This is a genomic window from Tritonibacter mobilis F1926 (assembly GCF_000376545.2).
GTDB classification, from domain to species: domain Bacteria; phylum Pseudomonadota; class Alphaproteobacteria; order Rhodobacterales; family Rhodobacteraceae; genus Epibacterium; species Epibacterium mobile.
Genome location: NZ_CP015231.1, coordinates 648,131 through 878,816 on the forward strand (window position 1 = coordinate 648,131; position 230,686 = coordinate 878,816).

Consider the following 230,686-nt stretch of genomic DNA (forward strand, 5'->3'; position numbering starts at 1 on the left):
TGACCCGGTGATGCTGGTGCGGGGCTGGAAACACCATTTGTTTGACGAATGGGGTCGTCCGTATCTGGACGCCTACAACAATGTCCCACATGTGGGCCACGCGCATCCGCGTATTCAGGCGGTGACCGCCGACCAGTTGCGGCGCATGAATTCCAATACGCGGTATTTGCACCCAGCACAGACGGCCTTTGCGGACAAGATCCTGTCAAAATTGCCCGATCATTTTGAGGTCTGTTTCTTTGTGAATTCGGGCACCGAGGCCAATGAGCTGGCGCTACGTCTTGCACGCGCGCACAGCGGCGCAAAAGGCATGGTGACGCCCGATCACGGCTATCACGGCAATACCACCGGAGCGCTTGATATCTCTGCTTACAAGTTCAACAAACCCGGCGGTGTCGGCCAAGCGGATTGGGTGGAATTGGTAGAGGTCGCGGATGACTATCGCGGTCGCTTCCGTCGCGATGATCCGGACCGCGCGCAGAAGTTTGCGGATCTTGTGGACCCTGCGATCGCCTCGCTTCAGGCCAAAGGGCATGGGGTTGCGGGATTTATCGCCGAGACATTTCCCTCTGTTGGGGGTCAGATCATTCCGCCAACGGGTTATCTATCTGCTGTATATGAAAAAATCCGCGCTGCGGGCGGAGTTTGCATCGCGGATGAAGTCCAGACCGGGCTGGGTCGGTTGGGCGATTATTACTTTGGTTTTGAACACCAAGGCGCGTTGCCGGATATCGTCGTGATGGGCAAACCTATCGGCAATGGTCATCCGCTTGGGATCTTGGTCACCACCAAAGCGATTGCAGAGAGTTTTGACAACGGGATTGAATTTTTCTCGACCTTTGGCGGGTCCACGCTGTCGTGCCGCATCGGCAAAGAAGTGTTGGATATTGTCGATGACGAAGGCTTGCAGACCAATGCCCGCAACCGGGGTGCAGAGCTTATGTCAGGGCTAAAGGCGCTCGAAACCAAATACCCTTGCGTCGGTGACGTGCGGGGTATGGGGTTGTTTTTAGGGCTGGAGCTGATCCGCGCCGATGGATCTGAGGCGACCGAAATCTGTGCATACGTCAAAAACCGCATGCGGGATCATCGTATCTTGATCGGCAGCGAAGGCCCCAAAGACAACATCCTGAAGATCAGACCACCGCTCACGATCGAGACCGAAGATGTTGAGATGATCATCAGCGTGCTCGATCAGGTGCTGGCCGAGCTGAATAACATCTGAAGCAACATCGGCCTGCAAGATGCGGCTCCGAATGCTCAAGAGGATTGCACAGAAAATCGTCAGCGCGCTATCTACGCGCTGACGACATACTCGAAGGGTTCAGATCATTCCGCGCAAGCGCGGATTTTCTCAATGTCGGGACCGTTCGGGTTCCGACCGAGGTTGAACGGCGCAGAAGCCGAACGCCAGTTGGAGTAATCTGCAAGATACTCAAGCTGGCTCAGGTACACTTTCGCCGAAGTTGGGTTCTCGCAGGCAACCTCTTCGATCACTGCGTTCGCAGTTTGCTGGATTTTCTCCAGTGCCGCGTCATCCATACGGGTGATCTCATTGACTTCGTCGAACTTTTTATACGCGTCGTTGGCGTTACGTTCGGTGTAGGCAAGCGACCACAGCATCGTTGCATCTGCAGCGATTTGCAGCTTCTCTTGGGTTTCCGGGCTGAGCGCGTCCCAAGCAGATTTGTTGATCATCACGCCAAAGACCGATGCGGACTGGTGCCAGCCGGGAGTCGCCCAGTAGCCTGTCACCTGCTGGAAACCACCGGACCAGTCGACATTCGGGGTCGAGAATTCGGCACCGTCAATCACACCGCGTTCCAGCGACTGGTAGATCTCTCCACCGGCCATGGAAACTTGGCTGCCGCCCAGGTTGTTCAACAGACGCCCCTGCTCCAGACCGGAAACCCGCAGGCGTTTGCCTTGCAGGTCATCAATGGTGCGGATGGCTTCTTTGGTGTGGAAGCCAGACTCGTTGTTGGTAACCGCATAAGGCAGATAGACCATGCCAAATTTGCCATAGGTCTCGTTGTAGAGTTCCTGACCGCCCCACTGTTGAATCCAGTTCACGTAATCCACAGCGTTAAACAGGCTCGATGTGGTGGCCAGCGGCGAGAATGCCGGATCACGGCCCGCCCAATAGCCCGGCCAATCCGCACCAGCCTGAACGATACCACTCTCTACGGCGCCAAAAACTTCGCCCGAGGGCACAAGGCTGCCACCCTCAAAGAACTCGATGGTAACTTCGTCGCCAGCGAGTTTGTTGGCCAGATCGACAAAATGTTTGTCGAATTGGATCAGGTCAAGCGACGAGGGCCATGTGGTGGTCATTTGCCATGTTTCTTGCGCGGATGCAGCACCCGCGGCAAGGGTGACGGCGACGGTGGCCGAAGCCAGTGTCTTTGTAAGCGTCATAGATATCTCCTCCAGTCTCATTTCGTTTGGTAAAGGGTTTCCGGCAGCCATGTGACCAGTTCCGGAAAGACGGCGATGGCGATGGCCATCATCAGGATCAGCCCGATGAAGGGCAGCACGCCGATAATGATGTCGGATGTGCGCACCTCCGGCGGAGCCAGCGCCCGCAGATAGAACAGCGCATATCCAAATGGCGGCGACAGGAACGAGGTTTGCAGCACCACAGCGGTCAGCACCACGAACCACAATTCGCTGACGCCCATTTCCTGCACGATTGGCAAAAAGATCGGGAAGGACAGCAAGACAATCCCGGTCCAATCAAGGAACATGCCAAGCGCAAAGACGATGAACATCATCACCGCAATGAGCATCCATGGCTCCATGTCCAGACCGCGCATCAATTCCTGCGCAGCCCGCAACCCGCCGGTGATGTTAAACACCCCGGTAAAGGCCGTCGCACCGACAACAATGAACAAGATCATCGCCGAGGTGCGCGCCGTTTCATGAAGCGCAGAACGGAATGTTCCCCACTCAAACCGGCCACGGAAAATCACGATACCCAGCGCCAATGCCGCACCGATTGCAGAGGCTTCTGTTGCAGTGGCGATCCCCGCAAGCATCGTGCCAAGAATGCCGAAAATCAGCACCAGCGGCGGCAGGGCCTCCATCACCAACATCTTCAGAAGTGTGCCGCGCGAGACTTTGTCCTCAACCGGAACCGAAGGGGCCAGATCAGGACGAAACAGCGCAACAAGTGCCACATATCCTGCATAAAGCATGCCGAGAATAACGCCCGGCACCATGGAGCCCGCAAACAGTTCTCCGACGGAAAGAGAGGAGTTCGACGCCATCAAAATGAGCATGATAGAGGGGGGGATCAGAATGCCAAGACAGCCAGAAGCCGCAATCACGCCCGTCGTCAGCCGCTTGGAATAGCCATATTGCAGCATTGGCCTCAGCGCCATCACACCCATCACAGTGATCGATGCGCCAATGATACCTGTGGTCGCCGCAAGCAGGATCGAAATGAACACCACCGCAAGACCAAGCCCGCCCGTGACCCGCGACATCAACAGCCGCAGGGTTTCAAACATTCGGTCCGTCACGCCCGAGTCGGACAGGAAACGCGCCATCAACACAAAGAGCGGGATGGCGATCAGGATATAGTTGTCCAGCACCTCGCCGTAGATGCGGTTGATCACGATCCCCAGCACCATTGGTTTGCCCGCGATGATCGCGCCCAATACGGCTGTTCCCCCCAGAACCATTGCCAACGGATGGCCCATAAAGAGGCCTGCGAGCAGCAGGCCGGCCATGATCAAACCAATGACTTCACCCGACATGGCGCTGCTCCGACTGCTTAAAGATGAGTTTCAAAACTTCGGAGACGCCTTGGATTGCCAAGAGGCACGCCGCGACCGCCATAGCGATTTTCACCGGGTACACCGGAATCTGAACCGCGCCATAGGTGGTCTCACCCTGCGCATAAGAGCGCAGCGCGAATTCCCAGCTCTTGGTCACAAAAACCCAGCAGAACGGGAAGAAGAAGATCAAATATCCGAGCACTTCTACGATCTGGCGCGGACGTGAAGGCAAATTCTCTGTTACCAGATCAACTTTGACATGGGCTTGATGCCGCAGGGCATAGCCGCCGAGCAACACAAAGTAGAAGCCAAAGAACATCTTAGTGAGATCAAACGCCCAGAGCGTAGGCGCGTTGAAGCCATATCGCATGACCACGTCGTAGATGATCATCCCTGCAAAAATAACGGCGACATAAGAGACTGCCTTGCCGACAATCTCGTTCAGCCCGTCGATGAGACGGATCAGAACCATTGCAATTCCTCCCTTGGGAAAGTTCTTGCGGAGCGGCCCGCGAACCTTTGGCGCCAAAATATGCAATGTGTTGGCGTTTGACATGGATACAAATGCATACCAAAACTGCAAAAATGCAGAATCATTTTGACTGGAACGACTTAAAGGTGTTTATCGCGCTGCATCGGATGCGCCGGATGACCGATGCGGGCAAGCTGCTCGGCATCGACCAGACCACGATTTCTCGCCGAGTCAGGGCCTTGGAAAAGGCGATTGGCACCAGTTTGTTCCTGCGGCGCGCAGATGGGTTTGAGCTGACCGCAGCCGGAGAGAAAATCCTCCCCTTCGCGCTGGAGATCGAACAAGCCAGCGAACAACTGCACGAGGCGGTTTCAGGACAGAACAAACGGCTTTCGGGCAGCGTTCGGGTGGGGGCACCTGATGGTCTGGGCACCTATTTTCTGCCATCCATTCTCACCCAGTTTCAAAAGGATCACCCCGGCGTCGATATCGAGGTTGTCTCCAGTTCGCGCGCCTTTCGAGTCGCCTCCAAAGAAGTTCACCTCGCGCTGAGCCTGTCGTTACCGGAAAGCGGTCGCCTTCTTGCGCGCAAGCTCGGTGACTACCACCTGCATTTTTTCGGCTCCGCCGACTATGTTTCCGAACATGGCGTACCGCAGACGTTGGATGAACTGAAAGATCACCGATTGGTGGGCTACATCGCTGACATGTTGTTTTCGCCAGAAGTACGATATCTGGAAGAGTTAGGCTTAAGGCGAACGGTTCGTTTTGCGTCCAGTTCCATGGCCGCCCAGAAAGAAGCCATTCGTGCAGGCTCCGGAATTGGTATCCTGCCGCGATTCATGGCGTTGAATGACCCAAGCCTTGTTCCTGTCCTGACCAACGAATACCTGCTCAAACGCACAGTCTGGATCGTGGGTCATCAGGCCACCGAAGACCTTGCCCGCGTCCGCGCGGTGTCCGAGTTTTTGCAAAAAGCAGCGCGCGCTAGGCGTACAGAACTACTGGTTCCAGAGACCTGAGGGCCTGACCTACCAGACAGCGCTAAGCTGGTTGAAGAGCGCCGCAACCACCGGATCATTCTGTCGCTCTTGTAGCGTCAGGATGCCAAGGGAAGCCGGTACACTCAACTCTTCGCAAACCACCAAACCAAAGGATTGCCTTTGATGAAGGGCGATCGACTCCCGACACAGGCTGAGGCCAACGCCTGACCGCACCATCTCGAGCATCGAAGCCTCGTGATCGACCAGAGCCACGATGTTTTGCTGACATTCGTGCGCGGCAAAGATCCGGCGCAGCAGCCGGTTATGTACGGAAACCTCCGGCGTCCCAATCCAAGGCAGACCCGCCAGGTCTGTCCATCCGGCCCCCGTCACACGCCCTTCCCATCCGGGCGGGGCGATGATCCGGTAGGCAAAATCCGCAAGCTTTAGCGTGTAAAGCGCCTGCTCTGATGGCAACTCGTCAAACTGATCTGGCGCAGCGAGATAAAAACCTGCATCCACTTGCCGCCGCTGAATTTTTTCAAGGATCTCACCGCTGACGCCATGCACCAGCTCGGTCGTGATGTTGGGATGCGCTGCGCCCAATTGGCTCAGGAGACGTCCCAATCGAATAAACTCCGGATCAATGATTGTGCCGAGGCGCAGCGTACCGTTCACCTGACCGCATTGCAGACTGGCACAGCGGCGAAAATCCGTCATTGCATCCAGAACCTGTTCGGCTTTTGGCAGCAGCGACTTTGCATCTGCTGTGAGATCCAATCCACGAGACGTGCGCGTGAACAGCGTGATCCCGATGTCTTCGCTTAACCGCCGGATCTGATGGCTCACTGCGGGCTGGGTTAGGTTCAATATCTCCGCCGCACGCGACACCGATCCCTCGCGTGCCACTGTGACAAAGGCCAGAATGCTATTGGGGTTTGAAAATCGCTCCATATTACCAGTTTTAATATCACTGCGAAAAATTTGTCATTGGAAATGAGACAACCAGTTTTCTAACCTTCACAGCGTTGCAGCGCCCGAAAGAGCCCGTGCGTATCATAAACAACACCGTTTGTTTCTGCGCTGCCATCAAACACAGAAGGAGGTCGCGCAGTGTCGGACATGGGGACAGAGTTTGATTTCATCGTAATTGGAGGTGGATCAGCAGGGTGTCTCCTTGCAAATCGACTAAGCGCCGAGCCAAGCAATCGGGTGCTCTTGCTCGAAGCGGGCAAAGCCGACACCTATCCTTGGATCCACGTCCCGGTTGGGTATCTTTATTGCATCGGCAATCCACGTACCGATTGGCTCTATAGCACCGAGGCCGACAAAGGATTGAACGGTCGCGTATTGCGGTATCCGCGTGGTAAAACTCTGGGTGGCTGTTCCTCGATCAACGGCATGATCTACATGCGTGGACAGGCCCGTGATTACGACAATTGGGCGCAGCTCACCGGGGAGTCTGACTGGAACTGGGATAACTCTCTCCGGGATTTCAAAGCGCACGAAGATCACTACAAGCTGGATCAGGGTGCCAACCCGGTAACCGGAGACAACAGCCGGTTTTCCGATATGCATGGGCACGGCGGCGAGTGGCGCGTCGAAAAACAGCGTTTGCGCTGGGATGTTCTGGACAGCTTTGCCGAAGCTGCAACGCAGGCTGGGATCGAAAGAACCGAGGATTTCAACAGTGGTGATAACGCAGGTGTTGCGTATTTTGACGTCAATCAACGCTCGGGCTGGCGATGGAACACATCCAAAGCCTTTCTGAGGCCCGCCAAAACACGCCAGAACCTGACGATCTGGACCCAAGCTCAGGTCGAAAAGCTCACCTTTGAGACCGTGGACGGCGCGGTGCGGTGCACCGGCGCGCGGGTCAATCACAAGGGTCAATCGCGCATAGTGACCGCCCGGCGTGAGACGATCTTGTCGGCGGGGGCTGTGAACTCGCCTCAGATCCTGCAACTGTCGGGCATCGGGCCTGCGACCTTGTTAAAACAGCATGGCATTGACGTCCTGCGTGACGCGCCAGTCGGTGAGAGTCTTCAGGACCACCTGCAAATTCGCGCCGTCTTTAAGGTCAATGGAACGCGCACTTTGAACACGCTGGCCAGTAATCTGTTCGGCAAAGCGCTGATTGGCGCGGAGTATCTGTTCAAGCGATCCGGTCCGATGAGCATGGCACCAAGCCAATTGGGGGCGTTTACCCGGTCCGATCCAAACCGCAGCCACGCCAATCTAGAATATCACGTGCAACCGCTGAGCCTGGATGCCTTTGGTGAGCCACTGCACAGTTTCCCTGCGATGACCGTGAGCGTTTGCAACCTGAACCCCACCAGCCGGGGAACAATCCAAATCCGCTCGGCCAGATACCGCGACGCCCCCATGATCTCGCCCAACTATCTGGCCACCGGCGAGGACCGCAAAGTCGCGGCTGACAGCCTGCGTCAGGTGCGTGACATCATGGGGCAAGCCGCGATGAAACCTTACGAGCCCGAAGAATTTAAACCCGGTGTGCAATATCAAAGTGACGATGACCTCGCCAAACTTGCAGGCGATATCGCCTCCACGATTTTCCACCCTGTTGGCACGGTAAAAATGGGGCACGATGACGACCCGACTGCCGTGTTGGATTCACATCTTCGTCTAAAAGGTGTGGCGAACCTGCGGGTTGTGGATGCCAGTGTTATGCCGAATATCACCAGCGGCAACACCAATGCGCCAACCCTCATGATCGCCGAAAAAGCGGCACGTTGGATACTGGCCGGAACCTAGCGCGGCGCGATCACTGCACGTTCGACAATCCTGCGTCTTCCAGCCTCTCGCGATCCGGGAGATCCTGCAGTGTTTCCAGATCAAACGCGACGAGGAACTGATCGGTCGTAACGAAGGTATGAGGCGCACCGCGCCGCGGAGCACGCGGCCCCGTACCGATCAGCCCGCGATCATGTAGGCGCCCGATTAAATCACGGCTGATTTCTTTGCCAAAAATATCCTTCAACCCATCCCGTGTCACCGGCTGGTGATAAGCGACCGCTGCCAGCACAGCCACGTCGAACTCATTGAGATCAAGCAGTTGATGGCTCACATTTGCGGCTTCCCGTATGGCGGGCGCATAGATCGCGCGGGTGCGCAAAATCCAACCGTCGGGGATGCGGGCGATCTCGAACGAGCGCCCCTCAAGATCCGCAGAGAGGTCGTCAATGAGCAGTTCCACTGACACCCCCTGCCCCACCACCCGCGAAAGATCCTCTCTTGAGACCGGAGTTGCACTGGCAAACAACACTGCCTCAATCCGGCGCAGCCATTCCCGCCAGCGTTCCTCCTGCGGCGCATCAGACAGCTCTCGATCCAGCGGGCGGTCTGTGTGGGGCTTACGCATGATCAGATCCCATAGAGGCGAAAACTATCGCGCCCGGTCAGCTCACGCACAACGCCAAGATTGACCAATCGGTCGCACAATCGTCGCGCAGCACGATCTGGCATCGGCAGCGCTGACGGCGCAACTGCTTCCTGTGTCAGAAAGATCTGCACCGCTTCTTTCGCCCCTTTTGCCCGAAGCTTTGGTACAATCGCAGATACGCGGATTGTGTTGCGCGTGCCGTCAGAAACATGGCGTAATATTTCAATTATTGCACGTCGAAGTGCGTGATGGCAGGCCAACACGAGGCGCTCGCCGCGTGCACGAAGATCGCTGTGTTTGAGGCCAAGCGTAAACACGGGGGTGATACGCTCCCAGCCCAGGGTTTTTGCAAGCACCGCCTCAGCAAGTATCAATGCAGAGGCTTCATTTGCCGGGGCGATATCCAAACACTGCTCCAACACATTCGCAGCACGTTCAATGGGCGAAACATCCGACTGGGTGAACCAGACTGCGATTTGCTCGTCAGAAAAGATGCTATGTTGCGCACCGAATGAACTCGGGTGAATGGGGCGCTGCACGGATCGTCGCCATAGCTGGTAAATCTCTCCTGCTGGTCCGGGCAAGTCACCCGGACTCAGAAAATGGAGCGCGTCCCGCAAGTCGCTCATCGTTTCGCTGCGCCCCGAGAAGCCAACCGTAACCTCCGCTGCGCGCAGGGCCAGCCGGTCCCGTATCAAGGTTTTGGGGACAGTATTATCTGCCAACACCAGATGCAGATGTGACAAGGCCGCACCGGACAAAAACGCCACATATTCAGTGGCTTCGGCGCGTGTCGAAGTGACCCAAGACGGCAACAAAGGTAAACTCTTAAAGTGTGGATCAGATTCTCTGCCGAGGGTGTTCATCGCTAGAGCATAGCCCGCAACGGCGCTTTCACGCAATAATTGATAAGAAAACCGCCGCGCATTGTCATATTCAATTACGTCCAATAATATTTGATTATCGGACATAAAATGGCAAACTCATCACGTAAAAGCCGCATTAGCGATCGAGGTCAGTGAAATGCCCCCCAAAAGCCACTCTCAGCTCAACAACGAAGAGCCCTCGACCTCTGAATTTTCACAAGATCTCTCTGAGAATACGCGCAAAGCCTATGCAACCGATTGGGCTCTTTATATGCAGTGGTGCCGGATGCAGGGCATCCCCCCCCTCTCCGCAACTCCTGATCACATCGCGCGCTACCTAACGGAGATTTCGGCATCGTCTGGTTTGTCCAGTGCCAGCGTTCGACGTCGCCTTGCGGGTCTCGTTTGGAACTACCACCAGCGAGGTTTTCGCCTAGATCGTAACTCGCCTTTGATCGCGGACGCCCTGTCCGAAATCACCACCAACGAACAGTGCGCTACGGTGATAAAGGATGCCATCACTCCCCAAGAGATACGCGCGATGGTCGCCACTCTTCCTTTTGATCTGCGTGGGCTGCGAGACCGTGCCATATTGCTGACGGGCTATATTGGTGGCTTAGGCCGCAGCGATCTCATCGGGCTCGACTTGCATCAGTACGACACGGAGGGCGGAACCGGCTGGATCGAACTACACTCGGAGGGCATTCTCCTGACGATCAGATCAAAGACCGGCTGGCGTAAAGTCCAGATCGCCTGCGGAAATACAGATTTAACATGCCCGGTCTATACACTCACCAAATGGCTACATTTTGCCAAGATCCGCTCCGGGCCTGCGTTTGTGCGGACGTCGAGAGATGACAAGCGTGCATTGAGCACGCGCTTGAACGATCGACATATCCCCCGTCTTGTAAAAAGTACGATCCTCAAAGCCGGCATTCGCGCAGAACTGCCGGAGAAAGAACGCCTCGCACTCTTCTCCGGCCATTCATTGAAAAAAGGTCTATCCGTCTCTGTTGACCAATCTTCTGGCAACCAGATCGAGGTGAACCTGACCAAAGCTGCAGGATTTTAGGAATTCGACACTTTCGACATCAGATGTTCTTCAATCACCTCCAGAAGTCTTTCGACATCCTGTTCAGCCAAATTTGCACCCTTCAGATCGATCCGCACGCCCTTGGGCGAGACCTCTGCCGACAGATCTCCTCCGGATGCCAGAGGTCTTGCCTTAATGCGGGTGACCTGGCGCGGTCGCCCTCCACGTGAGGTATCTTTGGGCGTCGCCTCAAATTCAGCAAGCGCCGTTTCAACCACGCGCCATTCGTCCCGCTCGCTATCTGGCTGCGCTGAACCAAGCGCTTTGCGCAAAGTTGCCTGACCACCGGATCGAAGTGCCGCGGCGATTTTCAAACCCGCTTTCTCGGACATCGCATTGGGGTAGCGGAGGAGGTCACCAAGTCCTTCATGAACCGCCGCGAAACTGCGAACTTTTGATCGTTTCGCTTTGGACGCCGCTGCAAAAAGCGTATCAACCGCATCTTCGACAGAAGCAAAAACGCCCTGCCCCGCGACCAGAACTGCAATCCGACCACGCTCATACGGTGTGAGATTGGCGCGCAGCTCGTTCTCTTCGATCATCGAGACATAGGCCGCAGCGCTATCTGTGCCCTGCCGCAAGAATGCTGGAATTTCAGCAAAACCATCGCGATTGAGGTTCAGCCTTGCAAAAGCCTCAAGTCGGCGAAAACCAGAAACAAGCCCGTAACCGCCTTCATCCAGAGCGACCACTTCAACCGGGCTGCGCAGGCCGTTAGTCTTGATGGAGGTGATGAGCTCTTGCAACTCCCCCTCATCGACCTGCATTCGATCGCGGCGCAGATAGTCGCGGTCGATCTCGGATAGCGGGATATAGCGCACGGCCTGCCCCGCTTCTTCGGCATCGCGCCATCTGCCTGCATCTGCTTTGTCGCGAGCAAGTTCCACGCGGTCCGTGACCGCCGCCATACCACGAAGTTTTGCAGTTTCAGCTGAGACTTTCGCGATCGGAGGCGCGCTTTTTTGGCCGGTTTCGAACGGGTTCACACTCGGTTTCGCCGCGAAACCCTCATCCAAGGCTTCGATTTCAGCAACGTCCGGTGCAGTTAGTCGTCTACGTTTCGCCATTTTACTCTGCCCCTTCCATCTGGGTGTCTCGCCACCAGCTACCGATGAGCAGCTCCTTGAACTCGGCATACGTTCGGTCAAATGTTTCGCGACCACGCACATAGGTGTCGCGGTTAAAGTCACGGTAGTCCGCCTCATAGATGCCGTTCACCTGCTCACCTGCCTGCCCCACAAGAGCCGTGACATCCTGGCGATATGCGTTCATGAAATCCCCGAAATAGGCTTGGATCACGTTGGCCATATCGGTCTGCTGGCTAGCGTCGAACCGTGTGATCAGCGCGCGTACCACGTCCCATTCAAATTTTATCTCCGGCAACCCTGCCGCCCTTTGTGCGACATTCTCGCCTTCTTCAATGGAGGCAAAGGTAGAATAGAGCATGTCAAAGAAACGCCCGGTGGAGTCAAACTCAAGAAACGATGCGCCAAGCGGGACCAACAGAATATCGGCGGCAGCGAGTGCATTAATCGTGAGGTACCCAAGTGCGGGAGGCGTATCGAGGAAGACGATGTCATAGTCGTCCAGAATGCCTTCGTCCTGTAGGAAATTGTTCAGCGCATCCCACAAGGGCCAACTTCTGAGACCCATTCGCCAAACCGGGATCTGAAACTCAGCCCAGTAGAGGTTCAACTGGGCGCCAATCAGGTCGATATTAGGCCAATGGGTTTTCTGGATGACGTTTCGCGGCGAAACCGTAAGTGCTTCATTCAAGGTCTCATCAAGCGGCAATTCAGGCTCCCCCGCAGCCGCACGAACCGCGTTCTCCTCGACCATTGCTTTGGCGTAGTCTTTTGCGATTAGAGGGAAAACGGTAGACCACTCGTCCTCAATCTGACCACCGAGGATCGAGGTCATCGAGCCTTGGCTGTCTAGATCGATAACCAATACTTTGTAGCCATCAAGGGCCGCAGACATTGCAAGATGAGCCGCTGTAGACGTCTTTCCAACCCCGCCTTTGAAATTGGCAACAGCCGTGACCTTTGCTGGCAGGCCTTTGGGGCGGTAGGGCAGGTATTCCTTGGTTGAGATACCTTCGCTTGCGAAATGCTGGCGAAGCGCAAGCACCTCCTCGAGTGTGAACCACTTGGAACCGCCATCGCCTTCGCCTTGCGGAAGATCCGGGTTTGCTTTGAGGACCCGGCGAAGATGCTGAGGCGCGACGGGGATCAGATAGCGGGTAATTTCCCATATGGAGAATTTACGCAGCCGCTTCTCTCCATCAGGAGCGTAGCCACGCCGTGCCAGATCTTCACGCCCCTTGCCACACAACGCGGCAGCTTTTGCAAAGCGTGTTGTTTGGATTGGATTGGGCAGCTTTCCTGCGGCCTTCTCTGGGTCCAGATTGAAATATGGAGGCAGTGGAGGGGTGCTCATGAGTTTGCTCGATCTCGATGAATGTATGTGGATTGTTGTTATATCTGGGAGAATAGAGAACATCTTTGGAGATGCATAGCCCGTCAGGGCTCTTTGGGTTCATTTTTCTGGGTACCTTTACCGGTTTCGTGACGAAACCGCTGTAATTAGCTCGAAAATCCAGAAAATCAGGAACGACAAAGCGTTTAGATGTTTAAGGAATTTAGAATCTTTACGCCCATATTGTGTAATTAAAACAATAGATTAAATGCTATTGGGGACCCGAATGCGGGACTAAAGGTATCCAACTACAGGTTCAAAGGTACCCAGCTACGGGAGGAAAGGGTCCAGAACGCAGGTTTAAAGGTTCCGATTCTCAGGATAGCAGATCTCTCTGCAGGAACGATGTGTAGACCGTTTGTACCGCTTTGTGAGGCTCTATCAGGGCGAAATTAGACCCTAAGGCGCGGATTAGAGCCTGCTATGAGCGGCGCACTCTGTGAGTCTGACGGCTATTGGGGGAGAGCGGGTGATTCGATTCTCAGCGCACTTGAGCGAATCTGGTCCCGTTGATGGGTACCTTTCAGATGTGGTCGACGCCGACAAGACCGATTCTGCATGTCACCTCTAAGGAACCCATGAGAGATTGCCGTGCGGGTTCCTTTTGTGGCAGTCTACTACAAAAAAAGAGGCAGATGATTCCATGGTAGAGCATGGCTTTGATGAGGACCGGCTGACTGGTGCTCTGACGCGGGAAACAGTGAAGAAGAATGTTGCCGCGATTCATATCAGCGGCAAACTCACTCTGTTGCAACGCAAGCTTTCAAACGTGTTGCTGCTGAATGCCTATGACACGCTGACCTCAGCCCGCAGTCACACGATTGATGCGCGCACTCTTGCGATGATGGTGGGATACAACTCCAATGATGTGGATAGCCTTCGCGCCAGTCTCCGCGCGCTCGCGGAAACGGTTGCAGAGTGGGACATGTTAGATGAGCAGGGTCATCAGGAGTGGGGCGTGTCTGCACTGCTGAGTTTCGCCAAGTTAAAAAACGGAGTGTGCGAATACGCCTATTCTCCTGCTTTGGCGCAGAAACTTCATGATCCTAAGATCTACGCGCTGATCAATGTAAAGATCCAACGCAACTTTACGTCTGGCCACGGGCTAGCGCTCTATGAAAACTGCTATCGTTTTGTGCGGACGGGTTCCACTGGATGGTGGAGCCTCGATATTTTCCGCAAGCTGATGGGCGTTGACGGTTCCGCCTATTATGAGAGTTTCAAACATCTGAACGCAAAGATCATCAAACCGGCAGTGGCCGAGGTGAACAAAAGCTCTGACATTATAATCGAGCCGCAAACGCGCAAAAAGGGTCGCGCGGTGAGCGATATCCGCTTTCTCATTAAAGAGAACCCGCAGATGGCGATGTTCCAGATCGATGACAGTGACGGGTTGCGCAATCTTTCGGTTTATAAAGCGCTGCGCGGGCAGGGCGTGTCTGATCGTCTGGCACGGCAGTGGATTACGGAACACGGACAAGACTATGTTCAAGAAAAGCTGGACTATGTCGCAGGGCAGGGGGAGGTGAAATCCAGTGTCGGTTACCTCCGTGCGGCCATCATGGGGGATTATAGCGCTGCAGAAGGAAGCAAAGCTTCGCCACGCAAGCCGGTCGACCCGGAGACACAGGCCAAACTTGATGCGCAGCGCAGCATACAAGAGGCTGAAAAAGCGGCCGAGGACGCAGCATTTAAAGCTCGTGCGGCTGAGCGGCGCGAACGCGCGAGATATCTCGATATCGTTGAAACGCTGGTTTCGCGGCGAAACCCCACGCAACGCGATGCGGACAAGCGATTGTTCCTATCACGTCTCGAAAGCGATTTGGATCGCGAGCATTTTCGCCAGCACAGTTGGCGTTCTGCCTTGAATGCAGCCGCAATCATTTCGTTCTGGCAGGAACTGGAGCCCGATGCCTTTGTCGAAGAGGTTGGGTAGGGACGAAAAAAGCAGGTGACCCGAGTTGGTGCCACCTGCGCAGTAGGGGAGAGTGAAGGCGCAGCCTTAGCCGGTGAACATGTCTTTGTAGGCGTCACGCAAAATGTTCTTTTGAACTTTGCCCATCGTGTTGCGTGGCAGCTCATCAATCAAAATCAACTTGCGCGGATGTTTGAAACGCGCAAGCTGATTTTGTACGGCCAGCATTATGGCTTCGATGTCAGGCGTTTCATCGGGGGCGGGGACAATCACGCCAAGGACGGTTTCGCCAAAGTCTGGGTGTGCCACACCGATAACGGCGCTTTCCAAAACCCCGGGTTGATCATCCAGCAGCAGTTCGATTTCCTTGGGGTAGATGTTGTAGCCACCCGAGATAATCAGGTCTTTGTTACGGCCTACAATGTGGACGTAGCCATCCTCGTCGATCTTGCCCAGGTCGCCGGTGATGAAAAAGCCGTCCTGACGCAACTCTGCCGCTGTCTTTTCCGGCATCTGCCAGTAGCCTTTAAAGACGTTTGCACCGCGTACCTCAATTTGGCCGACATCGCCGTGGGGCAGGGTGTTGCCACTAGCAGGATCGGTGATTTTCAGTTCCACACCGGGCAGTGGAAAGCCGACGGTGCCTGCGCGGCGTTCGCCGTCATAAGGATTAGAGGTGTTCATATTGGTTTCGGTCATGCCGTAGCGTTCAAGGATGCGGTGCCCGGTGCGGCTTTCAAATTGCACATGTGTTTCTGCCAGCAGCGGCGCGGAGCCGGAAATAAACAGACGCATATGCCGGGTGAGGTCACCAGTAAAACGATCATCTCCTAGCAGGCGGGTGTAGAAAGTCGGCACACCCATCATGGTGGTTGCGTTTGGCAAGGTTTCAATAACCGCGTCCAGATCGAACTTTGGCAGGAAGATCATCGCGCCGCCTGCCAGTAGCGTCACATTACTGGCGACAAATAGCCCGTGGGTGTGAAAAATCGGCAGCGCATGTAGCAGCACGTCGCGCGCAGTAAATCGCCATTCCTGAACCAGAGTTTCAGAGTTCGACAACAGATTGTTCTGTGTGAGCATCGCCCCCTTCGAACGTCCGGTTGTGCCGGAGGTATAGAGAAACGCCGCCAGATCATCGCCGGAGCGAACAACCGTTTCAAAATGCGCAGGCTGTGCATCCGCTTGCTCTGTCAGCGTCCCGGTGCCGTCCGCGTTCAATGTTTCCAGGCTTGCGTTGAGTTGCGTGGCGATAGGCGCGAGCATGGTTTTGCTCTTGCTGTCGCACACGACAAGGGACGCCCCGCTGTTTTCGATGAAATACGACAACTCATCGGCGGTATAGGCGGTGTTGAGAGGCAAAAAGATAAGGCCTGCCTGAACACATGCGCCATAAAGTGCGAGCGCTTCAGGGGACTTTTCGACTTGTGCTGCCACACGATCACCGGGTGTCAGGCCTCTTTGGGTCAGCACATGCGCGATTTGCGCGATCCGCCCGAGAAAATCCTGATGCGTCAGAACCCGGCCGTCAGGCAGATGCAGGAAGGGTGTCGTCTTGCCGGAGTGAGCGCCAAAAAGACGATCATACAACGGGTTAGCCATGGGCGGAGCCTTTCTTATGCTGGAACGCTGCGGGCGGTCGCCGCGAGGGATTTGACCTCGGCGGAAGCGACGACCTCTTGCGTGGTCGCGAAACGTTCATGGTTTTGAGCAATTTTTCCAAGATCGTAAAGGTAATTGACCATGGTGCCTGCCGACTGCGCGCGGCCCTTGTCGGAGGTGTCCGCATCAGCATGTACCCGGTGCACGATGGCACCATTGCCGAGATGGAATCTTGCAACAGGATCAAGAGGTTGCCCGCCACCCCTTTTGGCATTGAGCAGGTAATCAGCAGCATATCTGCGCAATCTCTCGGCATCGGCCTCTTTCCACGCGATCCCTTCGGATTGGAGCCAACCGGTCAGACCGGGAATAGGTGAGAGGGTCACAAACGTGGCAAGTGACGGGACTTCGGTCGCCAGATCAGAGGCTACCTGCTTGATCAGCGAATTCCCAAACGAAATGCTTGCGAGGCCAGCCTGACAGTTTGAGATTGAATAGAATGTCGCGGTGTCAGCGTCGCTGGTAGGAATGGCAGAACGCCCCTCGCTGAGCAACATCTGCACAGACCCCGGCACGCCATTGGTTAGAGCGACCTCGACAAAAATCAGCGGTTCGTCCGGCATTGAAGGGTGAAAGAACGCAAAACATCGCCGGTCAGAAGGCTCCAGTCTGCGGCGCAAGTCATCCCAGCTGTCGATGGCGTGAACGGCCTCATAGGCGATAATTTTTTCAAGGATATGCGCAGGGCTTTCCCAATTGATCGGGCGTAGCACCAGAAATCCACGATTGAACCAGCTGAGGAACAAGTGGCGAAAATCCATATCGAGCGCTTCGAGTTCGGGTTCTCCACGTCCCAGCCGCAACAGGTCTGCACGCATCCGAACTAACATTCCGGTTGCATTGGGCAGGCGATTAAGGCGGCGGATCAACTCTTGTCGTTTGGGTTCTGCCGCCGCCATGAAGGCGCGATAAGAGGTTTTGGAGGGGTCTTTTTCATAAGTAGACAGCGTTGCCCGGACGTCTTCCGGTGCGATGTTCATCGCGGTTGCAAGATGGCGGAAAAACGCAACCTTTCCATCATCGTCTTCGGTTTCAAACCGCGTCAGAATTTCCTCGGCCAGCGCCAGGCCAGAGGTTTCACCAGCAGATCCAACCAATGCATCCGCCAATTCCTGCAGCGGGCGCCCATCGGATGGGGCAGATTGCCCCGTCCGTTGTCGGCGTTCAAAAACCGTCGAGAGCAGTTCCGCAAGGATGCTCATATCGCACCTCCCATCACCAGATTGGGTAGCCATGTGGCCAGTCCCGGAAACAGACACAGCAGAACGATGGCCAAAATCATGCAAGCCACGAAGGGCAGGGACCCCAGCAGGATTGTTCTGAGCGAAATATCCGGCGCTATGCCGTTGATTACATAGAGGTTCAGACCGACCGGTGGAGAGATCAGGCCGATTTCCATATTGATCGTCAGTACCACCGCGAACCAAATCGGATCAAACCCGGCGGTGGTGATGATTGGCAGCAGGATCGGTGCCGCCATCAGGATCACGGCGACGGGCGGCAGGAAAAACCCAGCGATCAGCAGGAACACGTTGACCGCCCCCATCAGAACCCAACGATTGACCTCCAGCGTGCCAATCCATTCGGCGATCGACTGCGTGATAAAGAGCGATGACAGCATGTAGGAAAACACACCCGCCGCCGCGATGATGAAAAGGATCATCACGCTTTCTTTGGTGCTGTCGCGCAAAACCACCCAGAGATCACGGGGATTCCACAGTTTGTAGATCACAATTGCGATCACCAGACACAGGAGCGCGCCAACAGCGGCCGTTTCTGAGGGGGTCGCGATTCCGCCATACATCGCATAGAGCACACCGATAATGATCGCGAGGAACGGCAGCACGCGGGGCAGGATTTCAAACCGCTCAGCCCAAGTATAGCTGCCTGAACCCAGACGCGCTGCATCACCAGAGCGCCATGTGGAATAAAGCGACCACCCCATAAAGAGACCGACAAGCAGCAGGCCGGGAATAACACCAGCGAGGAACAGACGCCCAATCGAAGTCTCAGTGGCGATCCCGTAGACGATCATTGTCACGGATGGCGGAATGAGAATGCCAAGGGTGCCCCCCGCAGCGATAGAGCCTGCAGCGACACCATCGGGGTAGCCGCGTTTGCGCATCTCGGGGATGCCCATTTTACCAATCGCCGCACAGGTGGCTGGCGAAGATCCCGACATCGCCGCAAACAGCGCGCAAGCGCCGAGGTTTGAAACCACCAAGCCGCCGGGAATACGGGTGAGCCAGCGCTCAAGCGCCTCATATAGGTCGGCGCCTGCGCGGGTTGAGGCAATCGACGCGCCCATGATGATGAACATCGGGATCGACAGGAGCGCAAAATTGTCGAGCTTGCCAAACAGGATCTCTGGCATCAGCTCCAGCGAGCGCGGACCATCAAAAACGATCAAGAACCCGGCGGAGACGATCAGCAGACCAATCGCCACCGAAACGCCGGAAAACAGCACAAGAATGGTAAGAACGGCGACAATACCGCCCAGCAGTAGGGGATCCATCAAGCGTCCTCCAATCCAAAGGGGCGGTCCGCGCCAATCATCAGCGCGATGAAATCCGCAACCAGTTGCAGCAGCAGCAGGCCAAATCCAACGGGGATAGAGAGGTAAGGAATCCAGAGTCTTACGCCCCAAACGGTGTCAGACCGCCAGCCTCGCTCCATCGCGAAATGCCAGTATTCAAAGCCATACCAGAGCATGATCGCGATGATGGTGATCGACAGAAGCGAGGTGATAACCGCGAGAATAAAACGCGCGCGGCGGGGCAGGGACAGTGGCACAAGATCAACGTTCACATGGCCCCTAAGGCGTTGAACGTAAGGCAGCCCCACAAGGGTGGCCGCAATCATCAAATAGATCACGGCCTCGGTTTGCCAGATGGTAGAGCCATTGAGCACAAAGCGGATGACAATCATCTGGCACGTGATCGCAACGGATGCGACGATCATCGCCGCCGAACACCAGCCCGCCAGTGTCGACAGGGCCGCTACAAAGCGGAGAAAGGGATTATTGCCCGTTCGGGCTGCAGCTGCCGAAGTATGGCCCGCCATTATCGCCTCCAGTATCAAGTGAGAGGGTCACAAAATAGGAGCGGCGCGCGGCCGCTCCGGGATGTGTGGTGTCATGCGGTGCCGATCACTCGACTGACAGCGCGAGATCGAGCAACTTTTGCCCGTCCGGCACCTCTGCAACGAACTGCTTGTAGGATGTTTCTTTTGCCAACTCGCGCCATGCATCGAAATCCTCGGCTGACATCTGCGCAATTTCGACACCGGCATCGGCAAACACCTTGGCCGAGGCGGCATCTTCTTTTTTGGCTTCCTCGAGGTAATAGGCCTGCGCTTTCTCGGAGGCGGTGCGCAGGGCGGCTTGTTGCTCTGCGCTCAGACCTTCAAAGGTGCTCTTGTTGATCAAAAGCGGTTGATACATGAACCAAAGCGCCACATCGCCTGCAGGGGTGTAGCAACTGACCTGCTCGTAGATCCGGTAGGATACGAAGGACGAAGACGACGTATTTGCAGCCTGCAAAACGCCGGTTTGCATCGCGTTATAGATCTCGGACGAGGCCATGGAGGCGATAGAGGCCCCCGCGCCAGCCAGCATCTGTTCAAAAGATTTGCCCGCTGCCCGCGTCTGCAAGCCCTGAACGTCCTCGGGGGCGGTGATGCATTTGTCTTTGCCGGCAAAACCGCCCGCCAGATATCCGTGAACAAGCACCATCACGTCGTCTTCGGCCATCTTCTCTTCGAGCGCTTCCATAAAGGGCGACGCCGACAAGCGAGCTGCGTGATCATGGTTTTTCACGAGACCAGGCATCAAGGTCAGGTTATAGGCCGGTTGCTGGCCACCCGCGTAAGACAGCGGCAGGACAGTCATGTCGAGCTGGCCTCGGCTCAGCGGTTTATACTGCTCGCGCGGTTTGAACAGCGATTTGGAGCCGAAGATCTTAATGTTCAGGTCGACATCAGCGGCGGCCACCTCATCCGCAACCATTTGCGCGACCTTATGGCGAATGTCGTTGTTGGACCATTGGTGCGACAGGCGTAGCTCTGTTGCACTGGCCATACTGCCGGTTGCAACAAGCGCGAGGCCCGCGACAGCGGCCTTCAGAAATGTGTTCATGTTTTCCTCCCTTGGTTCCCCCGATCATGCCGAAGGTGTCGTAAGGGTAATCGCGCGATGTTTTTTAAGTCAACAGTATTGTATACAAGAATAGCTCGCTTGAATTTTACAGTGCGCGTGATAATGATCTGAAGTATGGAAAAACGCCGTGCCGATACGATTGCCGAACAACTCGAAGAGCTGATCTTCGATGGCACCTATGCCGATGGGGATCGTTTGGATGAGGTGCGGCTTGCGGAACAATTTGGTGTCTCGCGCACGCCGCTTCGTGAGGCATTTCAACGTCTTGCACTATCGGGACTGCTGGAACTCATCCCGCGACGTGGTGCATTTGTCCGCCAGCCTGGCCCTGTTGAGCTGTTGGAAATGTTTGAGGTCATGGCAGAGCTGGAGGCCGTCTGCGGGCGGCTTGCGGCGCTGCGGATTTCCGATGCCGCGCTGGCAGAGCTGCGTGATGCAAACGAGCATTGCCAGCAGGCGGTCGCTGCGCGCGATGTGGATGCCTATTATTCTGAAAACGAGCGCTTTCACAGAATCATCTATCAGCAATCCGGCAACAGCTTTCTCGCGCAGGAGGCTGCGAAACTGCACAAGCGTCTGCAACCGTTTCGCCGTCAGCAATTGCGGTTCAGGGGGCGGATGGGGCAGTCCATGTCCGAACATGAACAGATTGTACGTGCGCTGGAGGCAGGAGATGCGGAGGCCGCAACAGATGCGTTGCGCAATCACGTCGCGGTGCAGGGTGAGAAGTTCCATCAGTTGATGGCAACCCTCAAAAACGCTGCGGAGTAGTGGTGAATTTCGCGACCTAACAGGGTAGGCGGGTATGAAAAAGGGGGCCGTTTGGCCCCCTTCTGAACGCTCTGGCTTAGCCGCCGAAATCGTCGAGCATGATGTCTTCGCGATCCACGCCCAGTTCCAGCAGCATGTTGATCACCGACTGGTTCATGATCGGCGGGCCACACATGTAGAACTCGCAGTCCTCGGGCGCCGGGTGGTTCTTGAGGTATTCCTCAAAGAGCACGTTATGGATGAAGCCTGTGTAGCCTTTCCAATCGTCCTCCGGCAGCGCATCCGAGAGGGCCACATGCCACTCGAAGTTGTCGAATTCTTCGGCCAGCTGGTCGAAATCTTCGACAAAGAACATCTCTCGCTTGGAACGCGCCCCGTACCAGAAGGTGATCTTCCGGTCGCGGTTTTCCAGACGCTTGAGCTGGTCAAAGATGTGCGACCGCATCGGCGCCATACCGGCACCACCACCGATAAAGACCATCTCTTTTTGCGTATCGCGGGCGAAGAATTCGCCAAACGGGCCGGAGATGGTGACCTTGTCACCGGGCTTGAGGTTGAAGATATACGAAGACATCTGGCCCGGCGGAATACCGGTGGAACCCGGCGGCGGCGAGGCAACACGGACGTTGAGCATGATGAGGCCCTTCTCGTCCGGGTAGTTCGCCATCGAATATGCACGTTCAATGGGTTCGGTCACAGTCGATTCATACTGCCACAGATTGAACTTGTCCCAATCGGGGCGGTATTCTTCCTCGATGTTGAAGTCCTTGTAAGACAGCTTATGCGCCGGGGCCTCAATCTGGATATAGCCACCGGCGCGGAAGTTCACATCCTCACCCTCGGGCAGTTCCAGCACCAGGTTCTTGATGAAGGTTGCGACGTTTTCATTGGAGCGCACGGTGCACTCCCATTTTTTTACGCCGAACACCTCTTCGGGCACTTCGATGTTCATGTCCTGCTTGACCGCGACCTGACAGGACAGACGGTCGCCACAAGAAGCTTCGCGCTTGGTGATATGGCTTTCTTCGGTGGGCAGGATCGAGCCGCCACCGGAATGCACACGCACGCGGCATTGCGCACAGGTGCCACCCCCGCCACAGGCGGAGGGGACGAACATTTTCTCGGCTGCCAGCGTTTGCAGCAGCTTGCCGCCCGCCGGAACAGAGATGGTTTTCTCACCGTTGATGGTGATGTTGACGTTGCCCGAGCTGACGAGCTTGGAACGCGCCGCCAGAATGATCGTCACCAAGGCGACAACGATCAGGGTGAACAGGAGAACGCCTAGTCCGAATGTAGTCACGTCTGGCCTCCGATCAAAGTTTCACGCCGCTGAAGGACATGAAGGCCATCGCCATCAGACCCGCGGTGATGAAGGTGATACCGAGACCCTGAAGCCCGTCGGGAATGTCGGAGTATTTCAGCTTTTCGCGCACACCCGCCATTGCGGTGATTGCCAGCGCCCAGCCGAACCCAGACGACAGACCATAAGTGGTGGCCTCGGCAAAGTCATAGCTGCGCTCCACCATGAAAAGCGAGCCACCCAGAATGGCGCAGTTCACGGTGATGAGCGGCAGAAAGACCCCAAGCGCGTTGTAGAGCGGCGGGAAGTACTTATCGAGCAGCATCTCGAGGATCTGCACCATGGCCGCGATCACGCCGATATAGGAAATGAGACCAAGGAAGGTCAGATCCACATCCGGGAAACCGGCCCATGCCAGCGCACCCGGCGCCAGCAGATAGGTCAGGATCAGGTTGTTGGCAGGCACGGTGATGCCCTGCACCACCATGACTGAGATACCAAGACCAATCGCGGTCGAGATCTTTTTCGACACTGCCAAGAAGGTACACATGCCAAGGAAGAACGACAGGGCGAGGTTCTCAACGAATACGGCCTTGACCGCGAGGGAAAGCAATCCTTCCATCAGTGTGCCTCCACCGTCTGAATTTTATATTCACGCTCTTCGACCTGTGCCGGCTTCCAAGTGCGGATGCCCCAGATCAGAAGGCCGATCACAAAGAAGGCCGAGGGCGGCAGCAGCAGCATGCCGTTTGGCACATACCAGCCGCCATTGTTCACGGTCTCCAGAATGGTGACCCCAAACAGGGAGCCGGCGCCAAAGAGTTCGCGGAAGAAACCAACGACCAGCAGCAAAAGCCCATATCCCAGACCGTTGCCAACCCCGTCGATAAAGCTCGCCACAGGCGGGTTCTTCATCGCAAAGGCTTCGGCGCGACCCATCACGATGCAGTTGGTGATGATCAGACCCACGAAGACCGAAAGCGTCTTGGAAATTTCATAGGCATAGGCCTTCAGGAGCTGATCCACGAGGATCACCAAGGACGCGATAATCACCATCTGCACGATGATCCGGATCGAGGAGGGGATCTGGTTGCGCAGCATTGAGATGAACAAGGACGAGAACCCCGTCACCATGGTCACCGCCAGCGCCATCACAAAGGCCACCTGCATCGAGGAGGTGACCGCCAGTGCGGAACAGATGCCCAGAACCTGCAGTGTGATCGGGTTGTTGTCGACCAGTGGATCGACCAGTTGCGAACGATAGGTTTGTGCCATCAGTCGATCTCTCCTGCTTTGAGCCGCTCAAGGAAGGCGCCATAGCCTGCCTCGCCCATCCAGAACTTTACGAGGCTGTCGACGCCAACAGATGTCAGCGTTGCACCGGCCAGCGCATCCACGTGGTACTCCTGACCGGCGGGCGGTGCAGCTTTGGCCACGGTGATCGCCAACTGACCATCCTCAGTGAAGAGTTTCTTGCCGTTCCACAGCGCTTTCCAACGCGGGTTGTCCACTTCGGCACCAAGACCGGGTGTTTCGCCGTGCTGGTAGAACTGCAAGCCGAAGATGTCGTTGCCGTTTTCTTCGAGCGCGATGAACCCATAGAGCGTGGACCACAGGCCATAGCCTTCAATCGGCAGGACCACCTTGTCGACCTCGCCTGCATCATCGCGCAGCAGATAGATCATGCGGTAAGCCTGCATGGTGCCGCCTAGACCCGCGGGATCTTCGTCCAGCGCGCGCACGATTGCCGGGTCATCCGAGGCCGCCAGCGCATCGAAAGTCTCGATTTCAAACTGGTCGGTGTATTCGCCGGTCGACAGATCCAGAACATGCGGTTCAAACGCGGAAAATGCTTCGGCCACCGGCACGCTGTCATCGTAGACACCCGCGACCTGCAACACGTTGATGCGTTTGTCGCGCAGCTTGTTCTCTTCTTGCACCGGGCGCAGGGCTACAGCGGCAGCCGAAACCACCATTGACGCCACAAGGCAGAGCGAAACAGCCACAAAGATGGTCTTGCCGACGGAGTCGGGCGGAGCGTCGATAAACCGACGGATCAGGCCCTTTTTCTCGTTTGCATCAGACATTGCGCTTTGCCCTCCGTTTGATGTTCGCCTGCACGACAAAGTAGTCGATCAGCGGGGCGAAGACGTTGCCGAAGAGGATCGCGAGCATCATGCCTTCGGGGAAGGCCGGGTTGATGACGCGGATCATCACCACCATGAAACCGATGAGTGCGCCGTAAATATAGCGGCCCATATTGGTATGCGAAGCGGACACCGGTTCCGTCACCATGAACGCCAGACCAAAGGCGTAGCCACCCAGCACAAAGTGCCAGTACCACGGCATTGCAAACATCGGGTTGCTGTCAGATCCGATCCAGTTCAGCAGCGATGAGAAGGCAATCATGCCGGCCATACAGCCAACAATCAGTCGCCAGTTGGCGATTTTCACGATCAACAGGAACGCCAGACCGATCATCGCCGCCAGCGTCGAAGTCTCGCCGAACGAGCCTTGAATGGTTCCGATAAAGGCGTCCATCCACTCGATACCGCGCTCAGGCAGGGTGGCGTGGCCGTCGGATGCGCTGATCGCCAGCGCCGTTGCACCAGAGAAGCCATCGACCGGGGTCCAGACCGATTCACCCGACATATAGGCGGGGTATGCAAAGTAGAGGAAGGCACGGCCCACAAGTGCAGGGTTGAGGAAGTTCTTGCCTGTGCCGCCAAAGACCTCCTTGCCGATCACCACACCAAAGATAATGCCAAGCGCGACCTGCCAAAGTGGCGTCGTTGCGGGCACAATCAGCGTATAAAGCATGGAGGTGACGAGGAAGCCCTCGTTGACCTCGTGACCGCGAACAACGGCAAAGATCACCTCGAAGATACCACCGGCAACCAGCGTCACGATGTAGATCGGCAGGAAATACAACAGCCCGTGCATGATATTGGCAAACGGGTTGTTGGGATCAAAGCCGATGCTCAGCATCTCGATGATGGCCGCGCGCCAGCCCGATGCACCGTATTCGGCAATCGCCATATTGGTCTGCAGACCCGTGTTATACATCCCGAACAGAATACAAGGGATGGTCGCGATCACCACATAGGTCATGATCCGCTTCATATCGATGTAAGAGCGGGCATGCGGTGCGGCAGTCGTGACCGTCTTGGGCGTGTAGATGAAACTCTCCACCATCTCATAGACGGGGAAGAATTTTTCGTACCGGCCACCTTTTAGGAATTGCGGCTCGATGCGATCAAAGAAATTGCGAAGACCCAAAGTCTTATCCCTCTCTTTCGATCTTGCTGAGGCTGTCGCGCAGGGCGAGGCCATATTCATATTTGGCCGGGCAGGCAAAACCGCAGAGCCCGAGGTCTTCTTCGTCCAGTTCAAGCGCACCCAGCGCCTGAGCCTGATCGGTGTCCATCACCAGCAGCGCCCGCAAGAGCTGCGTTGGCAGGAAATCCTGCGGCATCAGCTGCTCGAACGTACCAATCGGCACCATAGCGCGGCGCCCTCCATTGAGGTTCGACGTCAGCGCATAGAGTTTTTTGGAAAAGGCCGACCCCAGAACAGGCTGCACTGCGTATTTCGAGGCCATCGGGCGAATCCAGCCCAGCGGGATCTGATCGTGGTCTTCCTTGATCAGCGTGATCTGACGGGCGTAGCGGCCCAGATAGGCGGTGACGCCTTCGCCTGCGCGACCGGACAGGATCGAGCCAGAAATGATGCGAATCGGATCATCCGCGCCGAGGTCCTCGGCGCAAAGATCGGTCATCGACGCGCCAGAAAGGGTGCGGACCAGACGCGGGCGGCTGCATTTGGGACCAGAGAGCGCCACGACGCGCGCGCTATTGATGCGCCCTGTTAGCAGCAGGTGACCAATGGCGATGACATCGTGATAGCCAATGCTCCAGACTGTCTTCTCAGCGGAAGGCGGCTCTAGAAAATGCATATGTGTGCCAGCAAGGCCAGCAGGGTGGGGGCCAGAGAACCCAACCGCAGTAACGCTGGCCAGATCGGCGCCGGGGATTGTGGCTCCGCTGTCTTGGCACAGGTAGGTTTTGCCTTCGGTCAGGACGGTGATCGCCGCAAGGCCACGGGCAAAGGCTTCGCCTTGATCGTTGATGATGGTGGCTGCATCGCCAGACAGCGGCTCGCTGTCCATCGCCGTCACATATATAGCGGCTGGCGCGGCATCTGGTGCAGGGATCTTGGAGTAGGGACGGGTGCGGAAAGATGTCCACAAACCTGCGGCACACAAGCGTTTTCGCAAACCGTCAGCCGTGCTGTCATCCCCAACAGAGGAGAAATCCACCGGCTCTGCGGCGCTCTCATCCACTTCGATCTCGACGCTGACCAAAACGCGGCGCGCGCCACGGTTGATCGCTTTGATACGTCCCGAAACCGGTGCGGTTACCTGAACCTCTGGCGTGTCCTTATGCGCAAGCACCGGAGCGCCTGCTGCAATGACATCACCTTCCTGAACCGAGAGTCGGGGCTTTAGTCCGATGTAGTCTTGGCCGAGGATGGCGACTGTCCGGACTTTTGCTGCGTCTTCGATCTTGGTGTCAGGTGCCCCCAGCACCGGAACATCGAGACCCTTTTTCAACGTATGTTGCTGCACGTCTTCATGTCCTGTCCATTTTCCGGCTGCCTTATGCTTCACTGCGACGCGGTTTGAAAGTTCTTTAGGAGGAAATTTTATAATTTCCTGTTGAACCCGTCCTGTTTCTGTCCCAGAAGCGCACGGAACCAAGCGTTGAACACCCAGCATCATTAGCGGAGTAGGCCTGTGTCGAACCCTCTTCTCCTTTCTCGCCGTAGTTTTATGGTCATGCCACTTGCACTCATGGCTTGCAAGAAAGGATGGTCATTGCTGGAGCTCAGCGGGCTGACGATGGGCACAAGCTACTCCATTGTTGCGATCGATCACAGCAAATCTGTCGAGAAAGCAGAACTGCAAACCGCCGTCGATACCGCATTGGCACAGGTCAATGTGCAGATGTCGAACTGGGATGCCTCTTCTGAAGTGTCGCGGTTTAACGCAGTCGCAGCGGGTGAGAGCCTCTCGGTCTCCGGCGAGTTGCACCACGTCATGCAGGCAGCGCAGGATGTACATGTTGCAAGCGACGGTGCCTTTGACGTCACCGTCGGCGCGCTGATTGACCTTTGGGGCTTTGGTGCGGGTCAGACTCGCAGCGACATGCCGTCTGAGGCAGAGATCGCCGCCGCCATGGGGTGCTGCGGTCAGGCACAGTCGGTCGAACTGGAGGCCGGTGGCCTCAAGAAGCTCAACGATGGGGCCGAGGTGTATCTCTCTTCCATCGGCAAAGGCTTCGGTGTTGATCAGGTGGCGCGCGTTCTCAAGGGCTACGGTATCACCGACTACATGGTTGAGATCGGCGGCGACCTTTACACTGCGGGCCGCAACCCCGACGGTCAGCCTTGGCAGATCGGCATTGAGACACCGCAGGCCTATGATCGCGGCGTGACACAGGTTGTCGGTCTTTCAGACATGGGCATGGCGACCTCTGGTGATTACCGCAACTTCTTTGATTACGAAGGCAAGCGCTATTCGCATATCATCGACGCAACCACCGGTCGCCCGGTCGAGCATGACACAGCCTCTGTCACTGTGCTGACCGACAACGCGATGCTGGCGGATGCATGGGCGACAGCGATGCTGGTTCTGGGCCGTGAGCGTGGTCTCGAGATCGCAAATCAGCGTGATATGGCGGTTCTGTTCCTGGATCGTGCGGTTGCAAATGGTGAGAACGGGTTTAAATCCATTGCATCCAAACGTTTTGAGGCGCTGACGGCCTAACCGCCGCGCTCTGGCGCCACTTGATTTCAGGGAGCCTGTGATGTCGACCTTTCTGCTGACCTTCGGATTGTTCCTGATCGTGATGGTCGGAATGGCCTTTGGGGTCATGTTCAGCGGTCGCACCATCAAAGGCAGCTGTGGCGGCCTCAACGCGATTGCGGACGCGGACAAATGTCTTGTTTGCAAGAAGGATATCGACCCCGATAGCCCTCTTCGTGAACGTCTCGCCTGTCCGCGCGCGCGCAAGATGATCGAGGATATGGAGCGCGAGCAAAGCTAGCCGCGCGTCACGCCTCAGTCGGTGTCACCGAATACCTGTTTCTCCACCGGGAGAGGGCACGTCACCCTCTTTCGGTGTTTTCCTTTGTGCCCATTGCACGGGGCCTTGCGCAGGCGAATCACGCTTCTCTCGCAGCAATCACCTGCTGTGCGATGGTCGTGCGTACGGCGAGATCTGCGCGGTTCCATGCGCGCCTGTGATACGAATTTTCCACGACACCTGAAATTACGGCGCGGGCAGCGGGTTTTGGTTTACAACAGGCAGCGCATCAGGAGAGCACAAGGGGAGGGGAGGGCAAACCTCCCTGCCAGGACCGAAGTGCGGAGGAGCGTAAGATGAAAGCATTGGTACTAGAAGAAAAGGGTAAGCTGGCACTGCGCGAGTTTGAGATTCCCACAACGCTTGGTCCGCGCGATGTCCGTATCAAAACGCATACTGTCGGGATTTGCGGCTCTGACGTTCACTACTATACCCACGGCAAGATCGGCCATTTTGTGGTAAACGAACCGATGGTTTTGGGGCATGAGGCGTCAGGAACAGTGGTGGCCTGCGGCGATGCGGTGACGGATCTTAAACCCGGTGATCGCGTATGTATGGAGCCTGGCATTCCAGACCCGGATTCACGCGCCAGCAAGCTGGGGATATACAACGTCGACCCGGCCGTGCGATTTTGGGCCACCCCGCCGGTGCATGGTTGCCTGACGCCCGAGGTCATCCATCCTGCTGCTTTTACCTATAAGCTGCCCGATAATGTGAGCTTTGCCGAAGGTGCGATGGTTGAACCCTTTGCGATTGGCATGCAGGCGGCCTTGCGGGCAAAAATCCAGCCCGGTGACATTGCGGTTGTAACCGGGGCAGGCCCCATCGGGATGATGGTCGCCCTCGCAGCTCTTGCAGGGGGGTGCGCGCGCGTGATCGTAGCAGATCTTGCGCAACCCAAACTGGATATCATCGGAGCCTACGATGGCATCGAAACGGTAAATATTCGCCACGAATCCCTGACTGATGCGGTGGCCGCTGCAACGGATGGCTGGGGCGCGGATCTGGTGTTTGAATGCTCTGGCGCAGCGCCTGCCATATTGGGAATGCATGAATTTGCCCGTCCCGGTGGCGCGATTGTTCTGGTTGGCATGCCGGTCGATCCGGTCCCTGTTGATATCGTCGGTCTACAGGCGCGCGAATTGCGGCTTGAGACGGTATTTCGTTACGCCAACGTCTACGACCGCGCGATTGCATTGATCGCCTCGGGTAAAGTGGACTTAAATCCGCTCATTTCAGCGAGCCTGCCCTTTGAAGACAGCATCGCCGGCTTTGATCGTGCGGTGGAGGCGCGTGACAGCGATGTGAAACTTCAGATCGTGATGCCGCAATGATGCCAATTCGCGGATGAGAACTTTTTGAGTGCGAAAAAAGTACAAGGGATGCATGTGCGCATTTCGGGCTGAGAATCAGGCCGCAAAGCTCCAAAGTCTTTAAAAACAGGGCGCCTAGCCAACTATACCTGACAAATCGCGCCGCACTGCGGCGCGATTTTCTTTGAGGGGGTGGCCCAATATACGCTGATTTGATCTCTTTTGTGCGTCAGTCGGTCAAAAAAGTATCTGTCAAAACTTCGATCTGAGGTAGAGCCACCGTTTTCCAGCAGCTACCGTCAAACAACGCGGTTCTTCCCGAGTGGAGACGGGAAGGACGGACGCGACGGAGGAGAGACGATGTTACCTGATCTGGAACTCGTGCATATTCGCAAGGGCGAGAGCTTTGCGGCATGGATGCATGGCTACCCGTTCCGGACGGTGCGGTGGCACTATCATCCTGAGTATGAAATTCATCTGGTCGTGAACACGCACGGCACCTTCTACATCGGCGATCACATCGGCGAATTTGGACCTGGCCAGTTGATCATGACAGGCCCTAACCTGCCACAGAACTGGATCTCCGAAATCGAGCCGGGCCAAATCGTGCCGGAACGCTCCTTTGTGATCCAGTTTCCTGCTGCATTTATCGAGGATGCCTGCGCCTCCATGCCGGAGATGGAAGCGATCCGCCCGCTTTTGGATCGCAGTCACCGCGGTCTGCTGTTTGACGAGGCAACCGCAGAGCGGATCAAACCGCTGATGATGGAGCTGTTTGAGGCACGCGGCCTACGCCGCCTTGCATTGTTTTGGTCCATTCTCGATCTATTGGCCTGCGCGCCGGACCCCGAGGTGCTGGCCAGTCTCAGCTACGAGTTGGACTTGGAATCCTTGCAGGAAAACGGCGTCAACAAGGCGATTGCCTATCTACGCGAGAACCTGACCGAGAACATCGACGAAAAAGACTTGGCGCAGATGGTCAATCAAAGCCCCAGCGCCTTCTCGCGGTCTTTTAAGCGCCACACAGGCTCGACGCTGGTGCGATATAAAAACCAACTCAGGGTGGATCTGGCTTGCCAGATGCTCCTGACCCGACCAGAGGCCAAAGTGGCCGAGATCTGCTATGATGTCGGCTTCTCCAACCTCTCCAACTTCAACCGTCACTTTGCGCGATTGAAGGGCATGTCGCCCTCGCAGTTCCGCGCAACCTTTGCTGCGAACGGGGTGTTCTCAGAAACGGGCTGAACCAGACGGAAAATCGGACTTTGTGAATTCGAATGGCGAGGGGCCGTTCGGAAAGGGACAGGCTGTGCCTGTTGGAACCTTGGGAGGAACTATCAATGAAACATATGTTTGGAGCCGTGTCCGCGGCTGCACTCGCGGTCTCTATGGCTTTGCCAGCGGTGGCCGAAGACGGTCTGAAGATCGGCATGACCTTTCAGGAGATGAACAATCCTTATTTTGTCTCCATGCAGGAGGCGCTGACCGATGCCGCCAAGGATCTGGGCGCCGAGGTGGTCGTGACCGACGCCGGTCATGACGTGGCCAAGCAGATCTCGGATGTGGAGGACATGCTGACCCAGGGCATCGACATTCTGCTGCTCAATCCAACCGACAGCGCCGGGATCGAGAGCGCGGTGCATATGGCCAAAGCGCAGGGCGTGATCGTCGTCGCCGTTGATGCAAATGCCAATGGTCCGGTGGATACCTTTGTCGGCTCCAAGAACCGCGATGCGGGATATCAATCCTGCAAGTATCTGGCGGATGCGCTTGGCGGGTCTGGCGAGGTGGCAATCCTCGACGGTATCCCGGTGGTGCCGATCCTCCAGCGGGTCGAGGGCTGCAAGGCCGCGCTTGCGGAATATGACGGGATCACACTGGTCGATACCCAGAACGGCCGTCAGGACCGGTCCGTCGCCCTCGGCGTGGTCGAGAACATGATCCAGTCGCATCAGAACCTTGCCGGGATCTTCTCGGTGAATGATGGCGGCGCGATGGGTGCATTGGCTGCAATTCAGGGGTCGGGTCGTGACATCAAACTGACCTCGGTTGATGGCGCTCCCGAAGCGGTGGCCGCCATTGCCGCAGGCGGACCCTTCATCGAGACCACAGCCCAGTTCCCGCGCGATCAGGTGCGCGTGGGCCTCGCCATGGCGCTGGCGCAAAAGTGGGGCGCGCGTGTTGTGCCCAGCGAAGTGCCGATCGATGTGCGCGTCGTCGACGCAAAGAACGCCGCTGACTTCAGCTGGTAAAACCATTTGCCACCCCCGGCACAGTGCCGGGGGTGGTTTGTCCCGCAATGACCAACAACAGGTGCGTCATGCTGCAACTGAGCGGAATCAAAAAGAGATTTGGCACCATTCAGGTGCTGCACGGTGTCGATCTTGAGGTCAACGCTGGTGAAGTTCATGCGCTGCTTGGTGAAAACGGGGCCGGGAAATCCACGCTGATGAAGATCCTCACGGGCATTTTGCAGCCCAGTGCAGGGTCCATCCTCATTGAGGGTCAGGAGCGCCAGTTCGCCAATTACGACGAGGCCATCGCCGCAGGGATCGGCATCGTTTTTCAGGAATTCAGCCTCATCCCCTATCTGGATGCGGTTGAAAATATGTTCCTCGCCCGCGAATTGCGCACGCGCTTTGGCCTGCTGGACCGCAAAGCCATGCGCAAACGCGCCGAAGACATTATGGCCCGGCTTGAGGTCGATGTGCCGCTCGATGTACCGATCCGGAAGCTGTCGGTGGCCGAGCAGCAATTTGTCGAAATCGCCAAGGCGCTCTCGCTCAACGCCCGTATTTTGGTGTTGGATGAACCCACCGCAACCCTGACCCCCTCAGAGGTGGCACATCTGTTCAAGGTGATGCGCGAGCTGCGCCGACAGGGTGTTGCGATCATTTTCATCTCGCATCACCTCGAAGAGATCTTTGAAATCTGCGACCGCATCACCGTGTTGCGCGATGGGGAATATGTGGGCGATTGCCTCGTCTCTGAAACCGACAATGACCGTCTGGTCGAGATGATGGTGGGCCGCCGGATCGAAAACAGTTTTCCGGAAAAACCCAGCATCCCGCAGGATGCGCCGGTCCTGTTGAACTGCCAGGAGGTGCAGTTGCGACGCGGTGGTCCGGTGTCGGATTTTGTGTTGCGCGAAGGTGAAATCCTCGGCTTTGCCGGGCTGGTCGGGTCGGGGCGCACGGAAACCGCGCTGGCATTGCTGGGAGCCTATCCGGCCGCGAGATGCGCGCTTCAGGTCGAAGGCGAAGACATAAGGTTTCGCGAACCGGCAGACGCGCTGGCACGGGGGATCGGGCTCTTGCCCGAAAGCCGCAAGGAACAGGGGCTGATTACCAGCTTCTCGATCCTGCAAAACATCTCCATCAACAATTACGGAAAATACCGCCGCGGGCACTGGTTCCTCGATCTGCAAAAAGAGCGCGCCGACACTGAAACGGCGATGCAGCAGGTGCGTGTCAAAGCACAAGGCCCCATGGACCGTGTCGACACCCTGTCGGGCGGCAACCAGCAAAAGGTGGTCATTGCGCGCTGGCTCAATCACCAGATGAAAGTGCTGATCTTTGATGAACCCACACGGGGCATCGACGTCGGTGCCAAGGCCGAAATCTACCAGCTCATGCGGGCATTCACGGCGCAGGGCTATGCCATCATCATGATCTCTTCGGAACTACCCGAGGTGATCGGCATGTCCGACCGGGTCTGTGTGTTCCGGCAGGGCGGCATCGTCGCCACCGTCGAGGGCGCGGCCATAACCTCAGAAGACATCATGACACATGCCACCACGGGGAGGGTTCGACATGTCGCATAACACCACTACGGCCGAGGCAGGTCGCGCGAGCCGCGCCTTCAATCTGCGCCGGATTTTGCACTCACCGCTGGCACTACCGCTGATCGGGCTGATCGTGGTGTCGATACTGATGGGATTTGCCTCCGAGAACTTCTTTTCGGTTTCAAACATCATGAATGTGCTCAGGCAGGTGTCGATTGTCGGCATTCTCGCGGTTGGTATGACTTTTGTCATTCTGACTGGCGGGATCGACCTCTCCGTCGGCGCGGTCATGGCGCTGTCGGGCACATTGGCAGCCGGGCTGATGGTCAATATGGCGATGCCCGGTTGGGTCGGGCTCTTGGCGGGGCTGGGCGTTGGTGTCGGCCTTGGTCTGTTCAACGGTGCCATGGTTGCATGGGGGCGCATGCCTGCGATTATCGTGACACTTGCAACCATGGGCATCGCGCGCGGGTTGGGCCTGCTGTATTCGGGCGGCTATCCCATTTCGGGTATCCCGTCGTGGATTTCCTGGTTTGGCATTGGTCGCATCGGGATCGTACCCGTTCCGGTGATCGCCATGGTGGTGATCTATGCCTTGGCTTGGGTGTTGTTGCAGCGCACGGCCTTTGGGCGTCACGTCTATGCCATCGGTGGCAATGAACTCGCGGCCAAGCTCTCGGGCGTGAAAACCCAGTTCATCAAGCTCACGGTCTACGGAATTTCCGGACTGACCTCGGCGTTTGCGGCGCTCATCCTTACCGGGCGGTTGATGTCCGGTCAGCCAAACGCAGGCTTTGGCTTTGAACTGGATGCGATTGCGGCTGTGGTTCTGGGCGGAACCGCGATTGCCGGTGGACGCGGGCTGATCCTCGGCACGCTGATCGGTGCGGTGCTTCTGGGCATTCTCAACAACGGCCTCAACCTGATGGGGATCAACCCCTACCTTCAGGACGTCATCAAGGGCCTTATCATCCTGCTCGCCATCTACATCGGGCGCGAATGGTAGGTCCTTCGGGCGGCCCTGCGTGGTCGCCCGCTCCCTCTGCACAAGATCTCCCCCAAAACAAAAATCAGGAGAATTCGCGAATGTCTCAATCGCTCAAGGGCAAGGTCGCCGTAGTGACCGGTGCGGCCTCCGGCATCGGTCTGGCCGCCGTCGAGATGCTTCTCAGGAATGACTGCAAGGTCGTGATGGTTGACCGGAATGCTGCCGCACTGGCGGATCTGGTTGCAAAATATGGCGATCACGCCGTGGCGCAGGTGACCGACCTGCTGGACGTGGACAGCTGCAATGCGATGGTGCCCGAGATCCTCGCCAAGGTGGCTCAGATCGACATCCTATATTGCAACGCCGGTGCGTATATCGGTGGCGACCTGTGGCAGAGCGACCCGGCGGCCATCGACCGGATGCTGAACCTCAACATCAATGCGGTGATGAAGAACATTCAGGCGGTGTTGCCCCATATGATGCAGCGCAAGAGCGGCGACATCGTGGTGACAAACTCGATTGCCGGACATTACCCGGCCTATTGGGAGCCGGTCTATTCAGGCTCTAAATGGGCGATCACCAGCTTTATGCAGGGCATTCGCCGCCAGATGATCCCTTATGGCGTGAAGGTCGCGCAGGTGTCGCCCGGCCCTGTGGTCTCGGCGTTGCTGGCCGATTGGCCCGAGGAAAATCTGCGCAAGGCCAAAGAGGCCGGGGCGCTGATGGACCCCGAAGAGGTGGCCGACGCATTGGAATTCATGCTGACCCGCAAGCGGCAGGTCACGGTGCGCGATGTGATCGTGATGCCGACCGCGTTTGAGCGCATGTAAAGCCCAAGCCACGGACAATGCAGACAGGTGACCTCAATCAAGCGGAGGAAGAGTCATGAGTTTTGACGGCAAAAGCGTCATCATTACCGGCGCGGGTAAGGGCATCGGCCGGGCCTGTGCCATCTATCTGGCGGGGCAGGGCGCGCACGTTATCGCGATCAGCCGCACGCAGGCCGACCTTCAGAGCCTCGCCGCCGAAATCGACTGCCGAACGGTGCAGGCAGACCTGTCTGACCCGCAGTCCGCACGTGATGCAATGGCAGAGGCAGGGCCCGCAGATTTCCTGATCAACAGCGCGGGCATCAACGTGCTGGAGAGCAGTTTCGACATGACCGATGCGGGCTATGAGGCGGTGCTTGGCATCAATCTGCGGGCAGCCCTGATCACCTGTCAGGCGTTTGCGCGCGCGCGTGTGGCCGCAGGTGGGGGCGGCGCGATCGTCAATATCACCTCTATCGCGGGGCATCGGGGGTTTGCCGAACACCTGTGTTATGCGGCGTCAAAGGCCGGGCTGGAAGGTGCCAGCCGGGTCATGGCCAAGGAATTTGGCCCTCACGGCATTCGCGTCAATTGCATTGCGCCGACCATCACCCTCACGGAACTTGCGGTGGAGGCATGGTCCGCGCCGGAAAAATCCCAGCCCATGATGGTCCGCCATCCTGCCGGTCGCTTTGCCGAAGTGGAGGAGGTCGCAGCCAGCGTCGCTTTGCTGCTGTCAGAGGGATCTGCAATGATCACCGGCGCGGTCCTGCCGGTGGATGGCGGGTTTCTCTCCGTCTGACCTTGCGCGCTGCGCGCAGATCGCGACGCGATTGCATCCCCTCATGCCCCTCTAATATACAACCCTCGGTAGCCATGGCCCTCGGGTCTTCAGCCACACCTATGCGGATAAATGAGAGGGATGCGATATGCATGGCGAATATAAGGTGCCGGGCGGCAAACTCGTTGTTGCGGATGTCAACGTTGCCGAGGGTACGATCACAGATGTTCAGATCTCGGGTGATTTTTTTTTGGAACCCGAAGAGGCACTTGGGCCCCTTTGCGATGCGCTGAGCGGTCAAAGCACCAGCGCATCGGTGCAGGAGTTGTCGCAGGCCATCAAGGTCGCGTTGCCCGAAGATGTGCTGCTCTTTGGGTTTTCGCCCGAGGCCGTCGCGATTGCGGTACGCCGCGCCCTCGGGGTGGCCAAGACGTGGCAAGATTTTGAGTGGCAGATTGTGCACTCCAAACCTGTCACGCCCCTGATGCATGTGGCGCTGGATGAGGTTCTGGCGCATGAGGTTGCAAAAGGCCGGCGCGCGCCAACCCTGCGCTTTTGGGAATGGGACCGCGCGGCTGTCATCCTTGGCTCATTCCAGTCGGTGAAGAATGAGGTGGACATGGACGCCGCCGGGAAACTCGGGGTTGAGGTCGTGCGTCGCTCGACCGGTGGCGGTGCGATGTTCGTCGAAAAAGGCACCGCCATTACCTACTCGCTCTATGCCCCGGTTGAGCTGGTCGCGGATATGGATTTTGCGGATTCTTATGCGTTTTTGGACAATTGGGTCCTCAAGGCTCTGAACACGCTCGGCATTGAGGCCTATTATAAACCGCTCAACGACATCATCAGCCCCAAGGGCAAAATCGGCGGTGCCGCACAACGCCGGTTTGCAAATAAGACCGTCCTCCATCATGTAACCATGGCCTACGACATGGACGCCGAGAAAATGATGCAGGTGCTGCGGATTGGACGCGAAAAACTCTCCGATAAAGGCACGGCCAGCGCTGCCAAGCGGGTCGATCCGGTGCGCAGCCAGACCGGTATGGAGCGCAGCGATGTGATCGAGTCGATGAAGGCCACGTTCACCGATCTGAATGGCGCAACGGTGGGGGACATCACCGATGACGAATATCGTGCCGCCGAAGACCTGGTCGCCACGAAATATGGCACTGAGGAATGGCTGAATAAGCTGCCCTGATAGGGCAGTGGGGCGACAACACCCATTTGCTGCGGGTGTTGCCGCCGCGATGTTAGTTTGCTGGCGTGGACGCCCACGCGTAGTTTTCCGTCAGATATTGGGCAACCGCATCAGATTGCAGGGCCTCAATAACCGCTTGGGTTTTGGGGTCTTCCAGATCCTGCGCGTTGACTGCGTAGCTTACGGCATATGCGTCCGTCAGTTCATTGCGCTCCTCTAGATAGAGCCGTTCTGCATCACCGGTCAGATCAAGCGAGCGCGCAAAAGTCGGATACATTACCGCCAGCTTGCGTCCTGCCTCATTATACGCACCCGCCGTGGTGGTGAGCGGGGTCTGTACAAATTGCAGGTCTTTGTCGTTGGCGGTGATATCCGACACCGACGCGTCAAAGCTCACCTCGTCAGACAGCGCAATCAAGCCAGCGCTTTGCAGCAGCAGAAGCGCGCGCGCCGTATTGACCCCATCATTGGGGATGAACACCGTCTCGCCCGCCGGGATCTGGTCCAGTGTCGAATATTCTGCGGAATACAGCGCGAAAGTGGCGTGATAAACGGGCTGTGCAATCAGCAGATCCGCACCCGCACGCGTATTGAAAATATCCATATAAAGTTCGTGCTGAATGAGGTTGCCGTCAATTTCACCATTGGCGAGCGCGGGGTTGGCCTCGGCATAGTTCAAAAATGCGACCTTTTCGATCTCGTAGCCGCGCTCCGCCAGCGCGGGTGAAATGGCATCCAGCAGGTCGGGCTTGGTGCTATCTGCGGAATAGAACGGATAGAATGACACCCCGAGTTTGATGGTCTCATTGGCAAAAGCAGTCCCAAACGTGAGCGCGTAAGCGGTCGCAGCAACGGCTGCGAGAGTTCTGAGCTTCGTCATGATTTTCTCGATTTTCCCTTTTTATCCACCATCCTGGCGAGGGCAGAACCCAATAGCTGAATGATCTGTACGGCGAGCACCATCAAGAGGATGATGACCCACATAAGCGGTTGGTTCCACATGTAGAAACCTTCCTGCAAGGCGAGGTACCCAATGCCGCCACCGGCAATAACCCCCACCACTGTTGAATAGGCAATCAGGCTGATGATTGCCGAGGTGAAGCCAAGGATCAAAGGAGACCGCGCCTCGACCAAAATAAACTCCGTTACCAATTGAAACCGGCTCACCCCCATGGAGCGCGCGGTGTGAAACACCTGCGGATTGATATCGCTGATCGCCTGTTCAACAAGGCGCGCGACAATCGCCACGCCAACCACCGATAGCGAAATCATCGACGCATAGATCCCGTAAGCGGTGCCGATCAGGGCACGGGCAACCGGCGCCATGATGATGAGGAGCAAAATAAAGGGCACCGAGCGGATGATATTGACCACCACGGCCAAAGGGTTTGCAAGCAGCGGGCTTGCCATAGGCCCACCCCGGCTGCAAAGCGAGAGCGCCATTCCGATCCCCGTCCCCAGCACGAGCGAGATCGAAAACGCCACCGCCACCATGTAGAATGTCTCGACAAATCCGACGATGATCTGGTCGCCAAAACGTGCCCATGTGTCAAAGGCCCAATCAAACATCCGGCATCCCCCAAATCTGTTCCATCGTCTCCACATGGAACTGCGGCGCTTTTTGGATGGGGCCGAGGCGTTTGATGCGCCCCTGTTCCAGATGCAGAACCCGGTCGCACATGTAGCGAACGACCTCGATCTGGTGCGATACCAGCACGATGGTCACCCCATAGGTTTGATGGGTCCGTTTCACCAGATCGAGAATGTCTTTGGAGGTCTGGCTGTCCAGCGCCGAGGTGGGCTCATCCAGAAACAGGATCTTGGGATCCGTGACCAAGGCACGGGCAATCGCAACCCTTTGCGCCTCGCCGCCAGACAGGGTGATCGGATAGGCCCGCGCGCGGTGGGCGAGGCCGACAAAATTCAAAAGATCGCGCGCTTTTTCCTCGCGCAGGCTGCGGGACATTCCTCGCAGTTTCAGCGGCAGTGCGACGTTTTCCACGACGTTGCGATTGTAGAGCAGGCTAAATCCCTGAAACACGGTTGCGCTTTGCTGTACAATCCTGCGCAACGCGCGTGCGCTGGTGGTGTGGTCGACCGGTTCCCCATCAATCAGAATGCGCCCGCTGTTGGGGCGCATCTGGAAACTCAACAGACGCAGCAGCGTGGTTTTCCCGGCACCACTCTTACCCACAATACCGAGGATTTCGCCCGCAGAGATCGCAAACGACACATCGCTCAGCGCTTTTGCGCTGCCCGCCTTGCCGGTAAAATCCATGCTGAGGTTTTCGACGGTAATCATGTTCAAATCTAATGTTCCGGTGACCGGCCCAAAAGCCAAGCACACAAAGGCTGAAATGGAATGTGGGGGTGTCGGCTTTACCGCACCACCCGCAGGCGACCACCGAGGACGCCATCGTGTTTTCGGGTTTGCGGCGCACCGCAGGAATGCCGCTCGGCAAACCTCAGCGCTTCTTCCATCAGTTCTGCATCCATATCTCCGTCAACCAGATCCAGCAGGAAATCACAACCGGCATGGAGATGTTTGCGGCGCATGTGGTGGATCATCAGCAGCAACAATTGCTCGTCTCGGGTGACAAGGGCGCGCATGCTTTGATCTGCCGGGTCGAGGACATCCAGCGCGTTCCCCTTGATACGCACGAGCGTAACGACGATCTGAGACAACCTGTGCACCAAGGGCAGCCCCGTTCGCGCCCCCCAGCGTTTCTCCGCATCGCCGTAAATGGGTATCCAAGATTTCCCTTCGGGACAGCGGCACGTCAGTGTCAGATCGCGGATAATAGGCAGCAGCGCGCATTCAAAGGCGTCGCACCCAATCTGTGACAGCGGGATCAGCGCTTGCTCCCCAAGGACATCCCACGAGGATGCGTCCCTGTTTACACCTGTCATCCCTGCCTCCCATCATCCGAGTTCAATATAGCCTAGCTTGGATCAATTCGGAGGGTATCGCGATCCGGCGGGGGGCGTCTTAATCCATTTTTTATGATGCCACCGGCCCGGTGCCAAGGGGGGAATGATGACCATTAAGACGGGGCGCGGGTCTGCGCGCCCCGTCTTAGGTTGGCCTTACTGGGATTTTGGGTCTGTTTTGCTGCGGCGCGTCCAGCTGCGCATGTGCTCAAAGACAATGAACAACAGCGGGATCAAAATCACACCGATCACTGCCGAGCCAATCATGCCAGCAAACACCGGAACCCCAACGGCAAACATGCTGTCCGCTCCCGGTCCCGACGCCGTCACGAGCGGCACAAGCCCAGCGATGAAGGCAAAGGATGTCATCATCACCGGGCGGAAACGCTCTTGCGCCCCCAGCACGGCCGCTTCCTCGATGGATTTACCCTCGCCCAGACGCAGCAGCGCGAACTCCACAATCAGGATGGCGTTCTTGGCGGCCAGCGCAATAAGCACCACGATCCCGATCTGCACGTAGACGTCCACCGACGATCCCGCGACCCAGACGCCGAATATGGCGACCATAACGGCAGCAACAACAGAGAGCATGACGCCCACGGGCACATTCCAGCTCTCATAAAGTGCGACGAGAAACAGATAGGCAAACAGCAGCGCAAAGCCCAACACGATGCCTGCCTGTACGGCAGAGCTTTTGACCTCAGAGGCCATACCGGTCCACTCATAGGCAAAGCCATTTGGCATCGAGGCCGCGCCGATTTCTTCCATCGCGGCGATGGCCTCGCCATCACCGATCCCGGCAGCGGGGCCGCCATTGATCGCGACGGCACGGTAGTTGTTGTATCTCACCAGCGATCTGGGGCCGGATTCCAGCCGCGCGGTCGCAAAGGACGACACCGGCACCATTTCGCCCGCCGCGTTGCGGATGCGGATATTGTTAATCGCGCCGATATTGTCTCTGTATTCGGCATCCCCATTGACCCAGACTGTGAACCCTTTGCCAAACAGCGTGATGTCGTTGACGTAGACACCGCCTAAGGTCCCCTGCAGCGAAGAGAACACCTGCGGCAAGGTCAGCCCAAGCGTGTAGAGCCGATCCCGGTCGATATCGAGGCGCACTTGCGGCGTTGCGGCATCAAAGGTGGAGTAGACAGCAGCGAGGCGTTCGTCCTGATTGGCCGAGACCACGATCCCATTCATGATCGCGGCCATCTCTGTGGCGTCCTGCCCTTGCAACGCTTCCAGCATCATCTCAAAGCCGCCGGTTGTCCCAACGCCCGGCAGGGCAGGTGGGTTCAGCGCAAGGAAGTTCGCCCCGCCAATCTGCTGCAATCGTCCAGTGATCCGGCGCACGATTTCGGTTGAGTGCATAGAGGGGTCTTCGCGTTCGGAAAAATCCGCAAGACGGATAAAGACAACACCCGCGTTCGAAGCAAGACCGCCATCAATCAGGCTGAAGCCCGCGACAGTGACTATACTGTCTACGCCCTCTTCTTCACGGATGAGGGCGTCCCCTTGTTCCAGAACCTCAAAGGTACGATCAAGCGATGCCCCCGGCGGCAGGGTTGCAACCGCAAGAATGAACCCTTTGTCCTCGGCCGGCAAAAAGCCCGAGGGCGTGATACTGCCGATCCTATAGGTGGCAAACCCAAAGAGGGCGGTCAAAACCAAGCTCAGAACCGCCAGCCGCGCCAGCCTGCGAATGACGTTGCCGTAGCCTCGGCTGAAGGCGTCGATCCCATCGGAGACTTTGCGCATAAAGCTCACCGGCTGTCCCGGTTTCATCAGCACCGCGCATAGGGCAGGCGACAAAGTCAGCGCGTTGATTGCAGAGATCACCATCGCAGCCGAAATGGTCACAGCAAACTGGCGAAACAGCACGCCACTTGATCCGGGCAGGAATGCAACCGGCACAAAGACCGACAGCAGCACCAAGGTGATCGCAATGATCGGGCCGGTGATTTCCTTCATCGCCTTGCGCGTCGCATCCGCAGGCGACAGGTCAGGCTCTTCGTGCATGACCTTCTCAACATTCTCAACCACGACGATCGCGTCATCCACCACGATACCAATCGCAAGGATCATCGCGAGGAGTGAGATCGTATTCGCCGAATATCCCAGCGCCAGAAGCACCGCAAACGTCCCGACAATAGACACAGGCACAGCAATGAGCGGAATAATGGTCGGCCTCAGACGGCCAAGGAAGACAAACACCACGATCCCAACAAGAATGAAGGCTTCGATCAGCGTGTGCTCTACCTTCTCGATCATCGCCTCCACGAATTCGGCAGTATCGTAGATAAAGCTGTAAGAGACCCCCTCGGGAAAGCGCTGCTGCAACTCTTCCAGCTTGTCGCGCACATTTTCTGCCACCGCGACTGCGTTGGCGCCGGGCGACAGGAAGACGGCAATCGGTGCGTTCGGGTTGCCCTCGAACCGGGTTTCAACATCGTAGGTTGCGGCACCAAGCTCCACGCGCGCCACATCCTTTACCCGAACAAAGGAGCCGTCCGCGTCGCTTCTGAGGATAATCTCCTTGAATTCATCGGCATTGCGCAGCTTGCCTTTGGTGACAATCGTCATCTGCAGGCCAGCCCCGTCTTCGACCAGGGGCGCGGCACCAATCCGCCCGGCAGAGGCTTGCAGGTGTTGGCTGCGAATGGCCCCCACAACGTCATCGACGGTCATCTGAAGATCCGACATTTTCTGCGGGTCGAGCCAAATGCGCATCGCGTAGTCACGGACGCCGTAGTTGAACACATCGCCCACACCGTCGATGCGTTTGAGCTCGTCAATGATGTTGATGGCGACGAAATTGGCCAAAAACATCTGATCATGGTCTGGGTTTTCGGAATGAAAGGTAAAGACCTGCAGAATGTCGGTCGAGGCTTTCTTGATCTTGAGACCCTGATCCCTGACCGCCTGCGGCAGACGCGGCTCTGCCAGTTTCACACGGTTTTGCACGTTCACCGTGGCAATGTCAGGGTCTTCGCCCAACTCAAAACTGACGGTTAGACTATATTCACCCGCGTTGTTGGAATTGGACCGCATGTAGCGCATGCCAGACACGCCGTTGACTTGGCTCTCAATCGGCACAGCGACGGCTTCTTCGACCGTTTCAGTGTCCGCGCCACTGTAGCTTGCGCTGACCTGAACGGTGGGTGGGGCAATTTCGGGATACTGCGCCACCGGGATGGCAGACATGGCAATCAGACCGGCAATCGTGATCACGATAGAGATGACCATCGCCAATCGCGGTCTGCGAATAAAGACCTCTGAAATCACAGCACCGCCCCCTAGTTGGCTTCGTTCAGGATGGACGGCGCGACCTTGCTGCCGGGGCGGGCTTTCTGGATGCCCTCAACAATGACTTTGGCCCCCGCGTCCAGCCCGGATTGCACAACCAGATATCCGCCGCGTTGTTCTCCGACTTCGATCCGCGCGGCCTTTACGATGTTGTCCTCATCCACGACCAGAACATAAGCACCCTGTTGATCCAGCAACAGCGCCTGAAGCGGCAGCGCGAGCTTGCTCGTGTCCTCATTCGCGACGATGTTCACATCGACAAGGCCATTATTTATCAACATGTTGTCGGGGTTGGGCACGGTGGCACGTACGATGATGGCGTCGCTTGATGCCGCTGCACTGACATCAGTAAAAGAGATCTTGCCGTGATGCTCATAGGTCGACCCATCGGCCAAGGTGAGCGAGACAAACACGTCCTCATTGCGCGCACCGCGTTTTCGAAAATCGATCATGCTGCGCTGCGGCACTGGAAAGCTGGCATAGATTGGATCGGATTGCACGATGGTGGCCATCGGACCCGACTGCGGGCTGATCAGATCCCCGGTAGAGACAACAGATCGCCCGATCAACCCGGTGATCGGCGCCGTGATCTTTGTGTAGGCGAGGTTGATTTCAGCCGCTTCGACCTTTGACTGGGCGGCGGCGACATTTGCTTGGCTCACCGCAAGATTGGCCTGCGATTCTTCTAAAAGGGCGCGGGACTGCACATCGCGTTTTGTCAGCTCTTCCTGACGATTGAATTTTTGCTGAGCCAGAGTCTCATTGGCTTGTGCAACTTGCAGGGCTGCCTGCGCTTGGGTCAGCGTGTTGCGGTAGATGTCTTGGTCAAGCTCGTAGAGCAGATCGCCTTTTTCGACAAAGGACCCTTCCTCGAAATGCCGCGCCTCAAGGTACCCCTGCACACGCGCAATCAAATTTACAGATTCGATGGCTTCGATCCGGCCAGAGAAGGTTTCGGACTCTTGAAAACTCCGCTCTTTGATGAGGGCGACTGTAACGGCGGGGGCGGGTGGTGCGGCGCTCTCACTTTGTGCATGTGCAGGAAGGGTGAGCGATGTAAATGCTACTAATAACAGGGACTTGATGGCGCATCCAATATGGCCGCGGGATTTCATTGTGGTACCAGCTGAAGCCATGCCGACCTCCCTAAATCATTATGCCTAACTACGCTTCTACAGTATAACTTATGATCATTAGACTACACTTGGTGCCACCTGCCAAGAAGATCGTTGCGATTGGCTCCGGGCGACTTGCCAGCCTGCGGGGCGGTTAAACACCCGCAATGAGCGGCTCTGTGCTGGCGTTGTCTGTCTCTTGCCCAAGGTCCGGCAGCATCGCGCATAGCCCGCCGGGAGAGACATGAATGGCCCGGATGCCGAGGGCGCGAGCGCCCGCGATATCTGTCTCCAAGTTGTCACCGATCATCACGGCACTTGCGGGGGGCACGGATCCCAGCGCCGCATGGAACAGATAGGCTGATGGTTTCCCGACCAATGTGATGTTTGGGCGTGGCACACAGGCTTTCAAAAGCGCCAGCAGTGCGCCGGTTTCGATCACCGGGCCATGTTCCCCCGGATGGGTCAGATCGGGGTTGGCCACGATCATCGGCACACCGCGTTCCAACAAAGGAAGCGCAGCTTCCAGCTGCGGGCGCGTGGCATCCCGGCACAGGACGATCGCTTCTGGCCTGTCAGAGGCAGGGCGCAAGCCGATCTTTCTGGCCCGCTCTTGCATGGTCGCACCCGCAAGCAGGCGAATTTCGCCAGAGGTCACGGTGTCACGCGCGCGCGCGAGGGCAGTTTCTCCGGCCAAGATGACCCGGGGTTCGGGCACAGACAGCCCCATATGTGCCAGCCGTCGCGACAGGGTTTCGGCAGTGTCGGTGGAGTTATTGCTGACCACAAAAAGTTTCGATGCATATCTGCGCACAAAGGCCTGAGCGCCCGGCAAAACGCGGCTGCCTGAAATCAGGCAGCCGTCGAGGTCACAGAGAATGCGCTCGGCGCGGTCCACAAGCGCGCGCGATTGCGTGGCGTCTGGCTGTTGGTCAGGGTGAGTGGCGGTGTGGCGCGAAGGATCGCTCATAGATCGCGAAAGCCCGGATGCACCATGGAAAGCGCGTAGTCCTCATCCGCCTGATCCGCAGGCGCATGCAACGAGAACCGGGGCGTGCGACTGGCAAACTCATGCAGATGCACCGTGACGCAATCCTCATCGGCCAGCACCACACCATAGGCGGGCTCGGCAAAATCGCCGTCGATGGCGTCTGCATCCGTGCCAAGGTCAAGCGTCACCTGATGATTGAGCCCACGCATGCATGAATAAGAGATGCCGCGCCAGTTGCCAAAGATCGCACGATGAACGTGACCAAAGAACAGGTGACGGATGCGCGGGCGATGCGGCTCAATGACGCGCCAAAAGGCGTCATGATCGAGCATCATGATCGCATCCATTGAGTTAATCCCATGGCGAAACGGCGGGTGGTGCATGAACAGGAACACCGGGCCAGAACTCTCGTCGAGTTGTTGTTTGAGCCACGCAAGGCGCTGGGCACAATAGCCACCTGCGTGGGTGCCGGGCGCTTTGGTATCGAGAAACAAACAGCTGCCCTGCGATGTCTCGCGACGCGATTGCACAAATCCGTGCTCATCCCGCGCAACCTCTGGGAAACAACGGGCAAAGGCCGCCGTATCATCATGGTTGCCGACCATCAGTACCAATGGCATCGACAGGCGGCGGATTTGGGCTTCAAAGGCGGCATAGGCATCCGCGTCGCCCCAATGGGTCAGATCGCCGGTGACGACGGTGAAATCCGCATCCCCATGTTCGGCGTTGATACTGTCCACAGCCAGCGCAAGGCGGCGGGCTGGGTTTGCGCCATAAAGCGTGCGGTCGCCGCCGATGACATGGGTGTCGGTAAGATGGATAAACTTCATGAGGGATCACACGTCTTAGATCATTTGAAAAGTGAGGCGGCCCTTACAAAGGCCGCCCCGGTGTGAGGCTGTGCCTCTCAGGTTAGCTGTGCGGCATCAGGTCTTCGATTTCCTCGGACAATTCTTGCTGCAGCTCTTCCATGTCCTGCGCGTCGCCGGTCACGATCCGCTCCAGGCCATCGTAGATCACCTGAGTGATCGCCAGCCCGTTGTCGCCGGGGTAGGCTTGCCAGTCGCGCAACAGCGGCAGTTGTTTCACGGCGGTCGCCTTCTGGGGGTTCTGCTCATAGAAATCGGCAAGGATGAGGTCGTTGGCTGCGCGGTTTGGTGGCATGTAGCCGGTGGTGCGGGCCACTTCGGCGGCGCCTTCGCCAGAGGTGATGAACTTGAGCCACTGCCAGGCGGCATCCCGCACGGCGGGATCATCCGAGGTAGAGGTCATCACAGCGGCATTGCCACCTGCGGGCAAGCCGGCGGGCTGGCCGTCGATACCGGGGTAGGCACCGGTGACAAAATCGAAATCATCCTTGATGGTCAGCATGCGGCCAACATTCGAGGTCGAGGTAAACATCATCGGCAAATCGCCCGCCGCAAAGGCAGAGTTTGCTTCATCACTGCTGAGGTTTTTCATCTCGCAGCCGTCGACGATCTTCTTGATGGTTTCCAGGGTCTTCAGCGCTTCTGGCGTGTCCATGTTGATGTGGTTGCCCTCTACCGGTGCAACGTCCTGCGTCCACATCAGCGCCTGAAAGAACCAGTTCCCGGTGATCGCCCAGTCCCAGTAAATCGGATTGTCGCTGCCTGATGCTTTCAGCGTCTGACAGGTTTGAACCACCTCGTCCCACGTGGTCGGCAATGTCTCGACCCCGGCGGATTTCAGCAGGTCCATGTTGTAATACCCGACGGGCAATGAAACAGAAAATGGCAGCCCGTAAACTTCACCCCCAAAGGTGGAGAGGGACAGCATCGCCTCGTGGTAGCCATCCTTTTGAAAATCAGCCTCTTTGGCGATGAATGGTTCTAGAGATTGCGCGATACCACGATCAACAAGGATCTGCTGGCGGTTCAGACCTTGCATGGTCACGTCGGGCAAATTGCCGGAAACCGCTTCGCGCAGGATGGTGTTGGAGGCGTCTTCATACTCTTCGTAAGAGGCGCGGATATTGATGTTGATGTTGGGATGCGCCGCCTTGAATGCGGGCATGATCGCCTCGTAGGTCACATCAAAAAGCGAGGAATACGGGTAGACGAAGTCGATGGTGATGGTGTCGTCCTGTGCCAGCGCGGGCAGGGTCGAGGTGGTGAGCAATAGCGCGCCAATAAGGGTATGTTTCATGTCAGAACTCTCTGGGTTTTCAGGTTGATTTTGCGAGGAGGAAGAGACCACGGGCCGGTCGGCTGGCCCGTGGGGCGGGTATTGAACGGGGCATGCAGCGGTCGATGTCGCTGCCGAAGGTTCTGGGCGGGTCACTTCATGCCCGACAGGGTGATCCCTTCGATGAAGCGCCGCTGCGCGAGCATGAATGCAACAATCAGGGGAATGACGATCACCGTGGCTGTTGCCATCATCGGCCCATAAAGGTTGCCATCCGCACCGGCCTGAAATTCGCGCAGGCCGAGCGGCGGGGTGAAGAGGCTCCGGTCTCCGGTGACGACGATGCGCGGCCAGAAATAGTCGTTCCAATGCGCCACCACCGAAAAGATCGCAAAGGCGAGCAGAGCCGGGACAGCCGTCGGCAGCATCACGCGCCAGACGATGGCAAACTCGGTCATTCCATCCATCCGTGCCGCATCCACCAGATCGTCCGGCACCGTCATAAAGAACTGGCGCATCAGAAAGATCCCAAAGGCCGATACGATCCATGGCACCACGAGAGCCGCGTAGGTGTTGGTCAGGCCGATCTTCGCGAGCCCCAGATAAAGCGGCAGTGCGATGGCATGTACCGGGATCAACAGGCAGAACAGGACCAATCCAAACACCGCTTCGCGCCCCCAGAACTTCAGTTTGGACAGGGCGTAGGCCGCAGGCAGCGCGATGAGGATCTGCAATAGGAAGATCGACGCGGTGACGATGACGCCGTTCAATAGGTAGCGCAGCAGCGGGGCGTCCTGAAACGCTGAGCGGTAGTTGAACACCACCGGCCGCACTTCGCAGGCCGCATTCACCTCTTCGGTGAGGAGGGTCTGGATGGCGCTGTCGTCGCGGTCGGGAAAGCGCGTGCGCGCAGTCTCGATATCTCCGCGGCGCGGCGCGTTTCTAAGCGCGCATTTCGGGTCCACCATCATCTCTTGCGCGCCAAACAGGCCACCGGTGCCACGTTCGATTTCAGCCGGAGATTTCAGCGAATAACTCAGCATCACCACAAAGGGGGCAAGGACAACAACTGCGCCGATCATCAGGATGAAATGACGGATCATCAGGGAAGGGGAGAAGCGGGTCATGTGTAATGGACCTTGCGTTCGGTGATCCAGCGTTGGATCAGGGTCAGGATCATGACGAAGATCAGGAACAACACGGTGATGGCCGCGCCGATCCCCATCAGGTTCTGCGTGACGCCCTTCTCGTAGATGGCAAACATCATGACATAGACGGATTTTCCGGGACCGCCGCCGGGCGAAAACAGCGCCTCTACCGTGTCAAAGGCCTGAAAGGCGCGGATGCAGGTGATGGTGACAACAAACACTGTTGTCGGCCCCAGGGCAGGCCATGTCACCAGCCGGAAGCGTTCCCAATAGGAGCGCGCACCATCCATTTCTGCGGCAGCATAAAGCTCTCGGGATACCCCCGTCAGTCCGGCAAGGTAGAGCACCATGTTAAAGCCGAAGCCCTGCCAGATGCCGATGAAACACACGACCCAGATCGCATAGTCGCGGTCCCCCAGCCACAGCGGTGCGCCCTCGGTGCAGACGCGGCCAAACCATGTTGCCTCCGGGCTAAGGTCAAGGAACGACAGGCTGAAAAGGCCACGGGTAAAGGGCATCGCACAAAGCCCCTCGAGCCCTCGGTTAATTACCCCGATAGAAGGGTGCAGCATCAGTTGCCAGACGATCGTCATGGCCAGAAGAGTTGCCATCACGGGCAGAAAATAGACGGCCTTGTAGATCGCGGCGCCACGGGTCAAGGATTGGATCAAGAGCGCCGCCCCAAGGCCAAGACCAACGGACAGCGGCACCACGGTAATCACATAGGTGAATGTGGCAGAGAGCATCTTGGTATAGGTCGACCGGGTGAAGATGCGTTCATAATTGTCCCAGCCCACCCAGTTGAAACTGGGATTACCCAATGAGTAATCGGTAAAACTGAGCATCAGCGCCAGCAGCACCGGGGCAATCAGAATGGTCAGCATCAGCGCCAGCGCTGGCGCACTCATCAGCCAGCCCGCACTCGCCTGTCGGCGGTCGGGATCGGCTGTGCTGCGCGCGCTGGACGGAAGATCTGCAACGCTCATGCCGGTATCTCCTGCAAGGCGCGCAGGAGATTGCGCTGGCGTTGACCTTTCGCATCAAAGATCAGCGCCCGGTTGGGATCAAAGGTCAGCCCCACTTTGGTCCCCAAATGAAGCTGCGCCTGCATGGCCGGATCCGTCCGCAACACCACCCGCTGCTCTGCACCGTCGAGGCTGATCTGAACAAACACCTCATGGCCGAGATTTTCCGCGTGAACGACACGGCCCTGCAGCAGCGGGGTATGATGGGTCAGGCTCAGCGCTTCTGGGCGCAGGGCAAGTTGCAGCGTTTGCCGTCCCTCGTGCAAGGCCAGAGGCAGGCCCTTGCCCAGCACCGAAATCCGCCCGCTGCTGTCGCTCTCGGCGGGCAGCACGTTGATCCGGGGCGAGCCGATAAATTCGGCGACCCGCAGGTCGTTGGGATCCTCATAGATGCGCGTGGGCGCATCGCATTGCAGGATTTCGCCGCCCATCATCACTGCGATGCGGCTCGACATGGTCATTGCCTCGACCTGATCGTGAGTGACGTAGATAAAGGTTGCAGCCAGACGCCGGTGCAACTCGGCAATCTCGGTGCGGGTGTGAACCCGCAACTTGGCGTCAAGGTTCGACAGCGGCTCATCCAGCAAGAAGGCGGCAGGCGCGCGCACCAGCGCCCGCCCAAGCGCCACCCGCTGTCGCTGCCCACCCGACAATTGTCCGGGCTTGCGATCAAGAAGCTGGTCGATTTCCAGCGTCTTGGCGGCCTCCAGAACGCGCGCGTCGATTTCACGCCCTCGTTCGCGGGCCCCCGGTACCGCGCGCCCGATCAGCGGTAAGCGCTGTGCGGTATTGAGTTGGCGCATCCGCAACGGCACCGCGATATTCTCTGCCACGGTCAGATGCGGGTAGAGCGCATAGGATTGAAACACCATGGACAGGTTGCGATCTGCGGCGCGCAGCCTGTCTACCGGCGCTCCGCCGATTTCGATGGAGCCACCGCTGGCGCTTTCCAATCCGGCGATGATCCGCAACAACGTCGACTTGCCGCAACCGGAGGGGCCGACCAGCGACACGAACTCGCCATCCGCGATTGCCAGATCGATGCCACGCAACACCTCTGTTTCTTTGAAATTCTTCCGGATGCCCCGAAGGGTCACTGTCGCCAATGTCCTGTCCTCTTATCCAATGCCCGGTCTGTCGGGCTGCGGTCGAGGCAAGAGCTAGAGGGGATTCTTGTGATTTGAGTGACACATTATTAGTCTAGGTTATAGCTTCGAAAACCTTATGAGGCCCTTATGAAACGCCCCACCTCGTCGCAGATCAGAGCCTTCAACGAAGTGGCCGCGACTGGCAGTTTCTCTGCTGCGGCGCGGGCTTTGGGCCTGTCGCAACCGGCGATCACCTCACAGATCAAGGCGCTGGAAGAGGGGTTTTCCGTCCGGTTGTTTGAACGCACCGCCAGCGGTTCTGAGCTGACCACACTGGGCCATCGCCTGTTTCAACGCACCGCCGCACAGCGCGAGGTGGAACGCGACGCTGCTGAAATATTGTTGACGGCGCGCGCGCTAGAGGTGGGAGAGTTGTCGATTGCCGCAGGCGCGCCGGGTCCGGCGATGGAGCAGGTCGCCCGGTTCCGCCAGCGCTATCCGGGGATCAAGATCGACATCTCCTTTGGCAATTGGCAGGAGGTTGTGACCGCCATTCGCGAGCGCCGCGCCGACCTTGGCATTCTGACCGCTGCACCCTCCGGGTCGGAAATGTTTCGCACGCCATTGCTCTATCAGTCATTGGTGGCGCTGGTGCCGCAAGCGCATCCTTTTGCCAAACGCGCAAGCCTGCGACTGGCGGATCTCTCCGGGCAGGCATTGTTGTTTCGCAGCGGGCGCTCGCAGACGCAACGCGAACTCAACGCGGCACTCAAAGCGCGAGGTCTCAGTCTGACGCCGCTGTTCTGGCTGGAATCGCGCGAGGCAGTGTTCGAGGCCGCAGCGCAGGGCGTCGGCATCGGTTTTATGTTCAACGCGGCCTCTCTGCGCGAGGGCGGCATCGTCAGAGTTCCGATCCTTGATATCCCGGAGACGTTTCCCGAGCATCTCTTTTGCCTGCGCACAAAGATGGACACACCCACGGTCAGCGCGTTTTTGGAAACCGCAGGCCGCGCGGGGACGTCAACGGAGGCTTAAACGCGCTGGCGGGCAGAGGGATCAGGTTTCCGGCGGCGGCGTGGCGGCAGGCGCGCCCATATGCATGGCGTGCTCCGGGCCGCCATACTCTGCAATCATCGCGTCTTGATCGGCAAAGGCCAGATCGTTCATCGCTGCCGGGTCGCAGATCATATTGAGCGCCTCATAAAGTTCCGCAAGCACGTCGGCACATTCGGGATCTGCGGCGCGATTGGTTGTCTCCTCCGGGTCGCTGTCCAGATCAAAGAGCTCCGGCGCAAAATCATGGTAGTGGATCAGTTTCCAGCGCCCTTTGCGCACCATATAAGCGCCGGAAACGGCACCGACCGCATGGTATTCGGAGAAAATCACCCGCTCAGGGTCTACGGCACGGGTGGCAAGGTCATAAAGGCTCTCCCCCGGTCGCTCCCCCTCAAGACATGCGCCGAAGTGATCAATGATGGTTTGCGACACATCCAGCAGGCTTACGGGCGTGGTGCAGGTGGTTGCGGGGATGTCCGGGCCGGCAAGGATCATCGGCACCGCCACGGATTCCTCATACATGTTTGATTTGCCCCACAAACCGCGCGCGCCCACATTGTCGCCGTGGTCCGAGGTATAGAGAATTGTGGTCTCCTCCAACTGTCCGTTGGCCTCCAGCGCGGCCATCAGCCGACCGATGTTGTCGTCAAGAAAGCTACAGAGCGCAAAGTAACAGGCGGCTGCCAGCTTGCGTTCAGCATGATCGGTGAAACCATCATCTCCCAGCAGCGCATAGTTTTGCTTTGCGACCCATGGGTGATTTTCGAACCCATCCATCGTGTGCAGTTTGAACGGTGGCAGGCTGTCCAGCGGATAGAAGTCCAGATATTCCTGCGGGACGATCAGTGGGAAATGCGGGGCCACCAACCCCACATAAAGACACCATGGATTTTCGTCTGTGGCGGCCTCCTTGAGCCACGCTTCGGTGCGCGCGATCACCGCCTGATCGTAGCGGGTGTAAGTGCTGTCGCCGGGGCCGATATAGGGGCCAAGCATCCGGCCTTCCTTGCGCACCCTTTCGTCTTCGCGCCGGATCGAACCCCAGACCATCCCCACGCCGTTGGCGACTTGCATCGGGATGTGCTCGACATCAAACCCGGCTGGATCTTCTTCGCTGCGATAATGCAGCTTGCCAATGCTCTCGACGCGGATGCCCTTGTCCTGCAACGCATGTCCCCACCCGCGCGGCTTGCCCGTGTAGGGCATCGCATTGTCCCAAAGACGAATGTCATGCACATACCGCCCCGACGCAAAGGCAGCACGGGCCGGGACGCAGATCGGTGACGGGGTGTAGGCGTTGCTAAAGCGGATGCCGCGCGCGGCCAAACGGTCCAGATTGGGCGTCTTGACCAGCGGATGACCGGCGCATGACAGCGCACGGGCCTGATGCTCATCCGACATGATAACAAGGAGGTTTTTTGTTCGCGTCATGGTGTGTGTCCGGTCGGAAAGTCAGTGATCTCGGCGGCCGCGCCGAGCTTGGTCAGTGCAGTGCGGATCATCGCCCGCTCCTCAGAAGAGAGCGCTTGCATCAAAAAGGCCTGACGGGCGTCCAGATCCGGCCGCAGGGTATCCAGCGCCACCTGCCCGTCGGGGGTCAGAGACAGGCGGAACTGGCGTTTGTCTGTGGGGTGGTCAGAAATCTCGACCAAACCGCGTGCTTGCAACTGGTTGACGGTTTTGGAGAACTGGCTTTTGTCAAAGCCCAGCACCTTGCGGATCGCGGTAGAGCCATCCGCAGCCTCCATGCCAATCACCCGGATGATGCGCCAATGGGGCAGGGTCAGATCACCATGCCGCGCAATCACCGCGCGCGCCTGCGCGGCGAGCTTCAGGCTCAACTGATGGATCATGAAGCTCAAAGGGAGCGCCGTCTCAATCCGGCTGGCCGCATCTTCGTCTTCGGTGAAATCACCCTGCATCTCATGGTCTCCTTTGGTTCAAAATTTGCCCATGATGGTGGAGTTGTCAACCTAGTCGTTGACAGGTCCACCACTTTGAGTCAGCCTGAATGCAAGAGGGAGGATATCATGAACATTTTTCTTAAGCCGCTTTTCGCGGCCTCAGTGCTGATCTCATCAACAAGTGTCGGACAGGCCGAAGACTGGGCACCCCCCGGTCCGATCACCATGTATGTCGGCTTTGCCGCCGGTGGGGGCGCTGACACGCAGGCACGGCTGATCGCGCAGGGGATCGAAGAAAAATATGGTTGGACCATCATTCCTCAGCAATTGCCGGGCAATTCCGGGCTGACGTTGGCAACGGAGCTGGTCAAGGCGCCCGCAGATGGCACGGCCTTTGGCATGGTCGTATCCGAGACGCTGACCTACTCGGCGCAGGCCGTTGGGGATCCAGCCTTGCAACTGGATAAATTTACAGCACTGGCAACCACCGCAGAGTTTCAGTCCGGCCTCGTCGCCATGGCGGGTGGTGCGTTCGACAGTTGGGACAAGGTCAAAGCCGCCGCAGAGGCCGGCACGCCGATCCGCTTTGCCACCGCCTCCGACCGGCAGGCCGATATGGCGTGGCATCTAGGCCAAAAGACCGGCATTGATTTTAATATCGTCGAGGTGCGCGGCGGTGCGGGTGTCATGGACGGGCTGCGCGGCGGTGATGTGGACATCGGCTGGGTCGCCGGGGCGCAGTCAAAATCGGTGCGGCAAGGCGAGATGACCAATATCGCGCGCGGCATCAAGGCCCCGTTGGCGGATACCCCCGATGCACCCGCTATCACAGATCTCGGCAGCGACTTCTATCTCGACGGCTACTTTATGTTCATCGCGCCGGGCGGTCTTGATCCCGTAGCACGTGAGGCGCTGGGCAATGCGATCCGCGCCGTGGCCGAAGACAGCGCAACCGAGGCAAATGCGCTGCTGACAAAGGGCTTTGGCGGTCCCTCGGTCCGGACGGGTGAAGATCTGGATGCCTATATGGCAGATGCCAATGCCGCCGCCGCGGCGCTGATCAAAGCGGTGTCCGAGTAACTCCGCAACCGGGGGCGCGCCTGTGCGACGTTTGACTTTCACACATGGTTTGGGACTGGCGGTGATCACGCTGGCGGTCCTCGCGCTGGTGTTTTGGGTGCCGCAGGACACGGTCTCGGGCTATCTGGTGTCAAAACGGGGCCGGGTCTCGATCGGGGATGCCATGGCACCGGGCGTGTCCCTTGGCCTGATGGCGCTCTCTGGTGGGCTGATCTTGTTAGAAGCCCGCAAGCGCGAGGCTGATATTCACCCCAATGGGCGCAGTCTCGGGTTTCTGCTCGTAATTTTGGTGATCTGCCTGATGGCGTTTGGGGCGATGATCTGGACCGGGCCGCTTGCAGTGGCCTTGTCCGGGGTGGACGACAGCTATCGCAACCTGCGCGATACCGCCCCGTGGAAATATCTCGGTTTCATTCTGGGCGGTGTGGGCCTCGTGACGGCGCTGATTTCTTTGGTTGAACATCGTGTGACGCTGCGGGCCGCACTGTTGGGCATGGCAGGGGTTGGCGCGCTGATCGGTGTCTTTGATCTCGCCTTTGATGATCTCCTCTTGCCGCCAAATGGTGACCAATGACTGAGATGCTGCATTACGTCTGGCTGGGAATCCTGTCGGTTTTTCAGGGGCCTGCGATACTGGAAATTGCTGGTATCGGCCTGCCAGTTGCGCTCGTCATGCTTGTGGCAGGGCTGATCACCGGCATTGCCGTGGGGGCAACGCCGGGATTGGCGGGGCCGATGGCCATGGCAATTTCGCTGCCGCTCTTGATCTCGGCCTTTGGGTTTACGCCCGATGCTTTGCTGCCGGTTTTTGGATTTTTGATCGGCATTATGAAAGGCGCAACATTGGGCGGTGCGGTGCCTGCAATCTTGTTCAATCTGCCCGGAACTCCAGATGCGATGATGACCACGCTTGATGGGTTTCCGATGGCGCAACAGGGCCAACCGCGCCGCGCCCTGCGCATCGCACAGCTGTCCTCGGTGGCGGGAGATACGTTTTCCGATCTCATGCTCTTTATCTGTGCGCCGTTTCTGGCGGTGGTGGTCGAAGCCTATCTTGACCTGCCGGAAAAGACCGCGCTGCTGATCCTGTCGATCTCCTTCGTGGCAGCTGTTATGGGGCGGTCAGTGGGCAAAGGACTGCTCTCGGTCAGCCTTGGCCTGCTGGTGGCCTACATCGCCACGGGGAATGATTTGTCGCCGCGCCTGACGCTGGGCTTTGATGTTTTACAAAGCGGCATCCCGTTGATCGCGGCCGTGCTTGGCGTACTGATCGTCGGAGAGATATTTGCAACGCTAGAGCGGCTTTGGCTTGATAATCATGCGCTTGACGTAATTCCGGTGGAGAAGGGCTCGACACAGGATGGGCTGCAGCCGGGGGATATTCGCCGAATTTCACCCTATGTGGGGCGGGGGGCTGTCATCGGTGCGCTGATTGGCGCTTTGCCGGGGGTCGGCTCCACTTTGGCGGCGACACTCTCTTACACGATGGCGGCGCGGCGCATCAAACGTCACCCGCAGGCGCAACCTTTGGGAACTGGCGCGCCCGAGGGTATCGCTGCGACCGAAGCTGCGAATTCCGCTGTTTCCGGTGCCAATCTCATTCCGGTTCTGTCGCTTGGTATTCCGGGCAATGCGGCCGCAGTTTTCTTGATCCTCGCCGCTGACAGCATTGGCGGCTTTAATCCCGGGCCGGGTGTCTTCAGTATGCCAGACGGGGCACTGAACCCGCAACTCGTCACGGTGTTTGGCATCTTTACCCTGATGTCATTGGGCAACGTCCTGAACTGGACCGTGGGGGGTGGAGTGATGCGGGCAATGGGCGGGCTGGCAAAGATCCCCGCAACGCGGCTATTGCCCGTTGTTCTGCTGGTCTCACTGACCGCGATCTATGTGCAAGAGACCTCGATGTTTGCCATCTGGTCCACATTGGCCTTTGGCGTGCTGGGCTGGGCCATGCGTAAGCTCGCAGTGCCGGTTTTACCGTTTGTCATCGCCTTTATCCTCGCCGGTCCCATTGAGCGCAGCGCCCGAGAGGCCTTTGCCGCATCCGGGGCGGACCCTTGGTTTTTGTTTTCCAGCCCGACCTCGGTGATACTGCTGCTGCTGGCACTGGCCGCGCTGATGTTCCTCGGGCGTGAGAGGTAGGCCCTCTATCACTGCGCTCCTTGGGAGGTCGGCGCGATATTTATGAAAATTCTAAACATGTTTTTAAAGAATGCAGACTAGAAATTCCGTGATGTCACCGCACCGGCTTAGCAGGCGGTTGAATGAGAAAGGGCAATACGGAAATGAAGTTCATCCACCTGATACCGGACAGCAACCATCTGGTCAGCTTGGCAAAAAACCTAGCCGATATAAAAAGCGATGACGCTCATGAAATCGTAGTGCTGCCATCCAACTCTCATCAGAAATCCTTTGTGGTGAAGGCGCAGGACATTTGGCCTTCGACGGCGACCTTCACGGGCAATCTGGCCTTTGCGCCAGAAGACATCGTGATCGTTCACAGCCTGTTCCTGCAGCATTCCTTCGAGATTTCAAAGCAGCTGATCCAGCGTCGCGCCCATGTTGTCTGGTGCATGTGGGGCGGCGATCTTCATATGGTCGCTCAGGCACCAGCGGGCTTTGACTTCCTGAATGGTTTTTCCTGTGCGATTTCGTTTTGCGGTGAATTGGTGCGCTATCCGCAGATTACCCTGCCAGAGATCCCCGGCTCCTGTCACAAGGTGGATGCGTCAACCCAATCCAGCGATCTCGACAAGGAAAAGCTGATCATTCTCGGAAATTCCGGCGATCCGTCCAACGACCACCTTTATATGCTTGAGCTTGCAAGCCACTTCAAAGACCACCGCTACCACATCCCATTCGCTTACAATGGGACACCGGACTATCGGGCACGCCTGATTGACAAAGCCCGTGACCTAGGTGTGTGGGAAAAGACGACGCTACAAGAAGGTATGCTGCCGTTGGAAGAGTACAACAGCATCATCGCTCGTGCGGAGCTATATTTTGCAGCGCACAACCGCCAACAGGCGCTGGGGTCTCTGGCCAGTGCCTATCTGAACAACACCCGTGTCTTCATGCGGCGGGTGATTACGACCCCAAGCGGTCAGACGATGGCCAATCCCGGCTATTTGCAGATGATGAACTTTGGCTACCCGGACGTGGAGGACATCTGCAGTCTGGAGAACGAAGACTTCCGTCAAGCGGTCGAGCTGAGTCCCTTTGTGCAAAACCAAGTGACGGATGTGCACATGCAGTCGACAGAGAACCGCGCGGCGGTGTTTCAGCGCGTGAAACACATCTGCTACGGTCGCGCGGCGCAATCCTGAGCTGCCCTTCAGCCATTTTTAACTAAGCTTCTTCACAGTTGGAACAGCACCATCGCGCCAAAACCTGCGCACGTGCCAAGTTCCTCTAGAATGTGAGAACCCCGAGATGACCCAGAAACCGATCCGCACCGATGCTGACCTTGCCATAAACGGTGCGCCCCCAGCACTGGATTTCCCCGTGCACGTCGGGCGCCCGAATGTAGCGGATCGCGACAAATTCATGTGGCTTGTTGACGATATTCTCGACCGCAACTGGCTGACCAATAACGGGCCGATGGTCTGCGAGTTGGAGCGCCGGATCGCGGATTATCTTGGCGTAAAACACTGCGTTGCTATGTGTAATGGCACCATCGCGCTGGAAATCGCCATTCGCGCCGTTGGTATGTCGGGCGAGGTGATCGTGCCATCTTATACGTTCATCGCGACCGCGCATGCGGTGTCATGGCAAGGATTGCGTCCCGTTTTTGCCGATGTCAGCGCCCAAGATCACTGTATTGATCCCGAAGCCGTGCGCCGGGCCATCACCCCCCGCACGACAGGGATTGTTGGCACGCATCTGTGGGGCGGGACATGCGACGTAGAGGCGTTGGAGTACATTGCAAGGGAGCATAACCTCAAACTGGTGTTTGATGCGGCCCATGCATTTGGATGTTCACACAATGGGCAACGCGTCGGGGGCTTTGGCGATGCCGAAGTCTTCAGCTTCCACGCCACCAAGTTCTTCAATAGTATTGAAGGTGGTGCTGTCACGACAAATGATGATGCCTTGGCAGAGCAGATGCGACTGATGCGCAACTTTGGGTTCTCGGGGCCAGATACCGTGAGCCACCCCGGCACCAACGGCAAAATGACTGAAATCAATGCCGCGATGGGGCTCGCCAATCTGGACGCGATCAGCAGCGTTATGGACGTGAATAAAGCCCGTCACGCTGCCTACGCAGCAGCATTAGACGGTATTCCTGGACTTCATTTGATGCCGGTAAAGGCCGAGGAGGAACGCAACCACCAATATGTCGTGCTCGAAGTGGATGCGGCCTTTCCGTACTCTCGTGATGAGCTTCTGGAGACACTGACGGCTGAGAATATCCTGGCGCGAAAATATTTCTGGCCCGGATGTCACCGGATGGAGCCTTACCGTTCCTTGCAGCCCAACGCAGGCCGGAAACTCCCGGTCACAGAGGAACTGGCGGAGCGGATCATCGTACTGCCGACAGGCCCCAACCTGCCAGAAGAAGCGCTCACCGTGGTCGGTGATGTCTGTCAACTGCTGTCCCGCCGCGCTGCAGGGACGGTTTTGAGCGACAATAAGCTGCGATTGCGGAAAGTTTCGTAACCGCAACCGGTGGTACCAAAGCAATGGTTGGGCGGCCCAAGTGCAGCGCACTCGATAATAAGACCGGGGCGGTACATACCAAAAAATGCCGCGCTGGTTTAGATTGGCAGGATGAAGAGCTGTGACAAAGACCAACCCATTTAACCCCGGATACTACTCTTCCAGTGAACTCCAAGGGATGGGGTTCAAATATGTTGGTCAGGATGTGCAGATCGCCAAGAACTGCACGATCCTTGGTTTGGAAAACATCTCTATCGGCGACAACGTGCGCATAGATGGGGGGGTCACCCTAGCTTGCGCAACCGGCGATCTCACCATCGGCAGTTACATCCACATCGGAGGGTACTGCCACCTTACGTGCTCCGGCGGGATCAGGTTGGGCGATTTCAGCGGGTTGTCTCAGGGCGTGCGCATCTATTCTGTGAGTGACGACTACTCCGGAGACTGCCTCACCAACCCAACGGTCCCGCGTGCATTTTTGAATGTCACAACAGCAGCTGTCGACATCGGCAAACATGTTATCATCGGCTCAGGAAGCGTCGTGCTGCCCGGTGCATCAATCGGCGACGGCGCCTCCGTCGGCGCTCTGTCTTTGGTCAACAAGCCTTTGGAATCTTGGGGGGTTTATTGCGGTGCACCTGCACGCAGGTTGAAAACACGTAGTAAGGCCTTGCTGCAACAGGAAGAAGAGCTACTGCAAGCAAGAGGGCGCGCACTGCCGGTTCTTTAGCGACAGCCGGGCTTTTCGCCATTCAAAAACTGGAAGACCAAAATAGCCACCCAAGGTCGAGGGTGGGACGCAACTTCTGACGCCTTCCGCCCGGTGCCCTGAACACATCACCTTCGCAAAATGTTATGCGCCGCATTTCCTGCGGGCACTTCTTTGGGTTGTGCGCGAAACTGCTCTGACTGGTCAGATCCGCCTTGGCAGGTGCAAGAGATCTGATTGAGGAGCGCGAGGAGAAAACTAATTTACTCCGCGTTTCCGCAAACATGATGGGTAATTTACAGAAGTTTTGCTGATACGCGCCTAAATCGCGCAATGACCAACCACCGCGTTTACAGTGTGACCAAAATTCCTTCTGGCGTGCAACGCGGAGGGAATCACGCAACGCTGGGAGGAGTTGAGGTGGCAAACGCAGGGCTAACATACGTGTCTGCGCCGTGGGTGGTTCAGCCCACAGGCCGCAATGCCACTGCTGTTTCTCTTTCTGGCCAACGAGATGGGGTTGGAACCGGATCAACACAGGGAGGCGAGCGTCTGCGGGCGCATGCAGGTGTTGGGTCGGTTTCGCGGCGGATCACAGTGCGCGAAAGCTCTCGCGCAGACATTCATCCCGCCGCCAACCACCTGCTGAACAAGATAAAAGTGGAGGAAGCACCATGAGTGCAAACGAAGATAGTAACGCATATTGGTCCGCCAATGTGCGGCTCATTCTGATCAGTCTGGTTATCTGGGCACTGGTCTCTTTTGGGTTCGGGATCATCCTGCGCCCCTTGCTCTCCGGCATTTCTGTCGGCGGCACCGATCTTGGGTTCTGGTTCGCCCAACAAGGCTCGATCCTCGTCTTTCTGGCGCTGATCTTCTTTTACGCCTGGCGCATGAACCAACTCGATAAAGAACACGGCGTGGACGAGGAGTAATCAGCATGGATCAGTTTACCCTCAACCTTCTCTTTGTGGGTGCGTCCTTTGCGCTCTACATCGGGATCGCGATCTGGGCACGGGCCGGATCAACCTCGGAATTCTATGCCGCAGGGCGCGGCGTCCACCCGGTCACCAACGGTATGGCGACCGCGGCGGACTGGATGTCGGCGGCCTCCTTTATCTCCATGGCGGGTCTGATTGCCTTCACCGGCTATGACAACTCCTCCTTCCTGATGGGCTGGACCGGTGGTTACGTGTTGCTGGCGCTTCTGCTTGCGCCTTACCTGCGCAAGTTCGGCAAATTCACCGTTTCCGAATTTATTGGCGACCGTTTCTACAGCCCGACCGCGCGTCTGGTGGCTGTGATCTGTCTGCTGGTGGCCTCAATCACCTATGTGATCGGACAGATGCAGGGTGTGGGCATCGCCTTTGGGCGTTTCCTTGAAATCGACGCCTTCTGGGGTCTGTTGATCGGTGCCTGTGTGGTCTTTGCCTATGCGGTGTTTGGCGGCATGAAGGGCGTGACCTACACGCAGGTTGCACAATACTGCGTGCTGATTACCGCCTACACGATCCCGGCGGTGTTTATTTCGCTGCAACTCACAGGAAACCCAATCCCGGCTCTGGGTCTGTTTGGCTCCACCGAGAGCGGCGAGCCACTGCTGGCAAAGCTCAACCAGATCGTCACCGACCTTGGCTTTGCGGAATATACAGCCGCGCATGGCTCCACCATCAACATGGTGCTCTTTACCCTGTCGCTGATGATCGGCACCGCAGGTCTGCCGCACGTCATCATGCGCTTCTTTACGGTGCCGCGTGTGTCTGATGCGCGCTGGTCGGCGGGTTGGACCCTTGTTTTCATTGCGCTTTTGTATCTGACAGCTCCGGCTGTGGGGGCGATGGCGCGTCTCAATATCTCTGACCTGATGTGGCCCAACGGCACAAATGCCGAGGCGGTCAGCGTCGAGCAGATCGAAACCGATCCGGAATACGCGTGGATGGCCACTTGGCAGAAAACCGGCCTGTTGGGTTGGGAAGACAAGAACGGCGACGGGCGCATTCAATATTACAATGACGCCAATGCCGATCTGCAAGCCAAAGCCGAAGCCAACGGTTGGAAAGGCAACGAGCTGACCAACTTCAACCGCGACATCCTTGTGCTCGCAAACCCCGAGATTGCTTCGCTTCCGGGTTGGGTCATCGGTCTGGTTGCGGCCGGTGGTCTCGCAGCCGCGCTCTCGACCGCAGCGGGTCTCTTGCTGGCGATTTCGTCAGCCGTGAGCCACGACCTCCTCAAAGGTCAGCTGACCCCGAACATGTCGGAAAAATCCGAGCTTCTGGCGGCGCGGATCTCCATGGCAGCAGCGATTGTGGTGGCGGTGCTTCTGGGCCTCAACCCGCCGGGTTTTGCGGCGCAGACGGTGGCGCTGGCCTTTGGTCTGGCGGCGGCCTCGATCTTCCCGGCGCTGATGATGGGCATCTTCTCGACGCGCATCAACAACAGCGGTGCGGTTGCGGGCATGCTGGCAGGTCTGGTTGTGACCTTGCTCTATATCTTCCTGCATAAGGGCTGGTTCTTCATCCCGGACACCAATTCGTTCACGGATGCCGACCCGCTGCTCGGCCCGGTCAAATCCACCTCCTTTGGTGCGATTGGCGCTCTGGTCAACTTTGCCGTGGCTTATGTGGTCACCAATATGACCAAAGAGACCCCGCAGCACATCAAGGACCTCGTCGAGAGCGTGCGTGTGCCGCGCGGCGCAGGTCAGGCGGTCGACGGTCACTAAGACCCATAGGCAACGCCCCCGCGGCGTTGTCTTATGTTTACACAGTGTCCTGTCCACGCCATCGTGGGCAGGGCATCTTTTCAAAGGCTTGAGACATGCCCCTCCCGGTGGCCCTGACCCAATTCCTTGCCTCTGTGCACCCCTATGACAGCCTGCCGGATAGGGTGCTGACGGCGCTCGCGCAGCGGTGCGCGGTGCGGACTGTCGACGCAGGCGCTACGATCTTTTCGCTCGGGGAGGAGGTCGCATATCTCTACATCATCGTCACAGGCGAGGTTGAAATCACCGATGAGACCGGGGTTCAGCTCTCGATCCTTGGGCCACGCAATTCCTTCGGGGAACGCGCGCTGTTGCGCGGCGAGACCGCCAGCCGCACGGCAACTGTAAACGCCCCAAGCCAGATTATCGCGCTACCCTCCGCCGCCTTTTTTGAGCTGATCAATCAACAGGCATCGGTCGCCCGTTTCTTTGACCGCCGCCGCCCGCCACCGCCCAACGGGTCCGGCCTTGCCACAATAACGGTCGCGCAGCTCATGAGCCGCGATCCGGTCACTTGCGCGCCGGATGCTTCTATTCGCACTGCCGCTGAGCAGATGTATCGCCATCATATCTCGTCGATTTGCGTCTGTGACCAAAACGGGTTTCACGGCATCGTCACCTTGCGCGATATGAACAGCAAGGTGGTCGTTGGCGGCGCCGATCCCCTCGCGCCCATTGCCACCATCATGACGCAGAATGTGCTGACCTTGGCACCAGAGGCGCTGGTCACGGATGTGTTGCACCTGATGGTGGAGCGCAACATCCACCATGTCCCGATTGTGGATGGGGCAGGGCTGTTGGGGATCGTCACCCAGACCGATCTGACCCGCGCGCAGGCGATGTCCTCTGCCGATCTGGTTGGTCGCGTCGCACGGGCTGCCGACGCCGAAGAGATGGCCCGCGCCACCTCCCAGATCCCGCAGGTGTTGTTGCAACTTGTCGAGGCCGGAAACCGGCACGAGGTCATCACCCGCCTGATCACTGATATTGCCGACACGGCGACCCGGCGTTTGCTGGCGCTGGCAGAGGCCCGGTTCGGCCCGCCGCCTGTGCCCTATCTGTGGCTCGCCTGCGGCTCTCAGGGCCGACAGGAACAGACGGGCGTCTCAGATCAGGACAACTGCCTGATCCTGTCGGACGCGGTCACAGAGGCGCAGATGCCTTATTTTGCAAAGCTTGCGCAGTTTGTTTGCGACGGGCTGAATACCTGTGGGTATTTTTATTGTCCGGGCGACATGATGGCGACCAATCCGCGCTGGTGTCAGCCGCTGCGGGTCTGGCGCGAATATTTCCAGACATGGATCGCCAAACCCGACCCAGAGGCCCAGATGCTGGCTTCGGTGATGTTTGATTTGCGCCCCATCGGCGGTGACAGCAGCCTGTTTGAAACCCTGCAGAGCGATACATTGCAGGCCGCCTCCCAGAACTCGATCTTTACGGCGCATATGATTTCAAATTCGCTGAAACACCAGCCGCCACTCGGACTTTTGCGCGGGCTTGCGACGATCCGCTCCGGCGATCACCGCAATCAACTGGACCTCAAACATAATGGCGTTGTGCCCGTTGTCGATCTGGGGCGCATCTATACGCTGCAAGGGCGCCTGCGCCCGGTGAACACCCGCGCCCGTCTTGAGGCGGCTATAAAAACCGGCCTTTTGTCGGCCTCTGGCGGCGCTGATCTGTTGGACGCCTATGACCTCATCGCTTCGACGCGATTGGAGTTGCAGACCAATCAGATCAAGGCCGGACACGCGCCGGAAAACTATCTCGACCCGTCCAACCTGTCCGATTTCGAACGCAGCCATCTGCGCAATGCCTTCGTGGTGGTGAAAACCATGCAATCGGCGGTGGGATCGGGCACAGGAACTTTAGGATGACACTATGTTCGTAGAATTGATCGCAACCATCGTGGCGGGCATTGCCTGCGCCGGCCTCGTGATGCTGTTGAACATCTCGACCGGCCGCCGCCTGCCAAAATGGATGATGCCCGTGGCCGCTGGTCTGGGCATGATCGGCATGACGATTTCCAACGAGTACACATGGTATGCGCGCACCGCCGAGCGCCTGCCAGAGGGGCTTGAGGTCGCGATGACCGTCGACGAACAGGGCTGGCTGCGCCCGTGGACACAGCTTTGGCCCTATACCAAGCGGTTTGTGGCGCTGGATGTTGCCACCGCGCGCGCGCATCAGGATTTGCCCGATCAAAAGCTGGCGGATCTTTATTTCTTTGGGCGCTGGTCCCCGGTCAATCAGGCACCGATGCTCTTTGACTGTGCAGGCGGGCGCGCGGCGCTTTTGATCGACGGCGCGGATTTTGCCGCTGATGGCACTGTGTCAAACGCGGATTGGCAGGCGATGGGGGCCGACGACCCGATCCTAGCACTGGCTTGCAAGGGGTAAGAACGATGGCAAAGCGTCTGTCCCTACGCCTGCGCATCTTCTTGTTCTTCTGTCTCTTGGCAGTGGGCGCGGTGGTGTTGGCGGTGGCGGCAATGGCCTTTGTCTGGGCGCGTGCGGATCAGGGGGTCAGCCTGTCCCAACTGATCACCGCCTGCGTCATTTTTTCCTTTCTGAACACAGGGTTGATCCTCGGGGTCTGGCTCTTGTTCGACGAACATGTCGCCCGCCCGATCGAGACGCTTTCCACCAATCTGCGCCTGCGCGCGCATTCCGGTGTTGATGCGGGTCTCAGCATGCAGGCGGCGCAATATCTCGGTGATCTGGCACCCGCAGCCCAAGCCCTGTCCAAAGCCAGCCAGCCACCTTCCGAGAGCACAGAGCACACCCGCCGCCTGATCAAGGAACGAGAGCGCCTGACCGCCCTGCTGAGCGAAATCCCGATTGGGACCATCCTCGTAAATGCCGCCAAAGAGATCGTGCTTTATGACGCGCAGGCCGCCGCCATTCTGGCCACCATCGCGCCACCGCGTCTTGGGGCACCGCTTGCGGATTATTTCGACCTGACCGCGCTGCCGCAATTGCGCGCCAGTGGCACATCTTTGAACGGGGCTTTTCAGCTGTCTGACGTCGGCCACCGCCGCACCTTCAATACCCGCATAAAAGCGCTGGGCGAGGAAGGTGATATCATCTTTATCGACTATGACACCGCGCTTCTGAATGAGGCCGAGACCCGCCCATTGGTCTTTGATTTCGACCTTCTGGAGCGCGAGATGACCGCTGACGCCAAAGAGACAAAACTGTCTGATCTGTGTTTCGTCGTGTTTGACACGGAAACCACGGGGCTTTCGGTGGAAACCGACGCCATTGTTCAAATCGCGGCCCAGCGGGTGATGAACGGGCGTCTGGTCGAGGGCGAGGTGTTCGACGCCTACGTCAATCCGGGCCGGGCAATTCCGCCAGCTTCCACCAAGATTCACGGGGTGCGCGATGCGGATGTTGCAGATGCGCCCAGCATAGAACAGGTGATCCCGGCCTTTCATCACTTTGCCAAAGACGCGGTTCTTGTGGCGCATAATGCGCCCTTTGATATTGGACTATTGCGCCAGCAAGAACGTGCAACGGGGATCAAATGGGACCATCCGGTTCTGGACACGGTGCTGTTGTCGGCGGTGGTGTTTGGCATTTCACAAGAGCACTCTCTGGATGCCCTGTGCCAACGTCTCGCAATCGAGATCCCCGCCCAGCACCGCCACACGGCCCTCGGCGATGCCAAAGCGACAGCCGAGGCATTGGTGAAGCTGCTGCCGCTGTTGCAGGGCAAGGGCATTGAGACCTTTGGCGCTTTGGTACAGGAAACCCGCAAACATGGCCGGTTGCTGAAGGATATGAACCCAAAACAGCCAAAACGCGTGGTGCAGCTGACCTGACGGGATGCATTTCAGCGCCGCCGTCAGGCTGACGGGACACGCTCCAACCCGTGCAATTGCACAAACCGGGTAAAAACACCGGTCAGCTCGCTGCTCAGATCCTTATTCCAGATCATATGGACTTCGTGTTCGGCGTGGGCTTCTTCGATCTCGATATAGGTCACATCCGCCATAGAGGAGCGCGACAGCGAGTAGGGCACCAGCGAGATGCCCATACCCTGCGCGATCAACGCCACCACCGTAAACCAGTGCTGCACGCGATAGGGCGTGTAGGGCTCCACATCGGCGGCGCGCAACAGGGCCACGATGCGGTCGTGGTAATGGGCGGCAAATTCTCGGGCGAACACCAGCACCTTTTCCCCCGCCATTTCCGAAATCGAAATCCGGCTGCGTCCGGCCAGCCGGTGACGACGCGGCACGCAGCACACCAGACGTTCGGTCTCAATCCGGTGCGACACAAGTTCCGGGGGCAGGGGGACGGCGTGGATAAATCCGACATCGGCCTCGCCCTGCTGCAAGGCCTCGATCTGGCGCGTGGTGTTCATCTCATGCAGGTCCAGCCCGGTCGACGGATAAGATTCCTCAAACTTACGCAGCGCATGGGGCAGGTTTCGAAACAGCATCGACGGCACAAAACTGACCGTAAGCGTCCCCGCCGCCCCCTTGGCCTGCTGCTCGGCCAAGGCGCGCGCCGCGTCCAACTGCCCGAGGATGCGCGCCGCATGTTCGGAAAACACCGCTCCCGCTGCGGTCAGGCGCACGCTGCGGTTGCTGCGGTCCATCAATTGAAAACCAAGCGTCTCTTCCAGTTGCTTGAGACTGGCGCTGAGCGGGGGTTGCGAGATGTTCAACCGCTGCGCCGCCCGGCCAAAGTGAAGCTCCTGACTGAGCACAAGAAAATGCTGAAGCTGCCGGAACGTGACCGCCATGTGTTTACCTATTGATAGCCATATTGGTATTGCAAAATACACAAACGGTATTGGAAAATAAATTACAAATGCCGCAACCCTTTCTCTCAAGCTGACGCAGAGACGCCTTCTGGAGGAGAACGGACCATGAGCGCACAAATCCACAAGAACATCCCCGACAGTGCCGGATTGAATGCCTTTGACGCCGATCGCGCGCTGCAGGACCTCGCATGGCTCTATCTTGAGAAGGCGGATTACACCCGCGCCCTGCCAGAGCTTCAGCGCATGGGCAGCTTGACCCAGCAGCTCGAAGAACTGGCGCTCACCGCCGATAAAAACCCGCCCACGCTTCAGATCCGCGCCCGCAATGGTGCGGATCTGGAACGCATCCACAAACACCCCGCCTATGTGGAGCTGGAGCGCTACGCCTTTGGCGAATTTGGCCTTGCCGCCATGTCGCATCGCGGCGGCGTGTTTGGTGCGCCGGACAAGTTGCCGCCAATGGTGAAATACGCGCTTGTTTACCTCTTTGTGCAGGCGGAGTTCGGCCTCTGCTGCCCGCTGTCGATGACCGACTCGCTGACCCGGACGTTGGTCAAATTCGGCTCTGAGGAGCTGGTGAACACCTATTTCGAGCAGTTGACCAGTCAGGACATGGACACGGTTTTTCAGGGCTCGATGTTCATGACCGAACAGGCTGCAGGCTCGGATGTGGGGGCAATTGACACCACCGCCCGACTGGAAGACGGCGAATGGAAACTCTACGGCGACAAGTGGTTCTGCTCCAACCCCGATGCCGCGCTTGGCATGGTGTTGGCCCGCCCCGAAGGCGGCGATGCTGGCACCCGTGGGCTGTCGCTGTTCCTGCTGCCTCGCACATTGCCGGACGGCAGCAAGAACGCCTACCGTATCCTGCGGCTCAAGGAAAAGATGGGCACAAAATCCATGGCCAGCGGTGAAATCACGCTGGAAGGGGCGACCGCCTATCTTGTTGGCGACCCCGGTCAGGGCTTTAAGCAGATGACGGACATGATCAACATGTCGCGGCTCGCCAATGGGGTGCGCTCTGCCGGGTTGATGCGCCGCGCCGTTTCCGAGGCATTGTTCATTTCCAAAAACCGCACCGCCTTTGGCAAGCGCCTGATCGACCTGCCGCTGATGCGCCGCCAGTTGATGAAAATGCTGGTCACGGCGGAACAGGGCCGCTCAATGGTGTTTCATACCGCCAAAGTGCTGCAAGCCTCTGATGCGGGCGATGCAAAAATGGCCAAAGTTCTGCGCATCCTCACCCCGCTGATTAAATTCCGCACCTGTCGCGATGCGCGCAAGGTTGCAGGCGATGCGATGGAGGTTCGTGGCGGCTGTGGCTATATCGAGGAATGGTCCGACGCCCGCGTGCTGCGCGATGCTCACCTTGGCTCGATCTGGGAAGGCACCAGCAATATCGTCGCCCTTGATGTGGCCCGCGCCACCCGCCGCGAGGGGGCGCTTGATGCCTTGTTTGACTATTGCTCGACCCTGCTGACCGAGGCCGCATCCAAGGGTCTGATGGTGGGCGATATTCTGGAACGGCTGACCCGTTCGGTTGATTTCCTGAATGCCGTCGCCAACGATGCAGCACGCGAAGGCGAGGTGCGCGCTGCCGCGTCTGCGGTTTACAACGCGGTCTCTGCAACTGTGCTGGCATGGGAAGACGCGCAGCTTTCGGACCGCGCGGGTTATGCGGGCGACCGGCTGGCGCTGGCGCGGGCTGTTGTGGCCCATAAACTGACCGCCACAGACCCCCTGAGTGGGACCGAAACCCATGAGGCAGCGGATGCCGCGCTCTTGGATCGTGCTCTCGCCGAAGCGGAGCTTGCAACACCGGTCGCAGCCCAATGAGCGCGGGGATGAACATCGCCCCCGGCGCGCTGTCTGGCTTGCGCGTGATTGATCTGTCGCGCGTCCTTGGCGGACCTTTTGCGGGCCAGATCCTGGGCGATCATGGCGCAGAGGTCATCAAGGTCGAACCCCCCACAGGGGATGAGACCCGCCACTGGGGGCCTCCGTTTCTGGATGGCACGGCCTCGTATTTTCTGGGCCTCAATCGCAACAAACGCGCCATCGCGCTGGATCTGCGCCAGGACGAAGGCCGGGCGGTTCTGATGCGCCTCCTTGAGGACGCCGATGTGCTGCTGGAGAATTTCAAAACCGGTACCTTGGAGAAATGGGGCATCGGGTTTGAGACCCTCTCGGAGCGCTTTCCCCGGTTGATCCATTGCCGTGTCAGCGGTTTTGGCGCGGATGGTCCAATGGGCGGGATGCCCGGTTATGATGCGATCTTGCAGGCCATGGGCGGCATCATGAGCGTCAACGGCACCGATGACAGTGGCCCCACCCGCGTCGGCCTGCCAGTGGTGGATATGGTAACCGGGATCAATGCGGTTGTGGGCGTCCTTTTGGCGCTGCAAAACCGCCAGCGCACGGGCCGTGGTGATTTTGTCGAGGCCGCCCTTTATGACAGCGCCCTGTCGCTCCTGCATCCACATGCGGCGAACTATGCGCTTTCGGGCAAGCTGCCACAGCGCACCGGCAACGATCACCCCAATATCTCACCCTATTCGACCTATGTGACAAGAACCAGACCGGTTTACCTCGCCGTGGGCAATGACCGCCAGTTTGCGCGTCTATGCGATCTGATCGGCGCGCCGGGCATCGCGCAGGATGACCGTTTCGCCAGCAACGGTGGCCGGGTGACCAATCGCGCCGCCCTGCGACAAGAGCTGGAGGCCGCGATGGCGGAACTCGACGGGGCAGAGCTTGCGGAAAAACTCATCGCTGCAGGTGTGCCCGCCGGTCCAGTGCTCAATGTGGAGGAAGCTCTGGCCCACCCCCATGCCGCCCATCGTGGCATGACCGTGGATATTGACACCTACCGGGGCCTCGGCGCGCCGGTCAAACCTCAAAGCGCACCACCCAGTTATCGCAGCAAGCCCCCGCAATTTGCCGAACACACCCGTGAAATTCTGGCCGAGGCCGGGTTTTCGGATACCGAGATCGAACAGCTGATCTCAACCGGAATAAGCCCCGAAACGCGTCAAATCTGACGACCGGGGAAGTAACAGCAGGACGCAATATGGGAGGAGACCAAAATGCACCTGAAATTGACCACCGCACTGACTGCGGCCGTACTGTCACTTGTAACCGCACTGCCTGCACGGGCGGGCGATGCGGAACTGCCCCGCTCGTTGCTTTGGGCAACATATGACGTCGGATCAAGCGGTTACGTCGAAGCCTCCGCCATCGCCGACGCCTTTGCCAAAGAATACGGCACCCGCGTACGGATCATGCCATCTGGCACCTCGATTGGCCGTCTGCTGCCGCTGAAAACCGGACGCGTGCAATATGGCTGGCTCGCCAATGAGCTCTATTTCGCCACCGAGGCGCTCTATGATTTTGCCGCGCCAGAGTGGGGCCCGCAGGATCTGCGTATCGTTGCCGGGCGTCCGTCGACATTCGGCATGGCCGTGGCCGCCGACAGCGGCATAACGTCGATTGCCGACATCCGTGGCAAACGCGTCCCCCGCATCAAGGCGAACCCGTCGATCAACATCAAGGTTGAGGCGATGCTGGCCTTTGCTGGCCTCACCTGGGACGATGTCGAAGTGGTCGAGGTGCCCTCTTATGGGGCCGCGCTCAAGGCCGTTGTGGATGGGCAGGCAGATGTTGCGGGCAGCACTCCGACCGCCGCCACACTTTACGAGCTGGAAAGCTCGTCGCGCGGCATCCTCTGGGCCCCATTGCCCAAGGAAAACGCCGAAGGCTGGGATGCGCTCACAAGTGTTGCGGATTTCTTTGCCCCCGCCACCGCGACCAAGGGCGCAGGCATCAGCGAGGATAACCCGGCCAATATCTTTGCCGTGCGTTACCCGATGATCACAGTCTATGCCGACTCTGACGAGGATGAGGTCTATAACTTCATCAAGGCGCTGGATGAGACCTACGACATCTACAAAGGGGCCACCGCAGCGACGCCTGCGTGGTCTCTTGCAGAGGCCGGTCGCAGCCCCGCCGATGCGCCTTTCCATCCCAGCGCAATCCGCTACCTGAAGGAAATCGGCATCTGGACAGACGAGGATCAGGCGTGGAACGACAAGCGTCTGGCGCGCCTGCAAAAGGTCATGTCCACATGGGAAGCCGCCTCTGAGGCCGCATTGGATCAGAACGTCGCGGCCAAGGACTGGCCCGCGTTCTGGGAGGACTATCGGTCTACAGCTCTCAACTGATAGCCCTTCCTTGCGCCGCCCGCACATTCCTCCTCTTTATGTGATGGGCGGCGCCTCTGTTTTGTCGTGAGGTGACGCCATGTCAGCCCAGCCTAAACCCATCCAACCCCGCCTGAGCGGCGCGGCCCGTATCGCCGCTGGCGTCTTGGGCTTCGCGGGCCTGGCCGCCATTGTGATCCAGACCTTCAACCTGTCGATTGCAGGTGTGTTTCCGCTGCTCTCCAGCCGGTACTACTACGTGCTGATCGCACTGTTTTTGTCCGCAGCCTTTATCATCCTGCCCGCACGTCCCTCACATCACGACACCCGCGTTCCACTGCTTGATTGGGTGCTCTCAGCGCTGGCTCTGGCGGCGGGTGCGTTTCTGGCGTTTTATGCCGAAGTTATCCTGACCAGCGGTTGGGATGTGGTGGCGCCCCCTCTCGCGGCCACCGTGTCTGGCCTGTTGGTGCTGTTGTCGCTCGAGGCCGTCCGGCGCACGGGCGGTACAATCTTGTTGGTGATCTGCGCGTTCTTTGCGACCTATCCGCTTTTTGCCGAATGGCTGCCCGGTTTTCTTTGGGGGCCGTCCCTTTCGGTTGCGGAAACTGTTGCGGCGCACGCCATGGGCATGGAGAGCATCATCGGCATTCCGCTGCGTGTGGTCGCGGATACGCTGGTGGGCTTTATCATCTTCGGTGCGGTGCTCAATGTGATGGGCGGAGGGCAGTTCTTTATGGATCTGTCGATGGCCTTGATGGGCAAAAGCCGCGGTGGCCCCGCCAAGGTCGCGGTCGTCTCCAGCGGGTTGTTCGGCTCATTGTCGGGGTCGGTGATCTCCAATGTTCTGACCACCGGGCGGCTGACGATCCCTGCGATGCAGCGGGCCGGCTACCCTGCCAAATATGCCGCCGCAGTAGAGGCCTGCGCCTCTACGGGAGGCACATTGATGCCCCCGGTGATGGGGGCTGTGGCCTTTATTATGGCGTCCTTTCTCGACACGCCCTACACCACGATCATGGTCGCGGCAGTCGTGCCTTCGGTGCTTTATTATATGGCGCTGGTGTTGCAGGTTGATCTTTATGCCGCGCGCAACGGGCTGATCGACGCGCAGGACGCCGACCACGTGCAGCCCAGATTGCTACAGGTGATCGCAAGCGGCTGGCATCACATCCTGTCGCTGGCGGCGCTGGTGTCGATGCTCTTTGTGTTCAGCCCGTCGCGCTCCGCCTACTATGCAACCGCCTTGATGTTGGTTGCGGGGCTGTTGCGTCACCGTCGCCTGCCCAATTTCGGCAACGCGCTGGAACTCCTTGAGGATGTCACCCGCAACATCAGCTATCTGATCGCAACCCTTTGTGGCATCGGTCTGGTGGTCGGGTCTTTGGCGATTACCGGCGTGGGCAGCGCGTTTTCCCGTGAGCTCGTGCAATATGGCGGCCAGAGCGTGTTTTTGCTGCTGATCCTCGGCGCGCTTACCAGTTTTGTGCTGGGCATGGGGATGACGGTCTCCGCCTGCTATATCTTTTTGGCGACTGTTCTTGCTCCGGCCTTGGTGGAACTTGGGCTCAATCCCATCGGCGCGCATCTCTTTGTGCTCTATTGGGGGATGCTGTCCTATATCACGCCACCGGTGGCGCTGGCCTCGATTGCGGCGGCGCAAATCTCCGGTGCAAAGGGGCTGGCGGCAGGGTTTACCTCCATGCGGCTGGGGGCGGCGCTGTTTATCCTGCCTTTCGTATTTGTGTACGAGCCTGCCTTGCTGCTGCAGGGCGATCTGCTGACGATTGTCCTGTCGGTGGGCAGTGCGGCACTGGCGCTGACGGTTTTGTCCTGCGCGATGGAGGGCTATCTCTATGGGGTTGGACGCATCGACCTGTGGGAGCGGCTCTTTTGCGCGGCGGCGGCGCTGGCGCTTATGGTGCCGGATCGCATGGCGGAACTGGCCGGTCTTGCGCTGCTGCTTGCGACATTCTGCGTCTCTACCCTGCGGATGCGCGCGCGCCATCGCGCGGGGCTTGCCAACAACTGATACCGGCCTGCCTCCCGTGCAGGCCCCAATAGGAGATCACAAATGCCGGATGCATATATCTGCGGCTACAGTCGCACCCCCATCGGTCGTTTTGGCGGCGCATTGTCCTCTGTGCGCGCCGACGATCTGGGCGCGCTGCCGATCAAGGCCCTGATGGCGGCGCATGACATCGACTGGTCAGCGGTTGAGGAGGTCTACTACGGCTGCGCCAACCAAGCGGGCGAGGATAACCGAAATGTGGCGCGCATGTCCGCACTTCTGGCGGGTCTGCCAGAGGGGGTGCCGGGCACCACGCTGAACCGTCTGTGTGGTTCGGGCATGGATGCGGTGATCAATGCCGCCCGCGCGATCAAGGCGGGTGAAATTGATCTCGCCATCGCAGGCGGGGTCGAAAGCATGTCGCGCGCGCCTTTTGTGATGCCCAAAGCCGAGAGCGCCTTTTCCCGCGCCAATGCGGTCTATGACACCACCATCGGCTGGCGCTTCGTCAACCCGCTGATGAAGGCTGAATTCGGCATCGAGTCGATGCCCGAGACCGGCGAAAACGTGGCGGCAGAGTTTGGCATCAGCCGCGCGGATCAGGACGCATTAGCCCTGCGCTCGCAACAAAAGGCGGCAGCGGCGCAAGGCAGCGGCCGCCTCGCACAAGAGATCACCCCCGTCACCATTCCTCAGCGAAAAGGTGACCCTGTGGTGGTGGAGCACGACGAGCACCCGCGCCAGACCACGCTTGAAAAGCTCGCCAAATTGCCAACACCGTTTCGCGAGGGCGGCACCGTGACCGCAGGCAATGCTCCGGGCGTGAATGACGGGGCGGCGGCGCTGATCGTGGCCTCAGAGGCGGCGGTCAAGGCCCATGGGCTGACCCCCATCGCACGTGTTCTGGGCGGTGCCACCGCAGGCGTGGCCCCGCGCATCATGGGGATTGGCCCGGTGCCTGCCTCTCAGAAACTGATGTCGCAGCTTGGGCTCTCGCAGTCGGATTTTGATGTGATCGAACTGAACGAAGCCTTTGCCAGCCAAGGGCTTGCCACGTTGCGCGGTCTTGGCATTGCGGATGACGATCCGCGCGTAAACCCCAATGGCGGCGCAATCGCGCTGGGGCATCCGCTGGGCATGTCCGGTGCGCGGATCACCGGCACGGCCGCGCTGCAATTGAGCCTCACCGGCGGCAAACGCGCCTTGGCCACCATGTGCGTTGGCGTCGGGCAGGGCATCGCAATCGCGCTCGAAGGGATCTGAGCCTGCGCCCCTGCGCCCGGCAGTCACGGGCGCAGGGGGTGATCATATGGCGCGCGCCGTCAGGCCGCCGCCTCGCCGGGTTTCTTGCCGAGGATAATCATCGACAGAAGATCGTCATCGGTCACATCGTCGATGTCGACGGTGCCGACAAGCTGGCCGTTCTTCATGACAGAGGCCCGGTCGCAGAGCTCCATCACCGCATGCACATCATGATCGATCAGGAAGATCCCGATGCCCTGCGCCTTCAGCTGTTGGATCAGTTCCGCCACCATCTGCGTTTCATGCGGACCCAGCGCTGCGGTGGGTTCGTCCATGATCAGGATCTTGGCGTTGAAATAGACCGCCCGCGCGATCGCCACCGATTGCCGCTGCCCGCCCGAGAGGGCCGAGACCGGCTCGTTGAACTTGCGGAAGTTCGGGTTCAAACGCCCCATGATCTTGCGGCACTCGGCCTCCATTGCGGCGTCGTTTACCAGCCCCGTTGCGGTGACGATCTCGCGCCCCAGAAACAGGTTGGAGGCTGCATCGAGATTATCCGCCAGCGCCAGCGTCTGATAGATCGTCTCGATATTGTGGCTGCGCGCATCGCGGGGGTTGGTGATCTCCACCTTGTTGCCGTTGATGCGGATCTCGCCCGAGTCCATCTTATAGGCGCCTGATAACACCTTGATGAGCGTCGATTTTCCGGCGCCATTATGGCCCAGCAGGCCCACGACCTCGCCGGGGTGCAGATCGACCGAGACGTCGTCCACCGCCTTGATGCCGCCAAAAGAGATGGAGATATTGTTCATCTCCACCATCGGAGTTGCGCCAGAGGCGCGCAGTTCCTTGGGAGTGGTCATTATTTGGCCCCCACACGCTTGCGATAGACGATGTCGATAAAGACAGCCGCGACCAGCACGGAGCCGACAACGATGTTCTGAAATGGTGCATCCACGCCCACCATGGCCATGCCGGACTGAAGGCTCTGCATGATCAGCGCGCCGAGGATCGCACCGTAGATGGTGCCAAATCCGCCAGAGAGCGCGGTGCCACCGATCACGGCTGCCGCGATCACCCGCAGCTCGTCCAATGTGCCGATGTCGTTGGAGTGGTTCGCCAGACGGGCCGAGGCCACCACCGCCGAAAGCGCACAGAGAAAGCCCATGATGGCAAAGATCTTTACCGTCAGCAGGCGGGTGTTGATGCCCGAGAGCTCTGCCGCATCCGGGTTGCCGCCGGTGGCGAAGATGTAGCGCCCCAGACGGGTGCGGCGGGCCACAATTGTCATCACCACGGCCACCGCGATCAGGATCAGCACCGAAATGGGCAATCCATAGCCTTGGGTGAACCCTTCGGGCATCACTTCGCCGCGCGCCTCGAACATGCGCGCCAGACGACGCGAGGGGATCTCATAGGCGTTGAGGATTGCGACAAACCCGAGGATCGAGCCGGAGATAATCACCGCCAGCGCCCCTTCGGCCCAGAGTGGTTTTACCGGGAATTCATGCGCGAGCTTGGCGCGACGGTTGTTCCACAGGGTCAGCAAGGCCAGCGCCGTGGCCACCAGCCCCAAAATCCAACTGAGCGAGGTGCCGAGCGTGCCGTTGGTGCCGCCAAACATCATAAAGGTGGAATCCAGTGGCCCAATGGTCTGCCCATCGGTCAGATACCACGCCACATTGCGCCACACGAGAAAGCCGCCAAGCGTCACGATAAAGGCGGGGATCGTCAGATAGCCGACCATCCAGCCATGAAACGCGCCGATCAGCGTCCCCGTGACCAGCCCGACCACAATCGCGACGATCCATGTGATCGGATGGTTCAGGCCAAGGCCCAGAATATTGGGCACAAATTCGGTCTGGGTCATCGCCATCACCGCCGAGCAGGTCGCGAGCAATGCGCCCACACTCAGGTCGATGTGGCGGGTGACGATCACAAACACCATGCCAGAGGCCATGATCGCCACGGAAACCGTCTGGATCGTCAGGTTAAAGATGTTGCGTGGGGTCAAAAAGCGCCCATCGGTCACCAGATTGAACCCGATACAGAGGATGATAAAGGCACCAATCATGCCCAATAGCCGCACGTCCAGCTCAAGCTGCTGGAAGAGGTTGCGCCTGTTTTGGGGGGTGATTGGCTGAGACGTGGTGTCGGTCATATCCGGCTCCAGTATTCAGCGAAGTCTATCAGAGATAAGGGATGGATGGTCCGAAAATCTCCGGACCATCCAGATCTGTCAGATCAGTTGCACGGGGCCGGGCCGTTTTCCACGCCTTGGCACAGCGCCTCTTGGGTGATCCAGCCTGCATCGACAACCGCTTCGAGGTTGTCCTGTGTCACCGGCATCGGTGCGAGGAACTTGGCCGTCATGGTGGTGCCTGCCGGAGAGGTCCAGGAGGTCGCGCCATCAATCTCTTCCATGGCGCTGCCACCGGCCAGTGCAACGGCGATTTCACCGGCTGCCGCGCCGAGGTCACGGGCGTCTTTCCACACAGAAACGGTCTGCGTGCCCTTGGCCACACGGTTCAGCGCGGCGTGGTCGCCGTCCTGACCGGACACCGGGATGCCGTCCATGCCCTGCGCCGTGAGAGCCGCCACAACGCCACCTGCGGTGCCATCGTTGGAGGCCACAACCGCGTCGACCTTGTTGTCGTTGGCGGTCAGGATCTGCTCCATGTTGCGCTGTGCGTTGGCGGGCAGCCAGCCATCGGTATAGGCCTCGCCGACGATTTTGATGTCACCGGAATCGACCGCCGCCTGAATGATCTCCTGCTGACCGCCACGCAGGAAGTCTGCGTTTGGATCGGTGGGCGAGCCTTTGATCATCACATAGTTGCCCTTGGGCATCGCCTCAAAGACGGCGCGCGCCTGCATGCGACCCACTTCGACGTTGTCGAAGGTCAAATAAAAGGCGCGGCTGTCCTCGATCAGACGGTCATAGGCGACCACCGGAATACCTTCATCGGCTGCGGCTTGTACAGCGGGGCCAATGGCTTGGGCGTCTTGTGCAAGGATGATCAGCGCGTCGACACCCTGTGCGATCAGGCTCTCGATGTCGGAAAGCTGCTTGGCAGAGGATGACTGCGCATCCGCAGAGATATACTCCGCACCCGCTTCTTCCAATGCGCCCACGATGGCCGCTTCGTCGGTTTTCCAGCGCTCTTCCTGGAAGTTCGACCAGCTCACGCCCACAGTCAGATCCGCGGCAAAGGCCGAGGATGCAGCAAAGGCACTCAGTGCGATAACGGAAAGTCCGTTCAAGAATTTCATGTTTTCCTCCCTTGGTGTGCGGACCGGTTCGGATGCTGGCCTGCACTGTGAATCATCTGTAGCAATATTTTTTTTGAGTTTCAAATTAAATCATGTATCCTGCGTCACAGGGAGAGATTGCCGGGACCCGCCCATGGTGTCATAACGGAGCGCCTTTGGCCGGGGCTGGTAGTGGAGGAGCATTGATTTGGCACGATCAGGAAGGCTGTCGCCGGGCGGCGATCAGCGCGAGAGCGGACGTCAGCAGATATTGGATGTGATCCGTGCGGCCGAAAGCATCGCCCGCATCGATATCGCCAAGGCCACGGGCGTCAGCCCCGCCACGGTGACGGCGATCACTGCCGAATTGCTGGCCGCTGGTCTGATCGAGGAAATCGCCCCCGAGGTGGCCCCCGGTGCGCGCCGGGGCCGCCCGCGCGTGGCACTGCGCATCCGGGGCGGCGCACATCGGATTGCCGGTCTCAAGGTCTCGCACCACGTCATCTCGACCGTGATCACCGATTTTGTCGGTCAGGAACTGGCCAGCCACGAGATGCCTCTGGTGCAGGGCACAATGCCGGTGCCCGAACTATGTGCCCAGATCCGCCGCGCGCTGGAACTCACCTGTGCACAGGGCGGCTTCAGCATTGAGGATCTCTCCGGGGTTGGCATCGGTATGGCCGGGATGATCGACGCTGAGCGCGGCTTTATCTATTGGTCGTCCTCGCTCGAAGAGCGCAACGTGGCGTTCTCTGCCGCCATCACCGCCGAGTTGCCCTGTCCGGTGTTCCTCGACAATGACGCCAATCTCGTGGCCAAGGCCGAGCATCTGTTTGGCGAGGGGCGCACCTGTGACAATTTCATTGTCATCACCATCGAACACGGCGTCGGCATGGGCATCGTGATCGACCGTCAGATCTATCGCGGCACCCGTGGGTGCGGCGCGGAATTTGGCCACACCAAGGTCCACCTCGAAGGGGCGCTGTGCCAATGTGGGCAGCGCGGCTGTCTGGAGGCCTATGTGGGTGACTATGCGCTGCTGCGCGAGGCCAATATCTCCAGCGGTAGCGAACGCCACAGGACCATCGCCTCATTGTTTCAATCGGCAGAGAATGGCGATGCGATGGCGAAATCCATCCTCGACCGGGCCCGGCGTATGTTTGCCATGGGGCTGGCCAATGTGGTGAACATCTTTGACCCCAGCAAGATCATCCTCGCAGGTGCGCGGCTGTCGTTTGACTATCTCTATTCCGACAAGCTGATTGAGGAAATGCGCCAATGGGTGGTGCAGGTGGATGCGCCACTCCCCGAGGTGATCGTGCATGATTGGGGCGATCTGATGTGGGCCAAGGGCGCGGCGGCCTACGCGCTCGAAGAGGTCACGGCCCGCACCGTTCGGGAGCTTGCCAATGCGGCGGCCTGATGCGCTTGCGCTGATCTTGGTCGCAACCGCCGCGCAGGCCGACCCCGTGGTGCCGCAGTTTACCCCGGTGCCGATGGCAGAACATATCTATGGCGGCGGCTGGGAGCATTACGTGGGCGGCGGGCTTGCGGTCTTTGATTGCAACGGTGACGCGCTGCCGGAACTCCTTGCTGCAGGTGGCGAAAACCCGGCGCAATTGTTCCTGAACACCACCGGCGCAGATGGCACCTTGTCCTTTGTGCCGGACACGCCCGAGGTTTTGGCACTCACCGCCGTCACAGGGGCCTATCCGCTTGATATCGACGGCGATGGCACCCTCGATCTGGCGGTGATGCGTGCAGGACCAGATTTGCTGCTGCGAGGGCAGGGGGCGTGTCAATTTGCACCCTTCACAGATCTCGGCTTTCAAAGCGGCGACCACTGGAGCACCGGCTTTTCCGCCACTTGGGAAGCGGGCAATACCTTACCGACGCTGGCCTTTGGCACATATGTGGACCGTGCTGACCCTCAGGGGCCGTTTGGCACCTGTGACGACACGCTGCTGTATCGGCCCACGGACGCGCGCTACGATCCGCCCGCGGCGCTCTCCCCCGGCTATTGCGCGCTCTCGGTGCTGTTCAGCGACTGGAACCGCAGGGGCCGCGCCGATCTGCGGCTGTCAAACGACCGTCACTATTATGTGCGCGGCGGGCAGGAACAGATGTGGGCGATGGAGGACACCCCGCGCCTTTATACCGAGGCCGAAGGCTGGACGCCCTATGCGCTCTGGGGCATGGGCATCGCCTCGCGCGACATGAATGGCGACGGGCTGGCGGATGTCTACCTGACCTCGATGGGGGATCAGAAATTTCAGCTCCGCAATCCGGCGGTCCCCGGCCCGGTCTGGGAGGACGTCACTTATAGTTATGGCACCACCGCGCATCGGCCCTATGAGGGCGGTGATGGGCGGCCCTCAACCGGATGGCATGCCGCCTTTGGCGATGTGAACAACGACGGGCGCGACGATATCTTTGTGACCAAGGGCAATGTGGAGCAGATGCCCGACGCCGCGCAAAAAGATCCCAACAACCTGATGCTGCAACAAGGCGATGGCCGCTTTGTGGAGGTCGGCGCAGAGGCCGGGATCGCCAGCCTCGCGCGCGGGCGCGGTGGCGCCTTGGTCGATCTCAATCGCGACGGCTTCCTCGATATGGCGGTGGTCAATCGCCGCGCGCCGCTAGAGGTCTGGCAGAACGCAGGCATGACCGGTGGCAACTGGCTGTTGCTGCGATTGCGGGGAGCGGGGGCGAACAGGGATGCAACCGGTGCTTTTGTCGAAGTGACCGCAGGGGATCGCACGCAGGTTCGCGAAGTCACGATTGGCGGCGGTCACGCAGGCGGCGATCTTGGCGATCTGCACTTTGGTCTTGGCACCGCTGAGACGGTCGATCTGCGGGTGATCTGGCCCGGCGGGCAGGTAGACGACTGGCCCGGGATCACGCCCGATCAGCGCCTCACGCTCACTCCCGGACAGCGTCCAACGCCCTGAGTCGAAAAATATTTCGCTGCGCGATAATTGATTAATTGCTTGATATTAAATAACAATATCAATCATCGTCGCCATCCGCGCAGAGAAATGCGCTAAAAAATCGCGTCCTCGGGAATAAATCCAAGCGCCATGCGTCTTCGATACAGCAACAGCATCGAGGACCTGGACAATGAAACATCTCTCCACGACCGTACTAAAGGATTGCACCCGCATCAGCGCCGCCATCGACCGGGTGGTCGCGCCCACACCAGCCGGACGCCTGCGCGCCTTTGTGCTGCACCCCACCCATGATGCGGGCCGCGCGCCGCTGGTGGTGCTGCATGGTATTTCCCGCAACGCCAAGGAACTGGCCCGGCTCTTTGCCCCCGAAGCCGCGCGTACAGGCCGCAGGATTGTGGTGCCGCATTTCACGCCAAACCGCTGGCCGCATTTCCAGCGCCCCTGCCGCGCCGCCCGCCCGGATGTGGCCTTGGCGGGGCTGATGGATTTTCTCGCCACTCAGGATGCAGCCTATGCGCGTCCGGCGCAGATCTGTGGCCACTCCGGCGGTGCTCAACTCGCGCATCGTTTTGCCATGCTCTACCCCAACCGCGTCGCGCGGCTCAGCCTTGTTGCGGCGGGGTGGTACTGTCTGCCCGATGACCGCATGGCCTATCCCTATGGTCTGGGCGAGAGCGGCGATCGCCATTCCGCACTCTGGGTGCGCCGTCACCGGGCGGGGCTTGCGCGGTTCCTGTCGATCCCGACCGAAATCCTCGTGGGCGACAGCGACACGGACCGCGATGAAAGCCTGCGCCAGACCCCCGACCTGGATGTGGTGCAGGGCACAACCCGTGTGGCCCGCGCCGCCACCTATGCCGAGGCACTGCGCACCGCCGCATCCCAAGCTGGCGTCAGCGCCGATGTCACCCTGACCGCGCTTCCCGGCGTGCAGCATGATGTGGCGCAGGCGATCCGCGTCGCAGGGCTTGCCCGGCATGTGGCGGGGCCGGATCTGTTCCCCTTTGCCCAAGCCGTCCGACCTTTTCCCACAATCTGATTTCTTCGGAGACCTCACATGACCCGTTTTGACCTTTCGCAACTGACCGATGCCAAATGGACCTTTTCGACCCGCCGCGTCGACCGCGCGGTGGTGGCCGCGGGCGATCCCGCCTTTGATCAGGCCCGCCCCGGCGATCTGATCCTCGCCCATGTGGCCGAGCTTGGCCAACACAAGCGCGTGCAACTGACCTCCGGGCGGCCCTCGTTCATCTATCCCGGGGATGCGGTGGTACTGGCCTGTGGCGCGCGCTACGCGCCCGATCAGTTCGAAGGCATCGCCGAGATCGACGCCAACGGTGCGGATCTGCTTGCCGGTGGCGGCTGTATCGGGCGTATGGTGGCGCGCAACAGCCGGGTGCGGGCCGCAACACGGCTGATCCCGGCGGCGCGGCTGTTGGATGACGCCGGCCAACCTGTGAACCTTGAACAGTTTGCTCTGCAAAACACCGCACGGGCGCAGGACATCCCGGTGATCGCCGTCCTCGGCACCGCCATGAACTCCGGCAAAACACTGGCCACCGCGCAATTGGCGCTGGGTCTGCGGCGGGCGGGCTACCGTGTCGCGGCGCTCAAAGGGACGGGCACCGGTGCCTTTGGCGACTATAATGAATATGCCGATACCGGCGCGCATCTGGTGGCCGATTTCACCGATGCGGGGATGGTCACCACCTTTCACGAGCCGCTTGCCCGTGTGAAACAGGGGATGGATCGCCTGTTGCACCATGCCGCCGAAAACCGCTGCGACATCGCGGTGATGGAGATTGCGGACGGGCTTTTCCAGCGCGAGACCGCACAGATCATTGCGGACCCGGCGTTTCAGGCGCGTATCTCCGGGCTGCTTTTTGCCTGCGGCGATGCGGTGGCGGCTGCGGGTGGCGTGGCAGAGCTTGCACGTCACGGGCTGCGCCCCGACGCGCTCACCGGGATCGTCAGCTGCTCGCCCATGGCGGTGGCCGAAGCTGAGGCCGCAACCGGTGTCACCGTCCTGCGCAAAGAGGATCTGGCCGATCCCGCAGAGGCCAACACCTTTGCCCTGCGCGCCTTGCCCGATCTGCGCCACAGCGCATGACCCCGGTGCCGCCCCTCCTGACCCCGGCCCGCAAACGCGGGCTGGCGCTGGTCAGCTTTTTGGTGCTGCTGCAAGGCGGGGCCATGGGGCTGGCTGCCTTTGCCACCCGCGCGCTGTTTGATGCGATGCATCAGGAAACGGCGCTGCCTGTGCCGATGCTTGCGGCGCTGGTGCTCTCTGGTGTTGCCACCGCGACGGTGCGGGTGCTGGCGCGGCGCGCGGGCGAGCGGCTCGGTCAGGACTATGCCCGCAGCCTGCGCCGGGCCTTGTTTGATCATGCTGCCCGCATGCCAGCCCGCGCGGTGGCCACCCGGCGCACCGGCTATATGTCACTGCGCTTTGTGGGGGATATGACCGCCTTTCGCAATTGGCTGGCGCTGGGTCTGCCGCGCCTGATCGCAGCCCTTGTGATGGTGCCCTGTGCCCTGATTGCGCTGGCGCTGATGGCCCCGCTGCTGGCGCTGGTGGTGCTGCCGATCCTGAGTTTTGGGATTGCGGTGATCCTGCTGGCGGGTTGGAAACTCTTGCCTCTGCATCAGGACCTGCGCCAGCGCCGCGCCAGCATCGCCGCCGATATGGCCGAACGAATGCCACTGGCACCGCATCTCGATATGTTGGGGCGGCGACGGCGCGAGGCACGGCAAATGAACCGGCAGCTCTCGGCGATGATCGAGGTCGCCCTGCGCCGCATCACATGGGCCGAAGCGCTGAAGGCCGTGCCTGATCTGATGGCAGGTGCTGCGGCTGCGGCGGTGATCGTTGCAGGCTTTCGCAGCGGCATCAGCCCCGGCACCATCGCGGGGGCGCTGGCCGCGCTGGGTCTGTTGTTGCAGCCGATGCGCGACCTTGGCAGCCTGTGGAACCTGCGCGCCGCCCATCGCGCTGCGCAACAAAAACTCTGCTCCGCGCTCAGCCGCGCGCAACGCCCCACGCCCGCCGCCCGCCGCGCCCTTCCCAAAGGCGCGCTCACGGTCGCGCTTCATCAGGTGGCCCTGCCCAGCGGGCAGCAGATCACCTGCAGGCTGGAGGCTGCGACGCGGCAGGTGATGGATCTCGAACCGATTGATTTTGCGTCACTTTGCGATGTGATCCAACGGTTGGACGGGGCGCCCTCTGGCGAGGTGATGCTGGGTGAGCGCCCGTTGCAAGACCTCTCTGCCGGGAGCCTGCGCCGCCGCATTGGGCGGATCGACGGGGCGGCTGTGATCTTGCAAGGCTCCCTGCGCCGGGTGCTGACATTGGGGCTGGAAGAACGCCCCAGCGATGCACGCCTGCTGCGACTGGTCGAACGCTGTCACCTCAGCCCGTTGCTGGATCGTCTGGGCGGTCTGGATGGGCGCATCAGCGAGGGCGGACGTATGCTGTCACTGAGCGAACGGGTGCTGATCTCATGGGCGCGGGTCAGGCTGCGCAAACCGGGCCTGCTGCTGATCGGGCCAGAGGTGCGTATGCTGGACGATCAGACCCGCGCGCGCCTCATGCGGTATGTGCAAAAGCGTGAGGCCACCGTGATCTCTGCGATTGCTCTGCCGTTTGAGCGCAAAACCAACGATATGAGTGAAGTGAGGGCAGGGGGGTAATCCCCTGCCTCAGTTGCGCGTCAGTGCCGCAAGGGCTGCACGCTCTTCGTCGGGTGACAGGACCGACCCCGCCTCTGACTGCATGTAATAAAGGTCCAGCAGCTCTGGTGCAGAGGCAGGCGCATAGCCCTCGGCCCCACCAAGCGCCAGCACCAACTGCGGCACCCATGCGCCTTGATCGCGACAGGCGACCGTCAGCTGACCCGTCGCATTCTGGCCGATTTGTTCATATTCGCGACACAGCGCCCCGTCAGAACTGTTGAAGCTCGCCACCATGCGCAGCTCTGTGCCATCCACAAGCGTTGTCGCCGCGCCCGAGGGCAGGCTGTCGAGTGCGGCAACGACCGGGTCCGCGTTGCCACTGGGGCCTGTGCCCTTGCCCGCCAACAACCCCGCGCCAAGGCCGACGGCCAACGCAACAGTTGCCGCCAGCGCCCCGGTCCAGAGCGGCACACGCCGTTGTGGAAAGGCCACCACATTGCCCGCAGGCACCGGATCTGCCGCAACCATCGCGGGCGCACCTACCGCTGCAGACGCGACACGCGCCCGCAGCGCCTGTTCGAGCCCGGCGGGCATGGCTGCTGACGTGTCGGCCTGTTTCAGACCCTGCAGGGCGGCGGCACTGGCAGAGAACACCTGCACGCGCGCCGCCAGATCTGCATCCTCAGACAGCCGTGTCTCAAGCGCTGCCGCCTCGTCAGCGGGCAGTTCGCCATCGGCATATGCCATCAATACCTCGTCTGGGATGTGGTCCTGATTCATGTCGTTCTCCTAAGGTCATGACGCATACGGCCCTGACGTCAGTTTATTCCCAGTTTTTCCGAAAGCGCTTTGCGGGCGCGGGACAGGCGGCTCATAACGGTGCCTTTGGGGATATCGAGGATCTCGGCGGTCTCGGCGTATGAGAGCTCCTGATAGCAGACCAGCAGCAGGATTTCGCGCTGACCCTCCGGCAATGTGGCCATGGCCCGTTCGGTGGCATCTAGCATCAAGGCCTGTTCGGTCACGCGCGCGCCATCCACCACGGCGGCATCTGGGGTGTCGTAGACATCCAACTCCACCCCGCGGGTTTTGCTGCGGCGTGTCATGTCGATCCATGCATTGCGCAGGATACGGATCAGCCACGGCTCCAACCGCAGGGTCGGATCATAGGTTTCGCGCGTCGCCAAGGCCCGTTCCACTGCGATTTGCACCAGATCCTCGGCCAGATCGCCCTTGCGCGACAGGCGCAATGCGAAACGGTAGAGATTTGGCAAAAGCGCGATCAGTGCGGACTCAAATTCGGGTTCGGACAACGGGGGCTCTTCTGGGCTTGCGGAAAATTTCTTCTTATATGACACGGAATAACTGTGGTCGCCATGCGTATTCAGAGCGTCGGCAAGAAAGGACAAATCAGGATGCGTCATATTTGGATTTTGATATTTGCAGCTTTGATATTGGTCGCCCCTGCACTGGTGCCGCTTTTCGATCCTGAGGTCGGCATTGCACGCGCGGACGATGATGACGGCGGGGATGACGGGGGCGACGACAGTGGTGATGATGGGGACGACGACGGCGATGATGACGACGGTGACGATGATGATCGTGACAGCCCCCGGCGCGGCGAACGCGATGCGCGGCCCCGCACGGGCGAGCAGGGCGGAGGCTTTCTGCGCCGCCTGTTCCCACGGCGTGAGGCAGCCGCCCCTCGCCGCCGCGCAGCCCCGCCACCCCCGGTTGCGGTGCCGGATGAAATCGTCGTGCTGTCGCTTGCGGGAGAGGATCTTGCGGCACTAGAGGCGCAGGGCTTTGCGCTGATTGAAACGCGCACGCTCAACACGCTTCAGACCACCGCGCATCGGCTGCGCATTCCAGAGGCGACCTCGCTCAACGCGGCGCGGGATCTGGTGCGCGCACGCTCCAGCGGTGCGGGCGCAGACCTTAACCACTATTACCGCAGCGAGCAGGGGTTCGATCCGGATTGCAACGGCTTGGAATGTCCGATCCGCGCCTCCTTTGGCTGGCCTATACCGGATGCGCGCGCCATGTCCTGTGGCGAAGGCGTGCGCATCGGGCTGGTGGATACTGGTCTCAACCCCGATCACGAGACCTTTGAGGGGGCGGCCCTTCGGGTGCTTGATTTCAAACCTTTGGGGGACACGGCCTCACGCGCGCTTCATGGCACTGCGGTGGCGGCGCTTTTGGTGGGCAACCCCGGCACCCGCTCGCCCGGCCTGCTGCCGCAGGCGGAAGTGGTGGCGATTGACCCGTTTCACCGTGCGGGCGGTGATGAGCGCGCCGATGTGTTCTCTTTGATGGATGCCATTGACCGCATTGCGCAGGAAGACATCGATGTGATGAACCTGAGCCTTGCCGGACTACCCAACGCCGCACTTGCGGCATTGCTGGGCGACTTGATCGACAGCCGCAATCTGGTGGTGGTCGCCGCCGCTGGCAACGCCGGTCCGCAGTCTGATCCCCTGTACCCTTCCGCCATTCCAGAGGTGATCGCGGTGACGGCGGTGGACCGGGACCGCAATGTTTATAGACGCGCCGTGCAGGGACCGCATATCGATCTCGCGGCACCCGGCGTTGCGGTCTGGACGGCGGCCTCTGTGCGCGGCGCGAAGTGGAAGACCGGAACCTCCTTTGCGGTGCCCTTCGTGAGCGCGGCGGCAGCGCTCTTGCGCCGGGACGCGCCCGAAATGACCCCGCCCGAGATTGCCGCACGGCTCAAGGCGAAGGCCACTGATCTGGGGGAGGTGGGTGAGGACAGCGTCTTTGGGTCTGGCCTCAGCCCGGTGATCAACCCGCTGTGTCAGGTGCAGCCGGGCGGGGCGGGCTAGGGCGCAGGCCCCGATGCTTCAGGGCCAGAGCGACCACGCATAAGCGCCGTAGCCGGCCAGCAAGAGCGCGCCCTCGCGGCGACCGATGCGCAACCCCGTTGCGGCAAAGAACACAAACAATGCAGAGACCGCGACCATCAGCGGCGCATCAAAGCCTAAGATCTCGGGCGGCAGATCCGAGGGCGCAATCAGCGCGGTGGTGCCGCCGATGCCGAGGATGTTGTAGATGTTGGAGCCCACCACATTGCCAAAGGCCACATCCCCCTGACGTTTGAGCGCCGCAATCACGGATGTCACCAGTTCCGGCATGGAGGTTCCGACGGCCACAATGGTCAGCCCGATCACGGTTTCCGAGACGTCAAAGCCGCGCGCAAGGGCCACAGCGCCTTTGACCAATGCGGCACCGCCCACCACCACCAGAACCAATCCGAGCAGCGCAATCAACAGCGACACAATTAGTGACCGGCCCACAGGTGCGGTCGAAGGGGCAAGGTTTGGGTCCGCCTCCGAGAGGGCCTGCCCCTTGTCATGAAGCGCGCCATGCGCGGTGCTGTGGCGTTCCTGCCGGATCACAAAACCGATGTAGCCCAGCAGTGCGGCCACCATCGCAAACCCCACCAGCCGCCCCATCGGAACCACCGCAGCGACCGCAGCAAAGGCTGCCGCAACCCCCAGCATCACCGCCGCATCACGCCGCAGGGCAGAGCGTGCGACAAGGATCGGGCACAAGAGCGCCGAAACACCCGCAATCAGCAGGATATTGGCAATGTTGGAGCCAACTATATTGCCATAGGCGATCCCCGGCGCGCCACTCAGGCCCGCCTGCACAGATGTCACCAGTTCCGGCATCGATGTGCCAAAGCCCACCAATGTAAGGCCGATCACCAGCGGCGAGACACCCAACCGTGTGGCGGCCTGAACTGCCCCGCGCACCAAAAGCTCCCCGCCTGCCATCAACAGCGCAAGGCCCACCACGAGCAACAGCCCGGTTTCCCACATGATTATCACTCCGACCGCGTCTCGCGCGGCATGTTTCAATCCGCTTCAATTGGCCCGCAGCGGGTGCGCTTTCAAGAGGGCGTCGCTGCGATTTTTCACCCTGTGATCAGGGCATTGAAACCGCATGCCTTGCCGCATTGCGCTGGCGTTGCTACCTCTGGATCAACCCAAGGACAGGAGCCAGCCATGACCACGCCCGAGATCGACGCCCAGACCCAGATCGAACTGGAGGCGGCCGCCTTTCGCCGCCTGCGCCAACATCTGATGCAGGACCGCACCGATGTGCAGAACATCGACATGATGAACCTCGCAGGCTTTTGCCGTAATTGTCTGAGCCGCTGGTATCAGGAGGCCGCCAACGACAAGGGCATCGAGATGGACAAGGCGCAGGCGCGCGAAATCTTTTACGGCATGACCATGGACGAGTGGAAAGCCAACTATCAGACAGACGCAGGCGCCGACAAACAGGAGGCCTTCAAAAAGTCCTTTGCTGAGAATGTTGGCACCGACAAGGGCTGACGGCCGACCCTTGTTATCAAAAGAAACGGACAGCGCCCGCGCATCAGCCGGGCGCTGTTTCATGTATCGCAGGGCAGATCCTGCACACCCCTTGCACAGGCTCTGTGCGGACCTGCGCCTAGGCAGCCCTGATGCGCATGCCTAGCTTGATGAGAGTTCCACAATCCTGCACCCCGGGAGAGTTCTCATGACCCGCATGCCCACATTCTTTATCTCTCATGGTGGTGGCCCATGGCCGTGGCTGCCGGACTGGCGGGCGCAGTTTGCCCCGTTGGAGGCCTCTCTCAAGGCGATGCCGGATCAGTTGCCAGAGCGCCCCAAAGCGGTGCTGATGATCTCCGGCCATTGGGAGACCGAGGGCTTTGCGGTGATGTCCAACTCGCAGCCGCCGATGGTCTATGACTACACCGGTTTTCCGCCCGAAACCTATCAGATCACCTATCCCGCTCCCGGCGCGCCGGATCTGGCTGCGCGCACCCATGCGCTGCTTGCGGCGGCGGGCCTGCCGACGCGGCTTGATGCGGAAATGGGCTATGATCACGGCACCTTTGCCCCGATGGCGGTGATCTACCCGGAGGCGGATGTGCCGCTCTATCAGGTGTCGTTGCAACAGGGCTATGACCCGGCGGCGCATTTCGCCATGGGCCGTGCGCTGGCTCCCTTGCGCGACGAAGGCGTGGTCATCATCGGCTCCGGTCTCAGCTATCACAACCTGCGCGCCTTTGGCCCCGGTGCGCGCGTGCCGTCCGTGGCGTTTGATGCTTGGTTGAATGAGGCGCTGATGCTCTCGCCAGAGGCGCGGACCAAGGCGCTGATGAACTGGGAACAGGCCCCCTATGCGCGCGAGTGCCACGCCCAAGAGGACCACCTTGCCCCGATATTTGCCGCCCTTGGTGCAGCAGAGCAGGACAGGATGACCCGGATCTATCACCAGACCGAGATATTCGGCGGTGTGACCGCCTCGGGCTTTCGGTTCGACTGATATGAAAAAAGGCCACCCTTTTGGGGGTGGCCTTTTGAAGAATTCCGTCAGGTCTTGCGCGGGATCACACAGCCGCCTTGATGCTTTCCTCAAGGTAGATCTCGCGCAGACGCTTGGCGATTGGACCGGGTGTGCCGTCGCCTAGGGCCACGCCGTCGATCTCCACAACCGGCATCACAAAGGCCGAGGCCGAGGTCGTGAACGCCTCATCCGCCGCTTTTGCCTCGTCGATGGTGAACAGGCGTTCTTCGACCTTCAACTGCGCCTCTTCGGCCATGCGCAGCACCGCCTTGCGGGTGATCCCGTGCAGGATGTCATTGGACAGTGGGCGTGTGACGATCACGCCATCCTTGACGAAATAGGCGTTGTTGGAGGTGCCCTCGGTCACATGGCCATCCTCGATCATCCAGGCATCATCGGCGCCGGCTTTCTTCGCCATCATCTTGCCCATTGAGGGGTACAACAGCTGCACGGTCTTGATGTCGCGACGGCCCCAGCGGATGTCCTCGATGGAGATGATCTTGGCACCCACCTTGGCCGCAGCACTGTCCGCAAGGCCCGGTTTGTTCTGCGTAAACAACACGATGGTCGGCTTTGTATCCTCCGATGGGAACACAAAATCCCGGTCCCCGTCCGAGCCGCGCGTGACCTGCAAATAGACCAGCCCCTCGTCGATGTCATTCAGCTCCACCAGCTTGCGGTGGATCTCCAGCAGTTCGTCCTTGGTGCAGGGCTCGGCCATATCGAGCTCATCCAAGGACCGCTTCAGGCGCACCGCGTGGCCCTCAAAATCAATGAGCTTGCCGCCCAGCACCGAGGTCACCTCATAGACCGCATCCGCCATCAGAAAGCCGCGATCAAAGATAGAGACCTTGGCCTCGGTTTCCGGCAGGTAGTCGCCGTTTACATATACGGTACGGGTCATGGTCGTCTCCTTAGCCCCAGAGCGCAGGCCGTGGGGGGTGCACCCCCTCGGCGTCAAAAGTCAGCGGTTCGGGACGGTCTTCGGCCAGAAGCAGCGGCCCGTCAAGATCCGTCACCAACGCACCCTGCGCCACCAGTGTCGCGGGGGCCATGGCCAGCGACGATCCCACCATGCAGCCGACCATCACCTGATAGCCCTCGGCCAGAGCCGCATCGCGCAATTTCAAGGCTTCTGTCAGACCGCCGGTTTTGTCCAGTTTGATGTTCACAACATCATATTTGCCCTTGAGTTTCGGCAGGCTGGCGCAGTCATGCGCGCTCTCATCGGCGCAGACCGGCACCGGACGTTCCATGCCGATCAGCGCCTCATCTTCGCCTGCGGGCAGGGGTTGCTCCACCAGCTCCACCCCAAGGCGCACAAGATGCGGTGCCAGTTCGGCGTAAACCTCAGCCGACCAGCCCTCATTGGCGTCAATGATGATCCGCGCCTCGGGCGCGCCCGCGCGCACCGCCTCAAGGCGGGGCATATCCTCGGGCGTGCCGAGCTTGATCTTCAACAGTGGACGATGGGCATTCTCTGCGGCTTGTTTCTGCATCTCTTCAGGAGAGGCCAGCGACAGCGTATAGGCGGTGATCTCCGGCCCCGGCTGATCCAGCCCGGCCAATTCCCAGACCGGCTTGCCAGCCTTTTTGGCCTCCAGATCCCACAGGGCACAATCCACCGCGTTGCGCGCGGCTCCTGCGGGCAGTAGCGATTGCAGTTCCTCGCGCGTAAACACGTCAGGCAGTGCTTTGATCTGAGCGGTCACCGACTCCAGCGTCTCATCATAGCGTGCATAGGGCACACATTCGCCCCAGCCCACATGATCTCCATCCTCAACCCGAACCGTCAGCACCTTGGCCTCGGTGCGCGATCCGCGCGAGATGGTAAAAACCTGCGCCAGTTTGAACACATCGGGGGTGACAGTGATTTTCATGGCTCTCCCTTCGGGCAGCGCCGCCACCCCTTCTTCATCTTCTCAAAAATATCCCCGCCGGAGGCTCCTGCGCGATCCACAGACGCCCCCGGCAAAGATGTTCAATCAGACCGCAGCCAGCGCGTCCACCAGACGACCGGCGCCATGGCGATAGGGGTCCACCGCAGGCAGGCCCATACGGCCCTCAACTTCTTTCAGGTAGGCTACGGCTTCCTCCTCACCCAGATGCTGGGTGTTGACGGAAATCCCGACGATCTTGCAGTCCTTGTTGGCCCGTTGCGCCAGCGGCAGGGCGACATCGCGCAGCTCCTCCAGCGAGGGCACATCGTAATCGGGCAGACCGCGCATATGGGTGCGGGTGGGCTCGTGACACAGGATCAGCGCATCCGGCTGGCCGCCATGCACCAGCGCCATGGTCACACCGGAATAGGACACGTGGAACAGCGATCCCTGACCCTCGATCAGGTCCCAGTGATCGTCATCATTGTCGGGGGTCAGATACTCGATGGAGCCCGCCATGAAGTCGGCGATCACCGCATCCAGCGGCACACCGTCACCGGTGATCAGAATGCCGGTCTGACCCGTCGCACGGAAGGTCGATTTCATACCGCGCGCCTGCATCTCGGCGTCCATCGCCAGTGCGGTGTACATTTTGCCCACCGAACAATCGGTGCCCACCGCAAGGCAGCGCTTGCCGCGACGCTTCACGCCATCGGCAATCGGATACTGCACCGACGGCACCCGCACATCATGCAATTTGCGCCCGGTTGCTTCGGCAACGGCGGCCAGATCCGGCTCGTCGCGCAGAAGGTTGTGCAGCCCGGAGGCAAGGTCAAAGCCCTCTTCCAGCGCCTGCACCAGCACTTTTTTCCATTCCTGACTGATCTTGCCGCCCCGGTTGGCGACACCGATCACCAGCGTTTTGGCACCAGCGGCTTTGGCTTCTTCAAGGGTCATCTCGGTGAGGCCGAGGTTTGCGCCGCAGCCGGGCAGGCTGATCTGGCCCACCGCATGGTCGGGGCGCCAGTCGCGGATGCCAATGGCAACCTTGGCGGCCAGCATGTCGGGCGCATCGCCGAGGAACAGGAGATAAGGGGTCTCGATCATATCCAGCGTCCTTTTTTGGAATTCGTCAGAGTTCAAGGTAGCTTGCGGCAATCGCGCTGCAACTTCCTGTCTAATTCGCCGGTGCAGCGGATCTTCGAGGAGATTTCTTCGAGTATTGGGTCTAGTTATCGAAGAATCTCCCACTTGATGACAAAATACGCCCAAGATGGCGCGGATCGCGTTGAAAGACTATGCAGATGCGGCATCGCTGAAATGCTGCAATTGCAAATAAGACTTGCCATCTGTTGAGCAACGAAATACCAAAACGTGAACCGATTTTGGAATTTATGAACCCGGAGAGACCAGAGATGAGCTTTCGCCTTCAGCCCACGCCCCCGGCCCGCCCCAACCGCTGCCAGCTGTTTGGCCCCGGCTCCAACACGAAACTCTTTGCCAAAATGGCCGCCTCTGCGGCGGATGTGATCAACCTCGATCTCGAAGATTCCGTGGCCCCCTCAGACAAGGATCAGGCCCGCGCCAATGTGATCGAGGCGATCAATACGGTCGATTGGGGCACTAAGACCCTGAGCGTGCGCATCAACGGGCTGGATACGCCCTATTGGTACCGCGATGTGGTGGACCTGATGGAACAGGCGGGCGAACGGCTTGATCAGATCATGATCCCCAAGGTGGGCTGCGCCGAGGATGTCTATGCGGTGGATGCGCTGGTCACCGCGATCGAACGCGCCAAGGGCCGCCAAAAGCCGGTCAGCTTTGAAGTCATTATCGAATCTGCGGCAGGCATCGCCCATGTCGAGGCCATCGCCGCCAGCAGCCCGCGCCTGCAGGCCATGAGCCTCGGCGCGGCGGATTTCGCCGCCTCCATGGGGATGCAGACCACCGGTATCGGTGGCACGCAGGAAAACTACTACATGCTGCGTGACGGCACCAAACACTGGTCCGATCCTTGGCATTGGGCGCAAGCCGCCATCGTTGCCGCCTGTCGCACCCATGGCGTGTTGCCGGTGGATGGTCCCTTTGGCGATTTCTCCGATGACGAGGGCTATATCGCGCAGGCCAAACGCTCCGCGACGCTGGGCATGGTCGGCAAATGGGCGATTCACCCCAAACAGATCGCCCTGGCCAATCAGGTTTTCACCCCCTCGGACGAGGCAGTTGCCGAGGCGCGCGACATCCTCGCCGCCATGGACGCGGCCAAAGCCAGCGGCGCAGGCGCAACCGTCTACAAAGGCCGCCTGGTCGACATCGCCTCGATCAAACAGGCCGAAGTCATCGTGGCGCAGTCCGAACTTATTGCCCAAAACAGCTAAAACACGGCCCCTACACCCCTCCTCTTTTAACTAAAAATATCCCGGAGCGCGAGGCAGAGCCTCGCTCCCTCGCGTTCCTCCTCGATGCAGATGGGGCCAATACGGGCCGGGTTCAAACCCCGAACCCTGCATCAGACCGCAAGGCGCAGCGCGTACCCGCGGGGTCGCAAAACTCCGCAGTGCTGCCCCATCCGTGGTGGAGTAAACGCACCTCAACACCCCGTTGCCGCAGGTCTTCACAGCTTGCTTTGATGTCGGGCACATTAAATCGCAACTTCAGTGGCAGTCTGGCCAGAGGCGCGGCGAGATCTTCCGCCGGTTCGATCATCAAATAAGCGCCACCCAGATCAAAAGTACTCAGGGTCTCTCCGGGACGATTGATGCTATGGAGCAGCCTCAATCTCAAACAGTCCCGATAAAAGGTGACGCACGCCTGATAGTGCGACGTGAATAATATAAGACCCGCTGTGGTAATTTTCATACTGACTGTCCCCTGAAAATGGCCGTGACGCAAAGGAGTCTCGGTTCTCAAGCGGGGTCGAGGTCAACGCGCAGTCTAAGCGCGAACGACAGGTTGCGCGATCTGAGGGTCTGCGGTGAAGGTGACGGGCAGGAGGGGGAGTGCTCCCGCCCCTTTGCGGATCAGAGCAAGCCTGATCCAAAAGCGTTGGGCCAAGCCGGGGGCCGCGCCGAAGGCGCGGCCCCCGGCCCTTCGGCGGCGCGCGCAGCGCGGCGCAAACGCTCAGCCCTGGGGTTTGTCAGCAGCACAATGGCCGGCGTGTCCCGGGATCGGGCGCCGTATCGGTCTTGCTGACTAGGTGATCCTCGGATTGGGTGGGGATCTGGATGATGAGGACGATAATAATGTTGACGATAAGGAGGCGGCGCCGCCAGATCGGAGATGGACGGGTGTATCCACCCGCGCGCTAAACGTTGTCTCTGCACGCTTCCCTCGCGGGAAAGCCGGTTCCTGGTGTGACCGGGGTGTCAGGTCCGGTCGATGATCGCGATCACCTGAGATCCTAGCGGCAGATCCGAAATATTCCCCTGCCAGGGCGTCCGCGCTATGCGCAACGCCTCGCGCAGACCTTGCCCAAGGATCAGGCGCGCTGGTCCTTGGGGGATCCCATCACCACATATGTCGTGATCGCCGTCACAAAGGGCGAGGTGCCGAGGATTTCGGTGTGGAACTGTTTGTAGCTCTTGAGGTCGGCGCATTCGACTCGCAAAAGATACTCGATGGTGCCGGTAATATTGTGGCACTCCACCACCTCCGGCGCGCTGGACATGGCGCGCTCAAAGGCGGCCTGCGCTTCCTTGGTGTGTTCGCCAAGACCGACGCCGATATAGGTCACGAACCCGACGCCCATCGCCTGAGGGTCCAGAACGGCGCGGTAGCCGGTGATGACACCTGCGCGTTCAAGCTCCTGCACCCGGCGCAGGCAGGCTGAGGGGGACAGGCCGACGCGCTCTGCAAGTTCAAGGTTTGAGATCCGCCCGTCGCGGCTCAGTTCTTGCAATATATGTTGGTTTATTCGATCTGTTTTCGCCATTTGTTGCGATTATAGCGGGCTTGCGCGCGAGATCGCAATTTCATTTCCCCCGTATAGACGCACATTATTGCGCATGATGACCTATGACCTTCTTGCCGCACTTGCGCTCTTTGCCTTTGTTTCCTCGATCACACCGGGGCCGAACAACCTGATGCTGATGGCATCGGGTGCGAATTTCGGCTTTCGCCGTACCATCCCGCATATGCTGGGAGTGGCGCTGGGGTTTGTGTTCATGGTGCTCTTGGTGGGCGCGGGGTTGGTGCAGGTCTTTGACGCCTATCCGGTAAGCTACACGGTGCTGAAGGTCGGCTCCGTTGTCTATCTGCTCTATCTGGCATGGAAGATTGCCAACGCGGGCGCGGCCAAGACGGGCGCGGGCAATGATGCAGGCACGCCTATGACGTTTTTGCAGGCGGCGGCGTTTCAGTGGGTCAATCCAAAGGCCTGGGCAATGGCGCTGACAGCGATCAGCGCCTACACGCCGGATCATACGCTCTGGGCGATCCTTGTGGTCGGGGTGGTCTTTGGTGCGATCAACCTGCCTTCGGTGGGGTCCTGGACCGTACTTGGCCAGCAGATGGCGCGGTTTTTGACCAGCCCCAGACGTCTGACCCTGTTCAATTGGAGCATGGCGGTGCTGCTGGTGGCTTCGCTTTATCCGGTGATCTGGCCGCATTGATCCCCTGCGGACCCAGATGCGCACATCGGGTTGTGGCGCGCAAAACCCCCGTCGAGGGGGCTTTGCGCGCCCTTTTTTCGACGGTGTCGAAAAAGGATGACCTACTTCAACGGCAGTACGATTTCGGTGAGCAGCTCCTCCGGTGCGGTGCTGCGGGGATCGTTCAGGTAAATCTCATAGCAGGGTTCATCCGCCGGGGTTTCACCTGATTGCGGCAGCCAGCCGCCAAACAGGCTGTCATAGGCGGCAGAGAGCCCGGCATAGGGGCCTTTGAAGGTCAGAATGGCCGCCTTGCCACCGGGGATTTCAAACGGCTCCAGCCCTTCGGGGGTGTCGGTGTCATGATACTCCGCACCGGCAAAGCTGCGCAGCTCCGCTTCGGGTACCTCGCCCGGGGCATCCATATAGACCCCCATCACCGTCCCCAGATTTGGCCAGAGGTTACGGCTGTTGACCAGCGCTGAGAAATGTTCGAACGCCCGTCCGATTTCGGCGTAGGGGCCGATATGGGAGACAGTTACAAGGCGGCGCGCCGGTTCGGTGCGCAGGGTGACATCATACATAGAAAGCTCCTTTGGATCGCGAAGCGCTATGGGCGGCAGGTGCTGCCCTTTGGCGCGAAAGGCCCCCGGCGCGTGGCCGTAGGCGGTGGTGAAGGCACGCGAAAAGGAATAGCGGTTGGGATAGCCCACGGTGGCGGCGATGTCCTCGATTGAGGCATCCGAATTTGCCAGTGCCACAGCCGCGCGATGCAGCCGGATGCGGCGCACCGACTGGCCGCAGGTTTCGCCGGTGAGGGCGCGAAACACCCGATGCCAGTGAAACCGCGACATCGCGGCCACATCCGCCAGCCGATCAAGGCTGAGATCCCCTGCCGGGTTGTCGTGGATATAATCCAGCACCCGCAGGATGCGATCTTCGTAACTCTGGGCCATCCGCCTGTCCTTTTGTCATCGTGCCACCCGTGTGATGCCAGAACCGCGCGTGACAAATCTTGCTGAGTTTGCGCAAGCGTCCAGCTGCGACCTTCAGATCGGAGGCGGAGCCTCGCTGCTCAAACGCCGTGATGGGCCTTATCCGACACGGAGAGTTGCATCGGGCGCGGCAGAAGTCCATATAACGGGCAAACCGTGACAGTAGAGACAGCATGACCCAGTATCTTGAATTCGAAAAACCCCTCGCCGAAATCGAAGGCAAGGCGGAAGAGCTGCGGGCGATGGCGCGCACCAACGAAGAAATGGATGTGGATGACGAAGCCTCCGCGCTGGACAAGAAAGCCGCGCAGCTTCTGAAAGATCTCTATGCGGATCTGACCGCATGGCGCAAATGTCAGGTAGCACGCCACCCGGAACGTCCGCACTGCAAGGACTATATCGAAAAGCTCTTTAGCGAGTACACGCCGCTCGCGGGGGATCGCAACTTTGCCGATGACCTTGCGGTGATGGGGGGGCTTGCGCGCTTTAACGACCAGCCGGTGGTGGTGATTGGGCACGAGAAGGGCTCTGACACCAAATCGCGCATCACCCATAACTTTGGCATGGCGCGCCCCGAAGGCTACCGCAAGGCGGTGCGCCTGATGGAGATGGCGGGACGGTTCGGCCTGCCGGTGATCACGCTGGTGGACACCACCGGAGCCTATCCTGGCAAGGGTGCCGAAGAGCGTGGCCAATCCGAGGCGATTGCACGTTCTACCGAGATGAGCCTGAAGATCGGCGTGCCGGTGATCTCTGTGATTATTGGCGAAGGTGGGTCTGGCGGCGCTGTTGCATTTGCCACCGCCAACCGCGTCGCGATGCTGGAGCATTCGGTTTATTCGGTGATTTCGCCCGAGGGCTGTGCGTCGATCCTGTGGAAAGACGCCGAAAAAATGCGCGAGGCCGCCGAGGCGCTGCGTCTGACCGCGCAGGATCTAAAAACGCTCGAGGTGGTGGACCGTGTGATCCCCGAGCCGCTGGGCGGCGCACATCGCGACCCCGAAGCCAGCTACCGCGCTGTGGGTGCCGCGATCACGGAAATGCTGGCGGAAATGAAGGACATGGACGCCAAGGCGCTGATCACCGATCGGCGCAAGAAGTTCCTTGATATCGGCTCAAAGGGGTTGGCAGCCTGATTATGGCGCAGCGCTGATGGAGATTTGAGAGCCCTCGCCAAATTATTGGCGGGGGCTATTTTTATAAGTCCGGGAGGGGCGCAGGGATGTCTGAGACGCTCAAGCTGCTGAAACACCGCTATCCAACTGCGCAGACGTTTAAGTTTGGCGATAGTGCTGAATTGAGCGCGGCGCTGTTGGCGCTTGTGCGCAGCGGTAAGAAGGTCGCCACTTGCGGCGCGGTGCGGGATTTTGAAAATGGCGAACCGATGCCGCAAATTGGGCGACGGGATATCGCGCTCCATTGGGATGACAGGCCGGCCCTTGTGATCGAAACGGTCGAGTTGATTCAGTGCAGGTTTGACGAGGTCACCGAGGCGATGGCCTTGGCGGAGGGGGAGGACGACAGCCTAGACGGCTGGCGTCGCGGCCATCGCGCCTATTTTGAGCGCAATGGCGGGTTCTCACCGGATATGCAGATCCTCTGGGAACGGTTCTTGCTCGTTGAAAATTTTGGATAGCGGATATTGCGGCTCCGGCGGTTTTTCTGCCGCCGTCTCACTCCACAATGGCCCGGACGGACCATTTGAACGTCATATTCAGAGCAGCGGTCGATTGTGTTTGAGGTGGCGCGCCACGAGTTTGCGTTGCAATTTGCCCGGTGGGATCTGAAATGCTGGTTGCGGCGCGTCTTTCCAGTTTTTCAGCTGCGGGAAAATGGCAAAGAGTTCGGCACGGGCCGCGCGAGGCATTGATTTGATCGCCTCGGGGCCGGGAAAGAAACTCTCGGTCGGGGCCCCTTCGGCATAGATGACCTCATGACGATCAAAGACGAGGTGAAAATACTCCACTTCGCCATACCCCGGCTCTGCGAAAATGCCCGGCAACTCTGTCAGTTGATGGGCTGCCAGCAAGACGTCGGTTTGCCCAAACATCCGTTCGCAGATCTTGGAGGAGACCAGCATGCGGTGCTGACGCGAGACCAGAAGGTCGCGTTGCGGCAAGCTGTTGCCCAAAGCGCCTGCCATGATCCGCACCGGGGCAAGCTTTGGGTTTGTGCGCAACGCGGTTGCGCTGATTTTGCGGCTCAGGGAGAGGCGCAGGGGCTTGAAACCCCCATCACTGGTCCGCACCAGAGTGCCTGCGCGCAGATCCTCGACCGCTGTCAGGCCCGTGTCGGTCTCAATCATGGTCCCACGCACGAAGCAGACAATGGTGCTGTAGAGCGTCGGCGTGGTGGTGTGGCTTTGATAACTGCCAAGCGTGGCACCGACGGAAAAGGCAGAGCCCGGTCCCGGAATGAAATACCAGCTGTTGTTTACATAGAAAAAGTAGAAGGTCTCCACATGCGCATTGCCGCTGGTGTCAGTGAAGGAGACGTTAATATCATAGGGCGAGCCGCCGGTCACATAGGAGGGGCCGCCATTGATGCTGACGGTTTCATTGTTGTCGCCGGGTCCGTTCAGATAGGGGTCATCATCGTCAATAACCGCAGAGTAAGAGGTATTATACTGGGCATTATACCCGGTACCTGACCATCTAAACGCTGTAACATTATACTGCGCCACTGCCTCTTACCCCGTGTCGGGCGACCGATTCTTTTGCCTGTAGTCGCCGGATTTCTTAACTTCAGATTTATAATTCTGAAAATTGTGGCACAGGTTTAGCGACAAAACGACAATAATTTTTGGCGGCTTCCTTGGGTGTGTTGATAAATCCCCGCTCTGCCGGTGTCTTTTGGCGGTGGAAACAGGGCGATCAGCGCTGCGCGCGTAGGAACATATCGAGCGCTTCAGAGACCTGTGCGGCGGCGGTTTCGCGGTTTCCTGTCTCATTCAGGGCCGCGCGCAGATAGACGCCGTCGATCAAGGCGGCAAGGCTTTCGGCGATCGGGACGGGGCGTGCAGTGAGTTGGCGCAAATCAAACAAGAGGTTGCTGCGCAATCGTTTTTGATAAAGCTGCATCAGATGCGCGGCATGCGGGTTGGATTGTGCCAGAGCGTAAAAGCTGAGCCATGCGGAGGTTTTGCGCGGGTCAAACACATGGGCGGCAAAATTGGCGCGGATGATCGCATCTAGGCGCGCGCGGGGGTCTTGGGCGCTGGCCAGCTCCACGCGGACATGGGCGGAGAATTCGGCGAGAATGAACCGCATTGCGGCGATCAGCATCTGTTCTTTGCTGCCAAAATAGTGATGCGCAAGGCCGCTGCTCATGCCGGCACGGCGGGCGATCTGGGCCACGGTCACATCAAGCGAGCGGGTTTCACCGATTTCATCGATCACCGCGGACACCAGCGCGGCGCGGCGCTTTGGCTCCATTCCAAGTTTGGGCATCGCTGTCTCCTGCGTCTGGTCGTGGCCTGCCAATGACAAGCGCGCGGCGGCGGGTCAATCCCGCCGTCGCGCGATGTAATGCGTGGGCCCACCCCGACCCGCAAGGGAGCGCGCGGGGGAGGGGTGGGCGGCGTGACGTCGCAGGAGGGAGACGCCGCGCTTTTTGGTCCTTGTTGATCCTCGGGTCAGCTGAGGCGAGCGCCGTCGGGATCAAAGAGATAGGATTTGCCCTCTGCAATGCGGAGCCTCAGGCTTTGGCCGGAACGGATCGCGTGCTGGCCGAACAGGCGCACGGTGATCTGGTGGCCGTTGCAATCGGCAATGACATTGGTGTCGCCGCCCAGATGTTCCACATGTTTGGTGGTGATCTGGAGCGGGCCTGCGTCATCCAGCATGAGGTCTTCGGGGCGCACCCCCAGCGTGTTGCCGTTGCCCGGATCAACAAATTCCGCCGGCAGGAAGTTCATCGCTGGAGAGCCAAGGAAGCCTGCCACAAACTGGTTGGCCGGGCTGTTATAAAGCTCCATTGGAGAGCCGATCTGTTCGACACGGCCATCGCGCAGCACCACGATTTTATCCGCAAGCGTCATCGCCTCGGTCTGGTCGTGGGTGACGTAGACCATCGTCGCGCCCAGTTGTTCATGGAGATTGGCAATCTCCAGCCGGGTGTTCATCCGGAGCGCCGCATCGAGGTTCGAAAGCGGTTCATCAAACAAGAACAGTTTGGGGTGGCGCACAATGGCGCGGCCAATGGCGACGCGCTGGCGTTGCCCGCCCGAGAGTTCCGACGGGAAGCGGTCAAGGTAGTCGCCAAGGCTCAGCATGCGGCTGGCTTCGGCCACGCGTTCCTCGATGGTTTCCTTGCTTTCTTTGGCCTGTTTCAGCGCCAAGGACATGTTGTTTCGCACATTGAGGTGCGGATAGAGCGCGTAGGATTGAAACACCATGGCGATGCCGCGTTTGGAGGGCGGTGTCTGGTTGACCACATTGCCTGCGATGCAGACCTCGCCGGAGGTCACATCCTCAAGTCCCGCGATGGTGCGCAAGAGAGTGGATTTACCGCAGCCCGACGGGCCGACAAAGACGACGAACTCGCCCTCGTTCACCTCGATGTTGATGTCCTTGAGGACATGCACGTTGCCGAAGGATTTGTTCACATTGGTCAGGGTCAGCGCGGTCATGGCGTTACCTCTTTCAGTTTGACAGGGGCGCCGGTGCGGACGCTTTCATCCGCCGCAAGGCAGATGGCCAGCGACTGGACGGCGTCTCGTGCGTGGCGGGAGAGGTCGAGATCCTCACGGATGGCGCGCAGCATATAGGCTTGCTCCGCGTCGCATAGGTCCTGATGGCCGGGTTCGTCGGGCAGGTCGATCAGCTGGTCGCCCTCGGGGCGGTGCACCAGCAGCCCGCCAACGCGGGTATGGCCGTCCACATCCGAGGAGCCGGATTTGTCGGCCTCGGTGATTGAGACTGAGCCTTTGGGGGAGATCACATCTTTGACGAAGAAGGCGGTCTCCGACATCATCGGCCCCCAGCCCGCCTCGTACCACCCGACAGAGCCATCATCGAATGTGACCTGAAACTGGCCGTAGTTATACATCTCGGGCGCGATTTCGTCCGAGAGGCGCAGGCCCATGGCGTTGACCTGAACGGGTTTGGCATCGGTGATCTGGCACCAGACATCCACGTAATGCACGCCGCAATCGACGATGGGCGCGGTGGTCTGCATCAGCGCCTTGTGGGTTTCCCACTCTGCGCCCTTGCTTTGCTGGTTGAGGTTCATGCGGAACACGTAAGGTCCGCCAAATGCGCGGGATTCCTCAATGAGCCGCACCCAAGAGGGATGGTGGCGCAGGATGTAGCCCACGACCAGCTTGCGTCCTGTTGCCTCGGCGGTGGCGACCACGCGGCGGGCGTCCTTCACCGTGGTGGCGAGGGGTTTTTCGACAAACACATGCGCGCCTGCCTCCATCGCGGCCACGGCATAGTCGGCGTGGCTGTCAGAATAGGTGGCGACGACCACCAGATCCGGTTTTGTGTCCTCGAGGGCTGCGTGAAAGTCGGTGAAGACCGGATAGCCCTGAAGGTCGGGGTGGTCGACCTGGCCCGAGCGATTGACAAGGCCGACAATCTCGGCGCCGTCTTCTTTGTGATGCGCGAGCGCGTGGGAGAGGCCCATATTGCCGAGGCCAGCGATCAGAACACGGGTCATGATGTGGCTCCTTTGCGGTTTGGGTCTTCAGACCGGGGCGTGAGCGACGGCTGACATAGGTTTGTGTGAACCATATCCATCATTTCACCGCCCCTGACGTGATGCCGCGAATGAGCTGGCGGGAGAAGATCACATAGAGGACCAGCACCGGCAGGATCGCCATCGACAGCGCCGACAGAACCGCGTTCCAGTCGGTCACGAACTGACCGATGAACACCTGACTGCCAAGCGTCAGCGTCTTGGTTTCCTCGGCGGGGGCGAGGATCAGCGGGAACCACAGGTCGTTCCAGATCGGGATCATGTTGAACACCGCCACGGTGGCCAGCGCAGGCCGCACCAAGGGCAGAACCAGCTTGAAGAAGATGGTGAATTCGCTGAGCCCGTCGATGCGCCCGGCGTTTTTCAGATCGTCGCTCACCTGTCGCATAAATTCATTCAGGATGAAGACCGCGAGCGGCAGACCTTGCGCCGTGTAGACAAGGATCAGCGCCCAGAGCGTATTCACCAGCCCGGTGGAGACCATCATTTCAAGGATCGCCACGGTGCCGATGCGGATCGGGATCATGATCCCGAGCGCCAGATAAAGCCCCATCAGCATATTGCCGCGAAAGCGATATTCGCTGAGCGCAAAGGCGGCCATGGCGCCAAACAACAGGATCAGCGTGAGCGAGCCGACGGTGACGATGAAGGAGTTCTGAAAGTAGAGGAAGAAATCCCCCTGTTTCATCACCGTCTGATAGCCCACGAGGGAAAAGCTGTCCGCATCCGGCAGTGCGAGCGGTTCGCGGAAGATTTTTTTGCGGGTCTTGAAGCTGTTGATCAGGATCACAAAGACCGGAAACAGCGCAATCAAGGTGTAGATGATCAGCGCGCCATGCATTGCAGCCGTGTTGATCGGGTTGGAGCGTGCGGAACTCATGAGTGCCTCCCGTCAGAGCTGGTAGCGGCGCATCCGGGTCTGGATGCCGAAGAGATAAAGACAGACGCCCACAAGGATGATCGCAAACATCGCCCCTGCAATCGCGGACCCCATATGCGGATCGCCCAGTTGCAGCTGGAAGCCAAAGAACGTCCGATACATGAAGGTGCCTAAGATGTCGGTGGAGAAATCAGGCCCCGCCAGCGCGCCTTGGGAGGCGTAGATCAGGTCGAAGGCGTTGAAATTGCCCACAAAGGTCAGGATCGAGATGATCCCGATCGAGGGCAGGATCAGCGGCAGTTTGATCTTCCAGAAGGCGGCCATGCCGGTGACGCCGTCAATCTCGCCCGCCTCAAGCATTTCTTCGGGGATCGACAGGAGTGCGGCATAGATCAGCATCATCGGGATGCCGACGAATTGCCACACGGAGATCAGCGCCAGCGTGGTGAGGGCGTATTCTTCCTTGCCAAGCCACGGCGCAAAGAGTGATTTCAGACCGACCGCATCCAGCATCGAAGGCGCGATGCCCCAGATGGGCGACAGGATCAGCTTCCACGCAAAACCCACGATCACAAAGCTCAGGATCGTCGGGATGAAGATCGCGGAGCGATAGAGTGCCGCAAAGCGCAGGCGTGGGTGGCTCAGCAGGGCTGCGAGTGCGATCCCGATGGGGTTCTGCACCAGCATGTGAACGAGGAAGAACCAGAAGTTATTTCCCAGAGCGTTCCAGAATTGCTCCGACCAGATCGGATCAAAGAAGAGCGTGCGGAAATTCTCCAGCCCCACATACACGCGCTCCTGATCGACCTCCTGAAAGAGGGCGAGGCGCAGCGTATTGAAGAGGGGGAAGATCATAACCGAGGTGTAGATCAGCAGGGCAGGGGCCAAAAAGAGGGCGATATGCCAGCGGATGCGGGGCTTTTGCATGGGAACCTCCGGTCCAGGTCCCGGACGCGCGGATTGGCGCGTCCGGGAGTGTTACAACAGTGGTTTTCGTGTCGTTTCGGGGACTTACTGTTGCGGTTCGTACCAGGTCTCAAGACCGGACTGGAGCTTTGCGCCCAGAGCTTCGGGGGTCTCGGTGCCTTTGATCGCTGCGGCGGATGCGCCCCAGGTCTCATTTTCGAGGTTCGGCGTGCCACGCGACAGGATCTGGTAGGTGGAGCGGATGGTGCTTTCGCACTCGCCACGCCAGCTGACGAATTCCTTCGCAAGCGGGTCGTCCAGTTCAACCGGAGCATTGGACAGCGGGAAGAAGCCCGGCAGCGCGTTGCCGAAGATGTCGGCAAACTCGGGCGAGGCCACCCATGTCAGGAACGCCTTGGCCGCTTCGGGATGCTCGGTCGAGGCGTTCATGCCGATCCCGATGTCGGTGTGATCGGAGATGTAGCAGGTGTCGCCTGCGGATTTGACCGGAGCCTTAAAGGCACCCATCTCGAAATCAGCCTGCGTGTTGAAGCCGGAGATTTCCCAGCTGCCTGCCGGATAGATCGCCGCGCGGCCCAGTGTGAACAGGTTCTGGCTGTCGGGATAGGTCTGTGCCTCGTAGCCGTCGCCCAGATAGTCCGCCCATTTGGCGAGCGTTTCAAAAGGCGCAACCCACTGTTCGTCGGTGAGCTTCTGTTCGCCTGCGAGCAGGGCTTTGCGGCCTTCTTCGCCTTTCCAGTAGTTCGGGCCGATGTTGTTATAGCCCATGGTGGCGGCTTCCCACTGGTCGTTGGTGCCCATCGCCATCGGGATATAGGTGCCGTCTTCCTTGATTTTCTCAAGCGCGGCAAAGAATTCGTCTTCGGTTGCGGGAACCTCAAGGCCGAGCTCTTCAAAGGCTTCTTTGTTGTAGATGAAGCCGTGGATCACGGAGGCCATCGGCACGCAGAAGCTCGCGGAGCCATCGTCGGTTTGCCATGCGGATTTCGCAACATCGGAGAAGTTGCTCATCGCGTCCATATCATCAAGCGCGGCAAGGTGGCCCGCCTCATAGAGCGCGAGGGAAGCGTCAAACGGGCGGCAGGTGATCAGATCACCTGCGGAGCCTGCGTCCAGCTTGGAGTTCAGAACCGCGTTATATTCGGTCGGCGCGCTGGGGGTGAATTTCACCTTGATGCCGGGGTGGGCCGCTTCAAACGCGGGGATGATCTTGTCCTGCCACAGGGTCAGGTCGTCATTGCGCCAGCTTTCGACGGTGAGGGTGACATCCTCGGCCAAAGCGGATGTGGCAACCAGAGCGGTGCCCGCAAGCGCGGCCAACATAAACTTACTTTTCATGGGTCTTCCTCCTATTGGAATGGATTTATTGTTGTTTTTCTTATGTGTTGAGCGACGAGAGCGCTGGGCGCAGCTTGCCGCCTGTCGTCTCCAGACGCGCGTTGGCGTCCGCGAGGTCTGTTGCGCCAGCCGCAATCAGGATGGCGCATTTCAAATTGCCGCCTGCGGCCTCGATGGCGGCATTGGCGGTGTCGTCGGTGGCACCGGTGATGCGGGTCACGATCTGGCGGGCGCGGATGCGCAGTTTGATATTGTCTGCGCGCAGGTTGATCATCATGCCGTCGTGGACATGACCAAGATCGACCGCCATCAGGGTCGACAGCATATTGAGTGCGATCTTCTGGGCGGTGCCGGCCCCCATGCGGGTGGAGCCGGAGATCACCTCTGGCGGGGTTTGCAGCAGGACCGCGTGATCGGCGATGTCCAGCAGCGCCGACCCGGCGTTGTTGGCGATGCCGATGACACAGGCGCCGCGCGCCTTTGCGAGCTTTGCGCCTGCAACCGTATAAGGCGTGGTGCCGCTGGCAGAGACGCCAATCAGCACATCATCCGGGCCGATCTCTGCGAGGGCGCGTTCCAACTCTGCGGTTTCGTCCTCGGTGCCGCCGGGCATCTCGACCCCGGTGGGCATGCCGCCGGCCATATGGATGCGCAGTTGCGCCGCGGGGATCGAAAACGTGCCGCCCAGTTCAAGGGCGTCGGCCGCGGCCATCAGGCCCGAAGATCCGGCGGCGGCGTAATGCAATGTGCCGCCCGCGCGGATGGCCCGCGCCATGGCCAAAGCGCCAGCGCAAATGGCTTCTGTCGCGGCAAGAGGGGATTGAGACGCATCGTGTTGCGCATGGGCCAAAATCTCTGCCACCTCAGCCAATGGGCGGGCGTCCAGATCTTTGGCGTTTTCGTGCAATTGTTCCGTGGCAGCGGTCGACACGTGATTCCCTCCAGATTTGAATCAACAATACCCATTTGATACCTTTTGTCTACCATTACGTGCTGAAACCGCGATTTGGCCTGCAAAAATTCCGGTTTCTCCGATATTTCCGGTTTTTCTCCCGGTGTTGGTTCTGTTTCTGTCTTCCAAAAATCGATTTGGTATCGTAATGGTATTCTCATGACGGACACATTGAAAACCTCTGTTCTGGCTCTCGATGGTGGCGGCACACGGTGTCGGCTGGCGCTATCCGATGGGGATTCGGTGATCACGGTAGAGACCGGCTCGGCGAATATTTCTACCGATATGGCGGGGGCTGTGGCGCAGGTGCGCGACGGTCTTGACCAACTGGCTGAAACGACAGGCCATAGCGCTGCGGCACTGGCCATGTGCCCGGTTTATATCGGAATTGCCGGGGTGACGGGCGCGCAGATCGCCGAGCGGTTCTCGGATGCGCTGCCTTTTCAGCTGGTGCGCGTGACCGATGATCGCCCCACCGCACTCAGTGGCGCATTGGGCGGCAGTGATGGACTCATTGCCCATTGTGGCACCGGGTCGTTCTTTGCCGCGCAGATCGAAGAGCAAAGCCGATTCGCAGGTGGCTGGGGGTCGGTGCTTGGCGATCCGGCATCGGCTCAATGGGTGGGGCGACGCGCGCTGGCCTGCACGCTTGAGGAAGTGGATCGCCTGCGCGAGTCCTCGGAACTGGGGGCGCAGCTTCTGGAGCGGTTTGGCGGCTCGGCAGAGATTGTCGCCTTTGCGGTCAAGGCGCGGCCTGCGGATTTTGGCCGGGTGGCCCCGGATGTCACCGCCTTTGCTGCCAAAGGCGACCCGCTGGCGGTAGAGATCCTGACGGATGCCGCGCATGAGATCGCCACGACGCTACATAAGATGGGGTGGAAAGCCGGATTGCCGCTGTGCCTGACCGGCGGGATTGCACCGCAGTTCCTGCCCTATCTGCCACCGGCCATGCAGGAAGCCTGCATCGCGCCACGGGGCACACCGCTCGACGGGGCGATTACGCTGGCGCATGAGTTCGCATGGGAGGTGCGGGATGACCATCACTGAATTCCTGAAACCCGACATCTGGTTCGATCAGGGCGCAGGACCGCGCTATGTGCAGCTGCGCCGCCGCCTCGAAGAGGCCATCCAGTCCGGTGTGCTGCCCCCCAACAGCTCCTTGCCACCCGAGCGCGAGATTGCCGAAATCACCGATCTGTCGCGCGTCACCGTGCGCAAGGCCATGCATGAGCTGGTGCAGCAAGGGGCGATCGAACAGCGACAGGGGTCTGGGTCTTTTGTACGCGAAAGCACCGCGCGGGTTGAACAATCGCTGCGCCATCTGACGTCCTTTACCGAGGATATGCAGCAACGCGGGTTGGAGACCACCTCGAAATGGCTGGAGCGTGGCGTCTTCCTGCCCACCGAAGAAGAGGTCTCTGTGTTAGGGCTGGGCGCTGAGGACTCGGTGGCCCGGATCTATCGTCTGCGGGAAGCGGGCGGTCAGCCCATGGCGCTGGAGCGCGCGGCTTTGCCGCTCAGTATTTTGCCGAACCCGCTGGAGGTGACCACCTCGCTTTATGCAACGCTTGGGGTGATCGGCCACCGCCCGGTGCGCGCGATCCAGAAAATCTCTGCCATCAATCTGGAATCGACGGAGGCAGACCTGTTGAACGTGGCCGAAGGCACCGCCGGGCTGCGCATTCAGCGTCTGTCTTTCCTCGAAGATGGCCGGGTCGCGGAACTGACGCGCTCGCTTTATCGCGGTGACGCCTATGACTTCGTCGCGGAGTTGCAACTGTCGGGCTGAGCCTCAGCCGTTGCGACCTGCCTTACTCCTACTTTCCCTTAATGACTGATCTGCCCAGTGAAAGGTTTTGAACCATGAACGCTCCTCAAACGCAGATGCGCCGTGAAATCAACGAAATCCCCGACGCGGTCGAGCGTCTTCTGAGCGAAGGCGTGGGCGCGGTGACGGCCACCGCCGCTGAAATCCGTGACCTCGCCCCGAGCTATCTGTTGTCGGTGGCGCGCGGCTCCTCGGATCACGCCTCGACCTATCTGAAATACGCCAGCGAATTGCTCTTGGGCCTGCCGATGGCGTCGGTGGGACCGTCGGTGAAATCCATCTACGGGGTCGATCTGAACTGCGCGGGCGCGCTGAGCATTTCGGTGTCGCAGTCGGGCAAAAGCCCGGACATCGTGCAACTGACCTCCGCCTTCCGCGACAAGGGGGCCTATACGGTTGCGATCACCAATGACGCGACCTCGCCACTGGCGGAGGCCTCGGCGGCGGTGCTGCCCATCCACGCGGGCCCCGAGCTGAGTGTTGCGGCCACCAAGACATTTGTCACCTCGCTGGTGGCGGGGCTTTGGTTGCTGGCTGAAATCAAACAGGACGCAGAGCTGTTGGATGCGATCCGCAAACTGCCCGGACATCTGGCCAAGGCAAAGGATTGCGATTGGAGCGCGGCGGTTGAGGCCATCGACGGTCAGTCGCTTTATACGCTGGGGCGTGGGCCAAGCTGGGCGATCTCCAACGAGGCGGCGCTGAAGTTCAAGGAAACCTGCCAGATCCACGCCGAGAGCTATTCTGCGGCGGAGGTGCTGCATGGTCCGGTGTCGATCGTGGGTGAAAATTTCCCGGTGATTGCCTTTGCCGCGGCTGATGCGGCAGAGGAAAGCGTTGGCGACATGGTGCAGGCGCTCGCGGATAAGGGCGCGCATGTCTTTGCCACTACGGATAAGGCCAAAGGCGCAGAAGTTCTGCCGCATGTGCGCACCGATCACTGGATCACCGATCCGATTTCATCGATTGTGTCTTTTTACGGCATGGTTGATGCCGTTGCGGCGCGGCGTGGGCTGAACCCGGATGCACCGCGCCACCTCAACAAGGTTACGGAAACCGTATGATGCAACGGCTGATTACCTTTCTGGGCGGGCCGATCTTTGACGGCAAACGCCTGCGGCAAGGCTATGCAGCACAGTTTCGCGCAGGTCAGCTCGCGAAGATGGTGCCGCTGACGGAGTTGGGCGAGCGCGGCGATATGATCGATCTGGGCGGCGATATCCTGTCGCCCGGCTATGTCGACCTGCAGGTGAATGGCGGCGGTGGTGTGATGTTGGGCGATGCGCCGAACGTCGAGACGATTGCGACAATTTGCGATGCGCATCGCAGTCTGGGGGCGACCACGATCCTGCCAACGCTGATCACGGATACCGCCGAGAAGACCCGCGCGACGCTGAAGGCCGGGATTGATGCCCATGAGGCCGGGGTGCGTGGCTTTGGCGGTTTGCATCTGGAAGGGCCGCATCTGTCGGTCGCGCGCAAGGGGGCGCATGACGCAGCCTTGATCCGTCCGATGGAGGAGAGCGACCTGAGCGCGATCTGCGAGGCGGCGGCCCTGCTGCCCAAGCTCAAGGTCACGATTGCACCGGAGAATGTCACGCCTGAACAGGTGACGCGGATGGTGGAGGCGGGCGTTCTGGTCTCGCTTGGCCATACAGATGCGCCCTTTGACACCTGTGTCGCCTATGCCAAGGCGGGCGCGGGTTGTGCGACCCATTTGTTCAACGCGATGAGCCAGTTGGGCAATCGCGCACCGGGTCTGGTGGGGGCGGTGCTGGACACCGCAGAGCTGTCGGCGGGTTTGATTGCGGATGGTATCCATGTGCACCCCGCCAGCCTTCGCGCGGCGTGGCTGGCCAAACGGCGCGGGCCGGGGCGGATTTTCCTTGTCTCTGACGCCATGGCGGTTGCGGGCACGGCGGATAGCGAGTTCCGTCTGGAAGGACGCCGGATCACCCGGAGCGAAGGGCGGTTGTGCTTGTCTGATGGCACCTTGGCCGGGGCGGATCTGGATCTGACCACGGCGCTCAGGGTTCTGACCAGCCAATGCGGTGTGTCCCTGGATGAAGCGCTGGAGGCGGCGACCTCGATCCCGGCGGCGTTGATCGATGCGCCGGTGGATCTGAGGCTGCCGGGGCAGATGTTGACGGATATGATCCGCATCAAATCCGATCTGAGCGCGGCGTCACCCGTGATTGGCTAAAGGTTTGCCAAAGTGCATGGCCGGGCGCATGGGCGTGCGGCTACGCCACCCTTTTGCAATCACTCGGTTATGCGTATACCCGGTTATGCGACGACCCGGTGCGGATGCGTATAGAGGGCAAAGCGCCCACCGCGTGTTGACGCCGCAAGGGTCATGCCTGCGTGATCTGCCAGCCGCACCGCATGCGAGGTCGGTGCGGAGACGGCGATAATCATGCCCGACCCCACTTCTGCCGCCTTTTGCACCAGATCCACCGAGATCCGCGACGTCATCACGAAGGCACCGCTGGCCGGGTCGATCCCTTGTCGCAGCAGCGCGCCGATGAGTTTGTCGAGCGCATTGTGACGCCCCACATCCTCGCGCACCGCAATCAGGCCATGATCCGGGCAGAGAAACCCTGCGGCATGTACCGCGCGGCATTGATCGTGCAAGGGCTGGTGGCGGGCGAGGTCACTGGGTGCGGCGGCAATCGCCGCAGCTCGAAACCGGAGCGCCACATCCGACACATCACGCGGATGGCGCAGCGCTTGTTCCAGACTGTCGATACCGCACAGACCACAGCCAATGGGACCGGCCATGGCGCGGCGGCGGCTGGCTATCGCGGCACCGCGATCCTCGCGCAGCCAGAACCGCGCCTCGATGCCACTGTCATGCGCAACCTGTTCAAACTCGCGCACATCGTCAAAGCTGGTGATGAACCCTTCGGTGCGGGCAAAGCCAAAGGCGAAATCCTCAATGTCGGAGGGGCTGGCCATCATCACGGCGGCGCTGGAGCCGTCAAACACCATGGCAACTGGCGTTTCCTCGGCTAGGTCTCGGCTGTGGGGCGCGACCTCATCCGCCGAGACGATCAGCCCTTCGTGGCGATGCGCGGTGAAATGCGCAGGGGCCGTGGGATGGCGCAGCGGCGCGGTCATGAGGCGTACTCCTTCGCTGTGCCTGCCGCGCTCAGGTGGGCGTTGTTGTCAGTATCATCGCAGGCCCGCTCCAACGTGGCGCGGCCGGTATCGCTGAGTTGGTAGAACAGGCGCTGGGATTTATCGCCCCGGCTTTCGACCGTCAGCAGATCGTGTTCATGGGCCAAAAGCGTGCATTCACGCAGCACCAGCGCATGGGCAAGGCCGAACTTGCGCGCAAAACTGCGGCTGTCATGCGCGATCCCCAAATGCGCCGCTGTCATCAGACCGGCCCCGAGGGGAGAGAGCGCCTCAGGGTGGTCGGCGACCAGTGCCTCGATGAGCGCCATCATGCGGGCGTCTCGCTGGGGCGAAAGGTGACGGGCACGGATTTGGACGCAGGCGTAAAGCTTTTGTCGCCAAAGACCTGATGCGGCACCAGCACGTTAAGCTCTGGATAGTAGCCCGCAACACAGCCCTTGGGGATGTCATAGGCCACCAGACGGAACCCCGGCGCGATGCGGTCCACGTCATCCTCGTGCAGGCCCACCACATCCATGACATCACCGGGCTCAGCATCCAGTGCGGCGATGTCATCGGGGTGCATAAAGACTACGTTGCGTTCGCCGTAAACGCCGCGATAGCGGTCATCCATGCCGTAGACGGTGGTGTTGTATTGATCGTGCGAGCGGAAGGTTTGCAGCACAAATTGCCGGTTTTCGCCACGTAGGTTCTGCCATTCAGTCTGCTCGGGCAGCGGATCGGCAGAGAAGGTCGCGCGCCCGGCGGGGGTGTTCCATTCGCGCTCTGATGCGCTATTGCGCAGATGGAAGCCGCGCGGTTTGCGCACCGCCGCGTTGAAATCGCCAAAGATTGGCAGCACGCGGGCGATCAGGTCACGGATCTTGTCGTTGTCTTGGGCGAGCGCATCCCAGTCCACGGTGGTATTGCCAAGTGTGGCGCGGGCAATGCCTGCAACGATCTGCACCTCGGATTTCAGGGTCTTCGCGGCGGGCGGGTTGATCCCGCCGGAGCCATGCACCATCGACATGGAATCCTCGACGGTTACGATCTGGCGCACACCTGCGGCGTTCTTGTCGATCTCGGTGCGGCCCAGACAGGGCAGGATGTAGCTGTGCGTGCCGGGCAGCAAATGACCGTGGTTGAGCTTGGTGGCGATATTCACGGTCAGATCAAGGTTCTGCATCGCTTGTGCGATCAGCGCGCTGTCGGGGGTGGCGCGGGCAAAATTTCCGCCAAGCGCGATAAAGGCGCGCGCGTCGTCGGACAGCATCGCGCCGATCGCCTGCAAGACGTTGTGGCCACGGTCACGCGGCATCGCCACGCCCAGCTCGCGCTCCATCGCATCCAAGAGGGCTGCCGGAGCTTTTTCATTGATGCCGACGGTGCGGTCGCCTTGCACGTTGGAATGGCCGCGCACCGGGCACAGACCTGCGCCCGGACGTCCGACATTGCCGCGCAGGAACATGAAGTTGGCAATCTCGCGGATCATCGGCACCGAATGGCGGTGCTGCGTGATCCCCATCGCCCATGTGGTGATGACGCGATCAGAGGCCAGATAGATCTCTGCCGCCTCTGTGATTTGGTCGCGGCTGAGGCCAGACTGGTCTTCGATCTCGTCCCAAGAAGTGGCGTTCACCGCGTCGCGGTAGGCCTCGAATGCCACGGTGTGCGCGCTCAGGAAGGCGTGGTCCAGCACTGCGGGCTGGCCGGTGGCCTGTGCAGCCTCCTCGGCGGCCAGAACGACTTTGGCCATGCCGCGAAACACTGCCATGTCGCCACCAAGGCGCGGGCGGTAATAGTCGGTCGAGGTTGCCTCGGAGCCGCCGCGGATCATTTCCAGCTTGTTTTGCGGGTCGGCAAAACGGTGCAGGCCCTTTTCCTTGAGGGTGTTGAACACGACCACCCGTGCGCCGCGCTGGGTGGCGGCGCGCAGATCGGCAAGCATGCGCGGGTGGTTGGTGCCGGGGTTCTGACCAACCACAAAGATCGCATCGGCCTTCTCGAAATCCTCCAAAAGCACGGTGCCTTTACCGATGCCGATGGCCTCGGTAAGGGCGACGCCACTGGCCTCGTGGCACATATTGGAGCAATCGGGGAAGTTGTTGGTGCCATAAAGGCGCACGAACATCTGATAAAGAAACGCCGCCTCGTTGCTGGCGCGACCGGAGGTGTAGAACTCCGCCCGGTTGGGATCATCCAGCGCATTGAGGCGCGCGGCGATCCCGGCAAAAGCGTCGTCCCATGTGACCTCGACATAGCGGTCGCTGTCGGCGTCATAGCGCATTGGGTGGGTCAGGCGGCCCTGTTTTTCCAGCGCATAGTCTGACCATGTGCGCAGCTCGCTCACGCTGTGTTCGGCAAAGAATGCGGGCGTCACGCGGTCGCGGGTGGCTTCCCATGCGACGGCCTTGACCCCGTTTTCGCAAAACTCGAAGGAGGAGCCATGTTCGGGGTCGCCCCACGCACAACCGGGGCAGTCAAACCCATCGGGTTGGTTGGCCTTCAGCATGGTGCGCGCACCGGACAGGGGCTTGCCGCTGCCCATCAACTGACGTCCGACGCTCTTGAGTGCGCCCCAGCCACCGGCGGCTGCGGAAGGTGCTTTTTCGGATCCGTTGTTCTGGGTCATGGCTGGGGCCTTGTGACAGGCTCTGGCCGCACCGATGGGTTCCGCCAAGTTGCTAAAACCCGGAGGAATCGCGCCGATGCCGGGCGGAGCGGTTGGAAAATGTAGCGGCTGCGCGCCAAGGGGAAGAGGGGCGCATGGATCGTGTCCCCCTCTTGATGGGCTGTGGATCAAATTCTGTCAACGTATTGAAACCACGTTTGAATTCGTAATTTTTGAAGCCGTGATAAGCGTTTCATATCGTGGATGTATCTATTAAGACTGACCCAAGGTCATTGCGTGAGATCCCACTCAGGCATTTTCCTACGCTGCGTTTGCGCTAGACTCGGCGCGAACGGCTGCCACGGAGATCCATCATGAAGCTGACCGTGAACGGGACCGAATATGAGGTCGATGTCGAACCCGAGATGCCCCTGTTGTGGGTGCTGCGTGATGAGTTGAACATCAAAGGTCCAAAATATGGCTGCGGCATCGCCCAATGCGGGGCCTGCACGGTGCATGTGGACGGGATGGCGGTGCGCTCCTGTCAGTTGCCGGTTGGCGATCTTGAGGGCGAGGTCACCACCATCGAGGGGCTGGGCACGCCCGAGAGCCTGCATGCGGTGCAGGCTGCATGGGTGGCGCATCAGGTGGCGCAATGCGGGTACTGCCAATCGGGCCAGATCATGCAGGCGGCAGCTTTGCTCGATCTGAACCCGGAACCCTCGGATGCAGAGATTGATGCGGTGATGTCGGGGAACCTCTGCCGCTGCGGCACCTATCCTCGTATCCGGGCCGCGATCCATGACACGGCGCAGAAATTGAGCGAGGCCTGAGCCATGAGCCGTGCCGGAAAAATTGCCCGCCGTACATTCCTGATTGGGTCCGCCGCGATTGCCGGGGGCGTGGCCTTTGGCGTCTATATGGCGAAAAAGCCGATCCCCAATCCACTGCTTGATGATCTGAAGGAGGGTGAGGCGGCGATCACGCCCTTTGTGAAGATCGACGCCAATGGCATCACCCTGATCACGCCGCGTGCAGACAAGGGGCAGGGGGCCTATTCCATCCAAGCCTATCTGATCGCCGAGGAACTGGACATCGATCCGGCCACCGTGACGATCTCGCCCGGGATGCCGGGGCAAGCCTATTACAACGCCACGGTGCTGGGCGAGGGCGTGCCAATCCCAGCCTACAAGGAAGGATTTGTGGCCGAGACCCTGCGCGATTTCATGTCGGTCCCGGCCAAGCTGCTCTCGATCCAGATGACCGGCGGGTCGTCCACGGTGCCGGATGGGTTTGACCGGATGCGCATGGCGGGGGCGACAGCGCGGGAAACCCTGAAAGAGGCGGCGGCCCGTCGGGTTGGCGTGGCGCGTGGAGATCTGCGGACCGAGAATGGCGCGGTGATCCTGCCGGATGGCACGTCCATCGCCTATACGGATCTGGCGGCAGAGGCGGCAGAGATTGACCCGGTCACGGATGTGACCCTGCGGCCTGCCTCTGCGTGGCGCTATCTGGGCAAGCCCGACCTGCCGCGTCTGGATATGCTGCGCAAATGCACCGGCACTGAGGTCTACGGCATCGACATGGAATTTCAGGACATGTTGCATGCCACCGTGCGTGCCAACCCTGCCGTTGGCACTGCGGGCGCGCGTGTTGATGCCTCGGCGGCTGAGGGGATGCGCGGGGTGGAGAAAATCCTGCCGGTCAGCAACGGTGTCGGTGTGATTGCAAACAACACCTGGCGCGCGTTTCAGGCGGCAGAGGCGCTAGAGATCGAGTGGAGCGTGCCGGACTATCCCGGCACCTCGGACGGGATATTTGCCGCGCTTGAACAGGCGCTGGACGATCCCGACCGCTATGACCACCGCCAGCGCGATGAGGGCGATGTGGACGCCGCGCTGGAGGCGGGCGATGTCATCGACGCGCGCTATCGCATTCCCTACCTCGCCCATGCGCCGATGGAGCCGATGAACGCGGTGGTGCGGGTGCTGGAGGGGCAGGTGGAAATCTGGACCGGAACCCAGATCCCGCTGTTCATCCGCGACCGCGCCGCCACCATTGCGGGCGTCGCGCCTGAGGCCGTGAACGTCTATGTGCTGCCCATGGGCGGCAGCTTTGGTCACCGGCTGGAGATGACCCATGTGGAGCAGGCGGTGGAGCTGGCGCTGGTGGTGCCGGGTCGGCATCTGAAACTCACATGGAGCCGCGAAGAGGACATGAGCCACGACTACCCACGCCCGGCCTCGGTTGCCGCAGGGCGCGGCAAGGTCGCAGATGGCAAGGTGGTGGCCTTTGATCTTTCTGTTAGTCAATCGGCCATGGCGCCGGAGTGGTTTGGCCGCCTGAGCGGGATGAGCCTGCCGGGCCCCGATGCGACGATCACCACCGGGTCGTGGGATCAGCCGTTTGATATTCCCGATTATCGTGTCACCGGCTATCGCGCGCCGAGCATGGTGCCGGTGTCGTCCTGGCGTTCGGTCGGCGCGTCGGGCAATGGGTTTTACCACGACTGCTTCCTTGATGAGCTGATCCACGCCGCCGGGGCCGATCCGCTGGCCGAACGCATCCGCCTGTGCCTGCATGATCCCTCGCGCAAGGTGCTGGAGGCCGTGGGCGAGATGTCGGGCTGGGATGGTCCCTCTATCGGTGAGGGGCGCGGACGTGGTGTTGGGTTCTGCATGTCCTTTGGGGTGCCCTGTGCACAAATTATCGAGGTCACGCAGACGGAGGCGGGCATTCGCATCGATCAGGTCTTTGTGGCGGTGGATGTGGGCGAGGTGCTTGATCCCACAAACCTAGAGGCGCAGGTCTTTGGCGGGGTGATCTTTGGGCTGGGGCACGCGATGAACTGTGCGCTGACCTATGACGGCCATGCCCCGCTTGAGACCAATTATCACGCCTATGAGGGGATGCGGCTCTATCAGGCCCCTCAGATTGAGGTGCGCGCGCTGAGCAACGGCAGCCGCATCCGGGGTGTGGGAGAGCCGGCTGTGCCGCCTGCTGCCCCGGCGCTGGCCAATGCGATCTTTGCCGCCACCGGGCAACGCATCCGCGAATTGCCGCTGAACAAACATATCAATTTCGTCTGAGGAGGGCCGGGACATGCAAAAGAGCGTTGTCATCCTTGCCGCGGTTTCTATCGCGGGCGCAGCCCTTGCCGAAGGTGCGCTGACCCTGCCGGAAGAGGGCAGCATCAGTCGCGCAGACGGGCAGGCGGCGTTTGAACGCATCTACGAGGTGGTGACCCATCCCAGATGCGCCAATTGCCACGTGGGCGCGGAAAATATCCCGATGTGGTCCGGGCCAAGCTACGGTGAGGCGCGCCCGCATGGGATGCACATCAATGCCGGTGAAAGCCGGATCGGAGCGGAGTTCCTGCCCTGTCAGACCTGCCATGTGACCTCGGATGATTTTGACACCGCACCACACGCCGCGCCGCGCTTTGGTATTGCGTGGCAGCTGGCCCCGGTGGAGTTCGAGTGGTTCGGCAAATCCCGCGCCGAGATCTGTGCGCAGCTCAAAGACCCGGAGCGCAATGGCGGACGCGGCTGGCGTGAACTCGTTGAGCATCTGGAACATGACGCCAGCCTCAACGGGCCAGTGGCCTGGGGGTGGTCGCCGGGTGGAGACCGCGAACCCGCGCCCCGCACACTAGAAGAGCATGTCGAGGATATGGCGCTTTGGGGCGCTGCGGGTCAGCCCTGCCCGCAAGGGTAAAGGACGCGCATAAGGTGTGATGCAATGAGACTATCTCACATCAGTCTGACCGCGCGCGATGCAGCGGCGCTGGGCGGGTTTTATGCTGAGGTGTTTGGCTATAGGGAGCGCCGCCCCGCCAAGAGGCTGTCCGGTGCATCTGTATCGCGCGGCAATGGGTTGAAGGACGCTGATATCTATTCGATCTGGTTGGCCCTGCCTGATGATTCGGGGCCGTTTCTTGAGATCCTAGAATACACCCAAACCCTGAACAGAGGCAGACCTGAGGTGAACGCGCCGGGATTTGGTCACTTGGCGTTTGTGGTGAATGACCTCAACCGGGTGCTTCGGGACGTGCTGCGCTGTGGTGGGGCAATGCAAGGCGAGGTCACCAACTTTGGCAGTGCAGAGGCCCCGGTTCTGATCGTCTATGTTCGCGACCCCGAAGGTAATCTGCTGGAGTTGGAAAGCAATCACAGGCCGTAGGGCACTGGTGATCTGATCATCTCGTGCAGGGAAGAGCGTGACGCCTTCGTGGCTATGCTTTCCTATGGACCGGTTCTGAAAAAGCGCGCGCAGAATATGTGCTGCATCCAATGCAAGCTCTTTTGCTCCGGGGTGCCACCAAACGGCACAGCAAGGGGCTGGCATGGGAATTTTGCCCCCTTGCTGCCAGTCTGGGTGTTCGCGTTTGCGCAAGCTTTGCGATTGGCTCTGAGGTGACGTTGCGGAAGAAGATAATATGTAAGCAAATCGGGGTGTTGGGATGAAATTTATTCCCGAGAACGCCGCGTGCAGGCTTGTCAAACTCCGGGTGTTCGCCAACACTGCCGCTACCGGGCTGGCGGCGAAAACGCCGAACAGTTCCAACAAATCGAGAAAAGACTAGGGGAGGTCCTATGAAGACCACTACTGTATTGACACTGACGTCGCTTCTCTTGGCGTCAGCAGCGCCCTTGAGCGCGGAAACCCTGCGCTGGGCGCGCTCTGGCGATGCGCTGACGCTGGACCCGCACGCCCAGAACGAAGGGCCGACACATACCATTCGCCACCAGATGTATGAACCACTCATCATCCGCGATGTGACCGGTGCGTTCGAACCTGCACTGGCGACTGAGTGGGCGCCCAAAGAGGGTGATCCGAACGTCTGGGTGTTCAAGCTGCGCGAAGGTGTGAAATTCCACGGCGGAGAAGACTTCACCGCAGAGGATGTGGTGTTCTCTTTCAACCGTGCCAAGCAAGAAAACTCCGACATGAAGGAGCTCATTGGCTCCATCACCGAGGTGCGCGCGGTTGACGATCTGACCGTCGAGATTGTCACCGATGGGCCGAACCCGATCCTGCCGTCGAACCTCACCAACCTGTTCATCATGGACAAGGGCTGGAGCGAGGCCAACAACACCGTGAACGTGCAGGATTTTGAGGGTGGCGAGATCACCTATGCCACCACGCATGCGAACGGCACCGGCCCCTATGTGCTGCAAAGCCGCGAGCCGGACGTCAAAACAGTGATGACGCTCAATGAAAACTACTGGGGCAAGGACCAATTCCCGCTGGACGTGACAGAGATCGTCTATACCCCGATCCAGAACCCCGCGACCCGTGTGGCGGCGCTTCTGTCGGGTGAGATTGATTTCCTGCAGGACATGCCGGTACAGGATCTTGACCGCGTCAACGGCGCTGATGGTCTGATGGTGCGTCAGGCCCCGCAGAACCGGGTGATCTTCTTTGGTCTCAACGTCGGCGCCGAGGATATCGAAGCCGACAACGTAGACGGGAAGAACCCGCTTGCGGATGTCCGCGTGCGCAAGGCGATGTCGATGGCGATCAACCGCGATGCGATCCAGAAGGTCGTGATGCGCGGCCAATCCCAGCCTGCGGGTATGATCGCACCGCCGTTCGTTAACGGCTGGACCGAAGAGATGGACGCGGAATCCAAAACCGACATCGAAGGCGCCAAGGCGCTGATGGCTGAGGCGGGTTACGGCGATGGTTTCTCCATCCGTCTGGACTGCCCCAACGACCGCTATGTCAACGACGAGCCGATCTGTCAGGCTGCCGTGGGCATGCTGGGCCAGATCGGCATCAAGGTGAACCTCGACGCCAAGCCCAAGGCGCAGCACTTCCCGCTGATCACCGACAGCAAGACTGACTTCTACATGCTGGGTTGGGGTGTTCCGACCTATGATTCTGAGTATGTGTTCAACTTCCTTGTGCACGGTCGTGAAGGCGATATCGGCACATGGAACAACACCGGTTTTGACAATGACGAGCTGGATGCGAAGATCAAATCGCTGGCCTCGAACACCGATCTGGATGCACGCAACAAGGATATCGCAGATATCTGGCGGGTGGTTCAGGATGAGCAGCTTTACATCCCGATCCACCATCAGGTGCTGAACTGGGGCATGTCCGAAAAGGTCGACATCGCGGTTGATCCCGAAGATCAGCCGAAGGTCAAATACTTCAAGATGAACTGATCTCTGTCGCAGCGGACCGGCGTGCCCGGTGTGCTGCATGACATGCCAAGGTCGCCGGGGCGCATATGCATCCCGGCGACACGCGCATTGACCGGAAAGGACTTCCCGATGCTCCGTCTCTTACGCACCGCTGCCTGCGCGGCAGCCATTTTCCCCGCAGCTCTTGTGCCCGCCGCTCAGGCCAAGGAATTTTCATGGGCGGTGACCACCGATCCGCAGACCATGGACCCGCATGCGGTCAACTCCACCCCCGTTTTGGGGTTCTTGAACAACGTCTATGAAGGTCTCGTGCGGCGCGGCAAGGACATGAGCATCGAGCCTGCGCTGGCCACCGGCTGGGAGCCAATCGGCGAGGGCGAAGGCTGGCGGTTTTTTCTGCGCGAGGGGGTGACGTTTCAGGACGGCAGCACCTTTGATGCAGAGGATGTTGTGTTCTCTTATGAGCGTGCATCCAGCCCGGAGTCAGACACGGCCAGCTGGTTCGCGCCGGTCTCGGATGTGGTGAGGGTCGATGACTACACCGTTGATTTCCTGACCCATTCTCCCAACCCGATCTTTCCCGACAGTATCGCCAACTGGATGATCATGGACAGCGGCTGGGCCGAGGCCAACGCCGCGACCCGCCCCGACAAGGAAAGCGGCAACTACGCCACCCTCAATGCCAATGGCACCGGCGCGTTTCGTGTGACAACCCGCGAGCCGGGCCTGCGCACGGTGTTGGAGCCTTTTGCGGATTGGTGGGGGCAACCCGAACACAACATTACCCGCGCGGAAATGACGCCGATCCAGAACCCGGCCACAGCGCTTGCGGCGCTGCTCTCGGGGGATGTGGATATGATCAACCCGGTGCCCATTCAGGACGTTCAGCGCCTGCAAGGCAACCCGGATGTGAAGGTCGTGCAGGGCATCGAGGCGCGTGTGATGATGCTGGGCTTTCCGCATCAGGCGGAGGCGTTGAAATATTCCGCCGAAACCGAGGGCAACCCGTTTGCCGATGCGCGCGTGCGCAAGGCCGTGGCCCATGCCATCAATGTGCCCGCGATCCTGCGCACCATCACGCGCGGCAATGCCGAGCCAGTGAACCAACTGGTGAGCAGCGCGATGCGGGGCTATTCCGAGGCACTCGCGGATGCGCCGGCGTACGATCCAGAGGCCGCCAAGGCACTGCTGGCCGAGGCAGGTTATCCGGATGGGTTCTCCTTTGGTCTGAAATGCTCCAACAATCGTTATCTCAATGACGAGGCGGTCTGTCAGGCGGTCACCGCAATGCTGGCGCAGGTGGGGCTGAAGGCAACGCTGGATGCGATGCCGGTGCAGAATTACTGGCCAGAGTTGCGGGCCGGAAATTACGATATGTACCTTCTGGGCTGGTCGCCGGGCACCTTTGATGCGGAACACCCGATCCGCTTCCTTGCGGCAACCCCCAATGAGGAAAAGAAGCTCGGTTCGTGGAACTTTGGCGGCTATTCCAACGCACGCGTGGATGCGCTGCTGCCCAAGATCCAGTCCGAGATCGACGAGCCGACCCGGCAGGGGATGCTCGATGAGGTGGCGCAGGTCTTGCAGGACGAGACCGCCTATGTGCCGCTTTATGTGCAACCGCTGGTCTGGGGCACCGGCAGCAACGTCACCCTGACCCAAAGGCCGGATAACTTCTTTATTCTGCGCTGGGTCTCCGTTAACTAACGCCGCTCATCAAGGCAGACGGGGGGTTCGGCCCCCTTCATCCACCCACAGGAGAGCACGGATATGCTCGCTTATATCATCCGGCGCGTGGCCCAATCCGCGCTGGTTCTTCTTATCGTCGGACTTGTGGCCTTTGCCATGTTCCGCTTTGTCGGTGACCCGATCGACAACATGCTGGGCCAGGAACGCACCGCCGACGACATTGAACGGCTGCGCGGACAACTTGGCCTCGATCAGCCCTTTGTGGTGCAATACTACCGGTTTCTCGAAAACGCCGTGCAGGGCAATTTCGGGGTCAGCTACCGGCAAGGGCGCCCGGTTATCGACATCCTGATGGAACGTGCGCCTGCGACACTGGAACTGGCGGCGGTCTCGGGCATCCTCGCGATCATATTCGGCATCGCGCTTGGGGTCTTTACCGCCATCAGGCGAAACGGGATCACGGCCAATCTCATTATGTCCGGCTCCCTCATAGGGGTGTCCTTGCCGACCTTCCTGATTGGTATCCTGCTGATTTATCTGTTTTCTGTGGAACTTGGGTGGTTGCCGAGTTTCGGGCGCGGCGAGGTGGTCGACCTCGGCGGCTGGAGCACGGGGTTTTTAACCGCAAGTGGCCTCAAGGCGCTGATCCTGCCGTCGATCACGCTGGGGCTTTATCAGATGACGCTCATCATGCGGCTGGTGCGCTCGGAAATGCTCGAGGTGCTGCGGCAGGATTATATCCGCTTTGCCCGCGCCCGTGGTCTGCGGGACCGCACCGTGCATTTCCGTCACGCGCTGAAGAACACCATGGTGCCGGTGATCACCGTAATCGGCCTGCAAGTGGGCGCGATCATCGCATTCGCCATCATCACCGAGACCGTGTTCCAGTGGCCCGGTGTCGGCCTGTTGTTCATCAACGCGATTCAGTTCGTCGATATCCCGGTGATGGCAGCCTATCTGATGCTGATTTCGGTGATGTTCGTCGGGATCAACCTGATCGTCGATATCCTCTATTTCTTTATCGATCCGCGTCTGCGCGTTGATCGCAAGGGAGGTCACTAATGTCCGAGACATCTACCCCCGCCCAGAAATCGCGCCTGCGCACCGCGCTGGAAAGCGATCTGTTCTATACCTTCAAACGCTCGCCCGTGGCGGTGGTCTCCACCGTGGTGGTTCTGGTTCTGGTGCTCTCGGCGGTCTTCGCGCCGCTGATTGCGCCGACCAACCCGTTTGATCCGGCCTCGCTCAACCTGATGAACGGCTTCACGCCGCCGATGTCGCCCAACGACTTCACCGGTGAGACGTTCTTTATGGGGACCGACGATCAGGGCCGCGATGTGTTCTCGACCATTCTTTATGGTATGCGGATTTCGCTGTTCGTTGGCGTCGCTGCCGTTCTATTCGCCATGGTGCTCGGGATCACGCTGGGCTTGTTGTCCGGCTACCTCGGCGGCTGGGTCGAGACGGTGATTATGCGGATTGCCGATGTGCAGCTGACCTTTCCGTCGATCCTGGTGGCAATGCTGATCTTTGGTGTCGCCAAGGGCATTGCCCCGGTGGAATACCGCGATCAGATGGCGATCTGGGTGCTGATCCTTGCGATTGGCCTGTCGGACTGGGTGCAGTTTGCCCGCGTGGTGCGTGGCGCGACCCTTGTTGAGAAAAACAAGGAATACGTCGAGGCCGCCCGGCTGATCGGACGACGCTCCGGTGCGATCATGTTGCGGCATATCCTGCCCAATGTGCTGTCGCCTGTCTTGGTCATCGCGACGATCTCGCTGGCGCTGGCGATCATTGCCGAGGCGACGCTGTCGTTCCTCGGGGTGGGCGCGCCGCCGACCCAGCCGTCTCTTGGTACACTCATTCGCATCGGGCAGGGCTTCCTGTTCTCTGGCGAATGGTGGATTCTTCTCTTCCCTGCGATCACGCTGTTGGGACTGGCGCTGAGCGTCAACCTGCTGGGCGACTGGCTGCGTGACGCCCTGAACCCGAGGCTTCGCTAATGGCTGACCCTGTTCTGTCCATCCGCAACCTTTGTGTGGAAATCCCAACCCGCCACGGCATCCTGAAACCGGTCGATGGCGTCTCTTATGACATTGCCAAGGGCGAGATCCTCGGCATCGTTGGCGAAAGCGGTGCGGGCAAGTCGATGGCGGGCAATGCCGTCATCGGCCTGCTCAATCCGCCGGCGCATGTCTCCTCTGGCGAGATCTGGCTCAATGGCAAACGCATCGACACCCTGAAGGGCGACGCGCTGCGCCGCTTGCGGGGCAAGGAAATCGGTATGGTCTTTCAGGATCCGCTGACCTCGCTCAATCCGCTGTTGCGGATCGGGGATCAGCTGGTGGAGACCATGCTGACCCATCTGCCGATCAGCAAATCCGAGGCCGAGAAACGCGCCGTGGCCGCGCTTGAGGAAGTCGGTATTCCCGGTGCCGCCAAACGTGTAAACAGCTACCCGCATGAGTTTTCAGGCGGTATGCGCCAGCGGGTGGTGATCGCGCTGGCGCTCTGTGCCGAACCGTCCTTGGTGATCGCGGATGAGCCGACAACCGCGCTTGATGTGTCGGTGCAGGCGCAGATTATCGCGCTGCTGAAACGGCTTTGTCGTGAGCGCGGCACAGCGGTGATGCTGATCACGCACGACATGGGCGTGATTGCCGAGGCCGCAGATCGTGTGGCGGTGATGTATGCCGGGCGGCTGGCCGAGCTTGGCCCGGTGCGCGATGTGATCACCGCGCCGGAGCACCCCTATACCCATGGCTTGATGGCCTCGACACCGCTGGCGTCGCGCGGGCAGAAACGTCTGCACCAGATCCCCGGCGCCATGCCGCGTCTGGATGCGGTCCCCGATGGCTGTGCCTTCAATCCGCGCTGCCCGCGCGTGGCCGACAAATGCCGACAGGCACCTGCGCCCAAGGTCGACGGTGCTGCCGCTGCCTGCTGGTTCCCGCTACAACATGAGGAGGCCTCCTGATGGCGCTTGTCTCCGTCAAGAACCTGAGCCGCGTGTTTGACGTCTCCAAACCCTGGCTGAACCGGGTGATCGAACGCGAACCCAAGGCCTTTCTGACCGCTGTGTCAGATGTGGATTTCGAGGTTGAACCGCAGACCACCTATGCGCTGGTGGGCGAATCCGGGTCCGGCAAATCCACCATTGGCCGCATGCTGGTGGGGCTGCTCAATCCCTCAGGCGGCAATGTGGAGATCGAAGGTGTCGATCTGGCGAACGAGACAGACGCCGCCAAGGTCGATGCGATCCGCTCTGACATCCAGATGATCTTTCAGGACCCCTATGCCTCGCTCAACCCGCGCTGGCGGGTGCGTGACATCATCGTTGAACCTGTGGCAGCGCGTGGTGGCAAGACCGATGGGCTGGCCGAACGCCTGCTGGAACAGGTGGGTCTCTCGGTGAAGGACGCGGGCAAGTTCCCGCATGAGTTCTCCGGCGGGCAACGGCAGCGGATCTGTATTGCCCGTGCGCTGGCGTCCGAGCCGCGTTTGATCGTCTGTGACGAGCCCACCTCGGCGCTGGATGTGTCGGTGCAGTCGCAGGTGCTGAACCTGATGAGCGACCTCAAGGATAACTTCGGCCTGACCTATGTGCTGATCACCCACGACCTGACGGTGGTGCAGCATATGGCGGACCGGATCGGAGTTCTTTATCTTGGCCGGCTGGTCGAAGAGGGCGCACCTGACGAGCTGTTTGAGCGCCCCAAACACCCCTACACGCAGATGCTGCTGGAGGCCGCGCCGCGTATGGATGGGTTCGGCCGCGAGGTGGCCCCGCCCGAGGGTGAAATCCCCGATCCGATCAACCCACCGCCCGGCTGCGCCTTTCACCCGCGCTGCCCACTGGCCGGTGACATCTGTCGACAAGAACGCCCCGAGATGCGCAGGATCGGCACTACCCGAGTCGCCTGTCACATGGCGGAGGGCTGACACAGACAACAGGAGCGCAGTGCCATGGCAGACCAGACATTCGGTATCATCGGAGGGACGGGCATGCTGGGCAGTGCGATCCTGCGTGCAGTTGTGCAGGCGCAGATGATCGCCGAGGAGCGGATCTGGGTGGCGTCGCGGTCCGGGCAGCTTGACGGGTTCTCGGGTCATTCGGGGCTGAGCATAACCACGGACACGGCAGCCCTGATTGCGGCCTCGGACGTGGTCCTGTTGTGCGTGCCACCTGCGGCGATGGGCACGCTGTCGCTGGACCTCAGAGACAAACTGGTGATCTCCGTCATGGCGGGGATCACGATTGACCGGATTTCCGAGATGACCGGGGCAACGCGGATCATTCGCGCCATGAGCAGCCCGGCGGCGGCAGAGCGGCTTGCCTATTCGCCCTGGGTTGCGACAGAGGCCACGTCGGATGCGGATCGCGCCTTTGCCACGGCGCTGTTTGAGGCCTGCGGCAGCACTGACCGGATCACGCAGGAGGCGCATCTGGACGTTTTTACTGCGATGACCGGGCCGGTGCCGGGGTTTGTCGCCTATTTTGCCGAGGTGATGGCGGATTACGCCGAGGCCAAGGGCCTGCCGCCCGAGGTCGCCGACAAGGCAGTACGGCAGCTGTTCCTCGGGGCTGGGCAGATGATGGCGACGGGCGCTGCCCGTCCCAGCGATCATGTGCAGGAGATGATCGACTATGCCGGTACCACGGCGGCGGGGCTGGAAGTGCTGCGGGCATCAGACATTGGCGCAGAACTTGCAAAAGGGCTGGACGCAGCGGTCGCCCGCTGTCGCACCATTGGCTAGCCCGACGTGTGGCGCGCCATGAACGCTGCGATTTCCGCCTGTGTCGGGGGCTGGCCAGAGAACATCTCCACGTAATGTGGTACGCGGTTCAGGCGCGCGACAGGGTCCTCTTCGACCTCCATCGAGAGATAGCCCACCTGCGTGTAGATGACCGTAAGGCTTCTGACATCGGCCTGTTCCCTGCTGTAGCCAAAGCGCAGGAACATGTCGTGCACGGCGGCGATGCGGGCGTTATCCGCCGCATCAAGCCGCGCCGCCAATGTGGCGTCATTGCGCGCCCAGTTGCGGATCGCCAGATCGAGGCGCGCATCAAACAGGGCCGGGTCCAGCCAGCAATCCATCAGGTTGAACAGGGCTGTGTTGACGGTCTGCGCCGTGGCCTCGCAGCGGGCCTGTATCTGGCCGGTGTTGCGGGCCTCCCAGGTCTCAACCATGGCGTCATGCAGCGCGCCGAGGTCCTTGAAATACCAGTAGAACCCGGTACGCGTCTGATCCACGGCGCGGGCCAGCGGCATGATTTTCACCGCGTCGATCCCACTTGAGACCAAGAGATCAAGCGCGGCATCGAGCCAGAGGTCGCGCGAGCCGCGCGGGCGAGGGGAGGCGGGTTTGGACATGCGGGCACTCTAAAACAATTGACACATGTGTCAATTGCGATGCAGGCTGACTTTACACTTGTGTCAAGTCACCCGATTCCATGAGGCAGCGCCATGTCACACGATCCGCTTTTGCAGCCCTTTCAGCTGAAGCATCTGACCCTTCGCAACCGTATCATGACCACCAGTCATGAACCGGCCTACCCGGAGGACGGCATGCCCAAGGCGCGTTACCGCGCCTATCATGCAGAGCGTGCAAAGGCCGGGGTGGCGCTGGCGATGACGGCGGGGTCTGCGGCGGTCTCCAAGGACAGCCCGCCGGTGTTCAACAACATTCTCGCCTACAAGGACGAGGTGGTGCCGTGGATCACCGACCTGACCGAAGGCTGCCACGAGCACGGCTGCGCGGTGATGATCCAGCTGACGCATCTGGGCCGGCGCACCACTTGGAACAAGGGCGACTGGCTGCCGTCGGTGTCGTCGTCACGGCACCGCGAACCGGCGCACCGGGCCTTTCCCAAGCTTGTCGAGGACTGGGATATCGAGCGCATCATTACGGATTTCGCCGATGCCGCCGAACGCATGAAGGCCGGGGGGATGGATGGGATCGAGTTGCAGGCCTATGGCCATCTGATCGACCAGTTCTGGTCGCCGCTGACCAATGATCTGAGCGGCCCCTATGGGGCGGATACTTTAGAGAACCGTTTGCGGTTTCCGATGGATGTGCTCTCCGCCATTCGCAAGCGGGTGGGGGATGAGTTCATCGTAGGTATGCGGTTCACTGCGGATGAGGTGCAAAAAGGCGGTATCACCACAGAGGAAGGGCTGGAAATCACCCGCATCCTGAGCGCAACGGGGCAGGTGGATTTTCTCAATGTGATCCGGGGGCGCATCCATACCGATCCGGCGATGACCGATGTGATCCCGGTGCAGGGGATGAAATCCGCGCCGCATCTGGATTTTGCAGGCCGCGTCAAACAGGAAACCGACCTGCCGGTGTTTCACGCCGCGCGTATCCCGGATGTCGCCACCGCGCGCCATGCGGTGCAGGCGGGGCTGTTGGATATGGTGGGCATGACGCGGGCGCATATGGCCGACCCGCATGTGGTGCGCAAAATCCGCGAGGGGCGCGAGGATGACATCCGCCCCTGTGTGGGGGCCACCTATTGTCTGGACCGGATCTATCAGGCGGGCGATGCGTTGTGCATTCACAACGCCGCCACCGGGCGTGAATTGACGATGCCGCATGAGATCACAGCCGCCGAGACCTCAAAGAAAGTGGTGATCGTCGGCGCAGGCCCGGCGGGGCTGGAGGCGGCGCGCGTCGCAGCCGAGCGCGGGCATAGGGTGGTGGTTTTTGAGGCCCAGCCCGACCCCGGCGGCCAGATCCGCCTGACCGCGCAATCCCCGCGCCGCCGCGAGATGATCTCCATCGTTGATTGGCGCATGGCGCAATGCGCGGCGCGGGATGTGCAGTTCCGCTTTAATACTTGGGCCGAGGGATCGGCGGTGCTGGCGGAGACCCCGGATGCGGTCATTATCGCCACCGGGGGGCTGCCCAATCTGGAGCTGTTCGAGACCGGGCGTGAGGCGGCGCATGTGGTCTCGGCCTGGGATTTGATCGCGGGGGATGTGAAACCGGCAGGCCGAGTGTTGATCTATGACGAAAGCGGCGACCACCCCGGCCTGCAGGCGGCAGAGGTGGCAGCAGAGGCGGGCGCCGAGGTTGAGGTGATGACCCCGGACCGCACCTTTGCGCCCGAGATCATGGCGATGAACCTCGTGCCTTATATGCGGTCCCTGCAAGATAAGAATGTGACCTTCACCGTGACCCGCCGCCTGCTAGGCGTGGCCAGAAAGGGCAACGAGCTGGTTGCCGCGATTGGCACGGATTACAGCGATTTCACCCACGATCAGACCTACGATCAGGTGGTGGTGAACTATGGCACCCTGCCTAATGATGACCTGTATCAGGAGTTGCGCCCCGCGAGCGTGAACCATGGCGAAGTCGACCATGAGGCGCTAATTGCCGGTCAATCACAGACGGTCAGCCGCAACCCAGATGGCGCGTTTCAACTGTTTCGGATCGGCGATGCGGTGTCGGCACGCAACACCCACGCGGCGATCTATGACGCATTGCGCCTGATGAAGGATATCTAACGCAGTCAGCCCGCCTTGGCAGTGGTGTGGCGACCATATTGGGTCTCAAGCCACTCAGTGACCGCATCTTGCGGCATCGGGCGGGCCACGCCATAGCCCTGAAAACGGCTGCAGCCCAGCGAGATCAGCTTGTTCTTTTCAGCCTCGGTCTCGACGCCTTCTGCAAGGCAGACGATATCAAGGTTGCGGCACAGGTCGATCATCGTGCGCAGGATCACCTCTTGCTCGGCATCCTGATCCACCCCGGCGACAAAATCCTTGTCCAGTTTGATGCCATCGACCTTGAACCGTCTCAGGTTCGAGATTGAGGCATGACCAGTGCCAAAATCATCCAGTTCGATCTTGTAACCGCGCTTTTGCAGTTGTGCGATGGTATTGAGGGCCGGATCTACGCCGTCACTGAACAGCACACTTTCCAAGACCTCAATCGCAATATCCTCGGGCTCAAGAGCTGCGGCGAAAAGCGTGTCGTCGAGATATTCGACCAACCCGCCGTCACGCAGTTGTTTGGCCGAGAAATTGACGCTGACGCTGGGCGCAGGCAGGCCGCGTGCGCGCCATTCCAGCAGTGCGGCAATGGCATCAGAGACGATCCGTTCTGTCAATCGGTCGCCCAGACCGTGCTCAAAGGCCAGTGTGATAAAGACGCCCGGATCAAGCATGCCGCGTTCCGGATGGCGCCAGCGCGCCAGTGCCTCAAAGCCGATGACCTCACCCGTGACCCCATCCACCTGTGGCTGAAAGAATGCGGTGATCTCGCCGTTGTCCAACCCGCAGCGCAGGTCTTTCAAAAGCGCCATATTTCCCTCAAACCGAGCGCGGGTTGCGTCATTATAGAAAGACGCCCGCCCACGGCCTTTGCTCTTGGCGACATAGAGCGCGATATCGGCGTTGGAGAGGATGCGGGCCGGGTCGGTTTCTCCTGCCATGAGGAAGGCAATGCCGACGCTGGCACCGACATGAACGAAATCACCCCATATTTCAATCGGTTGCGAGACCGCTTCGATGATGCGATTGGCGATGCACTCCACCTGCGCATCGGTGCCAGCCTGTCGCAACACGATCACGAACTCATCCCCGCCAACGCGCGCGGTCAGATCGTCAGCGCCGATTTGCTGCTGCATGGCGCGCGCGGCGTGGCGCAGGATTTCATCCCCTGCGGCGTGGCCCATCAGGTCGTTAATCTGCTTGAACCGGTCAAGGTCCACATGCAGCACCGCAACCCGATGTTCCGATGACGGAGCCAGATCGAAACAATGTTCGAGGTACTCCTGCAGGGCGCGCCGGTTGGGGAGGTTGGTCAATTGATCGTGCAGGGCCAGATGCTCAATCCGGGTTTTTGCAGCGCTCAAATCCCGCAGCGTATACGAAAAGGCCGCAACGCCTCGCGCGATTTTTCCCACCTCGTCGCGCCGGTCGACATAGCTGACGGGCGTATCAAAATCACCAGAGCGGATACGCTCCATCGCGGCGGCAAGCTGGGTCAGCGACCGCACCAGTTGACTGCCAAACCCGATGAAGGTTGACCCAGCCACAAGGAAGATCACGATCATGGAAATAAAGACCACAACCACCTGCTGCACATAGCGTTGACGCGCATCCTGATTGGCGTTGGCGGCACTCAGTCGGACTTCTTGTTCCAAGGCAACAAGCGCCAGTTCAAGCCGCCGCGCCAAATGATCGAGGCGGTTGTGCGAGGGGATATGAGTGTCAGTCAACAGGCCGAGCGCGATGGTCGCCTCTGTATTCCACGCTTCGAACTGCTCTTCGACCTGCGCCACCATCTCGATCTGTTTGGGAGAGCCGGGTGCGGCACGCAACTCCTGCCAGACATTGCGAAAGGCGGTGACGAAACGCTGATGATTGCGATTGACGCGAGCGGGTGTCTCTACTGTGTTGAACTCAAGAAACTGGCTCAGTTGATCCTCGATTTCGACACGAATGCGTTGTGCGCGCTCGGTAGCTTGCAGAGTACGCATCGTGGTCGTGTCGGCGTCTTGGATCGCGTTTTGGGTGCGGATGGCGGCCAACGAGACCCAGAATGCACCGACGATGCCGATCACAATCAATAAAACGATAGGGCCGAGAATGCGACGTTTGATCGACATAGGGTGTCCCTCAGTCAGCAGGCAGGGCCGGGGCCGATACATGCGGGTTATATGCGGTCAGGGTTTCAAGAAATGCGATGAGGTCATTCACGTTTCGATCGGACATGTCTTCGATCGGGTGCATGTCATTCATATGCGCCAAGGGGCTGCCGCCATGGCGATAATGCTCAACCACCGCACGCAGGGAGTTCAGGCTGCCATTGTGCATATAGGGCGCGCGCAGGGCGATGTTGCGAAGGCCCGGCGTTTTGAAACGATGGCGCATCTGGGGATCAAGGATGCCACGACCTATATCGTCGCCGCCGACGCCGACACTGTGAAAGGCGTGATCTGTGAAGGCCCAGCCATGATGGCAATCTGCGCAGTGCCCGATGCCGGTAAAGACGTCAAACCCGCGTTTGGCCGAGGCAGAAATGGCATCGTCATCGCCTTCGACCCAGTCATCAAATGGAGACCAACCCGACCGCAGGGTGCGCTGATAGGTGGCCAGAGCAATGAGAATGGTGTTTTCCGTCAGCCCTGCCTCGGGGAAGGCGATCTCAAAGTAGCGGCGGTAGCCCGAAATCGCTTCTAGGCGCCGAACCACCTGTTTCATGCTGGAATTCATTTTGAGCGGATGGGTGATCGGTCCGCGAATTTGTTCCTTTAAGGAGGTGACACGGCCGTCCCAGAAAAAATGCTCTGATTCTGCCAGGTTCTCGATTGTCGGGGTGTGGCGTTCGAGCGGCTGATTCATGGCCCCGACGGCCCGCGCTGCGGGTGTTTCCCAGCCAAACGAGGGGTTGTGGCAGGTGGCACAGCTGAGATTCTGTGCGCCAGAGAGGCGGGTATCAAAGAACAGCATCTTGCCCAAAGCTGCGCGCTGGGGCGAGTAGGCCTCTTCTTCGGGGAACGCGATACGGGCGGGGCGTTCGAACATCTTCTTTAGGTCATGGCGCGAGGCCGCGGCCAATACAAAGGTGCCGATGAGGCCAACGCAAAGAAGTGTCAAAAGTCGCAATGTGCTGTGTCCGTGAGCATCAATTTAGGGTCGTCGGTGCTCCGTGACCCTGTGGCCCCAGCGTGAAAAAACCGTTTATTGCTGCGTTGCGGTTGTCTTCAATGATTTGAAAAATACGATAAATAACCGGACTAATTTGACTACATCAGGGCCCTACTTCTGGTTTGTGAGCAGGGGCGCACATCCTGTCAGGCGTCTTATGTGGTCGGGTGCTGCGCCTTTTACTTATATATGTGTAAGGGCGCATGCGTCGTTCTCGGTGACTTCGCAGTGCTTTGCGGATTTGAATCTTAGTCTCACCATTTGGGCACAGCGGTCCGGGCAGGCTGTTGTGGTGCGCGGTGGGCGTGGCGCAAAAATGCCAACGGAAGCAATTTGACTCGCATTTTAGACATATACGCCGACATTTTAGCTCTTCATTAGCATCCTCACGTCAAAAGTTGGCCTGCATCTTATTGAGTTTGTTGCGGCGGCCGAAGTGCTCCGCACGTTCAGAAAGACGAGAGAGAACACCCCATAATGGGGGAAAGGGAATACATCGGGGCCAAAGTGCTCCTTGCTCAAAGGAACTCATGCTATGTCCAGCATTTTGACAAACAATGGTGCTATGGTGGCTCTGCAGACGCTGAAAGTCGTCAACACCAATCTCACCGACACACAGAACGCGATTTCCACTGGTAAGGAAATTGGCGTTGCAAAAGACAATGCCGCAGTTTGGGCTATTTCCAAGACCATGGAATCCGATATCGCCAGTTTTGAGGCGATTGAAGAAGGTCTTTCGATGGGCGAAGCTACCGTAGCTGTCGCATCTGCTGGGGCAGAACAGATCGTTGAGAAGCTTGTTGAAATCAAAGAGTTGATCGTGTCGGCACAAGCGGAAAACGTGTCGCATGACAAGATCCAGACCGATATTGAATCCAAGGTCGACCAAATCGAATCCATCATTGGCGCGGCACAGTTCAACGGTGCAAACCTGCTGGCCAACACGATTGACGGTACCGCAACACAGATGGGCATTCTGGCCTCTCTGGATCGCGTTGGCGCGGGCGGAACTGTGAGTTCTGTGGACATCACCATCGAGGCGCAGGGCTTTGAATCCAGCCTGAACCTGGGCACCAGCCTGACCACAATCACCGACACCGCAACCGCGGCTTCCGCTCTGGCTGAAATCGAAGTTTACCTGCAAACGGCGATCTCTGGCGCTGCGGCTCTCGGCGCGGCATCTGCACGGATCGACGATCAGGTTCAGTTTGTGTCCAAGCTGGTAGATTCGATGACCATGGGCGTGTCGACGATGACCGACACCGACATGGAAGAAGCCTCTGCCCGATTGTCGGCGCTACAAACCCAGCAGGAGCTGGCGGTTCAATCGCTTGGAATTGCGAACCAGGCGCCGCAGGCTCTGCTACAGCTGTTTAACTAACCGGCTGAGCCATACCCAAGGTCACGGAACAGGGACGCTGGGCGCGTCCCTGTTGCCGTTTGAGCTTGGTGAGTGGTGGTGATGTCTCATGGCCTGAAATAATGGCCGTTGAGAAAGGCCCGGCGGTCACAAAGCCATTCGATGATGGGTGACGTTGAGGCTGTGCAGGGGATTGCTTCTACCGGGGCAGGCAGATGTTTCAGGTGCCCTGAACCAATACGGGCGTAAAATAGGTTTTGGTTCTCCCGCCAATCGTGATCGGCTCAATCATCTCTACGCAGGTTTGATAGTGCGGGGTCTTGCGGTGTTCATCGAGCGCCGCTTCGCTTTCAAAGATTTCGTAGACGAAGAAGTTGTTTACGTCCTCCGGGTCATGCAGCAGGTCAAAGCGGATATTGCCCGGCTCTTCGCGGGTGCCGTTGCAGTTTATCGTGAAGGCCTCAAGGAACGTATCCCGTGTGCCGTCCTGCACTTTGATGTTCACCAGTTGAATAAGCATAGTGGTCCTTTCTTGAAATCTTGGAGGGCGGGCGCGGTATCAGGTGCCGGGGGCCTGCCACATGGAGGTCGTCACATTTGCGGTGACCAGATCACGTTGCGCCGCATAGGCCTTGGCCCAGCGGATGCTTGCATCGGCATAAAGGGCGTTAAGGTCTGGGTTGGGCGTAAACTCTGCTTCGATTTGAGACCATGCATTGCCCGCTTCGCGCAGTGAGGCAAAAAGGCCCGCGCCAGTTGCTGCTGCTGCGGCGCATCCTTGGGCTGTGGCTTCTTTGACGCGCGGCGTGGCCACGGTGAGACCTGTGACATCGGCCAGGATCTGCGCCCAATGGGCAGATTTGGAAGCGCCCCCCGCAAAAATGATGCGATCCGGGCGTCGTCCCGTCAGGTCAAACACCGCCTCTAGGTTGCGATGCGCCACGATGGCCGCGTTTTCCTGAAGGGCACGAAAGATCGCGTCTGGGCCGGAGCGCTCCGGGTCGATCGACAGGTTCAGCAGCGAGGGCGCAGCATGAAACCACTCTCCATAGCGCATGACGTCGGAAAATACCGGAATGATCCCAAAAGCACCGGGCGGAACGGATTTGGAGGCCGCTTCCAATTCGCTATAGCTCTTGCCCTGCCCGAAGGCATCGCGAAACCAACGCATCACTGCGCCGGTAAAGAAGCTGATGGCCTCTGCTTGATTGAGATCCGGCACAACATGCGGGTTGATCCGCAGGTTCATGGTGGGGTCCGTCAGGCTGAGGGGGACATTGACCACCTGTTGCCAGAAGGTCCCGCCCATAACCGCGCAATCGCCTTCATTCACCACCCCAAGACCGAGCGCGCCAGTCTGGCAATCGCCACCCCCTGCAACCACAAGCGTGCCGGGCGCAAGGCCGGTGTCCTTGGCAGCCGCCGCGTGGACCTCGCCGATGACCTCGCCGGTGCTGGCGGCATGAGGGAACAGGCTCTCTGGCAGGTCCATAAGGTTCAGCACATCGCGTAACGGGGCGCGGTCTGCCAGTCCGATCAACCCGGTGGTTCCCGCGTTCGACGGCTCTGAGCTGAGTGCGCCGGAGAGGCGATAAAGCACCCAGTCCGACAGCATGGTAAGAGACTGCGCGCGCTCAAGCACGTCTGGCATATGTTTGCGCAGCCAGATCAGCCGAGGCAACGCGCCAAGAGCGTAGGTCTGGCCCGAACGGTTGTAGATGTCGCGTTCCAGATCCGGATGACTGGTTTTCAGCGCGCGCACCTCATCGCTGGCGCGGGCATCAACATTGGCGCAAGCCCAGATTTCAGTGCCGGTTTGGTCATGTAGCACAAAGGCTTCGCGCATCGCGGTGGCGCTGACGGCTTTGATGTCTTTGGGGTCAACACCAGAGGTGGCAATCACCTCGCGGCAGCAACGGGCGAGTGCGGCCCAGTTTCCTGCCGTGTCGAAATCCATTGATCCCGGATAGCGCGGATCGGTGGCGTGCCACCATTCCTGACTTGAGGCAGAAATTTCTGCGCCGTTTTCATCAAACAAGACCGCACGACCGCTGCCGGTACCAGCATCAAATGCCAAATAATACGCCATGATCAGACCTCCGCCGCGTCAAGAAGTGCGAGTGCTGTGGGTTCGTCCGTGACCAGAATGTCGAGGATTTTCCCGCGCAAGGCGGAGAGGATCGGGCCCGTTTTGGTCGCGCCACCCGCTGCGCCAATGACCTTGTTGGACTCGCGCAACTGATCAAGATCGACACCGATCACACGTTCATGCAAGGGCAGGGCAAGCCCTGCGCCACTCCGATCATAGAAGCGGCACAGAATGTCACCACGCGCGCCGCCCCGGCGCAGCGGGTCAATCTCGGCAGGTGGAATGTAGCCATGGCTCACCACGGTTGCGGTCTCGCTGATGCCACCGATGCCAACGAGCTTGTAATCCGCCTCAAGCGCCTTGGCCATCAGGGTGGCAACGGTCGGCTCTTGCATCAATGCCTGTGCCAGCTCTGGTGTTGAGACCACCAATGGTGCCGGAATGATGTTCACGTTGCGGTGCCAGTTGGCCTCGCGCATACCTTCCACATAGGTCTGCACGCCGCCGGTCAGGGAGTACAGCCCGACACCGCGTTCCTGCGCGGTATAGCCCAACATACGGATGGAGTGAGTCACGGTGTCGCCCCAGCCGACCGATAGGCTGTCACCGGGGGATAGCTTCTGCATCAGATATTGTGCCGCGGCCTGCCCGATGCGCATGTTGGTGTCTTCCGAGATGCTTTCGGGAATGACGCGACAGTCACTGAGGCCAAATTGCTGTTTCATGCGGGTTTCAAGTTCCAGACACCCGCGCTGACGAGAGTTGATCCGCAGCTGAATAAGGCCTGACGTGCGCCCGGCATCAAGAAGGCGCGAGACTTTGATGCGCGACAGATTGAGGATCTCGCCCACCTCGCTCTGGGTGAGTCCGTCGTTGTAATAAAGCCAAGCCACCCGTGCCAGCAGTGCCTCGTCTGCATCATGTGCTGTCTGGTCGGTCATCGGGGGCCTTCCTCCATGGCGTTCTCGATCAAACAATTAGTGACAGAACATATGATCAAGTCAATGGGTCTATTTTACCAATGTGAATCGGAGATATCGGCGAGTTATTCGCATCAAACATATTGACAGGATGCGATTCACTTGAACAAATGATGTTGTTGCTAACAGATGATCAATCGAATCCGCATAGATCGAATGACCCACGCTGCAGCGACAAAGCCGATAACGTTGAGGAGGCGTTATGGAACCTGTGCTTGCAGAGCTGGACTCTGTGTCAAAGAGCTACGCTGGCATTCCGGTGCTGAAGCGGGTGAATTTCTCGGTGCGTGCCGGGGAAATTCATGCGCTGTTGGGAGGGAATGGCGCGGGCAAATCCACGCTTATGAAAATCCTTGCAGGTCTGGTGCAGGCCAGCGGGGGAGACGTGCGGATTGCGGACGCGCCATTGGTGCCGGCGACCCCAGCGCAGGCCTTGGCGATGGGGCTCTATCTGGTGCCACAGGAGGCACATATTTTTCCGAACCAGTCGGTGCTTGAAAATATCTGCATCGGCTTGCCTAAACCTGCCGCGGCCTATCGCGCACGGGTAGAGGAGCTGATTGCACAGATCGGTGTGTCGCTGTTGCCCGAAACCAAAGCCGCGACGCTGGAAATCGCGGATCGCCAGATCGTGGAAATCCTGCGTGGCCTTGTGCGTGAGGCGAAAGTTCTGATCCTCGATGAGCCGACTTCGGCGCTTACACCGCATGAGGTTCAGACCCTGTTTGCGCGTATGCAGGGGTTGCGGGCCGCAGGTCACGGGCTGGTTTTTATTTCCCACAAACTGCATGAGCTGCGCGCGGTCTGCGACCGGATCACCGTGCTGCGTGATGGCAATGTGGTGCTGAGCGGAAACATGGACCAGAGCACTGACAGCGATATCCTTACCGCAATGAGCCCCGGTGTAACCGAGCTAGAGGCGCGTGGGGCGGGGAGGCAAACCTCAAGCGAGGTGGTGCTAGCGTTGGACGCCCTCAGCGGAGAGGGCTTTGTCGATATCTCGTTTGATGTGCGCCGCGGCGAGGTGCTTGGGCTGACCGGCGTGGTCGGGGCTGGGCGCACGGAACTCGCTGAAACCCTCGTCGGGTTGCGCCCCCGCACTTGCGGTGACGTCATGCTACAGGGGAAGGCGTTTGGCGCAAACGCCCCCAGCGACGCGGTACGTCAGGGCATTGTGCATCTGAGTGAAGACCGCCAGCAATATGGTTTGTTCCTTGAGGCACCGCTGTTTTGGAACGCGTCGTCCTTTGTCTATGACCGGCTGCCGTTCTTCTTGAGGCCCGGCACCGAACGCAAACGCTTTGCGCGGTATCGCGAGATGCTCGGGATCAAATGTGCCAGCCCGGATCAGCCTGCGGGGAGCCTCTCTGGCGGCAATCAGCAAAAGGTTCTGCTGGCCAAATGTCTCGCGGCTGAGCCGAAACTATTGATCCTTGATGAACCCACCCGTGGCGTCGACGTGGGTGCGCGCAACGATATTTATCGCATCATCGAGGAGCTTGCGGCGCAAGGAACCTCGGTGCTGCTGATCTCATCGGATTTTGACGAGGTTGTACGTCTGTCTGATCGCATTGCCGTGATGGCTGGAGGGCATCTGGCGGGTGAGTTGCCGGGCGGGGCAACCACGGATGAAATTTCACAACTGGCCTTTGAAGCTCGGGAGGTTGAGCATGCTTGAACGGATCGCCCGCGACCGTGTCGCAACTCTGTTCCTTGTGACGGTGGCTGTGCTGTTGCTTGTCGGGCTGGCGGCTCCCGGTTTCTTGTCGGCGGGGACGGCCACCATCATCTGGTCCAATGGGTTGGTGCTGATGCTGGTTGCACTGGGGATTTTTCCAGTGATCCTCACGCGCAATATCGATGTCTCGGGCGGTTCAATCCTCGGGCTCTCGGCGGTGGTGCTGGGCTTGGCGCTCAATGATGGGTTCGCGCTGCCTCTGGCGCTTGGATTTGCGCTTGGAGCCGGGATCTTTGCCGGGGTTGTGAATGGCCTGCTGGTGGCGGGACTCGGAGTGCCCTCGATTGTGGCGACACTGGGCACGCTTGGCCTCTTTCGCGGTGTCATGCTGATTACCACCGGAGGCGAGTGGATCGAGGAACTTCCCGAAGCGCTTAAATCTCTGGGTGCAAAGTCCTTTGGCGGGCTGTCCATCATGGGGATCATCACCGCGCTGGTGATCGTGGCGGTCTGGTGGTTTCTGCGCAGCAGGCGCGGGCGTTGGGTGATGGTGACGGGAGACAATCGCGAAGCCGCCCGTCATCTTGGGTTGCCGGTGCGCCGCATTGAGCTTTTGGCCTTTACTTGGGCGGGGGCGATGTATGCGCTGGCGGGGATTACCTTTGCAGCGCAGATCGGGTTTGTCCCCAATCAGGCCGGAAACGGGATTGAACTGCGCGCGATTGCGGCACTGGTGCTGGGAGGGATCAGCCTGCTGGGCGGGGTTGGTTCTGTTGGTGGTGTGGTCATCGGCGTGATCTTTTTCACCTCGATCGACACCTCTCTCGTGTTCCTGAAAATACCGGCCTACTGGAACGACCTGATTGGCGGCGCGATGCTGCTGGGCGTTTTGTTGATCGATGGACGACTGCGCATCGCACTTGAAGCACGTGACAGGGCGGCACGCTATCGCCGCGGCAGCCAAGCCGAGCAGAAATCCCACCCGCTGGAGGACGCAGCATGAAACGCTATGTGATGCGGTGGGAGGTGCTCCTGCTGGCCATTTTGGTGGCCGAACTTCTGATCTTTGGCATGATCAACCCGCGCTTCCTGCGCCCCAGTTCTTTGTTGTTTGGAACCTCGGACTTTGTGCAGGTTGGCATCGTGGCTGTGCCGTTGACGCTGGTGATCATCGCAGGTGGCATCGATGTGAGCTTTGCCTCTACCGTGGGGCTTGCTGCGATTGCATTTGGGATTGCCAACTTCTTCGGTCTGCCATTGCCGCTGTCGCTGCTGGTGGGCTTTGCGACCGGCGCGCTTGCGGGTGTTTTGAACGCCACCATCATCCGGTTGACGCGGTTGCAGCCGCTCGTGGTGACGCTGGGGTCGCTCTACATGTTTTCGGGCGCCGCGACCGTTCTGTCCGGTGTTGTAGGTGCCAATGGCTATGAGGGGATCGGCGGTTTTCCGGCGGGGTTCACAGCGCTTGGTTATGCGCAGGTGATGGGCCTGCCGATGCCGCTCTTTGTCTTCCTGTGCTTTGCGGCGGTGCTGCTGGTGTTGCTGCATCTGACCCGATTTGGGCGTCTGGTTTTCCAGATCGGCCTCAATGAGAATGCCGCGCGCCATTCTGGGATGCCGGTGTTTCGGGTGCAGCTTATGACATATGTGCTGACCGGTCTTGCGGCGGCACTCGCCGGGATCATGCTGTCAGCCTACTTTGGCTCGGCGCGGGTGGATCTGGGCAGTGCGACGCTGCTGCCTGCAATCACCGCAGCCGTTCTGGGGGGTGCGTCCATCTATGGCGGCAAGGGATCTGTGCTGGGCACGGTCATCGCCACATTCATCATCGGATATCTGCAACAGGGCCTGCAAATGAGCGGTGTCCCCAGCCAGATTTCCAGCGCGCTGTCCGGGGCGCTGCTGGTTCTCGTTGTTGCGCTGCGCCATGGGGCCGCGCTGCTGCGAGAGTTTTTACCGGAGCGCGCGGCACAGGCCAACTGAGCCGGGCACAGGTTCCAATGGAGGAGGAAACCAAAATGAAAACAACAGCAAAGCTGCTCAGCACACTGGCCGCAGGCCTGATGATGACCACTGCTGCAACGGCGGATGACATTGCCTTTGTTCCCAAGCTCGTCGGTGTCGGGTTCTTTACGTCCGGCGGCAACGGCGCGGTGGAGATGGGAGAGAAGCTGGGTGTCAACGTCACCTATGATGGTCCCACCGAGCCAAGCGTTTCCGGTCAGGTGCAATTCGTCAACAACTTCGTCAATCAGGGCTATGGGGCAGTGATCCTGTCGTCGGTCTCACCCGACGGTCTGTGCCCGGCGCTGAAGCAGGCGATGGCGCGGGACGTATTGGTGATGACATGGGATTCCGACGTGAATCCGGAATGCCGCTCCTATTATGTAAACCAAGGTACGCCCGAACAACTGGGTGGCCTGTTGGTGGATATGGCCAATGACGGCGTAGAGGGCAAAGAAAAGGCCAAGGTGGCGTTTTTCTATTCCTCACCGACCGTGACGGATCAGAACGCATGGGCGGAAGCGGCCAAGGCAAAGATTGCCGCCGAGCACCCCGGCTGGGAGGTCGTGACCACGCAATATGGGTACAATGACGCGCAGAAATCGCTGCAAACTGCGGAGAGCATTCTGTCGGCCTATCCTGATCTTGATGTGATCATCGCGCCCGACGCCAACGCGCTTCCAGCCTCTGCGCAGGCCGCTGAGAATCTGGAGCGTGGCGGCGATGTGACCATTGTGGGCTTTTCGACCCCCAACGTGATGCGCCCCTATGTGAAGCGCGGCACGGTTGAGCGGTTTGGCCTCTGGGACGTGACCCAGCAGGGTGCGATTTCGGTGGCAGTGGCGGCGCATGTGCTGGCAAACGGCCCCCTCAACGTGGGGGATAAGATCGACGTTGCCGGGATCGGACCGGTCGAGGTCTCGCCGAACTCCGTGCAAGGCTACGAATACGAGGCCGAGGGCAATGGCATCGTCCTGCTGCCCGAACGCACCGTCTTCACCGCAGAAAACATCGACAACTTCGACTTCTGATCACAATCAGACAATCAACCAGCAGGGGCGCATCATGCGTCCCTGCACAGACGTTCAGGGAAACTGATATGCAGTCCAGATGGAATGAGACCGAGGCACAACAGTTCATCGATGCAGCAAAGGCGCAAGGTCAGCCAGCAGCACTCGGCCTGCGGGTCTACAGTTCGCGCCTGATCGGTCAGGACCCCGATCTGGTGCTGCATGGCGGAGGCAATACCTCTGTGAAGATCCCCGACGCTGAAGGTGGCGCGATCATTCATGTCAAAGGCTCCGGTTGGGATCTCGGCGATATTGAGGCGCCGGGACTTCCTGCGATGTGGCTTGAGCCGCTGCTGAAGACTCGCGATGTCGCACATATGTCGGACGAGGACATGGTGGCTTATCTGCGGCGTTACCTGTTGGATCAGACTGCACCCAACCCGTCGATTGAGGCGCTGTTGCATGCCTATATGCCACATGCCTTTGTGGATCACACGCATGCGACCGCGATCCTGGCCTTGGCGGATCAGCAAGACATGGAGACGGTCGTCGCGGAAATATACGGCGGTCGCGTCGGGTTTGTTCCCTATGTTATGCCGGGCTACCAACTCAGCCATGCCTGCAAGGATGCACTGGCGCGCGACCCATCGGTTGAGGGGTTGTGGCTCGAACAGCATGGTCTCTTCACCTTTGCGGATACCGCGCAGGCCAGTTATGAGTTGATGATTGAGTTTGTCACACTGGCTGAGGCTTATCTGGCTGGGCGGGGTATTGCAGTGCCCGGCCCTGAGCAGACCGACCGCAAGATGCCGCAGCCGCTGGCTGACACGTTGCGTGCCGCACTGGCGGCAGGGGGCGCGTTGGGTGCGGAGCCGGCGCTTGATTTTCGTTCAAGCCCATCAATTCGCACCTACTTGGCGCGTCAAAATCTGTCCGAGCTGTCGCGCCGTGGCACTGCGACCCCGGACCATGTTATTCGCATCAAGCCCTTTGCCATGATCCTAACCGAAGGTGCTGGGCGACCAGAAATCGATTTAGCACTTGAGGCTTATGCTGATGAATATGCGGGGTATTTCAACCGCAATGCTCCCAACGCGGCAGAGCCGAAAGTCATGCTGGACCCGCTGCCGCGTGGTGTATTGGTGCCGGGGGTCGGGATCTTTGGTCTTGGTGCCAATGAAAAGGCGGCGCGGATTGCGGGGGATCTGTATGAACAAACCGCACGGATCGTGAATGCCGCAGAGGATTACAAGCGTTTCACGCCAATCTCAGAGGCGGATCTGTTCGACATGGAATACTGGTCGCTGGAGCAGGCGAAGCTGCGTAAATAATGCGATCGCTGCATCCTGCCCCGAAGTGGGGCAGGGCGCGGTATGAAACATGCCGGGGTGATCCGGTCTCTACTCTCCGCGCGGGAAACGGGCAGCGTCTTCCACGATGTTGAGATCCATGTGGTTGCGCATGTAGCGTTCTGAGGCTTTTTGCAGAGGTTGATAGTCCCAAGGGAAATATCCCCCCTGACGCAAGGCCTCATACACCACCCAGCGCCGGGCCTGACTGGCGCGCACGTCGGCGTCAAAACGCTCCAGATCCCAACGCTCAGCGGCAATCGCCTTGAGCTCTGCGTAGGCCTCAGCATGGGTCGGGTCATTGGCGAGGTTTGTGCGTTCGTGTGGGTCCGCGTCCAGATCAAACAACTGGTCAGGGTCGAGGGTGCAGAGGTTGAGCTTGTACTGCCCAGACCGGAGCGACACCATCGGGGCATAAGATGCCTCTGCCGCATATTCCATCGCAACCGGAGTTGTGCGTGTCTCACCCTGGCCAAGGGACACAAGACTCTCGCCTGCGGTCCAGGGCATCACCTCTTCCATGCTGACCCCCGCCAGATCGCAAAGCGTCGGGCAGACGTCGATGTTGGAAACCGGATCCGTAACCAGTCCGGGGGCCATATTAGGGGCAGAGATCATCATCGGCACGCGCGAAGATCCCTCGTAAAAGCTCATTTTGAACCACAGGCCGCGCTCGCCTAGCATGTCGCCGTGATCAGAGACAAACAGGATGATTGTATCCTTATCCTGTCGCGTGCCCCGAAGGGCCTCCATGACCTCTCCGATTTTGTCGTCGAGATAGGAAATATTGCCAAAATAGGCACGGCGGGACCGGCGGATATCTTCGTCGGTGATGTCAAAGTTGCGCCAGTCGTTGGCGTCAAAAATCCGTTTTGAATGCGCGTCCTGATTGTCATAGCCGAGGTCGCCAACCTCGGGCATCAGATGGTCGCAGTCCTCATAAAGATCCCAGTATTTCTTGCGGGTCACATATGGGTCATGGGGATGCGTAAAGCTGACGGTCAGACACCAGGGCCGGTCGTCTTTGCCGCGTGCCAGATCATAGATTTTCTGGGTGGCGTGAAAGGCAACCTCGTCGTCAAATTCCATCTGATTGGAAATTTCTGCGACACCGGCGCCAGTGACGGACCCCATGTTGTGGTACCACCAGTCGATCCGTTCGCCGGGTTTGCGATAATCCGGCGTCCAGCCGAAATCCGGTGGATAGATATCGGTGGTCAGGCGTTCTTCAAACCCGTGCAACTGATCAGGGCCGACAAAGTGCATTTTGCCCGAAAGACAGGTGTAATAGCCCGCCCGCCGCAGATGATGCGCGTAGGTTGGTATGGAAGAGGCAAACTCCGCCGCGTTGTCGTAGACGCCGGTCGCAGAGGGGAGCTGCCCGGACATAAAGCTCGCCCGTCCCGGTGCGCACAGCGGGCTGGCTGTGTAGCAGTTCTGAAACCGGGTGGAGCGCGCAGCGAGCGCTTTCATATTCGGAGCGTGCAGCCAATCCGCCGGGCCATCCGGGAACAGCGTTCCGTTTAGCTGGTCGACCATAAAAATCAGGATGTTTGGCGATGTCATTGAGGGTGTCCTTGGATTGGCAGTACACGCCACGCGCCGTAGCCCATGAGAGAGGCGAACGGGGTTGGCTTGCGCGCAGGGTAATCTTTTGTTGACTAATCAGTCAATAAAATCAGTTGAACTGAGTTACAGCCACCTGTGTTGGCCTGCGGGATCGGCGCACTCGCTACAAATGGTGATGGGCTGCAGGCAGGGGGTAAGTGTTTGCGGTAATTTAACAGTCAACCTCCAGTTGACAGGGTGTGCGCGAGTGCTAGGCTATTGAAATAACAGGAGGAGGGTCCAGTGCTTTGCAGCAAAGAGCAGCAACGGACGATGCGGAGCCCGGTCTCCGGCCTCATCGCTATTGTTTGCTCCAGATGCTGCGTGACCTTTGTGGCTGTGGTCCTTTCTGCACGCAACAGTCTCGCCCAAACCAGCATCAATACAGAGCAAGGCATCGTTTTCAGATCTGGCTTGCGGGGTCCAGACGCCGCGGAAAACCACCAAGGTGCATCGGGAATGACAATTGGCGACGCGCTGGCGCTGCCGACCTCTTCGCTGGCGATTACACTTTACATCCTGTGCGCCATTGCTGTGTCCGCGATTATTCTGGCCGAAGCAGTGCGCCGTGTCCGGCAGGTCAGACAGACCCGGCCTGCACCGCCGGTGGCGTTCTCCACGTCGGTTGAAGCCAGACCCAAAGGGGACAGCATGGCGCTTTTGGATGCGGAGGCACGGGTGATTGATGCCAATCGGCAGTTTGAATCCGATGCCGGTCTGCCATTGGCGCAAATTCGGGGGCGTCCGATCTGGTCAATCCATACCAAAGGTTTTGGCAAGAGTTTTTGGGACACCGCACTGGAGGAGGCGCGGACGCAGGGAAACTGGCGCGGTGAAGCCCGCACGCTGAGTGAGGATCTGCATCCCGAAACAGAAACGTTGTCTGTGCGCGCGCTAGAGGTGGCGGATGCAGAGTCGACCTATGAATTTCGCTCGCGCAGGTCCTTTCATCCGACGCCGAACCGCACTGGCGCAATCGACACACGGCTGCGCGATACGCTCACGGGGTTGCCGAGCCGACGCGCGATGAAGTCACAGGTGGAGTTTGCCATCGTGCGTGCCAAGGCTGCGAATACACAAATGGCCCTGATCGTCATCGATCTTGACCGGTTTCGCGACATAAATTCTATCTTCGGTGATGACATTGGCGACCGCGTTCTGGAGCGGCTTGCGGATGCGATGCGGTCAGTTGCGCGCACCGGTATCACCATCGGGCGCATTGGCGGGGATGAGTTCATCCTGCTGATCGAACACGCCACCAACCCCGATATGATGATGCAGGTCGCCAATGACATAAGCGCGGCACTCGGGGATGAGGTGGTGGTGGATGGGCTGACCTGTCGGTTGAGTGCCAGCATGGGCATCGCACAATATCCCAAGGACGGAGCGAGCCAGCGCAATCTGATGCAGGCGGCTGGAGTCTCGCTTTGTCATGCCAAAGCCAAAGGACGCGGACAGGTCTGCTTTTATTCCGAAAACATGAAGCAGCGCTCCGAAGAGAGCCTGCAGATGGAGAACGATCTGCGCCGGGCCATCTCTGACGGGGAGTTGCTGATGTTCTATCAGCCTCAGGTTGATTTGCGCACGGGTCAGTGTATCGGGGCCGAGGCGCTCTTGCGTTGGCAGCATCCTAAAAAGGGACTGCTGCTGCCGGGAGGGTTTGTGCCGTTGGCGCTGGACACCGGGCTCACCACCGCCATCGACCGGTTCGTGACCAAGGAAGTTTGTGCGCAGATCGAGCGGTGGAAAAAGGCCGGGTTCGCACCCGGTAAGATCTCAGTCAACATGTCCGCGATGACGCTGCTGTCACCCGATTTTGCCCGCGATCTCAAAGCTACCGCTGCGGCGCATGAGGTTGATCTTGCACTATTGGAAATTGAGGTGCTGGAGACCACGCTGTTCCCGCGGATGCGCAGTTCACTCAGCACGGTGGATGACCTGCGCACGATGGGTGTGCAACTGGCTATCGATGATTTTGGGACCGGATATTCCTCTCTTGCGATGCTGAAGGATCTGCCAATCGACCGCATCAAGCTCGACCGGCGGTTTATCAAATCGTTGCCACAGAACACCAAAGATGACCGCATCGTTGCGGCGGTGGTCGCGATGGGGCGCAGCCTCGATATCAGTGTCATCGCTGAAGGGGTCGAGACGCGAGAACAGCGCGACCGCCTTATTTCTCTAGGTTGTACAGAGGCTCAGGGCTTTTTGTTTAGCCGTCCCATTGCTGCGTCTGAATTCGCTGAGAACTGGCTGAAGGTTGATCAGCCCAAAACATGTGTAGGCTCTGGGGCGTGAAAAATTTGCTCTGTTAAGGGGCATTAAAAATACGCAATTTGTTACCGCACTCACCATTGATAGTTACAAAAGCACCTAATAGCCCTGACCTTCGCAAGGCCGGACGGCGGACTTTTCTAAGTGCCTAAAAAACAGGCGCGACATTAGAAACTCATACGGTAAGGTTGCCGTAGAGGAGCCGTAAAGGTCCCGGTCAAAGGGAGGAAACGCATGACCACTCGCAGAGCACTACTCGGTGCAGCCACCGCACTGGCATTTTCCGCAATTGGCGCTGTGCCCGCGCTCGCCCAAGAGGTGACGCTGAAGATGCACCAGTTCTTGCCCGCACAGGCAAATGTTCCGAAATTGGTTCTGGACGTCTGGGCTGATAAGATCGAAGAAGCCTCGGATAACCGCATCAAAATCGACCGCTACCCCTCGATGCAGCTGGGTGGCAAGCCGCCAGAACTGATCGATCAGGTGCAGGACGGTGTCGCTGATATCGTCTGGACTGTGGTCGGCTACACGCCCGGTCGCTTCCCCTCGACCGAGGTGTTTGAACTGCCCTTCATGATGACCAATGCGCGTGCTGTAAGCCACGCCTATTGGGATATGATGGAAAAGCACTGGCTGGACTCGGAATTCAAGGACTTCAAAATCCTCGCGGGTTGGGTGCATGGTCCGGGCATCTTCCACACCTCTGATCCGGTTGAGGTTCCCGAAGATCTCGAAGGTATGAAGATTCGCGGTGGCGGACGTTCTGTGAACGCCCTTTTGACCGAACTGGGGGCGACCCCTGTGGGTATGCCGGTGCCTGCAATCCCCGAGGCGCTCTCTAAGGGTGTGATTGATGGCACCACCATTCCATGGGAGGTGACCACCTCGCTCAAAGTTCCGGAGCTGGTTGAAAACCATACAGAATTCACTGGTCGTGCACTTTACACGCTGACCTTTGTTCTGGCGATGAACAAAGAAAAATATGAAAGCCTGCCGGATGATCTGAAAAAGGTCATTGACGACAATTCCGGTGTGGAAATGTCTGTCTTTGCCGGTGGCACGATGGCGGATTCCGATTTGCCAGCCCGTGAAAACGCCCTTGATCTTGGCAACAATGTCATCACCTTGGACGCAGAGCAGACCGCTGTTTGGCGCGAGCGGTCCCAGCCGATCTACGACAAATGGCTGGCGGATATGTCTGAGCGCGGGATCGACGGTCAGGCGCTTCTCGATGAGGCCACGATGCTGATCGAGAAATACACACCACAGTACGAAAACTGATCTAAACATCGATTGACCGGGTCCGCATCGCTTCTGCAGCGGGCCCCGTCGCATGCAACGGTGCTTAAAAGCCAAAGGTGGGCAAAGGCATGCATAGCTTTATGATGAGGCTCGCGCGGATCATGGCGATGATCGGCGGCGCGGTCCTGACTCTTCTGATTTTCCTGACCTGCATCTCAATCGTCGGACGCCTGCTGAACGGGGTCTTTCACGGCGACACGATGGAGGCGCTTGCGCCACAGTTCTCGGCGTGGATGGCGGCGCGGGTCGGGCCGGTAAACGGTGATTTTGAGCTGGTGGAAGCCGGTGTTGCCTTCGCAATCTTCTGCTTTATCCCGCTATGCCAGATCACGGCAGGACATGCGGCGGTGGATGTTTTTGCCAATAGTTTCTCTGCCCGCGTGAACCGGGTGCTGCGCATGATAACCGAGATCGTCTTTGCGCTGGTGCTCGTGCTGATTGCGTGGCGTCTGGGGGCAGGGACCGTGAGCAAGTTTGAAAATGGCGAGACCTCGTTCCTGTTGGAATTTCCGGTCTGGTGGGCCTACGGGCTGAGCCTTGTGGCCGCGATCGTGGCCGCCATCGTCGGGGTCTATATGGCCGTGATCCGCAGTATAGAAGCAATAACAGGCCAGATCCGGATCTGGGACGGTGTGGAGGTGCAGTCGTGAGCGCACTTGAAATTGGTATCTGGTCGTTTCCGGTTCTGATGGGCCTGATTTTCCTGCGGGTGCCCATCGGTCTGTCGATGTTCCTCGTGGGGCTTGGCGGTCTGGTGATGGTCACGGGCGACACTGTCGTGGCTTTTGGTCGCCTCAAGAATGAGACCTATTCGACCTTCTCATCCTACTCGCTGTCGATCATCCCGATGTTCTTTTTGATGGGGCAGTTTGCCACGCTGGGCGGGATGTCGACGGCGCTGTTCAAAGCGGCCGAAGGGTTTATCGGACACCGCAAGGGCGGCGTGGCCATGGCTGCCATTGGCGCCTGTGCGGGTTTTGGTGCGATTTGCGGCTCCTCGCTTGCGACTGCCGCCACCATGGGGCGGGTGGCCTTGCCCGAGCTGAAAAACTATGGCTACGCCAGCGGGTTTTCGACCGCGACACTGGCCGCAGGCGGGACACTCGGCATTCTGATCCCGCCTTCAGTTGTTCTGGTGATCTATGCGATCCTTACGGAACAGAATATCGCCAAGCTGTTCCTCGCGGCCTTTATCCCCGGTTTGCTTGCAGCGATTGGCTATATTATCGCAATCTCTGTCTATGTGCGCCTCTTCCCCGAAAGCGCGGGCACACGTGAGCCGATTCCGTGGCGTGAGCGTTTCTCTTTGCTCTTTGCGGTCTGGCCGGTGCTGATGGTTTTTGGCCTCGTGGTAGGCGGTATTTACGCAGGCTGGTTCACACCAACCGAAGGTGCAGCCGTGGGTGCATTGGGCACAGGGCTGATTGCGCTTGCGAATGGGGGCCTCACCCGGCGAACGCTGACCGACAGCTTCATGATTACCGCACGCTCCACCGCGATGATCTTCTTCATCGTGTTGGGGGCGGGGTTCTACAATGGCTTTCTTGCACTGACCCAAGTGCCGCAGGAACTTGCGAATTTCGTTGTGGCGCAGGGCCTTAGCCCGTGGATGGTGCTGGCGCTGATCCTCGTGTTCTATCTGCTGTTGGGCTGTTTGATGGACAGTCTGTCAATGATCCTACTGACGATCCCGATCTTCTATCCGGTGATCTCATCCATGGACTTTGGCCTTGTGTCGCTGCCCGCAATGCAGGCAGATGCGGCAATGGAAGTGCTGCGCGCAGGTGTGCCGGAGGGTATGGGAGCAGAGATGCTGGCCTCCATTCAGGACGCCATTGCGACGGGTGCTGAACTTACTCGTGATCAGATGAAGGAACTGGGCATTCGCGTGACCCAAGGCATCGCCAACCGTCTGGAGACAGAGTATGTCGCCATTTGGTTTGGCATCCTCACCCTGATCGTGGTGGAGGTCGGTCTGATCACCCCTCCGGTCGGTATGAATCTCTTTGTCATCAACGCGATGGACCCAAAATCGCGCATGGTGGACACCTACAAGGCTGTGATGTTCTTTGTCGGCTCCGACCTGATCCGGGTGATCATTTTGGTGCTGTTCCCGGTGATCACTCTGCTGCCGCTGATGTTGCTCTACTAAGCGCGCGCACGCCTTTTAACGAAAAAACGCGCGGCCCCTGAGGGTCGCGCGTTTTTGTTTGACTGGCGATTTGCTCAGCGCCGTTTCAGCGTATCGCCGTAAGTGATGGTCGGCGTCAGCGTCACATGTTTCTCAATCTCGGCATCCGGTTCTTCGAGCTGTGCGGCAATGATCTGTGCCGCCTTCATGCCGATTTCCTGGCGGCAGGCGTCCATAGTGGCCAGTTGCCGTGGCAGCCCGGCCAGCAATTCCACGCCGTTGAACCCCGCAAGCCCAATTTGTCCGGGCACATCTATGCCTTGGTTGAGCAGATGCAACAACCCGCCAGCACCAATCATGTCGTTGGAATAATAGAGGAAATCAAGCTCCGGCGAACGTTCCAGCATGGCTTGCGTCATCTCGCGTCCCTTCGCCAGAGCGGAGCCACCGGAATAGAATTCACGATCCTCGATTTCGACCCCTTCTTTTGCGAGCGCCTCGGTAAAGCCCTCGAACCGTTTGCGCGCCCGATGATCAAGCGGCATTTTTGTGCCCATGAACCCGATATGGCTATAGCCGGCCTTGAGGATCGCCTTGGCCATTTCACGGCCCGCGCGGCGATGGGAAATCCCCACCATCGCATCCACTGGCTTGCCGTCGGTATCCATGATTTCCACCACCGGAATGCCCGCCGCCGCAAGCATTGCGCGCGCGGGTTCGGTGTGCTCAAGCCCTGCGATAATCACGCCCGAGGGACGCCAAGAGAGCATCTCATAGAGGACTTTCTCTTCCTTTTCAGGTTGATAGTCCGTAACGCCCACCACCGGCTGAAGTTCGGTGTCTTCCAGCACCCGGTTGATCCCGGTCAACACTTCGGGAAAGACCATATTGGACAAAGACGGGATAATGACCGCAACCAGGTTGACCCGTTTAGAAGCCAACGCGCCTGCAATCTTGTTTGGCACGTAGCCCAGTTCTTTGGCTGCCTCCAGCACCTTTTGTCGGGTCTTTTCCGACACATCACCGCGGTTTCGAAGAACACGGCTGACGGTCATTTCCGATACGCCGGTGGCATCTGAAACATCACGCAGCGTCAGCGGACGCTTGGAGTCGTTGGTCACGTGCTTGGCCTCTTTGCTTTGTTGTTTTGAGGTTAGCCAGTCCGGTGAGGGGACACAATGGCTGTTGGCCCACACGACGCGGCGCTTGAGCTTGTGGGGCCTATTTGCTATCGCCCTCAATCAAGGACGGCCCCGTGGCTCAACTGGATAGAGCAGCCCCCTCCTAAGGGGCAGGTTGCAGGTTCGAATCCTGCCGGGGTCACCATCCAAGGTGCTGATTTATAATAATAAAATATAATTCTGGACACTCTTGAGTGCTAAACCTTTTAATGTGAATTAACATCTTTTCATGTGATTTATTCCAAGCTGCACGCTTTTTGTGTGCAAAAAGCGTGCAGTCAGTTCCGGTTCTGTTCAGGTGGGGATTAACCCCATAAGGTTACTTGAACCTTATGCGTGCTGCGCAAAAGCATCCGCGAGAGTGTGGCGATCACTGATTTCTTTAGCGAGCTTCGCGATTTCGCCGGGCAATGCTTCAAGTGGCCCATTGTTATCAACGATCCAATCTGCATCTGTGGCATTCAGTTCCATAGAACTGCTGGGCTCAGGAGGCAGGCGGCGCATTGCATCGACCCAAACCACCAAATCAAAGAGGTGACGCGAGTGCACCAGCTCTGCGCGGCGGCGCATCCCAGTGTAGACATCGTGTTGCTCAAGGATTTGCTCCGCCAACATCGGGCCGGGGCGTAAGTTGTAGGCGGCTATTGCGTGATACCAGAGATCGCGATGAGCATGCCGGTCCTCATAAGCTTCGCGCCAATCCACGTATAAATCCGACACCAGTGGAAACACCGCCTTGCGCGCCGCAAACTTAGAACTTGAAATCACCCGCAGCCCGTATTGCTGCGCGAGAACATCCGCCGTGCAATCCTTGCCGTGCTGCCCGTGGCCGATGATCAGAAGGCGGACTCGCCGCCCCAGATCCATTGTGAAAGGCGACACACCAGACCCGCCGCAAACCTCGCATTCATCGACGCCAAGAAACGCCGGATCATGGCAACCGAACCCCTTACAACGGGAACACTTGGCGGCACTCATGTCCGATACCGTGAATCAGGGGTTTGCGTGATCAGTTGGCACTTACCGTTGGCGTAAGTGATCGCATGCGAGCTATCGCTTTTTGTCATTCCGTCTTTCCACCTTTCATCCGCCGGATGCGTCCATAGAATTGAGAGGCATCCGCGAGGGCCTGCACGATCAGACTAGATTGCGGTGCGGCATCTATCTCAGCCGCAAGCTCGCGTTTGAAATTGGGTGAGTAACGAGGCGGAGCAGGAACCGCCGAGGCGTCAAAGACAACCCGGCCCGGCTCGCCGCAGGCACTCGAGAAACTCAGAATTGCTAGGGCGAGGCCCCGGCGCAGCACTTCGGATCGCATCTTTCACCTCTCGGGATTGTTGAGCTTCTAGATCGCGAACAGCCTCAGCAGCCGCGTCGTTACGCTCGTGCGAAACGTAAACCGCCATGGCACCACACAGGGCCATGGCGGTCATGATTACCAAAAACGCCCGCCGAGTTTTCGGGCGGGCGAGCATTCCTAAAAAAGCTGAGTAGAGCATAGGGCTCACCGGCTCAGACCGGCGGCCACCAAGGAGCCAACACAAAGGGCATGTTCATCGCGGCGGCGGTTTACCAGACCCGGCACCACACGCCCACCGGCGCGGGTCCATCGCAACAGCTCATCGCATGCGCCAAACAGATCACCGGCATTGGCTTTGCGCACCGCAGTTGAGCGGCAAGCTGCACTCGTACCGACATTGTAGGACCACGATAGAAACGCAGCAGCGGCCCCTTCGGGAAGCGGGGCCTTGAGGCACTTACCTAAGCCCACCGCGTAGTCACGCAATTCTGCATCAAGCATGGCCTCACATTCAGCGACGGTATAGGCATCACCGGGACCAACGCCCTTGGTCTCTCCATAGCAAACAGTCCAAACTCCGATAACATCCTGATAGGCTTGGGTCCGCAAACCCTCCCACTTGCTGACAATCGGGGTTGCAGCAATCGCAACCACGGAGATCATCCCAGCAATTCCAAGGGTGCGCTTGCGCACGCGCACACCGCCGCCATCATCGGAGCGAAATTTTTGCAATGCGCCAGAGAGAGCGGCCTGCTGGAACACGCGCGCAACCACTGCCAAGGCACTTGCGCCCGATGCGAGAACCGCAAAAAGCATCGGATTGATGCCCAGCATATTGGCGCTGACCAGATCGAAAAACACGGGCAATGCTGAAAGGATGGCCGAAACCAACATCAGCCGCACCGACCATGCTCCGCCGAGTACCGAGCGCCAATTTTCAACAAGTTTCATAATTTGATTTCCCTAAACAAAAAGGCTCGCATAAGCTGCGAGCCGCGACATTTCGGATTGGTGATACTGGAGCGCTTAGTGCTATCGCACGCGCTCAAAGGCCCTTACGCTGAAGGTGTGCCGAGCTTCAGAACCGCAGTCAGATTGGTGACGAATGTGGCCCCGCTTGCAGCGGCCATGCGCTTGAATTGGCGCATGTCCAAACCATCCACCGTGTCAGGGATCGTATCGAGATCAGCGATGATCTGCTGCACCGCTGCGATTTGCGGGATGGTGGACACAAAAGGTTCTTCAGATGGGGTTGGGGTGACTTCGGTCATGTGCCAATTCTCCTGTGGCTTTGGTTAGATGTTACGCGCGACCATGACGGTCGTGTCGTGGAAGAATGCCCCTGCATATCCGACGTCTGGAACCAAACCGGGGCGCAGTTCGGCTATTGCGATGCGATCCAAAAGGAACGTGGTGTCGTCGGTTTGACGCAGCCTCGGCACCCATACCGCCCCAGATCCCGTGTAGAGAAACGAGGTGTAATGCGGCGCGCAGACAAATGAGCCGGGCGCGGGTGAGCTGATGTTGTATGTGCGGGTGGCCCCGTTTTCCAAAACAGCCACCATATCGCTCTGAGACATGTAAAAATGCCCCGCGAGCGAGATCATTTTGGCGCGGCTGTCAAAGGCGACTGCGCCACTGGGCTTGCGGATCTGCATGCCGTAATTGCCGCTCAGAGTGGCGGGCAGATTGTCACCGGCCATCTTGAAAGGGAGGCCCGTGGCGTCTGTTCCAACCGCCCACATCATGACCCGTGGCCCATTGCTGGGATACCGGAACGGCACCCCCAGCATACCCCAAATGCCCTCAGTCGGCATTTTCACAAAGGGAAAGGTATTTAGGGGCCAATCGTCATTGCCGGTCAGGACACGGTGGATCTTGTAGAGATCCTGCGACCGGCCCGTTGTGATCCACTTGGTGCCCTTTGCGATCTGCTCGAAGCGGGGCACCTTTGGGTTGCTGCCCCAAGAGGTCGCCCAGTTGTAAAACAAGTGTTTGTCAAACTCCGGGAGGCTGGGCAGAGTTGGCAGGCGGCGAGTGACGCCGCTGTCCATTTCAAAAAGAACGTCCTCATATTCGGTGATTATTTCACCGAGATCATTTTGCAGAGTGATCCCATAAGCCATTTCAAAAACTACCTGTAGTGAATGCCCCAAGCGAACCAGAGAAACACAGCATTGGTGCCGTAGGTTTCCCCGGCCACTGCGCTCAGTTCCTTGGTGGAATTGTCCCAGTGCAGGGTCGGCATGGAGATTGGGTTGTAGAAGAACTCGCCGCTGCGCGCGCCGGGGCCTGCAGCTTCGCCATGTACGAAATTGTCATAGATGGTGTAGCGGAACCCCAGCGGAGCCATCATCAAGGCCCCCCGGTTCTCATCAAAGTCTGGAAAGGTGCCCAGTGACCCGGTGAAAGTCGTAGACCACCCGATGCGAAACACCCGGCGCGGCAGGGTCTGCTGACCTTCCAGAACCAATGACCCGTCCGCATTCCTCATCTCAATCCCATAGGACATTAGGTAAGCCTCCCAATGACCACCCGCGCGACGTCGCTACTGTCGAACACCCGGATACGGTCATCCTCGATCTCAACGCGCTCACCACTGGCGGCACTCTTGAAGTGACCGATGTTCGCAGTGATGGCCGACAGCTCATTGACGTCGATTTTTTCGGCAGTCACCGCACCCGTGGCGAGGCGGTTGCCGCTGATCAGGGTAGAACCTTGCGGGCTGTAAGGGGTTGGTTGACTGGCGGCTCCGGTGGTTTCCACAAGCTGAGGCTTGTGCAGGAACATCCAACTGTCGTTGCTTCCGGCGTTGGTGGCCATCTTGCGAATATGGATCGTCACATATGCCGCCCCCGTGGGGACCTCAGCCTTACCCCAGAGACGGGGCCACTTATCCGGGTTCCCTGAATCAGACAGGGCAGTGGCGGTCGCCAACAACGGTGTGTAGGACAGGACGTCGCCATTGTGGTTCCTGAACTCCATGCGCAACGCAACAATGCACCGGTGCGCAGAGGCATAAACGCTTGCCTCAACCCATCCAACATTGTCTGAAATCGAGACGCCATATGCGGGAGCCACGCCGTTGACCATCGGGGGGCGGTAAGTGATGTCGAGATAACCATCGGTGCCCGCACTCGCCTGATACACCACAAGTGTTGGGTAGTATTTACCTGCCCATGAACTGCCAGCCGTACGAAGGCCGATAGAAGCATCTTCCCGACCACTTCCAAGACCGCCCTTGTTGTCCCAACCTTGCAGGCCATCCGCAAAATCCGTGTTGCCCAGCAGGTTCTTACCAAGGCCCACCACCAACTTGTTGGCCGACAGTGTGCCTTCGGCCACCACATCGTCACCGATCAGCTTCAACAGCGATCCACCGGACCCATCCGGGTTGGCATAGCTGGTGGCTTGGATGCCGCTAATCCGGGTTTCGCCATTCACATCGACGGTTGTCGCGGTCAGGCCCGTCATCGCCTGCACCTTGCCATCAAGTGTGGCCAGCGTGGTGCCCTGTTGCGTGACACTGCTGCTGATCCCATCGATTTGCGACTGCTGACTGGTGAGCACCGAGGTCAGGGCGTCCACCGCTGAGGCGCGCGCTATCGCCTCATCGGTGACCGCCGCGCTGATCTGAGAGGCGACCTGACCTTGCCCCAGCTCTTCATTGGTCGCCACGCGTACCGACATGCGGTGAAACTTGATGTTCTTTGCAGTCAGACCGAATGACGAAAAGTTCGCCATCAGATAGAGGTCATGGTCAACAAAGGTCGCACCGCCCATATCCGGGCGGGTAAACACAGCTTGCGCAACCGTGACCTGTCCAATCGTAACGGGATCGCGCAGCATGTCAGACAATGGGATCTGCCGCCTGCGGTCTCCCGGTACATCCCAATCCAGCAACACCCCTGCGCCGGTCACCGCGCCGCTGAGGAGCGTGAACTCCACCTCAACCACATAGGCGTCGGCGTTTTGCGCGCCGCTCCATGTGCTGCTGTTGGCAATATAGGTCCCTGCGTTCACAGCACCGATATCGAAGTGCAGGGTGTTGCCGGTTGGATAGACCTCATTGGGTAGAGCCACCGGGGCGGTCTGCCATGCATTCCAGCCGCCTTGCTGGTAGCTGTCAAACAATGGGTCATCAATAACGCAGGCTCCACGCGGCCCGATCCGTGCCGCGATATTGGCGCTGGTGGCTGCACTGGCCGCAGCATTTTCCGCATCAGATGCGGATGTTGCTGCGGTGGTTTGGGCTACCTCTGCCCCGGCGCGAGCGGTTTCAGCCGCCGTTTTTGCGGTTTGAGCCGCAGCCGCGCTTTGGCCTGCCTCCGTCTCGCTGGCCCCTGCCACTGAGGCGGAATTGGCCGCAGCACTGGCCGCGCCAGCAGCCCCAGCGCTTTCGGTCACATCTTCGATCAGGACGCGGGCGATTTCGATTTCAGCGGATGGGTTCTGATAGGCTGCAATAAAATACGGAAATGCAAACAGATAGGCCGCATCATCGCCCGACATTGTGTAGTCGCTGGCAAAGGTCTCCCAAGTGTCTTGGGTTGCAAAGCTGATATTCTGCTGGCCAAAGGAACCCTCAAAACCATAATTCTCATTGAACTTGCGCCACTGCGAACTGAAGTGCGGACCCGCTCCAAGCGGGCCGAGGTGACGCGCCACAATGGTCATGCGGTATCTGCGCCCCTGCACGGGCGAGATATAGCCTTTGGGGGCCAGATGAGCGTTGCTCGCCAGATCCGCTGTCACCCATGCGACCCGCCCTTGCCCCGCCACATCGCGGAACCCAATGGAGCTGGTCACACCGCCCTTGGTGGCAGGATCACCGGAAATCGCATGTGCCCAATACCGATCATCGTCACGGAAATCGGAGGGCAGCAGATCGATGGCCGTAGACACCACAACACCACGATGTTCAGCGGCGCTGTTCTCGGCTGTCTCTGCCGCAAGCTGTGCGTCCTCTGCGGCTTGCGCGGCGATCTGCACGGCAGTGTAATCCACCGAAAGTGACGCCACTGCATTCGTGAGATTGTCCTGAACCGTCGCCGCATCCAGTAGCGCCTGCGTGGCGTCCTGCGCCGCCAAATCCGCCGCAGCCTGCGCGGTGTCGATGGCTTGGGTGACTTCATCCGCCAGATCATCAAGAGCAATGCGAATGTCATCCGATACAACATCTAACCATTCCGACCATTCCACACCGCGAGGAACACCGGGAATGTACTTTGCCCGCACCTGATAACCCACATCCGGCAATATCCCGTCAGAGATAACGAAAGAGCCGGTTTCGAACGAATGGGTTTGAGGCTGCGCCACAACAACGCCACTCGATGCCAAGCGTACCTCAAATTTCAGTCCAGCAATATCGTCCACCAGAGTGTACCAGCGAACAAGCAAGCCGGGGCGATTAGCTCCACCAGAGGTGCCTGCGATCACAAATGAGGAAATTGTGAGCCCAACAACAGCCTGCGCAGCAGGGCGCGCGGGAACAACAGGAAAAGGAATTACCGGGCGGTAATCGGTATCGTGGTCCCAACTGCCATGATCCGAGGGATCTACCTCAGTTAGATCAACAATGAGATCGCAATTCGGCAGATCAATGACACCATCAACCCGGAATTGCTTTGCCTGATACCCATTTCGTGCACTCGACCACTCGACAACATCACCCGGCTCAATCAGCCGAAACTTTGCAGGCAAAGAATGAGTGTGACGCCGCGCACGCCGGGCCGCTGCAAGTTCGCCATGCAGCAGGCGCTGAGCTTGAGCAGGATACGGAACAAAAGAGAGCTGAACGTCAGTCATCAGGCGACGCCCACCATCCTCACTCTCGAATTGAGAGTTATAGAGCGGCGGGGTGGATCTCATCACATACCCCTCATCTGGCGATGGGTATGAGGCGATCACGCCGTTTATTGTGTCACTCAGACCGAAGAAAGGTGTGAAGGTCTGTGGCGCGAGGCTCAGAATGTCATCATCATTAAAGTGTGCAATTGGCGCATCAGGCGCGCCAACATATATTTTGAAGACGCCACCCACCTCGCTCATGCGGCCCGCGCAGGAGGTCAGAATAGCCTCAAAAGCGCTCCCCATTTCGCTATTGACGGTGATTTCGCCCGCGCACCGATACAAAGGCTCAAGACCTTGCTCGCCCTGCACACCGGCACGGCATTTCTCGATTTGCGCAATCCAATGATCGGCAGGGAGGCGAGCAGAAGTGAGCCCCTGCAAGCCATAAAACCACGCACCCCCAAAGAACAGACCACGCGCAAGGTTGTAAGCCTGAACAGCGGGAAGCTTATCGCCATCACCTCCCCACGTTGCAGGGTCATTCCAACGGTGATCGCCATCGCCCCCCTGAGTGCTATCCTTGGAAATGTCATACATCTTGACGCCATCAAGGACGAACTTGGTGCGCGGAAACCCTGCGAAAATCTCCTGATTGATCCGAAATGTTACGATAGCATAAGCAATCCCCACCCCGACACGAGCTGCGGAGTATCCGCGTGGAGATCCAGCGTTTACTGTACCGGTCAGAAAGCTATCGGCTACCGTTTGCGTGCCATCGTAGAACTTAACCCAAGCGTGATCTTGCCCGTTCACACGGTACTCGGCTGCGGCGAGCCCGCCCTCTGCGCCTACGTCTTCGAGCGTGACGGATTGACCGTCAATAAACACTCGCTTCAGGCCGGAAACGGGCAAATCGCTCAGCGCGATAACCTGAGTGTAATACGCGTTTGGCGTGTCACCGGAGCGGCCCCATTCCGAGTGCCAGACCAAGGAGCCAGCAGTTAGGTATTCCCCGACCCCAAAGGAGCGAGGAACGCTGCCACCGGTACGCACGTTGCCCTGAATTGAAAACGGATCTGATTCAATGGGGTTAGATTTCTTGGCGAAGGCTTTTGCGAGCGCAGAAACACCGAGCTGCACAGCGGCCCGGAGCAGGAAATTGCCAACGGCGAATGTCCCAAGCGCGCCCAGCCCAATAGTCCAACTGGAAATGGCGGTTACAGCAGCAGCAATTGCGGAAAAAACAGCCATCAAATCACCTCAAAATTTTTAGGAACTTATTTTCAGAGAGACCGAAACCGGCGCGCTCAAAGAAATGCGAAACCCGGACATCATTGAGGCCAGAGAGACCCGCAGCAGCGCACCCCTCAGTGCGCGCCCACGCCTCATAGGCTTGCAACATCCTCAAGGGGAAACGCCCCCGGTGGCTGGGATGAACCCAAAAAACCAACTCTTGAGCGAGACGGACGGGCGCAAGGGGGGATACCGTGATTGACGCTGCCAGAACGCCGGAGAGCGCGCCATCAACTTCAAGGACAAGACACAGCCTATCCGGTCCCTCAATGTACTCCTGAGCAGTCCGTGACGCATGTGCGGCGTTAAATTCAAACGGGATGCCAGAGACCTTGTGAAACTCACGACACATGGACACGACGCCAAACCGATCCTCAGGCTTGGCCGTGCGAATGATGCTCCTAACCATTGCGGATAGACCCGCGCTTGCCCCAGAAAATCAGCCAATCAGCGCAAGTGGTCACATCGGTATAGAAATCATCTCCTTCAGCCCGGCCTATCTGGCTTTCATGGCTGCGCATATCGGGATTGCCCCGCGTTAATTCTTGAGCGCTAGAAACGCACTTGATTGAAACGCTTCCCTCATTTCCCTCTGATGGTGTTTCGACGGGCGCACCATCAACAAACCCCACGAACCGCGAGCTTGCAGGCTCAACCATTCGCATTGATTGAGGGTCAAATTCGCCGCGATAGATTTCAACTTTGGCTTGCCGGATATCGTAAAGCCTCAGAAGCTCATTCACCCGGTCATCCAGTTGAGAGAACTTCACCTCAACCTCTTGAACCGTCAGGTTAGAAACCATCGGGATCGGATCGATTGAGATAAGAGCGCCGACACCTCGGAAATCGTAAACCGCGGGGAGGCCAGTATCAGCGTCGATGACGGTGGCGGCAACGTCGCCAACATCGGACCAAAAACCCTCGGTGATCGGCTCGCCCGTTGATCGCACGCGCGCCGTGATCCGCATAAAGTCACGCACAACGAGAGTTTGAGCCTCAAGCAAAGCCTGAGTGCTTACAGGAATTTCCCGCATGATACTCACCTGATTTTTTGGAATTGGTTAGATGATTTGGATGGCTGAAAATGTCACAGACGACGCAACAAATTCAGTGATGACCGGGGCTTGCTGCCCCGGCTCTAAGATCATCTCGCAAGATGGGCGCTTGAATGTCACCGCCGCCCCAATTTGAGCGCCGGGCCGGATGGCAGGAAACACCTCAACATCAAGATTTCCAGCCGGATCAAACAGCCCACCGACCGTGACCATATGCAACGCCCGAGTTTGGTTTGGGCCATATTCAAACCCGAGATAATCGCCAACAGACAGAGTGAACCCCTCCGGCATGCCCGCCAACCGTACCCCGAAAGCGCTGTCATTTACATCTAGCGCGGTGATGGTCGCGACATCGTCAAAATCCCCCGCCGCGTGAGCACGCGGGAATGGCCGGCGCACATCATGAGCCAAGAATGACCCAACCGAACCATTCAGAGAAATCAGCGCAGCCTCAATATCAGCGGCATCCGCGAGTGGGGCAGGCGAGGTTGTCACACTCACGCGCCACAGTGCGGAGCCGAGATCTTTCGCTTGGGTCCTACCCCCCGCCGTACGGCTCAACTCTTGCCGATGCATCGGCCAAAAGGCGGTATCGCGAACCTTGCAGAGATCGAATAAATCAGAGCGCGGGTAGATCATGACATTTTCCTTCCGGCCTTAGCCTTCATCACAGCCTGCTCAACCTTTGCGTTGAACTGTGCCGCGTCTGCGCGCATGCGCTGATCAAGTTCTTGGACCGCCTGCAAAGATGCCCCTCGCGCATCAATGCTTGGGGCATAGGTGAACTGCATCCCACTGCCTCCAAGCTGCCCAATCTTGTTGTTTGGGATGACTTGAGCGCCCATTGGCAAATTCACCAACTCTGGCCCTCGCTCGCCTACCCACGACAAGCCGCCGCGCCAATTGTCGGTGCCAAGCGCATTGCCGGGAATGCTCAGCAAGTCACCGGTGAGCCAATCGCCACCGCCTAAGATCTTCGAAATTCCGCGAATGGCAAAAATCTTGACCAACTCAATGGCGAAGTTTCTCAAAGCATCTTTGCCGCTATCAATCCGTGTGATCAGATTGCCGATTGCTCCCTCAACATCCTCTGCCATTTGCGCAGCAGGGTTCTTAGAAAGCTCATCGTTGACCTTAGCTAAGCCGGATGCAGCGGCTGAGGTTTTCTCAGGCAAATCGGCATAATGCTCTTTGAGCTGTTCGACGCGAGCGTTGTATTCCTCAAGCGTGATCTCACCTTTGAGCAACGCGGCGCTCAGTGTGGCATGATCCCTCGCCATCATCTTTGTCTTGGCCGAAGCAGGGTCCAGCCGATCAATCAAAGCCTCAAGCTCAGTGCGAAACTTTTCCGTTGCATCAGCCGGGCCATTGTCAGGCTTATCTCCCCCGGCAGGGACACGGGGCGAACCATCTGAACCGCTGCCTTGCGAGGGGAACTGAGAGCGTTTGAATCCCTCAAGCATTTTCATATAGCGCTCAAGCTGCGCCTCAGCAGCATCTAGCTCAGCCTCGGCAGCAGCGGTGTTTTTTGCCATATCTTCCGCATAACCACTGTTGCCACCGGCGGTTAACGGGTTTTGATCCAAGAGATCATTGCCCGCCTTTTCGCGAGCGCGAACCAGCGCCAACTCAGCCTGTGCAGCACTAATCGCGGCGCGAGCCTGATCAATGTGCGTGCCAATGAGTGCCTCACCAGAGGCAACCGCTGCCTCATTTGACGTGTCAACGAGGTCAAGAGCGGCCTGCAATCGCTTTTCAGCTTCCGCCGCAGCATCCGCCGCCTCAGCGCTTTTGCCAAGGCGCGTTGACAGCAGGAAAATGCCGCCAGAAACCGCCGCGATAGCGAGGCCGATCGGGCCGGAGAAAAACGCCATGGCTGCACCCAAGGCAATCATGGCCGTGCCCGCGATTTCCGCGTTTTCAGCGAGGACAACCACGACGCGGGCAAGGCCGCTAATCGCGTTTGCGATAGTGACGCCAAATAAGGTTGCAGCTTCAATAAAAGCTGGATCAAGGATTGCACTCGCGAGGTTGGAGAACCCGCTAACCAGTGAAGATATCGCAGTCTGTAGCGGACCACCGGCAACGGTGGCCTCTTGGAAATTGACAGCCAAACGCTGCAACACCGGGGCAAGCCCCACCGCGAGCTGATTTCGCATCCCTTCAAACACAAAGCTAATACGGCTCAAGGCGTCATTTGCCGCCTCAACCTTAGCTGCCATTTCATCCGTCATGCTGAGGCCGAATTTCTCAACCTCTGTGCGCGCGGATCGAATTGCGCCCGATCCCTGCAACAGAGCCAGTGAAACCTCATTGGACCGCACACCAAATTCGCGCATCAGTCCGGCGGCGTCCTGTGCGCTCAAGCCCATATCATTGATGCGATCTGCGATAGCGCCAAAACGCGCATCAACATCCATTCCCATCAACTCACGCGCATCAAGGCCAAGCCGTTTGAGTGCATCCGCAACCGGGCCGGTGCCCTCGCGCGCGGCCTCTGCGAGGCGTTTACCCATCATCTGCACCGCGCCATTCATTTCGCTCACCGCAACACCCGCATCGCCACCGGCGATTTGCAGGGCGCGCAAGCCATCAATGGAACCATCGACAGAGCGTGCCATCTTGGCTTGCGCATCGACCGCCTCAAGCCCGCCGCGCGTCATGGCAACCATGCCAGCAGTTGCGGCGGCGAAGGCGGCACCAGCAGCGACGCCCGTCATCTTGGCTGCGCGCGACAAGCTGCCCATGAGCGCCTTGGCGCGCCCGATCCCCCGAGACAAATCCGAAGTATCCGCGCCGATCGAAACCTTGAGGTTTCCGATATTCTGACCAGCCATCAGGAAGCCCCCTCTTTCTCGCGTACCTGCGCGAGCTGCTCAGGATCGCCACCCCATGCAAGAAAGAGCTGATCGGCACTGATCCGCACTTGCTCAGGGGTTTGCGGCTCCTGCCGTTTCTCTTGTGTGAACATGCTGCCGAGATCGGGCAGCTTGGTCTGGCGGGATAAAGCGGCGACGTGCCACGCGAGCCAAGCGCGGCCATCCTGCTCAGCGATCAAGTGGCGGCGCGCACCATCCAGACGAGCAACCATTTCGCGCGGTGTGATCTGCCAGAAACTATCTGCATCCAGACCGTGCGCGACATAAGTGCGGTGCAGCTCCAACCAATCCCAAGCTGCCCGCCCGTCGCTTACTTTCCCGGCTCACCATCCCCGGCCTCAGAGGCATCTGGGAAAGCCGCCATAATCGCCTCTGTCATGATCCGCTCATGATCACCGCGCAGGCCATCAATGAGAGCGCCAGCCTCTTCAACCGTGGCCTTGGGGCGCTCGCCCAGCATCAGCGCCCAGAACAGCAGGCGCAAATCCTTCATGCGGGGCTTGCGGCCCTCAGAGAACTTATCAAGGAACTCATCAATTGGCAGATCGGCGGCGTCCTCAAGCTCGCAAATCGCATTTGTCGAAAGGAGCAGGTTGATTTTTTCGCCTTCAAAATCGGCCGCAATTTGGCCGCGCACTTTGTTCGCCATCGGGACGCCTCGTAGGGTGTTGGAGTAAAAATAGGGTTGGGTGGTGCCGCGTTAAGCGGCAACCAGCACCGGCTTGCCAGAAGGCTTAACGGTGAACTCACCCGCCATTGTGGTTGTCGATGGATCGCCGGGTTTCCAGCTCTGAGGGATGCCAGAAAAATCCATCTTCACACCATTGGGGAAGGTAATGCGGAAATCGCCCTTACCCGCCAGCATAGCCGCATAGAGTGCATCAGCAGCCGAGGGGTTGTAGTTAAAAGCGATGGTTGCAGGGTCAGTGTCCAGCAAACCTGCGATATATTCGCGGAAATCATCGGGGCTTTTCAGATGCGTCACATCGATGGTTTCTCGCGTGATCGCGGGCGAGGTGATTGAAGTGACCTCAAAGCCAACTTCTGTGTAAGCTGTAGAGCCACCATCTACACCATCACCGATGGAAAAGGTGGACTTCATGCCAGTTTGGGCGCTCGTTACGGTCATTTCCGAAACTCCGATTTTTAGAGGTTAAAGGGATGGATCATCCGGCGTGACGCCAAACGTGATCTCGAATTTCATCAGCCGCGTACCGATCAGCACCGCGCCCTGATTTTGGGCGATCTCGACAGACACAAGCCGGTTGGAACGCGCGAGACCAAAGCCCCCCGCGCCGATCATGATTTGCTCAACGCCAAGCTGCATATCGTCAAGCTGATCCATAGGATCGCCACCGCCTCGCGCCATCAAAACGACATCAAGGGAGAGAATTCGCGTGACCTCATGCAAACTCTCATGAGAAACAGTCTCACCAGCAGTAAACACATAGAGGGCTGGCAACTTGTCCTCAGGCACCACCCAACCGGCGGGAGCGACATCCAACAGCGCGACAGTGGGACCAGACCCAGCATCAACCGTAATCTCGGCGGCTTTGAGCGCGGCCTTGCAGCGATGTCGGATCTCTTTGGCAACCAAGGTGGAGCTCATTCGACCACCTCCAATTGTGCGGTGACAAGGGCATCAGAGGCGGGGCTTGAGCTTTCCTCGAGAAAGAGAAACCGATAAATCTGCCCGTCTTTGGGATCGACCAGATCACCCTCGCTGAGATCAGCAAGCTCGTGGCGCGGAGCGCGCAGAACAGGCACCAGCGTCTCAATCTCTAAGCCGTTGTGACCCTCAACCCGACGCGGAACCATTCGAAAGACTGCGATAGTATCCCGCGCCTGAGGCGCTCCATGGTGCAGTGTGACGGTGCCACCAAAAGCCCGCGCGAGCGAGCTGGCGACACCGCGAAACGGTCCTTGCATCAGAGCAGGACTACAATGCCGTTGTCAGACGGGTCAGCGGCGGGCGATGCCGCATAGCCAATATGCGCGTTGCCACTGGCGACGGTGGTGCACTGTTTGGCAGTGTTGTTCCAATAGACTTTCGCCCCCTCATCCCATGACTGCGCCGGGAGTTTGTTGAGATTGAAAACCCCCTTGCGCACAATGGTTACGTCTTCGCCTTCTTTGGCTGAAACGGCGGCGACACCGAACATTGAGCCGACAAGAACGCCACCACCAGACAAGACGTCTGCGGGTGCTTTGATGGTGATTTTTTCACCGGGTTGGATATAGTTTTTCATCTGTTTTCTCTTTCAGGGGTTACCGGGGTTCAAAGGTGAACGCTCAGAAAAAAGGCACCCATTGGGTGCCTTTCGTCGCTAAAGGTGAGATGTGGCCGTACTTAACCGCGCTGGTACACGCCCATGTAGCCGACCGCGCCACAGGCAAAGTCATGCTCGATGGTCATGCGGGTGCCCTGCGAACCAAACGGGTCATCGACCCGAACGCGAGGCGCGCGCGCTCCGTCAAGATAGCCATGCTTGAAGGAGTGCGTTTTTTTCGCAGGATCGACAGAGAGGAACCACTTGCTGTCTTCGATCTCTTCGGACACCACAAGGCGAAGCTTGCGGGCCAACGGATTGACGTTGGTTTGCTCTGCCGCCAACAGTGGCGCAAGGAACTGCTCAGCCTCGGTTTCACGTTCTGGACCAACGATGAGGAACGCCGGTGCGTTCTGTTTCAAGTTGCGCTTGTCAGACAACTTGTGAGAACGCATGGCCTTGCGACCCTCGCCAACTGTTGCGGTTGTGATGTTGCCAGCCCCGCCCACGTTGCCATGATCCGCATGGAAAACACCCTTGCCATCGGAAAGCTTGGGATTGCTCAGCAGCATCGCCCAAAAGGTTTCTTCTTCGAACTCCGGCACGATAGAGGCAGCATTCAGAAGAACCTCAGCAATGGCCCCCATGGCGTCATTGACCATCAGTTGACGACTGACGGAAATGCCGGTGCCGTAGGATGCCAGGGCGATGGTTTCTTTATTTTCACCAAATGTGCCGAATTTGATTTCGCCATGTTCCCCGACCTTTTTCAGCGTCGGAAAGTTATCGGGGCGAACAATGCTGTGCTCACGGAAATCGTTGAACGTCATTTCACGCGAGAACGCCCCAAAGGTCGGCTCTGCCAGATCATAGGCGCTCTCAATCACGGTGTTGAACGCCGTGGACAGGATCAGCGGAAAATCAGATGTGCTGTGCCCGGCGCTCATCAGAACGTCAGCCTTTGCACCGACCGAGCGCGGGCGTGATGCCCCGGTGAGATCAGCGGCCATTTCAACGAAATCCATTTCCATGAATGCGTGCGCACGCTCATCGACCGGATCGCGGCCAAGCATCTGAGCAACTGCTGCCTCGGTCATACCGATGCGCTTGGTTTCGCGCTCATCTGTCACGATCCGTGTGCGCTGCACACGGGGCTGACCGGCAGCAGCAGCGGCCATGATCACCCGGTTCGCCTCATCCAGCGATGTACCATCATCGCACATGCGATCAACTTCAGCTTGGCCGACATGGGCCATGAACGGCGCAGCCGCTTCACGAATGCCCTTGATGCGAACGCGATCAGCAGCGACCGCATCGGCGGCACTCATAACCAGCTCAGCAACCGGGGCGGGTGCTGGCACATCGGCGGGCGCGGGGGTGTTCTGTTTCGACATGGAAATTCCCTTTTTGTCATCGGCCTCTTGGCCCGTTTGTTGGCTTGCGCCATCCTCAAGGCCCGCCTCAGCGGCCTCAAATCTCATCTGAACCTCGCGAGCGCGGCTCATGGCTGCGCTAGCGGCAACGATGGCGGCGGCATGGTTCATGGTAGGGGTTGTGTCATCGCTGTCAGACGCAGTGGCCACAGCATCAGCGAAACCCTTCTCGACTGCCGAATAGGCGGTGAGCATGGTTTCTGCGCGCATAAGCGCACGCGCCTCATCAGGGGTGATCCCGGCGCGCGCGGCATAAACCCCTGCATAGGCCCCTGCCATCACGTCCAGTTCTTCGGCTTGCGCCGCGAGATCTGCCGGATTTCCGTATGCGCCAGTTGAGGGATCATGAATAAGCATCAGCGATCCCGCTGACATTTCGATATGATCAGCCGACATGATCATGAGCGAAGCGGCTGAATGCGCGTTACCCGTCACCTTGACCGTTACATTGCCGGGATGAGCGTCGAATGCTGCGCGGATTGCCTCACCCTCGCTTGGCATCCCGCCATCAGAGTTGACCAAAACGGTCACATCACCTTGATTTTCCTCAAGGGCTTCTATGACCATCCGCGCAGAAAAAAGGCCCGTGTCAGCGGGCCAAATATATTCATCTTTGACGATGGTACCGAAAAGCCGGATCACGCCACTTTGAAACAATTCGCTCATGAGCTGTTCCCTTGTTGGGTTTCATTTCCCACGCCCGGCTCATCCGGGGCGGGTTTAGGTCTGGCGGCATCCTCGACACGCTCACGCGCAATCGTGTCAGGGTCCAAACCCATCGCGCGCTGCTCACGCGAGAGGCTCGAAAGGCCCGCCTCAACTTTTTTGATGATGGCCGGAATTTCCTTGGTTGGATCAATCAAGGCGCGGCGCTGCGCGGTCCAAGCCATGCCTAGCGGCGCAACGCGCCGGGTGGCTTTGAGGCGGTAAGCATCCAGCGCCCAACGCCCAACGCCAGCGCAGAATTGCGCGATCAGAATTTGCTCTTGCCACGTCTCGACATTCTTATCCATTTCCAGCCGACCGGCCCGCATGGACGAAAAATTGACGTTGCTGAGATCCCCGCTCAGGCTTTCGCCCGTGATGCCGATCCCCATCGCAACAGCCCAAAGACCGAGGCGCATAACTACGTTGTAGTCATCGACCCGTGGCGGTGTTGTGAAAGTGACTTTTTGGCCCTCATCAGTATAGACGAAAGCCCCCGGTGCGAGCTTATCCAAGCCGCTCGCCCTTTGGCCGTTTTCGTCAACAGGCGGACCATCCGGGCCGCTTTCGACAACACCAGCCAAGAGCGCGCTAATCTTCTGTTTTAGGATTTGCGCCTCTTGATAGTCGCGCATTTCCGCCAACGTCACCATCACCGGAGCAAGCCACGGCACGCCGCGCATTTGGCCGGGGCGATCAATGCGCCTGATGTGCAGAACATCCGAGGCAGGCACCCGCGAACTTTTCAGCGTGCGTTTGCGGGTTGCTGATCCGGGGTGTTGTTGGAAAATCCAATACCCCACCACAACGCCGGTCTCAGCGTCGTACTCGATGCCATCAATCACCTCATTGTCACCATGCGATTGCACCGTGCTATCAAGATGATCAATCTCAAGGATCTCCACACGTAGCGGCAATGTTGCGTTTGCGTCGGACACCGTGCGGCGGATCGCTAAGACCTCGCCGCTTTCAAACACCGAGTTGCAAACCACGCTTTGCATGGTGGCGAAATTCATGGCCCGGTGCGCGTCAATTTCTGTTGATTCCAGAAATGGCAGGATCACCTTGGCCGCAGCATCCGCCGCCGTTTTGTTGCTGCCCGTGATTGAGGGCGCAATACCTGCCCCAACCACGTTGTTTGTGACGACCGATTGCGCACGCTTGGCAAACGGGGCGTTGCGGATCAGATCGCGCGAGCGTTGCCGCAGCAACCGGCGAGAGCCAAGCGAGGCAGCATCCGCATCCGTCGCCGGGGCCTTCATACCCTTGACGCGGCGACCCATGCCGCCCGCGTCGTAATTCATCAGGATAGACGCACGCGCCTTTGCCTGAATACGGGTAAGACCGCGCACCGGAGAAACGGCCAAAATGGCCCGATCCAAGAGCGAGGCGTTGGAAAAGTGCATCATCAGATCACACCCCGCGATCAGTTTCAGCGTAGCGCACCGGGAAGGAAACCCGCGCCTGCGCGGGCTTCAATTCGGCCTCAATGAGCCGCCTAATTCTCAGCAGCTCATTGAGATCACGATATTGAACCATTTCACCCGCGATCATCGCTTGCTTGAGCCCGCCGCTGATCATCTGATTGATATTGGCTAGGTCTTGCGGTGTGTATGCCATTGCGATCACTCCAAATAGGACATGCGCCGAACGGGCTTGCGCGCCCGTGTGGCTGCGGCAGGCGGCGCAGGCGGGGCCTCGCCCACAGCATCCAGCTCAACCGCATTGGGGTTTGACAGGCCACCTAAGGCCCAAGGTTTCGGATTGGTGGGGTCCAGTTTCAGAACCCCCTTATGCTCAGCCAGCGCTTGCGCGTACCCGCTCAAGTCAATGCTCTCGTTTCGGGGCATGTTGGCGCGCTTTTTCCAGCCCTTGTCAGTGCGCGTTTCGGCGGTGAACTCTTTGAGCCGAGCATCGGGCAACCAATCACCGAGGATCAGCGCCCCCGGCCCACCATCCACGCGCCCAAGCGCGGCAAATGTCGTGTCTTTGTGCTTGTCGGTTGCGATGTTCAAAAGCTTGATATCGCGGACCTTACCGCCATCGCTGGCCCGATTGGGTGCGCGATACCATTGCCGACCCTCGACTTTGAAACCACCGTGACCGCGCACCATGAACCACTTGGACGCCTCGCCTGCCTTTCTGCGCGCCTGCCAAAATGCGGTTGCGCGATCTGACACGCCGGGCTTGCCGTGAAAGTCACAAGCAAGCGCCATTGGCCGCAAACCATAGGCGGCACCCTCAACCGGATAGACCGCCTGCATCACCGGTAGCAGAGCATCCCAATCCTCGAGATACGTGTGCGGCTCGAGCAAGCGATCCTCTTGCCCCGGCGCACCCTCTGGCACGTCCTTGACCGGGAAACGGTCAATGATCGCCCTCCGCCCATCAAGGCCAAACGCCGTGATTTGGACCTCAAAATAATGCGCTTGCACATCGACAGAGGCGATGATGAACCTCGCCCATTCGGGCGCAACGCCTTGGGCGTAGGGTTTGCAGATTGCCCGCAAGTCCTCGACCGTCAGCGCTGCCTCATCGCGCATTGCACGCGGTAGATAGGGCAAGCCCTGATCCGTGTTGATGGTTACTTGCAGTAGCCCCTCATCGCCACCGGCATTGAAAGCCCGCAGGGCAGTTTCAAACTTACTTACCAGACGCGCCCAAGACGCAAATGCCGCCGCCGCACCGTTGAGCCAATAGCTCACCCGATCCGATTTCAGCACCTCGCCGCTATCAATGCGAGCTAGGCCACCATCAGCGGTTTCATGTAGCCAATACCCCGACCGATTGAGGGAAACCTTTTGGCTATGCTCAATCACGCACCCATGATGCGGGCAAACCATCACCGCTGAGGCACCCGCCTCAGCCGGGCTCAGTTTTTTGTCATAGTGCAAGCGATCAAAGCGAGGCTCGAATGCCTCGCCGCAGGTTGGGCAATCCCAATACCAACGCCCCCGCGTACCGCCGTTGTAAAGCTCCAAAATTCCACCGGCGACAGGCGGGGCCTCATGTGGCGTTTGTGGCTTCCATTCGGGATCGGTCACAACATGACCGGGGGATGCCTCTGCCACTGTCATACCGCGCGAGCCGAGCGTTTCGGTACGCTTGGCCCCCATCGCAAAAGGCGAGCCTTCCTTGCCGATATTGAGCGGCATCCGGTCCAGATCGGTCAGGAGAACCGTGCGCGTTGTTTTCCCGCTCAGAAACGCCTTGGTTGGCGCACCAATGGAAATCTTGGCCCCGCCAATGAATTTCTTGCTGAGGATGTTGCGATCAGATCGGCCCCGGCCTTGCCGTTTGGCAAGCTCAGGGCTGTTTTCGATCATAGGCATCAATTCCTCATCAACCCATGCCTCAGCCGTGGCCTCAGTCATGTGGACGATCTGGCAAACACCCGGATCGCAAATCACCAGATGGCTCACGGTAGACAAGAGCATCACAGTTTTGCCCGCACGGGCAGGCCCTGCAAAAATCACCTCACGGTAGCGCCGAGAGGTCGTCATATCGGCGGGCTCAACCATGTAAGGCGTCACGCCCCGGTCAAAATCCGCCCAACGACCGTTGGCGTTGACTTTCATATGAGCCTCAGCCGCATCAACTACGCCCATTCGAGTTGCCGGGCTCAAGCTTGGCAGGGCTTGTTCAAGTACTGCGGGGGCGCTCGAATAGGGCGGCATCGGCGGCAGTTCAGGAATTTCACCGGCGCGTCGATTTGGCAAAGTCACCATCAGATCAATCCCCGATCCAGTGGATCAACGACCTCAGGCCGCTCTCTAAGCGCCGCCGCCTCAATCGCGATCTTTATCGCCCGCAATATCCCGTCATTGTAGGCGACGACGCGCTCGACATCCTCACCGCTCAACGAAAATTCCCTCTCAAGCCAATCCGGCAAACCGTCTAGCCCGGCGCGGACCTCGCCAAAAACGAGATCAAGCAACTCAACCATTTCATCAACTTGGACCAGAGAGCGCCGACGTTCAGCGGCTTGCATCCAAACAAGCTCAGCCTGCGCCAGCTCGCGCATCTGCGCGGGGCTCAATCCAGCCTTTTGATCTTTTTTGTCGATACCTAGAAAGGCCATGCGCTGTTGCGCGACAAAGTCATCAGCCGCTCGTTTTTCGGCAGCGGCGCGGGCTTGGCTTTCGTCAAACCATTCTTTGCAGGCGGAGAACAGGAAGCCGTAGGCGACACCATTGCCACCCTCGACCTCAACCGGCATCCCTTTGCCCCGCCATTTATCAATCGTGTTTTCAGAGACGTTGAAAATCTGCGCGATCTGCGCACGGTTCAATAGCGGCTCATCGCCGCCGACAGTATCGGACATGGCTCAGCCTCTCTAAGATCAAATGGGCCGGGTGGCACATCGCCAATCCCGACCCGGTGCCGAGACAACCCGGCCCAAAAATGCGCTATGCGCGAAAGCTATTCTGTTTTCGATTTCATGGCCCAGCGGCGAAGCGCGTCGCACTCCGCTTCCGTCAAGCCCATCTGGATCGGTGCCCGCCGGGATGGCGAGACCACCAGCGCAACAACAACATCAACGCCAATCTGCACCTCTTGAGAAATTCAAACACAACAATCACATGCGGCGCGAATTACCCGCATGTGATACAGGTCCGGGAAGGACCCCAATATCTATTTCAGGCGCGATCACCGGGCGGTTTTCACAGCTTGCCGCAGCCGCCTTGCGATGGCCGGGGCAATGGTCGCGCTCGCCTGCCGATGAGCGCGAGGCACAAACTTGAGGCGCGGTGTGTAAGTCACCGCGCTTTTATATGCGACCAACAGCTTGAGGCCCTTGCGAGCGCCGACAGTTCCGACAGCGCCAGACTGCGCACCCCTCGCTTTTGTTCTGCGCTTTCCACGCTTGGGGCGTTGCCAGATACCAGACACCCCATTGACCGTGCCGGAGAAAACATTCGGCTTAGCAAGGCTGCGCGCCAATGCGCCCTTGGGCATGTTGCCATACTTGTTGAGGCGTTGATTGACGGGAACGACAACAGCGCGGCGCTTTGCCCGTCGCTTCCCGCCTGTGGCTTGCAATGCGAGGTAATCCGCCTGCACCGGTTTGAAACCAACTACGGCAACAAGCTTTCGCTTAGACGCGCGGTGCACGGCTAGGCCGCGCTTTGTGAATGGGGCTGGCCGGTCAAGATCGCGCTCAAGTGCAGAGCCCTCCGCCTCTACGATCTGACCGGCCACATCATTGATGCCGAGGGCAGTTGCGAATGGTAGTTGCGTCTTCGCAAGACCATTCAGCCGCCGCTCAATCGCGCGTGTATCAACGGACATTTGCAACATCAGATTTGAGCCTTTTCCGGTCACGCTGGCCTGAGCGGTGCAACGCACCCCGACATCGGCTTGAGAAAAGGCGCGAGCCATACCACAGCGAACAGCACCGGGGCCAAAGCAAAACCGCCCGCGATCCGTTTGGAAGCGCGAGCGGCTCTGAGGCATACCTCTAATCAAGTGGTGAACCTTATAAGGTTAGGTTCCGTGTTTTGTCAAACTTTCCCGAGCGACGTACCAAGTGAAACGCGCGGATTTCGTGTTGCGCTATACTAAATCAGTGAAGCGAAGGGGCAGGGTGGGGCGCAGTTCGCGCCACCAAACCTAAGGCGCGGGCCATTTCCTCAAGCTGGTCTTCCGCCGCGCAACTGAGGCGAGCAACGTCGCGTCGATGCCCTGACCACCCCGCAGCCAACAGGATTGATTTCATATCGCTGTTATTGAGGCAAAGTGCGTCAATCAACTCGCGCGCCGTGATCGCGCGTCGACCAGCGCCACCGCGTGCGCTTGGAGCCAACACGACTGCGCCGCGCTCAAGCGTGTGCTCAACCGCCTTGATGGTGCCCGCGTGGAGAATGCGAGTTGTTGCTCCGCCATCATTAGTTGCTGCGCCACCATCGGCTTTGATGCCCTCCACTGAGGCACCTGCAACCGACCCGATCTTTTCAACAGCGAGAGCATACCGATCTGCTGCCACCCGGCGCGCGTCACGTTCATCCATGCGCCCAAGAACGGCAGGAAGGCGGCGACGTGCGGTCAAAAGTCCCGGTGCTGTCACAATGACAGGCACACTTGCAACAACCTTTGCACCGTGCGAGCCATCCTCAATGGCGCTCGCGCCAGTATCCACCACCTGAACCAGTTGCATAGCTTGGCGCGCTGGACCTGCGCACCCGCGATCACCCCCACCAATTCCTATCCGTGCGCGGCGATCCGCGAGCGTGGAAATGATCTGCATATTGATGCGCTCTGCTCGTGCGCGTGCTGCCGCTTGTGTCATGGTAGATCGGCCTCCGCCTGTTGCTGTATTTGCACCCATTAGGGTGCTCACCCTGACTATATACACCATAAACGTCACCTTAAAGGGTTAAATGAGCCCAATAAGATTTTATCATGGGAGTGTTAGATTAGGGTCGGACTAACATTTTTTGCTAATCCCAAGGCTAAGTTGTTGTTAATGTGTAATTATTATCCGTATTTCTCTAATTTGGTAATATGGAACTAGTATTCCCGTATACACACAAGGCAACCAAGGAATGTGCATTCACGCATTGTATATGCGAAAGAGCGCAACCTTGATCATTTCAGTACCTTGTTCCCGTCTCAAGGGTTATCGTGTTGATTTTACTTGCTAATAACCCTGTTTCCCGATTTTTCTTAATACCAACACAATTCCAAAATAGGTGACACATTCCCAACTATCTGCACGCTGCGCACCAGCGCTCCGCAAATCTGCGCCTCATATCCCGAATGCCTGACCATGCCTCTACACTTAGCCCGCCGTCCTGAGCCATGTGATTTTCGTCGGTGCAGGAGGCGGAGGGGTGCAGGGAGAGCAAAGAAAAAAGCACGGCGGCAGAACGAGTGCAGCGGCGCGATTGTTTGGGGTTCTATGGATGAGAGAGTTGAACATTGCGCTCAACAATTAGATAGCGAGATCACACGCCACACTGTGAATGCAAGCGAGAACCACAGCCGACCATACGGCGCGCAGCTTCATGGTTGGCTTCGAGCAGATCGAAGGAACACTAAAGTAAATGGATCAATCCGCTTTGCAACAATTCAATGCCACACCAGAAAAGAGAGGTGCAGACTTCTCAGCAAGCGAGCTTAACATCGGCCCTTAAGCGGAAAGGATCGGAGCATAGCGAGCATGTGATTAGGCTCCGCCTTGCATTTAACTAGACTTCCTCAAGGTGCGCGGTACTGTAATCCATAGATTACCCTATGTTCGCGTTCTAAGGAGCTATTATGTTTTTCGATGTGGTTAGTTTAACTTCTGAGCTAATAAAAATTAGTAAGGAGGAAAGAGCAGAGGCGCGAACTGAAAAAAAGGACTTACTTAATAAGCTGGAGAATGCATCTGGTGAAGATATATTTAAGCTAATGAACTTAATAAGCTTCGCGAATATGGATGAGTTTGTTGCCGAGGCGCGTTTGCATGCGCAGCAGAGTTTTAAGATTTGTATGTTTTCAGCAATTGCTGGGTTTATAATCATCTGTGTTTCTGTTGGTTATGGAATTTATTTTCAGCTTAATAATATTGAAGGATTGTCGGCTTCATATTTAGGTGCTGTAGCTGGCTTGGTTACCGAAGGTATTTCGGCAATTTTCTTTTCTCTGTACTCCAAGACGACAACCCAAGTTAATCATCTACATGATAGGCTACTGGGTAGCCAATCGGCGTATTCAGCTTTGCTAAGCACCTCGCTCCTTTCAGGTGAGAAAGCTCGTGAGGAGCAGATAATATCGGTTTCGAACAAATTTATGTCGCGGTTAGATGGCTTGGATAAATCAGGCAGTATTTGAGGTATAAGTTGAGGCGCACGCCGGATGTGAGCGATGATGCATCTAGCAGTATCGGCGAAGTGGGCACCAAGAAGTCTTGCGGCGGCCTAAAGTGTCGTTGCAGTACGGTCTCGTGTGAGTTGACCAATAGGTATATCCCGCAAACCCAGAACGAACTCGGTCTTCGACTGTAGTCGCACCTTCTCAAGCCGTACATGTTTATTTGATCCACGGCACTGAGAAGTTTGGTGTCCGGGCATCCATGATGTTGACATTGGCCGGGAATTGTCGAAGGGTTTCTTCAAGTGCTTGCTTTGTGGAGATTTCTTTGGAGAAAATCAGATTTCATTTTGAAGGTGCTCTCTCTGCCGAGCACCATTTAAATTTCTACGAAGCGGCACGATTTCAGTATGCTGCTGCAAGATTGACCACTAAGCTGATTCAATTTCAGCATCATGGTAACTTCAATAAGCGCATTACTGATAAGACGAACAAAGATGCGCTATTGGCTACCCATAAGGATGGTTCATTTGACATATCCATTTTGGTGCCGTTCGCGATGGCGGCGGCTGAGACTTTTGTGACGACGCCAGTCGGCGCACTCATGTCTTATGTCTTCGAGCGTGTTCTTGGAAAGACCAGCAATAGTGAAGTTGTCGATGCTCTCAATGCTCAGACAGTAATTGCTGAGCAATTCGGGCGAGTAAGCGACAACGATACTGCTACTGTTCAGCAAGCGCTTAGGATCATTGAACAACAGCAGCGAGATTTATCTGAAGCTCATGATCAGAACACCAAACACTTAGAGAGACGCATTGCTGAACTTGAACGCGAGCGTCTGTTGGGCGCTCGAGAAGATCAGATAAGCAAGATTGACGACGTACGGCAGGAAAAGCTTCTAGCTATGGCGGCTCCTCTGGTTGGAGAGATGGCAACCGCACTCCGTCGATCCGCCGACACGCTTGAGATTTTTGACGAGACTCTTCCGGGAACGTCGCACCGTTTCCTTTATTTGGATAGGGAAATGGCTGAAGAAATCATCATCTCAAAAGTGGATGATCAGATTACGGCTATCAGAGTTGATATTGTCCAATACAATAAGGAAACTGGATGGGGAAAGTTGCGCCTTTCTACGTCACGAGACCTTATTACCTTCAATGTTCCGACGGACGTGAAAGAGCGTCTGCGTGAAAGAATTGTGGTAGAGATGAGAAAAACGCAGACATTTGTTCAGGTCTACTATGTTAGAGATCGAGCAAAAGAGCCTAAGCGTATGATCCTTGTTGGGATTATTGACGAGTAGAGAGTTAAATTGAGATTGCTAGTTGTTGCAGAGTTCCCTACGGGATGAATCTTGCTGTGCTTTGCTCTCCATGAAGCGGGGTATGGCGTTGTTTGAGCAAGCTGAGCGGAATTGAAGGCGCGCTCTCGCTAACCCTAAACAGCGAATGACCGCAATGTCTCCCTCAGGAGACCTTTGAGCGCGTTGTTGTGAACAACCATCGTTACCGGGCACTCTTATCAAGATTGCCCGGTAAGTTTGCCAAGAGTGTAGCGACTATTGTTGATATTTCACAGTTAGGTGATCAATCGCAGGCCACGATAACCCGTGTGGTTGCTCTTCGCAGGCCAGAAGCGCGCACCGCTGGACGGGCAACGGTAGCCCTTTGCAAGCTCATGCAAACGGATGGCGAGGGCACGAGGGGCAAGCGATGGTTCCCCATCCATGAAGGCAGAATAGACCTCATAGATGGTTTTGGAGCGGATGAAATCACTGTTTTTTCCAGTAAAAACAAAATGCTCATGCAGAAAACTCAATACTTCGTCCCCTTGCGTTGCCGTTTCGGCTGAACTGGCGCGCGTTTGTTCAGTGGGCTCGACAGGCAAATCGGGGAAACCCACTGAGCGCCACATCATTCTTCCTGCCACATGCCCAAACAGCAAACGTGCCTCACTTATGAGAGCCAATTGTGTATGGGTGTCAGACGTAGCCTCAAAAATATCTGAGGGCTGCGGTTGTGCGTGCTCGCCAAGCCGCTCATGCCGCCATGCAACAAACACGTTTACGATCCGTTGCATCACCTCAATTGCACGTTCCGTCTCAGTTTGTGTGCAAAGGTAGAATGCTTGATGCTCGTTGAGCCAGTACTCCTTGCCGGGCCTGCCTCCAAGAGAGGTTTGTCGTAACTCGCGACAAACCATTTCCCCCAATCCCACGAGCCGGTCCGCGCACTGCGAGATCATTTCACCAATGTGCATTGATTGCTCGAACCCAAGCGCTTCTGCAATGTCGACATCGCGCATACGCGGCTCGCCGTTAAAATCCTGTACGGTCAAATCTAGCATTAGAACTTCCCTTTCGATGTGATGACCTGCACATGCGCCTCTGTGCGCGCGTGCAGAATTGAGGCAAGCGCGTCCAGCGCGTTGCATTTCGATAGGTGGCGATCTGAAAGGTAGTCTGTGACGACGATGCGCATGGCGAGCGCAAGCCCGGCAAGCTCAGCAGCGTCAACCCCACTGTCAGACGGATTTAGAGCGTGGATTTTGTGAGACATGAATGCCCCTCCTACGGTTGGTTTCAATACCAGCCACGAGAGAGACCAATCTCTGGTGGCCAGACGCACAGGGTTGGCCTTACCGCCCGTAGGAACGGCGCACCCGAAGGTGCCCCCATACGCCTGACCATAAAAAACCCGCGACAGATGGCGCGGGTTATCAAGCGCCTACGGTTGAGCGGGAGGCCAATCCCGGCAAGCCCTTTTTCGACTTGCTGGGGCAGGGTGCCCGCGCATCCGTTTTTTGTCAAGCGCCCGATTCGCTTCAAATCACCTCCTAATCAGGAGATAATCACACAATAAGGTTATACACAATTAAAAAGGATCGGATGACGATGGGTTACTATACTTGGCATCAGCCTCACCATCCTCACGGCGGCGCTTAAACTCATCAGTCAGGCGAATGCCGCGCCAACCGGTGTGGTTGCTCCTGTCATGCCGGAAGGAGCGCCCCTCAGCATTCTTGAAAAACTCGGTCTTATCCTTGAGGTGCTTGAAGATTGTGCGCGTACCCCAAGCATCGCTCGAGCCGCTGTTGACCTGCCACCACTGGAAAGCCTCGTTCAATTCCTTTGCGCGGGTGAAATCTGAGTGCTCGCCCGTCACCTCGCAACAGGTCTGGATGAACTCAAGGATCGGATCGCTTTCCTCGCGATATTCCTTTGTTGCGTCCAACACCGACTGCGGCACCATCAGCCCGCCCTCAAGCCATGCCTTGCAGCCATCCAAGAGCCAGTTGAAAATGCCCGTGCGCTCATCCCAGAGCTTTTGAGGCAAGAGTGGGTCAACATCCTCATCAGGGATAGATACCAAGAACGGCACCAACAGCACGCGCCGCCAGATGCCGTTGTCGGTGCCCCGGATCTCTGGCTTGTAGTTGCCATCAATGGTCAACGAAAACTCAGGCGTTACCTCAACAAATTCCTGCATCATGCGACGCACCAGAATATCCGCACCGCCGGTGAGTTGCTTGATAAGCGCCTCGCGCATCTTTGTGCCACGCTCAGGCTCAGAGGCGCGTACCAAACGCGCACCCGGCAGACGCACCAAATCCGGCGTTGCATCGCTACCTTTGCGTTGCTCAGTGCCGCTCAGGCTCTCAATCGGAACCGATGCCGCGTAGGCACCCATGATGCGGGCGATCAGCTCCAAGAGCGTTGATTTGCCGTTGCGGCCCGATCCGTACAGGAAAGCCAGCTTTTGCTCAGTGGTGAGACCAGTGATCGAGTAGCCAAACCAGCGCTGAATAAAGGCCCTGATTTCGGGATCGGGTAGGATGGTGCGCAAGAAGTGCATGAACTCAGGGCAATCCGCCTCGGGGTCATATTCCGTCTGCATCATCTTGGAGAGATACAGGTTTCTTGCATGATCACGTCGCTTGAGCGAGTACGCCCGCTTGCCGGTGACAGGGTGTTTCTCAACCTCTTCAAAGTAGACAACGCAATTTTCTGTGTTGAACATGATCTTATTAGCATTGAGGGCGCGCAGGGGCTTGTAAACATCAACCTGTGCCTCGCGCATCATGTTATTGATAGGGTTGGTGTTACCTGCCGATTTCGCGTGTGAATGGTGACCCTTGCGCATAGTGGTGAGTTTCTTTTTCAACTCATCGGCTCGCTCAATCTGATGATCGAAATCCTTGAGACGAGCTTTTTGTTCGTCAGTTCGCTGGCGTGCCGGGGTTCCTCTGATTTCTGCGGCGGCGTCTCTTGCGAATTCTGCCTCCGCCACTTGGGCGGCTTCCCAATCTTCAAGACGAATAAATTCGGCCTCTGCGGTGATTTTGGCTGAAACTCTCTGAGCCACGCGGCGCACCTCAAGCTGATCATCATCTTGAGCCCAGCAACGGCCATCCCAGACAAACCAGCCGACGCGGGGGATAAACAGGATGTTTTCGCCAAAGTATGCAGTGAAGCGCCTGCCGTTGCCGTAGTCGTTTAAAGGATAAAGCGCGCATTCCTGCGCAAGAGCCTCTGCGGGATCAACCTCATCAGGGGTGCTGGTGCCATTGGGGGTGCGGGGATCGGTGGACGAGCGGCCTGCATCTGCATCAGCGGGAAAGATCTCATCAGCGCGCTCAAAGGCGCGGCTCACCGGCTCATAGTTCATCATTAGTCTTGGTCCTTGAGCAGATCATTCAGATCAACACCGTCACCGGCTCGCGCGATATGCGCGCGCAGGGAGGGGTTGGCATTCATTGCGCGCCGCAAGCCTGCCGTGAGCTTGGCGCGTGTCGGTTTCGGGGCGCTGTCACCATCTTCGATGTAAATCAGGTGATCGACGCAGGCGGGCGGCAGGAAGGCCCGCAAATCGGAAAGGTCAGGAACGCCGGAGTTTCTGCCAAGTTGCTTGCCCGACATGTTGCCAAGATCAATCCCAGCCCAATAGGAGGCACCCGCAACGGCGTCCGCAACAAGCGCGGTGCCGGTTGTTTCAATACCTTCACCCATAACCAGGACACTTGTGCAGGCGGTTCCAGTGAGGCGAATTGCGCCGCCCTTTTTGCTGCCAAGCACCATCTTTGCAGGGTGATTATCGCCGGTGTTCGGATCAACGATCTCAGCTTTCTTGCCGGGCACGTCCGGGTTGATCCACGTTTGGTGGATGCCGGAAAAGCGCCCATCTGGACCTTGGATCGCCGCGATCAACGCGGGGCCACGGTACAGCTCACGCCGCGCATCTGCGATTTTCTTGATGTATGGATGCACGGGCAAATAGCGAAAGCAGGCGAAGGAATACGGTAAGCCGCTGAGATCAACGTGACGCCCGGCAAGATATGCAGCAGCGGGCGAGCCAGAAAATGGCAATGCAGATCGCCAGATCTTTTCTGCCTGCCGCCGCGCAAATTCGCGATAGCGAGCAGCCTGAGCCTCAGTCCTCGCATCTGCTCTTTCTTTGGCTCGGCGGCGGCGTTCGACTTCTTGTGGATCAATCTCAACGCCACGCTCACCCTCAAGCCACTCCACGGCACCTAGAAAATCAGTTCCAAGCGCGAGCTGTACCAAGGCTAGAGGATCGCCGCCTTTGGGATCGCAGATGCGACAGCGCCAAACCCCCTTGCGTACATTGGCGGAAAACCGATCCCTGCCACCGCAACCGGGGCGAGGGCAGGGGCCAACGCGCTCATCTCCAATGGCGGTGAGGCCGGAAACTTTGAGCTTATCAAGCACCTCAAGCATGGTGCGAGTTTTTGCACGCTCAATGCGGGGATCGGGGGTGCGGGCCATCGGGAAACCTCAGGGAGAATATGTAGAAAAAAGGTGAAGGCCGGGCGCAAGCTATCACGCCCGGCCTTCACCCATCAGAACGGGATTTCATCGTCATCAATGTTGTTGTTGGAACTACCGCCAGCGCCGCCACCAAAGCCGCCGCCATAGTTGGTACCTGCACTGCCATCGTAACCGCCACCGGACCCGCCACCGGACCCGCCAGTTTCTCCACGCGAGCCACCGTCACGCGAGCTGAGAAATTTGATCTCACCGGCAAAGGGGCGCAACGTGACCTCAGTAGAATAGCGATCCTGCCCGCTTTGATCCTGCCATTTGCGGGTTTCAAGGCGACCTTCAATGTAGACCTTTGCACCCTTGCGCAAGTATTGCTCGCAAAGCCGCACAAGCGCCTCATTGAATATGGCGACGGAATGCCATTCCGTGCGCTCGCGGCGCTCCCCGGTGTTGCGGTCTTTCCACGTATCAGAAGTGGCGATACGCAGGTTGCACACCTTGCCGCCATTCTGAAAACTACGCACCTCAGGATCGCGTCCAAGATTACCGATCAGCATGACCTTATTGAGTGAGCCCGCCATCAGGTCGCTCTCACAACAAAGGCATTGGCAAGTGCGGTACTAATCGCAAAGACCAGTAGGCTACATGGCGGATGCGTGCGAGCTTCCCTCTTATGATGAAGCATTGGCACCCCCTGATAGAGTGACGCCGCCGCGCCCCTTAATACGCGGAGCTTTGCCGGGAAGAATGCCACCGCAATCCCTGATGAGGATCAAATGCGCCTGCAAGAGTGCAGAAGCCATTTCCTCAATCGTGACGGGCGGCAAGCCATCGGTGCGGCCTGTTTCGATACGCGCCAGAGTGGCGACATCGCGGCGCTCGCGCTCACTGAGCTGAACCTTGATCTCAGGCATGACGTGCCCCCGCCGCACTCATCATTTCGCGGATTGCAGGCAAGGTCTTCCCCTGAGTTTGTGCACTGGCGCGCAAATGGCGCTCAAGGTTGGCTGCGCGTGAAAGTGTGATGTCGCGATTAGGGTCATTCAGGAATGCGCCGACCGAATTGACACTTGCCCCGATGGCGCGCGCAACCGTTGCAGGTGCAGAGCCAGTTTCTTTGATTGCCACCCCTAACCACGCACGAAAGGCATCCGTGTGTGGCGTTTGAGCGGCGCGATCTCGCTTACTCATGTTGTTCGTCCTCTGTTTAAAACACAAACAGATGCATATCACCTTATAAGGTTAAATCAAGGGACGAATTTAACCTAATCTGAGGATTTCCATACTTACTGTTGCGTGTATCCCCTTATAGTGTTAGGCGCAGTGATGCGGTCTGACCGCCAATGATAAGCAACTGATAAAAGAAAATTGGGAAACCAACCATGAACCCGGAAACCGACCGGAAAATTCAGAATGCGCGCACAAACATGAAAATCGCTGTCGCGCTGAGCGACCTTAGCGCCTCAGAGATCTCGTTGAAAGCGGGCCTGAGCGTCAATGTCCTTGGCAAGTACATGCGCGGCGAAACCATGATTAGCTTTGCCAACATGCAAGCCGTTTGTGACGTTCTAGGCATTCCGCTGGCGTTGATCACCACTGAACGCCAGATTACCCCAGCTCGTATTCGTCTGATGAAAGCACTTGAACGCATGAGCGAGGACGAGCTTGAGGCATTTATTGCAAAAGAAACGGGGCGAGAATAATCGCCCCGAGCCCTTTTAGGTTATTTCATTGACGGGCAGCGTATCGCGCTGCCCGTATTTTATTTATGCTTGTTGGAAGTGCTAACTTGCGTGCTGCCGACATGTGCCTCGGCGCGCTCAGCGAGAGCCAATAGCTCACTTTCATTCATCTCAGCCACGAGCGGGGCGAGGCCCCCAAAAATCTCTCTCTCAATACGCTGATCTGGCGCGGCACCCTGAGCCCCCTGTTGCTCGCTTGAGTTAAACATTTATTTACGCCCTCAACCTTTTTCTATGATATTCGCATCATTCGGATAAGGCCGACGCTCAGCCGCGTCAAGCCGCACATGCCCTAAAAACATGCAGTTTGAGAAGACCATTAATGTTGACACACACCTTATAGTGTGACTACAGATTATGAAAGATGCGAAAAACCCAAGTTGAGGCACAATTTCATGACTGACATTTGCACCGTACGCGCAGTGGGCGAGGCGATCTACGAGGCTGAACCCTTACTGCACTTAGTTAACGGATCAGGCGCAGGCACTGCTTCAAACCTGAGCCTGCGCGTTTCCGGCTCTCACACTTTAGCAGGAGGTTGAAATGGGAAAGCTGGACACATTGCAAGCAGCCGAGAACCTCAACACTGAGCAAGCGCTTGAGTGGCTGAAAAGCCAAGGCATCCACACCAGCAGGAGCGGCCTAGATCACGCCCGAAAAACAGGGCGGCTTTCGTGGCTCAAAGTATCTGGAAAAACCCGCATCCTGTACCGGCGCGACGACCTCGCCGCGGCATTTTTTGAAGGAATTAAGACATGCCCCTCAAACTCATCCAGCGGAACGGCACCGGCAATTACTACCTCAGGGGCAGCGTTGCCGGAACAAAAGTTTATGCAAGCACTCACACAAGCGACCGGCAAGCGGCGGAAAACATCAGGATCAGGACGGAAGCCCAATTGCTCGAACGTGCATCGCTTGGGCGCAAAGCGACCGTAACCTTTGCAGAGGCAGCGCTGAACTACATGAACGCAGGGGGAGAGGCGCGATTCCTCGCCCCGATACTCAGGCACTTCGGACCCAATACCAAGCTCAGTGAGATCGACAACGCGACCGTCAGCACAGCGGCGGAAAGGCTCTATCCAACAGCGCAGCCTGCAACAGTTAATCGGCAGCTCATCACCCCAATCTCTGCTATCCTTGCTATGGCGGCAGAGGATGGCCTTTGCACGCCGGTCAAATTGCGCCGCCGAAAGGTAACAACCCAAAAGACGCGATGGCTCACCCCCGAGGAATTTGAGGTGCTGGCGAAGGAAATGACGCCGCACCTCACGCAAATTGTTGGTTTCATGATCGGGACCGGCGCGAGGGTGAGCGAGACGCTCAATTTGCAAGCCTCAACGCTTTATCTCTCAACGGGTCAAGCCATGCTGAACAAGACCAAGAACGGGCAACCGCGCATGGTTCGTTTTCCTGCCCGCGCAGCTCGCATGATGCAGGTCCGCGAGCTGCCAACAATCGGCAGTATCTTCACCACGGATCACGGTAAAAGGTATGAGACAGGGCGCATTCTCGCAAACGGCAAGCGGGATGGCGCATCCATCAAGACCGCCTTCAACCGGGCACGAGACGCCGCCGGTCTGGATAGCACTGGTCCTGACAAAGTGACCCCACACACCATTCGACACACATGGGCAACTTGGCATTACGCCCAAAACCGAGATTTTGGCGCGCTGCTAGACTTGGGTGGATGGTCTAGCGCAGATGTCGCCAACATCTATCGCAAGATTGCGCCCGATGATCTAGCCGGGCGCTTACTGCAACACGGTTGGGATTTCAGGCACGCAGGGTGGCTTGACCCGCTCGAAACCTCTCCTTTGCGCAGCCTGCGTCAAACTTGATACAACCCCTGCCAGCTGTCCGGCCAGCCAACCATGGTTGGACATCACCTTTATTCAATAATTTCACCCAAAAGGCGAACTCATGACCCACACTGCGGATACTGAGGCAGAAACCAACGTCGACAATCTCAAAGACCCCAGCAACGAACTTCCAGAAATCGGGGCGGCACTTGCCGTAGCTATGGCTGAGAATGGGCCAGAACTCTCAAAGGTTCGCCGTGCCTGCATGATCGCAAAAGAAATAGGCCAATTTACTTCGGTGCTAGACGACGCGAGAGAAGCCAAACACCCCGCACACCTCATAAACGCTGTCGCGGCGCTAGAAGAATGAGCGGGGCGGTTTGGTTAGGCCCGCGCCTATTTCTGGGCTGTACGGTGATTGGTAAGATAGAACGCGAAAAAGAACATGGCTGGTTTGCGATGTCATACCTGCCCGGTGCGCCCCACGTGATCGGGCGCAATATCGAAAGCGAAGCAAAGGCAAAAGAGCTCGTGATGAAATCAGCTCAGAGCCGGTGCGAAGCCATGTTTGGGGCAACGATGGACACAGTCCTTAACGCTGTGCATGAGGGCCGAAAGTTGCGCACCGTTGCGCGGGCGATTTGGCGCGCTGGTGTCTGGCAATGTGATCGTGCAGTTAATGCTCGCATTATGTTTGAGGATCTCGGCCGGGCGCTGGGGCTCGAACCAGTTGATGGTCCCCAACCTACCCGCAACACTGATGAAACGAGTGGTGCTACTGGATCAAAGGTGCGGGACATCTTTGATCCAGTTGAGGAAGACTGCGAAAGTGACTGTGATCAGCCCAACTTGAGTGGTCCAATTTGAAAGTTAGTGCATGACTGACAGCCACGAGAAACACATGCTTCCCATAGTCCGCCACCTCAATTTTGTTGTATTAGTACTTCTCTGCACAGCGGGCGTTTCACGACACGAGCTCAACAAGGACAAATTTTGTAGTTTTCTGAAAATTCCGTGCCAAGTTCATATGTTTCAATCAGGATCGTCATTGCGCTCATCAAAACCCACGAAACGTGAGCTAGTGTTACGTGCAACACGAGAACTAAGGGGAGCTCGTTTCATTTTAATACGATCCATCAATCTATCGATAAGGACTTCCAATATCATAGGGACTTCCTCGATCATCATATTCGAGTCTTTCGAAGCTGACGAGATCTCGCGCATCATTGGGAAGTGCGTAATTTGGCTAACTACTGATTGTAACCTGTGTAAGATTTTAATTTTCCCTTCGGTGCTTGAAACACGAAGTTCACGATAGTATTCTGTCAGTACTTCGGAAAGCCATGGGAAATCATCACGTAGAAAACCAGATAGCACCAACAAACTTGCCTGCATATCTTCAGTATCGCTGCATACCATGGCAAGTTCGTGTATCATTTTCGGGTGAACGCGTCGTTTGCGAGGCCGGCTAATACTCTCTTTTTCGGCGACCTCTTCACCTAAACGACTCAGCCTAGCGTTTAAACCTCGAACATCTGTCACAATTTCCTCAAGAATCTCGTTCTGAGGTCTTCTGTGCTTCTCAGCGGGAGCGATTTCCGGAATCTCCCTTAAGGCAGCTTCAAGTTGGGGCCAAAGAGCAGGAACGGTTCTATCAATGATCTTGTCGTCTGCCTTACTTTCTGCGACGTTATTAATTGCCTTCGCAACTTCCATTATGCCCAGCATTTCGACTTTTTGTGCTTGGAACTGCTTCAGCGGTCCACTTAAATCGCTCATTTCAAGACCAAATAGAAGCGGGATGACTTTTCCATCCAGCATGGATTTCGCCAGAGCGCCGGATTCGAACAAAACCCACTCGGAGGCTAAGTTTTCTGGCGTGATACAAATTATCCCGAAGTTGGCAGCCTCCAATTCTGACGCGATCGTCTGAGCCCACCTGTCGCCGGCTGAGATATCTTTATCGGAAACGAAAGGCTGGACATACTGAAGAACCATCGGCAGCCAGTCTCTGAGTGCGTTCGCCATGTCCTTGCTGCGTGGACCGCTCCAGCTGATAAAAACCTTCATAAAATAGTCCTTTAGGAGTTTTGTCTGAGAAGCTTTTAGCAGAAAAATTTTCGAATGGTAGATAGGTTGAGATCTGAATGCGAGCGGGAGCTCTGCTGAAGGGCTGATGGTTTAGAGACTAACGCTAGGAAATTAGGGCTGTGCACCCAGCAGACTACTGCAACAAGGTAGTTGATGGGCGTATGGGAAGGGTCAACCGCTCCTCTGCTTATAGCGCCTCAATAGCTTTGAATGGCACACACGCGACGTAGCAAAGGTAACGTTCCCCAACGGCGCTGATCGAAGCAGACGTAAAGGTAGTGATCCGGGGTCGTGACAAGGCTTAGAGCAAGGGGTTCAACTTGTCGCGGTGACTGTATCTGTTACAGAAAGGGGGGCTGCTGTTCGTGGTGCCAATGCTCGCAATAAGGCCAACAAGACTCATCACCTTACATCCGTTGCAAACTCGGCGAACTGGATCTGTATTGTCGGAACTGGGTAACGCAACTTATGTCTGTCAAAAAATGGTAAGCGCTCATCGCGCGACGGTAAGTAGGGTGCTTACATCAAATAAACGTCCAAGATGCACAGTCGGTGATAACCAAGCCGCTTCAGATAATTGTAACGAAAGAGAGTAGCTCGAGGGAGCCTAGGAAAATGGAAGAAATTAAACCTTTCGCATTCGTATTGATGCCGTTTCACGATAGTTTCGATGATATATACCGATATGGCATTAAACAAGCGTGCGCCGAGCTTTCAATCGTTGCAGAGCGCGTCGATGAGCAATTCTATTCTGAAACAATGCTGGGGAGAATATATCGTCAGATTGAGAATGCAGATTTTATTATTGCTGATATGACCGGGAAAAACCCAAATGTGTTCTACGAAGTCGGTTATGCTCACGCGAAAGGTAAGCCTTGTGCTCTTTTGACACAAAACTCGGAAGATATTCCATTCGATCTACAACATCACTTCCATATTGTCTATGGAGGCAAGATTGGAGGCTTGAAAGAGCAATTACTTCCTCGCTTGCAATGGATGAAGGGTGAACTGGAGAAAGAACGGCGTGAAACGATAACGGCCACTATCACGGCTTCTACTGGAACGCTAGATGTTACCGAGTATTGGCATGAAGGAGAATTTGAACTCAAGATAGTTTTGAAGAATGTGGCTAAATTTAGAAGTCCGGAAATTGACAGTATCTCTATTACTGCAAGTGATAGTTGGACTTTATTATCGGATGGAAAAGAGTGCGTATCGGAAAAGCTAAGTGACGGTGTTGCGAGGTTTTTTGTGCCAGCGCCAAACTCTCGGATTGCTCCGGGGGCGCTCAGTCAAGCTGAGGTCATTTTCAAGAAAACTTTTTGGACGAAATGGTCAGGGTCCGAGAAGAGGGAAAAATATAGAGCTAAAGGTAATCTTCTTATTGATGTGGCGACAGCAGAAGGAACGCACCCTTTTACCTTTGATCTTAATGTTGATTTTGATGAAATTCCCTTTTGAAAACGCATTTCAAAGGGAACGGCTGGCTGTGATTGCGCGTGTAGTTTGAAAATTTGAATTGGTAGGGGTAGTAATACACAGTAGTTCTCGATCAGCTGATAAAGTTCTAGTATGAAGCCAACGTTTCCATTATTGCCGCCGCGTACTGTAGATTTTAAGGAGGCCAAAATTGAAACACCCCTATAAACTTCCCTGCAGGTCGAAAAAATCGCTGGGCGTTGTCGAATCTAGGTTTCTAGATTGGATCGGCTTGGAGCGTTTACCTAGCTTTGAGAACGCCGCTTGGTTTGGCCCTATAGTGGGTGTGTGCTTGGGTCTTTTGGCAATGGCACTTGTGGTTGCGGGAGTTGCCACCCTTATTCAATTTCTGAGCATAGTTCTTTTGAATTCGTCCGAGCATGAAGCAATCCGAAATATTGGGTTAGCGGTAGTCGCTGTTCTAGGTGCACCTTTTGTAGTTTGGCGTGCAGCAGTGGCTCAGAAGCAAGCCGATATCGGCGAACAAAGTCATATCACTGATCAAATCAATAAGGCAGTTTCTGGCTTGGGGGTTGAGAAAACGGCTGATAGGATCGGACGTCCCATAAAAATATATGTAGGGGAATCCGAAACGATTACCCAATTGGTTGACAATCCAGATACATTCGAGATGAAACCCAGAAGCATCGAGCGCGCAAGATATTGGGATCAAACCTCCTTGAATCACCCGGAGACTGGGTGCGAAGAATTTGAAGGCCTTCATATTGTGATCGAAACTTGGCAGGAAGAGAGGACAGAGATAGAATGGCAGTCTACACCTTTAAAGCTGGACGACGGTGCTGCAATTGCCTCTTACGGAGATTGGACCGTTTTCTCTGAGACCGCCCCGAACATTGAAGTGCGGGTGGGGGCAATCTATGCTCTAGAGCGTATATGTCAGGATAGCCCCAGAGATCATATCCGGATCATGGAAATCCTCACTGCATACATTCGAGAGAATTCTCCTGTGGCGAACTTGTCCCCCACTGTTGAACCGATTGAACCCAAGTCCCCACGTACAGATATACAAGCAGCACTGGATGTAGTCGGGAGACGAAGTGCAAAACTTGTTGCTCTAGAGCACTCCAAGCGGTTCCGTCTTGATCTACGGCGGTCAGATCTTTCGTGGGCGAATTTCGCGAATGGGTGTTTCGATGGCGCTCAACTTTCTGGGTGCAGACTCGAAGCTGCAAACTTTAGAAACGCTAGTCTTAGAGGGGCTAGGCTCCAAGGCGCGTTGTTGAATTTCGCTGATTTTTTCAGCGCGGATCTTTGTGGAGCTCTCCTAGACCACGCAACGCTCGGGCGCAGCGATCCGCGGCGAGGTTCTATCACACAGGCTAGGGAACTAAGAGGTATGTCAGTGGCCGGAGCGGATCTGTCGAGCGTAGGGCACTTGCGCGTGTCCGAAGTAGACGCCCCCACGTTTGGAACTAAAGATACCATTCTAGCACCGGCGCTTGCTGAAAAGTTCAAGGCTAATTTGGATGATATTGATCAGTATGTATTTATCGCCCGCGGAAATATCGTCGAAGATGAACATGATGTTCTTCAGCGTTTGAAGGCAACAGCGTTCTATGGTTGGTCACCGTTCACTAGCGATGATCTCGCAACAAACAGCCTCAGATCTGAACTATGGAATGCTCTTGGGTTAGTTGGCTTCCCGTTCAGAGATGAATGATCCGGTTGCAGGCTCTTCGCGGGGGGTATCTATGTGAGTTAGTCGGTAGCCTGTTAAGGGGGGAGAGCACCGCAAGAAAGTAACGATAGTGCAATATCAGTGCAATTGAAATTCACTTCCCCTCTATGGTGTTGAAATAAAACATTAATTATCAGTGAGTTGAACCCCCTCCTAAGGGGCAGGTTGCAGGTTCGAATCCTGCCGGGGTCACCAAACCTGCCATTAAAGTCAGAGAAAGCATATGAATGCGCAAACGACAGCATAAGCCTGCGCAAGGGCTGTCAAGCACGTTTTTCGCTTGTCCAGAGTTTTGGCGCACGAGCCCTATTTCGTTGATTTCAATTGGTTTTCATTATTTCTCGAACATCTGAGAGCAGGTAGATGCCCTCGAAGACCTCGTCGCCAGCGGAAAATGGCGGCGTGCCATGGTGCTGGACTTGGCTGGTGATCGTCCGACGGTGAACGCCTGCCTTCCTCGCGAGCAGCGCCGTTGTCGTGAATCGCTTGTGGAAGGCAGCAATGTCATCTTCCGCAAGTGACCACTGCTTGCGCTTCGTGACCGAGTTCGTGATCTCCGTGCCCGGACTGTGACCTGTCGCGACAAGCCGCACCATGTATTTCGGTTCAACCAGACCGATCTGCTTTCCGAAGACGCTGGCACTGATCACCTTGGTCTCAGGCCGATCGATGAGCACGTCTGGCGGCAAGGTCTTGATCAGTGCCTCGACGTCCATTCGATCGACCCTGATCGCATGAAAACCTTCCTGATCATCGTGGCGGAAGGCGGCCAGTCGCCCGTCCTGAATGGCTGCGATCAGCGCGGTGAGCCGCACCCCAAGCGCGCGCCTGGTCATCAGGAGTGTGTCGGCGCTCCGCGAGACCTGTTTCTTTCTGAGGCGCGACGTCAGCGTTTCGCGCAATGCAGTGGCATCAGCCCGCCGCCACCTGTTCAGGACCTTTGCAGTCTTGAGGTAGGGTCGCAGCACGCCCTCTGCACAAAGTGCTTCGAACTCCGTTTCGGTCGCGCCGAGTTCCGTCATTATGTCGGACCCGAGAACGAGATGCGGGATTTCCGCAAGGAAGGCCGCGTAGGCCTCTGCGTCGAAGGTCCGGGGGGGCGTCTGCTGACATTGTGTCGGGTCGAAGACGCCCTCAGCGGTCAGTATGTCCTGAAGCAGCCCTTTGTGCAGTCCTGTCTCTTCAGCAGCACTGGCGATGGTATGGAAGCGGCGCGTCTCCACCACTTGCCCTAGGAGTGTGTCTCCCGGCGCGATGGGCCAGAAGGTCATCAGTTCATCACGAATGATTTGCCGGAAGTCGTCGAATTTCATGCTGTCCGGGTAGGCCTCGACAAGTGTGTAAGATAGGCTCTTCAGGGGGGACTTTGAGATTGTGAGCGTGCCGTCGTCCCTGCGGAGAAGACTGCGCACCGTGGCGCGTATTGCGTCCGGCCCGGAGCTGATGACACCGAATCCGGCTGCCTTGGCCGCGCGGTCATTGGGGGTCAGACTTTGATGCCGGAGAATATCTTCGCCGAGCGCCAGACACATGGTCATGCCCGCGAAGCTGGTCTGGGTCCGCAGCCATGTCAGATCTTGGTTCTCGGATAGTCGCTTGTCGAGCCAGGCATCGTAGGCGCTGACCGCGACGCACTCAGTCTTTGCTGTCATTGATGTCAGGTCTGGCAACAGTGGGCGCAGGTGTGCGCCCATGTCTTCACGACGTACGGGATTGCCTTCTGTCCAGAGCGGGACAAGAGGCTGCTGATGAGTTATGCAGATGTCGACGCCACGGCACAGCCAATGCCCTTGCATGGCCATGTTCGCGAGGGGAACACCGGGCGCGGCTGCTTGCTCTGCAAGACACCTCAAGCAGCCACGCACCACGGGATTCCTGACCGCGCGTGAGACAAACACCTCTCCGCGATACTGCATCCGAACATCGCCCAGAGGCTCCCCCGTCCACGACAGGAGTGTCGTCATCTCCTCATCAGTGATCCCCGCGAGTTGGCCCACCAATTTGACCATTTCCGCATCCTGATGAATCACGCGCTTCAGGCTGCCCCCCATATCCATCGCGAAGCTGATGGCGTCGGTGCCGTTCGCGGCAGCGAGCCGAGCAAAGAACGAGGGAAGTGTCTCGCGGGGGAGCGGTGTGACGGTAAGGGGCAGCTGGGAAACCATATCATGCCGATACAGGAGTTGAGATTGACCTTCCACATGCCCCTTCCAGGCCTTGCCCGCAACCGACGCCCGAGAGCGTCACACAAACCAGAGTGATTGCTCCGCCACCATGCAGGGCAGCGATCATCCATTTTGATAGGAGCTTCCAGCCCAGTACTTTCATAAACCTGTCAGAACAGTCTGATCAGCAGCCGAAATGGGCTATGCCGCGAAAGCGGACTTTGAAATCCCACTCGGTGAATAGCAGGTGTCAGCCCTAACCGGACTTTGCGGCAGCGCATGAAATATCACCTAACATCGACTTTTGAAATCTTACGGTGCAAAGGTATGCGTGTTCCGGAGAAATCTGAGAACTGCATGGGTGACTTTCAACTCTGGTCAAGACAAGCCATCGAAAAGTGCGCGCCCAAACTTGTCACGTTGACGCCCTCAATCCAAGCCGACATCGAACCATCAATATGGCTACTTAGGTCGGTAAAATTCGTGTGGACTTCCACAAGTCGATGGTACGCTAGAACATCTATGGCAAATAGTGTCTCCGCTTCGCCTAGGACATGTTGACAAAAGGGATTCACACTGGGGCTTCGACGTGATTCAAGCTGGTATCTGCTATGGAGATCAGCTTGCCCCGAAACCTGATGAGCGACGACGAGTGGTCGCTGTTTGAATACTTCATTCTTGCGATCCGAGCCCGGAATGGGCGCAAGCCTACCAACCATCGCCTTGTACTGGATGGGATATTCTGGATTGCACGCACCGGATCACCTTGGCGAGATTTGCCCGAAGAGTTTGGCAAATGGTCCAGTGTTTACCGCCAATTCCGGCGCTGGACGTTGGCTGGGCTGTGGGAGGACATACTCGAAGCCTTGAACCAAAGCGGGGCCGTTCCAAACGCTCTCCAAATGATCGACAGCACTGTTATTCGCGCGCATCATCAAGCAGCGGGCGCAAAAGGGGGACTCCGAGACAGGGTTTTGGCCGTTCAAGAGGTGGCTTCACGACCAAGATCCACCTCCGCGTCAACGCGCACGGGTTGCCCATGAGAACAGACATCACACCGGGGCAAACTTCGGACTACCTTGGTTTTGATCTCGTCATGTCTGATAATCTGCCTGAGCCGAAAGTGCTACTGGCAGATCGGGGCTATGATGCTGATCGCATTCGGAAAAACATGAATGAACGTGATATCCTGACCCAAATTCCGATGCGAAAGACCCGCAAGATGCGCGTCGGCGTGGATCATGGGCTGTATCGATTGAGAAACCTGGTCGAACGGTGTTTCAATAAGCTCAAGAACGCCCGCCGCGTTGCTACCCGGTATGACAAAACTGCAGAAAGTTACCTCGGGTTCATCGACATCACATCCATCCGGCTCTGGGTGCGCCATTTGTCAACATGACCTAGCGCTGCCTCTGTTACGGGGTCGCGGCTCACACTGTTGGCAAAGAAGGCAAACCCGTGTCGCCCCCAGACCAGTGGCAAACCCGGATCTTGTTCGGGCGCCGCTGGCATGTCCTCATTCGAACCTAGCTTGCCATCGGTTGGAGCGGTGTCTGGTAGGTAGGCATCAGGCCAAGGCGGTAGGCTGAGAAGATAGTCTAGGATTTTACCTGTGCGCTCTTGGCGATCGAGCATTTGCGCTAGTGCGGCCAGAGGCGCTTGCCCGTCTCGCCCGCCTGCGCTGGGAACACTCAGTTGCCGGTGCGACCTTACCCGGTGGCCTCCAGATCCCCGGTGATGAGACCACGCGGCTTGCGCTCTCCGGCGCGGTCAGCGCGTTGCAACAGGGCATGATCACGGCACCGGTGGCTTGGAAAACACCGGCTGGTTTTGTCGCGTTGACGCAGTCGGAAATCGAAGCTGCGGCGCAGGCTGTGGTGCGGCATGTCCAGGCCTGCTTTGCCGCCGAGGCCGCCGTAGCAACACAGATCGCAGCCTTCAGTGATCCTGCGGATTTTGATCTTGAGACCGCATTCGCTGCGGCATTGGACAGCTGAGCCCGCACAATGACCATGATTGAAAACAGTGACCGTGGGATCACCTTAAACAAATCCCTCGCTTGGACCGTGGCCTGCGGTCTGGTTGGCGCAGGGCTCTGGGTGGGCATTCAGGTGGCCACCTTGCGCGGGGAAACCGCTGCCCTCTCGCAGACCATCAACGGGCTGCGGGTGGATCTCACCGCCTCTGAGGCGCGCCAAGCAGCGCTGACCTCGCGGGTGCGGGCCAATGAGACGGCGCTCGCCCGTCAGGATGAGCGCCTGTCGCTAATCCTCTCCACCCTGAACAAGATCGACAACCGGCTTGAGCGCATGGAGCGCCTGCCGATCCGCTGATCCCCCAACATTCTGAAACCAACCCAAGCCCGCCTGCGGGCTCTATTGCCATGGAGATCCCCATGAAACTCACCCCCAATTGGAAAACCACCCTCACCAGCGCCTGGTCGGTGCGGCTGTTGATCCTCGCCGCTGTCATCTCGGTGCTGCCGGTCTTTGTCTCGCTGGTCAGCCCGGATCTTCTGGGCCTTGATCCCCTGGTCTTTGCCGGGATTGCCGCCCTGGTGAATCTCATCGCCATCCCGGCGCGGATCCTGGTGCAGCCAACCTCCGGCCTCTGGTCGGCCTTCCGGCGCGATGAAAGCGGGGCCGTGCGCAAACGCACCATTGGCGTGCTCGCCGGGGGCAGTGTGGCCCTTGCCTCTGCGATCAGTTTTATCGGCCAATGGGAGGGCCTCAGGACAGAGGCCTACCGCGATGTCATCGGCGTCTGGACCGTCTGCTATGGCGAGACCAAGGGCGTGCGCCCCGGTGACAGTTACAGCAAAGCGGAATGTGACGCGATGCTGGCCCGCGAGATCATCGCCTATGAGGCAGCACTGGATCGATGCCTCACCGCTGATGTGCCCATCGGGATGAAGGTGGCTCTGGTCTCCTGGACCTACAATATCGGCCCTGCTGCCGCTTGCCGCTCCACATTGCTGCGCAAAGCCAATGCGGGCGATCTCACCGGGGCCTGCAATGAGCTGCCCCGCTGGAACCGAGCAGGTGGCCGAGTGATCCGGGGGCTGACTAATCGGCGCATGTCAGAGCGCGCCATGTGCTTGAAGGCGCTGAAGGCGTGAGAGGGATCACCATAGTCACCACCCTGGCGTTGATCGCCGTGGTCGCGGGCTTTGCCTATCAGCGCGGGGCCTCCGACTGTCGCGCCCGCTATCAGGCCCGCGAGCTCGCGCAGATCGAGCGGGCCAATCAACTGGATCGCGCCCGCATTGCCAGCGAACGCGCCCGCGCCACCCTTGCCAGAACCCTCGAGGAGAAAGCCCATGCGGATCCTGTTGCCGTGCCTCGCTGCCTTGGCCCTCAACGCCTGCGCCGCCTCAACCACCTCCGTTAAAAGCACCGACCCTTGCGCAGCGCCGGTGCTGCTGCCGGAGCGGTGGCTCTCCGATCAAGAGGTTGAGCTCCTGTGGGCGCGGGATCGGCGTGCGCTGCTGGACTGTGGTGGGAAGGTCGAGGCGCTCAGTGGGCGGAAGCCCCTACGTTTTGATCGCGGCGATGTAGTTCAAGCTTCCAATCTGGAGAGCGAACTAACCGGAGTACTCGGTGCAGCAACCAGGCTTGGCTTAAGCCAATGCCACGAAGCACAACTCCAAAAACGACAAACATGAACCAAAAAAGAGTACTCACTGGAACGTTGTTCGGGAAATTGTCATCAGTGAACACAACAGGCCAAACCACAAGCATCAGCAAAATCATGGGTATAGCAAGCGCACACTCCATTGCATACCTACCTTTTCCGACCGCTTTTACAGCAAGTAGAGAGCCTTCAAAATCAATCCCGTGATAGTATTTCACCGTTCCGTTTTCACTGACGATTACTTCTCTAGCGTACTTTTTCAGCGCCTCACTATCGATAGCCTTATTGGCGCGTTGGAAATTTGATAGAGCAAACAAAATTGCACATATAGTAATTGCAACAAATATAAAGGACTGGAGAACGAAAACTGAAACACCCAAAGCCATTAAATGCATAGGGATTGTTGAGAACAGTAGAGACCCCACGATCATGGCCTCAGCTCTCCTTGAGAAATAATAGTAGTAATACAGAATAACAGAGGCGACAAATAACAACACAACAAATAAATTGAACCCGAGCATGATAGGGCGATCTGCATTCCATAGGTCGCTCAACCGCTCTCTCTCAAAATAAAAACACAAAAAGTAGGGCAGCAGGTTCAACATCAGAGGCAAAGCAGGTAGATAACGGAACGCCTTTTCTTTTACTTCTTTTTGAGGATCAGGCTCATGCAATTTGAACTCTATTTTTACATTCATATTGAGCCAACTATCTCCATGCATGAATAATCTGGTAAGTTCATCGGGAAGGAAATCCAATCCGACTATTTATATAGTCCATTATCCCGCGATCTACTTCCATTAAATAATCAGTCGGCCCAGTTATTCGACCATCGCCCGGCGATGCATGGGTTAGAAACTCATCAGCCTGATTGATAGCTGCCTCGACGACCTCAGCTACATATTGTATCGCTGTTTCTGCGCCTTGCCCGAGTGCACGAAGTCCACGTTCAACAAGTTCACTCACACCAAATCTGTTGGCGAGAGCGGTAACTACCATTCCGACCGCCAGACCTGCAATGATTCCTGCGCCTGCTATCGTGAGTACGCCAATCACAGATGCGGCAAAAGCGGTTGAAACTATGCCTGCCGCCACTGTCGCCACAACGCCTCCCGCCAATGTAGAAATGGCAAGCGCACCCATATCAGGCGCTAGTATAGATATCAGCTTGACCCAGTCGCCGCGTGCGTTGGGGTCCGCATACCACTGCATGAAATCTATCACTCCAACGATCACAAATCCAACCACCGGAATACCTTTCACGCTGGTCGCAGAGCGCGAAAGAGCTCCTTTGATGCCCGTAAAAATGGTGTTCGCTCTGGACCTCGCCAGAGCAGCTGCCGCGCCGGTTACAAAAATTCCCATGTTTCGGCTTTGTCGAAAGGCAATGAACATGAAACCCGCGGCATTCATACCAATCTTAAAAAGACCCGACCCACCTTGAAGTACTGACCGAAGCCCGTTTCGGATATCATTGTGGCGAACGAGGTTAGCGAGCTCCGCTAACACTGGTGACGAATCTGTTCCAGTCAATTGGAGGTCAATGTACTCACCAGACCACTCATAGAGTCCAGTCAAACCGGCGCTCTCATCGATCAATTCCAATGACGTAACAATCGATGTAGCAATCCATAGGAGAACCTCCTCGGGTGCAGTATCGATATCGTGGTCTCCAAGCCCAGGCGCAGTGGCTTGAAGCGAGGGAGGTACTTGTAGAACCAAGACTTCTTCAACGTCAGACGACGACGGACCGCCTTGGTTTCCGTCAGTCGCCAAGATTTCACTCATGGCGAAACCTACTTGCTCGGGCCGAGTAATGTTGCAGCCGCCCAGATCATCCACGATAGGGTATGTTTTGTTCCCGATCTTTGCCTCTAACTTGTTAACTGTTTCCTCGAGGCTTTTATCCAGCTTAAACACTTCTCCATTGGGGAGAGGGCCAGTGAAGTCTCCATTCACCGCACCTTCTATCACAACATTGCTACGTGGCATATTTGCACGAAACAAATTCCCCTCGAAGCACCTTTGCAAAGGATCGTTACATTCGACCACTTCTGTTCTCCAAATACTGAAATGCAAAATTTAGCAACTGACGGGAGCGATCCAATTCATGCCGATTTTCTTGAAGTATTTTGTATGCTTCTGGGATTGCCTCAGCAGGTTTGCCAAAGATATGACATGACACAATATATCGCTCAACTGACTTACGGTCTTTCAGTCCATATGAGTTCGCGTGCATCGAAAGATCCGATATACGAGAAGCCAAGTCTCCATCTTCATTCAAGCTAAAAGATAGTGCTTTCTCATCGCCAAGCTTCACGGCTAAATCTTCGCAGAAAATGCTATGCTGAACAGCGCTAAGGTCATCGAAAATATCTTCAGCGCATATCTTCAAACCTCGGCTCAATTCGCAATAGGTCTGTGGAACAGTGACCCTAAATGCTTTGCCAGTGTGTACTAATACAACGGCTTCCACACCGTCAAACATCCGCCATAGCCAATGCTTGGGTTTGTTTGAGAGTCTCTCCACAAGTTTTCGGAGTACGCGCGGTTCCCAGAACCTGAAATATAGCCAGGCCCGTCGAGCGTCGCGAATCCGGGTAAATTTACGAAACTGCAACCAAATCTCGTCAAACGCCAGACCGGACCGAATGTAGATTCCCGGGTCTGCACCCCACATGTGAAGGGATGTCAAAGTACTTGGCTTGTCAGGTAGATGCGTCATCAACCTCCGAGTAAGCTCGGCCGCATCGGACAATTCGAATAAATACGGTGCAACATCTCTAAGCTGCTCGGCCATCTCACCCTTGAAAAGACATTTCGAGGGTAGATCGCACTCATCAAATTCACTTGCTCCACCAATAAATTTCACCGCATCGAGTATAGCGTAGGTGTTTAGTGGTGCTGTCTCATCTCGTTGAGATCTCAAGTCACCAAATAATGGCTCATGAAGCGCCTCAGGAGTTGTACGCGTAGGCCAAACACCAAATTGTGCATCCAATGGCACGACACCACCGATCTCTTCGATCAGAACTCCATGTTCGCTCTCGCCCGCACCTTCATCCGCCGAGAACGTATCACTGAGGTTGAGCCAGTAGTCGTCGTCTTGCTGCCTCATTCGAACCGCCCAAAATCACATAAACAATCAGGCCGTATCTAGTACGAGTTGACTCAAAAACACAACCGTCGCGACACAGCCGCTGTCAGAGCTAGCTTGAAGCGATTTCACGAAGCACCACGCACCTCGTCACCTGACTGCGTCTGAGAACCGCAAAAGATGTCGATCACAGATCGAAAATCTAGCGCTGGGGTTCAGCAAACCAGAAAGCAAACCTCATCTCAACCGTAAGCCATTGAGTCAGAGAAAGCATATGAATGCGCAAAATCAATCGCTTCCGATTCGGCGCCAGGAATCCATAAACATTTTCAACAACTTGCCGGACGCGATTTCCAGAGTGAAAGCATATGTCTGCGCAGAAACCAAAAACCTGCGCATCATCAGCGGCTTAGCTGGTGCGGGCATCTGGGCGTCAGCATCCAGGCATGAAAAAACCCGCGCCGAAGCGCGGGTTTCTCAAAGACTGAATTGTCCTGGAAGATCAGGTGCCGATGGCGGCCCGGAACGGCTTGTCCCTCCGGAACATCCTCTCGTAGCTGTCATGCGTGAACGGCGTCGCCAGCTGGTTCATTCCGGTTTTCTCGCACCAGGCCGCCACGAAATCCGACCGCTCAACCACCCCTTCCCTCCTGGCAACAGCAAGCGCCACGGCATCGACGACCATGTCGATGACCAGGCCCCACCTGAATGCGCCGGCAGTCGCGAGGCGGTGCAGGAAATCTCCCGTCGGTAGGCTTGCATCTACATAAAGCCCCGCGCTGATGGCGTAGCTGCCGACGATTTCGTTGAGGGTTTCATAGTCCTGTGCCGGATGCCCGGGCGCACTGCTCAAATCGATTTCCTGGAACTCGATCCTGGTCATCAGCCGATCGAGTTGTGGCTCGCGTTGCACATAACCTCCCAGTTCCGGAACACCCGAAAGGATCAACATGAGTGGCCAGTCGTGTGACTTCATCAGGGTCTTGAAGGCGTCCAGGACGCTCAGAACCTCGGCATCCGACTTTCCGCGCATGATATGCTGGGCTTCGTCGTAGTAGATCCCGACGACGCCCTGGAGCTTGGCCTGCTTGACGACCAGATCCCAGATCTCAAACTGGGTTCGGCGCGTCTTGTTCGTAATCGGATAGCCCAAGGCGTGAAGTGTCTTGCGGCCAAGATCCTTCCAGGACCCTTTCGCCTCAAGCACGCAGCTTGCAAACCGCGCATCCTTGCCGTCAGGCATGCGAACAGCGCTCTCGTTGAAGCGATTCAACATGTCCGAGATCTCGGCTGTCTTGCCAGAACCAGACAGCCCCGTCACAAGGAGGCTACGTGCCTCGAAGCCCTTCCCGGACTGCAGGCGCCCCAGGTGGCGACTGAAGAGCTGCGCGAAGGTCTGCTGAAGTTCCTCGCCCCTGGCCAACGGGAAATGCCGCTGGGCGAGATCCGCATTCAGGTTTGCCAATGAGCGAATGATGAAGGGGTTGGTCACAGTTTGCTATCCTTGATGGGGCCGAAGGTCATGGTCTTGATGTCGTCAGGGTCTGGCGCCGAAGTTGCCCCCGTCTCTGGGGCCCCATCCGCCTGTCCAGCGGACCGCGGCGACGATGTACTTGCCCTGGGAGGCGTCGAAGCGGATGGCGGTTTAGACGGAGCCGTACCGGCCGGGCGTGCCGGCACCACACCCGACGCGCGCCCCCTGCTCATGAGCTGCCCGGGAGCAGCAGTGGCGCCGATGTAGGCGGCGGGGCGCGCTTCCACTTGGTGAAGCTTGTCAGCGCGACGCCTGAGCTGCTCGATTTTCCGGTAGCTCAGGGGATCACGAGAATCTGGGAAGAAGCCGGATTCGGTTGCGCGGCGCTGCATGGCTTCGCTCAGGTTCTCCTCATGAAGAACACGCAGGCTGGGATTGGATGCCGTTGCGTTCTCCATGATCTCGATGGCCTCTTCGAGCGATTGATCCTTGAAAATCGTCATGCTCAAACGGGTCTCCGCGACCTCCTCGTCACCCTCTGCGGTGACATAGACCTTGCGAAGATCGTCTGGATCGAGATGCACGGTGACCTCTTTCGCGGTGCCGGCCGCCAAGTCTTGAAGTGCCTTCGAGTTGAACGGGATGTTGAATGCCCTCACGCCTTCGGATGTCGTGGTTGCCCGGACTTTTTCTCCAAGGTGCAAACAACGGCTTCGCTGGGAGGGCGCCTCAATAGGCCCATAGCGCCGCAGGGCTTCTTCCCGTTTCTGACGAGGGGTCGCGCCAAACATCCCAGTGCCACGGTGCGGACGGAAGGGGTATTCATCGACGAAGTACCGCGTGATCGTTCCGTAGAGCTGATCGTGGCTGAGTTCGGCAGATCCCTTGGGATCATAGCCGGTCAGCTCTCCCGGACGGCTGCCCGTATATCCAGGCTGGAAGTTCAGAACATCCCATTGCGTCGTACCGAAAAGCCGCTCGACCATTTGCTTATCCATTGGCTGATAGGCACGCGCTGTCATGACGGTCATCCCCATGCCAAGCTGGCTGGCGTAGACTTCGGCATTTCGAGTTGCAGTGCCATTGTCCGCCAGGGCGAGGCCCAGCCGCACCGGAGGAGCGGGGTCCTGCTTGCACCCGTACCGCACCTTCTCTTTAGTCTTGTCGCGCGTCGCCATGCGAAGCAGAGCCTTGCTGTGGTCAGCGTCGGCTGTCTCTGAAATGATCCAGCCAAGTACCTCGCGGGTCGCGACATCGAGGATCACATGGAGCCAGCAGCGGCGGATCTCGTTGTCCGCAAGCTCCTGAGGGGCTTCCTTAGGGTTGATCACCTCAGCACGCACGACACCGTCCCCGGAGGTGAAAATCGACAGCAGGCACTGGTCCCATTCGAACTTCTCGCCAAACGCCAAGGCACGCACGTCGGTCGACCCAGCTCCCTTGGTGTTAGTCCCGTGCCGCGTCCCACCTCGACCGAGCACGGCGACGACATCTGAAATCGCTTTCGCGCGCGTACGGACCGTCGTGATCGAGGGGAAATTGATCTCTTGCGCCATCTCTCTCGCAGAGCGGTGGAAAACCTTTGTCGCCAGCTTGAAAACGGATGCCAGCTTCGGCTGTCTGAGATCAAGCCAACGGTTCAGGACATAGTCGATGAACCGCTCTTGCCATTCGCAGAGCCTGGGCTCCCGACGCCCCTTCATGCGATCACGATCTGCCAGGACCACCGGGTTCTGCTCGAAGCGATAGTAAACGTCGCGGTAGTTGGCCAAGGTGCGCCCTTGCGGGACGTCAAAGCCGCTTGCGAGCTTCCCGCCGCGGCGTGTCCCGAGGAAATTGTGTCCCGGTGCGATCTCTTCCGCGCGGGTCAGCAGTAGACGGCGATGTGTACCGCCCTTGTTCATACTGCGCTGGGTGAGCTTCACGCCCTCGGCGCGCAGCTCGTCTTGGGCGATAACGAGGGCGAGACGCGCTTGGACAATTCGCTGGTCTTTGTCCGACAGCTGCTCGACGAACTCGAGGCCGTCGGTATGCTCGAGCAATGCCATCCGCTTTTCGACATCAGCCGGCTTGATGATTTCGCAATCCCGGTTCCGAATTGCAGTCTCAACCCGCTCCAGCGAAAGCGTGAAACACTCGCCGGTTTCCTTGCATTCCACCGCATAGCCGCTCTCCTCGCGAACCGACACAGTCAGTTCGCGACCATCCAGCTGGAGGATAGATCCCCTGGGGATGTTGTAGAGCGGTTGCGAAGTCATGCGTTCAGCGCGACCCGGGAGGGGTAGTCGATGACCCCATGCATGTCCGTCCAGAGCACATTGTGGCCGATGAGCCGCATCGCCGCCTGGTAGCAGCGACCCGGCTCAAAGTCGCAATTCTTGATTAGGTCGCTCAGGTACCAGTAGTTGGTCATGCGCGCGGCGTTTTCGACGATCTTGTCGGCTTCGGCATCTGCAAGCTGCAGATAGTCCCAGATACGGCGAAGGTTATCGCGGTATGCCCGCGTGTAATCATCGGTGCAGACAACCATGCAGTCGTCAGCGAAGTCCTCGGTGACCGCGGCGAAGATGTCGTCGATCTCGTCCTGGGTTTCGCGCTTCGCCAAGCTAGTCGCGTTGCGGACGAAGACCGCGCGCCGGTACCCATCCCTGAACGTCAGCCGCAAGTCGAACCGATGGGTCCGCACCTTCCGCTTCTGCCGACAGTAGAAGCTAAGCGGAGGAAGCTGTACCTCCAGCCCATAGAGCTCGGGGCTGCGAAGGGCATCCAGGGCAACGGCGTATTCGGACTCGCCATCGAAATGGTAAACCTGCCGGATGCCGCCGGTCATTGGAGTTGCAATCGCGGCCGACACACGCTTGACAGTGTCGCTGCGCGTCAACGGATTGCGGTCACCAGCATAGGGCAGAACCCCGTGGATCGGCGCCACCACCAGGGCTGCTTGTTTCTTCTTGGGTGCCGGTTGGTCCTGCAACCAGTCTTCGTAATTCGACATGCCGTCTCCGTTCCCGGAAACGAGGCGCTTCCGGGGTAGTCATCTTTTCATCCTGGAGCTCAGACCGCGCTTGCCCAGACCGATTTCAGCCTCTAGCTTGGCAAGTGACACACGGGCGATCTTTGCCCCAACTTTCAGGCGCGCACCCGAGGGCGCGCGTTTTCTTTTGCGCAGGACCTGGCCCTCATGGACCACCGACCTTGCACAATGGGAAGGTCCGCGAATCCACTGAAAATCCAAAACAGAAAAATGCGCCTGGCCTTCAAAGCCCTTGCCGAAACTGAGTCAACCCCCTGAAAATGCGAAAAAATATCATCTGAATTTTCTTCAGATGACCACTTCAAAGACCATCAGCGTCACGCTCCCGGGGCCAGCGCGACGATGGCGGACATGTTCTCGCAAGATGATGAGCAGGACATCGCGAGAAAAAAATTGCCACGCGTCTTGGAGTGATCAGCCTCTGGGTCAACGAGACTTCCGACGACTCGCCCCACAGCTGCACAGCAGGTACCGGTCGCCGCTTCTGCACCGATGCCCAGACCTCGGCGGCAAGGGGCGTGTCGAAGGGAGCCGCGGTTCAGGCGTTTTGGAGATCGGCGAGTTTGTTCCCTTGGCGGGGACAAACCAGCCAAATCGCAAACCTCGACATCTGGCCGCATAGAGAAAGGTGGCGGGGCGCTCATGGCACCCCGTTGCCGTACCGGTGCGCGACGCTAAAATTACAGGGTAATCCTGTGATGAGTTGAACGCCCACAAGCACCGTAGCGCATCTGACGCTAGATATTTATCGGGATCAACGAGGAAACGCTGGAGGTTTGGGCTATCGAAATCAACGACAGCAATATCGGGGACGCGCCTACTCCACTGGAACTGCTCGACCAGCCCCCAATGAAGACCGAACTACTGAACGGTGAGATCTACTGCTTGCTACAGGTGGCACAGATCCCAATCGAACAGCAAAAACACTAAAGGCCCCCACATTGCATTAGGTTATCGCCCGCCTGCCCGAAGGTCATCTTCTTGATGAAACCCAGATCAATCGTGCATTTATATTGGATCGCTCAGGTAGAGCCATGCAAGATCACCCTCCAATAAACACATCATCAGAGCCGCTTTCGACAGCCCCGCCGCAATCGATAGAATCCCCAACACGGCCAGCGGGCTTTCCGTTGATAAAAACGCTACTCGATCCAGCCGACAGAGCTCGCCCGTGCGGAGGGTGTTTAGGCTTTGCGTGCGGCGCAAAAGCATCCCCCTCACGCAACGCCGGCTTCCCATTGATACCGACATCACCGCTTCCTGAAGTGGCTGGTGTCGGTGGGAAGCCATCGTGGCCCGACCCGATATCCTCTTTTCGTCCCGCAGCAGGCATGACACTCACTCCCAAGTTTAAGTTGATTGCAAAAACTGCGGTCTTAGAGTTGGAATAACCGCTTTAAAGTTCCCCTCAGTGACCATCCAGCGATAGGGATCTTCGTATTCATAACTCAGATGAAGTTCATGCGGTTTGCGCCCGAATTGCAGCAGCGCGGTCTTCCAGTGCCGCGTTTCATAGTCCGGATGAACCGCGCGAAGCGTGTTTAGCACTGGTAACAAGGGTTTAATCGGGAAACTGAAACCGGTGGAATGTCCGAGCAGATCGTAGGCTCGCGCGCCACCGCCCGCGCCCTTGCCATTCGGTGACAGCCACAGCCAAGCCGAAACCGCCACCGCATCCTCAGCGTAATCGCCGGGAATGGAGGGCAGGATCAATTTGACCAATTTTCTAGCCTGAACCTCTTCGGCAGGTGTCATTGGTCAAACTTGGGGCGAAGTTCTTCGATATATCCGTGAATGTCTGCCGGGCGAACCTGCCAGCGGCTTTCGTCCTTATCCTCGAACTGGACATTGAACCGACCAGATGCGCGATCAAATTGCAGAAGCATTTTGATCGGCGGTTGGGTATCGCCGTATACCTCCTGGAGATAAGCCGCGATTGATGGGCGAAGAAGGCGGGGTTTCACGGAAATAGCTTCGAAGTCACCATCGGATTTGAAAAGGTAGCCGTTCGTTCCGTGGGGCCTTCCGTCCTCTTTGACTTCGACCACTAGACCAAACGACACCCAATCTTGCCCAAAAGCTTCGTGGTAGCCGACAGTAGCTTTGACCATTTCTTCAATTGCGTTCATTATTTCCTCGCGTAGTTTTCATTCATGTCGCGCCAAGTCACCCGCTTAAAACTCTGTCCTGCTTCGTTATCGAATTCTCTTTCGACTTCGTACATAATCTTTCCTGTCTTTGGGTCACGCACCACGTACCGAACATCAAATTCATCCGGCCTCACCGCCCCTGGCGGATACGGATCGACTTTGAAATCAACCTCATAACCCATTTTAGTCCAGTCGGCCCACTCGTTCTCCATAGTTTTCCAGGCGCCCATATTGAGGTTCCCCGCCTGTGGAGCAATACCTTCGTCTGGCGTGTCGCCGAAGAAGCGGTGGGCCGCCAGATGGCCGCCTTGATCGCCGTCATTACCCAACTTGCCAATGGCCGTCGCGTTATCGCCGCGTTTTGTCGAGCCGAAATCCTGCCGGATCGTTCCCGAAGACCTCGTGGGTCGACCGGTCGCAGGATCATGGCTAATTATCTGCTCATTAGTCCCGCGCTGGTGGCGCGTCTGCCCTTTGTCGAGGGCAGTCACCTTAGGATCGGGGCCAACATCCTCAGGCGCAGTATGACCGCTCGTAGGCTTTTCCGTACTAGGGTTCTCGACCTCGGCGCGTTCGGTGAGGTCATCTCGAGCGGAGCCAGTGCGCAGGTTGTCCTCATCAAGAACTTGCCGCACGATACGTTCGTCTATTTCTGTATCCGGTAGGTCTATACTGTGAAGCACTACACTATCAGGTACTGAACGCCCGGCCTTCGTCGCGGTGCGAATGACGACCCGAGAGACCTTTCCGGCCAGCCGCTTCGCCACAATCTTGACACCGGTGGCAACTCCTCCCGTAGCGACCGCGAGAGCAATATCTATCGCCAGTTCCGCTGCGAGAAAGTCGGCATCCGCCTTGAGCCGGGCCATGGCGGACAATAGACCCTCGCGGTCGAAATCTTCCCAGAACTCATCCCAACGCGCCTCGCAAGCATCCCAGAGCGAGGACAGCGCATCCGATCCAAGATTGAAGATCAGCTTGTCCGGATCGGTGGATTGCAGGCCTTCGCCAATGGTCTCCCAGTCGCGCCCGACTTGCTGTGCGGATTCCACGGGAATTTGCTGCGTAACAACACCAAGCCCCTCATAAAACCAGCCGAGAACCGTTGCCGCACCATCAAGCGGTGACGAATTTTCCCACCAGTGTTCGCGCTGTGAACGTTCCATCAGGTTGGAGAAATAGCTCCCTGCGGCTTCGGCAACCGCAGCACGGTATTCCTCGGTCGGCCCATCAATGACACCGGCCAATACGCCCAGCACATGCAATTGCGCCGCATAGGCCATGAGGTTTTCATGGATCTCATCCGCATAGGCTCGATTTGCGTTCAACAAATGTTGTGGCAGCGTCAAATCCACATGCTGCGCACCCTGCGCTATCGCTGCAGCCCTGGCCCCCAGATCTGCAACTTGCCACGTGCAGCGTGGCCTCAAAGGGGAATACGGATCAAGCAGCAGGCGCACCGGCTACTCCCTATCCCGCTGGCCGTAGTCCGGCGTAAAAAAATCTAATAAGTCCGTGGAATGGGTCTGGTGGGGCGACAGAACAGCCTCTGCAACCGATCCCATGGCGCCAAGACCGAGCCCGCACTGCATGAGCGCCTTCGCCATGGTGGTGAGTGTCTTCAGCTGTTCCTGATCGAGGCCCGCGTCACGGGTCACCTTCATGAGGCTGACCACTTTGCGCCGCTGGACCTGCGGGGCAAAGGCGATCTCATCCAAGGCATGCGACGGAGTTGTGCCCGCCTCTGCCACAAAACGATCCCGTTCCGTGTCGCGCACCGCTTTGCGCAGAGCCGCTTTTACCTCCCAGCCGCTGTCTCCGTATTGCACCATGCTTATCCCTCAGTTGAGGTCGATCCGGCCGCCCTTGACCGTGACAGTTTCATCGCCTTCAATGGTAACCTTAACGCCCTTTAGGTTGATGACGCCGTCTTCGCTCATCACCAGCTTCGACTTGCCCACCGTGACCTCAAACACCTTGCCAACAACAACGGACTTGTTGTGGCCGACTTCTTCAAACGCGCCGATCCCGATGGATTGATTAAAAACGCCCCCCACAACCGTCTGATAACCACCGCCGACTGTGACGGCTTTGCCTGCTCCGACGACTTCTGTGGAACTGACCATCACTGTTTCCGCCTTGTTTTTGGCAACGCCGATGATCAGGTTACCTTCGCCCATGTTGAGTGCATCCGGCAGGCCAAGCTTGCTGGTCATGTCTCCGATCGCACTGGTGAATTTCTTAAAGGCTGAGGTCACCGCAGACTGCAGCTTGTTTGGCCCCACCATCAGAGTCATGTTGCCGCCGATTACCTCGTGATGGTTGTTTCCGACCTCGATGGATTTGTTGTTCCCGACGGACTCGGACTGGTTGCGGTCCACCCGTTTGGCGCGGTTGTTCTCGATATGCAGTTCGTGATCTTTTTCTGCGTGCAGGTAGATCTTTTCGTTATCCGTGGCGTCTTCGAACGTCAGCTCGTTGAAGCCAGAGCTCTTGTGGCTCTCGCTGCGGAAGACGGATTTCGTCTTGTGCTTGGGTAACTCGTAAGGTGGCCGGTTCTTGCCATTGTACACGCAGCCAGTCACGATCGGCTTGTCGGGGTCGCCGCGAAGATGCTCGACAATGACCTCCATGCCGATCCGAGGGATGACCATGCCACCCCAACCCTTCGACGCCCAGTTCTGGCTCACTCGAACGCGCATGGTGTGCGCGCCATCGAGATCCCAGTGAAAGCGGCATAAAATGCGACCGTGTTCGTCGCAATCAATCTCGCCTTCGCCCACCACAACTGCAGTCTCTGGTCCCTGCACTCTTGGCCCTGCTGTGCGGCGTTCGGGGCGAAACGGCGCGTCATCAGGGGTCAGCACATATGCTCCGTCATAGGGCGCATCATCTGCTCCCGCACTCCCAGACCCATAAGCCTGCGCCCTGAACCGATGGGTAGCCTTGAGGCACACGAATGTGCGCCCCGTCGCATTGGGAACGTCATCCCCGGCCAGTGTGACGCGCCAGCCCGCGCCGAGGGAGACCACATCGCCCTCGGCTCGGTGGCGTGGGGCCTGACCGCGCTCGGCCTCGAGACGGCGCGACACCACCCCCCGGCCTTCGCCCTGATTGAGGTAATCGCCGGGCCAGTCATAACTTTCGATATCGCCGCTTGGATGAGACGCATCAGAGAGCTGATCAACTTCCTGCGCCGATGTGGGGATCTTGAAATTATACTCCGTCAGCCGCACCGCGCCGGTGGTGATCCGCTCGGTCGCGGACCAATGGCAGAAGTGTTCTTTCTCGTGCCGGTGATAGCCTGCGACACCAAAATACGGGCGTGATGACCCTGGAACCTCGGGCAGGCTGATCGCCGCATCGGTGAGCAAGAGCGTGTGTGATCCCGCTTCATGTCGCCACGACCAGGTTATGCCAAAGCGCTCCAGCTGACGGCGGATGAAATCCGCATCCGACTCGCCATATTGGACGGTGTACTCCAGCACCGGGTAGTCATCCATCACCCGCAGCTCAAGGTGAGGGTTGCCCAGTGCGGCGTAAGAGCTGAGCACCTCTTGCACAATCTCGATGACGGTTTTGTTGTGAAAGATCCGCATGTTGCGCCGCAAGTTGGCCACATGCAGCCACGGACGCAAAGTCAAATCATAGCGAAACCCGTTCTCGAAGGCCCCGCGTTGCTCGGCTTCGCAGACGATCCCGTCAAAGGCCCGCACGCCTTGAGCATGGTTGATTTCAACGGTGGCATGGGTTCCAAGAAGAGCGCTGAGATCGAGAGTGTTCTGGGTTGAGAGCGCTTCAACCCGCCACTCGAAATCCCCGGAAAGCTCCTCCGTGCCATCCATCCGCAAAAGCACAAGCGCGTCGGATCCCAGCACAGTTGTCAAACGCCCGAGCCGGGCATCCTGAGTGAATACATTCATAAAATACAACCCCAGAAGTTGAGCGAGAGCATATCTGCCTCGCCTTAAGGATCAAGAGTTGAGAGTCCTTACCAGTGGGGAAATTCACGAAAGCTCAATCACAACAGAGTGACGTCAGCCCACCTCCCTACTCGGGTAGCCCACGTGAACTGTTGGGCTAAATTTCATCACCGCGTTGAACAGAGTGTTTCGTGCGCCAGCCACATACAGACAAAAATTATTTTTTGTCTATAACTCCTCAGATGCTCAGCTGTAATCAGTTTCCAAGCTTTGTGATATCCTAAGCGCCAGCAACCACGCCCAAATGTCGCCCGCGGTGGCAAGGTCTAGGCCACTTTGTTTTCCTCAGCCAGTTAGCCACAGTTACCCGATGTGACGGTCGCTGCAGTGCAACCAGTCACAACAGCCACTTGCAGAGTATTCAAAATCGTGCTGGCTGCGGAGTGGCAATGTGTGGGCCTTTTTGCGTTCGCTACATGGTCCACGAATGACAGCGATGCCGATCTCCAGTCAGGCTTTACCGGCGGCTTCAAACGCCTTCTTCGCCGCCGTGATCGCGTTCATGCAAGCAGGTACACCGGCATAGACGGAGACCTGCAAAACGATCTCGACAATTTCCTCGCGGCTTACACCGGTATTCATCGCCGCGCGCATGTGGAACTCAAGTTGCCCCTGCGCGGTGCCCATGGCCGCAAGCATGGCGATGGTCATCATTTCGCGTGTCTTGAGGTCAATTCCGTCGCGGCCCACGACGTCCGCGAAGGCGTAGCCGAGGACGAGTTCTGTCGTGTCTGGGTGGAACGCCTCGAGATTGCCTTGCACCCGTTCCGGTGCTCCCGGCTCAAGACTTTCGAGAAGGGAAAGGGCGCGGGTCAGGCGATCGGATGGGGCGCTCATGCGTCCACTCCTTTCATGCCTTCCGCAGTGTAACGGGCACCCGAGACCGGCCGCTCGGCAAGGCCAGCATCGATGTCGGCCAGATCGGTGTCCGAGAGCACAACCTCCGCCGCTCCTACGTTGTCGCGCAGATATTTCGACTGCTTCGTACCGGGGATAGGGACGATGTCCTTTCCCTGCGCGAGAAGCCAGGCGAGCGCCAACTGCGCAGGTGTGCAGTCCTTCCGCTCCGCCACCCCTGCGACGAGATCGGCGATCCGGCGGTTCGCCTGCGCCGCATCGTCCTGGAAGCGGGGCAACGAGGCGCGGAAGTCCCCCTTCTCGAACTGACCATCCTGGAAGCGCCCCGTGAGGAAACCCCGACCGAGCGGCGAATATGGCACGAACCCGATGCCCAGTTCGCGGCACGTGGGCAGGACCTGGGCTTCTGGTCCGCGGGACCAAAGGGAGTATTCTGTCTGCACCGCTGTCACCGGATGCACGGCATGCGCTCGTCGGAGCGTCTCGGCGCTGACCTCGCAGAGACCGATCCGCGCGATTTTGCCCTCGTCGACCAAGCGCGCCAGCCCCTCCATGGTCTCTTCGATGGGTCGACCCTGCTCGACCCGGTGGACGTAGTAGAGGTCGATCCGCTCGACGCCGAGGCGTTGTAGCGAGCCCTCGCACGCCTGCCGCGCATAGTCCGGCCCGTTGTCCAAACTGCGCCGATACTCGCCTGGTGCGCGGACGATCCCGAACTTCGTCGCGACCTTCATGGGTGACGACGTTTCGCTTAAGAAACGACCGATCAGCTCCTCGTTGTGGTGCGGACCGTACATGTCCGCTGTGTCGAGAAAGTCGATCCCGAGTTCGGTCGCCTGGTGAAGGACGCGCAGGGATGTGTCGTCATCACGAGGCCCGTAGAACTCACTCATCCCCATGCAACCAAGGCCGAGCGCCGAGACCGTGAGGTCAGTGCCGAGTGTCCGTCGTTCCATGTCTCTCTTCCTGTCTTGTGCAATCAACAGGGGTGTGGCATTTCCGATGAGGTCAGGAAATGGCCGTAAACGGTAACGGGAATTCCGATTATGGAAAGGCAGAGACTGGTTTGGGATGACGTCTCGGTGTTCCTCGCCGTCGCCCGGTCGGGCTCACTTAGCGGCGCAGCCGCGGCGCTTTCCATCGGGCTGGCGACCGTTTCCCGGCGGGTCCAGCGGCTGGAAGCGTGTCTCGGAGACCCGCTCTTTCTGCGGCACCACACGGGCTACCGGCTGACCGAAGAAGGCGCGGCTCTGGTCGAGCGCGCCGAAGAGATGGAAGCCGCAGCGCAGGCCTTCGGATCGGGCCTGCCGGAAGAGCCGGAGGTGTCGGGAACCGTTCGCCTTGCCACGGCCGAAAACCTCGCGACCGCGCTAATATTGCCTGAATTGCCGCGCCTGCGCCGCGCCCATCCGCGCCTGACGCTCGAGATTGCCACCGACATTGCCACCGTGAACCTGCACCGCCGTGACGCGGACATCGCGCTGCGAATGACCAGGCCCGACCGTGGGCATGTCTCGGTGCAGCGTATAGGAACGCTTGGATACGGCCTTTATAGCGCGCGGTCGTACATGGAAGGCCACGCCGGAGGTTTCGAAGTCGATCTCGAGCGCGACGAGCTCATCGCTTGGGCCGAGAGGTACGGCCACCTTCCTGCCGCCCAGTGGGTCGAGCGTGCCCTTCGTGGTCGGGCACCTGCGGTCGTGACCACCTCGCTTGCAGCCCAGGTGACGGGCTGTGTTTCGGGATTGGGCCTCGCCGTGTTACCGCATTTTCTGGCGCAGCCGCGCGACCTGGTTTGTCTCGACGCTGACTTGGGCATCGACCAGCCAATCTGGCTCGTGACGCAAACTGATCTGGCGTCCTCCCGTCGGGTGCAGGCCGTCGCGAGCTTCTTGCGCGAGATCGTGTCGGAACACCGGGGCGCTCTTAGCGAGGCTCGCACACCTTAAGCGTATTCTCGGACTACCGCGCGATCAACCCCAAGGGCTATGTTCCGGCCCTGGGCATGGACGCTGGAAGTGTTCTGACCGAGGGGGCGGCGGTTTTGCAGTATATCGCAGACAGCAGCCCTGAAGCAGGTCTGGCCCCGGCGGCAGGCACCCCGGCGCGCGCCCGGATGCAGGAACACCTCAACTGGATTGGGACCGAGCTGCACAAAGCATTCGGCCCGCTATTCCGCGAGGGCACATCCAAGGCCGGCAAGGATGCCGCGCGTACCGCTGTTGCGGGCAAATTCGATTTCATTGAAACCCAGCTCGTGGAAGGCCGTGAATGGCTGGTTGAAGACCAATTCTCGGTGGCGGATGCCTACCTGTTCGTGGTCTCAAACTGGGCGAATTTCACCGGTATCGACCTGGCCCGCTGGCCCAATCTGGCGGCCTTTGTGAACCGCAGTGCTGCCCGCCGTGGAACAGATTCACAAGACTGCAAACCTCGCTACAAACTTTTCAGCAACTCTCAGAGCAACGCGCTCTGGCGCCCATGCCGGTTTCGTCGACGATCCAGTAAACTTAACAAATCAGTTAATTGAAGAATAATTCGCAGTCCAATCTACATTAAGGTGAAAAGTACTCCTGCTTAGGTCATGTTGACAAATGGCGCACCCAGAGCCGGATGGATGTGATGTCGATGAACCCGAGGTAACTTTCTGCAGTTTTGTCATACCGGGTAGCAACGCGGCGGGCGTTCTTGAGCTTATTGAAACACCGTTCGACCAGGTTTCTCAATCGATACAGCCCATGATCCACGCCGACGCGCATCTTGCGGGTCTTTCGCATCGGAATTTGGGTCAGGATATCACGTTCATTCATGTTTTTCCGAATGCGATCAGCATCATAGCCCCGATCTGCCAGTAGCACTTTCGGCTCAGGCAGATTATCAGACATGACGAGATCAAAACCAAGGTAGTCCGAAGTTTGCCCCGGTGTGATGTCTGTTCTCATGGGCAACCCGTGCGCGTTGACGCGGAGGTGGATCTTGGTCGTGAAGCCACCTCTTGAACGGCCAAAACCCTGTCTCGGAGTCCCCCTTTTGCGCCCGCTGCTTGATGATGCGCGCGAATAACAGTGCTGTCGATCATTTGGAGAGCGTTTGGAACGGCCCCGCTTTGGTTCAAGGCTTCGAGTATGTCCTCCCACAGCCCAGCCAACGTCCAGCGCCGGAATTGGCGGTAAACACTGGACCATTTGCCAAACTCTTCGGGCAAATCTCGCCAAGGTGATCCGGTGCGTGCAATCCAGAATATCCCATCCAGTACAAGGCGATGGTTGGTAGGCTTGCGCCCATTCCGGGCTCGGATCGCAAGAATGAAGTATTCAAACAGCGACCACTCGTCGTCGCTCATCAGGTTTCGGGGCAAGCTGATCTCCATAGCAGATACCAGCTTGAATCACGTCGAAGCCCCAGTGTGAATCCCTTTTGTCAACATGTCCTAGATTTGTAGCATTTGGAATAGTTGCATGGGTATTCGCCACTCAATCATCTGATGCGACTTTCTCTAAGACTTACATTTCATCTTATGAGTTGTGGATAAATTTCGCTGGGGTTTTGGCTATATTGTCAATATCTTGTGATTATTTCCAGTATCTGTGCGCATATTTTTCCGTAAGGCATGCCCTTACTCGAAAAGATTTTGGATATAAATACAACAGAAACCACCCTGCTTACGTGTTGCAAGTAACATGCTTCATTACGAAGCAAATATCGGTGGGTGCCGCATCGGTTCGCGTCGCTACAACCTTCGCCCTACATGTTTTTCTCAATTAGAATGGCTCCTTGCCGAATGGTTTCTGGAATAAAATCAGAAATCCTGATCACCCCCTCCCACTGAGCACCTCGACCTTGCCACCACAATCCAGCAGCGCACGCCGATCCCGCGCCCACAGGAGCTCCACCTCCCTGTCTGACAACCACCGCTCCGGCACGCTTTGCAAATTATATTCCCCATATGCTGTCGATCTTGTTTGAGCATGCTATCGATCTGGATTGGCAGCGCGAGAACCCGGCAAAGGGCATCGCGAAGATCAAGACCGGGGAGGGGCACAAGCCATGGCCAGCCTCTGCCATCGAGGCCTATCGCACGGAAGCAGATGGCCTTGCGCTCCTGATTTTCGAGCTCGCTCTGGGCACGGGGCAGCGCGCATCGGACCTCACAAGAATGAAGTGGGAGCATATCGAAGATGGGGGCATTTGGGTCACTCAAGGTAAAACTAAGGTGCGGCTTTGGATCCCATTCACCAAGCAGCTCACTGGTGTACTGGACGGGGTTGATTCCTCAGAGTCGCGCTTCATCCTGACGGGCGAGTCGGGGCACCAGCTAAATTATGATCAGTTGCAAAAGCAGGTTATTCGCGTCCGTAAAGCTGCTGGTCTGATGGATTATTCCCTCCACGGGCTCAGGTACAGTGCTGCGGGCGAGTTGGCTGAAGCTGGCTGTACAGATCATCAGATTGCGGCAATCACAGGCCACAAGAGCCTCTCCATGGTGCAGAAATACTCCAAGGGAGCGAACCAAAAACGCCTCGCAAAAGAGGCCCAAAACCTACGAGAACAAAAATGGGGCAAAACGTGAAAGTGGGAAACTTTGTGGGAAACTGCCAAGTTGTGGCCGTTTCCGAGATCTGCATTAAAGTTTGTAACCCATTGATTTAATGGCGGGGAGACAGGGATTCGAACCCTGGGAACGCTCTCACGTTCAACGGTTTTCAAGACCGCCGCATTCGACCACTCTGCCACCTCCCCGGTTCTGCAGATCGAACTGTGGTGCGGTTTAGGGCGCAAGCGCACCGGTGGCAAGGAGAAATACAACCTCTTTGCTCAGATCTTGCGAGAATGACGCGCAATCCACCGCCCATTGAAGGGGATAAGCCAAACGTCAGGGTTTCCATACCAAAACACTGCGTTTATGCTTTGTGCGACGATGCAGGAGACCGGAAAATCGGCAACCATCGAACCTTGATTTCGTCAGGGGATGGATGCGTCGAGGCGAACACAGGTGATGACGGACCATGAGCAGGCAGGATACGCGCATGAGCGATAGGAATACGGACCCGGCAAACTGCCCCAGACGTGTCTCAAAGGGTATGGCACTTGCGCTTGCAGGTGTGCTGGCGCTGGCGGGCTGTGAAGAGGGGGCGAACCTTTCCTTCCTGCAACCCAAAGACAAGGGCGCACAAGGGGCACCAAGCAACTCTACCAAATTGGTTGAGCGTGACGTCGAAGCGCCGGATGTGTTTCAGGTGACCGAAGCGGGTTTGTGGGACGGGCGTCCGTCCATTGGCGGGGTTTGGGTTGCGCATCCTGACGTCAAAGATCCTGAACGTGTTATTATTCGCAACAATGCCAATGGAAAATTCGTGATTGGCGCCTTGTTCCGCCGTGAACGCGCTATTCCGGGGCCACGGTTGCAGGTGTCCTCTGACGCGGCAGCAGCGCTGTCGATGCTCGCAGGGGCGCCGGTGGAACTGAATGTTACTGCGCTGCGTCGCGAAGCTGTTGAAGAAACACCTGCCGCATCAGACATTCCCGAAATCGAAGGGCTGGACGAGAGCCCGCAAGTGGCCGCGTCTGCCGCCGTTGAAACTGAGACGCTCGATCCGATCGCGGGCGGCGCCGCAGCCGCCATTGAGGCAACTGCACCCGCGGCAACGCCTGCGCCAGCCAGCCCGAAACCGGCCGCACCTGCGCCAGCGCGCTCTGCTTTGACCAAACCTTATATCCAGATTGGTATTTTCAGTGTCGAAGCGAATGCCAAGCGCACTGCGGATCAGATGCGAAATGCGGGTATCATCCCGACCATTTATGAGCAATCATCCAATGGCAAAGCCTTCTGGCGCGTGGTCGTTGGGCCTGCGCAATCCAAAGGTGAGCGCACGCAGCTGTTGAAAGCTGTGAAAAGCTCAGGCTTTGCCGACGCCTATGCCGTGACAAACTGAACCGGGTCTCATCGACCCGAACCAGCATAAACAGACAAGCGCTCCAAGGGAGGACCTCCCCCGTGACTATTCGCTTTTTTTCCGCAACCTGCTTTGGCGCTTTGGCCGGGCTTTGGCTTGCGAGTTCCACGACGGCTCTGCAGGCTTTTGAAACCAAGGCCCGAGCGGCCTACGTGGTCGATCAGGGCACAAATACTGTGCTTCTGAGCAAGAATGCTGACGTGCCGATGCCGCCAGCCTCCATGTCAAAGCTGATGACCCTTTATGTTGCTTTTGAGGCGGTGCGTGATGGGCGTCTGACCATGGATGAACGTCTGCCCGTCAGCGAACACGCGATGAGCTACAAAGGTTCGACCATGTTCCTTGATACCACCGACCGGGTGCGGGTTGAGGATCTGTTGCGCGGAATTATCGTGCTTTCAGGGAATGACGCATGTGCGGTGATCGCCGAAGCCCTGAGCCCCGACGGCACCGAGGCAGGCTTTGCCCGCTACATGACTCGCCGCGCGCGTGAGCTGGGCATGAGCGAGAGCACATTCATGAATTCCAACGGATGGCCAGACCAAGGCCACGAAATGTCCGTGCGCGACCTTGCTATTCTGGCGGAACATCTGATCGAGGATTTCCCCGAATTTTATCCGATGTTCTCCGAGCAGGAGTTCGCCTTTGATGGCCGCGCACCATCCAACACGCGCAATCGCAATCCGCTGCTGCAACTGGATATCGGTGCGGATGGCCTCAAAACAGGTCACACCCAAGAAGCGGGCTACGGGCTTGTAGGATCTGCCAAACAGGGCGACCGGCGCGTCATTTTTGTGATCTCAGGCATGAACAGTACACCTGAGCGCGCAGAAGAAAGCGAAGCGATTGTGAACTGGTCGTTCCGCCAGTTCACCAAGAAGACCATCGCACGCGAAGGTCTTGCAGTGGAGCAGGCAGAGGTGTGGATGGGCGATAGCCCAACCGTGGGGTTGGTGCCCGCAGAAAATCTCGAGATCCTGCTTCCGGCGCTTTCAGGTGATGCGATCAAGGCCGAAGTTGTCTATACCGGCCCTGTTACCGCGCCGATTCAGGCCGGTCAGCAGCTTGCCGAATTGGTTGTCAAACCCGAAGACCTGCCCGAAATGCGCCTGCCACTGGTGGCGCAAAGCGATGTGGGGACCGGGGGGTTCCCGGTGAAGGTGATGACTGCGGCCCGTGTTCTGGTGAAGCGCTTCCTGAATGGTCCTGAGGACGCGACGTGAACCAATACCAAGGCCCCGGCCTGTTCCTGACCTTCGAAGGTATCGATGGGTCGGGCAAATCGTCTCAATGCCGCCTGCTGGCGGATCATCTGTGCGGGCTGGGCCGCGAAGTGGTGCTGACGCGCGAGCCCGGCGGCTCTGCCGGTGCCGAGGAAATCCGCAGCCTCGTGCTGGAGGGTGATCCTGACCGCTGGTCGGCAGAGACCGAGATCTTACTGTTCACAGCTGCCCGCCGTGACCATCTGGAACGCACAATCCTGCCTGCGCTTGCAGCAGGCAAGGTTGTCATATGTGACCGCTTTGCCGATTCCACGCGCATGTATCAGGGTCTGTCCCGCGGTGATTTGCGTGCCACCGTCGACAGTCTGCACAAGCTGATGATCGGGCGCGAGCCGGATGTTACGATATTGATCGATATGGATCCCGAAACGGGCCTTGCGCGGGCCAAGGGGCGGCAGGGAACAGAAGAGCGGTTTGAGGATTTTGGCCTCGCGCTGCAGGAAAAGATGCGCGCAGGTTTCTTGTCGCTGGCCGATGAATTTGCGGATCGGTTCCGCATTGTCGATGGAGCACAGGACATGAACGCGGTTGCAGCGGATATTGCACGCATCGCTGAGGCGGAGCTGGATCAGCGTTCATGAGCGAGGCCGACGATCTTCCGCGTGCCGATCAGGCCGAGGGCGCGCCGCACCCACGCGAGACGGTGCGGCTTTATGGTCATGCGCAGGCGGAAGCGGATTTTTTACACGCATTCTCGTCGGAGCGGTTGCATCACGCATGGTTGATCATGGGGCCGCGCGGTGTTGGCAAAGCCACCTTGGCGTGGCGCATTGCGCGTTTCCTGCTGGCAACTCCCCCGATGGAAGAGGACGGTTTGTTTGGTGCGCCACCGCCGCCGAGCAGCCTTGACATTGATCCGGACCATCCGGTGAGCCACCGCATGCAGGCTCTTGCGGAGCCGGGCATGGCGGCAATCACCCGCAGCTATAACGACAAAGGCCGCCTGCGCGATCAGATCGTTGTGGACGACATCCGGGTGCTGAACCGGTTTTTTGGCCTGTCCTCGGCCGAGGGCGGACGCCGGGTGGTGATCGTCGACAGCGCGGATGAGATGAACGTCAATGCCGCCAATGCCTTGCTGAAAATGCTCGAAGAGCCGCCCGCGCGCACCACATTGCTGCTGATTTCGCACCAGCCCTCGCGGCTGCTGCCGACGATCCGGTCGCGCTGTCGGACGCTGCGGCTTGGCCCGCTTCAGCCCGACGATATGCAGGCGGCCCTGGAACAGGCCGGGGCGCCATTACCAGAAGACCCGACCCACCTTGCCGCCCTTGCGGCGGGATCAGTGGGGGCTGCGATGCGGTTGCTGTCGCTGGAGGGGATGAAGCTCTACTCTGAGCTCTTGGCGATTATCGACAGCCTGCCAAGGCTTGATCGCCAACGCGCCATGGCGCTTGCTGAAAAGGCAGCCGCGAGAGGGGGGGCAGAGCGGTTTGAGCTGATGTTGACCCTCATTGATGTCTTGTTGGTGCGCTTGGCGCGCACGGGGGCGACGGGACAGGCACCGATGCCGGAAGCGGCGCAAAATGAAGGCGCGATTTTGGCGCGTCTGTCGCCCAATCCGCATAAAGCGCGGGCATGGGCGGATCTTGCAGCCACGGTCACCGAACGCACCCGTCACGGTCAGGCGGTGAACCTTGACCCTGCTGCCTTGGTCCTAGATACGGTATTCAAGATGCAGGACACCGCGTCGCGCTGAAGTATTCCCTCTGTGCGATCGGCGGCAGAACCGCGACAGCTTGAACGCGACAGAGGCAACTATGACGACCCCGCAAATCACAGACAGCCATTGCCACCTCGATTTCCCGGATTTTGACGGGGAACTTCCAGAGGTTCTGGCCCGTGCGGCAGAGGCTGGCGTGACCCGTATGGTCACCATATGCACCAAGCTCAAAAATGAACCCACCGTGCGGGCGCTTGCCGAGGCACATGCGCCAGTGTTCTACGCGGCGGGGACTCATCCGATGAGCGCTGCCGAAGAGCCGCTCGTGACGGTGGATGAGTTGGTGGCACTGGCACAGCACCCGAAATTTGTCGGTATCGGCGAGACGGGTCTGGACTATCACTACACAGGTGACAGCGCCGAAATTCAAAAGCAAAGCCTGCGTATTCATATCAAGGCTGCGCAAGAGACCGGATTGCCGCTCATTATCCATGCGCGCGCCGCAGATGAGGATATGGCCCGCATTTTGCGCGAAACACATGCAGAGAAAGCCTACTCCTGCGTGATGCATTGCTTCTCTTCTTCGGCTGAGTTGGGGCGCGCCGCGCTAGATCTTGGGTTCTACCTGTCGATGTCCGGCATCGCCGCCTTCCCCAAGAGCCAGGAGTTGCGCGACATTTTCGCCGTTGCGCCCATCGACCGCATTCTGGTGGAAACCGACAGTCCCTATCTTGCGCCGCCGCCCTATCGCGGCAAACGCAATGAACCGGCCTATACCGCCCACACTGCCAAGGTCGGCGCAGAGGTGTTTGGCTTGGATTACGCGGAATTTGCAGCCCGTACGCAGGAGAATTTTGACCGATTGTTCTGGAAAGCCGCGCAATATGAGGCCGCTGCCTGATGCCGGAGTTGCGTTGCACGATCCTTGGATGCGGGTCTTCTGGTGGGGTTCCGCGCCTTGGCGGTCATTGGGGGGACTGCGATCCCGAAAACCCAAAAAACAGTCGCCGTCGGTGCTCCATGCTGGTGCAGCAGGACGGGCCTGAGGGCACAACCACGGTGCTGATCGACACCAGCCCCGATATGCGCAGCCAATTGCTGGATGCTGGTATCGGACGGCTTGATGCGGTGGTCTACACCCACGCGCATGCAGATCATGTGCATGGGCTGGATGACCTCAGGATGGTCGTTTTCAACATGCGCGAGCGCATCCCGGTCTATGCCGACGCGCCGACCAAGACCGACCTGCTTGATCGTTTTGGCTATGCTTTTATTCAGCCCGAAGGCTCCAGCTATCCGCCCATTCTGGAGATGCGCGATATCGACGGCGCGTTTGAGATTTCGGGCGCAGGCGGGTCCATTCCATTCATACCGTTTTTGGTAAACCACGGCGGGATTGATGCGCTGGGATTCCGGATTGGCGATCTGGCCTACCTGCCTGACGTCGCCAAAATTCCCGAGCATGTGGTGCCTGTGCTCGAGGGGTTGGATTGCTGGGTGATCGACTCATTGCGCCGCACACCTCATCCGACGCATTTCTCCTATCAGGAGGCGCTGGCGTGGATTGATCGTATGCAACCCGCCCGTGCGGTGCTGACCAATATGCACATCGATATGGATTACGACACGGTCGAGGCCGAGACACCTGACCACATCACGCCCGCCTTTGATGGCATGGTGATCCACAGCGATTATTGAACAAAAAGAATTCTAAAAGACCGGGACGACAGGCTTATGATTTTCAACCTTATCAATGTCGTCTTGCCGGTTTTTGTCGTGGTCGGCATCGGCTACGTACTGACCCTGCGCGGGATGTTCCAGCAAGTCCAGATGGACGGTTTGATGAAATTCGCCCAAGGTGTTGCGATCCCGTTTCTGCTGTTTCGCGCCATGGCTGGGATCGATCTGCAATCCGGTTTTGACCCGCGCTTGCTGATCAGCTTCTACATTGGCGCGGGGGCCTGTTTCTTTGCGGGCTTCTTTGGCGCACGTCTCATTTTCAAACGCGACTGGGAAGATTGTGTCGCCATCGGTTTTTGCTGTCTGTTTTCAAATTCGGTGCTGCTGGGTCTGCCAATTACCGAGCGCGCCTTTGGGCCGGATGCGTTGGTCGGCAACTACGCCATTATCGCGTTTCACTCGCCGTTTTGCTACGCGCTTGGCATTACCGCTATGGAAGTCATTCGCAACCGGGGGCAGGGCGGTCTGCGCACCGTGAAATCTGTTTTCCGGTCGATCTTTAAGAACAACCTGATCATTGCAATCCTCGCCGGGTTTGCGGTGAACCTGTCGGGGTTGAGCATCCCTGAACCGGTGGATGAGGCGCTGGCGCTGGTTGCCAAAGCGGGTCTGCCGACTGCGCTTTTTGCGCTAGGCGGGATCATGGTGCAGTATCGGCCAGAGGGAGATTTGCGCACCATCGCAATGGTTTGCTGTATTGCGCTGCTGCTGCATCCGGCCATTGTCTATGGGCTGGGGTCTGCATTGGATGTGCGCCAGGACCTGTTCCGATCCGGGGTTATGAATGCGGCCATGGCGCCCGGTGTGAATGCTTATATTTTTGCAAATATGTATGGCCGCGCCAAACGTGTGGCGGCCTCTTCGGTGCTGATTGCAACCGCGTCCAGCGTGGTGACCGTACTGCTGTGGCTGACGCTCCTGAGCTAGCCAAAATAGGTGTGGGGCAGGGGGATTGAATCACTGTGGTGAAGTTTTTCCAGCCCCCTTGCACCCCCTGCCAGATGCGGTAAGACACGGGCTGAAAATTCCAAATCAGTTCAAGGATCTCCCATGTTTGCTGGACAAAAACTCCCCCAGGTGACCTTCCGCACCCGCGTTCGCGACGACAGCATCGAGGGTCCGAACCCGTTCCGCTGGCAGGATATGACCACCGCGGATTACTTCGCGGGAAAGCGCGTGATCCTGTTCTCGTTGCCGGGTGCTTTCACCCCCACTTGCTCCACCTACCAGTTGCCGGGCTTTGAAAACGGGTTTGAAGACTTCAAAGCCGAGGGCATCGACGAAATTTACTGCATGTCGGTCAACGACAGCTTTGTGATGAACAAATGGGCCGAAGCACAGGGCATCAAGAACGTCAAAGTGATCCCCGATGGCTCCGGCGAGTTCACCCGTAAAGTCGGCATGCTGGTTGCCAAGGACAACCTCGGCTTTGGCATGCGCTCCTGGCGGTATGCGGCCATCATCAACGATGGCGTTGTAGAAGCCTATTTTGAAGAGCCCGGCCGCGACGACAACCACGCCGAAGATCCCTATGGTGAATCTTCGCCGGAAAACCTGATGAAGCACCTGAAAGAAAAGGTCACCGAAGCAGCGTAAGCCGCTCTGGAGCATTTCAAGAAAAGCCCCGCAAGATGACTTGCGGGGCTTTTTGCGTTTGCGATCATATCGGTGTCAGGACTTTGGTCCGCCCTGTTCTCCGAGATCCCAGAATACGCCTGCCATCACCCGCAAGGCATCGCGGCAGACAGGTTTTAGCACATGTTCGTTGGGCGCGTGTTGCGAACAGCCACGGTAAGAGTGCGGCACCCAGATCGTCGGAACCTCCAGAATATCGGTGAAACTGTCGTTTGGCAGCGAGCCTGCGAGGTTTGGCAATACATGCAACTCTCCGGAGGTCTTGCGGATCGAGTCGCCCACAAACTGCGCCCAAGGGTGCTCGGGGTCCAGACGCGTTGCAGCAAAGAACCCGCGATCGTGGCAGCGGATCTCGACATTTTCAAACCCATGCGCATCAAGGTGACGGCGCAGGGCAGGGACCACGTCTTCGGGAGCGGTGCCGACCACGTAGCGCAACTGACAGATGGCGCGCGCCCAGCCGGAGATCGCATTGACCGGCGCATCCGGCACGCCGGACACCATCGCCAGAACGGTAAAGCTGTTCCAGCCAAAGACACGTTCTGCCGGGGTGAGGTCTTCTTCGCCCCAATCCGGGTTAACCGCCGGCCCCTGACCGCCTGCGACGGGCAAGTCCTTCAGGGCGGCGCGCACACTGTCCGTAAGGCTGTCGGGGCGCCATTCGGGAACTTTGATCTGGCCGCGCACATCGGTGATGCTGGCCAAAGCATGTGCAAGGATCATCGCCGGGTCAGACAGCAACCCACCCCAGTTGCCCGAGTGATGCGCGCCCTCGTGTGTTTCCACCACCAGATCAAAGGTGGTGCCGCCGCGCGACCCCATAAACATGGTTGGAACTTCGGGCTGCAAGCGCGGACCGTCCGAGGCGATCAGAACATCCGCGGTCAGCCGATCCTTATAGGCCTTGAATACTTCGGGCAGACCGACCGAGCCGACCTCTTCGCTCATTTCAAGCACGATGCGGGTGTTGAAACCAAGGCTGCCGCGTTCTGCCACAACGGCCTCAAGGGCGGCGATGTTGATCAGATGCTGACCTTTGTTATCCGCAGTGCCGCGTCCATAAAGGCGGTCGCCTTCCTCAACAATCTCCCAAGGTGACAGACCCTCGCGCCACATGCCGTCCTGTCCGAGCACCGCATCGCCGTGACCGTAGGTCAGCACGGTGGGCAAATCGTCGCCCTCCACGCGTTCGCCGATCAAGAGCGGGCCGCCTCTGGGATCTGGGTTGTCGATGATTTCACAGCTGAACCCGAGCGCGTTCAGGCGTGGCAGCATGGCTTGTTCGAGGTAGCGCTGACATTCGGAGCGGGCTTCGGGGGCGTCGCTTTGGCTCTCGCTGCGATAGGTCACGAGATCTGCAAGATCGGATTGGAACTGTCCGGCCTCAAAATAGTCGGTTACGCGGGAAATGGCGGCGTCGCGGCTCATAGGTCGTCCTCGGAGATTGCGTCGCCCCATGGCGACATGATTTCGGTGCAGCCGCTGTTCATATCTCCCTTGCGCATCACACCTGCGGGGCAGGCAAAGGCATAAGGGGATACGGTGCGGCGCGTGGTGCTGGTGGGTTTTTCCTCGGCAAGCGCAGAGAGAACCTCAGGGGGGAGGGTTTCATCTGCGATGATCTGGTCACCGCCTGACATGTCGATGCGCGGTGTGTGAAAGGCCTGTTCCACATCCATTTTGCCATCAACCATGAATGACGCCATCTGAGAGACGGCAGAGACGATTTTCCGCCCTCCTGACGCCCCCAATGCAAAGCGTTTGTCACCAACGCTACCCAGCACCGGGCAGACATTCATCAGGCACGCCTTATTGGGAGCCAAGGAGTTTGGACGCCCTTGTTCGGGATCAAACCACATGATGCCGTTGTTCATCAGGAATCCCGTCGCAGGGGAGACCACGCGGCTGCCGAAGATCGACAAAAGCGTTTGGGTGTGGGTGACCATGTTTCCGTCGCGGTCCACCACCGAAAAATGGGTGGTGCAACCGGGGGCTTCTGGCACCTCGCCGTCATCGCCCATTTTGCCGAGACGTTCCGCATAGGCCCGGTCAAGGGCGCGGGCATAGGCTACGTAAGTTGCCGCTGGTGTCGATAGGTCCGCACCTTCCAGTTGCTCCATCACCCGCGCGAATGTGGGACCGGCGGTGAGGCCCGGCATCACGTGGAACTGGGCATCGCGGTAGGAGACCGGTTGCGCGGCCCCCATCCAGGCCTTGTAGCCTGCGAGATCCTCGGCGGAGAGGTAACCACCTTTGTCCTGCACGTCGTGGGCCATAGCTTGTGCCAGATCGCCCTCATAGAAGCCGCGCGCGCCAGATTGAGCGATATGGCTCAGCGAGTCTGCCATGCGGCTTTGATCGAGGCGATTGTCGGGAACTGCGGTCCAGCCGGACCCTTTGGGCCAAATGCCGTCGTCCAGAAACAAGGCTGCCGCGTCCGGGTCGCGGGCCAGATTGCGCGCGGTGGAGGCGATCAAGAGTGCGGCGTACCAGTCTACCAGCATGCCCTCTTTGGCGTGGGCAATGGCAGGTTCAAGCAGGTCTGCCCAAGGCATCTTGCCCCAGCGCGCATGTGCCTGCCCAATACCATCGACAGTGCCGGGAACGGCGATCGCGGTTGCGCCTTCGACGTTGCGATCGTCGACCACCCGTTCCCATGGGAACAAATCGCCCGCCTTGCCATCGCCCGAGAGCGGGTAGTTGGCAACATCCAGACCTTTGGGCGAGCGCATGCCAAAGTTGATCGCCACCGCCTCGCCTGTGTCTGCGCGCCAGTGGATGGCTGCACCGCCCCCAGCAGGGCCGCTCATCCACGGTTCCAGCACCCCCACCACAAAGGACGTCGCAACTGCAGCGTCTACGGCATCGCCTCCGGCGCGTAATACGGCTGCGCCTGCTTCTGCGGCTTGTCGGTGCTGAGAGGCGACCACACCGCCGGCGGTCTCAATGACGTGTTTGCGGGTGACTTGCGTCTTTGACAGAGCACTCATGCTGCATCCTTTCGCGTCATGGGGCTATCTGGGTCTGCCAAATGGCATTCGACATGGCCGTGATCTGTCTTGATCGGGCGTGGCGCGACAGTTTTGCAGTGCTGTGTCGCCAGCGGACACCGTGGATGGAATGCGCATCCCGAAGGGGGATTGATGGGGTTTGGATAGGCCGTACCAAGCGCTGTTTCCGGCACGCCAAGCCCCGGCTCAGGCGTCAGAACCGAACTCAGGAGTGCGCGCGTGTAGGGGTGCTTGGGATTGTCAAAGAGTTCTGCAACCGGGGCCTCTTCGACGATCCGACCCAGATACATCACCGCCACGCGCGTCGCCAGATGTTCGACAACCGCAAGGTCATGGCTGATGAACAGATAGGTGAGACCAAATTCGCGCCGCAGATCGCCCAGAAGGTTGAGGATCTGGCTTTGTACCGAGACATCCAAGGCCGAAGTCGGCTCGTCGCAGATCACGATTTCGGGCTTCATCACCAATGCACGCGCAATGGCGACGCGCTGGCGTTGACCGCCGGACATCTGGCTTGGGTAGGTGTTCATGACTCGCTGCGGCAGCCCGACGATATCCAGGATGTCCTTCACCGCCTTGGTCTGGCTGGCGCTGTCCCCGATCTTGTGCACCCGCAAGGGCAGCGAAATGATATCGTAGATCGACTTGCGCGGATTGAGCGAGGAATAGGGATCCTGAAAGATCGGCTGCAAGCGTCCTGCCAGACCGCGCCGGTCCAGCGTCTCCATCGACTCGCCATCAACCAGAACCTGACCAGAGGTGGGTTTCTCCAGTCCGAGCAAGAGCTTGGCTAATGTGGATTTGCCACAGCCGGACTCGCCCACCAGCCCCAGGACCTCGCCCTTGCCGAGCGACAGTGAGACGTCGTTGACGGCCGTCAGCGGCTTGCGCGCTCCGAACAGGCCCTGCTTGACGCTATAGGTTTTCTTTACCCCATCTAGGGTTAGAACATCACTCATGCCGCCTCTCCTTCTTCGGATAGCGCCCCGTCGGGGTGGATGCATTTGAATTCATGGCTGGCGTCGCCCCGCAGCGGGATATCCGCGCGACATTCCGGGCGGGCATGTGGGCAGCGGGTGCGGAACACACAGCCGCTGACCTCGCCAATCAACGAGGGCACAATGCCTGGAATGGTGCCAAGGGGTGCGCCGCGTTCGGTCTTGCCGGGCTGCGGGATGCAGCGCAAAAGCCCGCGTGTGTAGGGGTGGCTGGGCGTTGCAAACACCTCTGCTGCGGGGCCGGTTTCGACCAATTCACCCGCATACATCACGGCCACTTTATCCGCCACGCGCGCCACGACGCCGAGGTCATGGGTGATCAGGATCATGGCCATGTTCATCTCGCGCGTGAGGTCCACCAACAACCGCAGGATTTGTGCCTGAATGGTCACATCAAGCGCGGTGGTCGGTTCATCCGCGATCAGCAGGTCCGGTTCACACATCAAGGCCAAGGCGATCATCACCCGTTGCCGCAGACCACCGGACAGCTGGTGGGGATATTGCGACAGGCGGCTTTCGGCGGCGGTGATGCCGACCTTTTCAAGCAGTTCAATCGCGCGCGCCCGAGCGACGGATTTGCTGACCTTGCGATGCAGCAGCAGCGTCTCGGTCAACTGATCGCCAATGGTGTAGGCCGGATTGAGCGAGGTCATCGGTTCCTGAAAGATCATCGCGATCCGGTTGCCGCGCAGATCGCGCATCACCCGGCGATTGGCGGTTTGCAGATCGACATTGTCAAACCGCATCTCATCGGCCTGACGTTTGATCGACTTGCCCAAAAGCCCCATTACCGCGAGCGATGTGAGAGATTTGCCAGAGCCACTTTCGCCAACGATGGAAAGGGTTTCGCCGCGTTTGAGATCAAAATCAATGCCACGCACCGCGTGCAACGTGCCGCTGCCGGTCGGGATGTTGAGGGTCAGGTTCTTTACGGAAAGAAGCGTATCGGTCATGGGTCAGCTCCGTCCTTCGGGGGCGGTGACGTCACGCAGTCCGTCGCCCATCAGATTGATCGCCAGCACCAGCAAGAAGAGCACAGCGCCGGGGATGAGAACGAGCCATGGCTCGAACAGCATCATGTTTTTGCCTTCGCTCACCATCAGGCCCCACGAAGGGGTCGGCGGTTGCACACCAAGGCCAAGGAAGCTCAATGCCGCTTCGAGCAAGATCGCATGGGCCATCTCCAGCGTGATCACCACGATCAGGTTGTTGAAGATGTTGGGCATGATTTCGGACAGCAAAATGCGCGGAGTAGAGGCACCGATGACCTGCGCGGCGGCCACGTAGTCGCGGCGGCTGATC

General features: G+C 58.4%; 212 protein-coding genes, 2 tRNA genes and 1 pseudogene (2 of these 215 cut by a window edge). 96 read left to right on the plus strand and 119 right to left on the minus strand.

Annotation, left to right across the window (positions count from 1 at the left end; all coding sequences use genetic code 11):
- Positions 1–1,225: the end of an aminotransferase class III-fold pyridoxal phosphate-dependent enzyme gene (locus tag K529_RS18545; RefSeq protein WP_005610283.1), read on the plus strand. It extends 1,784 nt beyond the left edge of the window; the window shows 1,225 of its 3,009 coding nt (coding positions 1,785–3,009); its start codon lies off the left edge, out of view; it ends in the stop codon at positions 1,223–1,225.
- Positions 1,226–1,329: 104 nt separating this feature from the next.
- Here the strand turns inward: K529_RS18545 and dctP (K529_RS18550) are convergent, their stop codons facing one another.
- The 3 genes from dctP (K529_RS18550) to K529_RS18560 are packed head-to-tail and all read right to left on the minus strand — an operon-like array spanning position 1,330 to position 4,254.
- Complete coding sequence (gene dctP / locus K529_RS18550; RefSeq protein WP_005610285.1) at positions 1,330–2,418, minus strand: TRAP transporter substrate-binding protein DctP; 1,089 nt, start codon at positions 2,416–2,418, stop codon at positions 1,330–1,332.
- Positions 2,419–2,435: 17 nt separating this feature from the next.
- Entirely contained in the window at positions 2,436–3,761 is a 1,326-nt protein-coding gene (locus tag K529_RS18555) for a TRAP transporter large permease (RefSeq protein WP_005610287.1), read from the minus strand.
- Entirely contained in the window at positions 3,751–4,254 is a 504-nt protein-coding gene (locus K529_RS18560) for a TRAP transporter small permease subunit (RefSeq protein WP_005610289.1), read from the minus strand. The genes K529_RS18555 and K529_RS18560 overlap by 11 nt, the downstream gene beginning before the upstream one ends.
- A gap of 113 nt (positions 4,255–4,367) precedes the next feature.
- Here K529_RS18560 and K529_RS18565 point away from each other — a divergent pair, with 113 nt between their 5' ends.
- On the plus strand, positions 4,368–5,276 hold the full coding sequence (locus K529_RS18565; protein ID WP_227512288.1) for a LysR family transcriptional regulator: 909 nt from the start codon (positions 4,368–4,370) through the stop codon (positions 5,274–5,276).
- Between the two features lie 9 nt (positions 5,277–5,285).
- Here the strand turns inward: K529_RS18565 and K529_RS18570 are convergent, their stop codons facing one another.
- Positions 5,286–6,191, minus strand: coding sequence for a LysR family transcriptional regulator (locus tag K529_RS18570; protein ID WP_005610292.1), 906 nt, complete (start codon positions 6,189–6,191; stop codon positions 5,286–5,288).
- Positions 6,192–6,359: 168 nt separating this feature from the next.
- On the opposite strand from K529_RS18570, the gene K529_RS18575 reads away from it, so the two are divergent.
- Positions 6,360–8,012, plus strand: coding sequence for a GMC family oxidoreductase (locus K529_RS18575; RefSeq protein WP_005610293.1), 1,653 nt, complete (start codon positions 6,360–6,362; stop codon positions 8,010–8,012).
- Between the two features lie 10 nt (positions 8,013–8,022).
- On the opposite strand, the gene scpB is transcribed toward K529_RS18575, so the two are convergent.
- Both scpB and K529_RS18585 read right to left on the minus strand, forming a co-directional pair.
- Positions 8,023–8,619 (minus strand): SMC-Scp complex subunit ScpB, encoded by a 597-nt coding sequence (gene scpB / locus K529_RS18580; protein ID WP_005610295.1) that lies wholly within the window; start codon positions 8,617–8,619, stop codon positions 8,023–8,025.
- Between the two features lie 2 nt (positions 8,620–8,621).
- Positions 8,622–9,611 (minus strand): DUF1403 family protein, encoded by a 990-nt coding sequence (locus K529_RS18585; protein ID WP_005610299.1) that lies wholly within the window; start codon positions 9,609–9,611, stop codon positions 8,622–8,624.
- Between the two features lie 52 nt (positions 9,612–9,663).
- Here K529_RS18585 and K529_RS18590 point away from each other — a divergent pair, with 52 nt between their 5' ends.
- On the plus strand, positions 9,664–10,578 hold the full coding sequence (locus K529_RS18590; protein ID WP_005610302.1) for a site-specific integrase: 915 nt from the start codon (positions 9,664–9,666) through the stop codon (positions 10,576–10,578).
- Here the strand turns inward: K529_RS18590 and K529_RS18595 are convergent.
- Positions 10,575–11,666 (minus strand): ParB/RepB/Spo0J family partition protein, encoded by a 1,092-nt coding sequence (locus tag K529_RS18595; RefSeq protein WP_005610304.1) that lies wholly within the window; start codon positions 11,664–11,666, stop codon positions 10,575–10,577. The genes K529_RS18590 and K529_RS18595 overlap by 4 nt on opposite strands.
- Before the next feature lies 1 nt (position 11,667).
- Positions 11,668–13,038, minus strand: coding sequence for an AAA family ATPase (locus tag K529_RS18600; protein WP_005610307.1), 1,371 nt, complete (start codon positions 13,036–13,038; stop codon positions 11,668–11,670).
- A gap of 682 nt (positions 13,039–13,720) precedes the next feature.
- Here K529_RS18600 and K529_RS18605 point away from each other — a divergent pair.
- Positions 13,721–15,013, plus strand: a complete 1,293-nt coding sequence (locus K529_RS18605; protein WP_005610312.1) for a replication initiation protein — start codon at positions 13,721–13,723, stop codon at positions 15,011–15,013.
- A 66-nt stretch (positions 15,014–15,079) separates the two neighbouring features.
- On the opposite strand, the gene K529_RS18610 is transcribed toward K529_RS18605, so the two are convergent.
- The 5 genes from K529_RS18610 to dctP (K529_RS18630) all read right to left on the minus strand — a co-directional run bounded on the left by K529_RS18610 (position 15,080) and on the right by dctP (K529_RS18630) (position 20,789).
- Positions 15,080–16,594: a malonate--CoA ligase gene (locus K529_RS18610; protein WP_005610313.1), complete on the minus strand. Its 1,515-nt coding sequence runs from the start codon at positions 16,592–16,594 to the stop codon at positions 15,080–15,082.
- A gap of 14 nt (positions 16,595–16,608) precedes the next feature.
- Entirely contained in the window at positions 16,609–17,856 is a 1,248-nt protein-coding gene (locus K529_RS18615) for a malonyl-CoA decarboxylase (protein WP_005610316.1), read from the minus strand.
- Positions 17,853–19,169, minus strand: coding sequence for a TRAP transporter large permease (locus K529_RS18620; RefSeq protein ID WP_005610319.1), 1,317 nt, complete (start codon positions 19,167–19,169; stop codon positions 17,853–17,855). The genes K529_RS18615 and K529_RS18620 overlap by 4 nt, the downstream gene beginning before the upstream one ends.
- Positions 19,169–19,717 carry a TRAP transporter small permease gene (locus tag K529_RS18625; RefSeq protein WP_005610322.1) on the minus strand — a complete coding sequence of 183 codons (549 nt, stop codon included), beginning with the start codon at positions 19,715–19,717 and terminating at the stop codon, positions 19,169–19,171. The genes K529_RS18620 and K529_RS18625 overlap by 1 nt, the downstream gene beginning before the upstream one ends.
- Before the next feature lie 85 nt (positions 19,718–19,802).
- On the minus strand, positions 19,803–20,789 hold the full coding sequence (gene dctP, locus K529_RS18630; RefSeq protein ID WP_005610324.1) for a TRAP transporter substrate-binding protein DctP: 987 nt from the start codon (positions 20,787–20,789) through the stop codon (positions 19,803–19,805).
- Positions 20,790–20,924: 135 nt separating this feature from the next.
- On the opposite strand from dctP (K529_RS18630), the gene K529_RS18635 reads away from it, so the two are divergent.
- Entirely contained in the window at positions 20,925–21,581 is a 657-nt protein-coding gene (locus tag K529_RS18635; RefSeq protein WP_005610326.1) for a GntR family transcriptional regulator, read from the plus strand.
- A 76-nt stretch (positions 21,582–21,657) separates the two neighbouring features.
- On the opposite strand, the gene nqrF is transcribed toward K529_RS18635, so the two are convergent.
- The 6 genes from nqrF to K529_RS18665 are packed head-to-tail and all read right to left on the minus strand — an operon-like array spanning position 21,658 to position 27,508.
- A complete protein-coding gene (gene nqrF, locus K529_RS18640; protein WP_005610328.1) occupies positions 21,658–22,881 on the minus strand; it encodes an NADH:ubiquinone reductase (Na(+)-transporting) subunit F in 1,224 nt (407 codons plus the stop codon).
- A gap of 13 nt (positions 22,882–22,894) precedes the next feature.
- Entirely contained in the window at positions 22,895–23,503 is a 609-nt protein-coding gene (gene nqrE, locus K529_RS18645; protein WP_005610330.1) for an NADH:ubiquinone reductase (Na(+)-transporting) subunit E, read from the minus strand.
- On the minus strand, positions 23,503–24,156 hold the full coding sequence (locus K529_RS18650) for an NADH:ubiquinone reductase (Na(+)-transporting) subunit D (protein WP_005610332.1): 654 nt from the start codon (positions 24,154–24,156) through the stop codon (positions 23,503–23,505). The genes nqrE and K529_RS18650 overlap by 1 nt, the downstream gene beginning before the upstream one ends.
- A complete protein-coding gene (locus K529_RS18655) occupies positions 24,156–24,968 on the minus strand; it encodes a Na(+)-translocating NADH-quinone reductase subunit C (RefSeq protein ID WP_005610335.1) in 813 nt (270 codons plus the stop codon). Before K529_RS18655 ends, K529_RS18650 begins: the two co-directional genes overlap by 1 nt.
- Complete coding sequence (locus K529_RS18660) at positions 24,961–26,160, minus strand: NADH:ubiquinone reductase (Na(+)-transporting) subunit B (RefSeq protein ID WP_005610339.1); 1,200 nt, start codon at positions 26,158–26,160, stop codon at positions 24,961–24,963. Before K529_RS18660 ends, K529_RS18655 begins: the two co-directional genes overlap by 8 nt.
- Positions 26,161–26,164: 4 nt before the next feature.
- Positions 26,165–27,508 (minus strand): Na(+)-translocating NADH-quinone reductase subunit A, encoded by a 1,344-nt coding sequence (locus K529_RS18665; RefSeq protein WP_005610342.1) that lies wholly within the window; start codon positions 27,506–27,508, stop codon positions 26,165–26,167.
- A gap of 168 nt (positions 27,509–27,676) precedes the next feature.
- Here K529_RS18665 and K529_RS18670 point away from each other — a divergent pair, with 168 nt between their 5' ends.
- The 10 genes from K529_RS18670 (at position 27,677) to K529_RS18715 (ending at position 37,900) form a co-directional block, all read left to right on the plus strand.
- On the plus strand, positions 27,677–28,708 hold the full coding sequence (locus K529_RS18670; protein ID WP_009175898.1) for an FAD:protein FMN transferase: 1,032 nt from the start codon (positions 27,677–27,679) through the stop codon (positions 28,706–28,708).
- 40 nt (positions 28,709–28,748) lie between these two features.
- The gene (nqrM, locus tag K529_RS18675; protein ID WP_005610347.1) at positions 28,749–28,988 is read left to right on the plus strand and encodes a (Na+)-NQR maturation NqrM; all 240 of its coding nucleotides are present in this window, start codon (positions 28,749–28,751) and stop codon (positions 28,986–28,988) included.
- Between the two features lie 335 nt (positions 28,989–29,323).
- Positions 29,324–30,361: an NAD(P)-dependent alcohol dehydrogenase gene (locus tag K529_RS18680; protein ID WP_005610348.1), complete on the plus strand. Its 1,038-nt coding sequence runs from the start codon at positions 29,324–29,326 to the stop codon at positions 30,359–30,361.
- 339 nt (positions 30,362–30,700) lie between these two features.
- On the plus strand, positions 30,701–31,585 hold the full coding sequence (locus K529_RS18685; protein WP_005610349.1) for an AraC family transcriptional regulator: 885 nt from the start codon (positions 30,701–30,703) through the stop codon (positions 31,583–31,585).
- Positions 31,586–31,680: 95 nt separating this feature from the next.
- Positions 31,681–32,592 (plus strand): ABC transporter substrate-binding protein, encoded by a 912-nt coding sequence (locus K529_RS18690; RefSeq protein WP_005610350.1) that lies wholly within the window; start codon positions 31,681–31,683, stop codon positions 32,590–32,592.
- Between the two features lie 68 nt (positions 32,593–32,660).
- A complete protein-coding gene (locus K529_RS18695) occupies positions 32,661–34,163 on the plus strand; it encodes a sugar ABC transporter ATP-binding protein (RefSeq protein WP_005610351.1) in 1,503 nt (500 codons plus the stop codon).
- Positions 34,153–35,130, plus strand: a complete 978-nt coding sequence (locus K529_RS18700) for an ABC transporter permease (RefSeq protein ID WP_005610353.1) — start codon at positions 34,153–34,155, stop codon at positions 35,128–35,130. The genes K529_RS18695 and K529_RS18700 overlap by 11 nt, the downstream gene beginning before the upstream one ends.
- A gap of 80 nt (positions 35,131–35,210) precedes the next feature.
- Complete coding sequence (locus K529_RS18705; RefSeq protein ID WP_005610355.1) at positions 35,211–35,942, plus strand: SDR family oxidoreductase; 732 nt, start codon at positions 35,211–35,213, stop codon at positions 35,940–35,942.
- Positions 35,943–35,997: 55 nt separating this feature from the next.
- Positions 35,998–36,723 (plus strand): SDR family oxidoreductase, encoded by a 726-nt coding sequence (locus tag K529_RS18710; RefSeq protein WP_005610357.1) that lies wholly within the window; start codon positions 35,998–36,000, stop codon positions 36,721–36,723.
- A gap of 127 nt (positions 36,724–36,850) precedes the next feature.
- On the plus strand, positions 36,851–37,900 hold the full coding sequence (locus tag K529_RS18715) for a lipoyl protein ligase domain-containing protein (RefSeq protein ID WP_005610360.1): 1,050 nt from the start codon (positions 36,851–36,853) through the stop codon (positions 37,898–37,900).
- Positions 37,901–37,952: 52 nt separating this feature from the next.
- On the opposite strand, the gene K529_RS18720 is transcribed toward K529_RS18715, so the two are convergent.
- The 12 genes from K529_RS18720 to K529_RS18775 form a co-directional block, all read right to left on the minus strand.
- Positions 37,953–38,780, minus strand: a complete 828-nt coding sequence (locus K529_RS18720; RefSeq protein ID WP_005610363.1) for a MetQ/NlpA family ABC transporter substrate-binding protein — start codon at positions 38,778–38,780, stop codon at positions 37,953–37,955.
- Positions 38,777–39,469 carry a methionine ABC transporter permease gene (locus tag K529_RS18725; protein WP_005610365.1) on the minus strand — a complete coding sequence of 231 codons (693 nt, stop codon included), beginning with the start codon at positions 39,467–39,469 and terminating at the stop codon, positions 38,777–38,779. Before K529_RS18725 ends, K529_RS18720 begins: the two co-directional genes overlap by 4 nt.
- Complete coding sequence (locus tag K529_RS18730) at positions 39,462–40,202, minus strand: methionine ABC transporter ATP-binding protein (RefSeq protein ID WP_005610368.1); 741 nt, start codon at positions 40,200–40,202, stop codon at positions 39,462–39,464. Before K529_RS18730 ends, K529_RS18725 begins: the two co-directional genes overlap by 8 nt.
- 77 nt (positions 40,203–40,279) lie before the next feature.
- Positions 40,280–40,810, minus strand: coding sequence for a hypothetical protein (locus K529_RS18735; protein ID WP_005610371.1), 531 nt, complete (start codon positions 40,808–40,810; stop codon positions 40,280–40,282).
- A 177-nt stretch (positions 40,811–40,987) separates the two neighbouring features.
- Positions 40,988–44,116 (minus strand): efflux RND transporter permease subunit, encoded by a 3,129-nt coding sequence (locus K529_RS18740; RefSeq protein ID WP_040641339.1) that lies wholly within the window; start codon positions 44,114–44,116, stop codon positions 40,988–40,990.
- An 11-nt stretch (positions 44,117–44,127) separates the two neighbouring features.
- Positions 44,128–45,273: an efflux RND transporter periplasmic adaptor subunit gene (locus K529_RS18745; RefSeq protein WP_005610375.1), complete on the minus strand. Its 1,146-nt coding sequence runs from the start codon at positions 45,271–45,273 to the stop codon at positions 44,128–44,130.
- Positions 45,274–45,406: 133 nt separating this feature from the next.
- On the minus strand, positions 45,407–46,222 hold the full coding sequence (locus K529_RS18750; protein ID WP_046002557.1) for an HAD-IIA family hydrolase: 816 nt from the start codon (positions 46,220–46,222) through the stop codon (positions 45,407–45,409).
- The gene (locus K529_RS18755) at positions 46,219–47,073 is read right to left on the minus strand and encodes a phosphodiesterase (RefSeq protein WP_005610379.1); all 855 of its coding nucleotides are present in this window, start codon (positions 47,071–47,073) and stop codon (positions 46,219–46,221) included. Before K529_RS18755 ends, K529_RS18750 begins: the two co-directional genes overlap by 4 nt.
- A gap of 82 nt (positions 47,074–47,155) precedes the next feature.
- Positions 47,156–48,409 (minus strand): ABC transporter substrate-binding protein, encoded by a 1,254-nt coding sequence (locus tag K529_RS18760; protein ID WP_005610381.1) that lies wholly within the window; start codon positions 48,407–48,409, stop codon positions 47,156–47,158.
- 131 nt (positions 48,410–48,540) lie between these two features.
- Complete coding sequence (locus tag K529_RS18765; protein WP_005610383.1) at positions 48,541–49,515, minus strand: carbohydrate ABC transporter permease; 975 nt, start codon at positions 49,513–49,515, stop codon at positions 48,541–48,543.
- Positions 49,512–50,522: a carbohydrate ABC transporter permease gene (locus K529_RS18770; protein ID WP_005610385.1), complete on the minus strand. Its 1,011-nt coding sequence runs from the start codon at positions 50,520–50,522 to the stop codon at positions 49,512–49,514. The genes K529_RS18765 and K529_RS18770 overlap by 4 nt, the downstream gene beginning before the upstream one ends.
- A complete protein-coding gene (locus K529_RS18775; protein ID WP_046002556.1) occupies positions 50,519–51,667 on the minus strand; it encodes an ABC transporter ATP-binding protein in 1,149 nt (382 codons plus the stop codon). Before K529_RS18775 ends, K529_RS18770 begins: the two co-directional genes overlap by 4 nt.
- Before the next feature lie 129 nt (positions 51,668–51,796).
- Here K529_RS18775 and K529_RS18780 point away from each other — a divergent pair, with 129 nt between their 5' ends.
- Entirely contained in the window at positions 51,797–52,684 is an 888-nt protein-coding gene (locus K529_RS18780) for a LysR substrate-binding domain-containing protein (protein ID WP_046002555.1), read from the plus strand.
- 21 nt (positions 52,685–52,705) lie between these two features.
- Here K529_RS18780 and K529_RS18785 read toward each other — a convergent pair whose 3' ends face one another.
- Entirely contained in the window at positions 52,706–54,136 is a 1,431-nt protein-coding gene (locus K529_RS18785) for a sulfatase-like hydrolase/transferase (RefSeq protein WP_005637093.1), read from the minus strand.
- Entirely contained in the window at positions 54,133–54,627 is a 495-nt protein-coding gene (locus K529_RS18790) for a MarR family winged helix-turn-helix transcriptional regulator (RefSeq protein WP_005637090.1), read from the minus strand. The genes K529_RS18785 and K529_RS18790 overlap by 4 nt, the downstream gene beginning before the upstream one ends.
- Positions 54,628–54,735: 108 nt before the next feature.
- Here K529_RS18790 and K529_RS18795 point away from each other — a divergent pair, with 108 nt between their 5' ends.
- The 11 genes from K529_RS18795 (at position 54,736) to K529_RS18850 (ending at position 67,651) form a co-directional block, all read left to right on the plus strand.
- Positions 54,736–55,689 carry a tripartite tricarboxylate transporter substrate-binding protein gene (locus K529_RS18795; protein ID WP_005637088.1) on the plus strand — a complete coding sequence of 318 codons (954 nt, stop codon included), beginning with the start codon at positions 54,736–54,738 and terminating at the stop codon, positions 55,687–55,689.
- A gap of 22 nt (positions 55,690–55,711) precedes the next feature.
- Positions 55,712–56,263 (plus strand): hypothetical protein, encoded by a 552-nt coding sequence (locus K529_RS18800; protein ID WP_227512287.1) that lies wholly within the window; start codon positions 55,712–55,714, stop codon positions 56,261–56,263.
- Positions 56,260–57,834 (plus strand): tripartite tricarboxylate transporter permease, encoded by a 1,575-nt coding sequence (locus tag K529_RS18805; RefSeq protein ID WP_005637082.1) that lies wholly within the window; start codon positions 56,260–56,262, stop codon positions 57,832–57,834. The genes K529_RS18800 and K529_RS18805 overlap by 4 nt, the downstream gene beginning before the upstream one ends.
- A gap of 122 nt (positions 57,835–57,956) precedes the next feature.
- Positions 57,957–59,018 carry a TDP-N-acetylfucosamine:lipid II N-acetylfucosaminyltransferase gene (locus K529_RS18810; protein WP_040643025.1) on the plus strand — a complete coding sequence of 354 codons (1,062 nt, stop codon included), beginning with the start codon at positions 57,957–57,959 and terminating at the stop codon, positions 59,016–59,018.
- Between the two features lie 106 nt (positions 59,019–59,124).
- Positions 59,125–60,351 carry a DegT/DnrJ/EryC1/StrS family aminotransferase gene (locus tag K529_RS18815; RefSeq protein ID WP_005637076.1) on the plus strand — a complete coding sequence of 409 codons (1,227 nt, stop codon included), beginning with the start codon at positions 59,125–59,127 and terminating at the stop codon, positions 60,349–60,351.
- Between the two features lie 178 nt (positions 60,352–60,529).
- A complete protein-coding gene (locus K529_RS18820; RefSeq protein WP_005637073.1) occupies positions 60,530–61,081 on the plus strand; it encodes an acyltransferase in 552 nt (183 codons plus the stop codon).
- 653 nt (positions 61,082–61,734) lie between these two features.
- Positions 61,735–61,995 carry a DUF4212 domain-containing protein gene (locus tag K529_RS18830; protein WP_005637070.1) on the plus strand — a complete coding sequence of 87 codons (261 nt, stop codon included), beginning with the start codon at positions 61,735–61,737 and terminating at the stop codon, positions 61,993–61,995.
- A gap of 5 nt (positions 61,996–62,000) precedes the next feature.
- The gene (locus K529_RS18835; protein ID WP_005637067.1) at positions 62,001–63,785 is read left to right on the plus strand and encodes a sodium:solute symporter family protein; all 1,785 of its coding nucleotides are present in this window, start codon (positions 62,001–62,003) and stop codon (positions 63,783–63,785) included.
- A 95-nt stretch (positions 63,786–63,880) separates the two neighbouring features.
- Positions 63,881–65,701 carry a DUF294 nucleotidyltransferase-like domain-containing protein gene (locus K529_RS18840; RefSeq protein ID WP_005637065.1) on the plus strand — a complete coding sequence of 607 codons (1,821 nt, stop codon included), beginning with the start codon at positions 63,881–63,883 and terminating at the stop codon, positions 65,699–65,701.
- A gap of 4 nt (positions 65,702–65,705) precedes the next feature.
- On the plus strand, positions 65,706–66,224 hold the full coding sequence (locus K529_RS18845; RefSeq protein WP_005637063.1) for a hypothetical protein: 519 nt from the start codon (positions 65,706–65,708) through the stop codon (positions 66,222–66,224).
- 5 nt (positions 66,225–66,229) lie between these two features.
- Positions 66,230–67,651: a 3'-5' exonuclease gene (locus K529_RS18850; RefSeq protein WP_005637061.1), complete on the plus strand. Its 1,422-nt coding sequence runs from the start codon at positions 66,230–66,232 to the stop codon at positions 67,649–67,651.
- A 23-nt stretch (positions 67,652–67,674) separates the two neighbouring features.
- Here K529_RS18850 and K529_RS18855 read toward each other — a convergent pair whose 3' ends face one another.
- On the minus strand, positions 67,675–68,580 hold the full coding sequence (locus K529_RS18855) for a LysR family transcriptional regulator (protein WP_009175800.1): 906 nt from the start codon (positions 68,578–68,580) through the stop codon (positions 67,675–67,677).
- Between the two features lie 126 nt (positions 68,581–68,706).
- Between K529_RS18855 and K529_RS18860 the strand changes: the two genes are divergently transcribed.
- The 5 genes from K529_RS18860 (at position 68,707) to pcaF (ending at position 76,077) form a co-directional block, all read left to right on the plus strand.
- Complete coding sequence (locus K529_RS18860; RefSeq protein ID WP_046002554.1) at positions 68,707–70,440, plus strand: acyl-CoA dehydrogenase family protein; 1,734 nt, start codon at positions 68,707–68,709, stop codon at positions 70,438–70,440.
- Between the two features lie 8 nt (positions 70,441–70,448).
- A complete protein-coding gene (locus tag K529_RS18865; protein WP_040642981.1) occupies positions 70,449–71,645 on the plus strand; it encodes a CaiB/BaiF CoA transferase family protein in 1,197 nt (398 codons plus the stop codon).
- 45 nt (positions 71,646–71,690) lie between these two features.
- Positions 71,691–72,824 (plus strand): TAXI family TRAP transporter solute-binding subunit, encoded by a 1,134-nt coding sequence (locus K529_RS18870; protein WP_005635636.1) that lies wholly within the window; start codon positions 71,691–71,693, stop codon positions 72,822–72,824.
- Between the two features lie 79 nt (positions 72,825–72,903).
- The gene (locus K529_RS18875) at positions 72,904–74,835 is read left to right on the plus strand and encodes a TRAP transporter permease (RefSeq protein WP_005635638.1); all 1,932 of its coding nucleotides are present in this window, start codon (positions 72,904–72,906) and stop codon (positions 74,833–74,835) included.
- 42 nt (positions 74,836–74,877) lie between these two features.
- Entirely contained in the window at positions 74,878–76,077 is a 1,200-nt protein-coding gene (gene pcaF / locus K529_RS18880; RefSeq protein ID WP_046002553.1) for a 3-oxoadipyl-CoA thiolase, read from the plus strand.
- 59 nt (positions 76,078–76,136) lie between these two features.
- On the opposite strand, the gene K529_RS18885 is transcribed toward pcaF, so the two are convergent.
- The 3 genes from K529_RS18885 to xylF form a co-directional block, all read right to left on the minus strand.
- Complete coding sequence (locus K529_RS18885; RefSeq protein WP_005649154.1) at positions 76,137–76,919, minus strand: ATP-binding cassette domain-containing protein; 783 nt, start codon at positions 76,917–76,919, stop codon at positions 76,137–76,139.
- Positions 76,919–78,217 (minus strand): sugar ABC transporter permease, encoded by a 1,299-nt coding sequence (locus tag K529_RS18890; protein WP_005649153.1) that lies wholly within the window; start codon positions 78,215–78,217, stop codon positions 76,919–76,921. The genes K529_RS18885 and K529_RS18890 overlap by 1 nt, the downstream gene beginning before the upstream one ends.
- A gap of 83 nt (positions 78,218–78,300) precedes the next feature.
- Positions 78,301–79,329, minus strand: a complete 1,029-nt coding sequence (gene xylF / locus K529_RS18895) for a D-xylose ABC transporter substrate-binding protein (RefSeq protein ID WP_046002552.1) — start codon at positions 79,327–79,329, stop codon at positions 78,301–78,303.
- A 187-nt stretch (positions 79,330–79,516) separates the two neighbouring features.
- Here xylF and K529_RS18900 point away from each other — a divergent pair, with 187 nt between their 5' ends.
- The 5 genes from K529_RS18900 to K529_RS18920 all read left to right on the plus strand — a co-directional run bounded on the left by K529_RS18900 (position 79,517) and on the right by K529_RS18920 (position 85,949).
- Positions 79,517–80,731 carry an ROK family transcriptional regulator gene (locus K529_RS18900; RefSeq protein WP_009176051.1) on the plus strand — a complete coding sequence of 405 codons (1,215 nt, stop codon included), beginning with the start codon at positions 79,517–79,519 and terminating at the stop codon, positions 80,729–80,731.
- Positions 80,718–82,259 carry a CRTAC1 family protein gene (locus tag K529_RS18905; protein ID WP_046002551.1) on the plus strand — a complete coding sequence of 514 codons (1,542 nt, stop codon included), beginning with the start codon at positions 80,718–80,720 and terminating at the stop codon, positions 82,257–82,259. Before K529_RS18900 ends, K529_RS18905 begins: the two co-directional genes overlap by 14 nt.
- 169 nt (positions 82,260–82,428) lie before the next feature.
- Positions 82,429–83,298, plus strand: a complete 870-nt coding sequence (locus K529_RS18910; RefSeq protein WP_046002550.1) for an alpha/beta fold hydrolase — start codon at positions 82,429–82,431, stop codon at positions 83,296–83,298.
- 18 nt (positions 83,299–83,316) lie between these two features.
- Positions 83,317–84,369 carry a P-loop NTPase family protein gene (locus K529_RS18915; protein WP_046002549.1) on the plus strand — a complete coding sequence of 351 codons (1,053 nt, stop codon included), beginning with the start codon at positions 83,317–83,319 and terminating at the stop codon, positions 84,367–84,369.
- Positions 84,366–85,949, plus strand: a complete 1,584-nt coding sequence (locus K529_RS18920) for an ABC transporter transmembrane domain-containing protein (protein ID WP_046002548.1) — start codon at positions 84,366–84,368, stop codon at positions 85,947–85,949. The genes K529_RS18915 and K529_RS18920 overlap by 4 nt, the downstream gene beginning before the upstream one ends.
- A gap of 9 nt (positions 85,950–85,958) precedes the next feature.
- Here K529_RS18920 and K529_RS18925 read toward each other — a convergent pair whose 3' ends face one another.
- Positions 85,959–86,711, minus strand: a complete 753-nt coding sequence (locus K529_RS18925) for an anti-sigma factor family protein (RefSeq protein WP_046002547.1) — start codon at positions 86,709–86,711, stop codon at positions 85,959–85,961.
- Between the two features lie 38 nt (positions 86,712–86,749).
- Entirely contained in the window at positions 86,750–87,244 is a 495-nt protein-coding gene (locus tag K529_RS18930) for an RNA polymerase sigma factor (protein WP_040643909.1), read from the minus strand.
- 102 nt (positions 87,245–87,346) lie between these two features.
- Here K529_RS18930 and K529_RS18935 point away from each other — a divergent pair, with 102 nt between their 5' ends.
- Positions 87,347–88,774, plus strand: coding sequence for a S8 family serine peptidase (locus K529_RS18935; RefSeq protein ID WP_052699546.1), 1,428 nt, complete (start codon positions 87,347–87,349; stop codon positions 88,772–88,774).
- Between the two features lie 18 nt (positions 88,775–88,792).
- Here K529_RS18935 and K529_RS18940 read toward each other — a convergent pair whose 3' ends face one another.
- Positions 88,793–89,773 (minus strand): calcium/sodium antiporter, encoded by a 981-nt coding sequence (locus K529_RS18940; RefSeq protein WP_046002546.1) that lies wholly within the window; start codon positions 89,771–89,773, stop codon positions 88,793–88,795.
- A 186-nt stretch (positions 89,774–89,959) separates the two neighbouring features.
- On the opposite strand from K529_RS18940, the gene K529_RS18945 reads away from it, so the two are divergent.
- Positions 89,960–90,292 carry a DUF1244 domain-containing protein gene (locus K529_RS18945; RefSeq protein ID WP_005643952.1) on the plus strand — a complete coding sequence of 111 codons (333 nt, stop codon included), beginning with the start codon at positions 89,960–89,962 and terminating at the stop codon, positions 90,290–90,292.
- 187 nt (positions 90,293–90,479) lie between these two features.
- A complete protein-coding gene (locus K529_RS18950) occupies positions 90,480–91,274 on the plus strand; it encodes a DODA-type extradiol aromatic ring-opening family dioxygenase (protein ID WP_046002545.1) in 795 nt (264 codons plus the stop codon).
- Between the two features lie 64 nt (positions 91,275–91,338).
- Here the strand turns inward: K529_RS18950 and K529_RS18955 are convergent, their stop codons facing one another.
- The 3 genes from K529_RS18955 to dgcN all read right to left on the minus strand — a co-directional run bounded on the left by K529_RS18955 (position 91,339) and on the right by dgcN (position 94,282).
- The gene (locus K529_RS18955) at positions 91,339–92,199 is read right to left on the minus strand and encodes a D-amino-acid transaminase (RefSeq protein ID WP_005664442.1); all 861 of its coding nucleotides are present in this window, start codon (positions 92,197–92,199) and stop codon (positions 91,339–91,341) included.
- A gap of 10 nt (positions 92,200–92,209) precedes the next feature.
- Positions 92,210–93,175 (minus strand): N-acetyl-D-Glu racemase DgcA, encoded by a 966-nt coding sequence (gene dgcA / locus K529_RS18960; RefSeq protein WP_046002544.1) that lies wholly within the window; start codon positions 93,173–93,175, stop codon positions 92,210–92,212.
- 105 nt (positions 93,176–93,280) lie between these two features.
- Positions 93,281–94,282, minus strand: coding sequence for an N-acetyltransferase DgcN (gene dgcN, locus K529_RS18965; protein WP_005657305.1), 1,002 nt, complete (start codon positions 94,280–94,282; stop codon positions 93,281–93,283).
- A 308-nt stretch (positions 94,283–94,590) separates the two neighbouring features.
- Here dgcN and K529_RS18970 point away from each other — a divergent pair, with 308 nt between their 5' ends.
- Positions 94,591–95,553, plus strand: a complete 963-nt coding sequence (locus tag K529_RS18970) for an L-malyl-CoA/beta-methylmalyl-CoA lyase (RefSeq protein ID WP_046002543.1) — start codon at positions 94,591–94,593, stop codon at positions 95,551–95,553.
- A gap of 112 nt (positions 95,554–95,665) precedes the next feature.
- Here the strand turns inward: K529_RS18970 and K529_RS18975 are convergent, their stop codons facing one another.
- Complete coding sequence (locus K529_RS18975) at positions 95,666–96,034, minus strand: VOC family protein (protein ID WP_005675675.1); 369 nt, start codon at positions 96,032–96,034, stop codon at positions 95,666–95,668.
- Positions 96,035–96,653: 619 nt separating this feature from the next.
- Positions 96,654–97,106 (minus strand): Lrp/AsnC family transcriptional regulator, encoded by a 453-nt coding sequence (locus K529_RS18980; protein WP_040643004.1) that lies wholly within the window; start codon positions 97,104–97,106, stop codon positions 96,654–96,656.
- A gap of 76 nt (positions 97,107–97,182) precedes the next feature.
- Between K529_RS18980 and K529_RS18985 the strand changes: the two genes are divergently transcribed.
- Entirely contained in the window at positions 97,183–97,785 is a 603-nt protein-coding gene (locus tag K529_RS18985) for a LysE family translocator (protein WP_040643006.1), read from the plus strand.
- A 101-nt stretch (positions 97,786–97,886) separates the two neighbouring features.
- Here the strand turns inward: K529_RS18985 and K529_RS18990 are convergent, their stop codons facing one another.
- Complete coding sequence (locus K529_RS18990; protein WP_005636088.1) at positions 97,887–98,720, minus strand: AraC family transcriptional regulator; 834 nt, start codon at positions 98,718–98,720, stop codon at positions 97,887–97,889.
- Positions 98,721–98,932: 212 nt separating this feature from the next.
- Between K529_RS18990 and K529_RS18995 the strand changes: the two genes are divergently transcribed.
- Together K529_RS18995 and K529_RS19000 are read left to right on the plus strand one after the other, a co-directional pair.
- Complete coding sequence (locus K529_RS18995) at positions 98,933–99,895, plus strand: acetyl-CoA carboxylase carboxyltransferase subunit alpha (protein ID WP_005636089.1); 963 nt, start codon at positions 98,933–98,935, stop codon at positions 99,893–99,895.
- Positions 99,896–99,981: 86 nt separating this feature from the next.
- The gene (locus tag K529_RS19000) at positions 99,982–100,395 is read left to right on the plus strand and encodes an ASCH domain-containing protein (protein ID WP_005636090.1); all 414 of its coding nucleotides are present in this window, start codon (positions 99,982–99,984) and stop codon (positions 100,393–100,395) included.
- Between the two features lie 78 nt (positions 100,396–100,473).
- On the opposite strand, the gene K529_RS19005 is transcribed toward K529_RS19000, so the two are convergent.
- The 8 genes from K529_RS19005 to K529_RS19040 all read right to left on the minus strand — a co-directional run bounded on the left by K529_RS19005 (position 100,474) and on the right by K529_RS19040 (position 108,535).
- Positions 100,474–101,442, minus strand: a complete 969-nt coding sequence (locus K529_RS19005) for a Hint domain-containing protein (RefSeq protein ID WP_005636092.1) — start codon at positions 101,440–101,442, stop codon at positions 100,474–100,476.
- A gap of 190 nt (positions 101,443–101,632) precedes the next feature.
- Positions 101,633–102,208: a choline-binding transcriptional repressor BetI gene (gene betI / locus K529_RS19010; RefSeq protein ID WP_040643005.1), complete on the minus strand. Its 576-nt coding sequence runs from the start codon at positions 102,206–102,208 to the stop codon at positions 101,633–101,635.
- Between the two features lie 185 nt (positions 102,209–102,393).
- Positions 102,394–103,389: an ABC transporter ATP-binding protein gene (locus tag K529_RS19015; protein WP_046002542.1), complete on the minus strand. Its 996-nt coding sequence runs from the start codon at positions 103,387–103,389 to the stop codon at positions 102,394–102,396.
- Positions 103,386–104,420 carry a Gfo/Idh/MocA family protein gene (locus K529_RS19020; RefSeq protein WP_005650238.1) on the minus strand — a complete coding sequence of 345 codons (1,035 nt, stop codon included), beginning with the start codon at positions 104,418–104,420 and terminating at the stop codon, positions 103,386–103,388. Before K529_RS19020 ends, K529_RS19015 begins: the two co-directional genes overlap by 4 nt.
- A 79-nt stretch (positions 104,421–104,499) precedes the next feature.
- Positions 104,500–105,339, minus strand: coding sequence for a carbohydrate ABC transporter permease (locus tag K529_RS19025; RefSeq protein WP_005650235.1), 840 nt, complete (start codon positions 105,337–105,339; stop codon positions 104,500–104,502).
- A 12-nt stretch (positions 105,340–105,351) separates the two neighbouring features.
- On the minus strand, positions 105,352–106,266 hold the full coding sequence (locus tag K529_RS19030) for a carbohydrate ABC transporter permease (protein ID WP_005650231.1): 915 nt from the start codon (positions 106,264–106,266) through the stop codon (positions 105,352–105,354).
- Between the two features lie 84 nt (positions 106,267–106,350).
- The gene (locus K529_RS19035; protein ID WP_005650227.1) at positions 106,351–107,604 is read right to left on the minus strand and encodes an ABC transporter substrate-binding protein; all 1,254 of its coding nucleotides are present in this window, start codon (positions 107,602–107,604) and stop codon (positions 106,351–106,353) included.
- A gap of 40 nt (positions 107,605–107,644) precedes the next feature.
- On the minus strand, positions 107,645–108,535 hold the full coding sequence (locus tag K529_RS19040; protein ID WP_046002541.1) for an N-acetylmuramic acid 6-phosphate etherase: 891 nt from the start codon (positions 108,533–108,535) through the stop codon (positions 107,645–107,647).
- 180 nt (positions 108,536–108,715) lie between these two features.
- On the opposite strand from K529_RS19040, the gene K529_RS19045 reads away from it, so the two are divergent.
- From K529_RS19045 to nagA, 4 genes are all read left to right on the plus strand, one after another.
- On the plus strand, positions 108,716–109,603 hold the full coding sequence (locus tag K529_RS19045; RefSeq protein ID WP_046002581.1) for a BadF/BadG/BcrA/BcrD ATPase family protein: 888 nt from the start codon (positions 108,716–108,718) through the stop codon (positions 109,601–109,603).
- Entirely contained in the window at positions 109,590–110,345 is a 756-nt protein-coding gene (locus K529_RS19050) for a GntR family transcriptional regulator (protein WP_005648325.1), read from the plus strand. Before K529_RS19045 ends, K529_RS19050 begins: the two co-directional genes overlap by 14 nt.
- Positions 110,346–110,419: 74 nt before the next feature.
- Positions 110,420–111,448: an SIS domain-containing protein gene (locus K529_RS19055; protein ID WP_005648329.1), complete on the plus strand. Its 1,029-nt coding sequence runs from the start codon at positions 110,420–110,422 to the stop codon at positions 111,446–111,448.
- Entirely contained in the window at positions 111,445–112,587 is a 1,143-nt protein-coding gene (gene nagA / locus K529_RS19060) for an N-acetylglucosamine-6-phosphate deacetylase (RefSeq protein WP_052699545.1), read from the plus strand. Before K529_RS19055 ends, nagA begins: the two co-directional genes overlap by 4 nt.
- 83 nt (positions 112,588–112,670) lie before the next feature.
- On the opposite strand, the gene fdhD is transcribed toward nagA, so the two are convergent.
- Genes fdhD through K529_RS19075 form a run of 3 tightly spaced genes read right to left on the minus strand, consistent with a single transcriptional unit; the run spans position 112,671 to position 116,136 of the window.
- Complete coding sequence (fdhD, locus tag K529_RS19065) at positions 112,671–113,504, minus strand: formate dehydrogenase accessory sulfurtransferase FdhD (protein ID WP_052699544.1); 834 nt, start codon at positions 113,502–113,504, stop codon at positions 112,671–112,673.
- The gene (locus K529_RS19070; protein WP_065317501.1) at positions 113,501–113,836 is read right to left on the minus strand and encodes a hypothetical protein; all 336 of its coding nucleotides are present in this window, start codon (positions 113,834–113,836) and stop codon (positions 113,501–113,503) included. The genes fdhD and K529_RS19070 overlap by 4 nt, the downstream gene beginning before the upstream one ends.
- Positions 113,833–116,136: an FdhF/YdeP family oxidoreductase gene (locus K529_RS19075; RefSeq protein WP_046002540.1), complete on the minus strand. Its 2,304-nt coding sequence runs from the start codon at positions 116,134–116,136 to the stop codon at positions 113,833–113,835. Before K529_RS19075 ends, K529_RS19070 begins: the two co-directional genes overlap by 4 nt.
- Positions 116,137–116,489: 353 nt before the next feature.
- Between K529_RS19075 and K529_RS19080 the strand changes: the two genes are divergently transcribed.
- The 11 genes from K529_RS19080 (at position 116,490) to K529_RS19130 (ending at position 128,717) form a co-directional block, all read left to right on the plus strand.
- Positions 116,490–116,948, plus strand: coding sequence for a (2Fe-2S)-binding protein (locus K529_RS19080; protein WP_005656543.1), 459 nt, complete (start codon positions 116,490–116,492; stop codon positions 116,946–116,948).
- 3 nt (positions 116,949–116,951) lie between these two features.
- Positions 116,952–119,204 (plus strand): xanthine dehydrogenase family protein molybdopterin-binding subunit, encoded by a 2,253-nt coding sequence (locus tag K529_RS19085; protein WP_046002539.1) that lies wholly within the window; start codon positions 116,952–116,954, stop codon positions 119,202–119,204.
- A 13-nt stretch (positions 119,205–119,217) separates the two neighbouring features.
- Positions 119,218–119,832, plus strand: coding sequence for a hypothetical protein (locus K529_RS19090; RefSeq protein WP_046002538.1), 615 nt, complete (start codon positions 119,218–119,220; stop codon positions 119,830–119,832).
- A gap of 24 nt (positions 119,833–119,856) precedes the next feature.
- On the plus strand, positions 119,857–120,297 hold the full coding sequence (locus K529_RS19095) for a VOC family protein (protein ID WP_005656985.1): 441 nt from the start codon (positions 119,857–119,859) through the stop codon (positions 120,295–120,297).
- A 413-nt stretch (positions 120,298–120,710) separates the two neighbouring features.
- Positions 120,711–122,291 carry an ABC transporter substrate-binding protein gene (locus K529_RS19100; RefSeq protein WP_005656984.1) on the plus strand — a complete coding sequence of 527 codons (1,581 nt, stop codon included), beginning with the start codon at positions 120,711–120,713 and terminating at the stop codon, positions 122,289–122,291.
- Between the two features lie 108 nt (positions 122,292–122,399).
- On the plus strand, positions 122,400–123,977 hold the full coding sequence (locus K529_RS19105; protein WP_046002537.1) for an ABC transporter substrate-binding protein: 1,578 nt from the start codon (positions 122,400–122,402) through the stop codon (positions 123,975–123,977).
- A gap of 63 nt (positions 123,978–124,040) precedes the next feature.
- Positions 124,041–125,021: an ABC transporter permease gene (locus K529_RS19110; RefSeq protein ID WP_005655666.1), complete on the plus strand. Its 981-nt coding sequence runs from the start codon at positions 124,041–124,043 to the stop codon at positions 125,019–125,021.
- Complete coding sequence (locus K529_RS19115) at positions 125,021–125,962, plus strand: ABC transporter permease (RefSeq protein ID WP_005655663.1); 942 nt, start codon at positions 125,021–125,023, stop codon at positions 125,960–125,962. Before K529_RS19110 ends, K529_RS19115 begins: the two co-directional genes overlap by 1 nt.
- Positions 125,962–126,936: an ABC transporter ATP-binding protein gene (locus tag K529_RS19120; RefSeq protein ID WP_046002536.1), complete on the plus strand. Its 975-nt coding sequence runs from the start codon at positions 125,962–125,964 to the stop codon at positions 126,934–126,936. The genes K529_RS19115 and K529_RS19120 overlap by 1 nt, the downstream gene beginning before the upstream one ends.
- Positions 126,936–127,901: an ABC transporter ATP-binding protein gene (locus tag K529_RS19125; protein WP_046002535.1), complete on the plus strand. Its 966-nt coding sequence runs from the start codon at positions 126,936–126,938 to the stop codon at positions 127,899–127,901. Before K529_RS19120 ends, K529_RS19125 begins: the two co-directional genes overlap by 1 nt.
- Before the next feature lie 24 nt (positions 127,902–127,925).
- A complete protein-coding gene (locus K529_RS19130; RefSeq protein ID WP_046002534.1) occupies positions 127,926–128,717 on the plus strand; it encodes a pyrroline-5-carboxylate reductase family protein in 792 nt (263 codons plus the stop codon).
- On the opposite strand, the gene K529_RS19135 is transcribed toward K529_RS19130, so the two are convergent.
- Positions 128,714–129,334 carry a TetR/AcrR family transcriptional regulator gene (locus tag K529_RS19135; RefSeq protein WP_046002533.1) on the minus strand — a complete coding sequence of 207 codons (621 nt, stop codon included), beginning with the start codon at positions 129,332–129,334 and terminating at the stop codon, positions 128,714–128,716. The two genes, K529_RS19130 and K529_RS19135, sit on opposite strands and share 4 nt — an antisense overlap.
- Before the next feature lie 93 nt (positions 129,335–129,427).
- On the opposite strand from K529_RS19135, the gene K529_RS19140 reads away from it, so the two are divergent.
- Positions 129,428–131,473: an NADH:flavin oxidoreductase gene (locus K529_RS19140; protein WP_046002532.1), complete on the plus strand. Its 2,046-nt coding sequence runs from the start codon at positions 129,428–129,430 to the stop codon at positions 131,471–131,473.
- A 5-nt stretch (positions 131,474–131,478) separates the two neighbouring features.
- Here the strand turns inward: K529_RS19140 and K529_RS19145 are convergent, their stop codons facing one another.
- Together K529_RS19145 and K529_RS19150 are read right to left on the minus strand one after the other, a co-directional pair.
- Positions 131,479–133,581 (minus strand): putative bifunctional diguanylate cyclase/phosphodiesterase, encoded by a 2,103-nt coding sequence (locus K529_RS19145; RefSeq protein WP_005649630.1) that lies wholly within the window; start codon positions 133,579–133,581, stop codon positions 131,479–131,481.
- Positions 133,582–133,591: 10 nt separating this feature from the next.
- Positions 133,592–134,581, minus strand: coding sequence for a cytochrome-c peroxidase (locus K529_RS19150; RefSeq protein ID WP_227512286.1), 990 nt, complete (start codon positions 134,579–134,581; stop codon positions 133,592–133,594).
- A gap of 577 nt (positions 134,582–135,158) precedes the next feature.
- Between K529_RS19150 and K529_RS19155 the strand changes: the two genes are divergently transcribed.
- Positions 135,159–136,004 (plus strand): flagellin N-terminal helical domain-containing protein, encoded by an 846-nt coding sequence (locus K529_RS19155; protein WP_040642544.1) that lies wholly within the window; start codon positions 135,159–135,161, stop codon positions 136,002–136,004.
- A gap of 199 nt (positions 136,005–136,203) precedes the next feature.
- Here the strand turns inward: K529_RS19155 and K529_RS19160 are convergent, their stop codons facing one another.
- The 3 genes from K529_RS19160 to K529_RS19170 are packed head-to-tail and all read right to left on the minus strand — an operon-like array spanning position 136,204 to position 139,013.
- A complete protein-coding gene (locus K529_RS19160; protein WP_005623980.1) occupies positions 136,204–136,503 on the minus strand; it encodes an antibiotic biosynthesis monooxygenase in 300 nt (99 codons plus the stop codon).
- Between the two features lie 39 nt (positions 136,504–136,542).
- The gene (gene lsrK, locus K529_RS19165; protein ID WP_005623984.1) at positions 136,543–138,072 is read right to left on the minus strand and encodes an autoinducer-2 kinase; all 1,530 of its coding nucleotides are present in this window, start codon (positions 138,070–138,072) and stop codon (positions 136,543–136,545) included.
- Between the two features lie 2 nt (positions 138,073–138,074).
- A complete protein-coding gene (locus tag K529_RS19170; protein WP_005623987.1) occupies positions 138,075–139,013 on the minus strand; it encodes a sugar-binding transcriptional regulator in 939 nt (312 codons plus the stop codon).
- 241 nt (positions 139,014–139,254) lie between these two features.
- Here K529_RS19170 and lsrA point away from each other — a divergent pair, with 241 nt between their 5' ends.
- From lsrA to K529_RS19195, 5 genes are all read left to right on the plus strand, one after another.
- Complete coding sequence (lsrA, locus tag K529_RS19175; protein WP_005623990.1) at positions 139,255–140,730, plus strand: autoinducer 2 ABC transporter ATP-binding protein LsrA; 1,476 nt, start codon at positions 139,255–139,257, stop codon at positions 140,728–140,730.
- Positions 140,723–141,733, plus strand: a complete 1,011-nt coding sequence (locus tag K529_RS19180) for an autoinducer 2 ABC transporter permease LsrC (protein WP_005623993.1) — start codon at positions 140,723–140,725, stop codon at positions 141,731–141,733. The genes lsrA and K529_RS19180 overlap by 8 nt, the downstream gene beginning before the upstream one ends.
- A complete protein-coding gene (locus K529_RS19185; RefSeq protein WP_005623996.1) occupies positions 141,730–142,713 on the plus strand; it encodes an ABC transporter permease subunit in 984 nt (327 codons plus the stop codon). Before K529_RS19180 ends, K529_RS19185 begins: the two co-directional genes overlap by 4 nt.
- A gap of 35 nt (positions 142,714–142,748) precedes the next feature.
- Entirely contained in the window at positions 142,749–143,765 is a 1,017-nt protein-coding gene (gene lsrB, locus K529_RS19190) for an autoinducer 2 ABC transporter substrate-binding protein LsrB (protein WP_005623999.1), read from the plus strand.
- Positions 143,766–143,833: 68 nt separating this feature from the next.
- Positions 143,834–145,075, plus strand: coding sequence for a class II aldolase/adducin family protein (locus K529_RS19195; protein ID WP_005624001.1), 1,242 nt, complete (start codon positions 143,834–143,836; stop codon positions 145,073–145,075).
- Between the two features lie 69 nt (positions 145,076–145,144).
- Here K529_RS19195 and betC read toward each other — a convergent pair whose 3' ends face one another.
- A complete protein-coding gene (betC, locus tag K529_RS19200) occupies positions 145,145–146,659 on the minus strand; it encodes a choline-sulfatase (RefSeq protein ID WP_005624003.1) in 1,515 nt (504 codons plus the stop codon).
- A 501-nt stretch (positions 146,660–147,160) separates the two neighbouring features.
- Here betC and K529_RS19205 point away from each other — a divergent pair.
- From K529_RS19205 to K529_RS19220, 4 genes are all read left to right on the plus strand, one after another.
- Entirely contained in the window at positions 147,161–148,999 is a 1,839-nt protein-coding gene (locus tag K529_RS19205) for a putative bifunctional diguanylate cyclase/phosphodiesterase (RefSeq protein WP_227512285.1), read from the plus strand.
- Positions 149,000–149,209: 210 nt separating this feature from the next.
- Entirely contained in the window at positions 149,210–150,256 is a 1,047-nt protein-coding gene (locus tag K529_RS19210; protein WP_005624007.1) for a TRAP transporter substrate-binding protein, read from the plus strand.
- An 89-nt stretch (positions 150,257–150,345) separates the two neighbouring features.
- Entirely contained in the window at positions 150,346–150,927 is a 582-nt protein-coding gene (locus K529_RS19215; RefSeq protein WP_005624009.1) for a TRAP transporter small permease, read from the plus strand.
- Positions 150,924–152,429, plus strand: a complete 1,506-nt coding sequence (locus K529_RS19220) for a TRAP transporter large permease (RefSeq protein WP_005624013.1) — start codon at positions 150,924–150,926, stop codon at positions 152,427–152,429. The genes K529_RS19215 and K529_RS19220 overlap by 4 nt, the downstream gene beginning before the upstream one ends.
- A 74-nt stretch (positions 152,430–152,503) precedes the next feature.
- Here the strand turns inward: K529_RS19220 and K529_RS19225 are convergent, their stop codons facing one another.
- Entirely contained in the window at positions 152,504–153,529 is a 1,026-nt protein-coding gene (locus K529_RS19225) for a LacI family DNA-binding transcriptional regulator (RefSeq protein ID WP_005624016.1), read from the minus strand.
- Between the two features lie 128 nt (positions 153,530–153,657).
- Between K529_RS19225 and K529_RS19230 the strand changes: the two genes are divergently transcribed.
- Positions 153,658–153,734: transfer RNA gene (locus K529_RS19230), tRNA-Arg, on the plus strand.
- A 185-nt stretch (positions 153,735–153,919) separates the two neighbouring features.
- Here the strand turns inward: K529_RS19230 and K529_RS19235 are convergent.
- From K529_RS19235 to K529_RS19350, 24 genes are all read right to left on the minus strand, one after another.
- Positions 153,920–154,567 (minus strand): hypothetical protein, encoded by a 648-nt coding sequence (locus tag K529_RS19235; protein ID WP_040642551.1) that lies wholly within the window; start codon positions 154,565–154,567, stop codon positions 153,920–153,922.
- 85 nt (positions 154,568–154,652) lie between these two features.
- On the minus strand, positions 154,653–154,907 hold the full coding sequence (locus tag K529_RS19240) for a hypothetical protein (RefSeq protein ID WP_005624023.1): 255 nt from the start codon (positions 154,905–154,907) through the stop codon (positions 154,653–154,655).
- Positions 154,908–155,093: 186 nt separating this feature from the next.
- On the minus strand, positions 155,094–155,840 hold the full coding sequence (locus tag K529_RS19245; protein WP_005624026.1) for a lysozyme: 747 nt from the start codon (positions 155,838–155,840) through the stop codon (positions 155,094–155,096).
- A 104-nt stretch (positions 155,841–155,944) separates the two neighbouring features.
- Positions 155,945–156,160 carry a hypothetical protein gene (locus K529_RS19250; protein WP_005624028.1) on the minus strand — a complete coding sequence of 72 codons (216 nt, stop codon included), beginning with the start codon at positions 156,158–156,160 and terminating at the stop codon, positions 155,945–155,947.
- Between the two features lie 24 nt (positions 156,161–156,184).
- On the minus strand, positions 156,185–157,015 hold the full coding sequence (locus K529_RS19255) for a hypothetical protein (protein WP_046002530.1): 831 nt from the start codon (positions 157,013–157,015) through the stop codon (positions 156,185–156,187).
- An 8-nt stretch (positions 157,016–157,023) separates the two neighbouring features.
- The gene (locus tag K529_RS19260) at positions 157,024–157,401 is read right to left on the minus strand and encodes a hypothetical protein (protein WP_005632031.1); all 378 of its coding nucleotides are present in this window, start codon (positions 157,399–157,401) and stop codon (positions 157,024–157,026) included.
- Positions 157,401–161,933: a phage tail protein gene (locus K529_RS19265; RefSeq protein WP_052699543.1), complete on the minus strand. Its 4,533-nt coding sequence runs from the start codon at positions 161,931–161,933 to the stop codon at positions 157,401–157,403. Before K529_RS19265 ends, K529_RS19260 begins: the two co-directional genes overlap by 1 nt.
- A gap of 4 nt (positions 161,934–161,937) precedes the next feature.
- Positions 161,938–162,384 carry a GNAT family N-acetyltransferase gene (locus K529_RS24105; protein WP_005607661.1) on the minus strand — a complete coding sequence of 149 codons (447 nt, stop codon included), beginning with the start codon at positions 162,382–162,384 and terminating at the stop codon, positions 161,938–161,940.
- Positions 162,377–163,009 carry a hypothetical protein gene (locus K529_RS19275; protein WP_005607664.1) on the minus strand — a complete coding sequence of 211 codons (633 nt, stop codon included), beginning with the start codon at positions 163,007–163,009 and terminating at the stop codon, positions 162,377–162,379. The genes K529_RS24105 and K529_RS19275 overlap by 8 nt, the downstream gene beginning before the upstream one ends.
- 27 nt (positions 163,010–163,036) lie before the next feature.
- The gene (locus K529_RS19280) at positions 163,037–163,669 is read right to left on the minus strand and encodes a hypothetical protein (RefSeq protein WP_005607667.1); all 633 of its coding nucleotides are present in this window, start codon (positions 163,667–163,669) and stop codon (positions 163,037–163,039) included.
- On the minus strand, positions 163,666–165,867 hold the full coding sequence (locus tag K529_RS19285; protein WP_052699542.1) for a phage tail tape measure protein: 2,202 nt from the start codon (positions 165,865–165,867) through the stop codon (positions 163,666–163,668). Before K529_RS19285 ends, K529_RS19280 begins: the two co-directional genes overlap by 4 nt.
- A complete protein-coding gene (locus K529_RS19290; protein ID WP_005635092.1) occupies positions 165,867–166,193 on the minus strand; it encodes a hypothetical protein in 327 nt (108 codons plus the stop codon). The genes K529_RS19285 and K529_RS19290 overlap by 1 nt, the downstream gene beginning before the upstream one ends.
- Positions 166,194–166,219: 26 nt before the next feature.
- Positions 166,220–166,558, minus strand: a complete 339-nt coding sequence (locus K529_RS19295; RefSeq protein ID WP_005635094.1) for a GTA-gp10 family protein — start codon at positions 166,556–166,558, stop codon at positions 166,220–166,222.
- Positions 166,559–166,609: 51 nt separating this feature from the next.
- Complete coding sequence (locus K529_RS19300) at positions 166,610–167,038, minus strand: phage tail tube protein (RefSeq protein WP_005635096.1); 429 nt, start codon at positions 167,036–167,038, stop codon at positions 166,610–166,612.
- Positions 167,039–167,062: 24 nt separating this feature from the next.
- The gene (locus K529_RS19305) at positions 167,063–167,518 is read right to left on the minus strand and encodes a hypothetical protein (protein ID WP_005635099.1); all 456 of its coding nucleotides are present in this window, start codon (positions 167,516–167,518) and stop codon (positions 167,063–167,065) included.
- Entirely contained in the window at positions 167,515–167,838 is a 324-nt protein-coding gene (locus K529_RS19310) for a head-tail joining protein (protein ID WP_005635102.1), read from the minus strand. The genes K529_RS19305 and K529_RS19310 overlap by 4 nt, the downstream gene beginning before the upstream one ends.
- A complete protein-coding gene (locus K529_RS19315) occupies positions 167,838–168,158 on the minus strand; it encodes a DUF2190 family protein (RefSeq protein ID WP_005635105.1) in 321 nt (106 codons plus the stop codon). The genes K529_RS19310 and K529_RS19315 overlap by 1 nt, the downstream gene beginning before the upstream one ends.
- A gap of 101 nt (positions 168,159–168,259) precedes the next feature.
- A complete protein-coding gene (locus K529_RS19320; RefSeq protein ID WP_005635108.1) occupies positions 168,260–170,278 on the minus strand; it encodes a head maturation protease, ClpP-related in 2,019 nt (672 codons plus the stop codon).
- Positions 170,275–171,726: a phage portal protein gene (locus tag K529_RS19325; protein ID WP_052699541.1), complete on the minus strand. Its 1,452-nt coding sequence runs from the start codon at positions 171,724–171,726 to the stop codon at positions 170,275–170,277. The genes K529_RS19320 and K529_RS19325 overlap by 4 nt, the downstream gene beginning before the upstream one ends.
- 4 nt (positions 171,727–171,730) lie before the next feature.
- Positions 171,731–171,937, minus strand: coding sequence for a phage head-tail joining protein (locus K529_RS19330; protein ID WP_046002529.1), 207 nt, complete (start codon positions 171,935–171,937; stop codon positions 171,731–171,733).
- A gap of 5 nt (positions 171,938–171,942) precedes the next feature.
- Positions 171,943–174,045, minus strand: a complete 2,103-nt coding sequence (locus tag K529_RS19335) for a phage terminase large subunit family protein (protein ID WP_005612403.1) — start codon at positions 174,043–174,045, stop codon at positions 171,943–171,945.
- Positions 174,045–174,641: a terminase small subunit gene (locus K529_RS19340; RefSeq protein WP_005612404.1), complete on the minus strand. Its 597-nt coding sequence runs from the start codon at positions 174,639–174,641 to the stop codon at positions 174,045–174,047. Before K529_RS19340 ends, K529_RS19335 begins: the two co-directional genes overlap by 1 nt.
- A gap of 326 nt (positions 174,642–174,967) precedes the next feature.
- Positions 174,968–175,609 (minus strand): hypothetical protein, encoded by a 642-nt coding sequence (locus K529_RS19345; RefSeq protein ID WP_131664995.1) that lies wholly within the window; start codon positions 175,607–175,609, stop codon positions 174,968–174,970.
- Between the two features lie 274 nt (positions 175,610–175,883).
- A complete protein-coding gene (locus K529_RS19350; protein WP_005612407.1) occupies positions 175,884–176,606 on the minus strand; it encodes a hypothetical protein in 723 nt (240 codons plus the stop codon).
- 971 nt (positions 176,607–177,577) lie between these two features.
- Here K529_RS19350 and K529_RS19355 point away from each other — a divergent pair.
- Both K529_RS19355 and K529_RS19360 read left to right on the plus strand, forming a co-directional pair.
- Positions 177,578–178,135 carry a TRADD-N-associated membrane domain-containing protein gene (locus K529_RS19355; RefSeq protein WP_005612409.1) on the plus strand — a complete coding sequence of 186 codons (558 nt, stop codon included), beginning with the start codon at positions 177,578–177,580 and terminating at the stop codon, positions 178,133–178,135.
- A gap of 307 nt (positions 178,136–178,442) precedes the next feature.
- Positions 178,443–179,417: a hypothetical protein gene (locus K529_RS19360; protein WP_052032000.1), complete on the plus strand. Its 975-nt coding sequence runs from the start codon at positions 178,443–178,445 to the stop codon at positions 179,415–179,417.
- A gap of 275 nt (positions 179,418–179,692) precedes the next feature.
- Here K529_RS19360 and K529_RS19365 read toward each other — a convergent pair whose 3' ends face one another.
- The 7 genes from K529_RS19365 to K529_RS19395 form a co-directional block, all read right to left on the minus strand.
- Positions 179,693–180,460, minus strand: coding sequence for a hypothetical protein (locus tag K529_RS19365; protein WP_005612413.1), 768 nt, complete (start codon positions 180,458–180,460; stop codon positions 179,693–179,695).
- A complete protein-coding gene (locus tag K529_RS19370; protein ID WP_005612416.1) occupies positions 180,460–180,672 on the minus strand; it encodes a hypothetical protein in 213 nt (70 codons plus the stop codon). The genes K529_RS19365 and K529_RS19370 overlap by 1 nt, the downstream gene beginning before the upstream one ends.
- A 315-nt stretch (positions 180,673–180,987) precedes the next feature.
- A complete protein-coding gene (locus K529_RS19375) occupies positions 180,988–182,784 on the minus strand; it encodes a DNA primase family protein (protein ID WP_005612419.1) in 1,797 nt (598 codons plus the stop codon).
- The gene (locus K529_RS19380) at positions 182,784–183,899 is read right to left on the minus strand and encodes a DUF7146 domain-containing protein (RefSeq protein ID WP_005612422.1); all 1,116 of its coding nucleotides are present in this window, start codon (positions 183,897–183,899) and stop codon (positions 182,784–182,786) included. Before K529_RS19380 ends, K529_RS19375 begins: the two co-directional genes overlap by 1 nt.
- A gap of 74 nt (positions 183,900–183,973) precedes the next feature.
- Entirely contained in the window at positions 183,974–184,477 is a 504-nt protein-coding gene (gene ssb, locus K529_RS19385) for a single-stranded DNA-binding protein (RefSeq protein WP_005612425.1), read from the minus strand.
- A 90-nt stretch (positions 184,478–184,567) separates the two neighbouring features.
- A complete protein-coding gene (locus K529_RS19390) occupies positions 184,568–184,810 on the minus strand; it encodes a hypothetical protein (protein WP_005612428.1) in 243 nt (80 codons plus the stop codon).
- Positions 184,803–185,087, minus strand: coding sequence for a hypothetical protein (locus tag K529_RS19395; protein WP_005612432.1), 285 nt, complete (start codon positions 185,085–185,087; stop codon positions 184,803–184,805). The genes K529_RS19390 and K529_RS19395 overlap by 8 nt, the downstream gene beginning before the upstream one ends.
- Positions 185,088–185,278: 191 nt before the next feature.
- Here K529_RS19395 and K529_RS19400 point away from each other — a divergent pair, with 191 nt between their 5' ends.
- The 4 genes from K529_RS19400 to K529_RS19420 all read left to right on the plus strand — a co-directional run bounded on the left by K529_RS19400 (position 185,279) and on the right by K529_RS19420 (position 188,304).
- On the plus strand, positions 185,279–185,599 hold the full coding sequence (locus tag K529_RS19400; RefSeq protein ID WP_005612435.1) for a helix-turn-helix domain-containing protein: 321 nt from the start codon (positions 185,279–185,281) through the stop codon (positions 185,597–185,599).
- Positions 185,600–186,393: 794 nt separating this feature from the next.
- Entirely contained in the window at positions 186,394–187,476 is a 1,083-nt protein-coding gene (locus K529_RS19410; protein ID WP_005612441.1) for a tyrosine-type recombinase/integrase, read from the plus strand.
- Positions 187,477–187,558: 82 nt separating this feature from the next.
- A complete protein-coding gene (locus K529_RS19415; RefSeq protein ID WP_005612443.1) occupies positions 187,559–187,807 on the plus strand; it encodes a hypothetical protein in 249 nt (82 codons plus the stop codon).
- The gene (locus K529_RS19420; protein WP_005612446.1) at positions 187,804–188,304 is read left to right on the plus strand and encodes a hypothetical protein; all 501 of its coding nucleotides are present in this window, start codon (positions 187,804–187,806) and stop codon (positions 188,302–188,304) included. The genes K529_RS19415 and K529_RS19420 overlap by 4 nt, the downstream gene beginning before the upstream one ends.
- Positions 188,305–188,469: 165 nt before the next feature.
- Here the strand turns inward: K529_RS19420 and K529_RS19425 are convergent, their stop codons facing one another.
- Positions 188,470–189,507, minus strand: a complete 1,038-nt coding sequence (locus K529_RS19425; protein WP_005612448.1) for a toll/interleukin-1 receptor domain-containing protein — start codon at positions 189,505–189,507, stop codon at positions 188,470–188,472.
- 636 nt (positions 189,508–190,143) lie between these two features.
- On the opposite strand from K529_RS19425, the gene K529_RS19430 reads away from it, so the two are divergent.
- Both K529_RS19430 and K529_RS19435 read left to right on the plus strand, forming a co-directional pair.
- Complete coding sequence (locus tag K529_RS19430) at positions 190,144–190,989, plus strand: TIR domain-containing protein (RefSeq protein ID WP_005612450.1); 846 nt, start codon at positions 190,144–190,146, stop codon at positions 190,987–190,989.
- A gap of 169 nt (positions 190,990–191,158) precedes the next feature.
- The gene (locus tag K529_RS19435; protein WP_005612452.1) at positions 191,159–192,688 is read left to right on the plus strand and encodes a pentapeptide repeat-containing protein; all 1,530 of its coding nucleotides are present in this window, start codon (positions 191,159–191,161) and stop codon (positions 192,686–192,688) included.
- Positions 192,689–193,026: 338 nt separating this feature from the next.
- Here K529_RS19435 and K529_RS19440 read toward each other — a convergent pair whose 3' ends face one another.
- Positions 193,027–194,907 (minus strand): TniQ family protein, encoded by a 1,881-nt coding sequence (locus K529_RS19440; protein WP_131664993.1) that lies wholly within the window; start codon positions 194,905–194,907, stop codon positions 193,027–193,029.
- 602 nt (positions 194,908–195,509) lie between these two features.
- On the opposite strand from K529_RS19440, the pseudogene K529_RS23280 reads away from it, so the two are divergent.
- From K529_RS23280 to K529_RS19470, 5 genes and pseudogenes are all read left to right on the plus strand, one after another.
- A pseudogene (locus tag K529_RS23280) lies at positions 195,510–196,270 on the plus strand (IS5 family transposase).
- 244 nt (positions 196,271–196,514) lie between these two features.
- On the plus strand, positions 196,515–196,868 hold the full coding sequence (locus tag K529_RS19455) for a DUF4376 domain-containing protein (protein WP_046002835.1): 354 nt from the start codon (positions 196,515–196,517) through the stop codon (positions 196,866–196,868).
- Between the two features lie 9 nt (positions 196,869–196,877).
- On the plus strand, positions 196,878–197,204 hold the full coding sequence (locus K529_RS19460) for a hypothetical protein (RefSeq protein WP_046002836.1): 327 nt from the start codon (positions 196,878–196,880) through the stop codon (positions 197,202–197,204).
- A gap of 62 nt (positions 197,205–197,266) precedes the next feature.
- Positions 197,267–197,989, plus strand: coding sequence for a lysozyme (locus K529_RS19465; protein ID WP_052699556.1), 723 nt, complete (start codon positions 197,267–197,269; stop codon positions 197,987–197,989).
- On the plus strand, positions 197,986–198,261 hold the full coding sequence (locus K529_RS19470; protein WP_065328069.1) for a hypothetical protein: 276 nt from the start codon (positions 197,986–197,988) through the stop codon (positions 198,259–198,261). Before K529_RS19465 ends, K529_RS19470 begins: the two co-directional genes overlap by 4 nt.
- Positions 198,262–198,386: 125 nt before the next feature.
- On the opposite strand, the gene K529_RS23555 is transcribed toward K529_RS19470, so the two are convergent.
- From K529_RS23555 to K529_RS19540, 14 genes are all read right to left on the minus strand, one after another.
- A complete protein-coding gene (locus K529_RS23555; protein WP_005643364.1) occupies positions 198,387–199,202 on the minus strand; it encodes a hypothetical protein in 816 nt (271 codons plus the stop codon).
- 40 nt (positions 199,203–199,242) lie between these two features.
- A complete protein-coding gene (locus tag K529_RS19480) occupies positions 199,243–200,511 on the minus strand; it encodes a hypothetical protein (RefSeq protein WP_157888512.1) in 1,269 nt (422 codons plus the stop codon).
- 31 nt (positions 200,512–200,542) lie between these two features.
- Entirely contained in the window at positions 200,543–201,622 is a 1,080-nt protein-coding gene (locus K529_RS19485; RefSeq protein ID WP_005643372.1) for a DUF4123 domain-containing protein, read from the minus strand.
- 481 nt (positions 201,623–202,103) lie between these two features.
- Positions 202,104–203,093: an ATP-binding protein gene (locus tag K529_RS19490; protein WP_005643375.1), complete on the minus strand. Its 990-nt coding sequence runs from the start codon at positions 203,091–203,093 to the stop codon at positions 202,104–202,106.
- Complete coding sequence (locus K529_RS19495) at positions 203,090–205,333, minus strand: Mu transposase C-terminal domain-containing protein (protein ID WP_065317502.1); 2,244 nt, start codon at positions 205,331–205,333, stop codon at positions 203,090–203,092. The genes K529_RS19490 and K529_RS19495 overlap by 4 nt, the downstream gene beginning before the upstream one ends.
- On the minus strand, positions 205,330–206,070 hold the full coding sequence (locus K529_RS19500; protein ID WP_005607299.1) for a hypothetical protein: 741 nt from the start codon (positions 206,068–206,070) through the stop codon (positions 205,330–205,332). The genes K529_RS19495 and K529_RS19500 overlap by 4 nt, the downstream gene beginning before the upstream one ends.
- A gap of 1,081 nt (positions 206,071–207,151) precedes the next feature.
- Positions 207,152–207,442 carry a PAAR domain-containing protein gene (locus K529_RS19505; RefSeq protein ID WP_005607301.1) on the minus strand — a complete coding sequence of 97 codons (291 nt, stop codon included), beginning with the start codon at positions 207,440–207,442 and terminating at the stop codon, positions 207,152–207,154.
- 17 nt (positions 207,443–207,459) lie between these two features.
- The gene (locus K529_RS19510; protein ID WP_005607304.1) at positions 207,460–207,864 is read right to left on the minus strand and encodes a hypothetical protein; all 405 of its coding nucleotides are present in this window, start codon (positions 207,862–207,864) and stop codon (positions 207,460–207,462) included.
- Complete coding sequence (locus K529_RS19515; protein ID WP_005607309.1) at positions 207,861–208,238, minus strand: hypothetical protein; 378 nt, start codon at positions 208,236–208,238, stop codon at positions 207,861–207,863. The genes K529_RS19510 and K529_RS19515 overlap by 4 nt, the downstream gene beginning before the upstream one ends.
- Positions 208,238–209,614: a DNA/RNA non-specific endonuclease gene (locus K529_RS19520; protein ID WP_065335407.1), complete on the minus strand. Its 1,377-nt coding sequence runs from the start codon at positions 209,612–209,614 to the stop codon at positions 208,238–208,240. Before K529_RS19520 ends, K529_RS19515 begins: the two co-directional genes overlap by 1 nt.
- A gap of 108 nt (positions 209,615–209,722) precedes the next feature.
- Positions 209,723–210,091, minus strand: coding sequence for a hypothetical protein (locus K529_RS19525; protein ID WP_005607317.1), 369 nt, complete (start codon positions 210,089–210,091; stop codon positions 209,723–209,725).
- Between the two features lie 9 nt (positions 210,092–210,100).
- Positions 210,101–212,182, minus strand: a complete 2,082-nt coding sequence (locus tag K529_RS19530) for a type VI secretion system Vgr family protein (RefSeq protein ID WP_046002838.1) — start codon at positions 212,180–212,182, stop codon at positions 210,101–210,103.
- A 510-nt stretch (positions 212,183–212,692) separates the two neighbouring features.
- Positions 212,693–213,079 (minus strand): carboxymuconolactone decarboxylase family protein, encoded by a 387-nt coding sequence (locus tag K529_RS19535; RefSeq protein WP_005674652.1) that lies wholly within the window; start codon positions 213,077–213,079, stop codon positions 212,693–212,695.
- Positions 213,076–214,056, minus strand: a complete 981-nt coding sequence (locus K529_RS19540; RefSeq protein WP_046002839.1) for an aldo/keto reductase — start codon at positions 214,054–214,056, stop codon at positions 213,076–213,078. The genes K529_RS19535 and K529_RS19540 overlap by 4 nt, the downstream gene beginning before the upstream one ends.
- 90 nt (positions 214,057–214,146) lie before the next feature.
- On the opposite strand from K529_RS19540, the gene K529_RS19545 reads away from it, so the two are divergent.
- Both K529_RS19545 and K529_RS19550 read left to right on the plus strand, forming a co-directional pair.
- Positions 214,147–215,049, plus strand: a complete 903-nt coding sequence (locus K529_RS19545; RefSeq protein ID WP_046002840.1) for a LysR family transcriptional regulator — start codon at positions 214,147–214,149, stop codon at positions 215,047–215,049.
- Between the two features lie 56 nt (positions 215,050–215,105).
- On the plus strand, positions 215,106–215,630 hold the full coding sequence (locus tag K529_RS19550) for a glutathione binding-like protein (protein ID WP_227512349.1): 525 nt from the start codon (positions 215,106–215,108) through the stop codon (positions 215,628–215,630).
- 52 nt (positions 215,631–215,682) lie between these two features.
- On the opposite strand, the gene K529_RS23290 is transcribed toward K529_RS19550, so the two are convergent.
- Positions 215,683–216,470, minus strand: a protein-coding gene (locus K529_RS23290) for an IS5 family transposase (protein ID WP_157888506.1) whose coding sequence is annotated in 2 segments (ribosomal slippage) — positions 215,683–216,134 and positions 216,134–216,470 — 789 coding nt in all. Because the reading frame shifts where the segments join, the coding sequence is not laid out codon by codon here.
- Positions 216,471–217,046: 576 nt separating this feature from the next.
- On the opposite strand from K529_RS23290, the gene K529_RS19565 reads away from it, so the two are divergent.
- Positions 217,047–217,670, plus strand: a complete 624-nt coding sequence (locus tag K529_RS19565) for a tyrosine-type recombinase/integrase (RefSeq protein WP_005661526.1) — start codon at positions 217,047–217,049, stop codon at positions 217,668–217,670.
- An 80-nt stretch (positions 217,671–217,750) separates the two neighbouring features.
- On the opposite strand, the gene K529_RS19570 is transcribed toward K529_RS19565, so the two are convergent.
- Positions 217,751–217,840: transfer RNA gene (locus tag K529_RS19570), tRNA-Ser, on the minus strand.
- Between the two features lie 287 nt (positions 217,841–218,127).
- Here K529_RS19570 and K529_RS19575 point away from each other — a divergent pair.
- From K529_RS19575 to K529_RS19610, 8 genes are all read left to right on the plus strand, one after another.
- On the plus strand, positions 218,128–219,033 hold the full coding sequence (locus K529_RS19575) for an SPOR domain-containing protein (protein WP_046002776.1): 906 nt from the start codon (positions 218,128–218,130) through the stop codon (positions 219,031–219,033).
- Positions 219,034–219,095: 62 nt separating this feature from the next.
- A complete protein-coding gene (locus tag K529_RS19580) occupies positions 219,096–220,277 on the plus strand; it encodes a D-alanyl-D-alanine carboxypeptidase family protein (RefSeq protein ID WP_046002775.1) in 1,182 nt (393 codons plus the stop codon).
- Complete coding sequence (tmk, locus tag K529_RS19585; RefSeq protein ID WP_005644292.1) at positions 220,274–220,918, plus strand: dTMP kinase; 645 nt, start codon at positions 220,274–220,276, stop codon at positions 220,916–220,918. Before K529_RS19580 ends, tmk begins: the two co-directional genes overlap by 4 nt.
- Positions 220,915–222,036, plus strand: coding sequence for a DNA polymerase III subunit delta' (locus K529_RS19590; RefSeq protein ID WP_046002774.1), 1,122 nt, complete (start codon positions 220,915–220,917; stop codon positions 222,034–222,036). The genes tmk and K529_RS19590 overlap by 4 nt, the downstream gene beginning before the upstream one ends.
- Before the next feature lie 61 nt (positions 222,037–222,097).
- Positions 222,098–222,901: a TatD family hydrolase gene (locus K529_RS19595; RefSeq protein ID WP_005614837.1), complete on the plus strand. Its 804-nt coding sequence runs from the start codon at positions 222,098–222,100 to the stop codon at positions 222,899–222,901.
- Complete coding sequence (locus tag K529_RS19600; protein ID WP_005614840.1) at positions 222,901–223,698, plus strand: MBL fold metallo-hydrolase; 798 nt, start codon at positions 222,901–222,903, stop codon at positions 223,696–223,698. Before K529_RS19595 ends, K529_RS19600 begins: the two co-directional genes overlap by 1 nt.
- Before the next feature lie 36 nt (positions 223,699–223,734).
- Positions 223,735–224,667: an AEC family transporter gene (locus K529_RS19605; RefSeq protein ID WP_005614841.1), complete on the plus strand. Its 933-nt coding sequence runs from the start codon at positions 223,735–223,737 to the stop codon at positions 224,665–224,667.
- 123 nt (positions 224,668–224,790) lie between these two features.
- Positions 224,791–225,336 (plus strand): peroxiredoxin, encoded by a 546-nt coding sequence (locus tag K529_RS19610; protein ID WP_005614844.1) that lies wholly within the window; start codon positions 224,791–224,793, stop codon positions 225,334–225,336.
- 75 nt (positions 225,337–225,411) lie between these two features.
- On the opposite strand, the gene K529_RS19615 is transcribed toward K529_RS19610, so the two are convergent.
- The 5 genes in view from K529_RS19615 to K529_RS19635 are tightly spaced (at most 3 nt apart) and all read right to left on the minus strand, a layout consistent with a single transcriptional unit that may run on beyond the window.
- Positions 225,412–226,803, minus strand: a complete 1,392-nt coding sequence (locus K529_RS19615; RefSeq protein WP_005614846.1) for a M20 family metallopeptidase — start codon at positions 226,801–226,803, stop codon at positions 225,412–225,414.
- Positions 226,800–228,365, minus strand: coding sequence for a gamma-glutamyltransferase family protein (locus tag K529_RS19620; protein WP_005614848.1), 1,566 nt, complete (start codon positions 228,363–228,365; stop codon positions 226,800–226,802). The genes K529_RS19615 and K529_RS19620 overlap by 4 nt, the downstream gene beginning before the upstream one ends.
- Positions 228,362–229,345: an ABC transporter ATP-binding protein gene (locus K529_RS19625; RefSeq protein WP_005614850.1), complete on the minus strand. Its 984-nt coding sequence runs from the start codon at positions 229,343–229,345 to the stop codon at positions 228,362–228,364. The genes K529_RS19620 and K529_RS19625 overlap by 4 nt, the downstream gene beginning before the upstream one ends.
- The gene (locus K529_RS19630) at positions 229,342–230,337 is read right to left on the minus strand and encodes an ABC transporter ATP-binding protein (RefSeq protein ID WP_005614852.1); all 996 of its coding nucleotides are present in this window, start codon (positions 230,335–230,337) and stop codon (positions 229,342–229,344) included. The genes K529_RS19625 and K529_RS19630 overlap by 4 nt, the downstream gene beginning before the upstream one ends.
- A 3-nt stretch (positions 230,338–230,340) precedes the next feature.
- Positions 230,341–230,686: the end of an ABC transporter permease gene (locus K529_RS19635; RefSeq protein ID WP_005614853.1), read on the minus strand. The gene runs 551 nt beyond the window's last position; 346 of the gene's 897 nt are visible here — the last part of the coding sequence; its start codon lies beyond the right edge, outside the window — the gene reads right to left on this strand; its stop codon occupies positions 230,341–230,343.

Coding starts and splice junctions, on each gene's coding strand:
- dctP (WP_005610285.1), bottom strand. CDS start 2,418: ATGACGCTTACAAAGACACTGGCTTCGGCCACCGTCGCCGTCACCCTT.
- K529_RS18555 (WP_005610287.1), bottom strand. CDS start 3,761: ATGTCGGGTGAAGTCATTGGTTTGATCATGGCCGGCCTGCTGCTCGCA.
- K529_RS18560 (WP_005610289.1), bottom strand. CDS start 4,254: ATGGTTCTGATCCGTCTCATCGACGGGCTGAACGAGATTGTCGGCAAG.
- K529_RS18565 (WP_227512288.1), top strand. CDS start 4,368: ATGCAGAATCATTTTGACTGGAACGACTTAAAGGTGTTTATCGCGCTG.
- K529_RS18570 (WP_005610292.1), bottom strand. CDS start 6,191: ATGGAGCGATTTTCAAACCCCAATAGCATTCTGGCCTTTGTCACAGTG.
- K529_RS18575 (WP_005610293.1), top strand. CDS start 6,360: ATGGGGACAGAGTTTGATTTCATCGTAATTGGAGGTGGATCAGCAGGG.
- scpB (WP_005610295.1), bottom strand. CDS start 8,619: ATGCGTAAGCCCCACACAGACCGCCCGCTGGATCGAGAGCTGTCTGAT.
- K529_RS18585 (WP_005610299.1), bottom strand. CDS start 9,611: ATGTCCGATAATCAAATATTATTGGACGTAATTGAATATGACAATGCG.
- K529_RS18590 (WP_005610302.1), top strand. CDS start 9,664: ATGCCCCCCAAAAGCCACTCTCAGCTCAACAACGAAGAGCCCTCGACC.
- K529_RS18595 (WP_005610304.1), bottom strand. CDS start 11,666: ATGGCGAAACGTAGACGACTAACTGCACCGGACGTTGCTGAAATCGAA.
- K529_RS18600 (WP_005610307.1), bottom strand. CDS start 13,038: ATGAGCACCCCTCCACTGCCTCCATATTTCAATCTGGACCCAGAGAAG.
- K529_RS18605 (WP_005610312.1), top strand. CDS start 13,721: ATGGTAGAGCATGGCTTTGATGAGGACCGGCTGACTGGTGCTCTGACG.
- K529_RS18610 (WP_005610313.1), bottom strand. CDS start 16,594: ATGGCTAACCCGTTGTATGATCGTCTTTTTGGCGCTCACTCCGGCAAG.
- K529_RS18615 (WP_005610316.1), bottom strand. CDS start 17,856: ATGAGCATCCTTGCGGAACTGCTCTCGACGGTTTTTGAACGCCGACAA.
- K529_RS18620 (WP_005610319.1), bottom strand. CDS start 19,169: ATGGATCCCCTACTGCTGGGCGGTATTGTCGCCGTTCTTACCATTCTT.
- K529_RS18625 (WP_005610322.1), bottom strand. CDS start 19,717: ATGGCGGGCCATACTTCGGCAGCTGCAGCCCGAACGGGCAATAATCCC.
- dctP (WP_005610324.1), bottom strand. CDS start 20,789: ATGAACACATTTCTGAAGGCCGCTGTCGCGGGCCTCGCGCTTGTTGCA.
- K529_RS18635 (WP_005610326.1), top strand. CDS start 20,925: ATGGAAAAACGCCGTGCCGATACGATTGCCGAACAACTCGAAGAGCTG.
- nqrE (WP_005610330.1), bottom strand. CDS start 23,503: ATGGAAGGATTGCTTTCCCTCGCGGTCAAGGCCGTATTCGTTGAGAAC.
- K529_RS18650 (WP_005610332.1), bottom strand. CDS start 24,156: ATGGCACAAACCTATCGTTCGCAACTGGTCGATCCACTGGTCGACAAC.
- K529_RS18655 (WP_005610335.1), bottom strand. CDS start 24,968: ATGTCTGATGCAAACGAGAAAAAGGGCCTGATCCGTCGGTTTATCGAC.
- nqrM (WP_005610347.1), top strand. CDS start 28,749: ATGTCGACCTTTCTGCTGACCTTCGGATTGTTCCTGATCGTGATGGTC.
- K529_RS18680 (WP_005610348.1), top strand. CDS start 29,324: ATGAAAGCATTGGTACTAGAAGAAAAGGGTAAGCTGGCACTGCGCGAG.
- K529_RS18685 (WP_005610349.1), top strand. CDS start 30,701: ATGTTACCTGATCTGGAACTCGTGCATATTCGCAAGGGCGAGAGCTTT.
- K529_RS18690 (WP_005610350.1), top strand. CDS start 31,681: ATGAAACATATGTTTGGAGCCGTGTCCGCGGCTGCACTCGCGGTCTCT.
- K529_RS18695 (WP_005610351.1), top strand. CDS start 32,661: ATGCTGCAACTGAGCGGAATCAAAAAGAGATTTGGCACCATTCAGGTG.
- K529_RS18700 (WP_005610353.1), top strand. CDS start 34,153: ATGTCGCATAACACCACTACGGCCGAGGCAGGTCGCGCGAGCCGCGCC.
- K529_RS18705 (WP_005610355.1), top strand. CDS start 35,211: ATGTCTCAATCGCTCAAGGGCAAGGTCGCCGTAGTGACCGGTGCGGCC.
- K529_RS18710 (WP_005610357.1), top strand. CDS start 35,998: ATGAGTTTTGACGGCAAAAGCGTCATCATTACCGGCGCGGGTAAGGGC.
- K529_RS18715 (WP_005610360.1), top strand. CDS start 36,851: ATGCATGGCGAATATAAGGTGCCGGGCGGCAAACTCGTTGTTGCGGAT.
- K529_RS18720 (WP_005610363.1), bottom strand. CDS start 38,780: ATGACGAAGCTCAGAACTCTCGCAGCCGTTGCTGCGACCGCTTACGCG.
- K529_RS18725 (WP_005610365.1), bottom strand. CDS start 39,469: ATGTTTGATTGGGCCTTTGACACATGGGCACGTTTTGGCGACCAGATC.
- K529_RS18730 (WP_005610368.1), bottom strand. CDS start 40,202: ATGATTACCGTCGAAAACCTCAGCATGGATTTTACCGGCAAGGCGGGC.
- K529_RS18735 (WP_005610371.1), bottom strand. CDS start 40,810: ATGACAGGTGTAAACAGGGACGCATCCTCGTGGGATGTCCTTGGGGAG.
- K529_RS18745 (WP_005610375.1), bottom strand. CDS start 45,273: ATGGCTTCAGCTGGTACCACAATGAAATCCCGCGGCCATATTGGATGC.
- K529_RS18750 (WP_046002557.1), bottom strand. CDS start 46,222: ATGAGCGATCCTTCGCGCCACACCGCCACTCACCCTGACCAACAGCCA.
- K529_RS18755 (WP_005610379.1), bottom strand. CDS start 47,073: ATGAAGTTTATCCATCTTACCGACACCCATGTCATCGGCGGCGACCGC.
- K529_RS18760 (WP_005610381.1), bottom strand. CDS start 48,409: ATGAAACATACCCTTATTGGCGCGCTATTGCTCACCACCTCGACCCTG.
- K529_RS18765 (WP_005610383.1), bottom strand. CDS start 49,515: ATGACCCGCTTCTCCCCTTCCCTGATGATCCGTCATTTCATCCTGATG.
- K529_RS18770 (WP_005610385.1), bottom strand. CDS start 50,522: ATGAGCGTTGCAGATCTTCCGTCCAGCGCGCGCAGCACAGCCGATCCC.
- K529_RS18780 (WP_046002555.1), top strand. CDS start 51,797: ATGAAACGCCCCACCTCGTCGCAGATCAGAGCCTTCAACGAAGTGGCC.
- K529_RS18785 (WP_005637093.1), bottom strand. CDS start 54,136: ATGACGCGAACAAAAAACCTCCTTGTTATCATGTCGGATGAGCATCAG.
- K529_RS18790 (WP_005637090.1), bottom strand. CDS start 54,627: ATGCAGGGTGATTTCACCGAAGACGAAGATGCGGCCAGCCGGATTGAG.
- K529_RS18795 (WP_005637088.1), top strand. CDS start 54,736: ATGAACATTTTTCTTAAGCCGCTTTTCGCGGCCTCAGTGCTGATCTCA.
- K529_RS18805 (WP_005637082.1), top strand. CDS start 56,260: ATGACTGAGATGCTGCATTACGTCTGGCTGGGAATCCTGTCGGTTTTT.
- K529_RS18810 (WP_040643025.1), top strand. CDS start 57,957: ATGAGAAAGGGCAATACGGAAATGAAGTTCATCCACCTGATACCGGAC.
- K529_RS18815 (WP_005637076.1), top strand. CDS start 59,125: ATGACCCAGAAACCGATCCGCACCGATGCTGACCTTGCCATAAACGGT.
- K529_RS18820 (WP_005637073.1), top strand. CDS start 60,530: ATGGGGTTCAAATATGTTGGTCAGGATGTGCAGATCGCCAAGAACTGC.
- K529_RS18830 (WP_005637070.1), top strand. CDS start 61,735: ATGAGTGCAAACGAAGATAGTAACGCATATTGGTCCGCCAATGTGCGG.
- K529_RS18835 (WP_005637067.1), top strand. CDS start 62,001: ATGGATCAGTTTACCCTCAACCTTCTCTTTGTGGGTGCGTCCTTTGCG.
- K529_RS18840 (WP_005637065.1), top strand. CDS start 63,881: ATGCCCCTCCCGGTGGCCCTGACCCAATTCCTTGCCTCTGTGCACCCC.
- K529_RS18845 (WP_005637063.1), top strand. CDS start 65,706: ATGTTCGTAGAATTGATCGCAACCATCGTGGCGGGCATTGCCTGCGCC.
- K529_RS18850 (WP_005637061.1), top strand. CDS start 66,230: ATGGCAAAGCGTCTGTCCCTACGCCTGCGCATCTTCTTGTTCTTCTGT.
- K529_RS18855 (WP_009175800.1), bottom strand. CDS start 68,580: ATGGCGGTCACGTTCCGGCAGCTTCAGCATTTTCTTGTGCTCAGTCAG.
- K529_RS18860 (WP_046002554.1), top strand. CDS start 68,707: ATGAGCGCACAAATCCACAAGAACATCCCCGACAGTGCCGGATTGAAT.
- K529_RS18865 (WP_040642981.1), top strand. CDS start 70,449: ATGAACATCGCCCCCGGCGCGCTGTCTGGCTTGCGCGTGATTGATCTG.
- K529_RS18870 (WP_005635636.1), top strand. CDS start 71,691: ATGCACCTGAAATTGACCACCGCACTGACTGCGGCCGTACTGTCACTT.
- K529_RS18875 (WP_005635638.1), top strand. CDS start 72,904: ATGTCAGCCCAGCCTAAACCCATCCAACCCCGCCTGAGCGGCGCGGCC.
- pcaF (WP_046002553.1), top strand. CDS start 74,878: ATGCCGGATGCATATATCTGCGGCTACAGTCGCACCCCCATCGGTCGT.
- K529_RS18885 (WP_005649154.1), bottom strand. CDS start 76,919: ATGACCACTCCCAAGGAACTGCGCGCCTCTGGCGCAACTCCGATGGTG.
- K529_RS18890 (WP_005649153.1), bottom strand. CDS start 78,217: ATGACCGACACCACGTCTCAGCCAATCACCCCCCAAAACAGGCGCAAC.
- xylF (WP_046002552.1), bottom strand. CDS start 79,329: ATGAAATTCTTGAACGGACTTTCCGTTATCGCACTGAGTGCCTTTGCT.
- K529_RS18905 (WP_046002551.1), top strand. CDS start 80,718: ATGCGGCGGCCTGATGCGCTTGCGCTGATCTTGGTCGCAACCGCCGCG.
- K529_RS18910 (WP_046002550.1), top strand. CDS start 82,429: ATGAAACATCTCTCCACGACCGTACTAAAGGATTGCACCCGCATCAGC.
- K529_RS18915 (WP_046002549.1), top strand. CDS start 83,317: ATGACCCGTTTTGACCTTTCGCAACTGACCGATGCCAAATGGACCTTT.
- K529_RS18920 (WP_046002548.1), top strand. CDS start 84,366: ATGACCCCGGTGCCGCCCCTCCTGACCCCGGCCCGCAAACGCGGGCTG.
- K529_RS18925 (WP_046002547.1), bottom strand. CDS start 86,711: ATGAATCAGGACCACATCCCAGACGAGGTATTGATGGCATATGCCGAT.
- K529_RS18935 (WP_052699546.1), top strand. CDS start 87,347: ATGCGTCATATTTGGATTTTGATATTTGCAGCTTTGATATTGGTCGCC.
- K529_RS18940 (WP_046002546.1), bottom strand. CDS start 89,773: ATGTGGGAAACCGGGCTGTTGCTCGTGGTGGGCCTTGCGCTGTTGATG.
- K529_RS18945 (WP_005643952.1), top strand. CDS start 89,960: ATGACCACGCCCGAGATCGACGCCCAGACCCAGATCGAACTGGAGGCG.
- K529_RS18950 (WP_046002545.1), top strand. CDS start 90,480: ATGACCCGCATGCCCACATTCTTTATCTCTCATGGTGGTGGCCCATGG.
- K529_RS18955 (WP_005664442.1), bottom strand. CDS start 92,199: ATGACCCGTACCGTATATGTAAACGGCGACTACCTGCCGGAAACCGAG.
- dgcA (WP_046002544.1), bottom strand. CDS start 93,175: ATGAAAATCACTGTCACCCCCGATGTGTTCAAACTGGCGCAGGTTTTT.
- dgcN (WP_005657305.1), bottom strand. CDS start 94,282: ATGATCGAGACCCCTTATCTCCTGTTCCTCGGCGATGCGCCCGACATG.
- K529_RS18970 (WP_046002543.1), top strand. CDS start 94,591: ATGAGCTTTCGCCTTCAGCCCACGCCCCCGGCCCGCCCCAACCGCTGC.
- K529_RS18975 (WP_005675675.1), bottom strand. CDS start 96,034: ATGAAAATTACCACAGCGGGTCTTATATTATTCACGTCGCACTATCAG.
- K529_RS18980 (WP_040643004.1), bottom strand. CDS start 97,106: ATGGCGAAAACAGATCGAATAAACCAACATATATTGCAAGAACTGAGC.
- K529_RS18985 (WP_040643006.1), top strand. CDS start 97,183: ATGACCTATGACCTTCTTGCCGCACTTGCGCTCTTTGCCTTTGTTTCC.
- K529_RS18990 (WP_005636088.1), bottom strand. CDS start 98,720: ATGGCCCAGAGTTACGAAGATCGCATCCTGCGGGTGCTGGATTATATC.
- K529_RS18995 (WP_005636089.1), top strand. CDS start 98,933: ATGACCCAGTATCTTGAATTCGAAAAACCCCTCGCCGAAATCGAAGGC.
- K529_RS19000 (WP_005636090.1), top strand. CDS start 99,982: ATGTCTGAGACGCTCAAGCTGCTGAAACACCGCTATCCAACTGCGCAG.
- betI (WP_040643005.1), bottom strand. CDS start 102,208: ATGCCCAAACTTGGAATGGAGCCAAAGCGCCGCGCCGCGCTGGTGTCC.
- K529_RS19015 (WP_046002542.1), bottom strand. CDS start 103,389: ATGACCGCGCTGACCCTGACCAATGTGAACAAATCCTTCGGCAACGTG.
- K529_RS19020 (WP_005650238.1), bottom strand. CDS start 104,420: ATGACCCGTGTTCTGATCGCTGGCCTCGGCAATATGGGCCTCTCCCAC.
- K529_RS19025 (WP_005650235.1), bottom strand. CDS start 105,339: ATGAGTTCCGCACGCTCCAACCCGATCAACACGGCTGCAATGCATGGC.
- K529_RS19030 (WP_005650231.1), bottom strand. CDS start 106,266: ATGCAAAAGCCCCGCATCCGCTGGCATATCGCCCTCTTTTTGGCCCCT.
- K529_RS19035 (WP_005650227.1), bottom strand. CDS start 107,604: ATGAAAAGTAAGTTTATGTTGGCCGCGCTTGCGGGCACCGCTCTGGTT.
- K529_RS19045 (WP_046002581.1), top strand. CDS start 108,716: ATGACGGACACATTGAAAACCTCTGTTCTGGCTCTCGATGGTGGCGGC.
- K529_RS19050 (WP_005648325.1), top strand. CDS start 109,590: ATGACCATCACTGAATTCCTGAAACCCGACATCTGGTTCGATCAGGGC.
- K529_RS19055 (WP_005648329.1), top strand. CDS start 110,420: ATGAACGCTCCTCAAACGCAGATGCGCCGTGAAATCAACGAAATCCCC.
- nagA (WP_052699545.1), top strand. CDS start 111,445: ATGATGCAACGGCTGATTACCTTTCTGGGCGGGCCGATCTTTGACGGC.
- fdhD (WP_052699544.1), bottom strand. CDS start 113,504: ATGACCGCGCCGCTGCGCCATCCCACGGCCCCTGCGCATTTCACCGCG.
- K529_RS19070 (WP_065317501.1), bottom strand. CDS start 113,836: ATGATGGCGCTCATCGAGGCACTGGTCGCCGACCACCCTGAGGCGCTC.
- K529_RS19075 (WP_046002540.1), bottom strand. CDS start 116,136: ATGACCCAGAACAACGGATCCGAAAAAGCACCTTCCGCAGCCGCCGGT.
- K529_RS19080 (WP_005656543.1), top strand. CDS start 116,490: ATGAAGCTGACCGTGAACGGGACCGAATATGAGGTCGATGTCGAACCC.
- K529_RS19085 (WP_046002539.1), top strand. CDS start 116,952: ATGAGCCGTGCCGGAAAAATTGCCCGCCGTACATTCCTGATTGGGTCC.
- K529_RS19090 (WP_046002538.1), top strand. CDS start 119,218: ATGCAAAAGAGCGTTGTCATCCTTGCCGCGGTTTCTATCGCGGGCGCA.
- K529_RS19095 (WP_005656985.1), top strand. CDS start 119,857: ATGAGACTATCTCACATCAGTCTGACCGCGCGCGATGCAGCGGCGCTG.
- K529_RS19100 (WP_005656984.1), top strand. CDS start 120,711: ATGAAGACCACTACTGTATTGACACTGACGTCGCTTCTCTTGGCGTCA.
- K529_RS19105 (WP_046002537.1), top strand. CDS start 122,400: ATGCTCCGTCTCTTACGCACCGCTGCCTGCGCGGCAGCCATTTTCCCC.
- K529_RS19110 (WP_005655666.1), top strand. CDS start 124,041: ATGCTCGCTTATATCATCCGGCGCGTGGCCCAATCCGCGCTGGTTCTT.
- K529_RS19115 (WP_005655663.1), top strand. CDS start 125,021: ATGTCCGAGACATCTACCCCCGCCCAGAAATCGCGCCTGCGCACCGCG.
- K529_RS19120 (WP_046002536.1), top strand. CDS start 125,962: ATGGCTGACCCTGTTCTGTCCATCCGCAACCTTTGTGTGGAAATCCCA.
- K529_RS19125 (WP_046002535.1), top strand. CDS start 126,936: ATGGCGCTTGTCTCCGTCAAGAACCTGAGCCGCGTGTTTGACGTCTCC.
- K529_RS19130 (WP_046002534.1), top strand. CDS start 127,926: ATGGCAGACCAGACATTCGGTATCATCGGAGGGACGGGCATGCTGGGC.
- K529_RS19135 (WP_046002533.1), bottom strand. CDS start 129,334: ATGTCCAAACCCGCCTCCCCTCGCCCGCGCGGCTCGCGCGACCTCTGG.
- K529_RS19140 (WP_046002532.1), top strand. CDS start 129,428: ATGTCACACGATCCGCTTTTGCAGCCCTTTCAGCTGAAGCATCTGACC.
- K529_RS19145 (WP_005649630.1), bottom strand. CDS start 133,581: ATGTCGATCAAACGTCGCATTCTCGGCCCTATCGTTTTATTGATTGTG.
- K529_RS19155 (WP_040642544.1), top strand. CDS start 135,159: ATGTCCAGCATTTTGACAAACAATGGTGCTATGGTGGCTCTGCAGACG.
- K529_RS19160 (WP_005623980.1), bottom strand. CDS start 136,503: ATGCTTATTCAACTGGTGAACATCAAAGTGCAGGACGGCACACGGGAT.
- lsrK (WP_005623984.1), bottom strand. CDS start 138,072: ATGGCGTATTATTTGGCATTTGATGCTGGTACCGGCAGCGGTCGTGCG.
- K529_RS19170 (WP_005623987.1), bottom strand. CDS start 139,013: ATGACCGACCAGACAGCACATGATGCAGACGAGGCACTGCTGGCACGG.
- lsrA (WP_005623990.1), top strand. CDS start 139,255: ATGGAACCTGTGCTTGCAGAGCTGGACTCTGTGTCAAAGAGCTACGCT.
- K529_RS19180 (WP_005623993.1), top strand. CDS start 140,723: ATGCTTGAACGGATCGCCCGCGACCGTGTCGCAACTCTGTTCCTTGTG.
- K529_RS19185 (WP_005623996.1), top strand. CDS start 141,730: ATGAAACGCTATGTGATGCGGTGGGAGGTGCTCCTGCTGGCCATTTTG.
- lsrB (WP_005623999.1), top strand. CDS start 142,749: ATGAAAACAACAGCAAAGCTGCTCAGCACACTGGCCGCAGGCCTGATG.
- K529_RS19195 (WP_005624001.1), top strand. CDS start 143,834: ATGCAGTCCAGATGGAATGAGACCGAGGCACAACAGTTCATCGATGCA.
- betC (WP_005624003.1), bottom strand. CDS start 146,659: ATGACATCGCCAAACATCCTGATTTTTATGGTCGACCAGCTAAACGGA.
- K529_RS19205 (WP_227512285.1), top strand. CDS start 147,161: ATGACAATTGGCGACGCGCTGGCGCTGCCGACCTCTTCGCTGGCGATT.
- K529_RS19210 (WP_005624007.1), top strand. CDS start 149,210: ATGACCACTCGCAGAGCACTACTCGGTGCAGCCACCGCACTGGCATTT.
- K529_RS19215 (WP_005624009.1), top strand. CDS start 150,346: ATGCATAGCTTTATGATGAGGCTCGCGCGGATCATGGCGATGATCGGC.
- K529_RS19235 (WP_040642551.1), bottom strand. CDS start 154,567: ATGAGTGCCGCCAAGTGTTCCCGTTGTAAGGGGTTCGGTTGCCATGAT.
- K529_RS19240 (WP_005624023.1), bottom strand. CDS start 154,907: ATGCGATCCGAAGTGCTGCGCCGGGGCCTCGCCCTAGCAATTCTGAGT.
- K529_RS19245 (WP_005624026.1), bottom strand. CDS start 155,840: ATGAAACTTGTTGAAAATTGGCGCTCGGTACTCGGCGGAGCATGGTCG.
- K529_RS19250 (WP_005624028.1), bottom strand. CDS start 156,160: ATGACCGAAGTCACCCCAACCCCATCTGAAGAACCTTTTGTGTCCACC.
- K529_RS19255 (WP_046002530.1), bottom strand. CDS start 157,015: ATGGCTTATGGGATCACTCTGCAAAATGATCTCGGTGAAATAATCACC.
- K529_RS19260 (WP_005632031.1), bottom strand. CDS start 157,401: ATGTCCTATGGGATTGAGATGAGGAATGCGGACGGGTCATTGGTTCTG.
- K529_RS19265 (WP_052699543.1), bottom strand. CDS start 161,933: ATGGCTGTTTTTTCCGCAATTGCTGCTGCTGTAACCGCCATTTCCAGT.
- K529_RS24105 (WP_005607661.1), bottom strand. CDS start 162,384: ATGGTTAGGAGCATCATTCGCACGGCCAAGCCTGAGGATCGGTTTGGC.
- K529_RS19275 (WP_005607664.1), bottom strand. CDS start 163,009: ATGCGGGAAATTCCTGTAAGCACTCAGGCTTTGCTTGAGGCTCAAACT.
- K529_RS19280 (WP_005607667.1), bottom strand. CDS start 163,669: ATGATCTACCCGCGCTCTGATTTATTCGATCTCTGCAAGGTTCGCGAT.
- K529_RS19285 (WP_052699542.1), bottom strand. CDS start 165,867: ATGGCTGGTCAGAATATCGGAAACCTCAAGGTTTCGATCGGCGCGGAT.
- K529_RS19295 (WP_005635094.1), bottom strand. CDS start 166,558: ATGGCGAACAAAGTGCGCGGCCAAATTGCGGCCGATTTTGAAGGCGAA.
- K529_RS19300 (WP_005635096.1), bottom strand. CDS start 167,038: ATGACCGTAACGAGCGCCCAAACTGGCATGAAGTCCACCTTTTCCATC.
- K529_RS19305 (WP_005635099.1), bottom strand. CDS start 167,518: ATGAGCTCCACCTTGGTTGCCAAAGAGATCCGACATCGCTGCAAGGCC.
- K529_RS19310 (WP_005635102.1), bottom strand. CDS start 167,838: ATGCAAGGACCGTTTCGCGGTGTCGCCAGCTCGCTCGCGCGGGCTTTT.
- K529_RS19315 (WP_005635105.1), bottom strand. CDS start 168,158: ATGAAAAACTATATCCAACCCGGTGAAAAAATCACCATCAAAGCACCC.
- K529_RS19320 (WP_005635108.1), bottom strand. CDS start 170,278: ATGAGCGAATTGTTTCAAAGTGGCGTGATCCGGCTTTTCGGTACCATC.
- K529_RS19325 (WP_052699541.1), bottom strand. CDS start 171,726: ATGATGCACTTTTCCAACGCCTCGCTCTTGGATCGGGCCATTTTGGCC.
- K529_RS19330 (WP_046002529.1), bottom strand. CDS start 171,937: ATGGCATACACACCGCAAGACCTAGCCAATATCAATCAGATGATCAGC.
- K529_RS19335 (WP_005612403.1), bottom strand. CDS start 174,045: ATGGTGACTTTGCCAAATCGACGCGCCGGTGAAATTCCTGAACTGCCG.
- K529_RS19340 (WP_005612404.1), bottom strand. CDS start 174,641: ATGTCCGATACTGTCGGCGGCGATGAGCCGCTATTGAACCGTGCGCAG.
- K529_RS19345 (WP_131664995.1), bottom strand. CDS start 175,609: ATGTCCGTTGATACACGCGCGATTGAGCGGCGGCTGAATGGTCTTGCG.
- K529_RS19350 (WP_005612407.1), bottom strand. CDS start 176,606: ATGACACAAGCGGCAGCACGCGCACGAGCAGAGCGCATCAATATGCAG.
- K529_RS19355 (WP_005612409.1), top strand. CDS start 177,578: ATGTTTTTCGATGTGGTTAGTTTAACTTCTGAGCTAATAAAAATTAGT.
- K529_RS19365 (WP_005612413.1), bottom strand. CDS start 180,460: ATGCTAGATTTGACCGTACAGGATTTTAACGGCGAGCCGCGTATGCGC.
- K529_RS19370 (WP_005612416.1), bottom strand. CDS start 180,672: ATGTCTCACAAAATCCACGCTCTAAATCCGTCTGACAGTGGGGTTGAC.
- K529_RS19375 (WP_005612419.1), bottom strand. CDS start 182,784: ATGATGAACTATGAGCCGGTGAGCCGCGCCTTTGAGCGCGCTGATGAG.
- K529_RS19380 (WP_005612422.1), bottom strand. CDS start 183,899: ATGGCCCGCACCCCCGATCCCCGCATTGAGCGTGCAAAAACTCGCACC.
- ssb (WP_005612425.1), bottom strand. CDS start 184,477: ATGGCGGGCTCACTCAATAAGGTCATGCTGATCGGTAATCTTGGACGC.
- K529_RS19390 (WP_005612428.1), bottom strand. CDS start 184,810: ATGCCTGAGATCAAGGTTCAGCTCAGTGAGCGCGAGCGCCGCGATGTC.
- K529_RS19395 (WP_005612432.1), bottom strand. CDS start 185,087: ATGAGTAAGCGAGATCGCGCCGCTCAAACGCCACACACGGATGCCTTT.
- K529_RS19400 (WP_005612435.1), top strand. CDS start 185,279: ATGAACCCGGAAACCGACCGGAAAATTCAGAATGCGCGCACAAACATG.
- K529_RS19410 (WP_005612441.1), top strand. CDS start 186,394: ATGCCCCTCAAACTCATCCAGCGGAACGGCACCGGCAATTACTACCTC.
- K529_RS19415 (WP_005612443.1), top strand. CDS start 187,559: ATGACCCACACTGCGGATACTGAGGCAGAAACCAACGTCGACAATCTC.
- K529_RS19420 (WP_005612446.1), top strand. CDS start 187,804: ATGAGCGGGGCGGTTTGGTTAGGCCCGCGCCTATTTCTGGGCTGTACG.
- K529_RS19425 (WP_005612448.1), bottom strand. CDS start 189,507: ATGAAGGTTTTTATCAGCTGGAGCGGTCCACGCAGCAAGGACATGGCG.
- K529_RS19430 (WP_005612450.1), top strand. CDS start 190,144: ATGGAAGAAATTAAACCTTTCGCATTCGTATTGATGCCGTTTCACGAT.
- K529_RS19460 (WP_046002836.1), top strand. CDS start 196,878: ATGACCATGATTGAAAACAGTGACCGTGGGATCACCTTAAACAAATCC.
- K529_RS19465 (WP_052699556.1), top strand. CDS start 197,267: ATGAAACTCACCCCCAATTGGAAAACCACCCTCACCAGCGCCTGGTCG.
- K529_RS23555 (WP_005643364.1), bottom strand. CDS start 199,202: ATGAATGTAAAAATAGAGTTCAAATTGCATGAGCCTGATCCTCAAAAA.
- K529_RS19485 (WP_005643372.1), bottom strand. CDS start 201,622: ATGAGGCAGCAAGACGACGACTACTGGCTCAACCTCAGTGATACGTTC.
- K529_RS19495 (WP_065317502.1), bottom strand. CDS start 205,333: ATGACTTCGCAACCGCTCTACAACATCCCCAGGGGATCTATCCTCCAG.
- K529_RS19500 (WP_005607299.1), bottom strand. CDS start 206,070: ATGTCGAATTACGAAGACTGGTTGCAGGACCAACCGGCACCCAAGAAG.
- K529_RS19505 (WP_005607301.1), bottom strand. CDS start 207,442: ATGCCTGCTGCGGGACGAAAAGAGGATATCGGGTCGGGCCACGATGGC.
- K529_RS19510 (WP_005607304.1), bottom strand. CDS start 207,864: ATGACACCTGCCGAAGAGGTTCAGGCTAGAAAATTGGTCAAATTGATC.
- K529_RS19515 (WP_005607309.1), bottom strand. CDS start 208,238: ATGAACGCAATTGAAGAAATGGTCAAAGCTACTGTCGGCTACCACGAA.
- K529_RS19525 (WP_005607317.1), bottom strand. CDS start 210,091: ATGGTGCAATACGGAGACAGCGGCTGGGAGGTAAAAGCGGCTCTGCGC.
- K529_RS19530 (WP_046002838.1), bottom strand. CDS start 212,182: ATGAATGTATTCACTCAGGATGCCCGGCTCGGGCGTTTGACAACTGTG.
- K529_RS19535 (WP_005674652.1), bottom strand. CDS start 213,079: ATGAGCGCCCCATCCGATCGCCTGACCCGCGCCCTTTCCCTTCTCGAA.
- K529_RS19540 (WP_046002839.1), bottom strand. CDS start 214,056: ATGGAACGACGGACACTCGGCACTGACCTCACGGTCTCGGCGCTCGGC.
- K529_RS19545 (WP_046002840.1), top strand. CDS start 214,147: ATGGAAAGGCAGAGACTGGTTTGGGATGACGTCTCGGTGTTCCTCGCC.
- K529_RS19550 (WP_227512349.1), top strand. CDS start 215,106: ATGGACGCTGGAAGTGTTCTGACCGAGGGGGCGGCGGTTTTGCAGTAT.
- K529_RS19565 (WP_005661526.1), top strand. CDS start 217,047: ATGCTGTCGATCTTGTTTGAGCATGCTATCGATCTGGATTGGCAGCGC.
- K529_RS19575 (WP_046002776.1), top strand. CDS start 218,128: ATGAGCGATAGGAATACGGACCCGGCAAACTGCCCCAGACGTGTCTCA.
- K529_RS19590 (WP_046002774.1), top strand. CDS start 220,915: ATGAGCGAGGCCGACGATCTTCCGCGTGCCGATCAGGCCGAGGGCGCG.
- K529_RS19595 (WP_005614837.1), top strand. CDS start 222,098: ATGACGACCCCGCAAATCACAGACAGCCATTGCCACCTCGATTTCCCG.
- K529_RS19600 (WP_005614840.1), top strand. CDS start 222,901: ATGCCGGAGTTGCGTTGCACGATCCTTGGATGCGGGTCTTCTGGTGGG.
- K529_RS19605 (WP_005614841.1), top strand. CDS start 223,735: ATGATTTTCAACCTTATCAATGTCGTCTTGCCGGTTTTTGTCGTGGTC.
- K529_RS19610 (WP_005614844.1), top strand. CDS start 224,791: ATGTTTGCTGGACAAAAACTCCCCCAGGTGACCTTCCGCACCCGCGTT.
- K529_RS19615 (WP_005614846.1), bottom strand. CDS start 226,803: ATGAGCCGCGACGCCGCCATTTCCCGCGTAACCGACTATTTTGAGGCC.
- K529_RS19620 (WP_005614848.1), bottom strand. CDS start 228,365: ATGAGTGCTCTGTCAAAGACGCAAGTCACCCGCAAACACGTCATTGAG.
- K529_RS19625 (WP_005614850.1), bottom strand. CDS start 229,345: ATGAGTGATGTTCTAACCCTAGATGGGGTAAAGAAAACCTATAGCGTC.
- K529_RS19630 (WP_005614852.1), bottom strand. CDS start 230,337: ATGACCGATACGCTTCTTTCCGTAAAGAACCTGACCCTCAACATCCCG.